The following is a 172,329-nucleotide window of genomic DNA, read 5'->3' as shown; positions in this document are numbered from 1 at the left end:
GCCTGCCGCCAGCGTTCAATCTGAGCCATGATCAAACTCTTCAATTAAAAGTTTTTTGAAACCGAAGTTTCGTGCTCAATGAATTCTGAATTTTGATTCTTTCGAATCGAATTGACTGTGCTGAAACAAGTAAACTTGTTTCCGTTGGTCACTCAGTTCAATTGAGACTCTAAATTTGTTTGCGTTACTTAGTAAACTAAGTTTCGCTGTTAGAACTCAATCTGTACGAGTGCCCACACAGATGATTGCTTTATATTGTTAAAGAACGTTGCGACGTTGTCGCTAGGGGTGCGTATAATACATCCTTAATTTTTCGAGTCAACACTTAATTTCAAACTTTCTTTTTAGACCGTTTTAAACCGAAGTTTTACTTAACTCTGTGTCACTTTGTTCAGCGCTTTTCATTGCTGCCCGCCGTGTCAGTGGATGCGCATTATAGGGATGCGAAGAATTAACGCAAGCACTTTTTGTAGAAAACTACTAAAAACTTACCTTTCGCGCAAAAAACAAGCTAAAGGCAGTAAAAAACACAGTTTACTGTACAAAATACAGTCAACTTTTCTCGAGAGGATCTTAAGTATTATCGAAATTAGGTAATACGCAAGTTTTTAAATAAAAAAAAGCGCCACAATCTTAGTGGCGCTTTTATCAATCAACTCTGAATTAGTACAAGATACTATATAACTTACGACGATACTTAGATGCCAAGGCATCGCCATCAGGTAAAGAAGCGATAATTTCTAGATAGGTTGGTTTTGCATCTGCGTAGTTAAGATCTTTTTTAAGTACATTAAATAGCATCTCTAAAGCTTCTTCTTTACGACCCGCGCTATTAAGAGCATTACTTAGTTCTACTTTTATCTCTAAATCATTTGGGTATTTTTCAACTTTATCCTGCAGTGCTTTTATCTCTGGTGAATCTGTTGCTGCTAATGCTTGTTCACATTTTGCTTGGATATTTGTGAAATACGCATCACGTTCATTTTCTGCAACCGAATCTAATAATGCTTGTGCATCTTCTAATTTATGAATTTGAATACAGATATCAGCTAAAACTAACTTTACCCGTGTATGGTTTGGATCAAGCTCATAAGCCTGCTTTGCATAGTTAAAAGCATTATTTAAATCTTGATTGATTAACGCTTGCTTAGCTTGCTCTAGTAATAACTCGTGTTGAGCTGGTAAATGTTTGGCTAGCGCATCGCGAATTTGCTGCTCTGTTTGAGCACCCGGTAACATATCGACAGGCGCTGATTCTTTTAACATCACAAGCGTAGGTAATGCTTGTAAACCAATTTGCTGCGCAAGTTGCCCTGCAAGAGCTTGCTCAACATCACAATCTAATGTTGCTACTAATAAATGCTCACCATACTCATTTGCTATTTTCTCTAAAATTGCAGCTTGCTGATGACACTCAGGGTTTTGCGCAGAGTAAAAAGTAAGTAGCACTAGTTTTTCAGCGGACGTTTCACCCAGTGCTTGCTGCAAATTTTGCTGGGTAAGTTTTATCATATTATTCATTTGATCGATTGCACTATATAAGTATTTAGGTTTTTATATAGTGGCAAACATAACAATTACAAGCCCCACGGGTCGAGGTCATTATGAAATTATCTGCTATTTCTGCAGCTTTATTACTTCTTAGTCCATTCGCACAAGCAACAACGCTCGATTTAAATCTCAAAAAAACTATGCCTGAGATTGAAAAGCTTTATTTAGATTTACATCAATCTCCCGAGCTGTCTTACCACGAAAAAGAAACTGGTCAAAAGCTAGCAAAGCAATTAAAACAGCTGGGCTTTACTGTTACTGATAATGTGGGTGGTTACGGCGTTGTTGGTATTTATGAAAACGGTGATGGCCCTACAGTAATGATCCGCACAGATACTGATGGATTACCAATTGTTGAGCAAACAGGAAAACCTTACGCCTCTAAAGTGACTGTAATAAATAATGCTGGTGCAACAGTTGGCGTAATGCATGGTTGTGGTCATGATATTCACATGAGTTCATTTATTGGCACAGCACAACAGTTAATGACACATAAAGATCAATGGCAAGGTACGTTAATGATGGTCGCACAACCTGCAGAGGAAGTAGGCGGTGGTGCAAAAGCAATGCTTAAAGAAGGGCTTTTTACTAAGTACCCTACTCCAGACCATGTTATTGGTTTACATGTAAGTGCGAGTGTTCCTGCTGGTAAAGTTAGCATGAAAACTGAGTATACGATGGCAAGTGTTGACTCTGTTGATATTACTGTAAAGGGTAAAGGCGGTCACGGTGCCTATCCACATACAACAATAGACCCTGTTGTGATTGCTTCACGTATTGTATTGGCACTGCAAACTATTACTAGTCGCGAATTGTCACCACTTGAACCGTCAGTGGTCACTGTTGGCTCAATTCATGGTGGCTCTAAACACAATGTCATTTCTGATGAAGTAAAACTACAGCTCACACTTCGCAGTTATAACCCTGAAGTACGTTTGCAACAAATCGCGGCGATTAAACGAATTTCTAAAGGTATCGCATTAAGTGCTGGCCTTGATGAAAGCTTAGCGCCTGAAGTATATGTACATGAAGATGAGTCAATTCCTTCGACTTACAATAACCCTGCACAAACCAATGTAGTGCGTTCAGCAATTGCTAATGCTATTGGTGAAGACAATGTTCTTGAAACTGAAGCTGTAATGGCTGGCGAAGATTTTGGTCTATACGGTCGTACAGAGCAGCACGTGCCAATTACTTTGTTTTGGTTAGGCGGTGTTGAACCGAGTCAATATGATACAGCAATGCAATCTGGCGCAACATTACCTTCTTTACACTCAAGCAAGTTTGCACCTGATTACAAGAAGGCTCTTCCTACAGGGATTACAGCGATGAGTAATGCTGCGGTTGCCCTATTCAACAAAAAATAGTTTAGGCTGACTTAGCTCTAGGCTTAGTTTTTCTTTTAAAACGTCGCTTTTGCGGCGTTTTTGGTAACTGAGCAAAGACTTGGCTGTCGCACTGCTTGGCTTGCTCAACTAAAGCATGTAACTCTGCCAACAATGGCGTTAAAAATTGCTGATAACTCATGTGTTGCTCAGCTATATTCCCTAACGATGCTTCCCACTTAGCTGTTAAGTCAGGGCTAGCAAGCTGCTCTGGTAATGTACTTATAAGAGCTTTGCCTGTTGCGGTAGCTAGAATGTTTTTACCCTGACGCTCTAAAAAGCGTCGTTTAAATAAAAGCTCAAGAATACCAGCCCTTGTAGCCTCAGTGCCTAAGCCATCAGTTTCTTTGAGGATCTTTTTAATTTCTGGGTCTTTTACATAGCGACTTATGCCTGTCATAGCACTCAATAAGGTAGCATCAGTAAAATGCGCTGGCGGTGTCGTCATTTTGTCTACCACTTCACCTTGATTGCAATGTAGCGGCTGACCTTTTTCAAGTGGCGGTAAGGTTTGCTCATCTTTTAACTCTGTTTTGCCCATTAATGTTTTAAAGCCTAAGCTAACATCTTGCTTAGCAGCAGCTTTAAAAAGCCCACCCGCAATTTCAACCGTTACTTTAGTTTCGTTAAATATATAGTCTGGATAAAACTGAATTAAATAATGACGGCAGATCAACCGATAGATTTTTTGTTCATCACTATTTAATGATGCTGAGCGAAGCTGTTTTTCGGTAGGAACAATAGCGTGGTGAGCTGCCACTTTGCTGTCATTAAAACATTTACTCCGCTTATTGGTATCAGCTTGCTTGCAAGCTTCACTTACTTGACCTTCATTATTAGTGATGGCGGCAATAATCCTCGCTGCATCTTTATGATGCTCTTTTGGTAAATAGCGATTATCTGAACGAGGATACGTAATTAACTTATGGCGCTCATACAAGCTTTGACAGGTATCTAGCACCTTTTGTGCTGGCATTGAAAACGCCTTTGCCGCATCAATTTGTAAAGCCGACAAGTTATAAGGTAACGGCGCTTGTTGCTTTTTTTGCTTTTGATCAAGCTCAACCACTTTAGCCGGTTGATTAGTTATGCGTGACACAACATTTTCAGCAAGCCCTCTATGTAATACCCGCCCTTCTTCATCTTGATAAGGTTCACATGCTTTACTTGGCTGCCACTTTGCAGAAAATGCCTGCTGCTGCTGAGTTTCAAGGTGAGCTAATACTTCATAAAAAGGTTTCGCTACAAAGTTAGCTATTTCATTATCACGATTTACAACTAGACCTAAAATAGGAGTTTGAACACGCCCAACAGATAACACATTACCAAACCCAGCTTTTTGCCCAGCAAGCGTATAAGCGCGAGTTAAATTCATGCCAAATAGCCAATCGGCACGTGAGCGAGCTAAAGCAGATACACTCAATGGAATAAAATCGCGATTCGATTTTAAATTATTCAGCGCTTTTTTAACTGCACCTAAGTTTAAGTCGCTGATCAAGAGTCGTTGAATTTGCTGTTTTTTAACTTGGCTAAGTTTAACCTGTTCGATCACTTCATCAACCAATAGCTGGCCTTCCCTATCAGGGTCGCCGGCATGAACAATTATATTTGCCTGCTTGATTAGCTTTTTTAATACAGTGAGTTGTTTACGTGTTTTTGATTTAGGCTTTAATTGCCACTGTTCAGGCACGATAGGTAAATGCTCAAACCGCCACTTTTTAAAACTTGCATCGTAGTCATCGGGTTCTGCTTGTTCAAGCAAATGACCAATACACCATGAGACACAATCACCATTACCTAGCTCTATATAGCCATCATGCTTTTTTTGTGGTTTTGGCAGTGCATCTGCAATGGCTCGCGCCAAGGATGGTTTTTCGGCAATGTAAAGTTTCATAACGCAACACTAAATACTGTTTTTATAAACAGTAGTCTAGCACAGGATTTTTAACGAAGAAACGCCTTATGCTTGCTGGCTTCGTCGAGTAAAGAGGTAGATAAGCGGTAGGTAACATACGACCACAGTACCAATATTGATTAGCGGTAGCAGGGTCTTGTACATGTAGGTGCTGTAAGACAAATCCCAAAGGTGGCGGTCAACTAAACGGAACAACTGTAGAATGGGCGCCATTATCACAACCAACTGCCCTAAAACACTTTGCCATAAGTAGACTTTATCTTTAATACCCAAGTAAGCAATGATTGCCATCCAAGCAATATCATTAAAAGCCCAGACTACATAGCGCCAGATATAGATATCATCAAACTCTCTTAAAGCAGAATAAATAAGAGTTCCATAAAGGAAAAAAGCAGCAGTAATGATAGAGAAATAAAAAGCGGGCCAATCTTTACGAAGGTAAAAAATAATAATAGCCGGGCTCAAAATGAACACCCAGCTATTGCTTAATATAACTCTAATTTCTACAAACCAATCAGGCAAAATGCAGTGCCTTAATCAGTTTTATCATCATCACCGCCATCACCATTGCCTGGCATATAGCTATATTTATCAACTTTTTTCATTTTTATACTCCATTACATGTGTTAATGAAGTTTCACTTTAATTGATTTATTGCCTTACATCAATAGGGTCAGACTCGTGTGCTTTACCTTGCATAATAGAGATTTCAACACGGCGATTACGCTTGCGATCTTCATCGGTCACATTCGGTACAAGAGGCCTTGTTTCTGCGTGACCTACCACCATCATACGAGATTTATCAAAACCGGGCGCTTTTTCCATTTCACTGGCAACTGCCACCGCACGTTTTGATGATAAATCCCAATTATTAGTATAAAGTTCATTCGATACTTGGAAGTCATCAGTGTGACCTGACACGGTTATTTCACCTGGCACATCTTTTAACAGCGTAGCAATATCACGAATAATAGGTTTAAATTTTGGCTGTAAAAAAGCACTACCTGATGGGAATGAGCCATTCTCACGGATACGAATAATAATTTGCTGGCCTAATGACTCGAGCTCAATCGCACCATCCATAATTTGCTGTTCTAGTTGCTGAGCAATTTTCTTCACAAGTTCATTTGTTTGTTCTTGATCAGCTGCTGAAATTGACTGTTCTAAAGCTTGTTGCTGAGCCGTACTTTGCGATTCACCACCTCGTTTATTACCGCGCTGTTCTTGTCGACCACCGGCAGAGCTTTCGTCGCCAGCCTGAAACTCAAGCATTTGTTGCGTCATTTCTACGGTTTGTTGTTGAATCGTTTCAATAGGTGTGGGTTCAGGTTTACCCGGAGTGAACTCCATGGCAATGACCGAGGTTCCCTTTGGAATATCTTTTACTTCAATTTTATTTTGTACACCGAAAGCAAACTTCATGGAGCCGGCAATTTGCTTAAACTTCAGTACGTCCATTTCTGAGAAAGCAAGCAAGAGAACAAAGAAGCACATTAATAATGACATTAAATCTGCGAAGGTTCCCATCCAGGCGGGTAAACCCGGTGGTGGACATTTGCACTCTTGATCTGACATGCCCTACTCCTCGGTATCAACTTTACGTTTTGATTCAGCTAAGTAGTTTTTCAAGATACCTTCAATTACTTTCGGGTTTTGACCATCTTGAATACCTAGTACCGCGTCGAGAATTAAACGTTGATTAAGCGCTTCCTCGTCTTTACGTAGCTCTAGTTTTACCTGAATTGGAATAGCAACAACGTTTGCTAAGAACGCACCATAGAGAGTAGTTAAAAGTGCAACCGCCATTGCAGGGCCGATTGCTTTTGGGTCATCCATGTTTGATAACATAGCAACCAAACCGATTAGCGTACCGATCATACCCATCGCAGGGGCAATATCGGCAAGTGATTTAAATAACCCAGCCCCTAGTTCATGACGGTTAGCTGTAAGAGAAATATCTTTTTGTAGGGTGGCACGAACAACATCAGCATCATGACCATCCACTAACATATCGACCCCTTTGCGCATAAAACCGTTGGGGATTTCGGCTTCTTCTAATGCTAAGAAACCACCTTTACGTGCTGAATCAGCTAATTCTACTGCTTTTTCAATTAATTCTTCTGGAGATTCGATTTTGAACATAAAGGCTTTTGCAGCGACTTTACCTATGCCCAAAAATTGCCCCATAGTGAAATTCGATAATACGATAAAAATCGAACCACCAAATACAATGACCACCGAAGGCGTGTTGTAAAACATTGCAACTTGGCCGTCACTACTTAACACCATCGACATAGCAATTAAGCCTATGGCACCAAGAATACCTATTATGGTTGCTAAATCCACATACCCCTCCAGAGGAACAATTACACGACACCCTCAGGTATCAAATTTTTATTATTAACTGCTTATCGGCAAGCAGTTGAAATACTTAAATCATTAAATGAATTAATTTTATTTTAATGTAAGATTTTTAAGCTACAAGTTTAAGCTGTATCTAAAACCGTAAAAATAGCATATTGAAAATGGATTATGCGTAAAAAAACACATCATTCTTTGACCTAGTTTAGCATTCCCCCTAAAATTGGCCTCACTTTCTAACAGCTATCGAGGCCACAATGGCAACAAAGAAACCAGAAAACTTAAGCTTTGAAGAAGCGCTGGATGAATTATCTCAAATTGTTGCACAAATGGAGCAAGGTGAATTGTCACTAGAACAATCGCTAAAACAATTTGAACGCGGCATTGCACTGGCGAATGCTTCGTCTGGTAAGTTACAGCAAGCCGAACAAAAGGTTGCCATTTTAATGGGTAACGATAGCCAAGCTCCTCTTAGCAATTTTGATTCAAACTTGGACTAATTAAGTGCAATTAAAAGAACAACTACAACGCGCTCGTGAAGACGTTGAAGCACATTTAAATCGCTATTTCGAACTACCACTTAATACCGAAAAAACCATCAAAGAAGCCACCCATTACGGTGTTTTAAATGGTGGTAAGCGCTTACGTCCATACCTTGTATACGCAACGGGTCGAATGATGGGCGCAGACAAGGCCGATCTTGATATTCTTGCTGCCGCTATTGAGTGTATTCATAGCTACTCTTTAGTCCATGATGACTTACCTGCCATGGATGATGATGACTTAAGACGTGGCCGCCCTACCTGTCATATTGTTTATGGCGAAGCGCAAGCCATACTCGCGGGCGATGCATTACAAACGCTGTCATTCGATTTAATTGCCAACCATCAATTTGCCGTTCCTGCGAGCCAGCAAGTAAAAATGATTGCCTCATTAAGCAAAGCCTCAGGTATTGAAGGTATGGTAGGTGGGCAAGCACTGGATATTGAAGCGACCGATAAAGAAATTACCGTTGCGCAGTTAGAGCGCATTCATCAGCTAAAAACGGGCGCCTTGCTTAATTGTGCTATTACACTCGGTGCATTGAGTGCAAAAAGCTGTGATGAACATACTCTCGCGCAATTAAACCTATTTGGCCAAGCAATAGGGCTAGCTTTTCAGGTACAAGACGATATCCTTGATGTAGAAGCTGATACTGAAACATTAGGTAAGCCACAAGGCTCAGATATTGCGGCTAATAAAGCAACTTACCCTGCTTTATTAGGTATGGCTGGTGCAAAGCAAAAAGCACAAGATTTACTAGCTCAAGCTCATCAAGCTCTTGAGGCAATTGATTACGACACCAGCGAACTGGCGAGCCTTGCTAGCTATATCGTTGAACGTAATTATTAATGCCTAAAAAAGAAAGACAAAATAACTAAAAAATCAGAGCAGCAATGGGCTATAATGCACTCTGGTTAGCGAAGGATGTATAAAAAATCATGACACTTGATAGTAGCAAGTATCCATTATTAAGTTTGGTTGACGAACCAGCACAGCTGCGTGATTTAGCGCAAGACAAGTTACCTGCGTTTAGTAAAGAGTTACGCGAATACCTACTTAATTCAGTTTCGCAAAGTAGTGGTCATCTAGCATCAGGTTTAGGCACTGTTGAACTAACCGTTGCGCTGCATTATGTTTATAACACTCCTGAAGATCGTTTAGTATGGGATGTGGGTCATCAAGCATATCCGCACAAAATCTTAACGGGTCGTCGTGACCAAATGCATACTATTCGTCAAAAAGACGGTTTGCACCCTTTCCCATTCCGTGAAGAAAGCCCTTACGATACATTTAGTGTTGGCCATTCGAGCACCTCTATTTCAGCAGCCTTAGGCATGGCCATTGCTGCCGAAAAAGAAGGTAAAGATCGTAAAACAGTTGCTGTTATTGGCGATGGTGCGATCACTGCTGGTATGGCATTTGAAGCGATGAACCACATGGGTGATGTTAACCCTAACGTGTTAATTATCTTAAACGATAATGAAATGTCGATTTCAGAAAACGTAGGTGCACTAAACAATCACTTTGCCCGTATTTTATCTGGTAGCTTCTACACCAATATTCGTGAAGGCAGTAAAAAGCTTCTTTCTGGTTTACCGCCAGTGAAAGAACTTGCCAGCCGAATGGAAGAACATTTAAAAGGTATGGTCATTCCGGGCACTTTCTTTGAAGAGTTAGGCCTTAATTACATCGGCCCAATTGATGGTCATGATGTTAATATGATGGTAGATACCTTACGTAATATGCGTAACCTTAAAGGCCCGCAATTACTACATATTAAAACGCAAAAAGGTAAAGGTTATAAGCCTGCCGAAGCGGATCCAATTGGTTACCACGGCGTACCAAAATTTGATCCGAGCATGTCAAAATTACCAAAATCTAAACCTGGCGCTGCGACATTCTCAAATGTGTTCGGTGACTGGTTATGCGATATGGCAGCCCAAGACGACAAGCTAATGGCAATTACCCCTGCGATGCGTGAAGGCTCAGGCATGGTACGTTTTTCTAAAGAGTACCCAGCGCAATACTTTGATGTAGCAATTGCTGAGCAACATGCTGTAACACTTGCAGCTGGTCTTGCTTGTGAAGGGTTGAAGCCTGTTGTCGCTATTTATTCAAGCTTTTTACAACGTGCGTACGACCAACTTATCCACGATGTAGCATTACAGAACTTACCCGTTTTATTTGCTATTGACCGTGCCGGTATTGTTGGTGCTGATGGTGAAACTCACCAAGGCGCCTATGACTTAAGCTTTATGCGCTGTATTCCTAACATGATTATCATGGCGCCTAGCGACACTAACGAGTGCCGCCAAATGCTTTACACTGGCTACCAATGCAATCAACCTGTTGCTGTTCGTTACCCACGTGGTAGTGCCGGCACCTGTGAGGTTGAATCAACCATGAGTGCAATTGAAATTGGTAAAGCGCGTAGCATCAAACAAGGTAATAAGGTGGCCATCTTGTCGTTTGGTACGCTGTTAGAGAACGCCAAAGAAGCTGCTGAAAAGCTTAACGCAACAGTGATTGATATGCGCTTTATTAAGCCTCTTGATACTGACGCTATCAGTGAATTACTTGGCAACCATGATGTAATTGTTACTTTAGAAGATAACGCTATTGCAGGCGGTGCGGGTTCTGCTGTGAATGAGTACTTAGCTGCAATCAAAGCGGATGTGACTATCTTAAATTTAGGTATTCCAGATGAGTTCATTAAGCATGGTACGCAAGATGAAATGCACGCCGAAATGGGCCTAGATGCAAGTGGTATCTTAACTAGCATCAAAGAGTTCATGGCTTAAGCCAAACAGCATTCACAAAAAAGGAGCCTTAAGGCTCCTTTTTTAATACCAATAGAAACGCTAACGCATCCAAATTTTAATATCGGCTAAACCATTAGCTTGTAGTGCACTAAGCTGCTGATCAACATTGTGGCTTTGTTCGAACTCAAAGGCATCTAATTGCTCGTCAAAGGTAATGTTTGCTACACCATCACCACCGCGCTTTTTAACTTGATGCAATGCAATATCAGCAAGGTTAACTGAGGTTTCCCAACCAATAACTTGGCCACCTAATAAAGGTAAAGGATAGAAAGACCAGCCAACCGACGCAGTAATCGTGGTCGATTCTCCATTCGGTAATCTAAATGGGTTTGCTGCAATTGCCTCGCATAAGTCAGCCACATAATTGTCTATCGCTGTGCGTTTGAAATCACGTAGTAAGAGTAAAAACTCATCGCCACTCCAGCGTGCAACATAGTCAGAACCTTGAGTACGGCTATTCAATAAAGTCGCCATTTGCTGTAAGCAGCTATCGCCAGCGAGCGGGCCATATGCATCATTAATGCGACTGAAGTTATCAAAGTTAATTATCAATAGAACGAGCGACTTACCCTGTGCTTGCAATGACTGCGAGTTACGCTGGAAGTGTTCGATATCTTTAGGGAGCTGATCAAACAAGAAGCGTCGGCTACGTAGGCCTGTAAGCTCATCTGAGTGACTTACTAGCTTAAGCTGTGAATTCACTTGATTAAGCTTATCGTTAGCTTCTCGAAGCTCTACGGTACGTTCTGTTACTAAGCTTTCAAGGGCTAATTGCTTACGTTTCTCTTGCGCTCTAAATACCCAAAATACAAGGTAGAACAGTAAAATAAAGCTACTGGTGATCAAGAGTCTAAAATAAATAGTCTCATCAAAACGGCGCGGCACTACAAAGCTGTACTCAGTACGACGTGCTTTTTGCCAATCTTCACCACGGCGTTTTGCTTCAAGTTGGAATAAAAACGAACCCGGCGGTAAGTTGGTATAGATTGCCTCACGACGAGTATTGGCATAACGCCAGTCACTGTCTAAGCCACTTAAACGGTAACGGAACTCAATACTTGAAGGAGCATAATAATCAATCGCGGTGTATTTTAACGTTACATCGCGTTCATCAATTTGCAGCTCTGGTTTATTACCTAAAGTTGCGGTACTTAAATGACGAAGCGGCGTGATCAAGCTTTCAATACGAGGCTTAAGAGCTTGAACACCAAAAAGCTCTACGCTCTTTGGTATTTCTACCACACCTTGTAGGCTTGGGTACCAAATAGAGTTACCGGTATCTGCTACAGCGTCATGACCCAGACCAGCACAACACTGACTTGCTTTACCATCAAGTTGACGGTCGAACGATGAGATCACTTGTTCTACTTTTAAGCTCTCGATATCAGTACCAAACTGCTCTACTGGCATGCGGTATACACCTTTCATGGTACTAACCCAGATACGTTTTAATTGCTTATCGTAAACAAGACTAAAAATAGAGCCATACGGCAGACCATCTGTCGCATCTAACTGACGCCACTGACCTTTGGTACTGCGATAAAATAAACCATCGTTAAGTGAGCCAATTAATATCCCCACCCCTTCAATATTCAAAATACTAGTAACGTAGGCACTTTCTAAGCTGGTTTGGTCGCCAATTTTTTCAATACCGCGGTCGGTAAAGTAATAAGCCCCTTTACTGGTGCCAATTAAGCCAAAGTTTTGCTCATCCAGAACATAGGTAATAAATTTACTGCTTAAGAATGCATTGTATGCAAAGGGTGTTAAACCACCGTAGCTTAAGCGGTACATACCACGGCCAGTACCGAGCCAAAAACCGCCTTTGCTAGAACGGCTAATTGCGAATACTGGGTTATCGCGCAGCGCTCGCCCCGGTACCGTATACAAGTTTTGATTTTCGTAATAAAACACACCGCGGCCTGTTGCGATGTACAAACGATCACCATCAAATTGTAAGTCGTGCACTGCAGCTCGACCAAACTGGTTACTCGGAATTTGATTTACAAAATTCTTGTTGTAATCAAAGTAGCCAACACCGCTGCGGTTAGCCACCCATAGTTTGCCATCAGGTGCTTGGCTAATCGCCATCACCGCTTCGGTCATATTTGAGATAGCTGAGTGACGTTCAATACGTCCTTCGTGAGCAAGCCATAAGCCTTCACTGAAACTTGCCAGCCAAATATTATTTTGATTGTCACGGAAAATATCGGCAAACCAAATGCTTTGATCGAGCTGGCTTGGCTCAACCCATTGCCAATCCCCTGAATTATCACGAAATAACAGTCGGCCATAGGTCGAAATCCAAAGCGCCCCATCTGAGTCGCTCATAAACTTATAAACGGCAGAGTTACTGGCATTTGGCAGTGGGAATGGGCGCAGCTCGTCATCTAAATCAAGAAAGTAAGCACCCAGCTCTGAAGCTAGGTATAAGTTCCCTTCAAGCCAAGCCATATCATGAATAATGGTTTGTGCTAAACGCTCAGGTAATGAAACTTTGGCAGTCAGCTCTAATCGTAACTTTGCAAAGTCAGAAGAGGTATTGGTTAAACGCAATAAATGACGCTCATTGACCAGCCAAATGCCTTCTGGCGACAACGCCATTTGGCTCACTGAACCAACAATTTGCGTAATTGCTGTGGCATTAGATACAGGTACAATTAACGCTGAGTTTTGATTGAGTGTGACTTGATTTCGAGCAACGTAATAAAGGCCATTCGCTGCAATCCATATACTGCCTTTGGAGTCTTCAAGAATATCGCGAACCGGACCTTTAACGTTAAAGGTTTGCGACATCATGGTTTTAGGATCAAGTGTTACCAAGCCATTTTTGGTACCAACCCAAAGTAACCCAGTACTATCAACTAATAGCTTATTAATACCATTACTTGGTAGGAAATCGCTGTTTTGCGTATTGAAGTTAGTGAAGGTGTTACCATCAAAGCGGCTTAAGCCAAACTGAGTACCTAGCCACATATAACCTTGCTCATCTTGAGCAATGCTTTTTAAAGATTGCGATGGCAAGCCATTTTGGATGTTCCACTGTTTGACGACATAGTCAGTAATAGATGCAAACGCAGACGTGCTGCAAAGCATCAACAAACAGACAACTAGAAATCGCATCATATACTTGCCACCAAGTAACACTTAACTCATCGTTTAAAAAGGCAAATAGCCTGCTTTAAACAAGGCTTGAACACAAATTAATGAAAATATACCTGCTAAAATATCATCAGCCATGATGCCCAAGCCACCGTGTAAACGTCTATCTAGAATTCGGATAGGGCCTGGTTTAGCGATATCAAAAAAGCGGAACAATAAAAAACCAACCAACAGTGACTGCCAACTCAGTGCAGCACCAATCATGGTGATATAATAACCAGCAACTTCATCCCAAACAATGGCTGGATGATCATGTACCCCTAAGTCATCTGCTGTTTTACCACATGCCCAAATACCAAATACACTGATCACGATGGCAAACACAATCTGTAACCACAGTGGAAAGTACATAGTAGTAAAAATAAATGGCAAGGCAGCAAAGGTACCAAAGGTGCCAGGTGCTTTAGGGGCAAGGCCTAAGCCAAAACCCAAACCAAAAAATTGGTGTGGGCGTTTTAAATTGAATAATCGGTTACTGCTCAAACCGGCTCCTTCGTAAAGTGCTGAAAGCCCTTACCTTGATAATTAAATTGCTCACCATCAAGTAATAGCTCAATCTCACCTTCGCCACTTTTAATTTGACCTACACAACTTGCTTCAACACCATATTGGCGTAGCTTCATATCAACCATGCTTTTATTGCTTTCTGGCACAGTAAACAGCAGCTCGTAGTCGTCACCGTAATTTAAGATATAGTCAAATTGCTCTGCTCGTGGAATCGACGAGTTTAATGCATCAGAAACAGGCACTTTATCAACATTGATCACCGCACTAACTTGCGATAGCGCTAAAATATGGCCCAAGTCAGCTAATAAGCCATCGGAAATATCAATTGCTGCAGAGGCAGCGCCTCGCAGAACCTGACCAGCTGCAACACGTGGAGTCGGGTAATCAAAGCGATTATTTAAATAGCTTAAGTGTTCAGGGGCGATATCGAGGCCTTGTTTACGGGCTTCAATGGCTACACCAGCATCACCTAATGGACCTGTTACATAAATCCAATCGCCAACTTTAGCACCGCTACGGCGCAGTGCTTTGCCTTCAGGCACGATACCTTTAGCACAAATCGTAATAGTTAAAGGGCCTTGAGTGGTATCACCACCAATGATTTGCACATTGAAGTACTCTGCAATTTCATGCATGCCTTCAGTGAACTCTTCAAGCCACTCTATATTTGCTTCAGGCAAAGTTAGGCCTACCGAAATCCACGTAGGTTCAGCGCCCATTGCCGCAAGATCACTTAAGTTAACAGCTAAAGCTCGATGCCCAAGGGCACGTGCAGAGATGTCATCAAAAAAGTGTACGCCCGCAACTAAGGTGTCTGTTGTTACCGCCAATTGACAGTTTTCAGGCACAGTTACTAAGGCACAATCGTCACCAATACCTAGGTTAACATCACGGCGAATAATGCCACGCCCCTTAAAGTAACGATTGATTAGTTCAAATTCCTTCATACACAAAAAAGCCGGCCCAAGCCGGCTCTCCTTTACGGGGTTACTTACTTACGCAGTTCTTTCACTGCTTTATCAAGTACACCGTTGACAAACTTATGGCTGTCTTCAGCACCAAACATCTTAGCAAGCTCAATGCCTTCATTGATTGCCACTTTGTAAGGTACGTCTTCACGGAATTTCAGCTCATAGCCAGACAGACGTAAAATTGCTTTTTCGACCATGTCTAACTCATCAGCTGGGCGTGCTAAATGTGGTGCAACGATTTCATCTAATTGCTTACAGTTAACAACAACACCGCGTGCTAGGTCTTTGAAATATTCGACGTCGATCTTAGTCACATCATTTTCAATTAACATTTGCTGTTCAATATCAGCAATTGGGTTACCGCTTAACTGCCAAGAGTATACGGCTTGAAGTGCTAAGATACGTGCTTTACGTCTTGCTGCTGGTTTCACAGAGATTCCTTAAACTTAAATTTTGTCTAACACATTAACCATTTCAAGCGCACCTAAAGCAGCTTCGCCGCCTTTGTTACCCATTTTGGTACCTGCGCGCTCAATTGCTTGCTCAATGCTTTCAGTGGTTAATACGCCAAATGCAACCGGGATATCATACTCAAGAGATACTTGCGCAAGACCTTTGTTTGATTCGCCAGCGACTAAATCAAAGTGTGGTGTACCACCTCTGATCACTACGCCTAGAGCGATGATTGCATCGTGTTCTTTCTTTGCTGCAACGCGTTTCGCTGCTAAAGGTAATTCAACGGCACCTGGTACGTAAACAACTGTAATGTCGTCTTCAGATACGCCACCTGTGCGCTTAAGCTCATCAACAGCACCTGCTAATAGGCTGCTACCAATAAAGTCATTAAAGCGAGAAATGACAATGGCAAATTTTTTGCCCGGTGCGTATTTGTTACCTTCAATAATTTTCATTTAATAACCCTAAAAAATAAGTTTAAGCGGTTGCGATTGCGCAAAAATTACGGCGCATAATACCACAAAAATATAAAAGTAGCCTAGTAAATCTGTTTTCCCTAATTAAGAGCGAGGCTCAACGTAGTCAACCACTTCTAAGTGGAAACCAGATAACGCATGGTACTTCTTAGGACGGCTCATTAAGCGCATCTTTTCAATACCTAAATCAGCCAAAATCTGCGAGCCCACACCCACAGTACGCGATGTACCTTGGAATTTACGATGACTCACATTTTCGCCAGCATCTTCAGCGGCAAAGGCTTTAACGGTTGCTTCTAGGTCTTCTGTTGACTCTTGTTTACCCAAGATAACCAGCACACCGTTGTGCTCAGCGATATAAGCCATCGCATCTGATAAGCCCCAGCTACGATCAGCACTTCTATCTGATAATAGAATATCGTTAAAGGTACTTTGTAAGTGAACACGTACTAACGTTGGTTCGTCTTTCGATACTTCACCTTTTTGTAAAACATAGTGAAGCTGACCATCAATGGTGTCTTTGTAGGTCACTAAATCAAACTCACCGTGATCTGTTGGCAGTTTACATTTAGCAACGCGCTCAATGGTGGTTTCGTTTAGGTTTCGGTATTCGATTAAATCTGCAATGGTGCCAATCTTTAAGTCATGCTCTTTAGCAAATACTTCAAGATCAGGGCGACGCGCCATGGTGCCATCTGGGTTTAAGATTTCAACAATCACAGATGACGCCTCAAGACCCGCTAAACGCGCTAAATCACAACCTGCTTCAGTATGACCTGCACGTGTTAACACGCCACCAGGCTGCGCCATAATTGGGAAAATATGCCCTGGCTGAACGATATCGCTCGGCACGGCACCTTTAGCGATTGCGGCTTGAACGGTACGTGCACGGTCGGCCGCTGAAATACCTGTAGTTACACCTTTCGCCGCTTCAATCGACATAGTGAAGTTAGTTGAAAAAGCTGCACCGTTATTTTTCACCATCAGTGGTAATTCTAACTGCTGACAACGCTCTTGTGTCATTGTTAAACAAATTAAACCACGGCCATGTGTTGCCATAAAGTTGATAGCATCAGCACTAATGTGCTCTGCTGCGATGATTAAATCGCCTTCATTTTCTCGGTCTTCATCGTCCATTAAAATAACCATTTTACCGGCTTTAATGTCATCGATAATTTCTTGCGCGCTGTGTAAATTCATAATGTGCCCATGAGAGTATGATTAATAGTGACGTATCTGTGCTTATTTAATAAAGCCAGCTTGTGCTAGCAAGCTCATTGATATGTCTGAACGGGAAGGTTGTTCAGCCCCTTTAATTAGGCGCTCTAAATAGCGAGCAATCTGGTCAACTTCTAAGTTCACCTGAGTCCCCACCTGAAATTCTGCAATCGTTGTTTGCTCTGCAGTATGCGGAACAATCGTCAGCTTAAAGCGATTTTGCTCAACCTCGTTGACGGTTAAGCTAATGCCATCAATACACACCGAACCTTTGTACGGAATGTACTTCATTAAATCATTGTCTGTGCTTAACCAGTACTCGGTTGCACGAGCATTGGGACTAATACTTTCGACAGTCGCAATACCATCAACATGCCCTGACACTAAGTGCCCACCTAAGCGAGAAACCGGTTGCATGGCTTTTTCGAGGTTAACTGTTTGACCTTTTTTATAATGTGCAAACCCAGTTAAGCTAATTGTTTCGTTTGATAAGTCAGCACTAAAACCATCGCTATGTTTAGCGACAACCGTTAAACACACACCATTGGTGGCAATACTGTCACCGAGCTTGACGTCTTTCATATCCAAATTAGGGCTTTGAATACGAATAGCTAGATCACCTTGCTTTTGTGTTAGTTCAACAATTTTACCTGTTGCTTCAATAATTCCAGTAAACATAGTGCTACTCTTTATTTTCAATGTCTGTGGCTTGCTTTGCTTTTATCGCTGTTAAGCGAATATCATCGCCAATCATCACTGTATCAGTAAAGGTCAGTTCAGTGATATCACTCATCATGGTGACTTCTGCAAAGTTTAGTAAGCTTTTGCCCATATCACCTATTAACTTAGGGGCAATATAAACAATGTATTCGTCAATTAAATCTTGCTCTGCGAACACCCCAGCAAGGGTTGCACCCGCTTCGAGCCAAATATGATTAAATTGTAGTTCAGCAAGACGCTTTAAAACCGCCGATAAATCAACTTTATTGTTAATTGCTGGCACTACTTCGTGTTTTACAAAGTGAGGCCACTTGGTGTGATTATCAAGCGAAGTGGTAAAAATTATCACCGGGCTCTCGATGCTGAATAACGCAAGTTCAGGCGTTAACCTGTTTTGTGAGTCAATAATGATCCGGGTTGGTTGGCGCAAAGGCAACGAGGTTGGCATGGTAAATGGCAACTCATCAACACGGACATTAAGTTTGGCATTATCAGTAATAACGGTGTCTGCACCGGTTAAGATAGCACAGCTTTGCGCACGAAATGCTTGCACATCTTGGCGCGCCTTAGGGCCTGTTATCCATTTACTTCGGCCGTTATTTAGCGCAGTTTTACCATCTAAACTACATGCCATTTTACAAGTCACATATGGCAATCCAGATTCCATACGCTTTAAAAAACCTTTATTTAAATCGCGCGCTTGTTGTTCAAGTAAACCAGATGCAACGCTAATACCGGCGTCGGCTAAAATTTGTAGGCCGCGACCACTCACCGCAGGGTTTGGGTCAACCATAGCTGCAATGACCTTACTTACACCTGCTGCTTTTAAACCTTCGGCACAAGGTGGAGTGCGCCCATAATGACTACAAGGCTCTAAAGTCACATATGCAGTGGCGCCTTTCGCGTTGTCGCCAGCTACAGCCAAGGCATTCACTTCAGCATGGCCCTGCCCTGCTAATTGATGAAACCCTTCACCGACTATTTCGCCATCTTTAACCAAAACACAGCCAACATTCGGGTTTGGCGTCGTAGTAAAACGACCTTGTTTAGCAAGCTCAATGGCACGCGCCATATAAGCAGTATCAAGCTCTGTAAACGACATGATTAATCACCTAAACGAGCGATCTCTTCACCAAACTCGCGAATATCTTCAAATGAACGATAAACCGATGCAAAGCGCACATAGGCTACTTTGTCGAGTTTCTTTAGTGACTCCATGATGCATTCGCCAATTAAATGGCTAGAGATTTCACGCTCACCCGTAGCACGAAGTTGAGATTTAATGATGTTAACGACTTCGTCGACCTGCTCAGTGCTCACTGGGCGTTTCTCTAAAGCGCGATGCAAGCCATTCAGTAACTTGTCTTCATTGAATGGTTCACGGCTACCGTCTTGCTTGATGACTCTTGGCATCACAAGTTCAGCGCCCTCAAAGGTGGTAAAGCGCTCATGGCATTCGTTACATTCACGTCGACGTCTCACTTGGTGACCACCGCCAACTAGTCGAGAATCAATTACTTTAGTATCTTTTGCGGTGCAAAAAGGGCAATGCATAGGGTTCAACTTCCGTTTATAAAAAACAAAAAAAGGCCGCTTAGTAAGCGGCCTTTATAATAGCAAAAAACAACGCTATTGTTATCTTAATTACGGTTTAACTAGTAATTAAGCGTAAACTGGTAATTTTTTACAGATAGCTTTAACTTTCTCTTTTACTTCTGCTTGTACAGACTCATCGTTGATGTTGTCTAGTACGTCACAGATCCAGCCTGCAAGCTCTTTTGACTCAGCTTCTTTGAAACCACGGCGAGTAATAGCCGGAGAACCAATACGAAGACCAGACGTTACAAACGGTGAACGTGGGTCGTTTGGTACTGAGTTTTTGTTTACAGTGATGTTTGCGTTACCTAGTGCAGCGTCAGCATCTTTACCTGTGATATCTTTATCGATTAGGTCAAGAAGGAATAAGTGGTTGTCTGTTTTACCAGAAACAACTTTATAGCCACGCTCTTGCAGTACTTCAACCATTGCTTGTGCGTTCTTAACAACTTGCGCTTGGTACGCTTTGAATTCTGGTTGTAATGCTTCTTTGAAAGCAACCGCTTTAGCAGCGATGATGTGACATAAAGGACCACCTTGACCGCCAGGGAAAACAGCGCTGTTTAGCTTTTTGTAGATCTCTTCATCACCACATGCAGAAACGATTAGACCGCCACGAGGACCTGCTAATGTTTTGTGAGTTGTTGTTGTAACAACGTGTGCGTGAGGGATTGGGCTTGGGTATACACCAGCCGCGATAAGACCAGCAACGTGAGCCATATCTACGAATAAGTATGCACCTACTTTATCAGCGATTTCACGGAATTTAGCCCAGTCAACAACGCCTGAGTATGCAGAGAAACCAGCGATGATCATTTTTGGATTGTGCTCTAATGCAAGTGCTTCAACTTGAGCGTAATCAATTTCGCCTGTTTCGTCGTTTAGGCCGTATTGAATTGCATTGTACGTTTTACCTGAAAAGTTAACGTGTGAGCCGTGAGTTAAGTGACCACCATGAGCTAAGCTCATACCTAGTACTGTATCGTGCGGCTGAAGAAGAGCTTGGAAAACAGCTGCGTTTGCTTGTGAACCCGCATGTGGTTGAACGTTAGCGTAATCTGTGCCGAATAATTCGTTTGCACGGTCAATTGCTAATTGCTCAACAACGTCAACATGCTCACAACCGCCATAGTAACGTTTGCCTGGGTAACCTTCAGCATATTTGTTGGTAAGCTGAGAACCCTGCGCTTCAAGTACGCGTGGGCTACAGTAGTTTTCAGACGCGATCAGTTCGATGTGCTCTTCTTGACGAGCCGTCTCTTTATTGATGGCTGCAAATAACTCTGGATCGAAATCCGAAATATTCATGCTACGTTCTAACATGGGGTCTCCTAAGGCAACGTGTATGGTGTTTTTTAAAGGCTGTATTGTACGCTTAAAACGCACTTTTGCCTATCTTGTAAAGATGAACATATTTAAACAGGGATTGAATTTATTTCACAGTGTTTTAATAATGATATTTTTTTATTGATACATAACAAAAATTTATAAATTTAAAATATTTCATAGATATTTAAAATGTTACTTAAACAAAAATCGCTCTGTTAAATTGCGTTTTTATTAGGGCAAACTAAGCTTATAAGACTGGTCAATATCAAGGATGGTATAAGTACATGTTAGCTAAACCAATATACGAATTAGTCCCCTACGGATACTTTTTTCTCGGCATCAGTTGTATCACATTAGCCAATAATTATGTGCCTACATTAATCGGTGTAATCTTATTTTTATTAGGTGCTAACATTTGGCGGATGCGTTCTGAAGCCAGAAGAACCGATCATTCAAGCCAGCGAGTCAAGCAAAGAAAACGTCGCTATTACTATGAATTTAAACCTTTTATCATTTTTATTTCGGCATTCACCTTGATGCAATGGACGCAAAATGAACTCGTTTCGGTGATCAGTATTTTGCTGTGTATCTCGGCAGGGGTCATTCTAAGCATGCGGATTTTAAACCGTCATAGCCATTCGTTACTTCATTGAGTGCTTTATTAAAAGACTGCATAAAAAAGAGCGGCTTAGCCGCTCTATAATCAAGGTTATGCTAATTTATTTAACAGCTCAGTTCGAAGCAATTGATAATCAAAGTTAATATCTTCAGCCAAACACTCATTTGCTAGCGCATCAGCAAGTGGTTTCGGCATAGGTAGTTCGATGTCTAAAATTTCTTCTACACTGTCTTTAAATTTTGCTGGGTGTGCAGTCGCTAAAAAGATACCTGCACTGCCATCTGCTAGATTTTCTTTCAAGCCTTGATAAGCAATTGCAGTATGAGGCTCTGCGATGTAACCCGTTTGATGAATTTTTTTCATCACCTCTTTTGTTTCTTCTTCGCCAACACAGCTTGAATAAAAATCATCATAGCTAAACCATTTGTTATCCAACATAAACTGAACACGTGGCCAGTTATTCGGTTTACTCACATCCATAGCGTTCGATAACGATTCAAGCGTGTCATTCGGTGCCCACTCTTTGCTTTGTAAGAAACGTGGCACAGTGTCGTTTTGGTTAGTTGTAGCACTTAGTTTCGCTACTGGCATACCAAGCACAGCACCGATCATCGCAGCGCACACATTACCAAAGTTACCACTTGGTACTGAGATATGCGCTTTACTTCGCTGCTCTTTAGGTAATTGAGCAATGGCTTCAAAGTAATAGCAAACCTGTGCAACTAAACGACTGATGTTGATTGAATTAGCAGAATTTAGACCTAGCTTTTGTTTAACTTCATCGTCTAAGAAAGCTTGCTTTACCATGCTTTGGCAATCATCAAAGCTACCATCAACAGCATAGCAGTGAATGTTATTGCCTAATGTTGTAAATAGCTTTTGCTGCGCTAGTGAAATTTTACCTTTCGGGTATAAAATCACGACATCGATATTTGGCTTATTATAAAATGCATGGGCAACCGCAGCCCCCGTGTCGCCCGATGTTGCAGTTAAAATTGTTACTTTTTCGCCTTGGTTAAATTGTGCAAGACACTCAGCCATAAAACGGCCACCAAAGTCTTTAAACGCAAGCGTTGGACCATGAAATAGCTCTAAGCAATAAATGTCTTTTTCTACTTCAACCAGTTTCACATCAAAGTTAAAAGCATTTTGTACCATCTGTGCAACGGTATCGGCAGGTAGTTCATCGCCAATTAGGTGCGATAAAATCTTGCTGCTACGACTAACAAAGTCTAAATCAAGTAACGCATCAATGTCTTGAATTGGCGAAAGGCTTTCTGGGAAGAATACCCCTTGGTTACGTCCTAACCCCGTTTTTACCGCTTCAACAAACGACACCTGTTGTGCTTCATCTTTTAAATTATGTAATTGCATGTTTATTCCTTAAATTCTTTAAAGCTGTCGTGTGCCAAGCTGATCAAGTTTACAGATGTGGCTGAAACCTTGTTCATTTACGTAATTATCATTCAGCCAAGCTGCACACTTTTGAGCAGCTTCAAGACTCTTACACACGGTAAATAATGTTGGGCCCGCACCAGAAATACTGACAATCTCTGCACCAAGCTCTGGTAAAGCACTTTTAGCTTCCGCAAAACCTTGGATTAATGGTGCGCGATGTGGCTCAGCGATTTCATCTGTCATAATTGATAACGCAGCATCAAAACGACCTGTTAGCAATAAGCTGCTAAATGCAGACAGTCGCTGTGCAAACTCAACACTGTCGTGCATTGATAATTGCGTTGGCAATACCGAACGCGCTTTTGCAGTATTCAGTGAAAAACCTGGAAAAGCCGCTACGTAATACCATTGATTATCAACGGGTAACGAAATTGACTTGTTCGGAATGAGTTCACCCGTTAATTGCAAACCACCTAAATAACACGGTGTGATGTTATCGTAATGACGGCCGCCACTAACAATGGCTTCAAAATCAGCCATCAACTCGATAAGTTGCTCTTGAGATAATTTGGTTTCGGCAAATTTATCAAGGGCAGCAAACGCTGCCACTACAGAACAAGCACTTGAACCTAAACCTGAGCCAATTGGTAGGTTCTTTTTAAGCTCAAGTTTTACCGCTGGCATAGCCGGTGCAACGTGCTCTTTAAAGTGAATTAAACATTGATAAGCCAAGTTTTCTTCAGCATTTGCAGGTAGTTTATGGGCATAGTCGCCTGAGCAGACAAAAGTATCTTGCTCAGCGGCACTCACCTCTACAACATCGCCTAATAAAGTGCCATCGATAGGTGCCAGCGCAGCACCTAGTGCATCAAAGCCGACAGCAAAATTCCCGATTGAAGCGGGTGCATATACACGGATCATGACCAGCTCCTAACGTGTTAATGTTTTTAAGATATCAGCAAATACGCCTGCTGCCGTTACTTCAGCACCGGCGCCATAACCACGAATCACAAACGGACGTGGTTGATAATATTGACTTAAGATTGCCAATGCATTTTCACCGTCACGGATATCGTAAAGAGCATGGCTACTATCTACGGCTTCAATACCTACTTTACATTGACCGTTTTCAATAGTGCCCACATAACGAAGTACTTTACCTTCACTTGCAGCACTTTGAATGCGGTCGTTAAACTGTGCATCAAGTGATGGTAGTTTTGCCATGAAATCTGCTACAGAATCATCTTCTGCAAATCCTTTTGGTAAAACTGATTCAACTTCAATATCGCTTAGTTCTAACTCAAGACCCGATTCACGAGCAATGATTAGTAGTTTTCGAGCAACATCAGTGCCTGATAAATCATCACGTGGATCTGGCTCTGTAAAACCACTTTCTTTTGCTTTTAACGTTGCTTCGCTAAGAGATAAACCATCTTGTAGCGCACCAAACATATACGATAATGAACCCGACAAGATACCGCTGAACTTAATAAGCTCATCACCGGCACCAAATAGTGATTTCAAGTTATCAAGTACTGGTAAGCCTGCACCTACGTTTGTTTCGTATAAAAACTTACGGTTATTCTTTTGTGTTGCTGCTACTAAATCTTGGTAGTAAGCATACGAGCTAGTATTGGCTTTTTTGTTTGCCGCAACCACATGGAAACCGGCATTCAAGAAATCAACATATTGCGCAGCAAGCTTATCTGCTGAGCTACAATCTACGATCACAGGGTTAATTAAATGGTTTTGTTTAACAAATTGCTCAACCAGATTTAAATCAAATGCTTGTTCTGACTCGGCTAGTTTGTCTTGCCAGCCATCAAAAGCGATGCCTTCGCTATCTAGATAAAGCTGTCTTGAGTTAGCAACACCGTACAAGTTCAGCTTGATGTTACGTTTTTCAAGCCATGCTTGTTGACGCTCTAACTGCTGAATAAGCTCTTGGCCAACTAAGCCACAGCCAAGTAAAAACACATCGATTGAAGGAATGTGAGTAAAGAAGTTCTCATGGCACACTTTTACTGCGTCGTTGCATAGTTCACCGTCGATAACCGCTGAAATGGCGCTTTCAGTCGAATCTTGTGCAATAGCAACAATATTAACCTGCGCTTGAGCTAATGAAGCAAAGAACTTAGCTGCTAAGCCTTTGTGCGCACGCATGTTATCACCAACTAGAGTAACAATCGCAAGGTTACGCTGTACTTGTACTGGTTCGATTAAACCTGCTTGTGATTCTAATTCGAAAGCAGTTTGTAATGCTTCTAAAGCAAGAGATAGGTCACTCTCATGCACACAGAAACTGATGCTAAATTCACACGAAGATTGAGTGATTAGTACAATTGAAACATTGTCGTGCGCCAGTGCATTAAATACTTTTGACGCCATGCCAACTTTGCCTTTCATACCTGGGCCAGACACCGTTAACATAGCGAGGTTTTGTAAACTTGATAATGCTTTAACTGGATCGTTCGACACACTGTCGTTACTGATCACAGAACCTTCTGCACGTGGGTTATGAGTATTTTTGATCTCGCACGGCACACCCGCTTTGGCACAAGGTAAAATCGTTTTCGGGTGCAATACTTTCGCACCAAAGTAAGACAGCTCCATTGCTTCTTTATAAGATAACGAATCAACCTTAGATGCTTTTTTGATATAACGCGGGTCTGCATTGTAAACACCGTCAACATCAGTCCAGATTTGGCATACTTCAGCTTCTAGGCATGCTGCCGCAATAGCTGCTGAGTAATCGGAACCATTGCGACCAAGTGTTGTTAGCTCACCTTGCTCATTGGCAGCAGTAAAACCCGGCATGATATAAATAGTGCTCGGTGCCGCTTTTAATGCTGCTTGAAAACGTAACTTACTTGCAGCCAAGTCAGCTTCAGCATCAATGAAGCCCCCCACTGAAGCTATGCAATCTGTCGCTTCTAAATAACGAGCATTACTTTCTTTAAGCATACACTCCATTAAGGCTACACTTACGCGCTCACCAAAACTGATTGCATAAGCACGTACTTGGTCTGGGCAGCACTTTAAAAGTGCAACACCATCTAGTTTATTCTTAAGTTCGCTCAAATCAGGCCAACTTGCTACCTGACCAAAGTCAGCTTCAACAGCAGCTTTTAGTTGTTCACAGCGCGCAACCAATGCTTGCCATAACTCACTAAAATCTTGTCCATGCTCTGCAGCGCTTGCTAATGCTACTAATGAATCTGTCATACCACCCGGTGCTGACAGTACTAACAGCATTTCATCGCGTAATTCTTCTTTGACTAACTGAGCTACCTGTTGCAAACATGCGTAGTCGGCCAAGGACGACCCACCAAATTTTAATACTCGCATTATTTATGTTTCCTCATTCCATAAACGAAAAAGGCCTGTGTTCTAGTGAACACAGGCCTATAATTTTGTTGCACCGACCTATGCCACTATCCCGTAAGGATGATGGTTGTAATAATAATGGTCGTTGCGTGATTAAATGTTTTCATAGCCTGTAGACTGCCTTAAATATAGCCAGCCTGTCAACCCTTAAAGAAAAGATAAATTATGCGTTTGTGTTATATAAAAGATTAGTGAATACCAAATTTATGCAAAGTTGCTTTTAGTCGCACAAGATCTATCGGTTTATCAATGAAGTCAATAGCACCCAATTTTACTACTCTTTGTTTCATTTCAGCCTGAATATCAGCCGAAATCACTATAACAAAGCACTCAATTTTCTCTGCTTTGATCGTTTCGAGCACTGCAACACCATCCAATTCTGGCATGGTTAAATCTAAGCACAATAGATCAAAGTTTTGCTCGCGTAATAAGGCTAGAGCTTCACGGCCATTTGTGGCTTGTTGAACATCTGCATCCAAGCAATCCCCTAAACAGCGTACTACCTGCTTTCGGGCAATATTTGAATCATCACAGACCAGTACTGAAAAATTAGGATTATTCATGAAATAAAAATCTTCGCTGTAGCAAATACAACATCAAAAAAGGCTAAATTAAAGATGGAATAAATTTATAACACACTTTTTCAAGCGCAGTAAGGGCAAGTTTTTTCAAAATTTACTAACAATTTATAAATGTTCCAGTAAAAAAGGATATATTTATTTCTTTTTAACCATTTATTAGCTAACTTTAGAACTAGCTGAATGTATTACAATTGTCACCAAGGAGCTATGGATATTCCATGCTACAAAAAAGCCTGTCCAAAGAATTATTAACAAATGTACTCTCAGTCTACTTTTTACTTACTTTTGTAGTGACCTGTGGACAAGTTATTGCTGAGTACGTTAATACCAAAGATTATATTCGCGACGAGTTAACGACTTTACAAAAAACATTTAGCCGTAGTTTAACCCGCGCTATTTGGGAACTGAACGATAAACAAACCATCACCACGGCTGAGGGCTTACTGGCAATCCCTATGATCGAGGGTATTATTGTGCGTGATGATAGCGGCGAGGTACTCTCTCAGTTAGGTCGTTCGTTAGATATTCACGAGCTATACAGTCAACAGTTAGTGCAAGAAGAAGCGATTATCGAAGATACGCCATCAGGCTTATTCGGTTACACATTCCCACTCATTTTTGAATTTTCGGGTAAAACAACCCAAGTAGGTGATGTAACCCTGTTCTCAAGTCGTGAAGTGGTATTTAGCCGCATCATGATTTCTATCTACTTTTTAATTGGTAATGCAATGATCAAAACCACCTTTTTGATCATTCTTTTCTTACTTGCATTTAGAAAGCGCTTAACCGAGCCATTGGCACAATTCACAGAACAAATTGAAGATCTTGAACTAAATGACCTTGAAGGCCGCCATATCGAGATCAAAACTGTTGAGCACAACGAATTAAAAGTAATGGAAGAGTCTTTCAACCGCTTAATAGATAAGGTAGTACTTTACCGTGAAGAGCTCGAACATACGCAAAAAGAGCTTTTAATAAGCAACGAAAAGCTCGACCAACATAACTTACAGTTAGAGCAAGAAGTAGCGCGTAAAACATCAAACCTAAGCCAAGCGATGATGGACTTGCAGCAACAAAAATACGAGCTTGAAAAACAAAAGCTGACACTAACTGAAGAAATTGATTTACGTAAACAAACTGAACAAGAGCTCATTACCAAGCAAACTGAATTACAACGCTACCTTGATGAACTAAATATGGCGCAAGAACGCTTAGTTGGCTCAGAAAAAATGGCAGCATTAGGTGGCTTAGTGGCGGGTATTACTCATGATGTTAATACACCTATTGGTATTGGTGTTACCGCAACGTCATTTTTACAAGAACGCTTGGACCAAATTGAAGCGGCATATAAAGAAAAAACCCTATCGCCAAAAGCGCTTGAAGAGTTTATTAATGACGCCAAGCAAAGTACTAGCCTACTCACTAGTAACCTAGACCGAGCTTCTGAGCTGGTTGCTAGCTTTAAGCAAATTGCAGTGGACCAAGCCAGTGAAGCGGTACGTACCATTAACTTTAAAGAGTATTTAGGTGAAGTGATCCGCTCACTTCATCCAAAACTTAAGAAAACATCGCATCATATTAATTTAGATTGCCCTGATGATTTAACACTTAACCTGCCTGCGGGTGCGATTAGTCAAATTTTCACAAACTTGATTATGAACTCACTCATTCATGGTTTCGAAGGAATTGAAAGTGGCATCATTGATATTGTTATCAAAGAAGAAGATGACGAAGTCGTTATCGACTTTAAAGACAATGGTAATGGCGTATCAAAAGAGCAGTTAGAAAAGCTATTCGACCCATTCTTTACAACCAAGCGCGACCAAGGCGGCAGTGGCTTAGGCACACATATTACTTTTAACCTTGTTAAGCAGACCCTGAGTGGCGATATTGAGGTATCAAGCGAAGTCGGTAAAGGCTTGCACTACCATATTAGTTTTCCGAAAAATATGCCAAAGCCACTTTCAATGTTTAACTCATAAGCAATTAACGCTGATGCCGAAATGATTCATTTCGGCATCAGTTTTTTATTGCTATGATTGGGCAAATTTATTGAAAGGATTAGCCTAATTATGTGGTTTAGTAACCTTATCTGTTACCGTTTTAAACAAGACGTTTCATACTCTCAAGAAGACTTCGACAAAGCCCTAGAACAAGACTTGTTCCGCTCATGTACAGGCCAAGAGCTTTCAACTTTCGGTTGGACAAAAGCCTTTGGTAAACATGGTCAAACCCTATCTCATTTCTCTCAAGACAGCATTTTAGTATGTGCTAAACGTGAAGAAAAAGTACTGCCAGCTGCCGTTATCAACGAATTGGTTGCAGAGAAAGTAGAGCAAATCGAAGCTGAAGAAAACCGTCCAGTAAAGAAAAAAGAAAAAGACGAACTAAAAGAAAATATTCTGCACACTTTACTGCCTCAAGCATTCAAAAAATCGAGCCTACAGTTTGCGTTTATTGATCAAAAGAATGGCTGGGTTGTGGTTAACAGCGCAAGCTTTAATAAAGCAGAAGAGCTATTAGCCCTATTACGTAAATCACTTGGCACGTTACCTGTCGTACCTGCATTTGCGAATTACGATTTAGATGTATTTTTAACAGATTGGCTAACTAATTTCAGCACCCCTGAAGGCTTTTCTATCGGTAACGATGCAGAGCTTGAAGAAGCCGATGACAGTGGCGCACAGGTTAAATTAAAAGGCCATGACTTATCGTGCGACGAAGTAAAGTCACACTTAGAAAATGGTAAGCGCGTAACTAAGCTGGCTCTTGATTGGCAAGAACGCGTTAAGTTCATGCTACAAAACGATGGTTCAATTAAGCGTTTAAGCTACTCAGAAACATTAAAAGAAGAAAACGCCGACATTCCAAAAGAAGATATGGCGGTAAAACTTGATGCTGACTTTATATTAGCGTCAGAAGAAATTAAACAGCTGCTAGAAGAGCTAACTCAAGGCTTAGGTGACGCAGAAGATTTATAAAATTAACCCAGATAATGGTTAACATTAAAAGCGCGACTTAGTCGCGCTTTTTGTTGCTGTTATTCAGTAAAAATAGCTTTTACCTCGTTAAGCATATCGTTATATTCATCGTCACTGAACATATCAAGTGATTCAATCACGCCTTTGTCAATGTAAGTTTGCAATGCCGCAGACTTATCAGAAACCTGTAAGATCCCTTCTAAAATCGCGCCAATACGAATGAAGTCAACATAGCAAATATGTTCTGGACGATAGTTTGGATTTGCCCAGCTTTCAGCTACTTCTACAAACTCATCAGTGAAGCCCCAAGCTCGCATAATTGCGCCACCTACTTTACCACCCAGCTTTTGAATGGCATGAGCAAGGAAGCTTGGGTTTGCGAACACCTCAGGGTGCTTTTCAGCTTCTGTTAAAATGGGCAGTACGCCAATGTTATAAACTAATGCCGCTAAGGTAATTGTGTCGCGATTAAGCGAGGTTTGCTTATTTCTGCGTAAGAAGAAATCCATTAAGGTAATTGAGTGGCACGCTACTTTAAGGGTTTTTTGCCATGCCTTGTCCATATAGCCTTTGATAAGCTCATTATGCGATACAAACAGCTGCTCCATTGCCATTGCAGTTGCAATGTTCTTAATTTGACGTAGGCCAATTCGTGTTACAGCTTGGTGTAGATTTGTAACTTTAACTGAGCGCCCCATAAATGCACTGTTGGCGACTTTGATCATTCGTGCTGATAATGCCGGATCATGAGAGATGACATCTGCCATATCCATCAAGTTTACCTCGGGGTTATCCGCGGCTTGCCTTACCTTCACTGCAACTTCTGGTAAGGTAGGTAACACTAAAGTGTCATTATTTATTCTGTCGACCAATATGGTCAGTAATGCATTTTCTGTTGACATATGTGTGCCATCCTCTTGGGTTAGCCCGCCCAAACAAAGACAGACTAATGACTGACATTATTAGATTAGTTATAGTTTTAGTATTGTCTAACTTAGCGCTAAAGTTAAGAAATTCACAGAAATTATCTATTTTTTATATTTTTTAACTTCTTAACTCATAAATAAATATTGCTTCTAGTGCTGTAAACTTGCCATATATATGTCAGGTTTGCTTTAATGCATAGACTTTTTGTTTTCTAAGCAATGACTCTCACTTTTTTAACGGGCAAAAAAATGACATTAAATAAAATTAGCCAAGCACTTATCTTATCAGGTGCTGTTTTCCTTGGTGCATGTTCTGACCAGCAAGCTACCACTTCTCAAACTAAGCCTGCTGCAGAGCAAACAAAGCAAACTACTGAACAAAACAACCCACAACTTATCAATGCTGAGAAAAGCCGCTTAGACATTTACACTGACTTTACGCTTACTTCTGATCTAAGCCACTTAAGCGATAACCAGAAGCAAATGATTGGCAAGTTAATCGATGCCTCAAAAATCATGGATGAGCTATTTTGGCGCCAAGCATTTGGTGAGAGCAAAGACGCTTTCTTAGCAAAAATTAATGATGAAAAAGTTCAGAAATTTGCAGATATTAACTACGGCCCTTGGGATCGCTTAAACGGTGACCAAGTATTCTTATCTGGTTATGAAGAAAAGCCACTAGGCGCTGAATTTTACCCAAGCGATATCACAAAAGAAGAATTAAACAACGCAATCGTTGATGACAAAACCGGTCTTTACTCGGTGATCAAGCGCGATGAAAAAGGTCTTCTTTATAGCGTGGCTTACTCAGTTGAGTATGCACAAGAATTAGAAAAAGCAGCTAATTTATTACGCGAAGCAAGTAAACTGGCTGATGATAAAGAATTTGCTAACTACCTAAGCATGCGCGCAGACGCACTAGTAAGTGATGACTTCCAACCATCTGATTTTGCATGGATGGATATGAAAAATAACCCAATTGACGTGGTTATTGGCCCTATCGAAACCTATGAAGATCAATTATTTGGTTATCGTGCAGCGTATGAATCTTATGTACTAATTAAAGATTTAGCATGGAGCGAGCGTTTAGCTAAATTTGCCGCTTTCTTACCTGAGCTACAAAAAGGTTTACCTGTAGACGAAAAGTACAAGCAAGAAGTCCCTGGCTCTGATGCTGACCTAAATGCTTACGATGTTGTTTATTACGCAGGCCACTCAAATGCAGGTAGTAAAACAATTGCTATCAACCTACCAAATGATGAGCAAGTACAACTGGAAAAAGGCACACGTCGATTACAGCTTAAAAACGCAATGCGCGCTAAATTCGATAAAATCTTAGTGCCAATTTCAGAGCAGCTAATTGTTCCTGAGCAGCGTAAACACATTACCTTTGATGCTTTCTTCGCAAACACTATGTTCCACGAAGTAGCACACGGTTTAGGTATTAAAAACACCATTACTGGTAAAGGAACTGTTCGCCAATCATTGCAAGAGCATGCAAGTGCCCTTGAAGAAGGTAAAGCGGATATCTTAGGTCTTTACATGGTTGAACAATTGCTTAAGAAAGGCGAGATCACAGAGGGCACATTAGAAGATTACTACATCACTTTTATGGCTGGTATCTTCCGCTCAGTGCGTTTTGGTGCATCAAGCGCACACGGTAAAGCGAACATGATCCGCTTTAACTTCTTCGCTGAAGAAGGTGCATTCTCTAAAAATGCTGACGGCTTATACAGCGTTAACATGGAGAAAATGAGCCAAGCAATGGAGAAACTATCTAACCTAATCCTTACTATTCAAGGTGACGGTGATTACCAAAAAGTTGATCAGCTAATCGCAACTCATGGCGAAATCAAAGCTGAACTAGCTAAAGACTTAGAAAAACTAAGCCAAGCTAATATCCCTGTTGATGTTACTTTCAAACAAGGTAAAGAAGTATTAGGTCTTTAAGCCTTATTCTCCTTTAATAAAAAAACGCTGCAATTGCAGCGTTTTTTATTGCCTGAAGTCGAGTAAATCACGACTAGTGTGCAACGAAGTTCAAACCATATTTGGAGTTTAGTTCTACAATATCCCCGTTGATCAGCATTTTTTGAAACTCGGCATTAAAAGCATCAATAAATTCATCGAGTTCGCGTTGTTTACTAAAGCCATAGTAGCCCTGATTAACCGTCACCGGCGGCGATAACATAATCACTTTATCTGCTATATCTAAACTGTCGATGACAGGCTTTGCTGCCCGAGGGTGGGTGAGAATTAAGTCAACTCGGTTATACATCAGCTGTAAAAAACTAGCCCGCACATTGCCCACTTCAGATAGCGATAGACTTGTTTCATTACGTTTAAATTCAGGGCCATAGTTCCAGCCTCGAATGGTACCAATAATATCTTTTCGTAAACTAGCAAAATTACCAACCCAGGTCACATCATTGTTCTTTTTGGTATATAAAACAATTGGGTCTTCGTAAAAGGGCAAGTCACTAAATTGCATATACTGCTGACGCATAGGGGATTTGTAAGGACCGATAATGGCATCAGCCTGACCTTGCTCTACCATTTTTAGAGCGCGTTTTAGTGGCATGATATCTATAACCAACTCATGCCCTAAACGCCTGCAAATTTCGTGTGCGATATCGGCACCTAAGCCGACCACTGTGCCTTGTTGGTCTTGCTCTAAAATCGCTGGAAAGTGACTACCAACAAAGTAATAACTTTTTGCTAAACAAGAAAAAGAGTTCAGAATAAGCAACACGGCAAACACTGTGTGTTTCATTTATTCCGTACCCCTTCGCGCATCATCCATTTTAGCTTAGTCCAATCTTAGTAGAACAAACAGTTTAAAAGTGCGCTTTTAATACGGCAATTTGTTCGTCTGTATAAGGCACTGCAGGTAATTTCCCCCAGATTGGTGTTGGCCAAGCTGCATCAGTTGTAAAACGCGCAATATGATGAACATGTAATTGCGGTACCATATTCCCTAGTGCTGCTACATTGAGTTTGTCTGGGTTGAATACCTGTTGTAATAATTTACTCAGTTTGCCCGACTCTTGTAATAAGGTAATTTGTAGCTCTTCAGAAAGGTCGATTATCTCTTTAACGCCAGCGACTCTTGGCACTAAAATAAACCAAGGGTATTGGCTATCATTCATCAGCAATACTTTACACAATGGCCAATCAGCAAGCTCAATGCAGTCGCGTTGTAGTTCTGGGGCCAAAGAAAACGACGTATCAGTATTTTTCATCAATAAATCCTTTGATATTGGGTAAACAATCCCTACTTTATAGCATTTTGTTGCAGTTGCCTAAGCTTACCATTACCATCGTGGCAGTTTTTATTCGAGCGAAGGTACTCCTGTGCTAAAAAAAATTAAATCTCTCTCACTTGCTTTGCCAGTGGTGGCAACAGCATTCAGTGTGACCGCTGAACCTCTTACTCTTGAGCGTATTTTTGACGATCCAAGCTTAGCAGGCAAAGCGCCTGTACAACTTAAATTCTCTCCAGACGGAAGTCGTGTTACTTACCTGCAAGGTAAAACCGATGATTACAACCGTTACGACTTATGGGAATACAACTTAAAAGATAACAAAAACCGCTTATTAGTTGACTCTGCTGCGCTATTTTCTGGTCCAGAAAACTTATCTGACGAAGAAAAAGCACGCCGTGAGCGCCAGCGTATTTTTGGTAAAGGGATCTTAGAATATAAATGGTCTAAAGATGGTAAAGCGCTTTTATTCCCACTTAATGGCGACCTTTACTATTATGAGCTTGCTTCAGCTAAAAGCCGCAAATTAACCGACACAGAAGCATTTGAAACCGATGCACGCTTCTCACCTAAAGGGCACTTTGTGTCGTTTATTCGTGAGCAAAACTTGTATGCACTTAACTTAAAAACGGGTCAAGAAATCCAATTAAGTAAAGATGGTGGCGGCGTTATTAAAAACGGTATGGCCGAATTTGTTGCGCAAGAAGAAATGGGCCGTATGACTGGCTACTGGTGGTCTGGTGATGAGTCTAAAATCGCTTATACCCGTGTTGATGAAAGCCCAGTAAAAGAAGCGATCCGTAATGAGATTTACGCGGATGAAGTAAAGCTATTTAATCAACGCTACCCGTTTACAGGTACCGACAACGTTAAAATTCAGTTAGGTGTTGTAAGCATCAACAATCAAAAAACTGACTGGGTTGATTTAGGCGACGAGCAAGATATTTATATCGCTCGCGCAAAATGGTTAAAAGATAACAAAACACTTTCTTATCAGTGGCAAGACCGCTCGCAACATAACTTAGAGTTACGTTTTTATAATAGCGACACTAAAAAACAAACGGTTGCCCTAACAGAAACCAGTGATACTTGGATTAACCTGCACTTTGATTTGCAGTTCTTAAACGATAAAAAACATTTCGTTTGGGCATCTGAGCGCGACGGTTTTAAACACCTTTATTTATACCGCACAAATGGTGAAATGATCCGTCAAATCACCCAAGGTGAATGGGTTGTTGATAGCTTAAAAGGTATCGATGAGAAAAAAGGCATCGTTTATTTTGCAGGTCGCAAAGATACAGCACTTGAGAGCCACCTTTACAGCGTACCGCTATTCAAAAAAGGCGAAATTAAGCGCGTAACAGAGCTAGGTGCTTACCACAATGTGGTGATTGCTAAAGATAACAAAACCTTTATCGATAACAGCTCTTCAGTGAATAAGCCAGGCTCAGCAGCATTACGTAAAATTAATGGCGAATTTATCACTTGGCTTGAAGAAAACAAGTTAGATAAGTCACACCCATTAACGCCTTACCTAGCTGATTTGACCACGCCTGAATACGGCACGTTAACGGCTGAAGACGGGCAAATCATGCATTACCGTTTATTCAAGCCAACTAATTACCAAGATGGTAAAAAGCACCCAGTTATTGTTAACGTGTATGGCGGCCCTCATGCTCAGCGCGTAACGAACAGCTGGCGTAGTAAAAACTTATACTTCCAGTACATGGCACAACAAGGCTATGTTATTTTCCAACTTGATAATCGTGGTTCATACAACCGTGGTAAAAAGTTTGAAGACGTGATTTATAAGCACTTAGGTGTTACTGAAGTGGCAGACCAAATTAAAGGTGTCGAGTTCTTACGCACCCTTGATTACGTTGACCCTGAACGTATTGGTATTTATGGCCACAGCTACGGTGGTTACATGGCGCTTATGACTATGTTTAAAGCGGGCGACTACTTCAAAGCCGGTGTTTCTGGTGCGCCAGTAACTGATTGGGCACTTTACGATACTCACTACACTGAGCGTTATGTAGGTCACCCTGCAACTAACGCGAAAGGTTACGAAGCAAGTGCAGTTTTCCCATATGCCGAAGGCTTAAAAGGCCCACTGATGATTTACCACGGTATGGCAGATGATAACGTGTTATTCACTCACGCCACAAAGTTATTCAAACAACTGCAAGATCAAGAAAAGCAGTTCGAAATGATGACTTACCCGGGTTCAAAACACAGTTTACGTGGCAAGAGCGTACAAACGCACTTACACCAAACCATCACAAGTTTCTTCAACCGACACTTTAACGTTGAGTAATCACGTTTAATTTCGGTGACTTAGACTAAAGGCTGATTGTTAAATCAGCCTTTTTTTTGTCTCAATGTATTCTACTATTTAACTAGATTTTCGACCTATTTTAGCTACGCTTAATACATTGCTCCTATGGGCATGACGAAGGAATACACATGAATTTACGCCGTTTTACAATTTTTCAGCGCCTCGCCATGTTAGTGAGTGTGGTCGTGATAGGGCTGATATTTTTGAGCGTCTCGAGCTTAACGCAGCAATACAGCTCGCTAAAGCAAGAGCAATACATTAAGACCCAAAACCTTGTTGAGTCTGCTTACTCTATTATTGAGCATAATTATGAGTTGTTTGAGCAAGGTAAGCTGAGTGAGCAACAAGCCAAACAAGCAGCCCTCGAAACAATTTCTGCACTTCGTTACGACAACAGCAATTACTTTTGGATCAACGATTATCAACCCGTGATGGTCATGCACCCATTTAAGCCCGAATTAAATGGTAAATCACTAGCGGGCAGTAAAGATCCAGATGGCGTGTTGTTATTTGTCGATATGGTTAATATCGTCAAAAAACAAGGTAAAGGTTTTATTCCCTACAAGTGGCCAAAGCCAGGTAAAGATAAGCCTGTTGATAAAATTGCCTACGTAAAAGGCTTTGATAAATGGCAATGGATTGTAGGTTCTGGTGTCTATATTGATACTATTGAAGAGGCATTCTCTTCGCTACGTAACCATGTGATTATTACCGCGGTAGTGATCATTGCCCTACTGGTTGCGCTAAGCTACCTAATTGCCAATAGCATTCTTCGCCCGACCCAACTTGCCGCAAACATGATGAAAGACATCTCGCAAGGGGAAGGCGATTTAACCCAAAAGCTTGATGAAAATGGTAATGATGAAGTATCTCGTCTATCGCGCTACTTTAACTTGTACACCGCGAAAATGCGTGAGTCACTCAAACATGTTGCCCACAATGCAGAGCAAGTAAATCAGTTTGCCCATAGCGTTGATGATGCGAGTAAAACAAATCACTCTTTTATTGAGCTACAGAACGACAGCTCGACTCAAGTTGCAACCGCAATGGAACAGATGACTCATCAAATTCACGATGTTAGTCAAAATGCCGACCAAGCAGAACATGCCGCCAATGAAGCGGCGCAAAATGCCGAAGCGGGCAAGCAGGTTCTCAACAAGACCATCACCGCCATTGAGACCCTGTCGCATAATATTGAACAAGTGAGTAAGGTAACGGCGGATCTTGCTGCAGAGAGTAACAACATAGGCTCAGTACTTGATGTTATCCGTAGCATTGCCGAGCAGACCAACTTACTGGCACTCAATGCAGCCATTGAAGCGGCTCGTGCTGGTGAACAAGGGCGAGGCTTTGCCGTAGTGGCTGACGAAGTGCGTACATTAGCAAGCCGTACAGGTAAAAGTACCGACGAAATTCAAGCCATGATCAGTAAACTACAAACCGGCGCACAAGCTGCTGTTGATGCTGTATCGGCAAGCCAACAGTTATCAACTGAAACGGTTTCACAAGCAGGTGAAGCAAATAGCTCGCTGAGTGAGATTGAGCGACTTGTCTCTATTATTAAAGATATGAACAGCCAAATCGCCCGCGCTACCGAGCAACAAACTAGCGCAGCAGATGAGGTTAATTTACGGATTAATGAGCTTTCACAATCAACTGAGCAATCACTGTCGAATACCGAAGGGCTTTCGACCGCCAGTGAAAACTTAAAGCAAAGCTCACAAGCGTTAAGTGATGTCGTTAACCGCTTCAAGCTCGATTAACGCCACAAAAAAGCCCCGCACTGCTGTGCGGGGCTTTTCAAACTAAAAACTTATAGCTTTTAGCTTATAAACAATAACGAGCGAATAAGCTGCTTACTGTTGCTGCGGTAGGCTTACCATGTTGCCAATCACCGCCTTCTACGCCGCTACCTGCGATGTCCATATGAACATACGGTAATGGTTGCGCTGATTCAGTACCATGTTTATCTAAACCACCAACAATCGCTAAGAATGCCATTGGGAACTGGTGACCACGAGCTGTCACTGCAGAAGCAGCATTGTTACTTGATAAAACATCGTCAGCTAAAGTGCGAGGACGAATGAAGTCATAATCTTCACGACGGCTACGAGATACTTCGGCGCCATCTGCCCATAAATCGCCTAAGTCAGCAATTTGGCGCGAAATTTTCGCTGCGCGAGCTGGACCATTTTCAACATACGCACTGTAAGGGCCCATCGCACGTGCTGCGTGGCCTGTTAGTGTTGCAACAGTAAATAGCTCTGGATTTACTTCGTTTAAAGCACGATCTTTCATTTCGCTTAATAGGTCACCCATTGCTAAACGGCCTTCAGCATCGGTATTACCGATACGTACACGTACACCTTCACGGCTGGTAATGATTTCATCAGGAACAAAACAATCAGAACCAATTGAGTTACGAACTACGGCCAAGTAAGCAATCACTTTAACGCCTTTTGGTGCAAAGTCAGCCACTGATTTCATAAAGCCAGCAACAGAAGCTGCACCGCCTTTATCGCGGCTCATACCTGCCATAAAGCCACCCACTTTAAGGTCTGCACCACCGGTATCGTAAACTAAACCTTTACCAACAAACATTAAGGTACGCTCAACGTCGCCTTCAGGCACGTATTCTAGTTTCACAACACGTGGGTGATGACGCTCAACAGCGTAAGATGCGCGCGCTACGGTGCTCATCATTGGGTAATCTTTATCGATAGTGTTGATATCTGAAATCACTTCAACAGACACCTTGCTACCCGCAAATAACTCAACGCAGTAATCAGCAAAACGTGGTGGTGCCATACGCTCAGGTTCTGTACCACATAAATCACGTGCAGCGTATTGACCCGCAGCAATAGCATTAAGCGCTTTGCTCATTGCCTCATCTGCACCCACTAGGCTAATTTGGCTAATTGGTTCAATCGCTTGGCCGTGGAACTCACGTGCCTCAAGTGGTTGCCAAAGCGCTTGGCAAGCACCTAAATAAGCCACTTCAAGGGCATGCTTGTAACGGCTATCTTGATTTACGTTAGCAAGTAAAATTGCAGGCTGAGTGGTACCCGATGCTTTCGCCTCTAGTACACCTTGCTTCGCTGCATCAAAGTAACGACGTACATCATCATAATCACGATTTAGAGGGCCTGTAGGCGCTAAAATAACGCGTTTAGAATCAATAACAAGTAATGTCACTTGTTTGCCAATACGTGCGTCTACAGCTTGTTGAGCGCTAATAGCTTGGCTTAAGCTTGCATCTGCTAAAGAAGAAAAATCATCACCGATAATAATCAATGCATCGTGATTTGCATCCGCTAATTGCGGGGCTGCAACTGCATGAGGGTATGCCATAAAAAAGGTCCTGCGGTTAGAAACATAGGACCTTATTATCATTGATTTAGAGCGCTATTGCCAGCCAAGTAAGACAGCTTACGATATGGCTGGCAAGCTAAGTTTACTGCTCTGTAATGTGTGCTGAGTCTTTACGATGCTTAACAATTACAGACCAAGCTTCAAGCATAACCAGTACGCTCACAACCAGTACTAACAAATCAAGTGTCACCAGTAACCAGTTACCTTGTTGATAGTACTCGCCCAGTTTAATAACCCCAGCAAAGAACGCCATAACTAATACAAAACTCATTGGTATAAGCGTGTATTTAGCTGGGCGATTCGCTTTAATTAGCATTACCGAGATAACCAGTAGGGTTAAGCTGGCTAAGATTTGGTTAGTCGAACCGAATAATGGCCAAATGATCATACCGCCGCTACCGTCAGCGCCACCAGCACCAAAAGCAAGCAGTAAACAGCTAAGTACTGCAATGAGTGTAGCTACAATACCATTACGAATGATGCTGATATTATAAATATCACCCCACTCTTGAATGATATAACGCTGCAGGCGCACGCCAGAGTCCATGGTAGTCCCCGCAAACAAGACCACCATTACGGCAAGTAAGGTTGATGCCACCTCTTGCGAGATACCCCAGCCACTTTCAATTAAGTTTGCGCCACCATTAATAAAGGCACTCACACTACCGGCGCCTAAGTGACTGTAAATTTCGTGCCATTCTTCAGGTGATACTGCAAGTGCAACACCACTTACTGCAACTAGTGTAATAAGCGCAAGCATACCTTCACCTACCGCACCTAAGTAACCCACAAAGCGACCATCAGTTTCTTTGTTCAACTGCTTAGAGCTGGTACCTGAAGACACAATACCGTGGAAACCCGATACCGCACCACAGGCTATGGTCACAAATAGCAATGGAATAATACTTGGTGTATCTACCGCCGTTTGCGTATTAAACGCAGGCGCTGTGATATCTGGCATTGACACAAACACCGCACCGTAAAGAAGCACTAAGCCAACCAATAACTGCATACCATTGATGAAGTCGCGTGGCTGTAACAGCATCCATACTGGCAATAATGAAGCAATGGCTGCATAGATAAATAAGATGATGATCCAGTTCGCATTCGCACTTAGACCAAACATTTCATCAGGTAATGAAATTGGCATACCACTACCAAGGTAAATGGTGTAATAAAGAATTCCCACACCAACTAAACAAAGCGGAATTAACGACACTTTACGGCGTAGTAACTGGCCAATAACTAAGGCCACAACAATCGCTGACCAAGCAGGGAATACCGCGTTAGGTTGCGATACAAATGATTTGGCAATCACCACACCAAATACCGCATTCACCATCAATAGTACTAAGAACACCACAATCATAAATAATGCACGGGTACGTTTACCAATTACGCTTTCAGACAAAGCGCCCATTGATTTGCCTTTGTTACGCGCACTGGCCCATAGAGCGCCCATGTCGTGAACACCAGCAAAAAAGATAGTACCAAATACCACCCACAGTACCGCAGGCACCCAGCCCCAATATACGGCAATGGCAGGGCCAACAATTGGCGCAGCACCTGCAACAGAGGTGAAATGGTGGCCCCATAACACAACTTTGTTAGTTGGCACATAATCCACACCATCCTCAAGTTCATGAGCGGGTGTGACAAAATTATCATCCATTTTAAATATTTTTTCGGCGATGAATTTCGAATAAAAGAACCATCCGAACAACATACCGACTATTCCGAGCAGCACGATTACGACCGATTGCATAGTCATCTCTCTTATTAAGTTATAATGTTGTCTAAGGTGTTGAACTAGGCAGGCCTAGCACCCCAACTAGACACTAACAAACTTTCAAGCACCAAGGTGTTAACCTTTAGTCTAATATACTTAGCTGAAAATGCTCGTGAGCCTGACTCTTTATTCCGACACCTATTCCTAACAGGCGCACTGGCTGGTTGTTACCTCGCTCATAAGCTTTACTCATTAACTCAGTAAAAATGCGTTCGTCTAATTGATGGTGGCTTTGATCGGCACTGGTCACGACAAAATTGGCAAACTTGACCTTCACAGATAACTTATTGATGCGGTTGTTTAATTGCTGTTTATCAAGACGGCGAGTTAATTCATCCATCAAGCGGGGTAACTGGCTTAAACACTCATCTAAATTATTTTTGTTGTATTCATAGGTGTGCTCAACACTGAGCGACTTTCGTACTCGCTCAGTTGACACTTTGCCAACGTACTCGCCTGCACACTTTTGATATAAAGACACGCCAAAATTACCAATATGCTGCTGCATCCAATTTACCCCTTTCGCGCGCACATCAGCCCCTGTGTAAAGCCCTTTAAGTTGCAGCTTTTCTAATGTCACCTTGCCAACGCCAGGGATTTTGCCAAGCGGTAAACTCGCCAAAAAGTCATCAACTTGCTCGGGCAATACCACAAACTGACCATTAGGCTTGTTTTCATCGCTGGCAATTTTGGCAATAAACTTAATTGGCGCGACGCCTGCTGAGGCTGTTAGTCCGGTGGTGTCATAGATTTCTTGGCGGATTTGCTCCGCCATCAGTGTTGCACTGCCTTTGCACGCAGTACTGTCGGTTACATCAAGGTAGGCTTCATCTAACGATAACGGCTCAATAAGGTCGGTGTACTTTGCAAAAATGGCGCGAATTTGCGTGGAGATTTCTTTATAAACCTGCATTCGTCCGGGCACGATAACCAGATCGGGGCACAGTTGTTTGGCGTGATAGTTCGACATCGCCGAGCGCACACCATATTTACGGGCAATATAATTAGCAGTTGAAAGCACCCCGCGACGACTATTACCACCTATAGCCAGTGGCACATTGGCAAGCGCGGGGTTATCACGCATCTCAACGGCTGCATAAAAGCAGTCCATATCGATGTGAATGAATTTTTTCATCAGGAATACAACAACTGTTTATATATACAGTTATTATATTTAAACTTCCTGAGAGTGCAAGCTAAGAGGTTTGGCTTGTTTGTTGGTTTGGTTTTTTACGGCTAATAAGCCGTGAACCAAATAACCAAAACGCGGCTTCGAATAACAAGCCCACGACAATTAAAGCGATAAATCCTGACATTGTGCCCATGCTATAACAGAGCAAAGCTAGAGCTAGCAAGATGAAAAGTGCAATCCACTTTATCACCCTCAAGGTTAGTTGCTGCATAATTAAGGTCCTTTAATGTGTGTTCATTTTGCTCACACTTTACGTAAGCGTGAACTTATAAATCTAGCACAATCTACTGAGTTTTCTAATTTCCTTGAGCTAAAAGCAGCATATTGCTAACCTAAGTTTTCTCACAATCAACGAAGATTTACTATGCAATCGTTTATAGAACAACACCCTATCAGAACAAAAATTAATGTTGCATGGGGTGAAATGGATGCCCTGCAGCACGTCAATAATGTGGTGTATTTTCGCTACTTTGAAACAGCCCGTATCGATTTCTTTACTCAACTGGGTTTCCTTAAAGATTTACAAGTAACAGGTGTTGGTCCGGTGATCAGCGAAAACAATGCCCGCTATAAACGCCCTGTAACATTTCCTGATACTGTGCATGTTGGTGTAAAGATTAGTGACATTGAACAAGATCGTTTTATGATGCATTACACTGTATTTAGTGAAAGCCAGGACGCAGTAACAACCATTGGCTCATCACAAGTGGTTATGTTTAATTTTAAAACGGGTAAAAAAGCTCAGTTAAATGATGAGTTATTAACTGCACTTAGAGCCCATTCTAGCGATTAACAAGGATCTATTATGCTTTATAGCCCACTTGGTCGAAGTGGTATTGAAGTATCTCGTGTCAGCTTAGGTAGCATGACATGGGGTATGCAAAACAACCAAGCCGATGCCGATGAACAAATCGCCTATGCATTAGATAAAGGCGTTAACTTTATTGATACTGCCGAAATGTATGCCGTTCCCCCTTCTCCAGACACCTACGGTAAGACAGAAGAGATCATCGGTAATTGGTTAGCGCGTAATAAAGACAAACGCGATGATCTTGTCATTGCCACTAAAATTGCGGGTAACGGCTTACCTTGGGTACGCGATGCAGGCGATATTACTCGCCAAGCAGTGGTTGAAGCCGTTGATGCATCTCTTAAGCGCTTACAAACTGAGGTTATCGATTTATACCAATTACATTGGCCTAACCGTACATCACCGCACTTTGGTAAACAGTGGCCAGGTAAAGTGTGCTTCTCTGAGGCTGACACTGAGCAAAATATTGCTGGCATGTTAGATATTCTTGAAGGTCTGAATGACTGTATCAAGGCTGGTAAAATTAAGCACTGTGGTTTATCAGACGATACTCCTTGGGGCATCAGCCAGTACTTGCGTTTAAGTGAACAGCATAACCTTCCGCGTATGGTATCGATTCAAAACGAATTTAGTCTACTGCACGCCAAAGATTGGCCGTATTTGATTGAACAATGTATTCATGAAGATATTGCTTACCTACCTTGGTCACCGCTAGGTGGCGGCATGTTAAGCGGTAAGTACTTAAATGGTGCTCGCCCTGAAGGTAGCCGTTGGACGCTAGTGCAACGTAATGGCCTATTTAGAGACACAGCACAATCACGGGCTGCGATTGCTGAATATGTTGAAATTGCTAACGCCTTTAATTTAACACCTTCACAACTTGCATTGGCTTGGTGTGATCAAGTGGATGGAGTAAGCTCAACAATTATTGGGGCAACATCAATGGCGCAGTTAAAAGAAAATATCGATGCTTTCTCAGTGCAATTAAGCGATGAAGCCAACGATAAAATCGCTGACGTATTTACCCGCTATCCTATGCCTTTCTAGTTAATCTTCGAAAGTATAAGTGAGTCTACCCTCAGTAGGCTCACTAACACTAATTCATCATTTTTCCGTTCCACCTACAAGTTTACCCATACTTTGGTGTATAGTTATTCATAACATTTCACTATGTAGGTTGTTAATGAGTAAATACATAAAACAAGTATTATGTGTGGTTGCAGGGATGTTGCTAGCCCCAATTACTCATGCCTCCGACCAGCTCTCTATTACCTGGCTTGAAAATGATGGTAAGCCATTCTTTATCGAGAAAAGTAGCACCACCTCTCATGGTGGGCTATGCAATGAAATTACCGATATGTTGATTGAAGCATTACCTGACATTAACCACAGCAAAGTGATGTTGCCGCAAAAACGTGGCAGTAAATATCTCGATGACGGACATATGGCATGCTATGCATGTATGATCCATCGTGATAAAAAAACCAACCGTGCTACTTACTCAATCCCAACCACAGTGTACCCCCCGTTTAGCGTATTAAGTACCGAAGAAAAAACACTAAAAATTAAGCAAAAACACGGTAATCCTGTATCACTGATTTCTTTATTCACAGATGCCAACTTTATTTATGGTCAAAACGATGCACGTAAATTTGGCAGTAAATTGGATAAGATAGCGAAAAATACCAAGCTTTACGAAAGTGCAGCACTAAGTGGTAATGGCAGTAGTCCAAATTTTGCTTTGCTATCACAGCTAGAGCATGGCTACATTGATTACACCATTGATTACCCATTTGTAGCTGATTATTACAACCAACAACACCAAAAGAATATTCAAAAGCTTACTATTGTTAACCCAGCCCAGAATGTGGTTTTTGGTGCCATAGGCTGCTCGACAAGCGCACCTAATAATTATGCCGAAAAAGTGCTAGCAGAAATTAATGAAGCACTGAAAAACAAGGTATTACCAAGTGAGAGATACCAGCAAAGCCAACGAGTTTGGCTCAAACAAAGCTTTCCTGAGTTTTCATCGTATTATCAGCGCTACATTTTAGACCCGCTTAAAGAGCCTGCCATTGATGAGATATCAACTGCTGCTGACCATCCATAAGTGTTACAGCAAAGGTTGAATTAGCGACAACCTTCCCTACTCCTTCAGGCGTGCCAGTCATAATGATGTCGCCATCTTCTAGGTCCATAAATTCACTGATTTCAGCTAAGATTTGCTCTGCGTTATGCAGCATTAACTTTGTATCGCCTAGTTGAGTGTCTTTACCATCAATCTTTAGACTAAATTGATAGTGTAAGTTGGAATTAACGACAACAAACTCAGTAAAAAGCGCAGAACCATTAAATGCTTTTGCGCGCTCCCAAGGTAGGCCTTTTTCTTTAAGCGTGCTTTGTAGGCCTCGCTTGGTTAAATCAAGCCCAAGCCCGACCGCAGCCAGTTGCTTATTTTTAACTAAAAAACAAAGCTCAGTTTCGAAGTGGAGTGCCTCACCTAAGTGTTCACTATTGAGGGAATCGGTGATAGCACTATTTGGTTTTGCAAACAGCACCATACTTGTAGGCGTTTCGTTGTTAAGCTCTGCAATATGCGCTGCATAATTACGGCCAACACAAATGATTTTGCTTGGGGTAAACAGACCTTCATTCCATTTCACTGATTGCACGAAAATACCTCTTGCTTTAACAAATGTAAAAAACTCTCATTTTCTAATTTTAGCTGAAAGACGTTGCTTTTGTACCTAAAAAACAGAAAGTTTTTGATGAAATATTTCCCATAATAACATAAACATAGATATTACCTCTGATCTTGAAACGTTATTTATGTTGACGATTGTTTTACTTTCTAATAACTTAATGTAAGCGGTTACATTTATAAAATCGGGTTCGGCGATTTTTTTTGAAAGAAAATGTAAGCGCTTACAAAAATAGACAACAACATAAAATAAAACCAAATCTGGAGATTTGCATGAACCACACACTTTTCAAGAAAAAGCAGCTTGCTATTAGCCTGTCTATGGCAATGGGTCTAAGCGCGCTAATTCCTCACTCAGCTGTCGCCGAAGAACAGCCCGACAAAGCAAGTGATATTGAAGTAATACAAGTATCAGGTATTCGCGGAAGCCTAGTAAAATCAATGGATATCAAACGTCAATCTGCGGGTGTTGTAGATGCAATTACCTCTGAAGACATTGGTAAATTCCCTGATACCAACCTAGCTGAATCTTTACAACGTATTACCGGTGTGTCTATTGACCGTAGTAATGGTGAAGGTAGCAAAATTACGGTTCGTGGTTTTGGTCCTGAATTTAACTTAGTAACCCTTAACAATCGCCAAATGCCAACAACTGGCGGTCGTTCATTTGATTTTGGCGACATCGCAACAGAAAGTGTAAGCGGTGTTGAAGTATATAAAACAGCGCGTTCTGATATCCCTAGCGGTGGTATTGGTGCAACAGTTAATATCACCACAGCTAAACCTCTTTCTAACCCTGGTTTACACGCTTCGATTGGTGCAAAAGCAGTTCACGACACATCAAACGAAACAGGTGATGATGTAACGCCTGAGTTATCAGGTATCTACAGCAATACATTCAACGATGACAAATTCGGTATTTTAATTTCAGGCTCAGTTCAAGAGCGTGACAACCGCGAACAATCAATGGCGGTTGATAACTGGATCCCAAATGTTGATATTTCATCGTCTCCTGATTTAGCACTGACAGATAACAACCAACGCGCTGATGGCGCAACCTGGTATCCGCAAAATGCTGGTTATGCGTTTTCAGACAATTCACGTAAACGTACCAATGGTCAACTTGTGCTGCAATACGCACCGAATGACCGCATTACTGCAACCGTTGATTACACTTACTCAAAGCTAGAGTTTGAAAAAGATGGCCGTAGCTTTGGTGTGTGGTTCAACAATGGTGGTAACGTTAGCGCAGCAACTATCAATGAAAACGGTACTTACACGCAAGTAACTGAAATTGGTGGTGACTACTCAACAAACTTAAATCGCGGTGCAACAACTAACGAAAATAAATCACTTGGTTTAAACATTGATTGGCAGGTAACAGACAATTTAAACATCGAGTTTGATGCTCACAACTCATCAGCTGAAAGTGCCGGTGTGGGTATCGGCCATGATGCGTTTATGATTATTGGTAACACATCATGTTCATGGTGTGAGAACCCAACAGTTAATATCGACGAAAAAATGGCTGACTTCAGCAAAGGCGAAATTCCGCTTATCGATATGACATTAACCAATGGCCAAGCAGAAATTTTACCGAGCGACATGGGGACCCTTTTCGCCGGTGTAAACAAAGACACTAACACCAACGATCTTGACCAATACCAGCTAAAAGGTACGTGGTATAACGAAGACAGCGGCGCCCTATCAAGCATTAACTTTGGCGTATCACACACAAAAATTGATTTCCGTACAACAACAGCCTACTCAGGTCAGCTTGCTGCTGGTTGGTGGTTAAACTCTGCGGATTGGTACGATGACAGCATGTTCACTCGTGTCGATAGCTCAGGTTTACTTGATGGCTTCTCTGGTGGTGGTAGTGATAAGCTATTGAATTACTACTACGATGCTGATTTTGATGACATTGTCGCGATTGCCGAAAGTATTGACTGTGATCACCCAGATGGCGGTATTGGCCCATGTAGCTGGCCTGCTGATGTAAACGGCATGGTGCAAGCGGGTCCAATCGATGACGATCACCGTGTAAGCGAAGAAACAACTGCGGTATACGCACAAGCTAACTTCGAAACAGAATTTAACGGTATGCCAGTGAACATCACTGCGGGTTTACGTTACGAATCAACCGATGTTACAGCAAACAGCTTAGAGCGTCCTGCTGTTGCAATGGAGTGGGTTAACGGTAACGAATGGTCTTACATTTACGCTGATGAACGTTCATTCTCAAACGGTGAAGGTAGCAGCAAAGAGTTTTTACCTAGCATCGATATGAACATCGAAGTAGTTGAAGACGTTATTGCACGTTTCTCTTACAGCCGCAGCCTTGCTCGTCCTCCTGTTGGCGCGCTTCGCTCAACAACGTCATTCTTAGGTAACCCGAAAGTGGGTCAACGTAAAGTGGCTGTGGGTAACCCGAACTTAAAACCTTATACTTCAGATAATATCGACCTGTCACTTGAATACTACTACGGTGAAGGCAGCTATGTGTCTGCTGGTTACTACCGTAAGCAAGTTGATAACTTCCTTGTAAATATCACAACCGAAGAAACGATTGACGGTATTACAGACCCATTTATTGGTGATCGTGCAGAGCAAGCGCGTGAAGATTTAGCAGCAGCGGGTGAGCAACCATCTGACCAAGCTATTCACGATAAGATCAACGAAAACCAAGGCACAGAAGAAGGCACGCCTATCGTTGGTAACGATACAGATCCACTGGCAAGCTTCTTCGTATCGCGTGATAACAACGTTGAAACAGCAAACCTATGGGGCTGGGAACTAGCAGCGCAACATATGTTTGGTGAAACAGGCTTTGGTATTGCCGCTAACGCGACATTCGTATTTGGTGATGTTGAAGCAGACCGAGATGCTATCGGCTATCAATTTGCCCTACCGGGTTTAAGTGATTCAGCTAACTTCTCTGCGATTTATGATTTAAATGGTTTATCGGCTCGTATTTCTTATAACTGGCGTGATGAGTTCTTAACTGGCTTTGACCAACATGCTTCACCTATCTTTACTGAGTCTTATGGCCAGTGGGATATCAACGTGAACTATTCTGTTAATGAGAACCTAACGGTGTTTGTTGAAGGTCTAAACCTGACTGATGAAACGCAACGTACTTACGTTCGTTACTCTGAGCAGCTGTTACGTGCAAACCAATACGGTGCGCGCTACAACATCGGCTTCCGCTACTCGTTCTAGCATTTTGTTGTCAAAAAAAGCCGCTCAACAGCGGCTTTTTTTTTCGTATTTATGCTAGTTTGTCTACATAGCATTTGAGATGGCCTTAAACATGCAAAAGAATGAAGTAAAAAAAGTCGTCATTTTAGGTGGTGGAACTGCAGGTTGGTTGTCTGCAGGTTTAATTGCTGCCCAGCCCCATTTAACTCACAACGCACAGATCACCCTGATTGAGTCTCCCGATATTGCCACCATTGGTGTCGGTGAAGGTACTTGGCCAACCATGCGACAAACCTTAAAAACCATCGGCATTAGCGAAAGTGAATTTATTCAACGCTGTGATGCATCTTTTAAACAAGGCTCACGCTTTGATGGCTGGTGCGACGATGAAGGCGACGCACATTATTACCACCCGTTCAGCTTACCGGTGGCATATCAGCAATTAAATATTGCACCTTACTGGTTTGCCAGCAAAGATGCCGTGAGTTTCAGCCACGCAGTGGCAAGCCAAACCTACTTATGCGATCACCATAAAGCACCGAAAAACCACTTGCATAGCGCCTATCAAGGTGAAGCAAACTATGGCTATCATTTAGATGCCGGTAAGTTTGCCATGCTGCTACAACAGCACTGCACGACCAATCTAAACGTTGAGCATATCGTCAGTCATGTTGAAAGTATCAATAGTGATGAAAATGGCTATATTAGTTCATTGCAAACCCGCGATCATGGCACTATTGCGGGTGATTTATTTATTGATTGCTCTGGCACCCACGCAAAGCTGTTACATCAACATTACGGGATAGAGCTAATTGAGCAACACGATGTGTTATTTAACGATCGAGCCGTTGCCGTACAGGTGCCCTATTTAAACCCGCAGCAAGAGATCCTTTCTTATACCAAAGCCACTGCGCAAGATGCCGGTTGGATTTGGGATATCGGCTTACAAAGCCGCCGTGGTCTAGGTATGGTGTACTCAAGTCGTTTTGCCAGCAGCGAAGATGCGAAACAAGCGCTTAGCCACTACATTGCAAAAACCCAGCCCGGCACCGCGCAAAATGAACTGACATTTCGTGAAATCAGTTTTACGCCCGGCTATAGACGCCGTTTTTGGTATAAAAACTGTTTAGCTATTGGTATGTCTGCAGGCTTTATTGAACCACTTGAAGCCTCAGCGTTAGTCATGGTGGAGCTTGGCCTGAATAACTTACTTGCTAATTTCCCAACACATCGTGCTGCAATGCCGACACTGGCAAAGCGGTTTGATGAGCAGTGCCATTATCGCTGGCAACGTATCATTGAATTTTTAAAGCTGCATTATGTGTTGTCAAAGCGCACTAGCCCCTATTGGCAAGCCCATAAAGAGGCAAACTCAATCCCTCTGCAACTTCAAGAAAACTTAGCACTTTGGCAATATCAAAGTCCGTGGTTAAACGACTTTGACCGCGCTCAAGAAGTCTTCTCTGCAGCCAGTTATCAGTATGTACTTTATGGAATGAAGCAATTGCCACAATTTCCTGTACTTGCAATGCCAGCGGCAATTACTGAGCATTTTAGTGCTAACCAACAACAAGCCAAACGCGGATTACAACAACTACCCACTAACCGCGAGCTTTTAAATCATATTCAGCAATTTGGTATACAACCTATTTAATCTCAGTATTAGGAGGCCCAATGGCCAATCATGTCTTACTTGATAACATCAGCCATAAAGACCTAAAAGTGATCACCACACGCGGTGCTAACTGGGGCGACAATATTAGCTGCGCTACCGTATTTCCAAGTGAGTTTGCTAAAGTTCAAGCAAATCAACCTATCGTATTTCGTAAGCACCCGCAAACAGGTCAATTCGAAGCCCTCGCTTTATTTGGTTTTGAAAATGGCGAGAACTTGCTGCTAAACGAGCAAGGCGAATTGCAACTGAGTTACTTACCGCTAAGTATGCAGCGCCAGCCATTTTTAATTGGCCAACAAACCCAGTATAACAATGGTATTCCTGATCAATCTCTGGTGGTACATATTGATTTAGACAGCCCACGCATAAGCACACATGATGGCGAAGCAATCTTCCTTGAACATGGTGGAAATAGCGAATACTTAAATCATATTGCTCAAGTACTTAACGCGTTACATCAAGAACACCAAACGATTAATCAGTTTTTTGAGCGTTTGCTTAGCGTTAATCTACTCGAAGCTTTTAGTCTTGAATATGCAGATAAAAATGGCGAAAAAGTCACAGTGAGCGGCTTTTATACTATTAACCAACAGGTACTCAATGGCTTAACCGCTGAACAACTTAAGCAGTTACAACAGCAAGGTGACCTACAAGCTGTTTATATGGTGCTGGCATCAATGGAGCACATTCCTCATTTGCTTAATAAAAAATGGGCTCAACAGTAATGTTTGCGGCTGCACCAATAAAAGAATGCCAGGCTTCAAGCATTACTGATCTAAAAGCGTTTTTAGCTGAGCTAACTGAGCCACTGGTCATCAGAGATCTCTGCGCTAATTGGCCCCAAGTCATTGCCGCTAAACAAGGTTCTAAAAACGCCTTAGACTATCTTTTAGGGCTTGCTAATACCGCCCCAGTACGCAGTTTTAGCAGCCAAGCAATTCATCAGGGACGCTATTTTTATAACGCTGATTTCTCGGGGCTTAATTTTTCACAGCACGCCGATAACCTACTTTCTGTGCTGCAAAAATTAGCACTAACACTCACACAAACCGACAGTGATTCACTGTATATGGGCTCTACTGCTGTGGAGTATTGCGCTCCGAGCTTTAGTGTTGAAAACCCATTAACAGTGACCGACTATAACTGCCTAACCAGCCTCTGGGTGGGAAATCATAGTCAGATTGCGGCTCACTATGACAACGCCGATAACCTAGCTTGTGTTGCTGCAGGTGAGCGTACGTTTACTCTATTGCCAACTGATCAGGTCAATAATCTTTACGTTGGTCCACTCGAATTTACACCCGCTGGGCAAGCGGTTAGCTTGGTTGATTTTAATAACCCCGATTTCAGCCGCTTTCCACGCTTTAAAGAGGCTATAGCAAAGACGCAATCGGCAACTCTTGGCCCTGGCGATGCTATTTATATTCCAGCGCTTTGGTGGCATCAGGTTAGCGCAACCAGTCCGTTTAATGTGTTGGTGAACTATTGGTGGCGACAGGCCCCAGAGTATTTAGCAAACCCATTTGATGCCATGCTGCACAGTATGCTGGCAATTAAAGACTTGCCAAACGAGCATAAACAGAAATGGCAGCAACTCTTTAATCATTATGTGTTTGCTGATGATGTGGATTTAGCAAGCCACGTTGCTGAGCCTGCGCAAGGGATATTAGCGGATATCGACGAACTAACAGCCAGAAGAATAAGACAGCTATTACTACAAAAGCTCAACCGATAGAATGAACCAAAAGCCAGCGGATGCAACGAGTTCGGCGAAGCATCTGCAGGCTCTTGGTTCATAATTCACTTATAGCAATCCGCTTAATTAAGTACTATTGCGGATTGGTCTTACCCTTTATTTGTACTGCTGATGGCTGTGTTGTTGCACAGCCGATTCCTGTTTCACTATTTTTACTACATTGAAAAACACGTACGTAATCCACCAGCATTTGCTTAGGATAACCCGCAAAATCAACGCCTTTATCATTCACATTTGCTGGCCAGTTTCCGCCTACAGCAAAGTTAAGAAGTAAATGAAAACGCTGATCAAACGGAGCAAAGCCGGTATTTTCTATAAACGAGCCGTCTTGTTGTTGTGATGTTGAATACCACTGGTCGTGGCGAAATGTCGCATAGTGAACATCATCAACATACCAACGAATTTCATCTTGCTGCCATTCAAGGGCATAAACATGAAAGTTATCAGCCGGGTTATTAGCTTCGCTGAAACGGTACGGCGTACCGCTGTAAACATTTTTGGGTGAAGGACCACCGTAATGCAAGGTGCCGTGTACGCGCGTTTCAAGGCTGCCAGCTGGCGCTGTTTTGTCATCAGTGAGAGTCTTTAAATTAACTGCTTCCATGATGTCTATTTCGCCTGATGATGCCCAGCGACCATAACGCCAATCAGTCGGTAACATCCAAATTGCTGGCCACGCACCTTGCCCTGCTGGTAATTTAGCGCGAATTTCAAAACGCCCTTATCGCCAATCAGCTAAGTTTTTAGTGCGTAAACGTGCAGAAGTGAACGGCTGAGTCGCTTGTTTTTCTCGCTCAGCATCGCTACTCACTTCATCGCTATTATGCAATGGCCCAGTGTATTGCTCTTGGCGAGCAACAATATGCAATATGCCATCTTTAACAAAACTGTTTTCGCTACGCGCGGTATAGCATTGCAGCTCATCATTACCGCCACCTCGACAATTTACTTCGTGTTGCCACTTAGTTAGGTCGAGATCATTTTGCGAAAATTCGTCTTGCCAAACTAACTGCCAGCCTTCTCCTAGGCTGGCTTTGACAGGCGCTGGGGTTTGCTGACAGGCACTAAGCGCACCTGTTAGCAAAATAACAGCAGACGATTTTACTGACATGAGACTGTTGCGTCCTCTGTGTGCCCGCTCGTTACTGATAGTTTAGAAATTGATACTTGCCATGCACCTTCAGTGGCTAATTGCCAAGGCGAGAATACTTGCCCAAGCTGCACACCTTGCTCTGCAAAGCAGCTCAAATCCACGGTTAGCGTTTGCCAATCATTTGCTGCTTTAAGCTGTTTGCTAATATCAAATTGGCCGTCACAGTTTTCACCACATTGCATACCCAGCATTAGCGGCGCATCAGCAGCTTGGTCTACCTTAATTTGCATTTGCAGTTGACCCGCTTTTTCAACGTATGAACGTAAATCCGATGGGAACGCCGCCATTAAACGAACCGCAGCCGCTTCTTTACCATTAAAGCTGATTGCTCGCGCATCTTCTTGTACGTCTTTATCAAAGGTTTTTACGCTAACAGCGTTAAGCGCTGCACGGCTACTAGTCATGGCTTGTTGCTCAGAACCACTTTGTAGTTGCAGTGACCACGGTGCTTTTACGGCACGTTCAAATAATATTAAGTCTTCTAATTTAGCCGCGACTTGTGATTTTTCGCTAAGGTTATCCGCTAATGTGTTTTTATCTTGGTAAGTTAAACCAAAGCCATAAGGCAATAGTGGCGAGTAATCTTTATCACCACGGTTTTGGTTACCTACAGGGTTATTTGGCCATGAGAACGATAACTTACCTTTAAAGTCATGATTGATAGAACCATCTTGCTTTTTAAAAATAACATCGCTGATTGCATCACCTTCACTGCCTGGTAACCAAGTTGCGACAAACGCATCACTGGCATTCAGCTCTGCATTCACCCACATTGGGCGACCACTAATAAATAGTGACACCACAGGAATATCAGCATCTTTTAGCTTTTTAAGCAGGGCTAAATCAGTTTTATTACCGCGTTGGTATTCAAGGTTATCTAAATCACCATTACCTTCTGCATAAGGCTGCTCACCGAACACCACAATCGCTACATCTGGCTTAATTTCAAATTCGCCATTCACATTGTATTGAACCTGACCACCGGCTTGCTCAACGGTATTTTTGATACCATCAAAAATTGAAGAGCCACCAGGGAAGTCGCTATTTTCGTTGCCTGTACCCTGCCAAGTGATTGTCCAACCACCTGACTGCATACCAATGTTATCAGCACCTTGACCGGCAACTAATACGTTTGAATTTGCTGATAGCGGTAACAACTGTTGTTTATTTTTCAGAAGAACCAGTGATTCACGGACTGCCTGTTTTGCAACTGCGCGATGTTCTGCACTACCAATGATCTCCGTTTTACCTGACAGCGGACGCTTAGCGGGGCTTGGCTTATCAAACAAACCTGCGCGCATTTTTACACGTAAGATACGTGTTACTGCATCATTGATGCGGCTTTGCGCAATTTCGCCACTTTTAACTTGTTTGATAAGATTTTCATAAAGAGGTTTCCATGCATCTGTTGGCACCATGTACACATCAAGACCGGCATTTGCTGCTTGTGCGCAGTTGCCATTAGTACAACCCGGAATTTGACCATGGCCGTTCCAGTCACCAACAACAAAACCATCAAAGCCCATTTTGCCTTTTAGTACGTCGGTAAGAAGATATTTGCTGCCATGAATTTTTTCACCGTTCCAGCTGTTAAATGACGCCATTACAGTTTGTGCTCCAGCACCTAAGCCGCCTACATAACCTTGCGCATGAATATCAAATAACTCTTGCTCAGATGCTGTGTTATTACCTTGGTCATCACCGCCTTCTGTGCCGCCATCACCTAAAAAGTGCTTAACGGTACTTATCACGCGCTTATCTGATAAAAAGTCGTCATCAACTGCACCTTGCAATCCTTTAACAATGGCTGCCGAATATGCTTTCACAATTTCAGGATCTTCAGAATAACCTTCATAAGTACGGCCCCAACGGTCGTCACGAACAACCGCAACCGTAGGCGCGAATACCCAATCGATGCCTGTTACCATCACTTCTTGCGCAGTAGCGGCGGCAATTTTTTCGATTAACTCAGGGTTGTTTGTTGCACCTAAACCAATGTTATGAGGGAATAGTGTCGCACCAATAACATTATTGTGACCATGCACGGCATCGGTGCCCCACATAGTCGGAATTGAGCTACCATCGAGCGAGTCATCAATTGAGGCTTGATACATTTTTTCAGCAAGATCAATCCAATCTGCAGCACTGGCATGTTTATCATTATTTGGGAATGCGCCACCGCCATTGAGGTAAGAACCAAAGCCGTATTTACGCATATCTTCAACAGTAATATCGCGGATTTCTGGCTGGATCATTTGCGCAATCTTTTGCTCAAGGGTCATATTTGCCAGCATGTTTGCAATTTTTGCTTCCATCTCTGGATTTGCAGCAATACCCGTTTCAATGTTTGGCCAAATTTCTTGCTCAGCGTTCACGTTGGTCACCTTATCTTGCCCAGTGCAAGCTGTCATGCTGGCGCCTGCCATCATTAACGAGAAGAGTGTGAATGTTTTTTTCAATTTCATTTTTACACCTATGAAGATTGCTGAGTCTGAGTCGATACTTTTGAGCCAACCAGCGCAAAGTAAGTAATATATAAATAACAGGCGATAGGTAAGAATAACGCCATTTGTACGCCAATAGAATCGGCTAACACACCTTGTAGTAATGGAATAATTGCGCCACCTACAATCGCTAAACATAAAATACCAGAACCTTTTGATGTGTACTTACCAAGGCCGTGTAAAGCAAGGCTGAAAATAGTTGGGAACATAATCGAGTTACATAAACCCACAAGCAGAATTGCCCACATAGCCAGGCTGCCCTCTCCAGTCATAGCAATCACAACCAGTAAAACAGCCAATAAGCCATGACATGCTAACACCTTACCTGCATTAAATTTTTGCATTACCACTGCGCCAATAAAACGACCAACCATGGCTCCTGCAAAATAGTAACTAATATAATGAGCGGCTTCGTTTTCTGGTAAACCCGCAATGTTATCTAGGGTCAAAAAGCCGACTAAAAAGCTACCAATTGCCACCTCTGCGCCTACATACACAAAAATACCAACAGCACCTAGAATTAGGTGGCGATAGCGCCAAACACTGCCTAAATCAACAAAGTCTTCTAAATCTTGGTGTGCGGCTTCGCTATCACTTTCTTTACCTAATTTTGGCAATTTTAAAAACGCAAAGATAACGGCAAGCACAAGTAAGGTTAACGACAACATTAAATAAGGGAGTTTCACTTCCTCTGCTGTAGCTTGGCTAATTTCAGATAGAATTAACCAACCACCAAAAATTGGCGCGACTGTTGTTCCTAAAGAATTAAAAGCCTGCGTCATAGTCAAACGCGAAGACGCTGTTTTTTGTGGACCAAGAACACTTACATAAGGGTTAGCAGATACTTGCAAAATCGTGATACCCGAGGCAAGTACAAACAAAGCCAGTAAAAATAACTCATACACATGAGCAACAGCAGCTGGGTAAAACAGCGCGCAACCAATGGCTGCAACCACTAAGCCAACCACAATACCAAATTGGTAGCCAATACGACTGACCAACTTACCAGCGGGGATCGACATCACAAAATACGCACCAAAGAAGCAAAATTGAATGAGCATAGCCTGCGTATAGTTAAGTGAAAACATACCTTTTAAATAAGGGATTAAAATGTCATTCAGACAGGTGATGAATCCCCACATAAAAAATAATGTGGTCAATGATGCCAGCGCAAAGTGCTGCTTAGGCATATCTGCTTGGCTTGCAGCAGCCGACACAGGGGTTGAAACATGAGCCATAATTTTTCTTCTCTAGTTAATTATATTTATCAGTTTGTTACAGCAACGTTTGGTACTTAATCACTAACAACAAATAGCGAAATATGTTGCAACATTAAATGTAAGCGCTTACATTTATAACATATAAATCATATTTAGCAATTTATTTGCAGAAAAATTGTAAGCGCTTACAGTTGAGCCTAAGCTCTAATTAGCCAAGCCTTACACTTAACCCGAAGGACGAGTATCAACTGTGTATAAATCAATTTCACTGTTACCAGATTCATCTTTACTCAAGCCCGAGTTCACGTTCGGTGTGGCAACAGCCTCATTCCAGATTGAAGGGGCACGCGATAAGCGCCTCGATTGCATCTGGGATACATTTTGCGAAAAGCCTGGCACCATTGCAGATAACAGCCATGGCGATGTAGCTTGTGATCATGTTGCACGCTGGCAACAAGATATCGAGATGATTGCAGATTTGGCTGTCGATGCTTACCGCTTATCTATTTCGTGGCCGAGAGTCATGCAGCAAGATGGCTCGGTTAACGAGCAAGGTATGGCATTTTACGCTCAGCTATTATCGGCGTTAAAAGCACGTAATATTAAGACCTACGTCACCTTATATCACTGGGATTTACCTCAATACCTTGAAGATAATGGCGGTTGGTTAAACCGCGATACGGCCTATAAATTCAAAGAATATACCGAGCTTGTTACTCAACATTTAGGCCATTTGGTTGATTCATTCGCCACCTTGAACGAACCATTTTGTAGTGCTTATTTAGGTTATGAGGTGGGTGTACATGCACCTGGCATAAAATCACAACAAGCTGGCCGACAAGCAGCGCACCACTTATTACTTGCCCACGGCCTTGCTATGCAAGTATTACGTAAAAACTGCCCTGACACAGAAGCGGGTATCGTATTAAACTTCAGTCCAACTTATCCTTTAACCGCCGATGATAAAAAAGCCGCTGAGCTTGCTGATCAATACCATAATCAATGGTATATCAAAGCGGTTTTAGAAGGTGCTTACCCATCGTTACTGGATGATTTAGCAGATGAAGTTAAACCAATTATAATTGCTGGCGATATGGCGATTATTAGTCAAGCTGTCGACTTTATTGGCGTTAACTATTATACCCGCATACACTACAAAAATACCGCTGATGGCTGGTTTGAAGAAGCAAACCTTACGGATGTTCGCGTCACCGATATGGGCTGGGAAGTTTACCCACAAGGTTTAACTGAGCTTTTGGTATCACTTCATCAGCAATATGATTTACCAAAAATGTATATTACCGAAAATGGCGCAGCCATGGCCGATACGTTAGAAAATGGTGAAGTGAACGATATAGAACGAGTAGATTATTATCACACTCACTTAAATGCGGTATGTGATGCAATTCGCCAAGGCGTCGATATTCAAGGCTACTTTGCGTGGAGCTTCATGGACAACTTTGAATGGGCGTATGGCTACGAAAAGCGCTTTGGGTTAGTTTATATTGACTATCAAAGCCAACAACGCATTTTAAAAGAAAGCGCAAAACAATATCGCGCGCTGCTCAAACAGCGATAAAAATAACTACAATCGAGAACACACATGCTGACAAAAAGAGAAAAAATAGCCTACGGATTAGGCGATACAGCAAGTAATATCATCTTTCAAACGGTGATGTTATTTTTAACTTTTTTCTATACTGATATTTTTGGTATTTCACCCGCGATTGTTGGCACCTTGTTTTTGGTGGTGAGAATCGTTGATGCAATTACCGACCCATTAATGGGAGCTTTAACTGATTCAACCCGCACTAAGTGGGGAAGCTATCGCCCCTATTTGCTTTGGCTTGCTATACCATTTGGGGTGATCAGCATGATCACCTTCACCACACCAGACCTACCAGAGTCAGGCAAAGTCATTTACGCCTTTGTCACTTACACTTTGCTGATGCTAGTTTACACCGCGATTAATATTCCTTACTCAGCGTTAGGTGGGGTATTAAGTGGCGACCCGAAAGAGCGAGTATCCATTCAATCTTATCGATTTGTGTTTGGTATGCTGGGCGGCTTAATTGTCAGTGCCTGTACTTTACCTTTGGTAAACTGGCTTGGCAAAGGTGATAACGCTACGGGCTACCAACTCACGATGGCCCTGATGAGCGGCTTAGGTGTGATCTTATTCTTAATTTGTTTTCGCTTTACCAAAGAGCGCGTAGCGGCGCATAACAGCTCATCGTTGAGCTGGAAAACCCGCATGAACACGCTATGGCAAAATGGCCCATTTAAAGTGTTGTGCTTTGCTGCATTTATGCTGTTAACCAGTATGGTACTGCGCACTACCCTTGCCATTTACTATGTAAAATATGTACTTGGTGAAGCCGAGCTAGTCACCTACTTTGTTACCATCGGCATGATAGGTAATATTTTGGGCTGTGCCTGTGCAAACCCACTCAGCAAACGTGTTGATAAGAAAACCGCCTATATTCGTTTACAATATATCTCTGCAGCTATTAGTTGCGTGGCATTTTGGTTGCCGGGCGAACAGCTGATACTTGCCTTTGCGGTGTATTTTTTATGGTGTTTCTTCACGCAAATGGCAACCCCGCTACTGTGGGCAAAAATGGCCGACACCATAGATTACGGGCAATGGAAAACCGGTGAAAGGCTAACAGGCCTAGTCTACGCAAGCGTGGTCTTTTTTATTAAGCTTGGTCTTGCCCTTGGCGGTGCCATTGCAGGTTGGTTACTGGCATTTTATGGCTATGAAGCTAATACCGAACTCAGTGAACACACGCTTTCAGGTATCTTAATTTCGTTTACCCTTTACCCAGCAATAGGTAGTATGCTTGTCGCTTTCATAATGAAAAGGTATATTCTGGATAACCAAACGGTTGAGCAGATCAGTGCCGATTTATCGTCAAAGCAGCATCCATAATTTTGTTTAAAAAGGAATAACATGGCCACCATTTACGAGGTGTCGAAACTTGCAGGTGTTTCTCTTGCAACCGTTTCACGAGTAATGAACAACAATGCAAATGTCAGTGATGCAACACGTAAAAAAGTCACTGCCGCAATGGATGAACTTGGCTATCGACCTAACTCAATTGCTCAGTCATTGGCATCAAATTGCTCGAACAGTGTTGGCCTACTGGTCTCTGAATTACAGGGTCCGTTTTACGGGCCTATGATGAGCGGCATTGAAAATACCTTTCGTAACCAAGGCAAACATCTGATTATTGCTGCGGGTCACAGTGATGAAGAACGCGAAAAACAAGGGATTGAATTTTTAATTAGCCGTAACTGCGATGGCCTTATTTTGCATGTTGAAGCGGTCAGCGACGACTACCTTATAAAACTCAGTAAAGGTCGGACGCCGTTTGTTTTGATCAACCGCTATATCAGCGAACTCAGTGACCGCTGTATTTTGCTTAACAACATTAAAGGTGGCTATTTAGCGGCGAAGCATGTGTTAGAGCAAGGTCATAAAAATATTGCCTACATCAGCGGGCCGCTTTGGAAACAAGATGCCAAAGACCGTCTAGAAGGACATAAACAGGCCCTTGCTGAGTTTGATCTTGAACTTGATGAAAACCTATTATTCCAAGGTGACTTCATGGAAGCGAGTGGTTACGAAGGTTTAAAAGCACTTCATCAACAAACGCATCCATTCACAGCGCTCATCTGTGCCAATGATGAAATGGCTGTAGGCGCCATGGCTAGCGCGCGGGATTTAGGGTTAACTTTACCTAAGCAATTGTCGATTATGGGTTACGATAACGTATTTTTCACCCGTCACGTTTACCCACAATTGAGCACCGTTAATTACCCAATAGATGAGATGGGTCGCATGGCAGCAGATTGGGTGTTAAATCATGTTTATCAAAAACAAACCCCACCACTACAAACGCTATTTGAACCAGAGCTGATAGTTAGACATTCAATTAGCCGCCAATCAGCTCAGATAACAAGCCAAGGTTAATCGGCTTTAATAACACTTGTTCAATCTCAAGTTGTTCAATTTTTTCTGGCTCTGGCTCTGCGCCACTAACAATGACTAGATTTAAGTCAGGGTGGCGCTGCTTTATCTCATGGGCTAAATCAAGCCCTTCACCATCCGGCAAATGCATATCGAGTAACACTTTAGCAAAGTTTTGATCGTCACTCAGGGTCGCAAGACATGCAGCACAACTTGGCGCTATAACAGTTTCAACACCTAAGCTTTCAAGCAATAACTGAGTGATTTGCGCCGCATCACTGTCGTCCTCAACCAATAAATAGCGTGTACTCTGTAATGTCACTTCAGGACTGTCGTCTTGCTCAACTACTGGTTCTGTATTGCCTTCGCAAATGTAATGATTGAGCACTTGGTAAAGCAACCCAGAATCAACCGGTTTTGCAATCATATCGTTAAAACCAAGCGCGCTTAACTCAGTTTTCACCCCTTTCATGGTGGCAGCTGTAAGCGCGATGATTGGTCCTTGATAACCCATTTTACGAAGCTCTATAGTGGCCTCTTTGCCGCCCATAACCGGCATATGCAAATCAATAAATACAATATCAAAAGGCTTACCCGCTTGCTCTGCATTAGCTACTTTTTCAATTGCTTGTTTACCGTGTTCTGCATACTCTACTTCTGCGCCGGTGCTGGTGATCATATGGCCAACGAGATTACGTAAATCTTTTAGGTCGTCAACCACTAATACTCGCCCAGTGGTTTTTAACGTTGCTAGTTTTTGCTGGCAATCGGGGTTTGAATCAAAGCGCAGCACTTGGCGTTCAATATCTCGAATATTGCCAGGGTAAATCGAAAGAGTAAATTCAGAGCCCACCCCTTGCGTTGATTCAAGTTCAATAGAACCTTGCATACGACTAAGTAACTCTGAACAAATAGCAAGGCCCAATCCTGCTCCACCGACATCTCGTGATTCTACATCGGCAATTTGTTCAAATGGTTTAAAAATCAGTGCTTGTTTTTCAGCTGGAATACCAAGGCCTGTGTCTTTAATACTAAAAAACAGCATTTCTCGTTCATTAACCCAAGCAGTCCAAGCTCGCACTGTGATCTCGCCTTGGTTGGTAAACTTGATTGCGTTGTTGATGATGTTAATGAGGATTTGGCGTAACCGTGTAGCGTCTGTGTTTATAACTAAAGGCAGAGCTTGCTGCGACTCAAACTTAAGAGTTAAGCCTTTATCAAGCGCAGAAACGCGCATTAAGGTATAGACGTCAGCCATTAGGCTATCTAAGTTAACATCACTGCAATTGAGCTCCAGTTTATCGGCAGCAATCTTTGATAGGTCGAGCACATCATTTAGTAAACTCAGTAAGTGTTTACCATTTCGGTAGATCACACCCAACTCATTTTGAGCATGCTGATTTTTATCACTTTGCATGAGTAACTCAGTGTAACCCAAGATAGAAGACAGAGGTGTACGTAACTCATGACTCAAATGGGCCAAAAAGCGGTCTTTAGATCGGTTTTCAGCTTCTGCTTTTAAGCGTTCAACACGCTCATCTTCAACATCTCGGCGAGCTAAAGCGTAGCGTATAGCACGGGCAAAGCGGCTAGAGTTCATCTCGCTTTTAACCAGATAATCAACCGCACCGGCATCGAGCGCTGCAGAATCGAGAGCTTCATCTGATTGCCCGGTAAGCATGATAATCGGGCCGCGAAAGCCATTTGCCACAGCCCGTTTTAGTACTTCGAGGCCATCTGATGCGCCTAAGCGATAATCTAACAAACAAATATCATGTTTGTTTTCGCTAAGCTCACTAATGGCCTCTTCAGGGCAACTTAACCACTCAACATCGAATGTATGGGAACCTAATTGGTCTAGGTAGTCGCAAGTAAGAATATAATCGTCTTCGTCGTCTTCTACTAAGAGTAATCGGGTTACCTTGTCTAACATTCTTATTCCTTATTCCAATTAGCTTAATTAAGTATTTATGCGAATTGGACTTAGTCGTTCTGCGAGGGTGGTAGCTCTACAAACTCTACCCAGTATTTCCCTAGTGTTTGCATTAACTCAACTAAACCTTCAAAAGTAACCGGTTTAGTGATGTATGATGCAGCGCCCAAGTCGTAGCCTTTAACCATATCTTCTTCTTGTTTTGATGTGGTTAAAATCACTACTGGAATACCCTTTAAGTTAGGGTTGGCTTTGATGGCTTGTAATGCTTCTCGGCCATCCATACGCGGCATATTTAAATCGAGTAAAATCAAGCCCGGACGAGGCGAGTTTTCTTTTTCACTAAATTTGCCTTTACGCTCAAGGTATTCAAGCAACTCTACACCGTCTTCAACAAAAAACAGCTCGTTCAATACACGGCTTTCGGCCAATGCATCTTGGGTTAATAAACGATCATCTTCGTCGTCATCAGCCATTAAAATGGTAATTGGTTTAACTTTATTAAGTGGCATTACGCCTCTCCTTGTAATGTGAAAAGCGATGCTTCCACGGGTAGTTTAAGGGTGAAGCTTGCACCCTCACCAACGCGACTGCTTGCGGTTATTTCTCCGCCATGACGCTCAACAATACGACGACAAACCGATAAACCTATGCCTGTACCTTTATATTGAGAACGACCATGCAGTCGCTGAAACGGAACAAATATTTTTTCAAGATACTCTTCAGAAAAGCCGATGCCGTTATCTGAAATGGTAATAACTTCCCACTCCACATCACTATTGTGAGCTTCGCTAAATTCTGACGTTCGCTGGTATATAATATCAATCACAGGCGCAACATTCTCACGTCTAAACTTCACCGCATTTGAAAGAATATTTAAGAACAATTGCAGCATTTGGCTTGGATCGGCTTGAATATGCGGTAAAGTATCAAGATTAACCGTAGTTTCAGATTCTTTTATCGCAATTTCAAGATCATCAAGAACTTCTGCAACAACTTCATTTAAATCAGTATCAGTAAAATCTTTACCACGGGTGGTTACGCGTGAGAACTCAAGCAGGTCATTGATTAAATTAGACATACGCTGAGCCGCATTTTTCATCCGGCTAATATAGTCGATGCCTTTTTCACCTAGTTCATCTTTGAACATCTTTTCAAGGCGGTCACTGAAGGCTTGGATCTTACGCAGTGGCTCTTGTAAATCATGACTTGCAACAAAAGCAAAGTCTTCAAGCTCTCTGTTTGAGCGGCTTAGCTCATCAGAATAGATAGTTAGCTCTTGCGTACGTTCTGCAACTTTTGCCGCTAGATTCTCGTTTTGATTTTCAAGCTCAGCTCTGTATTTAGCTTGGTTGCGTAAGTTGATACGTGTTAATACAAACATACCTATAATCAATAAGGTACTGGTCACAGCCGTAATAGCAAATGTAATCTTCGCTTCGTTTTTGATTTGCGAGAGCTTTGCAAACTGCTCTATCTTAAAGTTAAGCTCTCGCATTTGTATTTCATCAACTGCTGTACGAATATCTTTATATAGATCGCGACCTTGGTCTGTTAGTAACAAGCGGCGAGCCTTAACATCTTTATTCGCAAGTGCCAGATCAGTTGTTTTGGTCATTACCGCCACTTTGTCGTTTACCAAATGTATTAAACGAGCAATGCGGTCTGCTTGCCCTTCAATTTCTGAGTGCAAACTTTTCACAAGCATGATCTGCGCCTGCATTGAAGCGATTGCATCATTGTAAGGGAGTAAATAATCTTCTCGGTCACTAAGTAAATAACCACGCTGACCTGACTCAGCTTGCACCACAGATAAGTGCAAACGCTCAATCGCGGTGTTGAGCGAATTGGTGTTATCAAGACTACTTTGTGTTTCGGTGAGTGAGCGAATGCTATTAAGAGCTAAAAACGCATTAGCCACCACGATACAGAGCACCACAGCTATAAAGCCTGACCAATTGACCGCTATCTTTCCTTTTTGTTTTTGCATTTGCTTCCTAATCTATGAGTGCTTAATCTGCAGCGTGAGTGTCACTTATTTCTTGTAAGTGCTCACTACACTGCTGACAATTAGCTATTATTTTATTTAATGCCTCTAATGCTTTTTGTTTTGGCATATCATTTTCTAATACGAGCTTAACTAACTCTGCATTCATTGAGATACGGTTCAGCGGCGCACGGGCATCGTGCACCATTTTTCGTAAAGACTCGTTATTATTCATAGCTATCCTTTTATTTGTATTCGCCAATGCCTCCATAAGCATTTAAACGGTTATAAAGTGTTTTCGTACTGATCCCCAGCATTTGTGCTGCAATTGTCTTGTTACCTTGTACTTTATCTAAAGTAGCGTGGATCAATTCTTTTTCAACTTCTTCAATGGTTTGCCCTGCAACAACTTGGTTTGCTTGGCTCTCTTTATTCACTTTAGAAAATGGCGACTCTAGCGATTCAGGTAAAGTAACAGCTGTGCCTTTAGGGTCACTCATAATAAAGGCGCGGTGAATAGCGTGGCGAAGCTCACGCACGTTACCTGGCCAATCATGGGCTTCAAGCTCTTTGATTTGCACCGCTTGCCATTTAAAGTCGGTGCCGTTTTCTTCATTAAGCTGCTCTAAAAAGGCATTGGCAAGCAGTGGAATATCTTCTTTGCGCTCACGAAGCGGTGGAATATCAATGGGGAATACCGCTAAACGAAAGTAAATGTCTTCACGGATAACATTGTTTTGCGCAAGGTCGGTCAAGGTGCGGTTTGTTGCAGAAATAACACGGCAATTAACTGCTTGCTCTTTGGTACCCCCCACTCGAGTTACTTTTTTGCTTTCAAGCACGCGCAGTAAATTTGGCTGCATATCAATTGGCATTTCAGTTACTTCATCTAAAAATAAAGTACCACCAGCAGCTTGCTCAAACACCCCCTCTTTACGCGCAATCGCGCCTGTAAATGCGCCCTTTTCATGGCCAAAAAGCTCGCTACCAATCAGCTCTTTTGAAAATGCACCACAGTTAGTTGCCACTAAAGGGCCATCACACTCAGTGGCGTTGTGAATTGCCTGAGCAACCACTTCTTTACCAGCACCACTTTCACCCATCAACATTACATTGGCAGAAGTGGCCGCGACTCGTTCAATCATAGTGTAAAGCTTTTGCATCACCTCAGATTCACCTATTAGAGTGCCGAAGTGGCGTTTAATCGCTGGCGTTGCTTTTTTCTTAGGGGCTGCTTTTTTAGGGTTAAGTACACGCTCAATATCTTCACGTTGCAGTGGCTTAACTAGGTGGCCGACATTTGGCTCACACATTTCAGCCAACTTACCTTTTACTGAAGGGTGACCTGAAATTAACGTAACACGAGGCGATTGACCGATAGCTTTTAAGTGCTCTAGTAAATGAAGGCCGCTGCCATCTGGCAACATAAAATCTAAAAAGACATGATCAAACGTGTTGTTTTCAAACCATTGCTCAGCTTCAGCAAGATTCGCTGCGGTATTTATATTGTGTCCTAGGAACTCAACTATATGACAAACTACATCGCTAAATTCACTGTCATCATCAACTAAAAGTACGTTCAACATATTAATTTCCTAAGCTTTTTCTACCATTCTACGCAAAGTTTTTTCGAAAATAAAACTAAACGTTAGATACCTAAATAGTTCTTAATTCCAGTTATATTACCTTATTAGTTTCAATTTGGGGTAAGCATAATGAATTAAATGCGAAAAAAAGGTTATTATGGCACGTTCAATATTAAGCTAAGCTGTACTTGCATTAATTTAAAGTTGTAATCCTATGAAGTTATTAAGAAAAGTAATTCACCCAAGTTTAAGTAATGACTATGGAACGGTGTTCATTCGTCACACTGCCCGCGCCATTGTTTTAAAAGGTGAACAAATACTACTTTTATACACCGCCCGTTATGATGACTACAGCCTACCTGGTGGTGGCGTTGATGAAGGCGAAAGCATTGAGCAAGGGCTCCTGCGAGAGTTACATGAAGAAACGGGTGCACTACAAATTCAAATAAAGCAGCCATTAGGATTATACGAAGAAATCAGGCCTTGGTATAAAGACGACTTTGATTGTGTTCATATCAAGTCCTATTGCTACTTCTGTGAAATTAGCGATGAATTTGCAGACCCTAAAATGGAGCATTACGAAGTGCAAAATGGCATGCACCCTAAGTGGGTGAATATTTTTGATGCCATCGCACACAACGAAACCACCATGGCAATGAGTGAAAAACAGGGACTATCGATTCAGCGCGAGACCTTTTTATTAAAGCTCATTGCTGACATTCTTTAAGTTATTTTACATTACTTTACGCAACCATCAGATATTGTGGCAGTCTATATTTATAGTTAAAACCAATTATGAGAGTAAACCATGAGTAAAGTAGCCCCCCTTTCAAAGCCAACCATCCTTTTACATTGGACCGTTGCCATTTTGTTTATCGGCGTATTCGCGATGGGCATTTATGTTGCTGATTTTGCCGAGCCACCCGCTAAATTTACTTATATGGGTTGGCATAAATCAATGGGCTTAGTGGTATTAGTTTTTGCCATTGCAAGGCTTATTTGGCGTATTAAAGAAGGTGCATTACCCGCGACATCTGCAATGCCTAAATGGCAAACAGCGATTGCTCACCTCACTCATGGCTTATTATTACTTGCAACTCTAGCTATGCCGTTATCTGGTTTTATCATGAGCTATGCGGGTGGTCGTGCAATTAGCTTCTTTGAGTTTGAGCTATTGAGCGCACCAGAGAAAACACCTTGGCTTGCTGATGCAGGCAGCTTTGTGCATCACAGTTCAATGCTTATTATCGTGGTGATTTTAGCCTTACACATTGCCGCAGCACTTAAACACCAGTTTGTTGACAAAGATGGCATGCTTAGTCGCATGCTAGGTAAGTCTTAAATCAAATTTAAGCGGGCTTAGGGTGAGCATAAAAACGCCATAAGCCCACTAAATTACTTATTAAAAATACCGTTTCCATTACCACTGCTAGTGGTGAAAAAACCAAAGTGTTATGGGCTATCCAACCAATCGTGCCAACAATCATCAGTATGCGTAAGGTAAAATCTTTGCCTTGGAATGAAGCATAAGTTTGCAGTAACGTTGCCGACAGCGCGATAAAGCTAACCCAGCTTTGCCAAGTAAATAGTACTGCGCTAATACTCAAAAGCATAAAAGCTATCATCACCCAGGTTTTGCGGGCAAAAATACAATAGCCATAACGTAGTGCTGCAATCAGCATTAAGCTTGCTGCACTGAAGTTATCGAGCAGCATAAAGTGCACAGATGTCAGTAGAACCGAGCTAAACAAACAAGCTAAAATTGCCTGCCTTTGTTTAAACTGAAATGAAGCCAAATCGAGTAATGTGGCAATGGCAACTAAGCACTGAGATAAAATAAACATAACGACTCCTGAAAAATCAGCAGTGTAATGTTCACTATTTTGCTGCGCCTTAACTTAAGTTAAGACGCCGTCTAATTCGCGATAAAGAAATCGCAGAGATCCCTAAATACATAGCAACCTCGTTTAAACTCAGTTGTTCAAGCCAATGCGGCTTTTGTTCTAGTAAATATTGGTAACGCTGCTCGGGGGTATTGAGTAATAAAAACGCTTCTTTTGCTTCTTTAAACAATAATTGCTGACTAATTAACTGATGTTTAATTGCTTGCCAGTCGGCACTATCAAGTAAAGCCAAAGGCACCTTAATAAGCTCAGCATCACGTATTACTTTTAGCTGATAAAGCGCTGGGGTTTTAATTAACCAGTTACCATAAAGCAGTGCAAATTCATCTTGAAAGTAAAACTCTTTACACTTTTGCGTACCCTGCGAGGATGCATGAAATGCCCCAAGCACCCCAGATATAATTAAGTAACCTGCATCTTGTTCGTCGCCTTGCTGCAATAAAACATCACCTTTAGCGTACCGCTTTATAGCGCATTGCCCTGCAAGTTTGTTACGAAATTCACCGGCTAGCTGATGATAACTATCACCTAGTGGAAGTAACTGGGTATCAGTCAAGACTGCCAACCTTGCATTAGTAATTCAGTAATTTGCTGGGCGTTAACCCCTTCTCGAACCACAAAGCGCTCACCACACCAAAGCGGAGAAAAACCACTGTCGCCTTTAGTCTCTGCTTTTGCACGTAATGCCGTCATCGCAATCGATGCATATGGAAAGGGCGGCGCTTGCTCTGGCATCGCCCCTAACTCTTGCATCACTCTGTTGCGTATTCCTCGTGCTGGGCGACCAGAGAATAAGGTTGTCAATTCTGTTGAGTCTGGCTTAGCCGTTTTTAATACTTCACGATGTAAAGCACTTGTTGTCGCTTCTTCGCAAAGTAAAAAAGCGCTCCCCACCTGCACAGCAGATACACCTAATGCTTGGTACTGAGCTACATCTTCAGCTGAGCAAATTCCACCTGCTGCACAGACTGTGTGAAAACTAATTTTTAATAAATTGTCTTGGGTATGTTCTTAGTTTGAAACCATTTAAGATGGTTGCGATCGATTTTTTCTCAGTATCGCAATTTTCTCCGCGCGAGCGAAACTGCTATGGCAACGCTACTCTAATTGCTTTACTTAGGCCGTTAACTCCCATAATTGTTATCATTCTTCTGAAGTTGTAAGCTAGGACATGAAGACTTATTTCTGTCCCCACGCTTTTTAAACCTCGTGTTAGTAAGTGGGTAGCTCCCATCCAGAGTTTAATTGTGCCAAAGGGGTGCTCAACAGTTTGCTTGCGATGAAGCATCAATTCAGGTTCATTCTTTAGCTTTTGAAGCATTTCTTCTGTCAGAATCTCATGCACCCACCGCCTTATTCGCCTAGGGTCTTTTTTAGAGTTAGTGCACTGACTTCTTATTTTACAATCTCGACAAGCAATGTGATTGAAGTAAACATCAAGGTATTTACCTTGCTCAAATACCTGCATTCGATTTTGAAGTTCATTACCAGCGGGGCATAAGTAAATATCTTTATTTGCATCGTATTTGAAGAGTGAGCGGTTAAATATCCCTTTCTTTTCAGAGGACGATGTATCCGTCTTGGGCATGATTGGCTCTGCACCCAAATCGATAGTATCTTTTATATCGGGCTGACTGAAGTAACCTTTATCTGCTAATACCCTTATATCTTCCTTGCGCAATGCTTTTTGTGCGAGTTTTGTCATTGACGCAAGCTGGCCTCTATCTGGCACGTTGGTCACCTCATGCGCCACTATAAGGTGGTGCTTGGTATCAACCGCACTTTGCACGTTATAACTCACAACTCTTGTAAAACCTTGAGTTTTCATTAAACGTGAATCAGGATCAGTAGTGGATATTTGCTTGTCAGGATGAGCTTCAACTTGTTCTTTAATCTCGTGTAGTTTTTTTAACTGGCTGCGAAAGTCAGCTAGCCTATCTTTTGTGGCTTTAATTTTTGTGACGTTAGCTTGCTCTTTATCGGCTTCATCAAGTAATTCAAGGTAACGTTCAATATTCTTTTCGACTCGGTCGATGTGGAATTTAACTTTGCTTGGCGTAAAATTATTGCCTTTGTTGTTGCTAGCTTTAAACTTACTACCATCGATGGCAACAACTGGTTTCTCAAACATATTCAGACGACGGCAGACTTCAACAAACGTTTTGCACACATTTTTTATACCATCTCCGTTGTCTTTTCTAAAATCAGCAATCGTTTTAAAGTCGGGTGCCAACTTACCAAGTAGCCACATCAGTTCAATATTGCGTTGGCATTCGGTTTCTAATCGGCGGGATGATTGAATACGGTTGAGGTAACCATAAAGATACAGTTTTAATAATGTGGCTGGATGATACTTAGGGCGGCCTGTGGACTTTAAAGTTAACCCTTTAAACTCCAATTCAGCTAGATTTAGTTCCTCAATGAAAACATCAATCACTCTGACCGTATTATCTTCACTGACGTAGTCTTCCAACGATTCTGGAAATAACGTTGATTGGTCACGACTTTCACCGCTTATAAACTTTGACATACTGCCTCAACCCTCAACTGAATCAATAGTCTAATTATATAAATATCAGTATATTAAGTGAACTAAATGTATAGATTAATAGATCATAAGCAGAACATACTTAGACCAAAAGGTGATCAGAGTTTTCACACAGTCTGTGCAATAACCGGTATTTCAAGCTCTACACATTCTCGCACTAATTGCGCTGTGGTTGGTTGCAGCGATAAATCCATCGATAAAAAATGACCTCGGTGACCACCAGCTTCAATCCCTTGTGCAATAACCGCATCGGCACCATTTGCTTGTAACCAGCGCGCTTCGTCAAGCGTTGTGGCTGATGAAAGAACAGCCCCACCCCACGCTTTAATCTGAGAAACAATCTCTTTACTGGGCAGACCGAAGTGAAAACTCACAACAGCGGGCTTATAAGGCGCGATAAGATCGATCACTTGTTGATTAATTGGCTGGCGTGAAGCGTTACGGGTAAATTGTGAGGCATCGACAGCAAACTCATCAAAATAAGGCTCAAGCACATTATGCCAAGCTGTTTGCTGAGCCAGTGTATAGTCAGGTGTTTGATGGCAAAAGAAATTAAGGTTGTACGGCTTATCAGTATGCTGACTAATGTAATCAAGCTCTGAGGCAAGCTGCTCAGCCGAGAGCATAGCGCAAGGTAACGAACCAAGCCCCCCAGCTTCACACACAGCCACTGTCAGTTTGGCGTTTTGCACACCCGCCATTGGCGCTTGAATAATCGCAAGCTCGGTATTTAACACAGAATTTATCATTACGTATTCCTTGTAAGTTTTGCAGCCTGTTGCAGTTTTTACAGAAAAAGAGTGCCTAGCTAATATTAAGTTAAAATAAAAGGCAATTAAATCAGATAGCTAGGATATCGAAAATTAGGTATTAGCCTTGCAAACCTTTTCCTACAATTTTGTAAGGAGATAATGATGACTGATACTGTTACTACAATCAATCCAGCCAATGAGCAAACCTTAAATACGTATAATTTATTATCATTGCAACAAGCACAGAGTGAAGTTGACCAATGTCATCAAGCTTTTTTAAAGTGGCGCACAACATCCCATGAACAGCGCGCTAAGTTACTCAGTCAACTTGCACAAGTGATTGAGTCTAATCAACAAGAATTAGCGCAATTGATGACCGATGAAATGGGCAAGTTATATCAACAAGGTCTACAAGAAGTTGAATTATGCGCTGCAATTTGTCGCTATACCGCAGAACAAGGGCCAAAAGTGCTTGCTGATGAAAGCCGTGATATGCAAGACGGCCGTGCAATTATTAGCTACCAACCAATCGGTGTCGTTTTAGGTATCCAACCTTGGAACTTCCCGCTTTATCAAGTCATTCGCTACGCTTGCGCGAATATCATGGCGGGCAATACTACAGTGCTAAAACATGCTGGTAATGTATTTGGCATGGCTGAAAAAATTGAGCAGTTATTTACTCAAGCAGGCTTTGATGACTATTGCTTTAAAAACTTACTGATTGACGGAAAAACCGCAAGCAAACTGATTGAGCACTCAGCTATTCGAGGTGTGACGTTTACTGGTAGCGACGAAACAGGCAAAAAAGTTGCTGAGCTTGCAGGTAAACAGGTTAAGAAAACGGTACTTGAGCTTGGCAGTAACGATGCCTATGTTGTACTTGATGATGCTGACTTAAATACGGCGATTACCGCATGTACACAAGGGCGTTTGATCAATAACGGGCAAACCTGTGTTGCCGCAAAACGCTTTATTGTGGTTGATGCTTTATACGATGATTTTAAAGCCTTAATTAAAGATCAATTTGAACAAGTTGTTCTTGGTGACCCGAATGATGAAAAAACCACGCTCGGTCCAATGGCCCGTAAAGATTTGCGCGATAAACTTCATCAGCAAGTGACTGATTCAGTCAATGCAGGTGCGAGCATTGTTACTGGCGGTAAAGTTGCTGAGCACACAGGCTTTTATTACACCCCGACTCTACTTGAAAACATTAAACCGGGCATGCCCGCCTATGATGATGAATTATTTGGACCTGTAGCATCGCTTATCAGGGCAAAAGATAATGATGAGGCAATGCAAATTGCTAATGACTCTCGCTATGGTCTTGGTGGCGGTATTTTCTCAAAAGACGAACAAGCAGCTATTGAGCTTGCAAAGCATCATTTTGATACCGGTATGGTGAATATTAATGGTTATGGCCTTGCGCAACCGAACTTACCATTTGGTGGTGTAAAAGACAGTGGCTATGGCCGTGAACACGGCGGCTTTGGGCTACGTGAATTTGTTAATATCAAAACCATTATGGTCAACGACTAACCACAAAAAAAGGGCTCATTAGAGCCCTTTCTTATATCTAATTGTCCGCCCTGAATAAGGTTATCACTTGTTAAACATTGGCACTTGCTGCTTAGACGCTGCTGGCATTTTTAACTCATCCACTACTTTTTCTTTATCAATCTGCTCTTGTTGTTTTTGATTGTCAGAATCGGGGTTATAAACAAGTTCAGTAAGTAGTGCAAAATGATCTGAGCCATATTTTGCCAAACGCTCAATACGCTTAACGCTAAACTCATTACTATGAAAAAGGTGATCAAGCGGCCAGCGCATAAAGAAATAACTGGCATGAAACGTATTAAAAAAGCCGCGACCTTTACGTGGATCTAACAAACCACTGATACGCATAAACAAGCGGGTACTACGCGACCATGCAACATCATTTAGATCTCCTGCAACAATACAAGGTCGCTGTCTGTTTTTAAGTGCTTTAGCTAAAATTATCAGCTCAGTATCACGCGGTCGTGAGCTATCTTCTTCTGTGGGGCTCGGGGGAGCAGGATGAATAAAGTGCCCTTGTACTTCTACGCCATCTGCATCTTCAAACAAAATATGAATTGAGGGGATGTCGCTTTCTATAAGCTCACAAACTTGCTGTTGTTTAATTTTAAACTTGCTGTACAAGTGCATGCCATAACGATTATCTTTTGGGCAGTAGACACGATATGGGTACTCTTTTTCTAAACTGCTCAGTTTATTTTGCCAAGTTTGATCAGACTCTAACGTAATGAGGAAATCAGGTTGGTGAGTTTTGACTAAGCCAATTAGTTTGGCATATTCGGTGTTCGACATCAGTACATTTGCCGACATAATACGAATACTGTGCTTATCGCTTTTATTGCTTGAGGCAACTTCCTTATTAGCTAGTCTTGTGTAAGGATAAATCCAGCCAACTTGTAAAAGCAGCACGATGATACTCGCCAGAGCACAACCAATATAAAGCATTGATCCCGTACGACTGATTAAATAGCTTGCAGCAATTAAACTCGCACAAGCAAGGTAAACCACTTGCAAGCGTACAAAGTCACAACTGCGAATTAAATAATGTTGGGAATATGAAAATGGCAAGATTGAGACCACTAGCAGCATGGCCAATAGTGAACTCAATCCATAAGTCATGATCGATTCAAGCAAAATTAGCGACTCAAAATAGAAATAATTTCTCGGGTATCTTCCACTAAACGCACGACAGTATCGTCTACTTGAATTGAAATTAGACCATCTCTGTCTCGTGATTTAATCACTTTACCGCGGCGGTAAATATCACGGTCAAGAATATCGCCTTTGCGTAATTTCTTCTGCCAACCGGGTGGTAAATCACCACCATTATCAAGTTTCTTTTCAAGGCCAGGTGGCAGACTTTTACCTTTGTCCTTATCCTTGTCTTTTGCAAGTGCGCCAGCCGTCACTAGGCTTAAACCAATCACTGCAACTGTTAACAATGCTTTCATACGAGTGCTCCTTTTGTTAGTCCTAGTTAAGCGTAGCAAGTTTTTCTGAACTGGGTATGAAACAGCTAAAAAAAGCCGCTAAGCGGCTTTTGACAGGATTAACGATGGCGAGTAACGATTGATAAAATCTCTCGCGTATCGTGTACTAGATGAATAAGGCGGTCATCGATTTCGATGGCAATAATGCCATTTCGGTCGCGACGTTTAATCACTCGACCATGGCGATATATATCTCGGTCAAGAATATCACCATGGTGATAACGCTTATACCAACCTGGTGGTAAGCCACCACCATGCCCTACTTTTTTGTATAAACCGGGTGGTAAATCACGGTAGCTGTAATGGTCGTATCTATCGTAACGATCATATCTGTCATGATGGTGATGTTTGTGGTGTTTTTTATGCTTTTTATGCTTTTTACGTTCGTGCTTATGTTCGTATCTATCATGGTCACGATCATGTTTCGCGTTTGCTTCCATAGGTATCAAACTCAAACCTAAAACGGCAACTGAGATAGTAATTAATTTATTCATAATAGAGACCCTCAACGTTTGCTCTTGGTAAAAAGCCTAACGTTTTAGCCTGAATCATAGATGAAGGGTTACAATTTAAAAACGTAACTATTTACATATCAATACATTAGAAAGCCAATCTTTACATTTCTTTAAACTACTTTGGCACTATTTACGAAAAATCGAGTCTGAGTTACAGTTCCGTTTGGGGCGTCTGTCGTTATATTTGCAACAGAAACAAACGCTTCCTCACTACATAATAAGGATAATTTATGAATGTACTAAAATGGTGTTTGGTCATTAGCATTACTGCACTAACGGGTTGTAGTGCCATGATGAGCCAATATGGCAATCAAAAAACGCAATCAAGTTCATTGGTTGAGTACCTTTACCCAGACCAGCAAGACAGAGCGGCACACCAAGCAACGATCCCAACTTTAAACTTACCTGCTACTGTTGGGATTGCCTTTATTCCTAACAAGTACAATGATGGCTTACACCACGGTGACGAAGTGGCACTGCTGAACAAAGTTAAAAAGCAGTTTATGCAATATGACTATATTGACCGCATTGAAGTGATCCCAAGTACTTATTTAAAAGGCGGCGAAGGATTTACCGCATTAGAGCAAGTATCACGATTATATGATGTGGATATTATGGCCCTTGTTTCGTACGACCAAGTGTCGCAAAGCTTAGAAAATAACGCCGCTTTTTTATATCTAACGATTGTTGGTTTATATGTGATTCCGGGCAGTGAAAACTCAGTACAAACCTTTGTAGATACAGCCGTATTTGATATAAAAAGCCGAAAAATGCTGTTTCGCGCTCCAGGTATACATAAAGCAGAGCAACGCAGCACAGCGATTGGCATCGATGAAGTCGCTAAAGAGCAATCGCTGGCAAGCTTTAATGGCGCTGTTGATGACATGATCACAAATCTAGATACTGAATTGGCGCAATTTAAAACCCGCGTTAAAGAAGAAAAAGTAGCTAATGTCACGCACAGAAACGGCAGTAGCGGCAGTAGCTTGTTCTGGTTAGTTGCAGCACTGGCTGGTTTTGCCGTACATCGCCGTAGCGCATAACAGACAAAGTTATTAATCGCGAAAGCTTTTACCCATCCTAAAAAGCAGTTACCCTTTGGTTTTTGTTGTACCTAACCAAAGGGTTTTCATGAAGTTGTCGATACTCTCAGTGCTTGTGAGCACCTCATTGTTTAACCATCAAGCTTTCGCTAATAATGAGCTAGAACATATTACAACGACCGCCTCGCGCAGCGAAGTGTTGGCAGATCCTTTGCCTGTTGTGGTCAGCAGTATTTCACAAAAGCAACTGGCGCTTATCGCTCCTACTCATATTGAACAAGCCCTTAAGCAAGTGGCCGGTGCTAATCTTCAACACGGTAATGGCCAGGAGTATTTACCCGCTTTACGTTCACCTGTACTTTCTGGCGCAGGTGCATGCGGTGGCTTACTTACTGCTGAAGATGGTATTCCACTTCGCGCAGCTGGTTTTTGCAACATCAATGAGTTATTCGAAGCCCACACTGAAATGGCTGAACGTATCGAAGTACTGAAAGGCCCGGGCTCTGCTCTTTACGGTTCAAACGCAGTCCATGGTGTAGTCAACGTGATCACGCCAGATACAACCTATGACCACAACCAACTTGGTTTTGATTACGGCTCGTTTGGCTACACTCGCTACAAACTTGGTACGGGCCGTGACTTTGGCCAGCAAGGTTTAGGCATTAATGCCACGATCACCCGAGATACGGGTTATCGTGATGACGAAAGTGTTGATCAAGAAAAGCTATCACTGCGTCACCGTTTTGATGGCGAAAAACTAAGTGTAAATACAGGCCTGACTTACACCCATTTAGATCAACAAACGGCTGGTTACATAGAAGGCTTTGAAAGCTATAAGGATGAGCAAATAGCTCAGTCTAATTTTGATCCTGATGCATTTCGTAAAGCTCGCTCTTTGCGTGTTTGGTCCAAGCTAAATTGGACACAAGATGAGGCTAACAGCTTTACCCTAACGCCTTATATCCGCGATCAAAACATGACCTTCTTTAAGCACTTTTTACCGGGTACTCCCCTTGAAGAAAATGCTCAGCAAGGTGTTGGCCTTCAATCAAGCTGGCAGCATAAGTTAACAGGCTCTAGCCTCTTAACAGTTGGCTTTGATGGTGAGCTTACGGATGCTGATTTTTTACAATATCAGTATAGCCCAACTGAAGGCTCAGCGTTTTTAGTTGCCACCGTGCCTCAAGGAAAACATTATGATTATCAAGTAACAAGCACCCTATTAGCACCGTTTGTGAATCTTGATTGGCAACTTGATGAGTTACTCATCAGCCTTGGTGGTCGATACGAGCGTATGCGTTATGACTACGACAACCATATGTTGGCTGGTCGCACAAAAGAAGATGGCACAGCATGCGCAATGGGCGGATGCCGCTATTCTCGACCAGAAAGCGGCGAAAATCGCTTTACTAACTTTTCGCCTAAGCTTGGTTTAAGCTATCAATATGCTGATAACCAGTTTATCTACGCCAATGCTTCAGAAGGTTATCGAGCACCGCAAGCGGCAGAGCTTTATCAGTTACAACGCGAACAAAATGTCGCAGATCTTAAATCTGAAACAGCTAAAAACCTCGAGCTAGGTTTAAAAGGTCAACAAGCACAACTGCATTATGTAGTTAGCATTTATGCAATGAATAAAAAGAACACGATTTTCCGCGACAGTGATTTTTATTACGTCAATGATGGCCAAACCCAGCACCGTGGTGTTGAGCTAGAGTTAGCTTATGCCATTACGCCAAGCTTATCGATGCAGTTAGCCGCGAGCCACGCCAAGCATACATACAGTTATGACCAATTGCTCAGTGGGGTTAATATCAATGGCAACCTCATTGATACTGCACCACGTAACATCGCAAACTTACAGCTACTTTGGCAAGCAAACGACATCACGCGTGTTGGGCTTGAGCTACATACCACCAGCAGCTACTTTACTGATCCTGAAAACCAGCATAGCTACGAAGGTCACTCATTAGTAAACTTAAGAGCGGCGTGGCAGCTATCAGCTAACTTTACTGTGACTGCACGTATAAACAATTTAACCGACGAACGTTATGCAGAGCGCGCTGACTACACAACATTTAGTGGCGATCGCTACTTTCCGGGTAGACCGCGCAACGCCATGTTATCAGCAAGTTATCAGTTTTAAATAACCGCATTATTTGGTGAGCTATCTCATAGTTCACCCACGCTGTTTAGTGTTTTGGTATGATAAATGTATCTATTGCTATAGTTCCTAAACAGCGTGTCATCTTCTCAAAATCTAATTCGTAACCTTCTTTTAGTGCTGGGCATTTTTCTTATTGCAGCCAGTTTGCGAGCCCCTATCACTGGTATTGCTCCAGTACTTGAACAGATCATTGATCAATTTAAGTTAAATGCATCGCAAGCAGGCATGTTGACGACTTTACCTTTAATTGCATTTGCTATTGCTTCACCTATGGCAGCAAGCCTTGCTAAAAAATATGGCCTTGAAGTATCACTTTTCATTGCCCTTGTATTAATAGGCATAGGGGTTGTCTCTCGTGTTATTGATTCTGCCACCGTATTATTTATTGGCACTGCAGTGATTGGTGTCGGTATCGCGATTGGTAATGTGTTATTGCCAAGCCTGATAAAACGAGACTTTCCACACAAAGTGGCAGTAATGACGTCTAGTTATGTTTTGGCAATGGGCATATTTGGTGGCAGCTATTCAGCACTCATCATTCCGCTGGCTGAGTATAAAGAACTTGGTTGGCAATTGGCGCTTGCCAGTTATGCCTTATTGGTTGTGCTAGCTATTGTGGTGTGGTTACCACAACTTAAGCAACATACCATGCCAAAACAGGCATCCGTTTCAAACAGTACACAAAGCAAAATTTGGCACTCTGCACTTGCTTGGCAAATTACGTTATTGCTCGGCTTTAACTCATTTTTCACTTATATCATGCTAGGTTGGCTACCTAGCATTTTAATAGAAGGCGGCCACAGTGCGCAGCACGCGGGTGCTTTGCAAGGCGCCTTTCAAGTAGCCTCAGCGCTACCAGGTATTGTGCTTATTCCACTACTTGCCAAATTAAAAGATCAACGCATCTTAACCCTAAGCTTGGCATTACTTGGCGCGCTTTGTTCTGTTGGATTATTAGTTGCGCCTAGCTTTGCGATGCTTTGGTCAGTCACCTTAGGTTTTTGCTCAGGTGCCTGTTTTATATTGGGCTTATCATTTGTAAGCCTGCGCACTCATGACTCAATGCAAGCTGCAGCGTTATCGGGTATGGCACAATGTATCGGGTATTTATTGGCTGCAACAGGCCCTATTATTGCGGGCGCCTTACATAGTTATTTTAATAACTGGGCAGGAGCACTTTGGCTGTGTATTGCATCTAGCCTGTTGTGTGCTTTATTTGGTTACTTAAGCGGCCGAAATATCACTATCGACCAACAAGAGAAATAAAACCGCAGCTACTTAGGTGCGGTTTCAAAGGCACTCATATTACTTAGGTTATCTAGCCAAGGTTTATATGAGCGATACCAAATATGCGCTTTTGGAATAAGCTCATCAGCTTGCTCTACGGCGCCAATACGTAAGCCATAAATACGCTCGCCAGCTCCTACAGAAGTCGCGTACAAGGCTGTACCACAGTTACCACAAAACCCTTGCGCACGCTGATTACCACTCTCGGCAATTTTTATATATTCTTTTGGCTCAGCACCTGTAAAAGTAATCCCATCAGGCACAGACACAACAACAGTACGAAATGGCGCACCCGAGATAATTTGACAGTCAGTGCAGTGACAGTTAATCACTTTATTTTCATCCACTTCTGCGTGATAAGTTACCTCACCACAATGACAACGACCAGTGACCTTCATATTAAACTCCTTGTTGAGATGATTGCCCTTTTACAGGGTAATGATTAGCCTGTTTTAAGCTTTGTAAGTCATTAAAACGTACCCCGTTTTGGGCCATAATAGGACGTATTTTTTTGCTGATCAATTGTCTAATGTAAAAGGGCTGATTCGGCACAAAATGATGGATTGTATGGGTTCGGCCAAAATCAAAACAAAATAGCTGAAACGGTAAAAACCAGCGGCTGGTGATCACATGTGTTTGCTCAAGCAAATTATTTACACCGCCATAGTAATGCATTGAAGATGTCACTAAGTTAAGAGAACTAGAACGAATAATATTAGGCACGATAAGTACCACCATTAAAAACTCTGCCATCGCCAATAACTCAGCTCCCCAATCTGGCAATGTAAATGGCTGCAAAAACTGCACAGCGTAATAAGCAATTACCCCATAAAGAATCGCAAAATATGCGGTTGCAATCGGAAAGCCCGCATTAAATACCCGTAAAAACTTAAAACCGCTAATTTCTTTACTAAATCGCTTGGTATTAACTAGCAAACCTAGCAAGCCATCAGTGATGACCAAGGCTCTCAAAAATGGCGATTTAATGCCATTGCCCACCAAACGCTCTTCTAAGTCTTGCGACGTGCCAGATACTTTATGGTGATGTAAATGAATCTTTCTGCGATACCAAGGATTAACCGTATTTGGCCGCATAAGCCACACGGTTAACATCATAAAGTTATGTATAAAAGGACGATTACTAAAGTACTGCTTGTGGATAAGGTCATGCTCAAGCTCATGCGATACCGAGGTAATAAAGGCAACCAGAATGATACACAGCCACGAGGGAATAACCGCTAAGTAATAAAGTGTTGCAACACCGATTAGTGAGCACAACGACATCAGCAGAATAAACATCGCAAGTGTATTTTGCTGGTTGAGTATAGGGAAACGCGCTCTAAGCGACTGCTCTTCGGCCTTAATGGCTGTAACAATCGCCTTTATGTTTTGCTTTGCGGTTAATTCTGACATCACAAGCTTTGCTAACTGTTTGATGTCAAAATCATACCGTAATTACCTACTGCTCTCGAGAAAATTGCGTTAAAAATGGAATTACATCATTTGCTGGCAATGGTTTAGAAAAGTAATAGCCTTGTATATAGTCACAACCGGCTTCGGTTAGCACAGCCAATTGCTCGCGCTCTTCAACCCCTTCAGCAACGACTTTAATACCCAAAACACGACTCATTTGGATAATCGATTTAACCAGCGCTTCGTCGCCTAAATCAACATGTACTTCATCAATAAATGACTTATCTAGTTTAAGTACATCAACCGGAAAGCGACGCAAGTAGCTAAGAGACGAATAACCCGTACCAAAATCATCTAATGAAATTAAACACCCAGCTTGCTTCAACTGCTTTAACACATCGAGATGGTTAGTATTTTCTGGCGCTAAAACACTCTCAGTTAATTCAAATGAAATTTGTGATGGTTTAACCCCTTGCCCTTTAATAATCTCAAGCCATGCATTACGTTCAGGGTTAAACTCAGTAAATTCAAATAAAGAACGGTTCACATTAAAAACAAAGTTTTCATAACCTTGTGCTTCTAACGCCTTTATTTGCTGGCAGGTTTTAATCAATACAAGTTCACCGAGGGGAATAATCACCCGCGACTCTTCTGCAAGCGGAATAAACTCAGCAGGTGATACCCATTGCCCTTGGTTGTTCCATCGCACTAAACTTTCGAATTTAGCGACCGTATTATTTTCAATATCAATAATAGGTTGAAAATACACTTCTATGTCGTTGTTCTTTACGGCTTGTGTAAGCTGCTCAACCAGTAAATTATGCTTTTTGACCTTGTTATCCATCTCTTTGCAGAAAAACAGATACTCATCGCCTGTTTGTTTTGCATTTAAGGTGGCAAGCTCAGCTTGGCGAACTAAACGACGGGCTATTTTTTCGATATCTTCTTGTGAAGTCGCCGTTCCTGCTTGTTCAAATTGGCTAATACCCAGCGTAACTGACACCTGCTGACTTATACCGCCAATAGATACAGGCTCAACAAGTAACGCGGTAATTTGTTTACAAACATGCTCAAGTTCACTGACATGCTGATAAGTTTGTAAAATTGCAAAACTATCACCATCGATACGCGAAAAAGCAGATTCTTTAAAGCTGCTATTTAGTCGCTCTGAAAGCTCGCATAAAACCTTATCGCCAAAGGTTAAGCCGTAAACTGTGTTGATATCTTGGAACTTATCAACATCAAAGTAGATCACGGCTAGATTAGTATTCTCATCATCTTGATAAGACAAAGATGATAGCAACTGGCATAAGTACTCTTTAAAGTAAAATCGATTAGTTAAACCGGTGAGTTGATCGTGGTTTGCATGAAAATAGATTTTCTGCTCAGCTTCTTTTTTCTCGGTGATATCTAAAATAAACGCCACATAGCAATCTTCACCATTATTTTGCATTTTGGTTATCGATAAAAACTGCGTGTACAACTTACCTTGTTTGGTTTTATTGGTGATTTCACCAGACCACTTACCCTCAGTGTTAATTTGGTGCCACATTGCTTTATAAAAATGCGGGTCATACTTGTTTGAGCTTAAAATTTTAGGATTTTGCCCTAAGACTTCATCCAATGAATAACCCGTCATTTTAGTAAATGCGGTATTCGCGTAAGTAATTTGCACATTGTGGTCGCAAATAAAAATTGCTTCGTGGCTTTGCTCAATCAATTGGTTTGCAAAATCAAGTTTAGCTATAAAGCGATCTTTTTCGATTTCTCGCTGGATAAGACCAGTAAATAACGAGAAAAAAGACTCAATTTGCATCGCATCATTTATTTCATGCTGAAATAGCGCGACAAGAATGGTATCGGTTTTACCCGATATACTTTGTAAAGGCACACCCACATAGGCTTCGATACCCATATCAACGAGCATCTGATCATCTGGGAATAACTGCTGAACACCCGAGCTGAAACTAGAGATACTGCCACAGCTGACATCGTTACAAGGCGTACAGCGTATATCGTAACTGATGTTTTCAACAATTTCGTCATGCGCACACAAAGCGATAGTCGTTGCATGCAAAGTTGACTCATCGACTTGCGCTAAAAAAACATGAGAAGCACCAAGCACTTCTGATAAAGACAAGCATATCGCATTATAAAAGTTCTCACTTTTAAGATTTGAAATACTTTCAACAATACGCTTTAAGTCGTATGTACCCACGCTAAGCTACCTTACCCGATAATGTGCACTAAGTGATTGACTTCACTTATACTTAAGGCCACAAATTGTATTATAAGATGTATTCAAACACCATCGTACTCTAGTCTTAAACGATTAATTTTCAACCAAATAAACACACTTTTTACAGGGTTATTTTTAGATTAAGCATAGTTTGAACTTGACCGCTTAGAAATAGAACAAAAGTTGCTTTAATAGAGGCTGAATTGGTACTTAGATTTGAGTTATTAGCTCTGGGTGCTAGGTACTAGGCTTTAGGCAAAATGTACCCGTTGGAATGGCTTTATACCAATTCGCTTAATTAAGTGGTCTATTTTGAGGCAATAAAACCTCGTTGATAACAAGGCAAAAATTTCGTTATTTAGTTGTTCTAAATCAGAAATTTTTAACGCAGGTAGCGACAGGTTTAATCCCTCAAGATGATTAAGTATTATTGCGGATTGGTATTAGCCATGAATTATATTTTTCAGCATTGCTGGTTCGGCAGTAAACTACCTCCTACAATACTTTACGAATTGAATTGCTGAGGGTGGTTTCAAAACCCAACCACCGCACCGCTCTAGCTAAAAACTGACAGCTGATGGCTGATGGCTGGGGTTTTTCAGGCATAAAAAAACCCTAACCAATTGGCTAGGGTTCAAAAGTGGTACCAGTAGGCGGACTTTTACTTATTCCAGTGCCACGCCCTGCGTGGCGCTCAAGTCCGCTAACTACTTTTTTCAGGCATAAAAAAACCCTAACCAATTGGCTAGGGTTCAAAAGTGGTACCAGTAGGCGGACTTGAACCGCCACGCCCGAAGGCAACGGATTTTGAATAAATCACAATGACCTATACGTTACTAGCTATTCGTAGATATTTATGGCCTAAGTTTACAATGTACTACCATTTTATTACCTACCTATGGACCGTAATTGACGCATATCTACCCAGATATTTCCCAGACATCATTATCCATCAATAGTATTTACGAGTTACTTTCGGTTAGGTACTACATTTTTAATTAGATTCTTTTTATCGAAAATCATGACTTCATATCACTAATAGTTTTAAGTAGTGTTTGTTTTATGTACTGCGATTTTTAAGAAAATACTCAAATATGTTCATATTCGCAAAGTGCAAAATGAAAGGGTATCGATGGGACGACACTAACCATTTAAAGCAAACTCCATACCAAAAAAAACAAAGGTTAGCGAACGCAAACCCTATAAACCTTACCACTAAGGGATCCAACATATTTAACACTTGTGTATCACTTAGGTTTGTATTTTAATGCACCACCTAAGCGAATGAGTCTTAGTGAAAAGTTCTTTAACAATTTGGATTAAAATAAGGTTTTAACGTGGGTAGGAAAATTAACCTAACGCGTGAGAACTTGCGAAAATTAGTTGAGTCTGGTTTACCAGAAGGAAAGAAACAGATTGAATACTCAGATAGTAAAACATCTGGTCTCAGTATGATTCATTATGCTTCTGGCAACTTGGTATTTTACTTTTCTTTATCTTATAGAAAAAGAAGATACCGCGACAGATTGGGTGATGCAGAAACACTTAAAATATCAGAAGTGAGATGTTTAGCTAACGAAATGCGAGCAGCAATACAAAAGGGTTTAGATCCTATTGGTACTCGTAAGTTGGCTCAAATGTTATTCTCAGATCTTGTAGAGCTATACCAAGCCGAAACAAAGGCTAAGAAGCTTTCATGGGATTCTGATGACTCTAAGTTTAGGAATTACTTACTACCTTACTTTGGTAGCAAACAACTTAGTGCGATTACCCGTACTAGTATTGAACGCTACCATGCTCAACTAACGGAAAAATTGTCAGCTGCTAGTGCTAATAGGCATCTGTCTTTACTCAAAGCGATTTTCACGCACTCAGTGGACAAGCTACGAGTATTGAAAGAATCGCCAGCTAAAGGCATCGCTAATTTTCCCGAAAAGCAGGTTCAACGCAAGTACTTTAACAGTGAAGAGTTGCAAATACTCTTGCCTGAACTACAACGCGAAAGTAATTTAGAAGCTCAAAACATTTTGAAATTCATGTTACTGACAGGTTGTAGAAGAAACACAGCTAGAACGGCTAAGTTGGAACACTACGACTCACATAATGGCACATTGCTAGTCGAAATGACGAAAAGCGGTGAAGGATGCTATTTAGTGCTAAGTGAGCCAGCAAAAGTAATCATAGAACAGCAATGTTTAAAACATGGCAATTCAGGGTACATATTTCGAGGAATCGATATGAAATCACAAATATCTTGTCCTAGTGCTGTACTCAAACGAGTCTGCCGCAAAGTAGGCTTACAAGAGAGAGGCTGCCATGCAATGAGGCACACTTTCGCTGTTCAATTGCTGGAGTTAGGCTGTAGTAGTTATCAACTACAAGTAGCTCTACACCATCGTTCGAGTGCTAGTACCGCTGTTTATTCAGCTATTAGCAACCAAAAGCAGAGTCAAATTTCAAATGACTACGCCAAAAAATTGGGTCTTTAGTATCCAATGATCTCAATGAACGCTTTTTCACAACGAAAAAATCAATGAGGCTGTTTAACAGCTCAACATGTAACGTAAATCAAGTATGGGAGTACCTAGGGTTATTAGTATGGAACTGGTATTGGGAAGACAAGCTGTCACACTCTAGAAATGACAATACTTGATGTAAGTGAAAAATATCAGTAGTTGAGATGTTTCCTGATTTATTCGGTAGTAATTTTACTACTACCGCTGCATTGGGGATTATCATGAGAAATAATGATCAATCTATTGAAGTAAGAAACAAAGCCACCGAGCTTTACAAGCAATGGTTAACCGAGAGAGAAGCGGCAGAATACTTAAATGTATCGCCATCTTTTCTTGCAAAGCAGAGAGCTTATGGGGAGAAAAGTGAAATCATTCCATATGTCCGTCTGTCAAAGAAGTGCATCAGGTATGACTTTAACCAACTTCAATGTTGGTTGAATGCTCAAATTGAAGCTTTCAAAGATGAGGTTACCGCATGAGCCACCTACCCACCTTAACCTTAGAAGAAAATGGAAAACAGGAACAACCTACGGGCTACCCTTGTTTTGATGGAAAAATGTTTGCTGTTGATCCAAGTGGCAATTTAAACCAATTTTGTGATCAACCGTTAATACCTATAGCAAGAAACCGCTCTGTAGATGGTGTTAGTCATAATGGTGTCATTCTTGGTTTTAGCTCAAATGGTAAGGAGCAAGAAATTATTATAGATATGAAGAAAATCTATGGTGATTTTAATTCGGTGCTTGCTGAGTTAGCTGACAAAGGCATAAACATTCTTACCAAAAGAACTAATGACTTTAAACGCTACTTGCAGCAAGTGACTCTTATGCCTTATCTACCAGTACGTTACGTGATTACTACAACGGGTTTTGTTGAAGATTACTTAGTTTATTCTATTGGTAAGCTAGTGCTAATGGCTGAGTCGGTAAAGAAGTCAAATAAAGACTTCACCTACAGACCCAAGAAAGGCAAACCAGCAGACGGACTTATCGTTCAAGGTGATTTAGAAGGCTATGTTGAGAATGTACTCAAGCAATGTCTTACAGAACCGCAAAAGTTCGCTATTTGTGTTGGCCTTGCCGCACCTTTAGCTGAACTTATGAGCTTAGAAGGGTCAGGATTTCACGTCTTTGGCCCTTCAGGATCAGGCAAGAGTACCATACTACAAGCTATGGCAAGTGTTATGGGATCAGGTAGCGAGCCAGGAGATGGTTCTACCGAATCGTTCATCATCTCATGGTCATCTACCTCAAACGGTATGGAGGCATTGACTACGGAACGTTCAGGGCTTGGTGTTTGTATTGACGAGTTAGGTGCGTTTAGATCATCCAACCTTAGCTCTGCACTTTACAAAATATTGTCAGGTGCAGGAAAAGCAAGGATGACGTCTAACTACCAAGTAGCTGAGCAACAAAAAGCTTCTGTTCTGATGTTAAGTACTGGCGAATTATCCATCGAAGACAAGCTGAGACAAAGTAAATCACCTATTAATGCAGGTCTATTAGCACGACTTCCTAGTATGTTGATTGAACCATCACACATGGCTCTTGAAAGCGAATCTCATAGCGAAACAGCTCAACGAATTGAAAGATTCAAAGATAGCTGCAACGCTTATGGAGGGCATCTAGGAGCATCATTTGTTCAACACTTACTTGATGCTTACGAAAGTAAAGCAGAGCTTGAACATGAAATACGTGAGCAATGGGAAGCTATTGTTGAACAGTTATCTGACTATGCCGTAAATAGCATTCAGAGGCGTGTAATTCGTCGTTTTGCTCTAGTTCTTGTTGCTGGTCTTCTTGCTCATAGTTTTGGCTTACTACCATGGTCTGAGGAAGAAATAAGTGACGCAATTGTCTTCATGATAGACCGTTGGCAAGCCAATATTGAAATGGGCAAAAGTGATCTAGAGCGTGTTATTGATGGACTGAAAGATTGGTGTCGTCAGAACTTTCATAAGTTACCTGATTCTTACTCGACTAAGATAAAAGGTAGTGTTGATGGTTACCGATACAATGATCAGTGCATATTACTATTACCTGAGATATTTCGAGGTCTATGTAATGATGTTACGCCGTCACAAGTCGGTAATAAGCTAAAAGAACTTGGCGTCCTTACACATGATAGTGATAAGCAACAGTACAGAGTCACAATACCCAGTATTGGTAAAAGGCAGTATTTCTACTGTATTGACTATGAATTCATTGGTGACACCTTACCAACTGATCCACTAGATGAGGATATTGAGGCAGAATCTGATAGCAATATAGTTGACAAAATACTCCAAGAGCCTCAAGACGACGATGATCAAAGCTTTTATGAACAAGGTCAATATGCACATATACCAAGTGACGAAGAGCTTATCATTGACAAGATGCTTGCCGACGAAGAATAGGTTTATTGGCGGAGCTCTAACCTCCGCGTAACCCCTAACATTTTGGACACAGCGTTGTTCAATCCCCTTTTTACAAATTCCATTTTCCCTGTTGTTTACTAGGTGTTTTAACCAAAACCCCGAAACCCCTATTGATGTGCAACAGGCTAAGGTTAAGAGAGAAAATTATGACTTACGAACACACAGACCGAGATTTCGAGACACCTGATTCATACGTTGGTAATTACTACCAAGGTCAAATGCAGAATTCAGAACAATACAGTACAGATGTTTGCTTTGGCTATTTTGATGAGGATGAAAGAAAGCCTGCAATGATACTAGGATGCGGAGTTCAAGATTTCAGGATTAACGTTAAGACAGCTTACCTTTTACGTAAGATGCTGAAAGAAAATCCACTGCTATTAGATCACTTTTTAGATGACTGGCTTTTAGCCAATGCAGATCCAGAAAAAGCATCACTTGGTAGTTCTGGTAGCAATAAGCCTAAAAGACGTGTTGCTCCTAGACCAAAATAGTAACTTGTTTTAACAGGAGAAAACTAAGCCCAAGGTTAATCGCCTTGGGCTTTTTTATGTCACACTATATGCCGCTGTATGCAGTTGAAAAATTTAAAAAATCGCTTTATCTGTTAGAGTACTTGATTCATATGTTGTGGCAAAAGGACGCAGCTCTTTAAAGATAGATTTTGCTAGGTCATCCATTTCACTTTCCAATATTTTGAGAGCCTCAAATTTATCTTCACTATCAAATATTTTCCGACTCCCATCAGGCACCATAACTAAGTCCCGTAATCTCTGAGACAAGACTAACATGCTTAAATTTTCTCGTGTCTTTTCAACTAACCCTAAGGTCATGTATGTTGGTAAGTTAAGATCCTTATCCATTTGATAACCTATCGCGGCTAAATCATAACTGCTAAGTTTTTTAGCTACCCTTTTTTTATAATCAGGCATGTCTGCAATCATGTTCTTCATTAGCCTCACTACTCGTTTAAGGTTTCCTGAATAACTATTATCTCGATCATTAACTCTTTTGATGTGGAGGAAAGGCCAATTGAGTAAAAGTTTATGTTCTTGTTTATTGTAAATTTTAACACCACGATCAAACTCTTGATTTGAATGTTGATAAGCGTGAGAGTTATACCAACAACTAGGAACTATATCTACCTTACGTTGTAGGCTTCCCCCCTCTAGAGCAATCGACTTGTTTCCATTACAATTAACTGTCGCTTCTGGGTAGCGAGATGTAAGTTTTACTTCTGACGTTAATCTTAATTCCCTTATTATGTCTTCCATAGAGCGCTTATCCGAAGCAAAACAAGTTGAGCCATCTACCGTTGGCATTTGAACTTGAACTGTGCTGGTTAGTATAATTAACATATCTACATCAGAATGCCCTTCAATATGAACATCTAATGCTACAGAGCCTTGAAGCCGTTTAGTCGCTGAAATACCAGCAGTAGATAGACTTGAAATTAAAGTATCTGCAACACGGTTTCCTTCACGAACTGAAACATCCGTTGATTGCTGGCTAACTGCTGCCATAGCTCCAATAGCATATTTAACCCCATTAGCTTCAGTTAATGCTTCATAACTTTCCCGTGTTCTGTAATCACCAGAGTCCCATGAATTATAACCTTTTTCTAATAGTATTCGCTCTCTAGTGCCTTGTCTTCTGTCTTTAAGACTCTTTAGTCTGTTTTCAAAGTTAATCATCCATTTTCCCTTTCAAGCTGCATAACACCATACGTACGACGACCATTACTATTAAAGTATGTTGCTTTACCAATTTTCAAATCTTTATCTATTTCAAGTTCGCAGAAACCTTTATGTGAATTTAATTCATGGGATTGCTCTAGTTCAGGTTCGTTTCGATAACTGTAACTAAGAATCCAGCCTCCTCTAACACCAAACCTTTTAGACAAAGTAGCAGTATAACTTTGACTTTGGCTTGATTTTGTCTTGATATTAATACTTATCTGCTTCCAGTTTTGTTCTATATCTAGCTTTGCTGGCCATTCATATTTCGTATTTCCATTTTCATCAAGCGTTTGTCCATTGATATTCCAAATTCCGCTTATATTAGGAATCTGAAACCATTTAATCTTCCATAAAATATTATTAAAAAGCCAATGTAATGCTAAATAAACAACACCTGTTGCAACTGTTGCTTTTGAAAAGGCTTCCCAGCCAGTTGTTGATCCTAACCAAGTAAGTACTTGAGAAGCACCACCAGCAGCAACTATCGCTAAAAACCCAAGCCATCGTCCGATATTAGCTCTGTCATGTCCAAACACGGCGTAATCATGCATATGTTATCCCTTGAGTTTTTAATAGGTAATATTGATCATATATGGGTATGCATTATAGTAAATCAAGCTTCTTTGAACGATAATTGCACAATTTTAAAAAGGTGATCTAAAGCCTTTTTGACATATATATCAAAACCTTGGTTATAACCAAACTAATCGAGGTTTTTATGCAAAAGAAAAAGTTCAAGTTCACTAATGCCAGTATCAAAGCATTACCTGCCAATCCAGTAGAGTCAAAAAGTACTGAATGTGAATATGCAGATACTGAAATCATTGGTCTAAAGTGTTTGTCGGGTAAATCAGGTAACAAGCGCTGGATGCTGCGTTACACCATGGAAGGCAGAAAACACGCTATCACACTAGGTCGATTTCCTGATTTAGATGTTACTGCTGCACGTAATATTGCCAAAAAACATAAGGTACAGATTGCCGAAGGTATCAATCCAAAAACTAAGCGTGATGGTTATCTTGGCATGCCTACCGTTGGTGATTTCTTTCACCAAACATATTTGCCGTTAGCGCAAAAACGTAAGAAGTCATGGAAAGATGATGTTCAACGTTTCAAGAGCTTTTGTGGTGGTATTGCTTTAATCCCCTACGACAAATTAAAAGCGATTGATGTTCAGGATATTCAAAATCAAATGATGATTGAGATTGACGGAGAGTCGAAGTACAAGCCTGCAACATGTAATCGAGTTATTGCGTTAATAAAAACTATCGGTTCTTTATCTGAGCGGTTACTTGACATACCTAATGTCGCCTCTAGGGTATCTCAATTACCTGAAAATAATATGCGAACACGTTTTTGTTCTGTTGACGAAGTACGTCGGATCATCAAGGAAGCATTGGCTTATCATCACAAACCAAGTGGTGCCTACATTGCTATGTTGTTTCTAACAGGTTGCCGTGCATCTGAAATGCGCTTTCGTAAGTGGAAAGATATTAACTATCAGCAACGAACACTTACCATCGACAAAACCAAAAATGGTACACCGCACATTGTTTACTTAACGGATATGATGATGGCAATTTTAGATGATTTAACTAAAGTTGCTGGTAATGAGTTTATCTTTGCAGGCACCAAAAAGAACAAACCTGTTTGCGCAAGTCGATGGGCTTTTGATTTGATCAAGGAACGGGCAGGTATTGAAAACCCAAACGAAGTAGTATTCCATACAGCGAGACACTCTATTGCCTCTAACCTGTTAAGTCATGCAAATCAGACACATGCAGACATTCGATCTGTACAAGAATTGCTCAACCACAAGAGTATTCAAAGCACTATGCGATATGCCAAACTGAGTATTGAACGCCAGCGGCAGACCTCTGAAAGTATGGAGTCTTTACTTGAAAGCACCCAGTAACTAACCCCCTTTTATCCATATATCACTTCAATGATGAACCAAGCCAATACCTTTTCGGGTATTGGCTTTTTTAGTTTCTATACGGAGAAATTTTATGCAACTAGTCAATCACTGGCCTAATGAAAGTGATATTTCACTACCAGAAGAAGTTAAGCAAGCATTGTTAGCACATCTTATCGAACCATTTGGAGATCAAGAAAGTGCTAAAACTTTTTGGCAAGAATACCCATCCATGATCATTGTAATTACAGAAAATGATACTAACGATCCCTTACTATTGCTTGATGACGAAATTCAGCACCAAATCGAATTTGCACATAACCACCCTGAGTACAAAGAGCACCTTTCAACAAATTACATTATCAAGTTATCTATAACCAATGATGAAGGTAACGGGGTTTATCTTATTGCACCTGTAGGTTTTGAATTACCAAATTCAATTAAGGTGAAGTAAATGGCTAAGCTCTCTCACGATAAAGCATGGGGCAAATTTAAACAGCTCAAAGGTTTCAAAAAATTGATCGAATGTGCGTTAGTACTTTATGCCTTGGTACTTGATGGTGATACGCCACTCTGGGTTAAGACCTTAGCAATTTCTGCTCTTATTTACCTCATTACACCTGTAGATACTGTTCCAGATTTAATTCCTGTATCTGGTTTAGCTGACGACCTCAGCGTACTTGTAGCAGCATTAGCTTCGTTACAGACACAAGTAAAACCTCATCACAGAAAACAAGCACAAAACCTGTTCAACCAACTTTAACATTAGCCAACTAGGAGAAAACTTATGGCGACTAAAAAGAAAATTGATGCTCAAACAACTTCAAAAAATCCTGTGCAAACAATTACGACTACTTCAAACGAAAGTAGCAACAAAGCTGCCACAGAGACAGGATCAATTGTCGAAACTCATGTTGTGTTAGTTGATGGCAAGGCAGCAAAGTTAAGCACCAAGAAACGCGGCTTTGTTACTTTTACCTTAGCTACTTGTATTGATTCTGGTGAACTTGAACTTAGACTTACTGGCAATGATGGCGGTGGACTGCATTCGAAAGAATGGCTATCGGTTACTGCTATTATTGATGTTCTTAATGTGCAAGTAACTGACAAACCTTTTAAATCTACGGTGTTCAAATCAGTATTTAAAGGAGCAAGCGCTAATAACGCTTCTTTTCTTGCTGCGGTATTGCGTTCAAAAGATATCAACCTGATAGTTTCAACAGAAAAATCACAATATTTACATATGCTCCCTAACAATTATGAGAGCGTAAGAGAGCAGCTACTAGCTAAAGCTTCTGCTAAATAGTTTATCAAACCACTTCATACTGCAACCCCTGCAGTAGTACCGTCTAGTAAAGCTCAAAAGGAAATCATTATGCAACTAACGTTCAGTACTGGGCGGTTGTATTTTACTGTGTTTGACTTAATTAGCTATGTGGAAATAGATGTTTTACTGTTGAGGTAACCTAAAATTTACCTCAAAAGAACGGAGGAAGACCGTAGCTGTTGTCAGCTACGGTTTTAATTGTTTTTATTTTACTCTGTAAGTCTTGCTACTAAAGGATTTTACTTGGTTAGCTGTTGCAGTGACGCAACGGATTCCAAATCCGTTAAGTGTATTTTAGGATAATTAACTAACCGCGTGACTGTTATCATAAAAGCAGTTATTCGATAGCTGCTAATCTAAAAAAGTCATTACCAAAATGCTTGATCAACTTACTTTCAAGTTTTTCAAATTCACTTTTAAAACGAATCTTTGGAAAGTCGTACTTATTATTTATATCATCGATAGAATGGTTTTTAATCTGGCCTAACTTGCACGCTTTTCGAGCTTGACTACTAAGTTTTTTAATAGCTTTAGACAGATCTGTCCCATTTAATAGCTCGGTATTATCAAGTAATAGGTGGCGTGCTGACGGGTACAACTTTTGCTTATAATAAATAGGCTTTGCTTGACCTTTTAGGATCTCAGTTGAATCATAGTGTATTGATAGTGCTTTTTCAGGTTGGGTTCCTGATTTTATACGATTCATCAATGTACTCTGCTTTATATCTAGGCTATTAGCTGCCTCTCTCAAGCTGTTATATTTAACACCATCAACAACTACTGGCTTACGGTATTCACCTTTAGGACGAGGATCAACTTCAACAGCTTGGCTTAGTGACCAGTTGAACTTAGTCATTCGTTCAGTCACTAACTTAGGATTAATACCATAATGCCTAGCGGCGGCTGCACGAGATGCAAATTCACGGCTCTCTACGACAAGTGAAGTCTTAGTCGTCATTATTAACTTCCTTTTGATATGAAAACTATTAACTAAAAGCCGAGGTATCAACATTTACCCAAAGGTGCTCGGTTAATCCATCAATTTTAGATAAGATTTCTTTATCATTACCATCATCGAATTGCACAATATAATTATATATAAGACCATCCTCACTTTCATTTTGATCGAGTTCATACGTTAATTGACTCATTTCATCGAAAGTTAATTGTAACTCTAATGCAAGGATCTTAATTTGTTGTGAATCCTCATCTTGAGGTAAAACAGAAAGCTCAACTTTATCTATACCCTTACTCTTCCAGCCACGAAGGATTCCAGACCATAGGTTTCCTCTAAGGTTTGATGTTTCACTAAGCCTATTGGCCTTCCAGTGAGTTATTTCCCTAGTAGAATCGTGCTTATACATTACAACTTCAGCTTCTTTTGATTCTATTAACTTAAGCTTAAATACATTCTCGTCACTGGGGAAAAATGTAAGAACTGGTTTGGTTTCGGTTTTACCCTCGGCTCCATCAAGTAAGCGAATAATAACTGACTCTGGGGAATCAAAACCCACGGCTAATTTCTCTAGACGTGAAAAAGTAGTATCAGAAAGCTCAATGTTTTTACTCATGATGCAACCTCATTAATTAATCAAACAACAACCAAACTATAAATCATATTTGATAAAAATTAAATCACATTTGGTTTTATTTATGATTTACATGGACAATTGATCAATTGAAAACTGTAATTCGTATACTAGCGATTGCTTTAACTCACTTGGCGAGAGTATTTCTATATCAGGTAACCAGTACTTTAGTACGGGAATAATTTGCTTTTTATCGGTGATGGTTGAAGTTACTAACAAGCTGTCATCATCTAGCACTTTTAGTAATTGCTGGTCTGGTAGTAATACCGTATTGCTGAAATGACTAGCGATAGCACTGTCTATTTTCAGTACCACTTCAATAGGTTTGTCAGTTAGCCAAAGCATGGACGAATTTGTTATTTCACTATCAATACTTTTGCTACGAGTAAAGTTTAGCTGTGTTACCACTACTTCACTTATGTTCGCTACTTTGAACGATTTGAGCATGTCATTGTGTATAGCAGCTAAATACCACCAACCTCTATCGTTTACCAAGCGATAGGGGCTTACTTTTTGATACTGCTGTTGCTTATATGTGAAGCTTGTTATTTGAAGGTTTTGGATGGCTAATGTTAGTGACTTGAAGGTTGCTTGGTAGTTGGTTACATCTTCAACTTTCATATCACGAAACAAAAACGGTGGTACTTCGTTATTTGATAGTCTGCTGAATGATAGCGCATCGTAGGCAGGAAATATTTTAGACAACCCTAACATATCAAGTACAGGCTTAATATCTGACTTACTGCTTCTTCCTAAGTATCTAGGGTTTAAGTAGTAGGTTGAACCAGTACGTTGTATTGGCAAGTAGCCTAACCTTTCGTTTAAATCTCGATGTAATGTACGCACTGATACCCCGTAATCTTGTGACAACGTTTCCAGCACTAATCGCTCGCCCATGTTTAATCGGGTGAGTATCAATCCTAGTCGCTTGGCAAGAGTATCATGTGTGTGCATCCACATAGTTTATCTGTCGCACCTGCAAGGGCATGTCGAGAAAGAATAAATATTTACTCAGTTCAAGCCTCCACGCTAACGCTTTTGTTATCAGCCAGATAAGGCATATCAAGCGTTTCAATTTACTTTCAACTATTCATACCAACTCGACACAACCTGTCGAGGTAGGTAGTTACAATTTCAATTAACACGCTCTCTTATCTGAGCAAAAAAACTAAAAAGGAATATTCACAATGAAAGACAGCACAAAAAGGTATTTAGCAGCATTAAGCGCACTAGTGTTATCAGGGTACTTCGGCTTTGTAGCGATCACTGAACTTGGAAAAGGAAACTTAGGATATTTCTTCTTTGGATTTTGTTTTGCTATCGGTATGGCCGCAACTCTAGTAGCAATATTTAAAAAGCCAACTGATGGAAAGCTCTACAATACTGCTATTTTACTTGGTGGGTTACCATCATTAGGTTTCATAGGTGTATCTATATGGTTCATGTTTGATGGTACATTCAAACCAAGTCATCTATTTGCGCTAATTGTTGGTGTTGTAGGGTTGTTAACCGTCGCCATGGTTATTGCTAAAGATGAAGAAATAGAAGTTCCAGTTGAAGCTAATGAGTAATGGATACGTTAATTTATTTTGGCTTATTTGTCGCTCTTGTTCTTGCCTTGATCAAAGCAGTAGATAATCCAAAAACAGCTATAGCTGCGGCATTTTTACTTTTATTTCTCGTTAAGTGTGTGGGGTAATATGCTATCGCTATTATTGAGTTTTATTGTTTTTGTTGTTGTCACATTTATTGTGGGAGCACTATTAGAGTTACCACCTAAAATCACATTATTTGGTTTTGCTATTGGTCTATGGTGGTTTTTCTTTTAAAAAGTGATTTAAATTAAAGAAATTATAATCACTTACTTGTTATGCTGAATTTGATATATTTTCTATAGCTGTTCAGCTAATTATATTTTAAACGTTAATGGAGTAGTAAAAAATGGAAATTAAACATTCTTTAATTGCAACAAGTCTTTTAGCCTTAACCGCATGTGGCGGTGGCAGTGGAGGTAGTGACAGTGAAGCACCTGTAGAAATTCAACCCATACCACCAGCAGCAACCATATCAGGTAAAGTCATTGATGGTTATGTTACAGGTGCCACGGTATTTTTGGATTTGAACGGTAATACTGTACTTGATAACAATGAGCCATCAGCAACAACAGGGGCTAATGGCGAATATTCACTAGATTTAGATGCTGAGCAATATGATTGTCAATCTTATGTACCTTTAGTGGTAGATGTTCCTGTTGGTGCTACTGATAGCGATACAGGTGAAGTTACCGAAGCGTATCAAATGGTATTTCCACCAATGGTAGGTAATGCTTTAGATTCAACTGATATCACGCCATTGACTACGGTTATTTGGGAATCCATCAAGTCTGAATTTTTATTAAAAGATGAAGATTTAGATAACCCAAATTTAGCCTGTGATGCTATTCGTGATAATCATGAGAAAATTGATGAATTAGCTCGTCATATAGAGCAAACGCTTGGTGATATTGTGCGTCATTATAACATTAGCCAAGACGCTATTTTTGCCGATTACATTGCGAACGGTGATAACACTACACACGAACTTGCATTGCTAATTGTTAAAGGTTTGAAGAAAGGGTTTGCTGAGGCAAGCGAGCTTAAGCAGAATCATCCGAATAGCTTTGTTGACGTTAAGTACCTAAAAACTTCTGATGGTTGGGTGCGTAAAGAGTACATCTATACTGCCAGTGGCAATGACAATAGTAATGGCTGGTCGTCACACGCTAAGGTTGAATCAACTACTCACAGTGTAAGTGATGATTTAGAAACAATTGGTTCACAAATCGATTTTTATAATCGTAGGGGATCTGGTAAGAATATTGGCGATGATAAAATTATCTTAGCTACTTCGGAGGAGACTTGTAATACCAGAGAATACCTGAACTATTATGAACAGCTAGGCACTAATGAAGTACATGAGCGTGAAATGACTAACATCACTTCAACATGTGCTGATGAAGATAATGGTAAATATGTCTTTAATATGCAATGGAGTGATTGGGATAAACGCCTAGGCACTATTGGGCAGTATATCATTCGTTTCGATGCAGAAACTGAACAATTTATGATGTTTAATGACATTGAGCGTTTTCATCAAAACAAAAACCAATTAGATTATACCGCAATCAACGCTGAAATTGATGGTTTGAACTACCACTATGATGATGACATTAGTGATACTACTGCCTTATACGAAACCTTTAGTTTTGTTATCTTAACCAAAATGGTTGAAGAAAATGGCTTACGTGTTGAGTATAAAAAAGTAATGGCTGGCATTGATGGTTGGAACTACGAAACTATACGCTTTAATGCTGACGGTACTTATAACAAAGAGTGCAAAGCTTGGGATGCTGATGCTTGGACTAGTTGTTAACCTGTAAGCAGAAACTAAAAAGCTAACCTGTAATGGGTTAGCTTTATCATTTTTCTTTAACGGTTTTTTATTTTTTACCGTTGCCAAGACCTTGAATAATACCTTCATTCATCGCCATACTCCTTAAATTTATAGTAAATTTACTAGCACTGATACAACAGGGCTTCGATCTGTACAACCTGAAATTACGCTAAATATTTAAGTTCATCAATATGTAATACTTAATATTCGTTACTTTATTATGTCTTTTTTTTCACTGTATGGATCAAGTATGCTTTGCAAAAGACAGGGAGAAGACAAGAAACTGCCCTAGTTGCCGAGCTTTCCGACCTAAATACCTAGAGTGTTCATGTTATTGGGTATATTGAAGTTGATAAGGCTAAGTTAGCTGTAGATAGTTGTTATTAGACCGAAGTAGACGCATATCTACCCAGAAATTACCCAGACACAAGACAGGATATGAACCTAATTAGCAATTTTAAGCACTATATATTTGATATGAATTAGACAAATAGATTTGAAATAGAAGGCACTTAATAACTGATATAGATTTATTTCAGGCACAAAAAAACCGACATTACGTCGGCCAACCACCTTATAAAAGCATTGTTTTTCAATGACTTGGTAGCAGCGGCGAGAATCGAACTCGCACTTCCGAAGAAACCAGATTTTGAATCTAGCGTGTCTACCAATTCCACCACGCTGCCATCTTCAAAGTCATTATTTCAAATTTTATGCTGTTCCATGCAAAGGATTTTGAATCCGTCATGTCTACCAATTCCATCATACTGGCTTCATTTTTCTTTAACCTTCTAAACACGAGAAGATAAAGAAAAACCACTTTAGAGCAAGAGCTTTTTTAATTGCTTTTGTCTCTATGCCAAGCATTATACAAAGAATGGGTAAGGCGGCAAGCGTTTTGTGCGGCGCCAGTGCTCAACCGCACAATAATTAAACAAGTTGTTAACTTTAGAGTTTTGGCATCATTCGCGAAACAATCGCCTGACAATCGATATAATGACTCAGGCAGCCGTACTGACTAAACCCTGCGCCACTTAAACGACTTTTCACAAACGCATCGGCAATAAGTGGCTCACCAAATTGTAATAGCGTTGCAGCTTGCCAAAGTAACGCGAGCTTTTCAATTATACGCCGAGCATGCATTTCAAGGTTTGCAGTATCTGTGAGCATCTCTTTTAGTTCATCGAGTTTTATCGCAAAATCAGGATGCAAACTGCGCGCTTTTTCAAGCTCATTGATAAGCACCTTAAGTGATTCAGGTTCACGGCTAAACACACGTAAAAGGTCAAGGCACTGCACATTACCAGAGCCTTCCCAGATAGAGTTAACCGGTGCTTCTTTATAGAGTCGGCTGGTAATGTTGTCTTGAACATAACCCACACCACCAATACATTCCATAGCCTCATAAGTGTGCTGCACTGCCCGCTTACAGATCCAATATTTACCGATTGCTGTGGCACTGCGTATTAATGCCACTTCATTGCTATCACCTTGGTTATCAAGGGCATGAGCAATACGCATTGAAATGGCAAGTGCAGCTTCTGCCTCTATAGCTAAATCTGCTAGAACATTGAGCATGAGTGGCTGTTGATGCAAGTTTTTACCAAATACACTGCGCCCAGCTGTATGCCATATCGCTTCTTTTACTGCTTGTAACATCAGCGAACTTGAACCCAGCATGCAATCATAACGAGTTAAAGCGACCATTTGAATAATAGTGGCAATGCCTCGCCCCGGCTCACCGAGTAACCAACCATGTGCACCTCTGAATTCAATTTCAGAGCTCGCATTTGATTGATTCCCCAATTTACTTTTTAAGCGCTGAATATACATGGCATTTTTCTCGCCAGTTTCGAGCCAGCGCGGCACTAAAAAGCAAGATAATTGCTTGTCATCGGTATTTGCGAGGACTAAAAATGCATCGCTCATAGGTGCTGAGCAAAACCATTTATGCCCAGTTAAAGCATATAATTGCCCTGCACCACTCTCATTGATGGCATCTGCTTTGGTCGTGTTCGCCCGAACATCAGAGCCGCCTTGTTTTTCGGTCATCGCCATACCTATGGTGACACCTTTTTTCTCGGTCCAAGGCTTATTATCTGAATCGTAATGATTTGCCAGTATTTTAGGTAGCCACATAGCCGCTACATTTTCTTGACTCGCAATGGCAGGCACACTGGCAAAGGTCATGGTTAATGGGCAGCCGGATCCCGGATCAGCATGATTATGCAGCACCGCCATTACCGCTCTTACAACATGGCTACCGGCTTTTTGTTGCTGCCAAGGCAATGCACAGTGCCCTTGCTCTATAGCGTGCTGCATTAGCTGATGGTAACTTGGATGATAGTCAACTTGGTCTATGCGCTCGCCAAAGCGGCTGTGAGTGGTTAATTCTGGTAAGTGTTTGTTTGCTAAAAACCCAGCTTGCAGTAGTACACCTCCCACTTGCTCCCCAAACGCCGTTAAATGCGCAGTTCCCCATTGCCCAGCAAAACGATTTTGCCAATATTGAAGAACCGTGTCGGCCTCATAGGCATTGTAGTTTTCAAGTGGTTTGGGTTGATTAAATACCTGATGAGTTTCGCTTTGAGAAACGGCCATAACTGTGTACTCATTTTTATTATTTTCTCAACTATAGCAGGTCAGACCTGTTTGTCGACTTACTAAAGAACTGCTAACTATTTCTTGTTTGCTCAGGACTTTGCTAAACTACTGCGCAATTTAATTGGATGAGATTGTTTATGTCAGCTGAGTTTCCACGTGCCGGTTTCTGGCGCCGATTTGCCTCTTTAATTTACGATACCTTGGTTATCATTGCCTTTGCGATGCTGACAACCGTACTGTATTTATTAGCTGTTCAAGGGCTAATTTCTTTAGAGTTACTAAGCATTGGTGACGCTGAAGATGTATCCGCTTTCATTCAAAATTCACCATTATTGTATGGCATCCGTAGTGCGTTATTGGTGATAGTGAGTATTAGTTTCTTTAGCTACTTCTGGGCTAAGAGCGGCCAAACAATTGGTATGCGTGCATGGCGTTTGAAGGTGCAAACCCTCGATGGTCATTTAATTAGCTGGCATCAAGGCGCACTTAGAGCCATTACTGCACTATTAGGTTTAGGTAACTTAGTGGTGTTGGTCGATTTTAAAAATAAGCGTGCCTTACAAGATTACATCGCAAAAACAGAAGTGATCACCCTCACCAAAGAAGAAAATAAACGTATTTATCGCTCACTTGATTAAGTGATTAAGTGATTAAGTGATTAAGCAACACAGCAAGCACAAAAAAAGCGTGGCTCAAACCACGCTTTTTTTGTGCTTTTTAAACGAACATTAAACTCGTTTATTCAATAGATAAGTCGCAAATCCAATAAACAACAGGCTTGGTAACACAGCACCAACCACAGCTGGAATTTGGTAAACCATCACCACAGGACCAAATATCTCATTAGTTAAGTGGAAAGTAATACCGGTTATAACACCCATGATGATACGTGCACCCATAGTTACTGTGCGAAGCGGGCCGAATATAAACGATAAAGCAACTAACAACATAACGGCGATAGATACTGGCTGCATGATCTTACGCCATAGTGCTAGCTCATAAGTGCTGGTGTCTTGCTCATTTTGCTGCAAATAACCTAAATATGACCAAAGCCCAGTAAACGACAGCGCTTCGGGCTTAACCGACACCACTCCTAATTTTTCGGCGGTCAGCTGCGAGTCGTAAAACTCTTCTTTATGCTGCTCAGTACTGATCTGCTCTGGCGTGATCATTACTTTATTTACATCACGAAGTAACCAACCATCTTTACGGTTTATTGCCTCTTCTGCCTTGGTAATTTGAGTAAGTTGTAACGATTTATCAAAGTGATACATATGCACGCCACGTAAAGTGCCTTGCTGATCGACATCTTCAATATTAATGAAGTTGCTACCATCTTTCGCCCACACACCTTGCTTAGCATTAAATACATCACCACCATAAATCGCTTGGTTACGTATTTCTTTTGCTTTGAGCTGTGCTTCTGGGGCACCCCATTCACCTAGCGCCATCATACAAATCGCCATAAACATCGCGGTTTTCATGACTGATGCAATAATTTGCAGGCGTGACATACCCGCCGCTTGCATAACGACCAGCTCACTGTTTGATGCCAATGCACCTAAACCTGTTAAGCCACCAATCAAGGCTGCCATTGGGAAAAAGATAACTAAATCACCCGGCATGCTATACAGGGTGTAAATCAGCGCAGTTGCAATATCATAGCTACCACGGCCAACTGATTTTAACTGCTCAATAAACTTAATGAGGGTACTAATACCTACCAGCACCATTAATGCAAAACCGGTGGTTTGAATTATGCTGCGACCTAAATACCAGTCGAGTGTTTTCATCATGCGTTTAACTCCCGCTTAGTCACAACTGCCTTTAACCATGCGCCGAGCGGACGACCTTTAATAATCAAGAAACCACCAATAAACAAGGCTGATAAATGGATCCACCATAAGCCAATTGAAGGTGGAATTTTACCATCTTCAACAGCAAACTTAGCGGCATTCAATAAAATGAAGTACCCTAAATACAAGCTGATTGCAGGCACTAATTTAGCGAATTTACCTTGGCGCGGATTCACCACACTCAGAGGTACTGCAAGTAAAGTTAATAACGGAATTGAAAGCGGAATAGCTAAACGCCACTGCCACTGCGCAATAGCTTCAGAGGTTTTCATTTTGAATAAATCAAACGTTGGTATAGCTTCTAACTTACGACGCTGGTGCTCAATTTCTTGATCTTGAATTTGTACACTGTAACCATCGAACTCTGTTAGGTTTAACGCAGCAGACTCGCCATCTGTTTCGTAGCGCTTACCATCGTTAAGAACAAGTTGCTGCTCACCGTTATCTTGCTCAATCACCACACCACGCTCTGCATATACTAAACGGGCTAAGTCACCTTTTTCACGATCTGGTAACTGTGCAACAAATACTTTGTGTAGCTCTTTTCCGCTATTTTCGATGTTGTGAATGAAGACTACGGCTTTCTCATTACCCGTTTGCTGAAAACGCCCTGCACGTAATGCCGATAAGCCTGCATCAGCTTTGGCTTGCTCTTTTAATTGATATTCTTGCTCACTGGCCCATGGCGCAACATAAAGAGTAAGCGCACCGGCTAAAATAGCCATCGCAGTACTTGAGATAAGCGTGACACGAACCACATACCACTCACTAACACCACAGGCTTTGAGAACAGTCATTTCGCTGTCTGCATAAATGCGACTGTATGCCAAAATAATCCCTAAGAAGATACTCAAAGGCAAGATAAGTGAAGCAAGTTGAGGAAGTTTCAGTGCAATCATCGAAAGCACAAGTTTAGCTGGAAGACCCCCTTCTGAGGCGTCTCCTAATATAACAACAAACTTTTGAGACACAAAAATAGTCATCAAAGTTAAAAATACGGCGACCTGCGACTTGAAGACTTCAGTGGTCAAATAACGAAAAATTAGCAATGCTCGCCCCTGTTAAACATCGAGTTTCACTGGAATAGTAAGGAATTTTGAGTAAACTAGTTATTTTACTCACTTTATTATATGCCATCAAAGTTAAATATCATACCTAGCAAGAACATATAATCTTGCATAAATGGTGCAGATGGCGTCTATTATGTGATATTGATATTCACATTAAGATAAAGTTCAAAAACACATAAATAGAGTCATAGTTTATGTACTAAGATTAGTGCTATTAAACTAAAAAATGTAAGAAAGGACTCGAAAAAGAATTTCTTACCCTTATAAACTAAGGTTATACGACTCAATATCAGGAGTAACAATGGAATTTAGCGTAAAAAGTGGTAGTCCAGAAAAGCAACGTAGCGCATGTATTGTAGTAGGCGTTTATGAGCCACGTCGTTTATCCCCCATTGGTGAACAATTAGATAAAATCAGTGACGGTTATATCTCTAACTTACTACGCCGTGGTGACCTTGAAGGTAAGCCAGGCCAAGTATTGCTATTGCATCATGTACCTAATGTACTGAGCGAGCGTGTACTACTAGTAGGCTGTGGTAAAGAGCGTGAGCTTGATGACAAACAATATAAACAAATCATCTCAAAAACGATTAACACGCTAAACGAAACTGGTTCGATGGAAGCGGTATGCTTTTTAACTGAGCAACACGTTAAAAGCCGTGACACTTATTGGAAAGTACGCCAGGCAGTTGAAACAACTCAAGACTGCTTGTATACCTTCAATCAACTGAAAAGCAAAAAGAGCGACCCACGTCGCCCACTACGTAAAATTGTTTTCAACGTACCAACGCGTCGCGAGTTAACCATTGGCGAAAGTGCAATTGAGCATGGCTTAGCCATCGCTGCAGGTAGCAAGTTATGTAAAGATGTTGCCAACATGCCGCCAAATATCTGTAACCCTGCTTATTTAGGTGAGCAAGCACAAGAAATTGCTGATAACTTCGATAATGTAAGCGTTGATATTATTGGCGAAGAAAAAATGGCAGAACTGGGCATGAATTCATACCTAGCAGTTGGCCGTGGTAGTGCTAATGAATCAGTTATGTCAGTGATCAACTATCAAGGTGGCGACAAAGACCAAGCGCCAATCGTGTTAGTGGGTAAAGGCTTAACCTTTGACTCAGGTGGTATTTCAATCAAACCAGGCGAAGCCATGGATGAAATGAAATACGACATGGGTGGTGCAGCAGGTGTTATTGGTACTATGCGCGCTTTAGTGCAAATGCAATTACCAATTAACGTTGTCGGTGTTTTAGCGGGTTGTGAAAACATGCCAGGCTCAAACGCTTATCGCCCGGGTGATATCTTAACAACTATGTCGGGGCAAACAGTTGAAGTGTTAAATACCGACGCTGAAGGCCGTTTAGTACTGTGTGATGCACTCACTTATGTTGAGCGCTTTGAACCTGATACCGTTGTCGACGTAGCAACACTGACAGGTGCGTGTATTATCGCGCTGGGTTCACATGCCACAGGTTTACTATCAAACCACAACCCACTGGCCCATGACCTACTAAAAGCGTCTGAGCAAAGTGGCGACCGCGCATGGCAGTTACCTTTATGGGATGACTATCAAGAGCAACTTGAAAGCCCATTCGCTGATTTCACCAACTTAGGTGGCCGTGCCGCAGGCACCATTACAGCGGCATGCTTCTTATCTAAATTCACCAAAAAATATAACTGGGCGCATTTGGATATCGCAGGTACGGCATGGCGCAGCGGCGGTAAAAACAAAGGTGCAACCGGTCGTCCGGTACCTATGTTGACTCAGTATTTACTAAACCGCGCAGGCGTGAGTGAAGCAAGTCACGATTAAGCCTTATCGCAAGCTTAAAACTATCCCTAAATAAGGCGCCAAATGGCGCCTTATTAATTGAAGCAATTCGCGTTCTATGTCAAAATCCCTGCTTTGATCTGTGTATCTGTGGGGACGAAAGTCACTATGAATATGAACGCACAATTTTACGTTCTAAAACAAGATGATAGTGCCCACCAAACGGCTGGCGCTGTTTTCGATCTGGCAGCTAAAATTGCTGCGGATCAGTATCGTCTAGGTCATCGCGTATTTATTTACGCTGATAACACCGACACGGCCCACACAATCGACGACATCATTTGGTCATTTGAACCAGATAGTTTTGTACCTCACAACTTACAAGGTGAAGGCCCTAAAGGTGGCGCTCCGGTTGAAATTGGTATGACTCCACCTGTCGGCAACAGAAAAATATTAATCAACTTAGCTGAACACCTACCGGATTTTATCCGCCGTTTTCAGCAGGTTTATGATTTCGTACCCGTTGAGCCAAATGCTAAACAAGCCGCCCGTGAGCGGTTTAAAAAGCTTCGCCAACTGGGCGCCCATATTGCAACGCAAGAAATTGACATTTAAGCATTTATTTAAGGTTCTGTGTAATGGATAAAACCTATAATCCGCAAGATATTGAACAGTCTTTATACCAAGGCTGGGAAGAAAATGGCTACTTTAAACCGTCTGGCCAAGGTGACGCATACTCAATTATGATCCCGCCACCAAACGTCACGGGTAGCTTACACATGGGCCACGCATTCCAAGATACCATCATGGATACGCTAACGCGTTTAAAGCGTATGCAAGGCAACAACACTTTATGGCAAGTAGGTACTGACCACGCGGGTATCGCAACGCAAATGCTTGTTGAGCGTAAGCTTGCAGCTGAAGAAGGTAAAACACGTCACGACCTTGGCCGTGAAGCATTTATCGATAAAATCTGGGAGTGGAAAAACCACTCTGGTGGCACGATCACTAAACAATTACGTCGTTTAGGCGCTTCTGTAGATTGGGACCGTGAGCGTTTCACTATGGACGAAGGCCTTTCTGAAGCGGTTAAAGAAGTATTCGTACGTCTTCACAAAGAAGACTTAATTTACCGTGGTAAGCGCCTAGTTAACTGGGATCCTAAGCTACACACTGCGATTTCTGATCTTGAAGTTGAAAACAAAGACAAACAAGGTCACATGTGGAACTTACGTTACCCACTTGCTGATGGCGTAAAAACCAAAGATGGTAAAGACTACATCATTGTTGCGACAACACGTCCTGAAACAATGCTAGGTGATTCAGGTGTTGCTGTTAACCCTGATGATGAGCGTTACCAAGATCTGATCGGTAAAGAAATTTTACTACCTATCGTAAACCGCCGTATTCCAATTGTTGCCGATGAACATGCAGACATGGAAAAAGGCACAGGTTGTGTGAAAATCACGCCTGCCCACGACTTTAACGATAACGAAGTAGGTAAACGTCACCAACTACCAATGATCAACATCTTCAATAAAGATGCAGCGGTATTAAGCGAAGGCGAAAGCTACACATTCGACGGTAAAGAGCTTGAATTAGATGCGCCGATTCCTGAGCGCTTACACGGCCTTGACCGCTTTGATGCACGTAAAGCGATTGTGAGCGAATTTGAAGAACTTGGTCTATTAGAAAAAATTGAAGATCACAGCCTAACAGTTCCTTACGGTGACCGTTCTGGCGTAGTGATTGAGCCACTTCTTACTGATCAGTGGTACGTGCGCGTAGCACCACTTGCTGAGCCTGCAAAAGAAGCCGTTAAAAATGGCGACATTAAGTTCGTGCCTCAACAATACGAGAACATGTACTTCTCGTGGATGAACGACGTACAAGACTGGTGTATTTCACGTCAGCTTTGGTGGGGTCACCGCATCCCAGCTTGGTACGACAACGAAGGCAACGTATACGTTGGTCGTGACGAAGCTGAAGTACGCCGCGATAACAACCTTGCTGATGATGTTGCACTTAAGCAAGACGAAGACGTTTTAGATACCTGGTTCTCATCTGCGCTTTGGACTTTCTCAACGCAAGGTTGGCCGGCAAACACTGATGATTTAAAAACTTTCCACCCGTCTGACGTATTGGTAACAGGTTTCGATATCATCTTCTTCTGGGTTGCTCGTATGATCATGATGACCATGCACTTCATCAAAGATGAAGACGGCAAGCCACAAGTACCATTTAAAACCGTTTACGTAACTGGCCTTATCCGCGATGAAAACGGCGATAAGATGTCTAAATCGAAAGGTAACGTACTTGATCCTATCGACATGATTGACGGTATCGATCTTGAAAGCCTAGTTGAAAAGCGCACTGGTAACATGATGCAGCCACAACTAGCGAAGAAGATTGAGAAGAACACTCGTAAAACATTCGAAAACGGTATCGAAGCACACGGTACAGACGCACTGCGTTTCACCCTTGCAGCAATGGCTTCAACGGGTCGTGATATCAACTGGGATATGAACCGTCTTGAAGGTTACCGTAACTTCTGTAACAAACTATGGAACGCAAGTCGTTACGTATTGATGAACACAGAAGAGCAAGACTGTGGTTTCGCTACAGATGCTGAAAAACAGTACTCACTCGCTGATCGTTGGGTTTTAGGCCAGTTTGAAGCAACTGTTAAAACCTATACTGAGCATCTAGAAAACTACCGTTTTGACCTAGCCGCAAACACTATTTATGAGTTCACTTGGAACCAATTCTGTGACTGGTACCTAGAGCTTACTAAACCAGTATTGTTTAAAGGCAACGAAGCACAGCAACGTGGCACTCGTCATACCTTAATCACGGTATTAGAAAGCCTACTTCGCTTAATGCACCCGTTAATGCCATACATCACAGAAACGATTTGGCAACGTGTTGCACCACTTGCAGGTATCGAAACTGCGGGCACTAGCATCATGGTTCAAGGTTTCCCTGTTTACAATGAAGCAAATGTTGATAGCCAAGCGATGGACGACCTAGAGTGGGTTAAACAATTCATTCTTGCTATTCGTAACATCCGTGGTGAAATGGATATCAGCCCAAGCAAACCATTATCGGTATTGCTTGCTAATGCGTCTGACGAAGACAAACGCCGCTTAACGGAAAACGAAGCTTTCTTAGCGTCTCTTGCTAAGCTTGAAGAGTTCACGCTTCTTGATAGCAAAGACGAAGCACCTGCGTGTGCAACATCGTATGTTGGTAACCTTGAGATCATGATCCCAATGGCTGGCCTAATCGATGTTGAAGCTGAACTAGCTCGTATCGCGAAGCAGCTTGAAAAAGCAGAGAAAGGCTTAGCTCAAGTTAATAACAAATTAGCTAACGAGAAGTTCGTAAATAACGCGCCAGAAGCCGTGCTTGCTAAAGAGCATGCTAAGCTGGCTGAGTTTACAGATGCGAAAGACAAACTATTAGCGCAAAAAGCGAAAATCGAAAGTCTATAACAGCATATATAAAGCGCGATTTATTCGCGCTTACAAAAAAGCCGCGCTATAACATTGTTATAGCGCGGCTTTTTAATGCTCTGTAGCAGCGACTTTACGTCGCGTCAAAATTATACCAATCCGCAATAATACTTAATCATTTTGAGGGATTAAACCTGTCGCTAACTGCGTTAAAAATTTCTGATTTAGAACAACTAAATAACGAAATTTTTGCCTTGTTATCAACGAGGTTTTATTGCCTCAAAATAGACCACTTTATTAAGCGAATTGGTATTAAAATTTGTAGTTGTACTGAGCACCAATTAGAACTGCGTGACCTTTTGATTCATATTCCCATGAAACATCTTGGCCTAAAGAAGCAGCTAGGCTGTCTTTTTCAGAGAAGTTTTGTGTTTTACCACGAAGGATACTTACACCTAAGTCAACATTTGAGTTTTCGCTGAATGCGTAGTTACCACCAAACGAGAACCAGAAACGATCTGTATCAGGGATAGAGATTGAAAGGTGTGATTGGTCTGCTGGTGACTCATCGTATGCAATACCTGCACGAAGTAAAAGTGCATCGCTGTACTGGTAGTCAGTACCGATAGAGTAACGCATTGAATCTGAGAAGTTCTCTTCTTTAGAGAATACAGGCGTTTCAAGGCTTGGTGTATAAGCTTCTAATTTTTGGAAGCTGTCCCAACCAGTCCATAAGATGCTGTAGTGTACGCCTAGCTTCTTATCCAGTTGATGTGAGCCAGAGAACTCAGCAATTGCTGGTAAAGTCAATTTTAACTCACCCGGTACTGTAGTACCCGCTAAACCGCCAACTGCAGCTGGAAGTTGGTTTGAGTACTCGCCTTCAAAGTCGATATCTGTTTCGCTGCGGTAGTTAAAACCAAAACGGTTGTTTTCGTCTAACTGATACATAGCACCAATGTTCCAACCAAAGCCGTAGTCGTCACCTTCAAGGTGAGCAATTTGCGTGCTAGCTGGTAAACCAAATGGATTAGTACCTGCAGTACGAACAACTTTTGCATCAGCATAAACATAGTTTAAACCAAGACCTAAGCTAAACTGTTCGTTGATTTTATATGAAGCGCTAGCATTCATGTTAACTGTTACGATTTCAGTTTCACCTGCAATAGAGCCTGCCGCGTAGTCATCTTTAAACTCAGTTGAAAGACCGAAGTTTGAAAAAGCACCAAAGCCTAAAGACACTTTATCGTTTAAAGGCATTGTGAAGTAACCTGCAGGGATAAATGCAGATGGTGCGATGCTATCGTCATCGATAGAGCTTTCATCTAAGCCGTATGCAGCACTTTCGCCTTTTAAACTTACATCTGGAATTACAGCAATACCTGCTACTGAGATTTGCTTGTCTTTGAATAAAGACATAAGTGCAGGATTACGAGCAACAACTGATGCGTCATCTGCAACAGCTGCTTCACCAGCGTATGCGCGACCTAAACCTGAAACGTTTTGCTCTGCTAATTGGAAAGCTGCAGCGAAGCTGTCAGCAGAAACAACAGCAAGTGATGCTGCAATTAGTGTTTTAGTGAACTTCATAAATCTGTGTCCTCTTGCAAACTTGTGCGAAAGCTAATCCAACAATGAGGGCAACCTATTAGTTAAGCATAAAAGATTAGCGCTGTATGTTGGTATTAGATGTTTTATTCTAATGATTACAAACTTTCGAACATTACCTTAATTAAGATCAAAAAACTGTAATTTTTCGTTAGAAATAGGTAAAAAACCCGCGTTTTAACAACAAGATAACAACTTATTAAAACTCATCAGAGCTCTGATTACAAAAACAACAAACAGTAGTAATTATCATTTGCATTGACATCTATTTCTTGTCCCTTTAGACTAAAAATAAAGGTTTTACTGTTGAGTTTGAGTATGGAAATCGCATTGATTATTGCGGCACTGATGTTATGTGGTGTGAGTGTTCATTATTTTTGTAAAGCAAACTATTGCGCGTGCACTAAAGCGGGTGATTGCGATAACCCAGTCAATCACTATTGGCTAGGCGCCATGCTGAGTGCTGTTTTATCACTACTGTTATGTTGTGTGGCCTTACATGTAGAAAAAGGCACATTGCTGTGGTTGGTATTAATGACGAGTTGTTTTAGTGGTGCATTTATATCAGCAAAACGCAGTGCCAAAAAACGCTGTGTTAAGTCTAAACAAGCAGATGCTCTTTTAACAAACGAGCCAAATTAAGCTGATAATCTAGAGGCTTAATACTCGCAATAATTTTTAGTTCTTTTTCTACGCTTAAATCGACATCTTTGGCAGTAATATGATGCTTATGCTTGGCATTATAGAAGATCTTTATTTTCGGCTTAATTGGGTTTTCGTGGTTACCTTCCATCACTAACGCCAAGCGCTCATTATTCAACTTCACAATCGTTCCAACAGGGTGCACCCCTAGGCATTTAATAAAGCGTTGCACCAACTCAGAGTCAAACAATTGCTTATTGGCAAGTAAATAACGCAGCGCTGAGATTGGCTCTTCTCCCATTTGATGCGGCCTGTCTGCTGTCATAGCATCATAAACATCGACGATTGCCATCATACGGGCTGCACGGCTCAGCTTTTCAGCTGCAATACCGCGAGGGTAACCTGTACCATCTAAACGCTCATGGTGATTCACTATCATATCGAGCATTAACGGCGTAATGCCCTTTTCACCTTTCACTAAACCTAAACTCTGCGCCACATGCTTTTTAACAACTTGCATTTCGTTGTCGTTCAAGGCACTTGGTTTAGACAATACACCTTGTGGCATTTTCGCCTGACCGATATCGTGCATCAATGCACCCATTGCCAGCTCTTTAATTGTCTTTTCTTTGTAACCTAGGTACTTAGCAAACACACTCACCAAAATAGCGGTGTTGATCATGTGCCGCCAGTTATAAATATGTTTATCTTTAAGGCGAGTTAAAATAGTTAAGGCATTGTGATTACGAAATACCGAGCTGACTATATCAACGGCGATATCATCAAGCACAGCTACATTCACCTTTAAACCCGATGTGATATCTGAGTAGAAACCTTGCAATTTTCGGCTGTGCTGCTCGTAATGCACGCTGGCTTTTAGAAACTCTTGTTGAACCGTTATCCCTTGTGGTGCTTCGTTAGCTGTAGGCTTTTGTTCAACCTTAGGTTTAGCCGGTTCAGGCTTTGGTTGGTATTTTTTAGGGAGTGCAACATCGCTTTGTGTAAAGTCGATGAGTAGCTCTTCAACCCCCTCAGAGATAAGGCGTTGAATAATCGTTTTATCACGCACTAAACCACGTGTTTTGATCTTAATACTATTTACATGCTCTTGTTGCTTACTGACACTGTCAACAAACATCCCTGGTACAAGTTCGGCAATGGGTAAGGTAATAAGCATATGTGAGCTTAGCGCATAAAAACATCGAGTTTTTTATTATCGCTAATTGATTACAAATGTCTATAGATTGGGTAGCGAATACGAAATAGGTATGAGTTAAGAAGTTAGAAAGGGGAAAGTTAGAAAGAGTAAAGCTAGAATCGCTTAGCTAACGACTCAAGAAACTCGCTAACTTTACTCTTGAAACTTGCTAACTTCCCATCCCTAGCAACTCGCTAACTTTACTCCTTAAAGTAAGTACCCCAGCCGTCGTATTCAACGTCGGTTTGCTGAGCAAGCGCTTCTAGCTTGTCTACGTCTTCCATAATCGCTTCTACTTCAAGTTCACACTCAACAACCACGTCAAAGCTCCACACTTTCTCGCCGTCTTCTAGCTCAAGTTCTGCAGGTTCTTCAACATCGTAACCTAGTTTAAAAGCGGCTAAAGCGGCTTGCTCTAACTTTTCAAAATTTTCGCTAACAAAGTGGTGTTCCACTTCATAAAGTACTTCAGGATCTGAGCCATCTTCAAGTAATGAAGTAACGATGTCTTCAGTAATTTCGCGCCAATTTTCCATTATTTGTTTCTCACTTGAGCATCTAATTCAATTATTTTAGCAGCCATAATCTGATGAACATGTGAAGCATGGTCACGAGCAGATACGTCTTTATCAAGATAAATCGGCGCTAACATTTCGAGGTAAATTGTACCATTATCCCAGCGATTTAGCTTAATAGTTTTGTGCGTTGTACTCATACAAACAGGCACAACTGGCACATCAGCACTCATTGCTGTGTGAAATGCCCCAGTTTTGAAGGGTAATAAACCACGACCATAGCTTCGCGTGCCCTCAGGAAACATCCAAACCGATAGACCTTTTTGTTTTATTTTCTCAGCTGATTTAGAAATTGTACCTGCCGCTTTTGAGCGGTTAGCACGGTCAATTAAGATATTTCCCGATAACCAATAAAGTTGACCAAAAAATGGGATCCATTTGAGGCTTTTCTTACCTAGGCTTACGCAATTCTCTGGCACCATGGCAGGTAAAGTGAATAGGTCATAGTTATTTTGATGATTTGCTACATAGACAGCAGGACCAATATTTTTTGGAGCCTCGTGATATTTAAGCTCTAGTTTGACACCTAAAATTTTAGCTACCTTGCAAAACCAACCCGAAATAATATGCACGTTATTAGTATGAAACGGCTTAACGATGCATAAAAGCAGCCCAAAAACACAGCTCAAAACAATGAATAACGCCATGAAAATTATGCGAAAAATAGCTAACAAACGAATTCTCCTCGTACTAATCAGCGCGCATTATAACGTGAAAAATACCATTTCCATAGCTTTAAGCGCACATGTGTACGCTTAAAATTTCATAACGTTTTAACAATAAAAAAGGCCTGCAATTGCAGGCCTTTTATTTTTTACTCTGTTACTTCGCTTGGCGACTCATCACTATCATCTGTTTGAGTCACCTCGACTACAGCTTCATCAACACGCTGTAAGCCACGCGGTAATTTATTACCTCGTCTACCACGTTCACCATGATAATGCTCAAGATCAGCCGGTTTAAGTGTCAGTTTTCGTTTCCCTGCATGCAGGGTTACGCTACTGCCCGCAGGCACCACAGCCAGTACTTTTACAAACTCTTCTCGGGCTTGTACTTTCGCACTTGGGATAGAAATAATCTTATTTCCTTTACCCTTACTAAGCTTAGGTAAATCACGCAGTGGGAATAACAACATACGGCCTTCGTTAGAAATTGCCATACAGTAATCTGTTGCTACATCAGTTACTCTAATTGGCGCGAGTAATTCACCGCCTTTAGGAACACTGACCAGCGCTTTACCGTTTTTGTTTTTACTCACCAGATCTTTAAAGTCGCTTATAAAGCCATAACCTGCATCTGAGGCCATTAACAACACTTGGTTGTCTTCTGCCATCACCACATGCTCAAAGTTGGCTCCTGCGCTTAAGTTAAAGCGCCCTGTCATTGGCTCACCTTGGCTTCGAGCTGAAGGTAAACTGTGTGCATCAGTAGCAAACGCACGACCACTTGAGTCTAAGAACACTGCAGGTTGATTGCTCTTACCGCGCGCTGAGGCTTTATAGCTGTCGCCTGACTTGTAACTCAGCCCTTCAACATCTAAATCATGGCCTTTACCAACACGTGCCCAACCTTTTTCAGATAACACAACGGTCACTGACTCTGAAGGAATAAGGTCTTTTTCACTTAACGCTTTAGCTTCTAAACGTTCAACAACTGGTGAGCGACGATCATCGCCATACATTTCAGCCGCTTCTTGGATTTCTTTTTTCATCAAGGTCGACATACGACGTTCTGAACCAAGCGTTTGCTCTAGCTTGTCACGCTCAAGGGCAAGTTCATCCTGCTCACCTTTAATCTTGAACTCTTCAAGTTTTGCTAAATGACGTAGTTTTAACTCTAAAATCGCTTCCGCTTGAATATCAGTTAAACCAAAACGCTCCATTAATACAGGCTTTGGTTTATCTTCAGTACGGATAATTTCGATAACTTCATCAATATTTAAAAAGGCCGTTAATAAACCTTCTAAAATATGCAAGCGAGCTAATACTTTATCTAAACGGTGCTGTAAGCGGCGGCGAACTGTTTCACGGCGGAACGTTAACCACTCGGTTAAAATACTACGTAAATCTTTAACTTGCGGACGACCATCAAGGCCAAGCATGTTTAAGTTTACGCGGTAGTTCTTTTCTAAATCTGTGGTTGCAAATAGGTGCGCCATTAGTGGCTCAGCTTTAATGCGGTTTGAACGCGGTACAATCACGATACGAGTTGGGTTTTCGTGATCAGATTCGTCACGTAAATCAGCAACCATTGGCAACTTTTTAGCATTCATCTGCGCTGCAATTTGCTCAAGCACTTTTGCACCTGAACACTGATGAGGCAGCGCGGTGATCACTATGTCACCTTGCTCTTCAGTGTAAATTGCACGCATCTTGATAGAACCACGTCCGGTTTGATAAATCTTACGAATATCGTCTTTTGGTGTGATGATTTCAGCTTCTGTTGGGTAGTCAGGCGCATGCACTAACTCAAGCAACTCTTCGATTTCTGTCTTTGGCTTATCAAGTAATAGACAACAGGCACTGGCAACTTCACGCACATTGTGTGGTGGAATATCGGTTGCCATACCTACCGCAATCCCCGTTACACCATTAAGTAAGATGTGTGGTAAACGCGCAGGTAACACCATTGGCTCATCAAGTGTACCGTCAAAGTTTGCGGTCCAATCTACAGTGCCTTGACCCAGCTCTTTTAGCAGAACTTCTGAGAACTTAGATAAACGCGCTTCGGTGTAACGCATTGCAGCAAATGATTTAGGATCATCAGCTGCACCCCAGTTACCTTGACCGTCCACCAGCGGGTAGCGGTAAGAAAACGGCTGCGCCATTAGCACCATCGCTTCGTAACAAGCACTATCGCCATGGGGGTGGTATTTACCCAGTACATCACCCACGGTACGGGCTGATTTTTTATATTTTGCTTGCGCCGATAGCCCCAGCTCGCTCATTGCATAGATGATACGACGCTGTACAGGCTTAAGACCATCACCTACATGAGGTAAAGCACGGTCCATGATGACGTACATTGAGTAGTTTAAGTAGGCGTCTTCAGTAAAGCGCCCCATTGTTTGTTGTTCTACGCCTTGCATCAGCAAGGTATCTGTATCACTCATTAACGCTTACCTATTTTTTCTTAGCACTAACGCGATAGATCACATTAGCAAAGTCGTCTGAGATCAATAAGCTGCCATCTGCAAGCTCTGCAAATGCAACCGGGCGACCAAATGTTTCTTCGTTTTGCATAAAGCCTGTGATGAACGGGGTGTACTTAGTAATACGACCTTGCTCAACATTCGCTAGCATCACTTTATAGCCTGATTTTTTACTACGGTTCCACGAACCATGCTCAGCAACAAAAAGCTGCTCTTTGTATTTAGCAGGAAACTGCTTACCGTTATAAAAATGAATACCTAGAGGAGCAACATGAGCACCAAGTGCAAGGGCTGGCGATTTATAGTCAGCAATACTTTTACCTTTGCCAAACTCAGGATCTAAAATCGCACCAGCGTGAACATAAGGGAAACCATAATGCGCGCCCTCTTCACCTTCACCAACACGGTTAATTTCGCATGGTGGCATGTCATCGCCCATCATGTCACGGCCGTTATCACTAAACCAAAATGCATTCGTTGTAGGGTGATAATCAAAACCAACTGAGTTACGAACACCTTTGGCGATGGTTTTAATTTCTTTTGTATCCACATCTAACGAGAAGATACGGCCGTATTTGTCGTCTTCCACACAAATGTTACATGGCACACCCACTGGCACAATTAGCTCACCGGTTGGCGCAAAACTAATAAACTTCCAACCATGGTGACGATCAGTCGGAAACTTGTCGTATACCACGTCAAATTTAGGATCTTTTAGGTTTTTGTCTACGTCTTTAAAACGAATGATACGTGACACTTCAGCCACATATAAATCACCATCTTTAATCGCTAAACCTGATGGCATTTCAAGGCCAGTAGCAATGACAATCTTTTTATCTGCAACACCATCACTGTTATGATCAATCAGTGCATAAACATTACCTGCTTTACGCGAACCTGCGTAAACAATGCCTCTTTTTGATACCGCAATTTGACGCGCGTTTTCAACATCATCGGCAAACAGGCTTATAGAAAAGCCATCAGCAACTGTTAATTTATCAAGAATATCTTTTGCCATTACAGGCGCTGATAACAAGCTCAGCGATAATAATGAGGTCAGTAGTTTTTTCATTTTTGTCTTGCCCTTTAATTCTTTGCTAGCAACTAAGTTGCTACACCCTTTATTAAACTTCTGCGCGGTTACCGTGATCTTCTAACCATTGGCGACGGTCTGACGAACGTTTCTTCGCAAGTAACATATCCATCATTTCCATGGTTTGTTCTTCTTCGTCTAAAGTTAGTTGCACTAAACGACGCGTATTAGGATCCATGGTGGTTTCGCGTAATTGTAACGGGTTCATTTCACCTAACCCTTTGAAGCGTTGAACATTAACCTTACCGCGTTTTTTCTCAGCTTCAATGCGCGCTAAAATACCGTTCTTTTCGTCTTCATCAAGGGCGTAGTAAACCTCTTTACCAATGTCGATACGAAATAGCGGTGGCATAGCTACATACACATGGCCTTGTTTGATAAGCGATGGAAAGTGGCGAACAAACAGCGCACAAAGCAAGGTAGCAATGTGCAATCCATCCGAGTCAGCATCGGCCAAGATACATATTTTGTTATAACGCAGACCAGATAAATCACTTGAATCAGGGTCAATACCCAAAGCGACAGAAATATCATGCACCTCTTGCGATGCTAAAATCTGCCCAGATTCAACTTCCCAGGTATTTAAGATTTTACCGCGCAGCGGCATGATTGCTTGGAATTCACGGTCGCGCGCTTGTTTTGCTGAGCCACCCGCTGAGTCACCCTCTACTAAAAACAGTTCAGTACGGTCATTATCTTGGGCGCTACAGTCAGTTAATTTACCCGGTAATGCAGGGCCTGAGGTAACACGCTTACGCACAACTTTTTTAGCAGCACGTAAACGGCGCTGCGCATTTGAGATACATAACTCAGCTAATAATTCTGCCGTTTCTGTATGCTCGTTTAACCATAAACTAAATGAGTCTTTCACTACACCAGATACAAATGCAGCACATGAGCGAGATGAAAGCTTTTCTTTTGTTTGGCCTGCAAATTGTGGGTCTTGCATTTTAACCGATAATACGTAGCTACAGCGCTCCCAAATATCATCTGGCGTTAACTTTACACCACGCGGTAATAAGTTTCTGAATTCGCAGAATTCACGCATAGCTTCAAGCAAGCCTTGGCGTAAACCATTAACATGCGTACCGCCTTGTGCAGTAGGAATTAAGTTTACATAACTTTCAGCGATTGATTCACCGCCTTCAGGTAGCCATACAACAGCCCAGTCAGCGCCTTCTGTTGAACTTGAAAAGTCACCAATAAACGGCTCTTTTGGTAATACTTCAAAACCTTTAACTGCTTCAACTAGGTAATCTTTTAAACCTGTTTCGTAATACCATTCTTGGCTTTCTTTGGTTTGCTTGTTGGTAAACTTAATGCGCAGGCCTGGGCACAATACCGCTTTGGCTTTTAATAAGTGATTAAGCTTAGTGATAGAAAAGTTAGCTGAGTCAAAATAGCTAGCATCAGGCCAAAAACGCACGGTTGTACCTGTATTACGCTTACCCACAGTGCCAATGACGTTTAAATCTTCAACCTTGTCACCGTTTTCAAAGGCCATACGAAATTGCTGCGCATCACGGCGTACTGTTACTTCAACACGAGTCGATAGCGCATTTACAACCGAAATACCTACCCCGTGTAAACCACCCGAAAACTGATAGTTTTTATTAGAGAACTTACCACCGGCGTGCAGCTTGGTAAAAATAAGTTCCACACCAGGAATACCTTCCTCAGGGTGAATATCAATCGGCATACCACGGCCATCATCGATAACCTCAAGGGAGTTATCTTCATGAAGGATGACATCTATTTTAGTGGCATGACCTGCCATTGCTTCATCGACACTGTTATCGATAACTTCTTGACCTAAATGATTAGGTCGAACCGTGTCGGTATACATACCTGGGCGGCGTTTTACGGGCTCTAATCCGTTTAAGACTTCAATTGCTTCGGCGTTATAATTTTGCTGACTCATAGTTTTTATATCTTTTATGCGCTTAGCTATGTTTTACGTGATTTTAAGAAAATCTACAATACTTGCAAAGGTTTGTTCGAAGCCGATAAAACTATGATCGCCTCCAAATTCAACGTGTTGCTTACACTGAGAATAATATTTAACCGCCTGCTGAAACGGCAGTACTTCATCGCCCGTTTGCTGTAGCAAATAAATCAATGAAGGGGTGTCTAATTGCGGCAAATATAAACTGCGCAATGCATCCATGTGACGGGTACCAAGTTCATAATGACTGTCTTGATACGGGTTATAATTTTCCCCTAAATAATTATCGAGTAACTCAAATGGGCGAACTGCAGGGTTAATGACCACTGCAGGGATCGAATAACGTTGCGACAAATAGGTCGCATAAAAACCGCCTAATGAACTACCTAGTAATACAGTATCATCATTTAGCAGTTGTTCTAATTGTAAAATTGCATGTAATGGCTCATGAGTTAATCGCGGCACCTGATAATCGACATCAAATTGCGCCATGTGCTCACCAAAACGAACTGCTTTGTAAGATTGCTCAGAGCTATTAAAGCCATGAATATAAATTACTCGTTTAGCCATACTACATCCGTGCTTAACAGTAAGTTTTGTTGCTCATCAATTATTAAGTCGATGATTCGAAATGCGGGGCCCAAATCCTCTTGCTGCCACGCCATAGTGTGTTTGGTAAACTGTATTGAGCTGGCCGGTGTCGCATACACACTAAGATTACGGTAGGTTTGCGTGTACCCATGATGCACATGACCATGAAATATCCCCACACACTGCTCAGTATTAACACAGGTATTTAAAAACTGCGGGCCATTTTCTAGCATATGTTTATCTAGGTAGGCTTGAATAGGCAGCGGGTTATGGTGACAAAACACCACGCTAGGTACCTGCCCTACCGCTTGGCTTAATTCATCTAAATGCGTTTGTGTTACCCAACCTGCTGGCGTTGGGCCTTTTGAGTTTGCCAACAGCAGCTGCCCACCTAAAAAGGTTATTCGCTTATTGTTTAAAATTTGCGGGCTTGTAAGCTTTTCATATTCGGCAAGTTCATCATGATTACCCGGCAACCAAAACACCGGACAACTCAGCGCTGAGTCTGCTATTAATTTAGCAAAAAGCTGGTAAGACTCAGTGCTGTGATCTTGTGTTAAATCACCACCAAATACCACACAATCCACATCGAGCTCAGCAATAGCCTGTAAACAGCGCCCAAAATACGCTGCCGTATTTACGTTAAAGTATTCACCCGTTGTGTCTTTTGATAAGTGGCAATCAGTGATATGGGCAACTTTCAGTGCTGTTTTATCAAAATGGTAGGCGTTACTAAACCAAGCCATTATTTACATCCCAATTTAAAACTGCTCGGCCATTTTCAACACAAGCCACCAGCCAGTCATATAAGAAGGCGTTAAGCTGATATTTTTCATCTTTTTGATGCATATTCGGATTCGGGTAAGCATAGGAAGGCTTGATGCGCTGATGAAAATCATGATGCACAATTTCAGCGACTTTCGCATCATGATACATGCGCACAGTTAAATACAATGGCTTAACCGAAGGTAAATGACCGGCTTCTTGTTTGATAGAAATATCTGTGGTGTATTTTGCTGTATCGTCAACTTTAACCGCAAAAGTACTGTGCCCTAATTGTACCTTTCGTTCCTGACCTATACGGCGCTCATTGGGTAATAGCTTGAGCGCACGCACGTAATTATGCTCACACAAAGTTAAGTACTTAGGTAAGCTTTGAATATAACGCTGCTGGGCACTGACGTACGACAAAATAATCCCCTATGAGTTTTTCCAATCAGACAGTATACGTTGCTTATTCAGTGCTAACCACTGTAATGAGATAACTGTCGCTGCATTGTCTATTTCACCCTGTTCTAGACGCAGCATAGCTTCATCGTATGACATTACATGGGTTTTGATATCTTCATCTTCATTATCAAGGCCAAAAATACCGCCTTGATACCCTGCTAAGTCAGTGCGCGCTAAATATAAATACAAACGCTCAGTGGTGCCGCCGGGGCTTGAAAGATACGACATCATAAATTCCAGCTCGTTAAGCTCAATACCGGCTTCTTCGAATGCTTCGCGCTTCGCTACATCTTCATAATCAGTACTGCCATCTGCCATGCCTGCAATACACTCAAGTAACCAAGGTGACTGCTTTGATGCGAGCGCTCCGATTCTGATTTGTTCGATTAATAAAACTTGGTCAGTCTTAGGGTCATAAGGAAGTACAGCAACAGCATGGCCACGCTCTAAAATTTCGCGTTTAACTTCTACTGATTTACCACCAGCAAACAATGCATGATGAAAGCGATAAGTATTAATTTTAAAGAAACCATCATAAACACGCTCAATCGGCTTTAACTCTATGTCATCATGATTAAATTGTGAGATTGCTGATATTTTCATTCACTATTTCCTTTGCGTTTTAAGTAAATGTTACGGCCAATTATATTCTGTTACACTTGGACATGCAGATTTACGTAATTTTTTTTTGGTTATTCATTAAAAAAGAGTACCATGGTCACAGTACAAAATTGTCTAAGGACTGAACGAACAATGAAAAAAACACTACTCGCTGCGCTGATCGGGTTTTCAAGCGCACTGACTGCAACAGCTAGTTACGCTGAAGACTTACTACAAGTTTACGAAATTGCGACAGCAAACGATCCTACCGTACTTAAAGCAAAAGCCCAAGCAGATGCACAAGCCTATGAGAGCGATCGCGCGTTAAGTGCACTATTACCACAAATTGGTTTAAGCCTTGGTTACCAATCAACCAAATCAGATCTTTACGAGGGTAATGATGCTACGGGTTATGCAGGTTATGACTATGATCCTGATGAATTTAGCCGTGGTATTAGCTTAAACCAAACGCTGTTTGATTTAGGTGCATGGAATTCACTCGGTATTGCAGATAAACAAGCATTACAAGCAAACGCTCAGTATGATTTTGCACGCCAAGACTTAATTGTTCGTGTTGCTGAAGGTTACTTCAACGTACTAAGCGCAATCGATAACCTTGAGTTTGTTCAAGCAGAAAAACGTGCCATCGAGCGCCAATTACAACAAACTAAAGAGCGTTATGCAGTAGGTTTAACAGCTATCACTGACGTACACGAAGCGCAAGCTCAGTACGATAACTCTGTAGCACAAGAAATCGTTGCTAAGAACAGTGTTGAAACAGCGCGTGAGCAACTTCGCGAAATCACTGGTAAATACCACGCGAAATTAGACATGTTGAATACTGAAACGTTTTCAACTGTTGCACCTAAAAAGCAGTCAACTGACTACATTGAAATTGCAAAAGACCAAAACTTAAATCTGCAAGTTTCAAAAGTAACGGTTGATATTGCTAAAGATCAAATCGATTTAGCAAAAGCAGGTCACTATCCGAAGCTAACATTAAGTGCTTCATACGGTGACAGCCTAACTGATCTAAACAGCAACTCACACCAGCCACGCGAAGATAGTACAAGTATTGGTGTTAACTTCAGCCTACCTATCTACTCAGGTGGTGCAACAACAGCAGCGACAGATCAAGCACGCGCTTTCTATGTTGCGGCAAGTGAAGATTTAGAAGCAAGCTTACGTGCAGTAACTCGTTCGGTTATCACATCGTACAACCAAGTAGTGTCTGACATTGCTACTTATAAAGCGCTACAACAAGCTGTTGTTTCTGCTGAAAGTGCGCTTAAAGCAACTGAAGCAGGCTTTGAAGTTGGTACACGTACTATCGTAGACGTACTGATCAGCACGCAAAACCTTTACAATGCAAAAAGTAATTTAGCAAACGTTCGTTACCGCTATGTTGTTTCAACACTTCGCTTGAAACAAGCTGCTGGTACACTAACTAGCGAAGACCTTGTTGCAATTAACCAAGGTTTAAAAGAAATCTAAGCATTTCTTCTATAAAGTCCTTATTGTAAAGCCAGCCTCGTGCTGGCTTTTTTGTGTTTTTAAGGACATACAGTTAAACTAGCTTTTTTATTTTTAGAGATTTTTTTGTGGTTAGTTCATCTCCTTTTAAAGCGTCTTTTTTAGGCCCTCGTTACTGGTTAACTTGGATTGGCGTGTTCTTTTTATATCTTATCTCTTGGTTACCACATAAATTACAACTAGCGCTTGGAAAACTGCTTGGCCGTTTAGTACACCGCTTTATGAAACGTCGTCGCCATATTGCTGAGGTAAACATTCGTTTATGTTTTCCTGATATGCCAGAGCATGAACAACGCGAACTAGTTCGAAAGAATATGGAAAATACCGGTATTGCAATGATGGAAACCGGCATGGCTTGGTGGTGGCCCCAGTGGCGAATCAATAAAGTGTTTGGTTCTGTTAAAGGCCTAGAGCACTTTGAAAAAGCTCAGCAATCAGGTAAAGGTGTGCTGTTGCTTGTGCCACACTTTTTACACCTAGAAATGGCGAGCCGTATTATGGGTGTTAAACACCAAGGTATTGGCTTTTATCGCCCGCATAACAACCCTTTAATGGAATATTTCACGACTAACGGTCGTCTTCGTTCTAACGAATACTTAATTGGCAAAAAAGATGTTAAAGGCTTACTGCAAGCGCTTAAAAATAAAAAGGTTTGCTACTATTTGCCAGATCAAGATTACGGCCGTAACCGCTGCGAATTTGCGCCTTTTTATGCGGTAAAAGAAGCAGCAACAACAACAGGAACGCTGTTATTTTCAAGTAGCCGTAACTGCGAAACAGTAAGCTTAACGAGCCGTCGTGATGAAGAGGGTCGCTACCATCTAGAGGTATTACCTGCACTTGAAAACTTCCCAAGTGGCGATGACCTTGCAGACGTAACCCACGTAAATCAGCGTATGGAACAAGCTATAGATTTAGCGCCTGAGCAGTATATGTGGCTTCACCGTCGCTTTAAAACTCGCCCTGATAAGAATGCACCTTCTTATTACAAGTAGAGTGACATTTTACCGTTTGTATGGTTTTATAAAGCTAATCAACAACAAGAGTATTAGAAATGTGGTTTTGGGTTAAGCATTTATCATTAGCTGTTATTTTGATTGCTGCTGCTATTTACTTTTTATTTGGTAGTGGTCCAGTAATGGACATTAAAGATACCAAAAATGCTGCAGCGCAAGGATTATCGCGCTTTTATGCGGCGCTACGTAACCAAGTAAATAACAAGAATAATGAGCGCGATAAATACGTTCTTAAATTACCTACGCCAGAAACCAGCTTAGATGTCGCACTTTTTGAACGCGAAAAAGTCGTAGAGCCTTCATCACCTAACTGGACTGGTGATATTCAACCGCGCCGCTTTGAAAATGGTAACACCTTAAAAGATGTACTCTCTGACTATGCTCGTCACGAAGATATCGTACTGTACTGGTATTTAAGCAAAGACTATGTTGTAAAAGATCATTTTCGCGTTGATAGTAACTTTGTCTCAACCCTTTATCAGGTTGGCCGCGCCATCAACGATGATTTCGAAAATGAGGTTTACACCTATTTTTGCTTTAAGCAAAGAGCCGCAGTTATCACTGAGCTGCCCTCTGCTTATGTGCGCGAAAACTGCCGTCGCTTAAAAAGCTAAAACACCTGTTGCCACGCCTGACTTACTAATTCGATGTGCTGAGTTAACTCAGCACGTTGCGCACAACGCCCTTGCTGATTCAAACTCATTACATGATAACGTGAACGATAGGCAATATACGCAGCCACTAATTCTTGCTGCATTTGCTCAGTAATACAGCCTAAACGTGCAGCATCAGCTAAAATACGCACATTGTCAGACCAGGTCGTTAGCTCAGAGTGCTGCATTGCATTATTCAGCACCAGATACTGAGTGATAAACTCAATATCTGTGATACCGCCCCTATCTTGCTTTAAATCAAACAGATCATCATTACCTTTAGCAAGGTGAGCGCGCATTTTTTCACGCATCTCAACCACATCAGTCTTAAGCTTCTCATTATCGCGGGTTTGGCACAAAACGTCTTTGCGGATTTGTGCAAAACGCTCTCGCAACGAATCTTGCCCATAAATCATGCGTGAACGAACCAAAGCTTGATGTTCCCAGGTCCATGCTTGAGTTTGCTGATAGTGGTAGTAACTTTCTAAATTAATAGCTAGTAAACCCGATGCCCCTTCAGGACGTAAACGAGTATCAAGCTCATACAATATGCCTGACGCAGTTCGCGTGTTGAATAGGTGCATTAATCGCTGTGCAAGCTTTAAGTAAAACTGACGCGAATCAATCGACTTATCACCATCGGTATAACTGCTGCCATCGTGGTTATGCACAAATACCAGATCTAAGTCTGAATCGTAGCCAACTTCAAAGCCGCCAGTTTTGCCGTAAGCAATAACAGCAAAGCCCTTTTCTTGATCTGAGGTATTCGCCGGCCGACCAAAGCGCTCGACACATGCATGCCATGCAATATTGACCGCTTGCTCTACAATAGCCTCAGCAAGCGCAGTAAGGTGATCGCTAACCTTCATCACACTCAGTACACCGGTTGCATCGGCTGCAGCAATGCGTAACTGATGCGTTTGTTTAAACTGACGAAGTGCTTCCATTTGCAGCTCTAAGTCGCCATGCTCTATACGCAAGAAATACTGTCTAATTTCATCTTTGTAAGCAGATAAAGGCGTCGGTTTATAAAGCACCTGGGGGTCAATCAGCTCATCAAGTAAAATTGGGTAACGAGAGATATGCTCGCCAATCCATTTACTATGGCAGCAAAGTGCAACCAATTGATTTAACGCCCCTGGGTTTTCGTATAACAGCTCTAGGTAGGCAGTTCGTGAGATGATCTTATTCAACACTTGGCAGATCATGGTAAAAGCGTCGCTACTGGCTTTTGTAACTGTTAACTGTTTAAGTAAAAGCGGCATTAATTTGTCGAGGATATCACGACCTCGACTGCCAATTTTCGCCTTAGTTAAGCGCGCTTTAAAATCTTCAAGCGCCGCTTGCCAGTCAAGATTTGGCTCACACATCAGGCTAACATCTGTCATTTCCCAAGCGCTAATGTACTCACTTTCACACGGATCTGCCGTTTCGCTTTCAAAGCCAATCACTTGTTCGAACTCACCATGTACTTGAGACATGGTCTGCTCAATGCTAGTTAAACACTGATCAAAATCATCTTTATTGAGCAAATAGCATAAACGCTGCTGGTTTAACTCGTCATCAGGTAGGGTTTGCGTTTGCTTATCATCGAAAATCTGTAGGTACTGCTCAATTTGACGTAAGTCTAAATAGTTTTGTTTTAATAACTCAGCTTCTTTATTCGACATCACTTGGTTGTTAACCAGCTCTTTTAAAGCAACCAGTAATGACTGAGTTTGTAGGTTCGCTTCACGGCCACCTCGGACCATTTGCAGCGCTTGTACTACAAACTCTACTTCTCGAATGCCGCCAGCACCTAATTTGATATTGTTTGTAAGGCGCTTTCGGCGTACCTCTTGAGCAATCATTTGCTTCATCTTGCGCAGCGATTCAATCACCGAAAAATCAATATAGCGGCGGTACACAAACGGCCTTAGCAATTCATAAAACTCATCCCAATACCTATTTTCTGTGCCAATTAATCGCCCTTTTAGCATGGCGTAGCGTTCCCACTCACGTCCTTGTTCTTGGTAATAATCTTCCATTGCATGAAAACTCATTACCAAAGGCCCACTTTCACCAAATGGGCGCAGGCGCATATCAACCCGAAACACTTGGCCATTTACCGTGGTTTGGTTAAGCGCCATAATTAGCTTTTGCGCCACTTTGGTATAAAAAACTTGCGCTTCAATGGAGCGGCGCCCCCCTTGCGTTGCAACATCGCGAGGGTAAGAAAAAATTAAATCTATGTCAGATGAGTAGTTAAGCTCTCCCCCACCAAGTTTGCCCATACCTAAAACTAACATTGGCATTGCATTATCGTCATCATCAAGCGGCATGCCACTGACTTTTGCGACCTGCGCAAAGGCCCACTGATTGGCACTATCGATAAGCTGGTTTGCAAGGGCCGAGATATAAGCGATGCTATCGGCAATTGGGTTTGCACAGCACAAATCAAGAAAAGCCACTTTCAACCAGTATTTTTCTCGATACAAACGTAACTTTGCCAGCGCAGCATTGTCATCCAGTTCATTGATTTCAGAATTACTTAACGGAGCTTCAACTGCACGATTAGCGAGCTCCTTATCATCAAGTAACCAGTCTTTTAAATCAGGCTGAGATTGTAAGCAGTTCCACGCAAAGTCACTTAAAGACAGCAAGTTAATAATCTTTTGTTGCTCAGTTTGCCCCTCATACAAGCTCGCGAAGCGGGTTTGGCCTAACTGATGAAGTGACTCGGGAAGCGCGTGTAAATTACTCATTAAATACTCTCTTTTAACTTGCCAATAACCGTACTAGAATGATTATCAAAGAATTATTTAGCAGGGACCTGCATGTCATATTTATCACTATCTAACACTAGTTTAGTCGCGATTGCTATTAGTTTCGCTGTAATTTGCGTCACTATAGTACTGCTACGTATTCTAACGCAAATCAAAGCAAAACAAGCGCTTAAAGAAGAGCTTGCGCAACATGATAACTTTGCCATGGGGATCAGCTTTGCCAGCGAAATTATGGTCGTTATAGCCACTATCGCTTATATATTTGATGAAATTAGCTTAAGTGCAGCCCAATCTAACCCGCTAAAAGTACTTTTACTCATTGTGCTGTTGTTTGCCTTTATAAAAATAGGCCATTTAATTCATCGTAAATGGATTTTGCATCGCTTTAATGAAGAAGCAGCCATTCTAAAGCAAAATGTCTGCGCTGCTTTAGTTGATTCAGGCATGTTAATCGCAAACTGCATTATCGCTCTTGGCCTTTATAACTGGTGCCATACCCAAGGTTACAGCAGCTTATTGATCGCCACTGTGAGCTTTTTTGTGCTGCAAGGTATGTTTGCCCTTGATAGTAAAATTCGTGAATATCGCTTTGCAAAAGCCAACCAAGGTGCATCACTACAAAGTAACTTTAACCTTGAAAATACCTCTATTGGCATTCGCTACGCGGGTAAGTCTATCGGCCTAGCACTTGCGGGCTATGCTGGTCTTGCCAGTGCATCATTTATTAGTGGTAAGATGGTAGAAAATTTATTCACTCTAGTATCTCATTGCGGTGCAATGTGGGTATTGTTATATATTTTGAGCTACATTATTAAATATATCTCTCTACCTAATATCGACACATCGTTAGAAGTAGATCACCAAGATAACATTGGCATAGCCTGTATAGAGTTTGCCGTTTTCGGTGCAATAGGCTATTTACTAATAAGTATGTTTTCAATTTGATACGGAAGTATTTGAATCGTGAGGCATTATGCCCTTTAAAGTTAATAATTATTTATTAGTTGATATAGATGATGAGTTTAGCCGCGCATTTGCTCAGCACTACTTTGCAAATGCCGAAAATTCAACTCTAGTTGTGGCTGGCGCTAATAGCCGCCATATGGTTAAACTCATGTTTGATCAACTCGTTAAGGATTATTGCTATTGCGATTTTAGTAATGAAATTAGTGTCTCAGAACTCGCCAGCTATTTACATGAACACCACGATATTCAAGGTGTACTGATTAATCAGACTGACTATCAACTGGCGAATGATGCACAAAAATTTATTTATAACTCACTTCACAAAATACGTTACTTAGTGCAACAAGATGGACATAGTTTTAGTTTTACACCTTGCCCGGATGCTGCTCACATTAACCACCTTTCTTGCCAATCTGAGATTGCCGAAACCACTGCACATGTTTTAAGTGCCAAAGACGAATTTAAATAACAAATAAATAATTGCACCTAAGCCGCTGTATACTTACCATATTGCTAAATTTATTGATAAGTGACAGCCATGCGAGTTCCACATATTTACCAACCTTCAGCGATTTCTTTAAACACCCCAGTAGCACTTGATGATGATGCAGCAGGTCATGTTGGCCGTGTATTGCGTATGCAAGTCGGTGATAAGGTTTCGATTTTTAATGGTGAAGGAGGTGAATACCTCAGTGAAATTATTGAAGTCAGCAAAAAAAATGTCGTCGTTGAGCCTCAGGAGTTTGTTGATCATGATGTTGAATCGCCTTTAAAAATTCACTTGGGCCAAGGCATTTCTCGTGGCGATAAAATGGATTTCACTATTCAAAAATCTGTTGAACTGGGTATCACAGAAATCACCCCAATTTTTAGCCAACGTTGTGGCGTAAAACTAAGTGGTGACAGACTGCAGAAAAAACATCAACAATGGCAAAAAATTGCAATTGCCGCCGCAGAACAATCAGGCCGTAATTTTGTGCCTGTTGTACACCCTCCTATCGATATAAAAGAGTGGCTAGAACAAGCAAGTGAGGCGATTAAACTTACTTTGCACCCGCGTGCTGAGCACAGTATTAAAACTATTCAAGTACCAAACGAAGGAGTGCGCTTTTTAGTCGGCCCAGAAGGTGGATTTACCGATGCAGAAATTGACATTGCTAAACAGCAAAACTTTGTTGATATTCGCTTAGGCCCACGTGTTCTGCGAACAGAAACAGCCGCTCTGACGGTATTGAGCGCATTACAATTACAGTTTGGCGATTTAGCGAATTGAAAACCGTAAAAATACCCATATATCAAAGTAACAAAACATAGTATGGCATACGATTCTAAGGCAAAAATATGGCAATTAAGCTAGGCATAATCTCTGATCCAATTAGTGGCTTTAATATTAAAAAAGACACTGGCTTTGCAATGATGATGGAAGCGCAACAGCGCGGTTACGAAATTTACTACATGGAAATGGATGACCTTTCTCTACGTCAAGGTCAAGGCTTTGCAACAGCCGCCAAAGCCCGTGTGTTTGATGATGTAAATCACTGGTATGAATTAGAAGAAAAAGCCACCATTGCTTTAGCAGATTTAGACGTTATTTTAATGCGTAAAGATCCGCCTTTTGATACTGAGTACATCTACGCTACCTATATTTTAGAGCGTGCTGAGCAAGCTGGCACGCTTATAATCAATAAGCCGCAAAGCTTACGCGATGCTAACGAAAAGCTATTCACAGCTTGGTTTAGCGAACATACGCCAGATACTTTAGTAACACGTAGCCAAGCAGACATTCGTGCATTTTTAGCTGAGCATAAAGATATTATTTTAAAACCGCTAGATGGTATGGGTGGTGCATCTATCTTTAGAGTTAAAGAAGATGATGCCAATATTGGTGTGATCTGCGAAACGCTAACCGAACATGGTAGTCGTTTTGCAATGGCACAAAACTATATTCCTGAAATCAAGCAAGGCGATAAACGCGTACTTGTGGTTGATGGTGAAGTAATGCCGTATTGCCTAGCTCGTATTCCACAAAATGGCGAAACGCGCGGTAACTTGGCAGCAGGTGGTAGAGGTGAAGCACGCCCGATTAGCGATTCAGACCGTAAAATTGCAGAGGCTGTAGCACCTACGCTGAAAGAAAAAGGCCTTATTTTTGTTGGTCTAGATATCATTGGCGACCGTTTAACTGAAATCAATGTCACTGCGCCAACGTGTGTAAAAGAGATTGAAGCCGCTTATAACATTTCAATCACTGGTCACTTATTTGATGCCATTGAAAGAAAACTGAGCCATACTTAAATTAAACAACAAAAGGGGCGACCTATGCAGTCATTAGAGAATCACTTCTTAATCGCAATGCCGAGCATGCAAGACCCTTTTTTTAAGCGTGCTGTCACTTACATTTGTGAGCACAATCAAGATGGTGCGATGGGCTTGGTAATTAACCAGCCTATCAATATCACCGTGGGCGAGCTACTCGATAAAATCGAAATTGATAACGACAAAAGCAAGCAAGCTGCAGGTTTAGCTGTGTACGCAGGCGGACCTGTAAAAACCGATCGCGGATTTGTTTTGCACTCACCAAAGCCAGGTTATGCAGCGAGTCAAAAACTTAGTAGTGATATTATGATCACCACTTCAAAAGATGTGTTAGCAAGCCTAACCACGAGTGAAGCACCTGAACAATTTATTATCACACTGGGTTATGCTGGTTGGGATCAAGGGCAGCTAGAGCAAGAACTGCTAGAGAATTCATGGTTAATTATCAAAGCAGATCCTGAGATCATCTTTAACACACCCGTTGAAAAACGCTGGGAAAAAGCCGTTTCTATGCTGGGTTTTGATATCGGGCAATTAAGCTCTGAAGCTGGCCACGCCTAACATTTATAAATTTTAAGACTATGACAAAACGAACTTTTAAGCCACTCGGTGAACGCACCGTAATGGGTTTTGACTTTGGCACCAAAAGTATTGGTATTGCCATTGGTCAAGAGCTCACAGGAACAGCATCAAGCTTACAAGCTGTAAAAGCGAGAGATGGGATCCCTGATTGGCAACTTATTAAAAAACAAGTGGATGAGTGGCAACCTGATTTAATGGTGGTTGGTTTACCGCTTAATATGGATGGCACCAATCAAGAAGTTACTTTTAAAGCTAAGAAGTTCGCAAACCGCTTACACAACCACTTTGCTATACCGGTTGAAACGCAGGATGAACGACTAACAACAGCAGATGCCAAAGCCCGTTTATTTGAACAAGGTGGCTACCGAAACCTTGGTAAAGGTAATGTGGATAATATGTCAGCGGTGATCATCTTAGAAAGCTTTTTTGAGCAGTTTTATGGCGACTAAGGCGCTTTATTAATCACCGTATAGTTGTTTAAATCTGGAATGAAGCCTGCCTCTCGGTAGGCTTTTTCAATTGCGCCTGTTTTACGAAGCTGCGCAAGCCCTTTTTGAATTGCAACAAAAGCCGCTTTTCCATCGGGGTGACTCTTCGAAATAATAAAATGACGGCTATCATTAAGCTGGAGCACTAGGTTTGGCACAGCTACCAGTTCAATGTTTTCTAATGTGTAGCGATTATTGAGGCTAGGCATTAAGGGCATCATCATAAAATCAACCCACTGCATCGATACAGTGCGGACTTGCCCAAGCCACTCATCTTCTCTGAGCAACTCTTTTAAGGGCAGAGCAGATAACGTTTGCCAATCGGTTTGCCAGCGTGGCGTTGACACTGCGGTTAATTGTTTAAAGTCAGCAAGCTGTTTTACTTGCTGCACTTTCTTATTGTTCGGTGAAGTGAATATACCCGCAAAATACTCACCATCTCTAATCACAGGATCAGAGATATATACCGACTCAACTAGCTGCTTTGCATCAACAGACCAAACACTATCGAAGCTTAATAGTAGCTGGCCATCTTCTAACAGCTTGGTATTGCGATAATTAACATTGCCTTTGTGATAACGAAATGGCTTGGTAAAACCGCCTAAACTCAATGCTTGTTGAGCTATGATCATATCGACCACATCACGGCGAATGTAAGCACCACTGAAGTCTTTAACTTCAAGAGGTTTGCGACCATTCAAAAAGCGACTGTAATCGTCATAAACATCATCGCGAATAAAAATAACCACACTTTTATTATCATTGCCATATACCTGAAAGGTACTCAGCAATAAAAATAACCAACCGATTAAATTTACTCGCAAACACATTTATTCGTCACTCTTTCCATCAAGACCATCGATAGTCACGCCTTGTAAGAAGCCCGCACCACTTTGTTCATTGTTTTGCAGCTTAATCATTAGGCGTAAGTCATTTGGCGAGTCAGCATGGTGTAACGCATCAGCGTAGTTAATACGGCGCTGTTTATAAAGCTCAAATAAGGCTTGGTCAAAGGTCTGCATGCCCATTTCTTTCGATTTAGCCATGGTTTCTTTGATAGAGCCAATATCACCACGCTTGATGAGCTCTGCCACCATAGGTGAATTAAGCAAAATCTCGATAGCAGCAACACGCCCTTCCCCATCGGAAGTTGGCACCAACTGCTGAGCAACAATGGCGCGAAGGTTAAGTGCTAAGTCGTACTTTAACTTATCGTGCTTTTCTTTTGGTACTAAGTGCATGATACGGTCAATGGCTTGGTTGGCATTATTCGCATGCAGTGTCGCCACACACAAATGACCCGTCTCGGCAAAGCTGAGTGCGTATTCCATGGTTTCTTGTGAACGGATCTCACCAATTAAGATCACATCAGGTGCTTGACGTAACGAGCTTTTTAGAGCTGATTCAAAGCTTTCTGTATCTAAGCCTACTTCACGTTGGGTAATGATACTTTTACGATGTTCGTGAACAAACTCTATAGGATCTTCAATAGTAAGAATATGACCACGTTGATTGCGGTTACGATAACCTAAAAGCGCAGCGAGCGAGGTTGATTTACCCGTGCCTGTACCACCTACAAACAGCACTAAACCACGTTTTGCCATAATCACGTCGGTTAATGTTGATGGCAAACCTAGTTCGTTGACATCTGGGATTTGCGTCACGATACGGCGAATAACCATACCCGCTCTATCACGCTGCCAAAAGGCAGAAACACGGAAACGGCCTTCATCAGTCGCAATTGCAAAGTTACACTCTTTACTGTCATGAAATTCTTTGCGCTGTTTGTCGTTCATTGCTGACTCGACCAAAGCGAGTGAATCCTCATCAGAGAGCTTCTCATCGCTTAAAGGTATTAATTCACCGTTTACTTTTGCACTGACAGGCAGCTGGCTCGAAACAAACAAGTCTGAGCCTTTTTTGTCGATCATAACTTGTAAAAAATGATTTAAAGGTAAAGACATTTTAAATAGCTCCGTTAACCACCAAATTGGGTTTTATCTTGCGCTTTAGCTCGCGCATCATTGGTTGTAATAATGCCGTAGTTAACTAAGTTTGCTAAACATTGATCCATGGTCTGCATACCATGCGATGCACCGGTTTGAATTGATGAATACATTTGTGCAATTTTATCTTCACGGATCAGATTTCGAATTGCAGGAATACCTATCATGATCTCGTGAGCTGCAACTCGGCCACCGCCCACTTTTTTTAGTAAAGTTTGCGAGATTACGGCACGTAATGATTCTGACAACATTGAACGTACCATGTCTTTTTCTTCACCTGGGAATACGTCAATGATACGGTCAATGGTTTTTGGTGCTGATGTGGTATGCAAGGTACCAAACACCAAGTGACCTGTTTCTGCTGCGGTCATCGCTAAGCGAATCGTTTCAAGGTCACGCAGCTCACCCACTAAGATTACATCCGGATCTTCACGTAGTGCACTTCTAAGTGCATTAGAGAAGCTATGCGTATCACGGTGAACTTCACGCTGGTTAATAAGGCTCAGCTTATTCTCATGTACGAATTCGATTGGATCTTCAATAGTTAAAATATGGTGATGCTTATTTTGGTTAATATAATCAACCATCGCCGCTAATGTGGTTGATTTACCCGACCCCGTTGGCCCGGTGACTAGCACCAAACCACGAGGATTATCGGAAATGGTTTTAAAAATATCAGGCGCACCTAAATCATCCAGTGTTAAAACATCACTTGGGATAGTACGAAACACCGCCGCAGGGCCACGGTTTGAGTTAAATGCGTTAACACGAAAACGCGCAAGGTTTGGTACTTCGAAAGAAAAATCCACTTCGAGATTTTGTTCGTAGTCCTTACGCTGATTATCGTTCATAATATCGTATACCAGACTATTTACATCTTTTTGTTCTAATGCTGGAATATTAATACGACGCACATCACCATCAACACGTATCATAGGTGATACGCCTGATGACAAGTGTAAATCCGAGGCTTTGTGTTGCACACTAAAGACCAATAATTCGGTAATATCCATTTATGACTCCACAACCAACTGATAATTATATGGTTACAATAGCAGAACGACTTACATCCGCCTACGCAAGAATTGCTCAAGCTGCAAAAAATAATCACCGCGATGAGCAATCAATCAACCTATTGGCTGTTTCAAAAACAAAACCTGCCGACGATATTATTGCTGCCTATAAGCATGGCCAACGCCAGTTTGGCGAATCATACGTTCAAGAAGCGGTAACAAAAGTCACAGCATTGGCTGATTATAAAGACATTGTTTGGCACTTTATCGGCCCTATTCAATCAAATAAAAGTGCCCAAGTAGCCACGCATTTTGATTGGGTACAAAGTGTTGACCGCACTAAAATTGCAAAACGTCTTAATGAGCAACGACCAGCCGACAAAGCTCCGCTCAATGTATTAATTCAAGTTAATATTAGTTTAGAAGAGGCTAAGTCAGGCTGCCACCCAGACGAGCTAATGGCATTGGCCGAATTCGTCAATCAATGTCCTAATTTATGCCTGCGCGGTGTGATGGCGATTCCTGCCAAAACCGATGATGCCCAGCTACAATTACAATATTTTGAGCAATTAAGCGCTTGCTTTGATAAACTAAAGGCCCAATATCCCCAAGTAGACACCTTGTCGATGGGTATGAGTAATGATGTTGAAGCGGCGATTGCAGCAGGTTCAACCATGGTACGCATTGGCACGGATATATTTGGCCAACGAAATTAGAAGGTGATAACAGACATATGTCAGACAAAAAAATCGCATTTATAGGCACGGGTAACATGAGCTACGCCATCATTGGCGGCATGGTAAAGAACGGTTTTGCAGCAAAAAACATCATTGCAACCAATCGCAACCAAGAAAAATTAGCTAAGGTTGCTGCTGATTTCGGGGTGCAAACTACCGCGGATAACAACGCGGCACTTCGCGATGCAGATGTGATTGTCTTATCTGTTAAACCACAAATGATGGGCGATCTTTGCCAATCATTCCAAGATTCAGGCGTTGATTTTAGCGACAAGCTATTTATTTCAGTGGCCGCTGGCCTTACCGTTAGCCGTTTACGTGAAATGCTAGGTCAAGATGTGAAAATGGTGCGTTGTATGCCAAATACACCATCATTACTAGGCCGTGGTGTTTCAGGTCTATACGGCGCGGATGAAACCGCTGAAGAGCACGAGTTTGTACAACAAGTTTTTGAGTGTACAGGCATTGTTGTTTGGGTTGAGCAAGAGTCACAAATCAACGACATCATTGCTGTTACAGGCTCATCACCTGCTTACTTCTTCTTATTTATGGAAGCTATTGAAGAAAAAGCGAAAGCACTTGGCTTTAGTGATGAAGATGCGCGCCGTTTAGTGCAACAAACCGCACTGGGAGCTGCCGAAATGGCTCTTTCGCAACCAGACATCAGTATTTCTCAGCTACGTGCAAACGTAACCTCTAAAGGGGGTACGACTCACGAAGCTGTTGAGCACCTTAAATCACAAGGTTTAGTCGGCACAGTTGCAGATGCAATGGATGCCTGTATTGCTCGCGCTGAAGCGATGGAAAAAGAACTTTAAGCTTACTTTTTGAAGGTAAAACTATGCAAGCCATGCACTTTTTAGTTGGGATTATTTTTGATCTCTTTTTAATGGTGGTCCTTTTACGCTTTTGGTTACAAGCGGCAAAAGCTGACTTTTACAACCCTATGAGCCAGTTTGTGGTGAAAGCCACTTCGTTCGCAGTGAACCCACTTCGTAAAATCATCCCAGGAGTGGGTGGCTTTGATATTGCTTCGTTAGTGCTTGCTTATTTAGTTGCTGTAGCAAAACTCAGTGTTATTTTTCTGATGTTTTATAACGCTTGGGCGCCAGGTCCGGTATTTATTCAAGCGTTAATTACGGTAGTTAAAGAAGGCCTAAACTTACTATTTTGGGTATTAATTATTCGTGCTTTACTAAGTTGGGTAAGCCAAGGCTATAACCCAATTGAGGCTGTATTCCACCAGCTAACTGAGCCGATGTTACGTCCCATTCGTAAGGTTATCCCACCACTAGGTGGTCTAGACCTATCAATCTTAGTGTTGATTATTGGTCTACAGTTTTTACAGTTTTTAGTAATGGATTTAATTGGCTAAGCGTTTAACGTTAAGCAGTAAGGGGCCGAAAGGCCTCTTTTGTTAAGTGAGATATACCATGAAGCAATTTATTTATTTTTCTTTGATTGTATTGAGTTTATTTACAACCTTTGCCAAAGCTGATGAACAAGCAGGCGCCCAGTACAAGGTTCTTGGCCCTTGGGAAGTTCATTACATTGCATTTCCATCGACTTTTATTCAGCCAAACATTGCTAAAAACTATGATTTAGAGCGTAGCCCTAGCAAAGGGATTATTAATATTTCGGTATTAAAAAACAGCGATAAAACAGCGCAGACTGCAACTTTAACTGGCACTGCACGTAACCTACTTGGTAATAAAAAGCAGCTTACATTTAAAGAAGTTGTGGAAGGCGATGCGATTTATTACCTCGCGCAAATCGATTACAGCAACGAAGAAATTTACCGTTTTGATATCGAAATTAATCAAAATGGCAAAGTACAAACGCTGAAGTTTCAGCAAAAATTTTACGTAGATTAATAGACCTATGAACAACACCTTGGTTTTAGCCACGGGTAACCCTGGCAAAGTAAAAGAGCTGGCAAGTATGCTCAGCCCACTTAATATTAACGTAGTTCCACAAAGCGATTTTCAAGTGCCAGACGTGCCAGAAACAGGCACCACATTTGTTGAAAACGCCATTATTAAAGCGCGCCATGCGGCAAAGATCACAGGCATGCCTGCGATTGCTGATGACTCAGGCCTTGAAGTAGACGGCCTAAATGGAGCACCTGGTGTGTACTCTGCACGTTTTGCCGGAGCGGGTGCCAGCGATCAAGATAATATCGACAAGCTACTAAAAGAGCTTGCTGATAACCCAGTTCGCAGTGCGCGTTTTTGGTGTGTGTTAGTATTAATGCGCCACGCCGACGACCCTACACCACTTATTTGTAGTGCCAGTTGGGAAGGTGAAATCACCCATAGCCAAGATGGTCAAGGTGGTTTTGGTTATGATCCTGTTTTTTACGTACCATCTGAGCAATGCACTAGCGCTCAGTTAACTAAAGAGCAAAAAAATGCCCTTAGCCATCGCGGCCAAGCTTTAAAACAACTACTTGCGCAATTGCAGCAAAAAGGCGGCCTGTGAGTTTACCGCCTTTAAGTTTATATGTGCACGTGCCTTGGTGCGTGCAAAAGTGCCCATACTGTGACTTTAATAGCCATGGCCAAAAAGGCACAATCCCCGAAAAAGAATACGTTCAGCATCTTATTGATGATCTCAAGGCCGATTTGCACTTAGTGCAAGGGCGTAAAATCCACAGCATTTTTATTGGCGGCGGCACCCCAAGCTTATTAACCGGTGACGCATATACTCGCCTACTTGGTGAAGTCGACAAATTAATTGGCCTAACTGATGACTGTGAAATTACCCTAGAGGCAAACCCAGGTACCGTCGAAACAGGCCGCTTTAAAGAATATGTTGCCGCTGGCATCAATCGTATTTCGATTGGTGTGCAAAGCATGCAAAACGACAAGCTAAAAGCCCTTGGCCGTATTCATGGTGCTGATGAAGCAAGTTATGCGGCTAAACAGGCGCATCAAGCAGGGCTAAACAGCTTTAACCTTGATTTAATGCATGGCTTACCAGGGCAATCTGTTGCAGACGCCTTAAGCGACCTTGAAAAAATTATCGCCCTTAATCCACCTCATATCTCGTGGTATCAGCTAACCATTGAGCCAAATACTCAGTTTGCTTCTAAGCCACCGACCTTACCTCATGACGACACCCTTTGGGATATTCAAGAACAAGGTCAAGCGTTACTCGCAGCAGCAGGTTATGAGCAATACGAGATCTCAGGCTACGCGAAGCCCGGCTACCAATGCCGTCATAACTTGAATTATTGGCGATTTGGCGATTATCTCGGTATCGGCTGCGGTGCCCATGGTAAAATTACTGATGAAAATAAACTCATCACCCGTACCGTGAAAGTAAAACACCCTCGAGGTTATATGGATCTTGCCAAACCGTATTTATACGAACAATGGCAAGTAGCAGAAGACGACTTAGCTTTTGAATTCTTTATGAATCGTTTTCGTTTAGTCGAACCCTGCCCCAAAGCTGATTTACCTTTGCTTACAAGTTTGTCACTGCAAAGTCAGGAACAAGCCTTGACTGATGCAATTGCAAAAGGCTTACTAATTGATGATAAAGATAACTGGCAGGTAAGCCCAAAAGGCCACCGCTTTTTAAATGACCTGCTAGAATTATTCGTTTAAGAATTATAATTAAATTTCTAACAACTACAAAGGAACGATAATGCGTAAACTGACCTTCATCGCTGCGGCGGTAAGTGTTGCATTACTTGGCGGCTGCCAACAAATGCAAGAGCAACCGAAGCCTGCACCAAGTGTACAAAGCCAACCTGTACAAAGTGAAATCGATAAAGCTAATGCCTTCTTCGAAGATACTTTTAACCGTGATGTAATGAAAAGCCCGATCTATCAAACATACATGGGCATCAAAAAAGATTACGACAAATGGGACGATGGCAGCGAAGAGCGCGTTTTAGAAGACTTTGAACAAACTAAAGCTGACCTAGTAGCGCTTAACGCAATTAACCGTGACCTATTAGATGACGCAACAAAAGTAAGCTACGACCTTAAAAAGCAAGATTTAGAAAACGAAATTGCTGATTTCAAATGGCGTCATTACAACTACCCTGTGAACCAAATGTTTGGTGTTCACTCGATGATCCCTGCGTTTTTAATCAACCAACATCAAATTGCCGATGTATCTGATGCTAAAGCGTATATCTCACGTTTAAATGGTGTTACAACGGTTATTGATCAGCTAATCAAAGACCTTGAAGTACGAGCAGATAAAGGCATTATCGCGCCTAAGTTTGTTTTCCCACACGTGATTGATTCAAGCAATAATATCTTACGCGGCGCACCATTCCATGATGGTGAAGACTCAACGTTACTTGCCGACTTTAAACGAAAAGTTAATGCATTAGAGATTGCCGATAGCGAAAAATCTGCACTTATCAGCGACGCTGAAAAAGCCTTAAAAGCAGCAGTAAAACCTTCTTACACTAAGCTAATTAACTTCTTAGCTCAGTTAGAAAAACGCGCTGATGACCGTGATGGTGCTTGGAAATTCCCTGACGGTGAAGCGTTCTACAATAATGCTTTAGCGCGTACCACAACGACTGATTTAACAGCGAAAGAAATCCACACAATTGGTTTAGCTGAAGTCGCGCGTATTCACGACGAAATGCGTGAAATTAAGGACAAAGTAGGCTTTAAAGGTGACCTTAAAGCATTCATGCAATTCATGAAAACTGATAAGCAGTTCTACTACCCTAACACGGCTGAAGGTAAACAACGTTACCTTGATGAGGCAACAGCGCTTATCGATAACATGAAATCTCGTCTAGACGAGCTATTCATTGTTAAGCCAAAAGCTGACCTTAAAGTGAAAGCTGTTGAAGCATTCCGTGAAAAAGCAGCAGGTAAAGCGTTCTACCAACAACCTGCGCCAGATGGTTCACGCCCAGGTATTTATTACGCAAACCTTTACGACATGGAAGCAATGCCAACATACCAAATGGAAGCACTTGCATACCACGAAGGTATTCCTGGTCACCACATGCAAATTGCTATCGCACAAGAGCTTGAAGATGTACCTAAGTTCCGTAAGTTTGGCGGCTACACAGCGTATGTTGAAGGCTGGGGTTTATACTCTGAGCTAGTACCAAAAGAAATGGGCTTATACGAAGACCCTTACTCAGATTTTGGTCGTCTTGCGATGGAATTATGGCGTGCATGTCGCCTAGTAGTAGATACAGGTATCCACGCTATGAAGTGGACACGTCAAGAAGGTATCGACTACTACGTAAATAACACACCAAATGCGACGTCTGATGGCGTTAAAATGGTTGAGCGTCACATTGTAATGCCTTCACAAGCAACGGCATACAAAGTGGGCATGCTGAAAATTTTAGAGCTTCGTGAAGCGGCTAAAGAAAAACTAGGCGATAAATTCGATATTCGTGAATTCCACGATGTAGTACTTAAAAATGGTGCAGTACCATTAAATGTACTAGAGAAGTTTGTTGACCAATGGGTTGCTAAAAAACAAGCAGCTTAACCTATAAAGACTTGAAAAAGGCCGCTCAGCGGCCTTTTTTATTTATTTAAACAACTAGTTGAGCTATAAATGTATAAATAATAAAAAACGAGTATCTCCATGCAAAGCGCGATTGAGCAATTGAACAGCCGGCTTCAACATCATCAGTTAAAAGAGCTCATTGCCGATTACCAAAGTTTATCGGGAGTGTTGCAAGCGGCACAATTACAGCACATTTATCAATTAGCTTGCAGTAGTGAAGTTAAATACTTGTTTTTACAAAATGTGGCAGCGCATTTACTCGAAGCAAGCCCGCTGCCAAGTGAAGCTGTAGCCTTAATTAATGATATCGATAAACTGAGCTTTTTCACGCCTGGTCTTAAGTTTCAAAATGCTTTTTGTGTAACAGACAGTCAGGGCAATACCTTACTTCATCATTTATTTACGCAGTGTCAGGCTGATAACCTACCCTTTAATTACTTGCGTTCGTTAATGTTATTTGAAAGCAACGAAAGCTTAGGCATAGCGTTAAAAACATTAAATAAACAGCAGCTCACTCCTATTGGTTGCTTTATAGCGCAAAACAGCACGACCCAAATGCTAGCCAAACATGAGTTCTCTGCGCTATTAGCCATGATGGAAGTCGACCAAAGCCACAGCCCTAGCGCAGTCAGCGCCTTAATAAATACCCTTAAGCAATTTTATGGTGCCAATCAACCAACGAGTAGCGACAGCAAAGTGCTGCTTTGCGCGGCCTATTTGCAAGTGCCAACGGCGCAGTTATTAAACGCGCTCAATCAATAACTTCATGAATAAGGACGTTGTTAAAGCGTTTTTATCGCTCAGTAGTTTTACCGCCCTTAACCATGGTAGCCGTATTGTGCTTACCTTGTGCCTTGCAAGGTTATTAAGTACTGATGAGTTTGGTACTTTCGCCGCGTTACTCGCACTGTGTGAAATTCTGTTATTACCCGCGAGTATGGGTTTTGCATCGTCTTTAATGCGTATTAGCTACCCACTCTACAAAGCTCAGCAACATGATTTACTACGTGGCTTAAAACATGTTTATTTAGCTGCATCGTGTTTATTCGGGGTGATTTTTGTCGCTGCTGTGGTGATTAGCTTTCAGGCTATTTCACCGCATCAAAGTGCTCAAGAGCATGTGGTTTATTTACTATTACTGGTGCCGATTGGCGCCATTATGCAAAGCCAATCGGCTTTTTTAGTGGCTTTGAATAAACCAAAAATTGGCCTGATAACGCAGCAGTGTATTTTTGAATTGCTAACCGCGGGGTTTTGCTTTTTCGTGTACTTGATACGTGGCGATTTATCTTTAGTCGAGATTTGTATCTTGTTGTTTTGTAGCATCTTGTGCGTAGTCATTTATCAATATTGGTTAATCAAAAAAATGATCGTCGCAAGCACTGCCCGCTACCAAACCAAGCAATGGTGTAAAGACTCCTTGATCATGCTCGCCAGTGGCGCAGGCACCGTATTAGTAGCAAAACTCGATGTATTACTGGTGCATCACTGGTTTGGTGCACAAGGCGTGAGTATCTTCTTTCCTGCGGTAGTGATTGCTGGCTTACTGACTATTTTAGGCAATGCCGCCAACCAATATTTAAAACCCATTTTAATGGCAGATGAAACGACCGAGCAGCAACTTAGCGAATTAATGAAAGTGGTATGGCGTTTTAACTTTGCCGCTATTTTGCTACTTGCCCTGCTCGCAAAGCCACTACTCACTCTCTATGGCGAAAGCCAATTGCAGGAAGGGTTTTGGATTTTAATGCTGCTGTTACTCGGGCAACTGTTATTACCAGCAAGAATTTTAGCCAGTAGCATGATCAAGTTAAAAGGGAACCCGCTTATTAACTTGTACGTATTACTTGGCGCAACCAGTGTCACGGTTTTAATGGCAGTACTGTTAAAAGATCAGTTTGGCTTATTGGGGGTGGCTGTGGCATTTAGTGGCGGCTTTATGCTCGGTGCGCTTTGCCGCATGGTAATTGTATGCACACGCATGCGGCTGCCTTTATCTGTGGTATTGGGTTTAGTCAGATAGATAATATTCAACACTGGTAACAACACGCACTTTTTTCAGCTGAGGTGTGTTTGAATCTCTATCAGAAATTGAAAACTGCCCCTGACGCGCAGTTTTAATTTTACCTAATTTAGATTGTGAATCTTTGGCAAATTTCATTGCCACTTCACGGGCTTTTTCGGTTGCTTCTTGAATCATATTTGGCTTAATTTCATTTAAGCCATTAAATAAATATTGAATACGCGTTTCGTAATTGTCTTGTACTATAGCAATGCCTTGCTTGGCTAATTGGCTTACTGCGCCTAAGGCATGTTGCACTTTTTCGATGTCATTTGAATAAACAATGACATTATTACGGGCAATATAACGAAACTGTTGATTTTCGCCGCCATATTCGCGGGCTTGTTTATCAATAATTGACTGACTACCAAGACTAATTTCTTCATCACTAAAGCCATGTAGCTTTAAAAAGGCGACGACTGCATCGCTTTTCTCTTCAACCCGACCCACTAATTTTTCAAGGTTGTTATCGGCATCAGAAAACTGCAATGGCCAAATTACGGTGTCGGCAGGCACTTCCATTTCAGCTAACCCTTTAACGTGAACAGTGCGCTCCATGCCTTTCACATCAAGGGCTGCACTTTTCAAAATAAAACCTAATCCGAGCAAACCAACCGCCAATGCACACGCTGCAATAACGATATTAAATGGTTGCGCTTTATTCATGCTTTTCTCCTTGATGTAGGTCACTGTTTTTGACTCGAAAAGTAGTTATAAACAGGTTATCTTATGAGTATAACTTTTAATACTTTAGAAGCGTGTCGGTTCTAGTTTGGGTGTATTAAACTTAACAGACCCTGAAGTTTTAACAAACAGCGCAAGCGAAGGAAACAGCATGAGCGTTAAACGTATTAGCCAATTTTTTAACCCTAAATCAGTCGCGGTCATTGGCGCCTCAAATTCCCCTAACCGAGCGGGGTTTGTGGTTATGCGCAACCTTTTACAAGGGGGCTTTAAAGGCCCAATCATGCCTGTTAGTTTAAATCACAGCGCTGTACACGGCGTACTAGCCTACCCGAGCATTGCTGCACTACCCAAAGTGCCTGATCTTGCGGTTATTTGTACTAATAAAAACACCTTAATCAACATCATTAACGAGCTTGGGGAGCTTGGCTGTAAACATGCAGTGGTGATTGCAGCCGGCTTAAACGCCGACCAAAAGTACGCATTAAAAGAAGCAGCTGCTGAGGCAAATGTCTCTTTACTTGGGCCTAATTGTTTGGGCTTACTTATTCCTCATATTGGCTTAAATGCTAGTTTTTCGCATACAGTTGCAAGCCCCGGAAAGCTCGCCTTTGTATCGCAATCAGCGGCTGTTTGCTCAACCATTCTTGATTGGGCGAAGAACAAAGAGATTGGCTTTTCATATTTTGTGTCTGTAGGTGATTGCCTTGATATCGACTTTGATGAGTTACTCGACTTTTTAGGTCGCGATGCTAAAACCAAGGCTATCTTGTTGTATATCGATAATATTGAAGATATTCGCAGCTTTATTTCCGCAGCGCGAGCTGCTGCGTTTAGCAAACCTGTCATTGCCATTAAAACCGGTAAAACCAGCGCCGGTGCCCTTGCTGCAGAAATACACACTGGTGGCAAACAAAGCTCTGATGCGGTCTATGATGCGTTGTTTCAGCGAGCGGGTATGCTAAGGGTAAACGACTTACGAGAGCTTTTTGCAGCAACACAAACGCTGGCAATGCACCCCAAACTACTTAAAGTCGAACAACTGACTATTTTAACCAATGGCGGCGGCCCAGGTGTTATGGCTGTGGATACGCTCTTGCAAAGCTCAGGAAAACTAGCAGAGCTTAGCGACGAGACCAGAGCTGCGCTTAATAAAGTGATTCCGCAATCAGAAATGACCTCGAATCCGGTCGATATTTTTGGTGACTCAGCACCAAGACGCTATCAACAAGCCTTAGAAATTTTGCTGCAAGCCAAAGAAGTTAAAAACCTGCTGATCATTCATACCCCTTCTGCGCTTGCACCGAGTGAAGACTATGCTGAGATCATTGTCGAAACCTTAGAGAAAATCCCGAAGATGGCTCGCCCTTATGTTATGACAAACTTTATGGGTGAAGATGCCGCGTATACCGCGCGAAAGGTCTGCGCTAATAATGCCATTCCGACCTACCGTACACCTGAAGGTGCGGTTGGTGCCTTTATGCACTTGGTAAGTTATCGCCGTAACCAAAAACATTTAACGCAAACGCCAGAATCGAACACCGATGATGCAAAGATAAATAAAGACGCAGCACGCACAGTCGTAAATGAGTTTTTAGCCGAAGAGCAAAGCTATTTATCAACCCATGAAGCAAGCCAAATACTCACTCATTATGGTATTGATTGTATTCAAACTGAGGTTGCTTACACACCAACAGAAGCCAAAGAGCAAGCCATTGAGCTAGGTTTTCCTGTAGCGTTAAAACTAATAAGCCCAAGTATTCCTTCTAAATCAGAAGTCGGTGGTGTGGTCCTTAATTTAAATGATGCGCAAGAAGTTGAGCAAACAGCTTTTGCCATGCTGCTACGAATCAAAAACACCTACCCTGATGCGCATATAGAAGGTTTTTCACTGCAAAAGATGGCGCCACGAGCAGGTGCTAATGAGCTACGAATCGCTATTAAAACAGAGCCTAACTTTGGCCCGGTGATCTTACTGGGTGAAGCAGGCACCGGACTTGAATTCGCTCAAGCTGCAGTGGCATTACCACCACTGAATATGAACTTGGCAAAATACCTAATTGCTGCGGCGCACGATAAAGGCGTACTTAAAGACCGCGTACTACCAGAAAAAGTCGACAAATACCGTTTATGTGCCCTACTCACCCGTATCTCGCAGCTTGTTATCGATCAACCTGATATTACCAGTGTTGAGCTAAACCCAATTTTAGCCAGCAACGGGCAGTTTTTAGTCCTTGATGCGACTATCGGCCTTAGCCGTTATAAAGCAAAAGCGAACCGTAAACGCTTGTGTATTCGCCCCTACCCGATTGAATTAGTTAAAGAAGTAACCCTTAAAAACAATACCCAAGCACAGCTAAGACCAATTAAACCGGAAGATGAGCAAGCTCACTTAGAGTTTGATCAATCATTAAGTAAAGAAGACAGATATAAACGCTTCTTCGGTGAATTACCGCAATTTAACCATGATCAGCTCGCGAAAATGACGCAAATTGATTATGACCGAGAAATGGCGTTTATTGTCAGCCAAGAGCAAAATGGTTCAGCCTGTACATTAGGGGTGTCTCGTGTACTTATGGATCCAGACAAACTCGATGCTGAGTTTGCAATTGTGGTGCGCTCTGATTGCCAAGGTTTAGGGCTTGGCACAATATTAATGAATGCGGCAATTGAGCATTGTAAAAACCAAGGCGTAAAACAAATTGCTGGTATTACCTTGCCAGAAAACACCGGCATGATTGAACTGGCACGAAAACTCGGGTTTAAGATCACCCGCGACTTTGAAGAAGGCAGCATTAATATGGTGCTAAAACTTAACTAAAAACTGGATCATTATTTTGCATCGTTTAAGAAATTACACTGCACGAGTTTTTGAAGGTAACGGTAAATATCGACGTATAGGACGAGCTCTCGACGTGTTTTTAATGTCGTTGATCATGATTAATGTGGTGGCGATTGTGTTGGAGTCAGTCGGCCCTTTAGCAAAGCAATATCATCACGAATTTTTAATGATCGAGCTGATTTCTGTCGGTATCTTTACCTTAGAATATGTGCTCAGGCTTTGGTGCTGTGTTGATAAAAGCGTGCATAAAGAAAGCCCGTTAACAAATTCAAAAATTCGTATTAAGTATTTCTTTTCGCCTATGGCGCTCATTGATCTTATCGCGATTTTACCCACCATTCTGATGGTCTTTGTGAGTGTTGATTTACGCTTCTTACGAGTGCTTAGGTTAATGCGTATCTTCAAGCTGACACGCTATTCAAGGGCGATGCAACTGTTATTAAACTCGTTCAAAGAAGAAAGCAGCTCACTGCTTGCGGCATTTTTTATAATGGCGGTAGTGCTGATCATTGCATCATGCGGTATTTATTTAATAGAACACGATGTACAGCCCGATAAATTTGGCTCTATCCCTGCTGCAATGTGGTGGGCAATGGTGACATTAACAACCGTTGGTTATGGCGATGTCGTGCCTGTGACTCCTCTTGGTCGTTTATTTGGTGGTGCTATAACACTGGTAAGTATGGGCATGGTGGCTATTCCAACTGGTTTGTTAGCCTCAAGCTTTTCTGAGCAGTTACGTAAACGCAGACAAGTGTTTACCGATGCAGTGCATGAAGCCGTTGAAGATGGGCAATTATCGCCTGTTGAAGAAGAGCACTTAGAAAACTTACGGTATAAACTGGGTTTAAGTCAGCAAGAGGCGAATAAAGCGATTCATAACGAGCTTAAAAACCGCAATCGCAATCTGTATTGCCGCCACTGTGGTAAACGCCAAGATTAACGAAAAGGGTAAAGTTTTCGCTTTACCCTGAAAATTCATCATCCCACTGGGTATCTAAAAGCGCTTTCACCTCATCACCTGCCACAGGCTTGCTAAACAGGTAACCTTGGAAATACTCACAGCCTAAAGAGCGTAAGAATTGCAATTGGATGCGGTTCTCAACCCCTTCTGCTACACACTCTTTACCCAAGCTTTTTGCCAGAGTAAGCGTTGAATTGATAATCGCTTCATCACCTTTATCAATACCAATGTCATTAACAAAGCTTTTGTCTATTTTAAGCACATCAACCGGAAAACGTTTTAAGTAGGTCAGTGACGCATAACCCGTTCCAAAGTCATCCATATAAATACGACAGCCTAAGGCTTTGAGTTTTTCCATACTTTGCTGCGCTTTATCAGAGTCATGCATCATCACTGATTCGGTGATTTCAAATACTAGCGCGCTCGCAGGAACTTTAATTGCGCTTATTGATTGATGTATTTTCTCAACCAGATTTTCGCTTTCAAAATCTAGGGCTGAGAGATTAATAGAAATATATAAATCAGGATGCGTGGTACGCCATTGGCGCAGCTCAATCAATGCTCTTGATAAAGTCTGCAGCATAATTTTGGTAATTAGCCCGGAGCTTTCTGCTGCATTTGCAAAGTCTTCTGGTTTATATTCATCATTACTCGGCCAACGTAACAACACTTCAAGCCCCGCCACTTGGCGAGTCTCTGCGCTCACGATTGGCTGATAAAAATTACAAAACTCATGTTCTTGGTAAGCTTTACTTAACTGTGATTCAAGATGCAAAGTACGCTGCACTTGTAAGTTCATTTCTTGCTTATAGAACTGATAACAGCCTTCGACATGACTTTTCGCGTGGTACAGTGCCACATTAGAGGCTTTTAATAAGGCTTTGGTGTCCTTTGCATCATCAGGGTAAACAGCAACACCAACACTAAGGTTCACTTTTACAGCTTGCTGGCTAAGTTCAATATGGGTATCGACACAATCCATCACTTTTGCACATAACAGCAGTAACTCATCAAGCTGTTTAAAATCTTCGGCAAGGATCACAAACTCGTCACCATCGAAACGAGCCACGCTATCTTGTGGACGCAACACGTGTTTTAAACGCTTAGCAACACGCTTAATTAATTCATCAGACTCTTCACGGCCTAGCGAATCATTAAAGTGCTTAAAGCGCTTAATATTAACGTTTAATAACGCCACTTTTGTTTGATGGTAATCAGCTTGTTCAATAGCGTGAACGACTCGGTCGTTGAACAAGGTTTTATTTGGCAGCCCCGTCAAAGCATCGTAGTTGGCCAGTAGATGCAGCTCGTTTTCAGCCAGCTTTTGCGCGCTAATATCAGTAACTATAATCACATAGCTATCAAGTTGGCGATTATTGCCTGCAACCGCACTTATTTTTATTAATACTTGGCGCTTTTCACCGCCAGCAACTTCAACAACATCTTCGGCTGAAAAGTGCTCACCCGACTCAAGCTTTTGCATAATGCGTAAGTAATGAATACGGGTAGATATAGGCATACCAAGTGTGAGCGAGCGACTAGAGCGAGGCTCTGCTGGAAAACCAAAGGCATCTTGGAATGACTTATTGGTAGCGCGAATACGCAGATTCTTATCTAAGATAAACACCCAGTCGCGAGTTTGCTCAAATGCTGCACCAAACAAGCGGGCATTTTCTTCAAATACCAGTTCACGGGTCATATTTGTGTAGGTGCCCGCTACTTTTTCAGGAGCGCTGTCTTGCCACTCAACCACTTTGCCAAAGTCTTTATACCAGCGCCAATTACCATCAGCATGACGTAGTCTGTAAGTGCAATTGAAATAGCCTTTTTGTGTAGATAAAAACTCTAACCACTCTAACCTGAAAGTTTGTTTATCATGTGGGTGAATCTTTGCTAAATAATCATCTAAATTAACGCTGTCTGTTTCATAGCCTAATTCATTTTTAAGACGCGGTTGATAAATAATCGGGCTTTGCGATGACCAATCCCATACTCCAGAATGGCTGCCTTCAAGAGCAAGTTTTAAGCGTGCTTCACTCTCTTTACTTTCTTTATGGGCGGCTAGCAGTATTTGTTGCATACGGTTACGCCTAAACACCCAAGCAGCAACAAACAGTGCAACCAAAATCACATATAAAACAATAAAGTGTGGTGCACGCCAAGGGGGGTATTTCACTTCGATATTTAAAATTGCCGGCGGCGTTAACTCTCCGGTTAATGGATCTTTTGCCCATACCTTAAGGTGGTATTTTCCTGCACTGAGTTTTGGGAAGAGTACTCGGTTGTTATTGCGGGTATAAGTTTTTTGACCATCACCTAGCTGGTATTCATAAATGATACGTTCTTGATAGTTAAATGCCATCGCAGAAAAGGCAACTTCAAGGCCTATATCATCATGCTCAAGGACGACACTATCGATAGGCTGTTTTAGCTCAGCGGGTAAATCACGAGACATCAAATCAAGGTTGGTAATATTTACGTGATCAATTAAAGCTTGCTGATAGTGGTTATCCATAGGGTAAAAATAGGTAAAGCCTTTTAGCGTACCATAGACAATTTGCCCTGACTCAAGCTTAGTAAATGCACCACTATTAAACTCGGTTGAGAATAACCCTTCTGAGCCAGTAAATTGCTGAAAATGTAAATTATCTGGGTTCAGTCGCCAAAGTCCTTTGTGGCTACTCATCCATATCATACCTGCTTCATCAAGCACCATGTCGTATAACAAAGTACCTAACTTATTTTTCTCAAGGTCGATGGTATAAATATGCTCGTAAGTGCTGGCATCTAAGCCGATTAGGCCAAAGTTTGAAAGCGATAACCACAACACATTGTTATTATCTATGATGTAAGACATCACATTCACAGCAACATTTTCATGTTGTTCAGGCACTTTATATATCGTCGAGAGCTCGTATGTATCAGGGTCAACTTGATACAGAATACCCGCATTATAAAATAATGGCGCTTCTGGATTTGACGACAACGCAGGTAAAAATCCGTAGGCTAAAAACGGCTCAAACTCATCAAACTTGCCGCCTAGTCGGGTCACTTTTTGGCTATCGATATTATAAACAAACATGCCGTAATCAGGGTGAACATAGTAAAGATCCCCCGATGGCATCAACAATATGCCATGCACCCAATCGTTAATTAAAACCTGGTTCTCGGGATTTGCAGCTTTGACTGGGGAGGCCTGCCCGGTTTTCGGATCAAAGCTTAAAATACCGCGATTAGTGTGCAGCCATAACTTATCTTTGTAGGGCATGATTTGGTAAATACTGAATTCAGTAGTAATCAGGTCAACCTGATAATCTTTTAAAAACACTTCACTTTCGTAGGTTTCTAAATCAACCGCTGTTAAACCATTATGGGTGGCAAGCCAGAGACGATTTTGAAACTCAGTGATACTCCAAATTGAATGATGAGATAGCCCATCGCCTGTTAATGAGTTGGCTGTTACATTGATAAAATTGTAATTGTCGTATGACTGATAAAACGCCCCATCATTTTTGGTTGCCAGCCACATTCCACCTGAGCGGTCTTTCACAATATCAATAATGCTGGTGGCAGCTAGTGTGTAACCACTTTCCTTTAGGCGCATATTCTTAGCTAACTCACCCGTGTCAAGGTTATATTCAAATAACCCTTTGTCAGTGCCAAGCGTAATAGAGTTAGCCTCTGGAATAATTTTCCAAATATTTAATTCACTGATGAGTGTTTTATTTTTGAAGGCGATATCAGGGGTATCAAACATTGCTTTTAAATTGCTAATATCAACCTGATAAAGGCCTCTAACAGCCCCCACTAGCAATGTTTGTTCATTGATAATAGCGAACGATTTCACATAATTTTGATAAATATGACTTGGCTCATTTTGGAGATGTTCAAGTTTACGGACTTTTCCTGATGCCAACTCATACACATAAGCACCATTACTAGTGCCCATAAAAATATAACCTTGGTACGCGAAAAGCTCTCGAATAACGCTGCTTTTAACCCGCTCAGGAATTTCAAAAATAGAGGTGATTTTTTTCGTTTCTAAGTCTAGTTTGGCAAAATCCCAGCCTAGCCCTAGCCAAAGTGTTTTGTCATCAACAGCTACCATGCTAAACACCGACTCAATAAAAATTTGCTCTTCAGTGGTTGGTTTAGCAATAAACTGCTGATAAGTATCGGAAGTGGGATCATAGCGGAATAAACCCGCTTGTAGTGAAGCTATCCAGATATAGCCTTGTGGATCTTGGTAAATACGGTCAATGATGGCATCTTCAAGCTCACCATTAGGGCCTTTGATATGAACCACCTGATAACCATCGTAGCGATTGAGGCCACCTTCAGTCGATAACCACAAGTAGCCACTGTTATCGATAAGCATAGTGTTTACATAACTTTGCGATAAGCCTTCACTGGTTGATAAACGTTTTACCTGAGAGATAGCGGGATGGCTAAACAAGCCACAGGTCAAAATAAAAAATAACGCTATACTGGAGAAGAACTTAGTCATTGACGTTCCAAATTGCTAACTTGGCACTGTGTCACGCGTAAAGTGCATCGCAACTACGTTTCGATGCGCATATACCTCAAACAACGATTGCAAAGAATTGGGTAATGTTAATGCATAGTTAAACCCATTTTGTAGATAAAAATCAATCAGATTTTGGTACACGAAGGTAAAAACTGTCCCTTTTTGTGCGGCGGTGACAGCCGCAAGTAATTGTGAAGCTATTTTTTGACCCCGCCATACTTCATCAACATAAAGGGTAGACAAAAATAACAGCCCAGCTTGGTTTTGAACTCGGCAAGCGGCAATTATTTCTGTTTCTTTGTAAGCAACCCATACTTGGTCAGCTTTGCTCGCTCGGCCGCGAGCCTTGTGTTTATCATAAAATTTGTTTACTAACGGCGTTTTAATTGGCTCAAGTAAACAAAATCTAAACGCAGCCATGGTTAGCTCATAAGCGAAAGGTAATGCTCAAACTGCTGCTTTAAGAACGCTTGCTCAGATATTGGACGACTATTTATTGCAGTGTAAACACCTTCGCGGGTGTTCTTACCACGCTTTATTTGATAAGCCCAAAAAGACGCTTCGTAATCCAATTGAATTTGATATTTTTGCTCTCGTGGCAATTTACATAGATTGAAACTCATACTTTCTCAGCAATAAATTTTTTGATTTCACAAGTATAACAAAATTAACAGGCTTTAATCCCTTTTATTAGCTTAAAAAGCACAGGGATAAGCTTGATTTTGGAAACACATATCAGTAAATTAACGAGCAATTTATGTACGCAAGGAACGCACGTTGTCGAAGTATCTGAGTCACAGATTTGCCTTATTTTTGCTGTTTTTTTGCTTCTCAAGTAGTGCCAGCACTAATTTACTGATCTTTAATCGCCCCGCTGATACACCACAAGCTCGCTATGTTATTGATTTAATGAAAATGGCATACAAAGAAATTGGCTATGAGATCCATATAATCGATTTTAATCATCAAAATGCGCTGGTTGCTGCAAACCAAGGTGTGCTCGATGGGCAACTAGGGCGCATTGCCGATGTTAAAGACGATTATCCTAATTTATTGAAAGTAGACTATGCGCTTTTTGATTTTAATCTAGTGCTACTGAAAAACTGCCGACAATGCCAATATGAAGATCTTAAATCGTTAGCAATTCAGTCAAGCTACCCAGCGGCTCAGAGTTATATCGATAACCACCCATTTGCAGGCGATGTGATCAAGGTTAGAAATGTCACTGCGCAGCTTAATTTACTCACGCAAAAACGTGTTGAAGGGACAATATTACTAGACTTTTTATTGTCGACTAAGCATCCGGGGTTTGATCAAACAGCCTTTCATAAACAGGTTTTAATGCCGATGCAGAGCTTTCACTTTGTGCATAAACGGCATAAAGCGATAATTCCGCAACTGACTAAAGTACTTAAAAAGCTTGATGAAAACGGCACGGTGCAATTTTTAAAATCGAAATACAACCTCAGTAAATTTTAAAAATCAAAACCGCCTTGCTCAGGATTTGTTTGTTGCTGCTCTGCCTGCTGTTTTTTCTGAAGATAACGTTTATAACGCTGTTGGCATAAGCTAATGACTTTACGTTTTTCTGCATTGGTAAACTTATTCCAATAAAAACGCTCATCACGACTGCGGTAGCAACCTTTACAATAGCCTCGGTTATTAACTTGGCATATCCCTTTGCAAGGGCTTGGAATTTCAAATATTTCAATTTGTTGCATCACAAATGCCGGTTAATAAAGAATATTAAAAGTATAGCCTGAAAATTAACCATAAAAAAAGCCACTTTAAAAAGTGGCTTCTTAAACTAATACCAATTCGCTTAATTAAGTAGTTTATTTTGAGGCAAGAAAACCTTGTTGATAACAAGGAGAAAATTTCGTTATTTAGTTGTTCTAAATGAGAAATTTTTAACGCAGGTAGCGACAGGTTTAATCCCTCAAAATGATTAAGTATTATTGCGGATTGGTATAATTGTTTCGCTTACTCAGATTCGCTTGTGGCAAGTTCTGCTTTACGATGAAAAGGTTTAGCATACATAGCTAATACCAAAGGTTTTAGCTCCTCTGGCACTTTTGCTAGTCGCTCGTTAAATGCAGCAGCATCTTTTTCGTCAATCACAGCTTGCGTACAACCACCCGCTATATAGTTACCTGGGTGTAAGAAAAACGAATCAACAATTTGCTGATCAATGGTTTTTGCCAGCTCTTCAGGTGATTCGCAGCCCGATTCAATTGGTTCGCCAAACGCTAAATGTACATGCCCTTTAGCTGTACTAAAACCTTCAACAATACTAGCAATATCTTCACCTTGCTGTTTCACATACTGACCATGTTGCTGTTTATGATAAAGCTCTTTCGCTTTTGCAATCGCGCATGGCTCGTATTGATAAGAGATAGACACTGGCACAATTTTTAATTCGCGTACGTACTCAGCAAATTCTTTTTTCTGCTTACGACCTTGTAACTGCAACATTTTAAGTAAGGCAGGATCTGTTTGATCAAAACCGTCTTTTGCTCGGCCTTCTTTTTGCGCTATCCAAATTGAGTGGCCTTCAGCAAGTGAGTCATAGATATAAGCAGACAGCTGCGACAATGCTTTAAGCATCTCTTTTGGAGCTTTCGCTGAGCGCTTTACAATAAAGCTCTTGTTTAAACGCATTAACTCAGTGATATAAGGAATTTGCAGCAAGTTATCACCAATTGCGATGCGAACTGTCGGCATGTTGTGCTTGAACAAGCCCCAATTCACCAACGCAGGATCAAGCACAATATCGCGGTGATTAGAGATAAATAAGTAAGCTTGTTTTGGGTCTAGTTTATCGATGCCCGAAAACGTTACTTCTGAAGTCGTACGGGTGATTAGTTTATTTAAATAATCAGCCACTTCATGCTGAACTTGCTCAACCGATGCGGTGTTGCCCCACTTTTTACGCAGCTGACTGCGCACTAATGGGCGAGTAATAAATGGGAAGTTCGATAAAAAGCGCGGTAGGTTATACTTAGCGATTACATCTACAAAGGCATTATCAGCAATCAAACGCGCTACTGAATCAGCTACTTCATCATCATTGTAAGGTCTTATGTCGGCGTATTTATCCACACTTTCACTCATTAAAAACTACTTAAGTTAAAAAACGGCACGCTGAGCGTGCCGTTAAAAATAATTGGCGGATTATAACTCAGGCAATTTTAAATGCGAACCGAGACGCGATAGTTAACCAAATTAAATGCCAATTAATGTAGAAAATATATATCTATAACAAATAATTAAGCAATGCTCTTACCAGTTTTCGACGCCTTTTTTAATACCATTTTTAGCAGTAATCTAAGCATTAAAATTGCCAACACAATACCTGCCACAAGGCTTAACCAATGTGGTAGAACTTCATGCTCTTCGCCCATCATCGGCGCCACCACAAAACCATATTGCGCCACTAAATAATCGGTTAAAAAGCCAAATGCCAGCGCCGTGCCAATCACCCCTATTAAGTAGGCAAATACCGCACGCTTGCCAAGCTCTTTTCCAACCACACCAAGCGTTGCAATGTTGGTTGCCGGCCCTGCCAACATAAACACCAACACCGCCCCCGGAGACACACCACTGAGTAATAAGCCTGCCGCAATAGGTGTCGATGCAGTAGCACAAATATACATAGGAATACTGATTAAAATAACCACCAGCATCGCCAGAATGCCATTACCCCACTGGCTTAAAAAAGATTCTGGTACATAAGTTTGTACTAGAGCAGCAAAGAATAAACCGATCATTAGCCAAATCATGGTGTCTTCAAGCAGCTTGTTGCAACTAAAGCTCACCGCGCGTTTCAGTTTGCTAAAACGACTTTCAACGGCTTTAGTTGACTGCTCAGTGCTGCAACAGCTTTTCTGCGAAGGTGCTGCTTTTTCAGTTGCGCAACTGTGTTGCGGCTCCTGTGTTGGTTGCGATTCCTTGCTACTACAACAACTTGTTGTTTTAGCAGGCTCAAGTTCTTGAGGTGATTGCTTACTACAACAACTTTGTGCGGGCTTAGGAGGCGCTTCTTTACTGCAACAGCTTGATGTGGTCACAGGTTCAGGCTGTTTACTGCTACAACAAGATGTTGATTCTGAGTCTTTTTCATCTGATGCTGTGTTTTGATGCTGATGAAGCTCGCTCTCTTTACCTACTAATACTCCCGCCATAATCGCACTACACACGGCGGCAATAGGACGTATTACCGCCATAAATGGGCCTAGTAATACATAAGATACCGAAACCGAATCGACCCCAGTTTCAGGGGTTGAAACTAAAAATGCTGTGGTGGCACTTTTTGACGCCCCCGCCCTTCTCAAACCAATGGCCGCAGGGATCACACCACATGAACACAATGGCATTGGAGCTCCAATAAAGGCTGCTTTAACTGTGGTCCATAACCCTTCTTTGCCTAAATGCCGGTTAAGAAAGTTAGCAGGCAAATACACATTGAGAAGACCAGCTATGAATAAACCCAACATTAACCAAGGCGCTGAAAGTAAAAACAGATGCCAAAAATTATTGAGTAAGTCCATCGATATCCTCCAGCGTCGTTAGTATTGAACAGTTTTCAGCAGGCTCTTCTCCGCCACAGCATTTATCTGCTAATAATGATAGTGAGTCATAAAAGCGAGTAAGCTCTGCAATTCGTTGTGCAACGAGATCACGTTTTTGTATCGTCATCTCTTTAACTTCATGACAAGAATGCTGATCTTTATGAAACTTAATTTGCAGTAGCTCTTTGATCTCAGCCAGACTAAAGCCAACATTCTTTGCTCTGAGAATAAACGCCATTTGTTTATAGTCATTCTCAGAATAAAAACGATATCCCACGTCTGAACGCGAACTAGGCGTTAACAAACCATGCTTTTCGTAGTACCGTAGCGTATCTGTTGAGACACCCAACTGACGGGCAAACTCACCTATTTTCATCACCGTCTCCATTGTGAAGCGTTTATTTATTATGCTCACTATAAACCTTGGAGTACACCCCAAGGTCAAGCAATAAATTAAAAAAGGAAAGCACATGAATATTACTGTCCTTGATGCAGCGACATTAGCCAACACTTCGTTAGATGCCTTAGCGCAATTAGGTAAATTAACCTGTTACGATTTAACCGCTAAAGAACAGGTTGTTGAGCGCTGCCAAGATGCCGATATCGTTATCAGTAATAAAGTGGTGATTGATCAGAACGCCATGAGCAAATTAACTAATTTAAAATTAATATGTGTTGCAGCGACAGGGACTAACAACATTGATTTAAGTGCAGCCAAAGAACATAACATCGCAGTGACAAATGTAGCGGGCTATTCAACACCGAGTGTGGTGCAACATACCTTTACTCTCATCACTAATTTACTGGGCAATACTCACAGATACATTAATGATTGCCAGCAAGGCTTATGGCAGCAAAGCCCTATGTTTTGCCGTTTAGATTACAGCTTTAATGAAATTGCCGGCAAAACACTGGCTATTGTTGGCTATGGCTCACTGGGTAAAGCCGTTGCCGATGTAGCACGCGCCTTTGGTGCCAATGTCATCATTAGTGAACGAAAAGGCCAAACGCCTCGTGAAGGTCGTGTTAGTTTCAATGATGCCCTAACCACAGCCGATATCATTAGTGTTCACTGCCCGCTTACTGATGAAACGCGCAACCAAATCGCTGCGGCAGAATTAAGCATGATGAAACCGTCAGCTATCATCATTAACACTGCTCGTGGTGGGATCATCAATGAAGCCGATTTAGCTGATGCATTAGCTAATAATATTATTGCCGGAGCCGGTGTTGATGTACTCAGTAAAGAACCCGCAGAGCAAGAAAACCCGCTGGCACTATACAAAGGTGCAAACTTATTACTTACTCCACACATTGCATGGGCGAGCCAAGAATCTATTGTGCGCTTAGTTAACGAAATTGCGTTAAATATCCAAGCATTTAATCAAGGCGAAACACGTAACAGGTTGGTCTAAACCGCAATTTATTAGTCAATAGAGCTAAGTAATTAGTAATTTATTACTTAACTCATTGACCAAACACAATCTAAGCAATTGATTTAGTTGTGATTTACAAGTTTGGCAAGCAGTTTGCTATTAAGTGAATAACTATAAAACAATTTCTTCGGGATAAAATAACATGAAAAAAGCACTTCTTATTGCCGCGCTAACAGCTCCATTTTTAACTGGTTGTGTCATTGCTGTTTCTGACGGTGAAGCCGACACACATTGGGCTGGTAACTCTTCTAGCTGGCAAAAACAGCATAAAAATAACCGTGAAGTGATTTCTAATCTTGCATTAGATACGAGCTACCAAACTGTATTAAACAAACTAAATACACCTAACTTTACCGAGTTATTAAAGCAAGGTGATGATGTTTACCAAGTATTATTCTATGCAACGCATAGTATTCACTCTGATGGCAAGATGACTAAAGACGAGTGTACGCCACTCGTATTTAAAAATGATAAGTTAATTGGCGTAGGTGATACGATTTATAAATCACTTAGCAATGGTTAATAAATAATTTGAAACGAATGAGTAGGCTTTGCCTACTCATGTTCATTTACTGCGATCATTCTCGATACTATCTGATCTCGCCCGGCGTCTTTAGCCTGATAAAGACCTAAATCAGCTTCTTCAAGTAAGGTTTGTTCTGCATAAACCTGACCATTTTCTGTGGTCGCAATACCAATACTAATTGTGACATGGTCGGCATTTAGCGACGCTTTATGTGGGATGTTTAAATCATTCACCGCATTGCGCAGTTTATTTGCAAACGACATAGCCTCTTTAGCTGAAGTATTGGGCAACACCGCAGCAAACTCTTCACCACCATAACGAGCAACAAAGTCACTGCCTCGTTCACACGCCCCAACTAAGGCATGAGCAATTTGTTTTAAGCAATCATCACCTGCTCGGTGACCATAGCAATCGTTGTAACGCTTGAAGTGATCAACATCCATCAATAACACAGATAGCGGGGTTTGATCTCGACGGCAACGACGCCACTCTCGCGCTAAATTTTCATCTAAATAACGTCGGTTTGGGATCTCTGTTAAGCCATCAATTGAGGCGAGCATTTCGAGTAAGTCATTTTTTTGTTTGATCAGCAACTGATTACGCACTCGAGCACGCACGATAGCAGCACTAAATGGTTTAGTGATGTAGTCCATCGCGCCTAATTCAAGGCCCTTCGCTTCGTCATCATGGCTGGTATTGGCAGAAATAAATATTACAGGCAGCATACTGGTAGTCGCGCTTTCTTTTAACTTAGTAAGCACTTCGTAGCCGTCAATGCCGGGCATTACAATATCCAAGATCAACAAATCAACAGTTTGCGTTTTTAAAAACGTCAGTGCTTTTTCGCCACTCTCAACACAAAAAACATCATAGTCTTGCTGCAATGTTTTCTCTAATACCAAGCGGTTTAACGGATCGTCATCAACAATCAGTACCTTGGCTCTTTTCAACATCAGTAGATCCTTGTTCGATGATAAATGCGATGACCTGTTTTATTTACCATTGCAACTCATCATTTAATTGTTCGGGCAGTTCGCCATCTGCTTTAAGCCTAGCTTCACATTGCTGAGCGCACGCTGACAATCGCTTAAAACCGAGATTTCCGGCTGACCCTTTTACATTATGAACCACACGGACCAACTCATCGGTAGTTTTTAATGTAGAGATTTGTAATAACTGCTCTGCTGCCATAGTCGCAAACTTCGACAACATAGTTAATACTAACTTAGTATTGTTTGCAAACTGAGACAGTATAAAAGCTTGATCAAAAAAGACTTCTTTTGTGTTATCGAGTTCACTCATTGCTAAAAACAACTTACTAGCAACAATCGGTTTAGTTAAATGCTTATTCATACCCGCCGCGATTGAATGCTCAATATCTTCGCTTTCACTGTGTGCAGTGAGTGCGTAAATCGGCATTTGTTCTTTGGTGAATGACTGACGAATAATACGCGTTGCCTGACAACCATCCATTTCTGGCATCTGAATATCCATAAAAATGAGATCGGGCCTTAAGCTATTTGCCAGTTCAATGCCTTTTTCACCACTGTGTGCACACACAACGGTGACATCAATTTGCTCTAAAATACTTTTAATAATGCTTAAATTAAGCGGGTTATCATCCACAGCCAGCACTAACATGCCAGATAAATCAGTACTAGAAGGCAATGAAACCAGTTCTTTTTTCACAGGCTCCGCGGCTTTATCTAGCTGTAAGCAAAAGCAAAATTCACTGCCTTTACCTTTTTCGCTTTCCAGCTTAATTTCGCCTCCCATTAGCGCAACTTCGTACTTAACAATCGCTAAGCCTAAGCCAACGCCCTGATGAGAGCGCGTTAATGATTCATCACCTTGAGTAAATGCATCAAATAAGCGGCTTTGATCTGCCTTGCTAATACCAATGCCCGTGTCTTTAACAGTAAAGCAAATGAGTTGCTGCTCAGCTGACTCTTCCACCAGCATTAAGTTTAATGTCACTGTGCCTTGTTCGGTGAATTTGGCAGCGTTGGTCAGTAAATTAGCCAGTACTTGCTGCAAGCAAATTTGATCACCCACTAAGTTATCGCTAATGCTTTTATCGCATTCGACTTTAAACTCGATATCTTTATTTGCGCATAAAGGGGCTGTTATTCCCTGACAGTAGTCGATTAAATCAGGCACACTAAAAGGGGCTTTATTAAGTTGTACTTGCGAGCTTTCAGCGCGGGCAAAGTCGAGCATACGATTTAGTAAAGTAAGCAAGCTATTGGCTGCTGATTTTGCTTGTTCGGCATGATTACGCTGCGGCTGTGTTAAACCTTGTAAAGCGATGACATCAATTAAGCCTAGTACAGCATTGAGTGGTGTGCGTATTTCATGACTAAGGTTTGCAATGAAGCGGCTCTTAGCTAATGTTGCCCGCTCTGCGTCATCTTTTGCTTTTACTAAGTCCGTCACATCCTGTACATGAACAACATAGTAATCAGGTGTTTGCTCGGCATTCCAAACTAATGACACACTAATTTGTAGCCAGCGCTGTAGCTCTTGCTGCTCAAGGCTAAAGTGATACACTTTTTTCTTCTCATGCAACAGCTCTGTCAGGGTATTTTTTAATGTCTGATAAGACGTCTCAGCAAATAAGTCTATTAGTTTGAGGTCATTGGCGTTTTCAATTGCAAAGATTTTGCGTGCCGCTTTATTTGCTTGCAGCACCTGATCGTCAAGCGATACCAACAGCACCCCATTAGCAGCATACTCCATGGCACTGCGTAATTTTGCTTCGGAGCTTTGTAATGCATTGAGCGCATTATGCTGCTCGGTAATATCACGACCAATTGCCATAGTGCCAAGAAATTGCTGATGTTCGTTGTAAAATGGCACGATGCTAAATAGATAACTGTTATCTTCTGTGGTCAATCTTTTTTGATAAGCTTGGCGGTCTTTGAGTACTTGCTTTTCAAGCTCGTTTAACTCGCCATTATCATCGCTAATGTCACATAATTGCTGCCCTACTAACTTCTCTTGTGGCAAGCCGATATAGCGCTCATACGCCTTATTACAGCCTAAAAACGAGCCATCAATATTCTTAAAATAAATTAGGTCAGGTACGTTATTGAGCATAGTATTTAATAGCGCTAAATGACGCTCTTTCGCATCAATACTACGACGCAATTGTTTTGACTTTACCTGTACTTGCGAATCAAGCGCTTTATTTGCCTCTTGTAACGACTGAACGAGCTCTTCATTACGGCTAAACACCTTTTTCACACGGCTGAACCAAGGCTGCCAATCAACAGGAATACGATAATGAACTAACGCTTGTTTGCCTTCATCATGCTGCTCAAGATAATTCATTAAGTGCGTCATTGGTTTTACAAAAATGCGCTGACTCAACCAAAAAACAGCGCTGAACATCATCACTAAAAACACACTCAAAAATGCGAATTCTAAAAAAATGTCGTAGCCTACAGGTTCACTCAGGGCTTGCTTTGATTCATAGAAACGAGTGTAAATAGGTAAGTTTGTTGCTTCTTGCACTAAATGACTGTGGTTATTCTTGCTCATATCTATCGCGACATTCGGCCAATGCTCGCTGGCACTTATGGCAGTATTAGGCTCTGTCTTTGAGCTGGCAATGACTTGGTTATCTTGGTTTATAAAAATATACTCACCATAGTTAGGCGCTATTTTTTTTAACCAGTTAGAAATTGCTTTAAGGTCATAAATCAACACAATGTAATCACGACTATTAGCGGCTCGTTGCTTGCCAATAGCAAAGTAGGCATGGCCATTTATGGTCAACACAGAGCTCGAAGCAAGCTTGTTGCTATTGATTGATAAAGGTCGAAATTTGTTATCTAACACACTGGTCAGAAATTCACTTTTTGCTGTGTTACGGCGCTTAATATAAACAAAGCCTTGCTCATTAACATAAGCAACCGCTTCTAAAGATTGAATAAGCGACAGCGTGGTATTAAACGAGGGACCGAGGGCAATAACTCGTCGCCATTGATTAATTGCGTAAGCGGTTGAGGCAAACTTTCCTTGCCCGACTATCTCCCCCACTCCATCGCCCACACTTTGGTAGTAATAGTGATCGTATTGATTCACATTGCGTGCCCAACTAGGATCAAAATCATAAGAAAGTGGCTGCTCATATAGCTTGAACATGGTGTCTATAAGGCCATCTGCGGCACGCATAGCATGGCTAAGCTGAGCTGAAATATTATTAAAACCGTTTTGCCTGCTTTCTATCGCCCGCTCAAGTTTTAAATTATATAAGTGTAAACACAAAAAAAACGCCACCAGCAGCGGCACAATAAGTGCCACTGCCAAAGAGCGATAATAATGCTTTAACGGTAAAAAATTCACTGGCTTATAAGTACCTTACCTCGATAACAGCTAGGTTAACGAGGCATAGGAATACTGGCAAGTTATAAATTTTCTTCAGCAAAGCTGGCTAAGCGGCTACGTACCACACCGTTTAAATTAACGGTAGCACTGCCCTGAAAATCTTTAAAACGTTCAACAATATAGGTTAAGCCTGAGGTAACTGGCGTGAGGTAGTTACTATCAATTTGCGCCAAGTTACCTGAGCAAATGAGTTTAGTGCCTTCACCGCAGCGAGTAATAATGGTTTTCAGCTGTGAAGCGGTTAAGTTTTGACTTTCATCCAAAATAACAACCGCGTTTTGAATACTACGGCCGCGCATAAAGTTTACTGATTTAAACTGTACGTTGGCTTTTTCCATAATGTAATTACGACTCGAAATTGGATTTTCGTCTCCTTTATGCAGCACTTCTAAGGTATCGGTAATAGCAGCTAACCACGGCGCCATTTTCTCTTCTTCAGTGCCAGGTAAAAAGCCAATTGATTCAGCAATTTCTGGGGTATTGCGAGTAACAATCACTTTATCGTAAATACCTTTTTCTATAATCATTTCGAGGGCACTAGCAAGAGCGAGCAAGGTTACCACAGCCGGCAGGACCAGTTAAAATCACCAATTCAATACTTGGGTCAAGTAGCGCATCAAGTGCCATCCCTTGATAAACATTTTTTGGCTTAACCCCCCAAGCGGTATGGCTCATCAAGCGCTCAACACTAATATCCTTTAAAGTAATGTGTTTATCATCGTAGCTTGTTACTCGAGCCGCAAAGTGGTCGCTTTCATCTAAAATATATTCATTACAGAACACATCGCTAATCGTGCTTTTAGCCACATGATGATAGGTATCTCGGCCTTGCTGCTCTGTTTCGCATTCTCCAACCTGTTGCCAAAAATCACCTTCAATTTTTTTATAGCCGCTTGTAAGCAATGCTATGTCGTCAATTAATTGGTCAGTTCTGTAGTCTTCAACAAATTTAAGCCCTGCCCCTTTCGCTTTTAGGCGCATATTGATGTCTTTAGTGACAAGCACCACTTTGCTATCGCTGTGTTGCTTCTGTAAATGAACAGCACAATTGATGATGCGGTGGTCGTTTTCGTTGCCCGGTAACCCCGAAATACTGTCTGCAAATAAATGGTCATTAACGATAATTAAGCGGCCACGAGATCCTGTTTTAGCCTTTTTGTTACTAGGAAGCGCGACACCCTGCAACATTTGCTCTGGCGAAGCGTCCTTTAACACTTCATCTAAACCACGAATAGCAACACGGGCGTCACGGCTAACGTCATGTTTCCTATCTTTAATGTGGTCGAGCTCTTCTAATACTGTCATGGGGATAACAACATCATGTTCTTGGAAAGATAAATAAGCGAGGGGTTCGTGGAGTAATACATTGGTATCGAGCACATACATTTTACTATCAAGGTTCGAAGCTTTTTCCATAGCACTTTCCTTACGTTTTATGATTTTTATGCTATACCCAATAAACTAAACAAGCGGCGGATGAAGCTATGGTTTATTCGTCAGGTATATACTCAGTTTAGTCTATTTACGACAAAAGTCCTTTTTATGACAAACAAATATACAATTATTTAACTGGTTAAAATACATACAATTTTTACCGTTAATAATAGCTTAAAAAGGTTGACTAAATTTAATTGTGTGCGGCGAGTTTACTGCCTTGAAGTAGCATGGCGTTACAGGTAACATAGCCGCCTTTTTTCTTCATAGACGAGACATACATGAATTTTTCCTTAGGTCAGCGTTGGATCAGTGATACTGAGTCAGATTTAGGATTAGGCACCGTTGTTGCCCTTGAAGGCCGTCAGGTCAGCATTTTATTTCCAGCCAGTGGAGAAAACAGAGTTTATTCTTTAACAGAAGCACCTGTTACTCGTGTCGCATTTAATCCAGGTGATATTATTCGCAGCGTTGAAGAGTGGGAATTAGAAGTCGAGTCTGTTGAAGAGCAAGGCGAGTTACTATGCTATCACGGCATTCGTATTGATAATGGTGAAAAAGCGCAGTTAAAAGAAACCTTTTTAGATCACTTTATCAAATTCAATAAACCACAAGACCGTTTATTTGCAGGTCAAGTGGACCGCTTTGACCGCTACACGCTTCGCTACCAAACTTGGCAGCACCAGTTTGAGCGCCAACAATCTCCTTTAAAAGGTTTAATTGGTCAGCGCGCAAACCTTATTCCGCATCAGCTTTACATTGCACAAGAAGTGGGTAAACGTTTTGCACCACGCGTTTTACTTTCTGACGAAGTGGGTTTAGGTAAAACCATTGAAGCAGGTATGATTTTACATCAACAAATCATCAGTGGCCGTGCTAGCCGCGTATTGATTGTTGTGCCTGAAAACTTACAGCATCAGTGGTTAGTAGAAATGCTACGCCGCTTTAACTTACGTTTTTCAATCTTTGATGAAGAACGTTGTGATGAAGCATTCGCAGACTCTCCAAACGTATTCGAAACAGAACAGTTAGTACTTACTAGCCTTGAGTTCTTAAGCAAGAAAAAACGCTGGTTTGAGCAAGCAACTCTGGCTGATTGGGATTTATTGGTTGTTGATGAAGCGCACCATTTAAGTATCAATAATGGTAAGCCAAGCACTGAATACCAACGCATGGCAGAGTTAAGCCAAGACATTCCGGGCCTTATCTTATTAACTGCAACGCCAGATCAACTTGGTCACCGCAGTCACTTTGCCCGCTTACAATTACTCGACCCAGATCGTTTCTACGACTACGATGCGTTTGTTGAAGAAGAAAGTAACTACAAAGAAGTTGCTGAAGCTGCTAATCAATTACTGGGTGAACAAGGCCTTGATGATGCATCTCGTGCAACATTAAAAGAGCTATTAAAAGAAACCGACATTACTGACCTTTTAGCGAAAGCGGAGCAAGGTGATGAAACGGCGCGCAACGAAATTTTATCAATGCTGCTGGACCGCCATGGTACGGGTCGTATTTTATTTAGAAATAGCCGCAGCGGTATTGATGGCTACCCAAGCCGCAAGCTTCATGCATACCCTATGGCAATGCCTAAACAATATAAAACGGCGATGTCGGTACTGGGTAACATGGGCGGCATTCAAAATGCTGAACTAACGGCACTTCGCGCTCTATTCCCTGAAAAGATCTTCCAAGAGTTTGAAGGTGAAAATGCAAGCTGGGGCGCATTTGACCCACGTGTTGATTGGTTAATCGAAACTTTAAAAACCCTTAAACACGAAAAAGTACTGCTTATCTGTGCTAAAGCAGAAACCGCACTTAGCCTAGAACAGATTTTACGTGAGCGTGAAGCAATTAAAGCCTCTGTTTTTCACGAAGGCATGTCGATTGTTGAACGTGACCGTGCAGCGGCTTACTTTGCCGACGAGTACGACAGCGCGCAAATTCTACTTTGTTCTGAAATTGGTTCTGAAGGTCGTAACTTCCAATTCTCGCATCACTTAGTATTGTTTGATTTACCACTTAATCCAGACTTACTTGAGCAACGTATAGGTCGTCTTGACCGTATTGGTCAAACTCAAGACGTAAACATTCATGTGCCGTATTTTGAAAACACCGCACAAGAAGTGTTATTACGTTGGTACAACGAAGGCTTAGATGCGTTTGAAACAACCTCGACAACAGGGCAAATGCTGTATAAAGAGTATGGCGAAGAACTACTTGAGTTTATTGGTGCACACAATTGCGACGAAGAAGAGCTAGACCCACTACTAGAACAAGTGGCAGGTCAAAATGCCAAGCTTCGTAAGCAAATGGAAAGTGGTCGTGACCGCTTACTAGAGCTGCATTCTAGTGGCCAAGGCCGAGCAGAAAGTCTTGTTGCTGATATCGAAGAGTTAGACGATCAATTCACGCTACCAAGTTATATGATCAATGTGTTCGACACCTTTGGTGTAAGCCAAGAAGATAAAGGTGAAAATACCATTATCTTGAAACCAACTGAGCACATGCTAAATCCATCTTTCCCATGCTTAAAAGATGATGGCATCACAGTAACGTTTGATCGCAGCACCTCGCTTTCGCAAGAAGACGCCCATTTCATCAGCTGGGACCACCCTATGGTGCAAGGCAGCTTAGACATGATTTGTGATGATGACTTTGGTACTGCCTCTGTGGCGTTACTGAAAAACAAAAAGCTACCTGCTGGTACCTTCTTTGTTGAGCTTATTTTCATTGCGGAGGCGATGGCGCCTAAAGCACTTCAGGTTGGCCGCTTCTTGCCACCAACGCCTATTCGTATCTTATTAGATAAGGGTAGTAACAATCTGGCTGATAATGTTGCTTTTGATGCTTTCAATCAGCAGTTGTCTGCGGTTGGTCGCCAAACGGCAAGTAAATTAGCCAGCGCGCTACAAAGTGCCATTCACCCAATGATCACCAGCGCACAAGGCATGGCACAAACCAAGCTAGAAGCACTGCGTGCTGAATCACTAGAGAAAATGCAAACTGCCCTTGGTGAAGAGCAAGCTCGTTTAACGGCACTTAAGCAGATCAACCCGAATATTCGTGATGAAGAGCTTAGCTTCTTTGATAAACAGCGTAGCGAACTCACGACTTACATCGAAAAAGCCCAAGTTAAACTGGATGCAATTCGTTTAATTGTCGTTTCACACTAACGTTGAAGCGCTAAACTCAAAACCACAAACGCGATGTGCTTTCACATCGCGTTTTTTATACAAAAAACACCACAAGGGTAATAATTACGGCCAATGCCGCTAGCTAGCAAAATAACTTAGCTAAGCTTTTGTTTCTTTTTATTAAATCGTCTTTGTAAGCTTGCTTCAAATATACTGCTTGTAGGTCTGAAAAGCCTTTACAATGCGGACACTCTGGCTCAAGGTCATTAACTTCTAAGCCACAACGTGTACAAGGTTTACTGCGAATTAAACCAAGGCGAAACATTCACTTGTCCTTTTATTTAAACTCCATAGCTGAATTTACTGTATCTTAGCTGCTACTCGAAAACCAGCACTGGCATTGTGTATGCGCTCATACTCCTTTAAAATAGCGCACTTGCATATCATCGAGGCTGGCTGTGTTACTCAATTATAATCCCCCAATGACACCTTATTTAAGTATTGTTTATCAAGACGATGACTTGCTTATTGTGAATAAACCAAGTGGTTTACTTACTGTGCCGGGAAAAGATCCAAAACACGCCGACTGCCTTATTGCTCGCATTAATCGCGTTTTTCCAACGGCAAAAATTGTTCATCGCCTTGATATGGCGACCTCTGGCATTATTTGTTTAGCCATGCACAAAGAAGCGCATCGTAATTTAAGCATTCAGTTTCAAGATAGAAAAACTGCAAAACGCTACATTGCTCGTGTATTTGGTAAGCTTGAGCAAGAAACTGGATCGGTAGATTTACCACTTATTTGTGATTGGCCGAACCGACCAAAGCAAATGGTTGATCACGATAATGGCAAACCGTCATTAACCCATTTTAAAGTGCTTGAATATGAACAGAATGCAACTCGTGTTGAGCTTACCCCTATTACTGGGCGTTCTCACCAACTACGTGTGCATATGCTGTCATTGGGTCACCCTATTTTAGGCGATAAGTTGTATGCTCACCCCGAGGCATTCGCCATGGCCCCTCGCTTACAACTGCATGCTGAAATGCTAACCTTAGCTCACCCAGCCAGCGGTGAAACATTGATTTTTGAAGCCGCTCCTGAGTTTTAAGACAATTCGCTAAATATTTAATAAATACTGCCGATAGTTAATCAATAACTGATTTAATTAAAGACTCAGGTAATATCGGCATGAATTTAAAACCCGCACATCGCTTACTTTACGCAGCCTGTTTTGCGTCGATGGGTAATGTGAATGCTGCCGATTTTATTAAACCCACCCCTTGGTCAAGTTTGGTCACTAACGATATTCAACGCTTTTTACCAAGCGATGAAGTACGCACTCTACTTGCTGGTGAAGATGAGTTCATTAGCTTATATCGTCAATCGATGGCAGCCAGTCAACGCGGCATTGTGCTAATCATTCCTGATTGGCAGCACTTACCCACTAATAATGCTGGTATTAACTTTTTGCGCAAGCAGTTAAACGAAATTGGCTATGCAACCCTTGCCATGACCATGCCTGACATTGATTGGCATCCTGCCGATATGGCAACGCCCGAGTCACCTGAGAGCTCTGAACATGAGTCAACACAAACTGTTGAACAAAGCGATGAGCAAGCAGCTTCTGCTCCACCAGCCCAAACGCAACAAGCGCCGCATTTTGTTACGGGTGAGCCCAATATCAGTGAAGCCGTGCTTGATGATTACAAATTAAAGCTAATTGCCAGATTCAATGCCTTGTATAACAGTGCAATGGATGAAGGCGGCAATATTATTGTGGTGGCACAAGGTGCCAGTGCGGGGCTATTGATAGAGCATTATGCTAGCTTTCCAAATAACGAACTAAACGCTTTTATTAGCCTAGGTAGTTATTTACCTAACAGTGTTCGTAACCAGCATCTCAATGCCACGCTTTCAACTATCAGCCCACCGTTACTGGATATTTTTTATAGTGAGGGTAACCCTGACACGCTGCAAAGTGTAAAAGACAGAAAACGCTGGGTAAGAAAACACGCTAAATATGACTACCGTCAAAGAGAGTTATTTGGTGTGCCTTCAGAGCCTGAGCAGCACCAGCGACTGCTTTAAGAAGTAGACGGCTTTTTACGCCGCCTTTTTTAAATACTCATAAGCCGCTTGAATATCTTGGCTTTTCTTTACCGCTACTTCCATCATATGTTTTGGTAAACCTTGCGATACCAGCTTATCGGGGTGATGCTGAGCCATAAGCTTTCGATAAGCAACTTTAATATCTCTCGCAGAAGCATCATTATTTAAGCCTAAAAGAGCCAACGCTTGGGCGCGATTCATACCATTATTTTGTGGCACACTGTGCCCTCTTTGTTCACTATGACTACTGCGATTTTGCTGGCTTTGTTGACGTTGCTGTTCATAAAAACGCTGCTGTTGCTGACGAAATGCAAATTCAGCTTGGTAGCGTTTTAATAAAAATGCGAACTGAGTACGTGAAATACCTAACTGCTTGCTCACCTCTTGCAATAGCTGCTTTTCTTGCTCTGCAAGGTGGCCATCTGAAAAGGCCATTTGAATTTGTATTTCGAGGAACAGTTGCAATAAATCATGGCGTCGAGCAAAGCGCTCTTTAAAGTCATGAACGGTTTCTTTTAATGAAAAGTCGCTTTCTTTACCACTACGAAAGGCATCTTGTGCTTCTCTTCGCTCATCACCCGATAAGCCCATTTCGTCCATAAACAGACTTGCAGCACGAATATGCGTTTCACTAACGCGACCATTCGATTTGGCGATATGCCCCATCACCGCAAAACAGCTAGAAAAGAAAAGTGCTTGGCGCTCGTTAATATCATCGCCTTTAAACAAACCAGAAAAACCACCTGCTTTATCAAAGTCTTGTTTTAAGCTGCGATCGAACATATGGCCTAGGTATAGGCCCAGTAAGGCTCCTATAAATTTGCCAAACATAAAGCCAAAACAAAAACCGAGTACTTTTCCCCACATAATTTGGCAAACCTCTGTTGTTATTACAAAGCGAAACGTTGATTGATTTCGTCGAGTCTGGCAGGTGTGCCAATGTCATCCCATTGCCCCAAATAAAGCTCAGTCGAAACTTGATGTTCACTGAGCTTTTCTCGCAAAATGGGCCCAAGTGGACGAATACCTACGCTTAGACCTTTAAAGAAATCAGCATGATAGCGACTTATACCGGAAAAAGTATACTTTTGACTATCTGGGCTTAGGTGACTCAGTGCAAAATCACCATCAGGGTTATGCGCAGGATTTTCAACAAGGACAATATGCGCCTCCCCTGCTTGCAGATGAAGCTGCATCAACGAAGTCACATCATAATCAGTAAACACATCACCATTGATGACAATAAATTGCTCACCCAATAACGGCAATGCTTGAATGATGCCCCCGGCGGTTTCAAGCCCCCCAGCCTGCTCTTGGCTGTAAGTGATCGATACACCAAACTGCGAACCATTACCGAAATACTCTGTTATTTTGTCACCTTGCCAGGCAAGGTTAATGACAATATCGGTAATGCCTGCTTGGCGTAAGTTATTAATATGATGCTCTAATAATGGC

The 172,329-nt window shown here is 41.6% G+C and carries 151 protein-coding genes, 1 tRNA gene, 1 rRNA gene and 1 pseudogene (2 of these 154 running past the window's edge); 68 read left to right on the top strand and 86 right to left on the bottom strand.

The genetic code is table 11. The features are described 5' to 3' along the window. Positions 1-47, bottom strand: a 16S ribosomal RNA gene (locus tag J8Z28_RS04275); it reaches 1,494 nt to the left of the window's first position. Positions 48-663: 616 nt separating this feature from the next. Beyond that, complete coding sequence (locus J8Z28_RS04270; RefSeq protein ID WP_055021989.1) at positions 664-1,521, bottom strand: tetratricopeptide repeat protein; 858 nt, start codon at positions 1,519-1,521, stop codon at positions 664-666. A gap of 83 nt (positions 1,522-1,604) precedes the next feature. On the opposite strand from J8Z28_RS04270, the gene J8Z28_RS04265 reads away from it, so the two are divergent. Continuing rightward, entirely contained in the window at positions 1,605-2,918 is a 1,314-nt protein-coding gene (locus tag J8Z28_RS04265) for a M20 metallopeptidase family protein (RefSeq protein WP_250659970.1), read from the top strand. Position 2,919: 1 nt separating this feature from the next. Here J8Z28_RS04265 and J8Z28_RS04260 read toward each other — a convergent pair whose 3' ends face one another. The 4 genes from J8Z28_RS04260 to pomA all read right to left on the bottom strand — a co-directional run bounded on the left by J8Z28_RS04260 (position 2,920) and on the right by pomA (position 7,197). Beyond that, on the bottom strand, positions 2,920-4,830 hold the full coding sequence (locus J8Z28_RS04260; RefSeq protein ID WP_250659969.1) for a DNA topoisomerase III: 1,911 nt from the start codon (positions 4,828-4,830) through the stop codon (positions 2,920-2,922). A 66-nt stretch (positions 4,831-4,896) separates the two neighbouring features. Next, a complete protein-coding gene (locus tag J8Z28_RS04255; protein ID WP_054562655.1) occupies positions 4,897-5,373 on the bottom strand; it encodes a hypothetical protein in 477 nt (158 codons plus the stop codon). A gap of 129 nt (positions 5,374-5,502) precedes the next feature. Continuing rightward, complete coding sequence (locus J8Z28_RS04250) at positions 5,503-6,426, bottom strand: flagellar motor protein MotB (protein ID WP_054562656.1); 924 nt, start codon at positions 6,424-6,426, stop codon at positions 5,503-5,505. A gap of 3 nt (positions 6,427-6,429) precedes the next feature. Beyond that, the gene (gene pomA / locus J8Z28_RS04245; protein WP_054552564.1) at positions 6,430-7,197 is read right to left on the bottom strand and encodes a flagellar motor protein PomA; all 768 of its coding nucleotides are present in this window, start codon (positions 7,195-7,197) and stop codon (positions 6,430-6,432) included. A gap of 272 nt (positions 7,198-7,469) precedes the next feature. Between pomA and xseB the strand changes: the two genes are divergently transcribed. From xseB to dxs, 3 genes are all read left to right on the top strand, one after another. Then, a complete protein-coding gene (gene xseB, locus J8Z28_RS04240) occupies positions 7,470-7,712 on the top strand; it encodes an exodeoxyribonuclease VII small subunit (RefSeq protein ID WP_054552565.1) in 243 nt (80 codons plus the stop codon). Between the two features lie 4 nt (positions 7,713-7,716). Continuing rightward, positions 7,717-8,604: a (2E,6E)-farnesyl diphosphate synthase gene (gene ispA, locus J8Z28_RS04235; protein ID WP_250659968.1), complete on the top strand. Its 888-nt coding sequence runs from the start codon at positions 7,717-7,719 to the stop codon at positions 8,602-8,604. A gap of 89 nt (positions 8,605-8,693) precedes the next feature. Continuing rightward, positions 8,694-10,556, top strand: coding sequence for a 1-deoxy-D-xylulose-5-phosphate synthase (gene dxs / locus J8Z28_RS04230; RefSeq protein WP_250659967.1), 1,863 nt, complete (start codon positions 8,694-8,696; stop codon positions 10,554-10,556). A 60-nt stretch (positions 10,557-10,616) separates the two neighbouring features. On the opposite strand, the gene J8Z28_RS04225 is transcribed toward dxs, so the two are convergent. The 10 genes from J8Z28_RS04225 to glyA all read right to left on the bottom strand — a co-directional run bounded on the left by J8Z28_RS04225 (position 10,617) and on the right by glyA (position 21,006). Next, positions 10,617-13,703, bottom strand: coding sequence for a ligand-binding sensor domain-containing diguanylate cyclase (locus J8Z28_RS04225; RefSeq protein WP_055197843.1), 3,087 nt, complete (start codon positions 13,701-13,703; stop codon positions 10,617-10,619). 33 nt (positions 13,704-13,736) lie between these two features. Further along, positions 13,737-14,222 (bottom strand): phosphatidylglycerophosphatase A family protein, encoded by a 486-nt coding sequence (locus J8Z28_RS04220; RefSeq protein WP_054562659.1) that lies wholly within the window; start codon positions 14,220-14,222, stop codon positions 13,737-13,739. Continuing rightward, on the bottom strand, positions 14,219-15,193 hold the full coding sequence (gene thiL / locus J8Z28_RS04215; RefSeq protein ID WP_054562660.1) for a thiamine-phosphate kinase: 975 nt from the start codon (positions 15,191-15,193) through the stop codon (positions 14,219-14,221). The genes J8Z28_RS04220 and thiL overlap by 4 nt, the downstream gene beginning before the upstream one ends. 44 nt (positions 15,194-15,237) lie before the next feature. Then, positions 15,238-15,648, bottom strand: coding sequence for a transcription antitermination factor NusB (gene nusB / locus J8Z28_RS04210; RefSeq protein ID WP_054552571.1), 411 nt, complete (start codon positions 15,646-15,648; stop codon positions 15,238-15,240). A 15-nt stretch (positions 15,649-15,663) separates the two neighbouring features. Then, entirely contained in the window at positions 15,664-16,128 is a 465-nt protein-coding gene (gene ribH, locus J8Z28_RS04205; RefSeq protein ID WP_054562661.1) for a 6,7-dimethyl-8-ribityllumazine synthase, read from the bottom strand. Between the two features lie 105 nt (positions 16,129-16,233). Then, positions 16,234-17,349 (bottom strand): bifunctional 3,4-dihydroxy-2-butanone-4-phosphate synthase/GTP cyclohydrolase II, encoded by a 1,116-nt coding sequence (gene ribBA / locus J8Z28_RS04200; RefSeq protein WP_054562662.1) that lies wholly within the window; start codon positions 17,347-17,349, stop codon positions 16,234-16,236. Between the two features lie 42 nt (positions 17,350-17,391). Next, positions 17,392-18,045, bottom strand: a complete 654-nt coding sequence (locus J8Z28_RS04195; protein ID WP_054562663.1) for a riboflavin synthase — start codon at positions 18,043-18,045, stop codon at positions 17,392-17,394. Positions 18,046-18,049: 4 nt separating this feature from the next. Continuing rightward, complete coding sequence (gene ribD, locus J8Z28_RS04190) at positions 18,050-19,189, bottom strand: bifunctional diaminohydroxyphosphoribosylaminopyrimidine deaminase/5-amino-6-(5-phosphoribosylamino)uracil reductase RibD (RefSeq protein ID WP_250659966.1); 1,140 nt, start codon at positions 19,187-19,189, stop codon at positions 18,050-18,052. Positions 19,190-19,191: 2 nt separating this feature from the next. Next, a complete protein-coding gene (nrdR, locus tag J8Z28_RS04185) occupies positions 19,192-19,641 on the bottom strand; it encodes a transcriptional regulator NrdR (RefSeq protein WP_054552576.1) in 450 nt (149 codons plus the stop codon). A 108-nt stretch (positions 19,642-19,749) separates the two neighbouring features. Then, positions 19,750-21,006 carry a serine hydroxymethyltransferase gene (glyA, locus tag J8Z28_RS04180; RefSeq protein WP_250659965.1) on the bottom strand — a complete coding sequence of 419 codons (1,257 nt, stop codon included), beginning with the start codon at positions 21,004-21,006 and terminating at the stop codon, positions 19,750-19,752. A 290-nt stretch (positions 21,007-21,296) separates the two neighbouring features. On the opposite strand from glyA, the gene J8Z28_RS04175 reads away from it, so the two are divergent. Next, positions 21,297-21,665: a hypothetical protein gene (locus tag J8Z28_RS04175; RefSeq protein WP_130166844.1), complete on the top strand. Its 369-nt coding sequence runs from the start codon at positions 21,297-21,299 to the stop codon at positions 21,663-21,665. A gap of 56 nt (positions 21,666-21,721) precedes the next feature. Here J8Z28_RS04175 and thrC read toward each other — a convergent pair whose 3' ends face one another. From thrC to J8Z28_RS04155, 4 genes are all read right to left on the bottom strand, one after another. Continuing rightward, positions 21,722-23,005 (bottom strand): threonine synthase, encoded by a 1,284-nt coding sequence (thrC, locus tag J8Z28_RS04170; RefSeq protein ID WP_055021995.1) that lies wholly within the window; start codon positions 23,003-23,005, stop codon positions 21,722-21,724. Between the two features lie 18 nt (positions 23,006-23,023). Further along, complete coding sequence (gene thrB, locus J8Z28_RS04165; RefSeq protein WP_055021996.1) at positions 23,024-23,950, bottom strand: homoserine kinase; 927 nt, start codon at positions 23,948-23,950, stop codon at positions 23,024-23,026. Positions 23,951-23,959: 9 nt separating this feature from the next. Then, positions 23,960-26,377 (bottom strand): bifunctional aspartate kinase/homoserine dehydrogenase I, encoded by a 2,418-nt coding sequence (gene thrA, locus J8Z28_RS04160; protein WP_250659964.1) that lies wholly within the window; start codon positions 26,375-26,377, stop codon positions 23,960-23,962. 227 nt (positions 26,378-26,604) lie between these two features. Further along, positions 26,605-26,979: a response regulator gene (locus tag J8Z28_RS04155; RefSeq protein ID WP_054562669.1), complete on the bottom strand. Its 375-nt coding sequence runs from the start codon at positions 26,977-26,979 to the stop codon at positions 26,605-26,607. Positions 26,980-27,215: 236 nt separating this feature from the next. On the opposite strand from J8Z28_RS04155, the gene J8Z28_RS04150 reads away from it, so the two are divergent. Together J8Z28_RS04150 and rdgC are read left to right on the top strand one after the other, a co-directional pair. Next, a complete protein-coding gene (locus J8Z28_RS04150; RefSeq protein ID WP_054562670.1) occupies positions 27,216-28,979 on the top strand; it encodes a sensor histidine kinase in 1,764 nt (587 codons plus the stop codon). 90 nt (positions 28,980-29,069) lie between these two features. After that, on the top strand, positions 29,070-29,978 hold the full coding sequence (gene rdgC, locus J8Z28_RS04145) for a recombination-associated protein RdgC (protein WP_054552583.1): 909 nt from the start codon (positions 29,070-29,072) through the stop codon (positions 29,976-29,978). Positions 29,979-30,037: 59 nt separating this feature from the next. Here the strand turns inward: rdgC and J8Z28_RS04140 are convergent, their stop codons facing one another. Then, positions 30,038-30,880, bottom strand: a complete 843-nt coding sequence (locus tag J8Z28_RS04140) for an HDOD domain-containing protein (protein ID WP_054562671.1) — start codon at positions 30,878-30,880, stop codon at positions 30,038-30,040. Between the two features lie 273 nt (positions 30,881-31,153). On the opposite strand from J8Z28_RS04140, the gene J8Z28_RS04135 reads away from it, so the two are divergent. After that, positions 31,154-32,854, top strand: a complete 1,701-nt coding sequence (locus tag J8Z28_RS04135; protein ID WP_054562672.1) for a dipeptidyl-peptidase 3 family protein — start codon at positions 31,154-31,156, stop codon at positions 32,852-32,854. Positions 32,855-32,927: 73 nt separating this feature from the next. On the opposite strand, the gene J8Z28_RS04130 is transcribed toward J8Z28_RS04135, so the two are convergent. Together J8Z28_RS04130 and J8Z28_RS04125 are read right to left on the bottom strand one after the other, a co-directional pair. Next, positions 32,928-33,677, bottom strand: coding sequence for a substrate-binding periplasmic protein (locus J8Z28_RS04130; protein ID WP_250659963.1), 750 nt, complete (start codon positions 33,675-33,677; stop codon positions 32,928-32,930). Between the two features lie 64 nt (positions 33,678-33,741). Next, entirely contained in the window at positions 33,742-34,146 is a 405-nt protein-coding gene (locus J8Z28_RS04125; protein WP_250659962.1) for an HIT domain-containing protein, read from the bottom strand. Between the two features lie 112 nt (positions 34,147-34,258). Between J8Z28_RS04125 and J8Z28_RS04120 the strand changes: the two genes are divergently transcribed. Next, positions 34,259-36,484 carry a S9 family peptidase gene (locus J8Z28_RS04120; protein WP_250659961.1) on the top strand — a complete coding sequence of 742 codons (2,226 nt, stop codon included), beginning with the start codon at positions 34,259-34,261 and terminating at the stop codon, positions 36,482-36,484. Positions 36,485-36,633: 149 nt separating this feature from the next. Beyond that, positions 36,634-38,268 carry a methyl-accepting chemotaxis protein gene (locus tag J8Z28_RS04115; protein WP_054562676.1) on the top strand — a complete coding sequence of 545 codons (1,635 nt, stop codon included), beginning with the start codon at positions 36,634-36,636 and terminating at the stop codon, positions 38,266-38,268. Between the two features lie 64 nt (positions 38,269-38,332). Here the strand turns inward: J8Z28_RS04115 and J8Z28_RS04110 are convergent, their stop codons facing one another. The 4 genes from J8Z28_RS04110 to J8Z28_RS04095 form a co-directional block, all read right to left on the bottom strand. Next, positions 38,333-39,856: a M17 family metallopeptidase gene (locus J8Z28_RS04110; protein ID WP_250659960.1), complete on the bottom strand. Its 1,524-nt coding sequence runs from the start codon at positions 39,854-39,856 to the stop codon at positions 38,333-38,335. Between the two features lie 103 nt (positions 39,857-39,959). Further along, the gene (locus tag J8Z28_RS04105; RefSeq protein WP_054552592.1) at positions 39,960-41,642 is read right to left on the bottom strand and encodes a carbon starvation CstA family protein; all 1,683 of its coding nucleotides are present in this window, start codon (positions 41,640-41,642) and stop codon (positions 39,960-39,962) included. A gap of 106 nt (positions 41,643-41,748) precedes the next feature. Then, entirely contained in the window at positions 41,749-42,801 is a 1,053-nt protein-coding gene (dinB, locus tag J8Z28_RS04100) for a DNA polymerase IV (protein ID WP_250659959.1), read from the bottom strand. A gap of 61 nt (positions 42,802-42,862) precedes the next feature. Continuing rightward, positions 42,863-43,069 carry a hypothetical protein gene (locus J8Z28_RS04095; protein WP_055022001.1) on the bottom strand — a complete coding sequence of 69 codons (207 nt, stop codon included), beginning with the start codon at positions 43,067-43,069 and terminating at the stop codon, positions 42,863-42,865. Positions 43,070-43,222: 153 nt separating this feature from the next. On the opposite strand from J8Z28_RS04095, the gene J8Z28_RS04090 reads away from it, so the two are divergent. The 3 genes from J8Z28_RS04090 to J8Z28_RS04080 all read left to right on the top strand — a co-directional run bounded on the left by J8Z28_RS04090 (position 43,223) and on the right by J8Z28_RS04080 (position 45,779). Then, positions 43,223-43,651: an acyl-CoA thioesterase gene (locus J8Z28_RS04090; RefSeq protein ID WP_054562679.1), complete on the top strand. Its 429-nt coding sequence runs from the start codon at positions 43,223-43,225 to the stop codon at positions 43,649-43,651. A 12-nt stretch (positions 43,652-43,663) separates the two neighbouring features. Then, complete coding sequence (locus J8Z28_RS04085) at positions 43,664-44,716, top strand: aldo/keto reductase (RefSeq protein ID WP_250659958.1); 1,053 nt, start codon at positions 43,664-43,666, stop codon at positions 44,714-44,716. Between the two features lie 136 nt (positions 44,717-44,852). Then, positions 44,853-45,779 (top strand): hypothetical protein, encoded by a 927-nt coding sequence (locus J8Z28_RS04080; protein WP_054562681.1) that lies wholly within the window; start codon positions 44,853-44,855, stop codon positions 45,777-45,779. On the opposite strand, the gene J8Z28_RS04075 is transcribed toward J8Z28_RS04080, so the two are convergent. After that, positions 45,730-46,341 carry a fumarylacetoacetate hydrolase family protein gene (locus J8Z28_RS04075; RefSeq protein ID WP_055197733.1) on the bottom strand — a complete coding sequence of 204 codons (612 nt, stop codon included), beginning with the start codon at positions 46,339-46,341 and terminating at the stop codon, positions 45,730-45,732. The genes J8Z28_RS04080 and J8Z28_RS04075 overlap by 50 nt on opposite strands. Before the next feature lie 302 nt (positions 46,342-46,643). On the opposite strand from J8Z28_RS04075, the gene J8Z28_RS04070 reads away from it, so the two are divergent. The 4 genes from J8Z28_RS04070 (at position 46,644) to J8Z28_RS04055 (ending at position 52,981) form a co-directional block, all read left to right on the top strand. Further along, positions 46,644-49,592: a TonB-dependent receptor gene (locus J8Z28_RS04070; protein WP_250659957.1), complete on the top strand. Its 2,949-nt coding sequence runs from the start codon at positions 46,644-46,646 to the stop codon at positions 49,590-49,592. 91 nt (positions 49,593-49,683) lie between these two features. Next, complete coding sequence (locus tag J8Z28_RS04065) at positions 49,684-51,225, top strand: tryptophan halogenase family protein (RefSeq protein ID WP_250659956.1); 1,542 nt, start codon at positions 49,684-49,686, stop codon at positions 51,223-51,225. Positions 51,226-51,245: 20 nt separating this feature from the next. Next, positions 51,246-51,971 carry a SapC family protein gene (locus tag J8Z28_RS04060; RefSeq protein WP_250659955.1) on the top strand — a complete coding sequence of 242 codons (726 nt, stop codon included), beginning with the start codon at positions 51,246-51,248 and terminating at the stop codon, positions 51,969-51,971. Continuing rightward, positions 51,971-52,981, top strand: a complete 1,011-nt coding sequence (locus J8Z28_RS04055; protein ID WP_250659954.1) for a cupin-like domain-containing protein — start codon at positions 51,971-51,973, stop codon at positions 52,979-52,981. Before J8Z28_RS04060 ends, J8Z28_RS04055 begins: the two co-directional genes overlap by 1 nt. 94 nt (positions 52,982-53,075) lie before the next feature. Here J8Z28_RS04055 and J8Z28_RS04050 read toward each other — a convergent pair whose 3' ends face one another. Genes J8Z28_RS04050 through J8Z28_RS04035 form a run of 4 tightly spaced genes read right to left on the bottom strand, consistent with a single transcriptional unit; the run spans position 53,076 to position 57,897 of the window. After that, positions 53,076-53,711, bottom strand: a complete 636-nt coding sequence (locus tag J8Z28_RS04050) for a glycoside hydrolase family 16 protein (RefSeq protein WP_284693437.1) — start codon at positions 53,709-53,711, stop codon at positions 53,076-53,078. 12 nt (positions 53,712-53,723) lie between these two features. After that, positions 53,724-54,113, bottom strand: a complete 390-nt coding sequence (locus J8Z28_RS04045) for a glycoside hydrolase family 16 protein (RefSeq protein ID WP_250659952.1) — start codon at positions 54,111-54,113, stop codon at positions 53,724-53,726. Further along, a complete protein-coding gene (locus tag J8Z28_RS04040) occupies positions 54,104-56,581 on the bottom strand; it encodes a glycoside hydrolase family 3 protein (RefSeq protein WP_432212420.1) in 2,478 nt (825 codons plus the stop codon). The genes J8Z28_RS04045 and J8Z28_RS04040 overlap by 10 nt, the downstream gene beginning before the upstream one ends. A gap of 47 nt (positions 56,582-56,628) precedes the next feature. Continuing rightward, positions 56,629-57,897 carry a sugar MFS transporter gene (locus J8Z28_RS04035; RefSeq protein ID WP_054562688.1) on the bottom strand — a complete coding sequence of 423 codons (1,269 nt, stop codon included), beginning with the start codon at positions 57,895-57,897 and terminating at the stop codon, positions 56,629-56,631. A gap of 232 nt (positions 57,898-58,129) precedes the next feature. On the opposite strand from J8Z28_RS04035, the gene J8Z28_RS04030 reads away from it, so the two are divergent. The 3 genes from J8Z28_RS04030 to J8Z28_RS04020 are packed head-to-tail and all read left to right on the top strand — an operon-like array spanning position 58,130 to position 61,858. Beyond that, a complete protein-coding gene (locus J8Z28_RS04030) occupies positions 58,130-59,458 on the top strand; it encodes a GH1 family beta-glucosidase (RefSeq protein ID WP_250659950.1) in 1,329 nt (442 codons plus the stop codon). Positions 59,459-59,482: 24 nt separating this feature from the next. Next, positions 59,483-60,814: a glycoside-pentoside-hexuronide (GPH):cation symporter gene (locus tag J8Z28_RS04025; RefSeq protein ID WP_250659949.1), complete on the top strand. Its 1,332-nt coding sequence runs from the start codon at positions 59,483-59,485 to the stop codon at positions 60,812-60,814. Between the two features lie 21 nt (positions 60,815-60,835). Beyond that, complete coding sequence (locus tag J8Z28_RS04020; RefSeq protein ID WP_250659948.1) at positions 60,836-61,858, top strand: LacI family DNA-binding transcriptional regulator; 1,023 nt, start codon at positions 60,836-60,838, stop codon at positions 61,856-61,858. Here the strand turns inward: J8Z28_RS04020 and J8Z28_RS04015 are convergent. From J8Z28_RS04015 to J8Z28_RS03995, 5 genes are read right to left on the bottom strand one after another with little or no spacing between them, the layout of a single operon-like run. Then, on the bottom strand, positions 61,821-63,788 hold the full coding sequence (locus tag J8Z28_RS04015; protein WP_250659947.1) for a response regulator: 1,968 nt from the start codon (positions 63,786-63,788) through the stop codon (positions 61,821-61,823). The genes J8Z28_RS04020 and J8Z28_RS04015 overlap by 38 nt on opposite strands. A gap of 50 nt (positions 63,789-63,838) precedes the next feature. Continuing rightward, entirely contained in the window at positions 63,839-64,300 is a 462-nt protein-coding gene (locus J8Z28_RS04010) for a response regulator (protein ID WP_054562693.1), read from the bottom strand. Beyond that, on the bottom strand, positions 64,300-65,778 hold the full coding sequence (locus tag J8Z28_RS04005; protein WP_250659946.1) for a sensor histidine kinase: 1,479 nt from the start codon (positions 65,776-65,778) through the stop codon (positions 64,300-64,302). Before J8Z28_RS04005 ends, J8Z28_RS04010 begins: the two co-directional genes overlap by 1 nt. A gap of 22 nt (positions 65,779-65,800) precedes the next feature. Then, a complete protein-coding gene (locus J8Z28_RS04000) occupies positions 65,801-66,010 on the bottom strand; it encodes a histidine kinase (protein ID WP_054562695.1) in 210 nt (69 codons plus the stop codon). Positions 66,011-66,020: 10 nt separating this feature from the next. Further along, positions 66,021-67,361 carry a sigma-54-dependent transcriptional regulator gene (locus J8Z28_RS03995; RefSeq protein ID WP_250659945.1) on the bottom strand — a complete coding sequence of 447 codons (1,341 nt, stop codon included), beginning with the start codon at positions 67,359-67,361 and terminating at the stop codon, positions 66,021-66,023. Positions 67,362-67,575: 214 nt separating this feature from the next. Between J8Z28_RS03995 and J8Z28_RS03990 the strand changes: the two genes are divergently transcribed. Both J8Z28_RS03990 and J8Z28_RS03985 read left to right on the top strand, forming a co-directional pair. Then, on the top strand, positions 67,576-68,088 hold the full coding sequence (locus J8Z28_RS03990; protein WP_250659944.1) for an NUDIX hydrolase: 513 nt from the start codon (positions 67,576-67,578) through the stop codon (positions 68,086-68,088). A gap of 81 nt (positions 68,089-68,169) precedes the next feature. Next, entirely contained in the window at positions 68,170-68,703 is a 534-nt protein-coding gene (locus tag J8Z28_RS03985; RefSeq protein ID WP_250659943.1) for a cytochrome b, read from the top strand. Between the two features lie 7 nt (positions 68,704-68,710). Here J8Z28_RS03985 and J8Z28_RS03980 read toward each other — a convergent pair whose 3' ends face one another. The 5 genes from J8Z28_RS03980 to J8Z28_RS03960 form a co-directional block, all read right to left on the bottom strand. Next, complete coding sequence (locus J8Z28_RS03980; RefSeq protein ID WP_054562699.1) at positions 68,711-69,205, bottom strand: YgjV family protein; 495 nt, start codon at positions 69,203-69,205, stop codon at positions 68,711-68,713. Positions 69,206-69,254: 49 nt separating this feature from the next. Continuing rightward, entirely contained in the window at positions 69,255-69,821 is a 567-nt protein-coding gene (locus J8Z28_RS03975) for a Crp/Fnr family transcriptional regulator (RefSeq protein ID WP_054562700.1), read from the bottom strand. After that, positions 69,818-70,249 carry an NAD(P)H-dependent flavin oxidoreductase gene (locus J8Z28_RS03970; RefSeq protein ID WP_284693436.1) on the bottom strand — a complete coding sequence of 144 codons (432 nt, stop codon included), beginning with the start codon at positions 70,247-70,249 and terminating at the stop codon, positions 69,818-69,820. The genes J8Z28_RS03975 and J8Z28_RS03970 overlap by 4 nt, the downstream gene beginning before the upstream one ends. Before the next feature lie 103 nt (positions 70,250-70,352). Continuing rightward, positions 70,353-71,795, bottom strand: a complete 1,443-nt coding sequence (locus J8Z28_RS03965) for an IS1182 family transposase (RefSeq protein WP_004589456.1) — start codon at positions 71,793-71,795, stop codon at positions 70,353-70,355. 125 nt (positions 71,796-71,920) lie between these two features. After that, the gene (locus J8Z28_RS03960; protein ID WP_350338385.1) at positions 71,921-72,562 is read right to left on the bottom strand and encodes an NAD(P)H-dependent flavin oxidoreductase; all 642 of its coding nucleotides are present in this window, start codon (positions 72,560-72,562) and stop codon (positions 71,921-71,923) included. A gap of 165 nt (positions 72,563-72,727) precedes the next feature. Here J8Z28_RS03960 and J8Z28_RS03955 point away from each other — a divergent pair, with 165 nt between their 5' ends. Next, a complete protein-coding gene (locus J8Z28_RS03955) occupies positions 72,728-74,104 on the top strand; it encodes an NAD-dependent succinate-semialdehyde dehydrogenase (protein WP_055197707.1) in 1,377 nt (458 codons plus the stop codon). Positions 74,105-74,167: 63 nt separating this feature from the next. On the opposite strand, the gene J8Z28_RS03950 is transcribed toward J8Z28_RS03955, so the two are convergent. From J8Z28_RS03950 to J8Z28_RS03940, 3 genes are all read right to left on the bottom strand, one after another. Continuing rightward, on the bottom strand, positions 74,168-75,241 hold the full coding sequence (locus J8Z28_RS03950; protein ID WP_250659942.1) for an endonuclease/exonuclease/phosphatase family protein: 1,074 nt from the start codon (positions 75,239-75,241) through the stop codon (positions 74,168-74,170). Positions 75,242-75,258: 17 nt separating this feature from the next. Then, complete coding sequence (locus tag J8Z28_RS03945; RefSeq protein WP_054562704.1) at positions 75,259-75,573, bottom strand: hypothetical protein; 315 nt, start codon at positions 75,571-75,573, stop codon at positions 75,259-75,261. Positions 75,574-75,671: 98 nt separating this feature from the next. Continuing rightward, positions 75,672-76,106: a hypothetical protein gene (locus J8Z28_RS03940; protein WP_250659941.1), complete on the bottom strand. Its 435-nt coding sequence runs from the start codon at positions 76,104-76,106 to the stop codon at positions 75,672-75,674. A 251-nt stretch (positions 76,107-76,357) separates the two neighbouring features. Between J8Z28_RS03940 and rhlP the strand changes: the two genes are divergently transcribed. The 3 genes from rhlP to J8Z28_RS03925 all read left to right on the top strand — a co-directional run bounded on the left by rhlP (position 76,358) and on the right by J8Z28_RS03925 (position 80,603). After that, entirely contained in the window at positions 76,358-77,170 is an 813-nt protein-coding gene (rhlP, locus tag J8Z28_RS03935; protein WP_250659940.1) for a rhombotarget lipoprotein, read from the top strand. 88 nt (positions 77,171-77,258) lie between these two features. After that, a complete protein-coding gene (locus J8Z28_RS03930) occupies positions 77,259-79,316 on the top strand; it encodes a TonB-dependent receptor (RefSeq protein ID WP_250659939.1) in 2,058 nt (685 codons plus the stop codon). A gap of 96 nt (positions 79,317-79,412) precedes the next feature. Next, a complete protein-coding gene (locus tag J8Z28_RS03925) occupies positions 79,413-80,603 on the top strand; it encodes an MFS transporter (RefSeq protein ID WP_250659938.1) in 1,191 nt (396 codons plus the stop codon). A gap of 8 nt (positions 80,604-80,611) precedes the next feature. Here the strand turns inward: J8Z28_RS03925 and J8Z28_RS03920 are convergent, their stop codons facing one another. Genes J8Z28_RS03920 through J8Z28_RS03910 form a run of 3 tightly spaced genes read right to left on the bottom strand, consistent with a single transcriptional unit; the run spans position 80,612 to position 84,255 of the window. Continuing rightward, complete coding sequence (locus J8Z28_RS03920) at positions 80,612-81,022, bottom strand: GFA family protein (protein ID WP_250659937.1); 411 nt, start codon at positions 81,020-81,022, stop codon at positions 80,612-80,614. A 1-nt stretch (position 81,023) separates the two neighbouring features. Beyond that, complete coding sequence (locus J8Z28_RS03915; RefSeq protein WP_250659936.1) at positions 81,024-82,037, bottom strand: fatty acid desaturase; 1,014 nt, start codon at positions 82,035-82,037, stop codon at positions 81,024-81,026. Positions 82,038-82,083: 46 nt separating this feature from the next. Beyond that, complete coding sequence (locus tag J8Z28_RS03910; protein WP_250659935.1) at positions 82,084-84,255, bottom strand: putative bifunctional diguanylate cyclase/phosphodiesterase; 2,172 nt, start codon at positions 84,253-84,255, stop codon at positions 82,084-82,086. A 1,391-nt stretch (positions 84,256-85,646) separates the two neighbouring features. Between J8Z28_RS03910 and J8Z28_RS03905 the strand changes: the two genes are divergently transcribed. The 4 genes from J8Z28_RS03905 (at position 85,647) to J8Z28_RS03890 (ending at position 89,702) form a co-directional block, all read left to right on the top strand. Continuing rightward, positions 85,647-86,765 carry a tyrosine-type recombinase/integrase gene (locus J8Z28_RS03905; protein ID WP_250659934.1) on the top strand — a complete coding sequence of 373 codons (1,119 nt, stop codon included), beginning with the start codon at positions 85,647-85,649 and terminating at the stop codon, positions 86,763-86,765. Between the two features lie 191 nt (positions 86,766-86,956). After that, the gene (locus J8Z28_RS03900) at positions 86,957-87,271 is read left to right on the top strand and encodes a helix-turn-helix transcriptional regulator (protein WP_250659933.1); all 315 of its coding nucleotides are present in this window, start codon (positions 86,957-86,959) and stop codon (positions 87,269-87,271) included. Next, positions 87,268-89,187: a DUF927 domain-containing protein gene (locus tag J8Z28_RS03895; protein ID WP_250659932.1), complete on the top strand. Its 1,920-nt coding sequence runs from the start codon at positions 87,268-87,270 to the stop codon at positions 89,185-89,187. Before J8Z28_RS03900 ends, J8Z28_RS03895 begins: the two co-directional genes overlap by 4 nt. 167 nt (positions 89,188-89,354) lie before the next feature. Then, entirely contained in the window at positions 89,355-89,702 is a 348-nt protein-coding gene (locus tag J8Z28_RS03890; protein WP_250659931.1) for a hypothetical protein, read from the top strand. A gap of 93 nt (positions 89,703-89,795) precedes the next feature. On the opposite strand, the gene J8Z28_RS03885 is transcribed toward J8Z28_RS03890, so the two are convergent. Beyond that, positions 89,796-90,902, bottom strand: coding sequence for a nucleotidyltransferase family protein (locus J8Z28_RS03885; RefSeq protein WP_250659930.1), 1,107 nt, complete (start codon positions 90,900-90,902; stop codon positions 89,796-89,798). After that, a complete protein-coding gene (locus tag J8Z28_RS03880; RefSeq protein WP_250659929.1) occupies positions 90,899-91,498 on the bottom strand; it encodes a Cap15 family cyclic dinucleotide receptor domain-containing protein in 600 nt (199 codons plus the stop codon). Before J8Z28_RS03880 ends, J8Z28_RS03885 begins: the two co-directional genes overlap by 4 nt. Positions 91,499-91,665: 167 nt before the next feature. On the opposite strand from J8Z28_RS03880, the gene J8Z28_RS03875 reads away from it, so the two are divergent. The 4 genes from J8Z28_RS03875 to J8Z28_RS03860 all read left to right on the top strand — a co-directional run bounded on the left by J8Z28_RS03875 (position 91,666) and on the right by J8Z28_RS03860 (position 94,168). Next, positions 91,666-92,862: a site-specific integrase gene (locus J8Z28_RS03875; protein WP_250659928.1), complete on the top strand. Its 1,197-nt coding sequence runs from the start codon at positions 91,666-91,668 to the stop codon at positions 92,860-92,862. Between the two features lie 94 nt (positions 92,863-92,956). After that, positions 92,957-93,316 carry a hypothetical protein gene (locus tag J8Z28_RS03870; RefSeq protein WP_250659927.1) on the top strand — a complete coding sequence of 120 codons (360 nt, stop codon included), beginning with the start codon at positions 92,957-92,959 and terminating at the stop codon, positions 93,314-93,316. Continuing rightward, positions 93,317-93,625 carry a YkvA family protein gene (locus J8Z28_RS03865; protein ID WP_250659926.1) on the top strand — a complete coding sequence of 103 codons (309 nt, stop codon included), beginning with the start codon at positions 93,317-93,319 and terminating at the stop codon, positions 93,623-93,625. Positions 93,626-93,649: 24 nt separating this feature from the next. Then, on the top strand, positions 93,650-94,168 hold the full coding sequence (locus J8Z28_RS03860; RefSeq protein ID WP_250659925.1) for a hypothetical protein: 519 nt from the start codon (positions 93,650-93,652) through the stop codon (positions 94,166-94,168). A gap of 358 nt (positions 94,169-94,526) precedes the next feature. On the opposite strand, the gene J8Z28_RS03855 is transcribed toward J8Z28_RS03860, so the two are convergent. The 3 genes from J8Z28_RS03855 to J8Z28_RS03845 all read right to left on the bottom strand — a co-directional run bounded on the left by J8Z28_RS03855 (position 94,527) and on the right by J8Z28_RS03845 (position 96,738). Next, a complete protein-coding gene (locus tag J8Z28_RS03855) occupies positions 94,527-95,147 on the bottom strand; it encodes a hypothetical protein (protein WP_250659924.1) in 621 nt (206 codons plus the stop codon). A gap of 28 nt (positions 95,148-95,175) precedes the next feature. Next, a complete protein-coding gene (locus J8Z28_RS03850) occupies positions 95,176-95,760 on the bottom strand; it encodes a hypothetical protein (protein ID WP_250659923.1) in 585 nt (194 codons plus the stop codon). Between the two features lie 87 nt (positions 95,761-95,847). Further along, complete coding sequence (locus J8Z28_RS03845) at positions 95,848-96,738, bottom strand: helix-turn-helix transcriptional regulator (RefSeq protein WP_250659922.1); 891 nt, start codon at positions 96,736-96,738, stop codon at positions 95,848-95,850. Positions 96,739-96,965: 227 nt separating this feature from the next. Here J8Z28_RS03845 and J8Z28_RS03840 point away from each other — a divergent pair, with 227 nt between their 5' ends. The 3 genes from J8Z28_RS03840 to J8Z28_RS03835 all read left to right on the top strand — a co-directional run bounded on the left by J8Z28_RS03840 (position 96,966) and on the right by J8Z28_RS03835 (position 99,189). Next, entirely contained in the window at positions 96,966-97,349 is a 384-nt protein-coding gene (locus tag J8Z28_RS03840) for a hypothetical protein (protein ID WP_250659921.1), read from the top strand. Continuing rightward, complete coding sequence (locus tag J8Z28_RS21835) at positions 97,349-97,477, top strand: hypothetical protein (RefSeq protein ID WP_277601484.1); 129 nt, start codon at positions 97,349-97,351, stop codon at positions 97,475-97,477. The genes J8Z28_RS03840 and J8Z28_RS21835 overlap by 1 nt, the downstream gene beginning before the upstream one ends. 242 nt (positions 97,478-97,719) lie before the next feature. Beyond that, the gene (locus tag J8Z28_RS03835; protein WP_250659920.1) at positions 97,720-99,189 is read left to right on the top strand and encodes a hypothetical protein; all 1,470 of its coding nucleotides are present in this window, start codon (positions 97,720-97,722) and stop codon (positions 99,187-99,189) included. Positions 99,190-99,811: 622 nt separating this feature from the next. Here J8Z28_RS03835 and J8Z28_RS03830 read toward each other — a convergent pair. Next, positions 99,812-99,896: transfer RNA gene (locus J8Z28_RS03830), tRNA-Leu, on the bottom strand. Between the two features lie 262 nt (positions 99,897-100,158). Beyond that, positions 100,159-101,811 (bottom strand): acyl-CoA dehydrogenase family protein, encoded by a 1,653-nt coding sequence (locus J8Z28_RS03825; protein WP_250659919.1) that lies wholly within the window; start codon positions 101,809-101,811, stop codon positions 100,159-100,161. 140 nt (positions 101,812-101,951) lie between these two features. On the opposite strand from J8Z28_RS03825, the gene J8Z28_RS03820 reads away from it, so the two are divergent. Then, positions 101,952-102,452, top strand: coding sequence for an RDD family protein (locus tag J8Z28_RS03820; RefSeq protein ID WP_250659918.1), 501 nt, complete (start codon positions 101,952-101,954; stop codon positions 102,450-102,452). A 90-nt stretch (positions 102,453-102,542) separates the two neighbouring features. On the opposite strand, the gene lptG is transcribed toward J8Z28_RS03820, so the two are convergent. Continuing rightward, positions 102,543-103,610, bottom strand: coding sequence for an LPS export ABC transporter permease LptG (lptG, locus tag J8Z28_RS03815; protein ID WP_054562714.1), 1,068 nt, complete (start codon positions 103,608-103,610; stop codon positions 102,543-102,545). Then, positions 103,607-104,719, bottom strand: a complete 1,113-nt coding sequence (gene lptF / locus J8Z28_RS03810; protein WP_250659917.1) for an LPS export ABC transporter permease LptF — start codon at positions 104,717-104,719, stop codon at positions 103,607-103,609. The genes lptG and lptF overlap by 4 nt, the downstream gene beginning before the upstream one ends. 322 nt (positions 104,720-105,041) lie before the next feature. On the opposite strand from lptF, the gene pepA reads away from it, so the two are divergent. The 3 genes from pepA (at position 105,042) to J8Z28_RS03795 (ending at position 110,008) form a co-directional block, all read left to right on the top strand. Beyond that, positions 105,042-106,556 (top strand): leucyl aminopeptidase, encoded by a 1,515-nt coding sequence (pepA, locus tag J8Z28_RS03805; protein WP_054552638.1) that lies wholly within the window; start codon positions 105,042-105,044, stop codon positions 106,554-106,556. Positions 106,557-106,682: 126 nt separating this feature from the next. Further along, on the top strand, positions 106,683-107,129 hold the full coding sequence (locus J8Z28_RS03800; protein WP_054562716.1) for a DNA polymerase III subunit chi: 447 nt from the start codon (positions 106,683-106,685) through the stop codon (positions 107,127-107,129). 23 nt (positions 107,130-107,152) lie between these two features. Further along, positions 107,153-110,008, top strand: coding sequence for a valine--tRNA ligase (locus tag J8Z28_RS03795; protein WP_250659916.1), 2,856 nt, complete (start codon positions 107,153-107,155; stop codon positions 110,006-110,008). Between the two features lie 273 nt (positions 110,009-110,281). On the opposite strand, the gene J8Z28_RS03790 is transcribed toward J8Z28_RS03795, so the two are convergent. Beyond that, the gene (locus J8Z28_RS03790; RefSeq protein ID WP_250659915.1) at positions 110,282-111,559 is read right to left on the bottom strand and encodes an outer membrane protein transport protein; all 1,278 of its coding nucleotides are present in this window, start codon (positions 111,557-111,559) and stop codon (positions 110,282-110,284) included. Positions 111,560-111,895: 336 nt separating this feature from the next. Between J8Z28_RS03790 and J8Z28_RS03785 the strand changes: the two genes are divergently transcribed. Next, on the top strand, positions 111,896-112,219 hold the full coding sequence (locus tag J8Z28_RS03785) for a hypothetical protein (protein WP_054562719.1): 324 nt from the start codon (positions 111,896-111,898) through the stop codon (positions 112,217-112,219). On the opposite strand, the gene J8Z28_RS03780 is transcribed toward J8Z28_RS03785, so the two are convergent. The 10 genes from J8Z28_RS03780 to J8Z28_RS03735 all read right to left on the bottom strand — a co-directional run bounded on the left by J8Z28_RS03780 (position 112,179) and on the right by J8Z28_RS03735 (position 122,605). Continuing rightward, entirely contained in the window at positions 112,179-113,396 is a 1,218-nt protein-coding gene (locus tag J8Z28_RS03780) for a cyclic di-GMP phosphodiesterase (protein WP_250659914.1), read from the bottom strand. The genes J8Z28_RS03785 and J8Z28_RS03780 overlap by 41 nt on opposite strands. A 221-nt stretch (positions 113,397-113,617) precedes the next feature. Then, positions 113,618-113,953, bottom strand: coding sequence for a ribonuclease E inhibitor RraB (rraB, locus tag J8Z28_RS03775; RefSeq protein ID WP_250659913.1), 336 nt, complete (start codon positions 113,951-113,953; stop codon positions 113,618-113,620). Then, the gene (locus J8Z28_RS03770; protein ID WP_502934618.1) at positions 113,953-114,639 is read right to left on the bottom strand and encodes a 1-acylglycerol-3-phosphate O-acyltransferase; all 687 of its coding nucleotides are present in this window, start codon (positions 114,637-114,639) and stop codon (positions 113,953-113,955) included. Before J8Z28_RS03770 ends, rraB begins: the two co-directional genes overlap by 1 nt. 167 nt (positions 114,640-114,806) lie before the next feature. Next, positions 114,807-117,104 (bottom strand): DNA topoisomerase IV subunit A, encoded by a 2,298-nt coding sequence (gene parC / locus J8Z28_RS03765; RefSeq protein WP_055021197.1) that lies wholly within the window; start codon positions 117,102-117,104, stop codon positions 114,807-114,809. 10 nt (positions 117,105-117,114) lie between these two features. Further along, positions 117,115-118,215 carry a PQQ-dependent sugar dehydrogenase gene (locus tag J8Z28_RS03760; protein WP_250659911.1) on the bottom strand — a complete coding sequence of 367 codons (1,101 nt, stop codon included), beginning with the start codon at positions 118,213-118,215 and terminating at the stop codon, positions 117,115-117,117. A gap of 52 nt (positions 118,216-118,267) precedes the next feature. Continuing rightward, positions 118,268-120,157 (bottom strand): DNA topoisomerase IV subunit B, encoded by a 1,890-nt coding sequence (gene parE, locus J8Z28_RS03755; RefSeq protein ID WP_054552648.1) that lies wholly within the window; start codon positions 120,155-120,157, stop codon positions 118,268-118,270. A gap of 33 nt (positions 120,158-120,190) precedes the next feature. Beyond that, positions 120,191-120,751 (bottom strand): YqiA/YcfP family alpha/beta fold hydrolase, encoded by a 561-nt coding sequence (locus J8Z28_RS03750; protein ID WP_055021196.1) that lies wholly within the window; start codon positions 120,749-120,751, stop codon positions 120,191-120,193. Continuing rightward, positions 120,736-121,518 carry a metallophosphoesterase gene (locus J8Z28_RS03745; RefSeq protein ID WP_250659910.1) on the bottom strand — a complete coding sequence of 261 codons (783 nt, stop codon included), beginning with the start codon at positions 121,516-121,518 and terminating at the stop codon, positions 120,736-120,738. The genes J8Z28_RS03750 and J8Z28_RS03745 overlap by 16 nt, the downstream gene beginning before the upstream one ends. Then, entirely contained in the window at positions 121,505-121,963 is a 459-nt protein-coding gene (locus J8Z28_RS03740; protein WP_054562727.1) for a DUF1249 domain-containing protein, read from the bottom strand. Before J8Z28_RS03740 ends, J8Z28_RS03745 begins: the two co-directional genes overlap by 14 nt. 9 nt (positions 121,964-121,972) lie before the next feature. Further along, positions 121,973-122,605: an NUDIX domain-containing protein gene (locus tag J8Z28_RS03735; protein WP_054562728.1), complete on the bottom strand. Its 633-nt coding sequence runs from the start codon at positions 122,603-122,605 to the stop codon at positions 121,973-121,975. 150 nt (positions 122,606-122,755) lie between these two features. Between J8Z28_RS03735 and tolC the strand changes: the two genes are divergently transcribed. From tolC to J8Z28_RS03720, 3 genes are all read left to right on the top strand, one after another. Further along, positions 122,756-124,096 (top strand): outer membrane channel protein TolC, encoded by a 1,341-nt coding sequence (gene tolC, locus J8Z28_RS03730; protein WP_055021194.1) that lies wholly within the window; start codon positions 122,756-122,758, stop codon positions 124,094-124,096. Between the two features lie 107 nt (positions 124,097-124,203). Beyond that, positions 124,204-125,130 (top strand): LpxL/LpxP family Kdo(2)-lipid IV(A) lauroyl/palmitoleoyl acyltransferase, encoded by a 927-nt coding sequence (lpxL, locus tag J8Z28_RS03725; protein ID WP_054562730.1) that lies wholly within the window; start codon positions 124,204-124,206, stop codon positions 125,128-125,130. A 59-nt stretch (positions 125,131-125,189) separates the two neighbouring features. After that, entirely contained in the window at positions 125,190-125,765 is a 576-nt protein-coding gene (locus J8Z28_RS03720) for a TcpQ domain-containing protein (protein WP_054562731.1), read from the top strand. On the opposite strand, the gene glnE is transcribed toward J8Z28_RS03720, so the two are convergent. Continuing rightward, entirely contained in the window at positions 125,762-128,548 is a 2,787-nt protein-coding gene (gene glnE, locus J8Z28_RS03715; protein WP_250659909.1) for a bifunctional [glutamate--ammonia ligase]-adenylyl-L-tyrosine phosphorylase/[glutamate--ammonia-ligase] adenylyltransferase, read from the bottom strand. The genes J8Z28_RS03720 and glnE overlap by 4 nt on opposite strands. A 72-nt stretch (positions 128,549-128,620) precedes the next feature. On the opposite strand from glnE, the gene J8Z28_RS03710 reads away from it, so the two are divergent. The 6 genes from J8Z28_RS03710 (at position 128,621) to ruvX (ending at position 132,882) form a co-directional block, all read left to right on the top strand. After that, on the top strand, positions 128,621-129,514 hold the full coding sequence (locus tag J8Z28_RS03710) for a DUF350 domain-containing protein (RefSeq protein WP_054562733.1): 894 nt from the start codon (positions 128,621-128,623) through the stop codon (positions 129,512-129,514). 28 nt (positions 129,515-129,542) lie between these two features. Beyond that, positions 129,543-130,004: a hypothetical protein gene (locus J8Z28_RS03705; protein WP_054562734.1), complete on the top strand. Its 462-nt coding sequence runs from the start codon at positions 129,543-129,545 to the stop codon at positions 130,002-130,004. A 69-nt stretch (positions 130,005-130,073) separates the two neighbouring features. Further along, positions 130,074-130,808: a 16S rRNA (uracil(1498)-N(3))-methyltransferase gene (gene rsmE / locus J8Z28_RS03700; protein ID WP_054562735.1), complete on the top strand. Its 735-nt coding sequence runs from the start codon at positions 130,074-130,076 to the stop codon at positions 130,806-130,808. Positions 130,809-130,876: 68 nt separating this feature from the next. Continuing rightward, entirely contained in the window at positions 130,877-131,830 is a 954-nt protein-coding gene (gshB, locus tag J8Z28_RS03695; RefSeq protein ID WP_250659908.1) for a glutathione synthase, read from the top strand. Between the two features lie 24 nt (positions 131,831-131,854). Continuing rightward, entirely contained in the window at positions 131,855-132,412 is a 558-nt protein-coding gene (locus J8Z28_RS03690; RefSeq protein ID WP_054562737.1) for a YqgE/AlgH family protein, read from the top strand. A gap of 20 nt (positions 132,413-132,432) precedes the next feature. Beyond that, positions 132,433-132,882: a Holliday junction resolvase RuvX gene (gene ruvX / locus J8Z28_RS03685; RefSeq protein ID WP_054562738.1), complete on the top strand. Its 450-nt coding sequence runs from the start codon at positions 132,433-132,435 to the stop codon at positions 132,880-132,882. On the opposite strand, the gene J8Z28_RS03680 is transcribed toward ruvX, so the two are convergent. From J8Z28_RS03680 to J8Z28_RS03670, 3 genes are read right to left on the bottom strand one after another with little or no spacing between them, the layout of a single operon-like run. Further along, a complete protein-coding gene (locus tag J8Z28_RS03680; RefSeq protein WP_235575490.1) occupies positions 132,879-133,751 on the bottom strand; it encodes a hypothetical protein in 873 nt (290 codons plus the stop codon). The two genes, ruvX and J8Z28_RS03680, sit on opposite strands and share 4 nt — an antisense overlap. Then, positions 133,752-134,885: a PilT/PilU family type 4a pilus ATPase gene (locus J8Z28_RS03675; RefSeq protein WP_054562739.1), complete on the bottom strand. Its 1,134-nt coding sequence runs from the start codon at positions 134,883-134,885 to the stop codon at positions 133,752-133,754. Positions 134,886-134,899: 14 nt separating this feature from the next. Next, entirely contained in the window at positions 134,900-135,940 is a 1,041-nt protein-coding gene (locus J8Z28_RS03670; RefSeq protein ID WP_250659907.1) for a type IV pilus twitching motility protein PilT, read from the bottom strand. A gap of 2 nt (positions 135,941-135,942) precedes the next feature. On the opposite strand from J8Z28_RS03670, the gene J8Z28_RS03665 reads away from it, so the two are divergent. From J8Z28_RS03665 to J8Z28_RS03625, 9 genes are all read left to right on the top strand, one after another. Then, entirely contained in the window at positions 135,943-136,656 is a 714-nt protein-coding gene (locus tag J8Z28_RS03665) for a YggS family pyridoxal phosphate-dependent enzyme (protein WP_054562741.1), read from the top strand. Positions 136,657-136,673: 17 nt separating this feature from the next. Beyond that, on the top strand, positions 136,674-137,495 hold the full coding sequence (proC, locus tag J8Z28_RS03660; protein WP_054562742.1) for a pyrroline-5-carboxylate reductase: 822 nt from the start codon (positions 136,674-136,676) through the stop codon (positions 137,493-137,495). Positions 137,496-137,518: 23 nt separating this feature from the next. Then, on the top strand, positions 137,519-138,052 hold the full coding sequence (locus J8Z28_RS03655) for a YggT family protein (RefSeq protein ID WP_054562743.1): 534 nt from the start codon (positions 137,519-137,521) through the stop codon (positions 138,050-138,052). 58 nt (positions 138,053-138,110) lie between these two features. Then, entirely contained in the window at positions 138,111-138,551 is a 441-nt protein-coding gene (locus J8Z28_RS03650) for a DUF4426 domain-containing protein (RefSeq protein ID WP_054562744.1), read from the top strand. A 7-nt stretch (positions 138,552-138,558) separates the two neighbouring features. Beyond that, on the top strand, positions 138,559-139,158 hold the full coding sequence (locus J8Z28_RS03645) for an XTP/dITP diphosphatase (RefSeq protein WP_058586594.1): 600 nt from the start codon (positions 138,559-138,561) through the stop codon (positions 139,156-139,158). Beyond that, on the top strand, positions 139,155-140,288 hold the full coding sequence (gene hemW / locus J8Z28_RS03640) for a radical SAM family heme chaperone HemW (protein WP_055021187.1): 1,134 nt from the start codon (positions 139,155-139,157) through the stop codon (positions 140,286-140,288). The genes J8Z28_RS03645 and hemW overlap by 4 nt, the downstream gene beginning before the upstream one ends. A 40-nt stretch (positions 140,289-140,328) precedes the next feature. Next, on the top strand, positions 140,329-142,164 hold the full coding sequence (locus J8Z28_RS03635) for a DUF885 domain-containing protein (protein ID WP_054562747.1): 1,836 nt from the start codon (positions 140,329-140,331) through the stop codon (positions 142,162-142,164). Between the two features lie 99 nt (positions 142,165-142,263). Continuing rightward, complete coding sequence (locus J8Z28_RS03630; protein WP_250659906.1) at positions 142,264-142,947, top strand: hypothetical protein; 684 nt, start codon at positions 142,264-142,266, stop codon at positions 142,945-142,947. A gap of 4 nt (positions 142,948-142,951) precedes the next feature. Continuing rightward, entirely contained in the window at positions 142,952-144,208 is a 1,257-nt protein-coding gene (locus J8Z28_RS03625; RefSeq protein WP_250659905.1) for a lipopolysaccharide biosynthesis protein, read from the top strand. Here the strand turns inward: J8Z28_RS03625 and J8Z28_RS03620 are convergent. Then, entirely contained in the window at positions 144,197-144,913 is a 717-nt protein-coding gene (locus J8Z28_RS03620) for an SIMPL domain-containing protein (RefSeq protein WP_054562750.1), read from the bottom strand. The genes J8Z28_RS03625 and J8Z28_RS03620 overlap by 12 nt on opposite strands. Before the next feature lie 169 nt (positions 144,914-145,082). Here J8Z28_RS03620 and J8Z28_RS03615 point away from each other — a divergent pair, with 169 nt between their 5' ends. Together J8Z28_RS03615 and J8Z28_RS03610 are read left to right on the top strand one after the other, a co-directional pair. Further along, on the top strand, positions 145,083-147,752 hold the full coding sequence (locus J8Z28_RS03615; protein ID WP_055021208.1) for a bifunctional acetate--CoA ligase family protein/GNAT family N-acetyltransferase: 2,670 nt from the start codon (positions 145,083-145,085) through the stop codon (positions 147,750-147,752). A 10-nt stretch (positions 147,753-147,762) separates the two neighbouring features. After that, positions 147,763-148,716, top strand: a complete 954-nt coding sequence (locus tag J8Z28_RS03610) for an ion transporter (RefSeq protein WP_250660373.1) — start codon at positions 147,763-147,765, stop codon at positions 148,714-148,716. A gap of 22 nt (positions 148,717-148,738) precedes the next feature. On the opposite strand, the gene J8Z28_RS03605 is transcribed toward J8Z28_RS03610, so the two are convergent. From J8Z28_RS03605 to J8Z28_RS03595, 3 genes are read right to left on the bottom strand one after another with little or no spacing between them, the layout of a single operon-like run. Then, positions 148,739-153,244 (bottom strand): EAL domain-containing protein, encoded by a 4,506-nt coding sequence (locus J8Z28_RS03605; protein ID WP_250659904.1) that lies wholly within the window; start codon positions 153,242-153,244, stop codon positions 148,739-148,741. A gap of 15 nt (positions 153,245-153,259) precedes the next feature. Continuing rightward, positions 153,260-153,685: a GNAT family N-acetyltransferase gene (locus J8Z28_RS03600; protein WP_054562753.1), complete on the bottom strand. Its 426-nt coding sequence runs from the start codon at positions 153,683-153,685 to the stop codon at positions 153,260-153,262. A gap of 2 nt (positions 153,686-153,687) precedes the next feature. Next, on the bottom strand, positions 153,688-153,888 hold the full coding sequence (locus tag J8Z28_RS03595) for a DUF3283 family protein (protein WP_054562754.1): 201 nt from the start codon (positions 153,886-153,888) through the stop codon (positions 153,688-153,690). 154 nt (positions 153,889-154,042) lie between these two features. Here J8Z28_RS03595 and J8Z28_RS03590 point away from each other — a divergent pair, with 154 nt between their 5' ends. Beyond that, entirely contained in the window at positions 154,043-154,744 is a 702-nt protein-coding gene (locus tag J8Z28_RS03590) for a transporter substrate-binding domain-containing protein (RefSeq protein WP_250659903.1), read from the top strand. Here J8Z28_RS03590 and J8Z28_RS03585 read toward each other — a convergent pair. The 4 genes from J8Z28_RS03585 to zntR all read right to left on the bottom strand — a co-directional run bounded on the left by J8Z28_RS03585 (position 154,741) and on the right by zntR (position 158,212). After that, positions 154,741-154,986: a DUF1289 domain-containing protein gene (locus tag J8Z28_RS03585; RefSeq protein ID WP_055197682.1), complete on the bottom strand. Its 246-nt coding sequence runs from the start codon at positions 154,984-154,986 to the stop codon at positions 154,741-154,743. The two genes, J8Z28_RS03590 and J8Z28_RS03585, sit on opposite strands and share 4 nt — an antisense overlap. A 262-nt stretch (positions 154,987-155,248) precedes the next feature. Further along, positions 155,249-156,379, bottom strand: coding sequence for a 1-acyl-sn-glycerol-3-phosphate acyltransferase (locus tag J8Z28_RS03580; protein WP_054562756.1), 1,131 nt, complete (start codon positions 156,377-156,379; stop codon positions 155,249-155,251). A 155-nt stretch (positions 156,380-156,534) separates the two neighbouring features. After that, positions 156,535-157,815, bottom strand: coding sequence for an SO_0444 family Cu/Zn efflux transporter (locus J8Z28_RS03575; protein WP_250659902.1), 1,281 nt, complete (start codon positions 157,813-157,815; stop codon positions 156,535-156,537). Next, positions 157,799-158,212: a Zn(2+)-responsive transcriptional regulator gene (zntR, locus tag J8Z28_RS03570; protein ID WP_082401639.1), complete on the bottom strand. Its 414-nt coding sequence runs from the start codon at positions 158,210-158,212 to the stop codon at positions 157,799-157,801. The genes J8Z28_RS03575 and zntR overlap by 17 nt, the downstream gene beginning before the upstream one ends. A 94-nt stretch (positions 158,213-158,306) precedes the next feature. On the opposite strand from zntR, the gene J8Z28_RS03565 reads away from it, so the two are divergent. Together J8Z28_RS03565 and J8Z28_RS03560 are read left to right on the top strand one after the other, a co-directional pair. Next, positions 158,307-159,251 (top strand): D-2-hydroxyacid dehydrogenase, encoded by a 945-nt coding sequence (locus J8Z28_RS03565; protein WP_054562758.1) that lies wholly within the window; start codon positions 158,307-158,309, stop codon positions 159,249-159,251. 163 nt (positions 159,252-159,414) lie between these two features. Further along, complete coding sequence (locus J8Z28_RS03560) at positions 159,415-159,795, top strand: DUF3192 domain-containing protein (protein WP_054562759.1); 381 nt, start codon at positions 159,415-159,417, stop codon at positions 159,793-159,795. Positions 159,796-159,827: 32 nt separating this feature from the next. Here the strand turns inward: J8Z28_RS03560 and J8Z28_RS03555 are convergent, their stop codons facing one another. From J8Z28_RS03555 to J8Z28_RS03545, 3 genes and pseudogenes are all read right to left on the bottom strand, one after another. Then, a complete protein-coding gene (locus tag J8Z28_RS03555; protein ID WP_054562760.1) occupies positions 159,828-160,751 on the bottom strand; it encodes a GGDEF domain-containing response regulator in 924 nt (307 codons plus the stop codon). 43 nt (positions 160,752-160,794) lie between these two features. Then, entirely contained in the window at positions 160,795-164,148 is a 3,354-nt protein-coding gene (locus tag J8Z28_RS03550; protein WP_250659901.1) for a response regulator, read from the bottom strand. A gap of 62 nt (positions 164,149-164,210) precedes the next feature. After that, positions 164,211-165,606 (bottom strand): annotated as a pseudogene (locus J8Z28_RS03545) (PhoH family protein). Positions 165,607-165,905: 299 nt separating this feature from the next. Between J8Z28_RS03545 and rapA the strand changes: the two are divergent. Then, positions 165,906-168,800, top strand: a complete 2,895-nt coding sequence (gene rapA, locus J8Z28_RS03540; protein WP_054562763.1) for an RNA polymerase-associated protein RapA — start codon at positions 165,906-165,908, stop codon at positions 168,798-168,800. 103 nt (positions 168,801-168,903) lie between these two features. Here rapA and J8Z28_RS03535 read toward each other — a convergent pair whose 3' ends face one another. Further along, positions 168,904-169,086 (bottom strand): hypothetical protein, encoded by a 183-nt coding sequence (locus tag J8Z28_RS03535; protein ID WP_054562764.1) that lies wholly within the window; start codon positions 169,084-169,086, stop codon positions 168,904-168,906. A 133-nt stretch (positions 169,087-169,219) separates the two neighbouring features. Here J8Z28_RS03535 and rluA point away from each other — a divergent pair, with 133 nt between their 5' ends. Together rluA and J8Z28_RS03525 are read left to right on the top strand one after the other, a co-directional pair. Next, complete coding sequence (gene rluA, locus J8Z28_RS03530; protein WP_082401641.1) at positions 169,220-169,873, top strand: bifunctional tRNA pseudouridine(32) synthase/23S rRNA pseudouridine(746) synthase RluA; 654 nt, start codon at positions 169,220-169,222, stop codon at positions 169,871-169,873. A gap of 80 nt (positions 169,874-169,953) precedes the next feature. Further along, a complete protein-coding gene (locus J8Z28_RS03525; RefSeq protein ID WP_250659900.1) occupies positions 169,954-170,853 on the top strand; it encodes a DUF3530 family protein in 900 nt (299 codons plus the stop codon). A gap of 15 nt (positions 170,854-170,868) precedes the next feature. Here J8Z28_RS03525 and djlA read toward each other — a convergent pair whose 3' ends face one another. Both djlA and murU read right to left on the bottom strand, forming a co-directional pair. Continuing rightward, on the bottom strand, positions 170,869-171,741 hold the full coding sequence (djlA, locus tag J8Z28_RS03520) for a co-chaperone DjlA (protein WP_055021170.1): 873 nt from the start codon (positions 171,739-171,741) through the stop codon (positions 170,869-170,871). A gap of 23 nt (positions 171,742-171,764) precedes the next feature. Further along, positions 171,765-172,329, bottom strand: the 3' portion of a protein-coding gene (gene murU, locus J8Z28_RS03515) for an N-acetylmuramate alpha-1-phosphate uridylyltransferase MurU (RefSeq protein ID WP_055197664.1). 92 nt of this gene lie beyond the right edge of the window; 565 of the gene's 657 nt are visible here — the last part of the coding sequence; its start codon lies off the right edge, out of view — the gene reads right to left on this strand; its stop codon occupies positions 171,765-171,767.

Source organism: Pseudoalteromonas sp. SCSIO 43088 (assembly GCF_023650795.1).
Lineage (GTDB): Bacteria > Pseudomonadota > Gammaproteobacteria > Enterobacterales > Alteromonadaceae > Pseudoalteromonas > Pseudoalteromonas shioyasakiensis.
This window is presented reverse-complemented; position numbering and strand designations above follow the sequence as displayed.

What these genes read in the sequence shown, in the direction of transcription:
- J8Z28_RS04175 (WP_130166844.1), top strand. Translation starts at nt 21,297, where the DNA reads ATGTTAGCTAAACCAATATACGAATTAGTCCCCTACGGATACTTTTTT.
- J8Z28_RS03680 (WP_235575490.1), bottom strand. Translation starts at nt 133,751, where the DNA reads ATGTGTTTGCGAGTAAATTTAATCGGTTGGTTATTTTTATTGCTGAGT.
- J8Z28_RS04150 (WP_054562670.1), top strand. Translation starts at nt 27,216, where the DNA reads ATGCTACAAAAAAGCCTGTCCAAAGAATTATTAACAAATGTACTCTCA.
- J8Z28_RS04015 (WP_250659947.1), bottom strand. Translation starts at nt 63,788, where the DNA reads ATGTTAGACAAGGTAACCCGATTACTCTTAGTAGAAGACGACGAAGAC.
- J8Z28_RS04155 (WP_054562669.1), bottom strand. Translation starts at nt 26,979, where the DNA reads ATGAATAATCCTAATTTTTCAGTACTGGTCTGTGATGATTCAAATATT.
- J8Z28_RS03780 (WP_250659914.1), bottom strand. Translation starts at nt 113,396, where the DNA reads ATGCTTATTACCTTACCCATTGCCGAACTTGTACCAGGGATGTTTGTT.
- J8Z28_RS03655 (WP_054562743.1), top strand. Translation starts at nt 137,519, where the DNA reads ATGCAAGCCATGCACTTTTTAGTTGGGATTATTTTTGATCTCTTTTTA.
- J8Z28_RS03605 (WP_250659904.1), bottom strand. Translation starts at nt 153,244, where the DNA reads ATGACTAAGTTCTTCTCCAGTATAGCGTTATTTTTTATTTTGACCTGT.
- J8Z28_RS03945 (WP_054562704.1), bottom strand. Translation starts at nt 75,573, where the DNA reads ATGAAAGCATTGTTAACAGTTGCAGTGATTGGTTTAAGCCTAGTGACG.
- J8Z28_RS04195 (WP_054562663.1), bottom strand. Translation starts at nt 18,045, where the DNA reads ATGTTTACTGGAATTATTGAAGCAACAGGTAAAATTGTTGAACTAACA.
- glyA (WP_250659965.1), bottom strand. Translation starts at nt 21,006, where the DNA reads ATGTTAGAACGTAGCATGAATATTTCGGATTTCGATCCAGAGTTATTT.
- J8Z28_RS03750 (WP_055021196.1), bottom strand. Translation starts at nt 120,751, where the DNA reads ATGGCTAAACGAGTAATTTATATTCATGGCTTTAATAGCTCTGAGCAA.
- pepA (WP_054552638.1), top strand. Translation starts at nt 105,042, where the DNA reads ATGGAATTTAGCGTAAAAAGTGGTAGTCCAGAAAAGCAACGTAGCGCA.
- J8Z28_RS03820 (WP_250659918.1), top strand. Translation starts at nt 101,952, where the DNA reads ATGTCAGCTGAGTTTCCACGTGCCGGTTTCTGGCGCCGATTTGCCTCT.
- J8Z28_RS04080 (WP_054562681.1), top strand. Translation starts at nt 44,853, where the DNA reads ATGAGTAAATACATAAAACAAGTATTATGTGTGGTTGCAGGGATGTTG.
- J8Z28_RS03880 (WP_250659929.1), bottom strand. Translation starts at nt 91,498, where the DNA reads ATGCATGATTACGCCGTGTTTGGACATGACAGAGCTAATATCGGACGA.
- J8Z28_RS03790 (WP_250659915.1), bottom strand. Translation starts at nt 111,559, where the DNA reads ATGAAGTTCACTAAAACACTAATTGCAGCATCACTTGCTGTTGTTTCT.
- ribD (WP_250659966.1), bottom strand. Translation starts at nt 19,189, where the DNA reads ATGTCGTTTACAGAGCTTGATACTGCTTATATGGCGCGTGCCATTGAG.
- J8Z28_RS04250 (WP_054562656.1), bottom strand. Translation starts at nt 6,426, where the DNA reads ATGTCAGATCAAGAGTGCAAATGTCCACCACCGGGTTTACCCGCCTGG.
- gshB (WP_250659908.1), top strand. Translation starts at nt 130,877, where the DNA reads ATGGCAATTAAGCTAGGCATAATCTCTGATCCAATTAGTGGCTTTAAT.
- J8Z28_RS04020 (WP_250659948.1), top strand. Translation starts at nt 60,836, where the DNA reads ATGGCCACCATTTACGAGGTGTCGAAACTTGCAGGTGTTTCTCTTGCA.
- J8Z28_RS03760 (WP_250659911.1), bottom strand. Translation starts at nt 118,215, where the DNA reads ATGAAAAAACTACTGACCTCATTATTATCGCTGAGCTTGTTATCAGCG.
- J8Z28_RS04025 (WP_250659949.1), top strand. Translation starts at nt 59,483, where the DNA reads ATGCTGACAAAAAGAGAAAAAATAGCCTACGGATTAGGCGATACAGCA.
- J8Z28_RS04260 (WP_250659969.1), bottom strand. Translation starts at nt 4,830, where the DNA reads ATGAAACTTTACATTGCCGAAAAACCATCCTTGGCGCGAGCCATTGCA.
- J8Z28_RS04010 (WP_054562693.1), bottom strand. Translation starts at nt 64,300, where the DNA reads ATGCCACTTAATAAAGTTAAACCAATTACCATTTTAATGGCTGATGAC.
- J8Z28_RS03930 (WP_250659939.1), top strand. Translation starts at nt 77,259, where the DNA reads ATGAAGTTGTCGATACTCTCAGTGCTTGTGAGCACCTCATTGTTTAAC.
- J8Z28_RS03940 (WP_250659941.1), bottom strand. Translation starts at nt 76,106, where the DNA reads ATGAATAAATTAATTACTATCTCAGTTGCCGTTTTAGGTTTGAGTTTG.
- J8Z28_RS04115 (WP_054562676.1), top strand. Translation starts at nt 36,634, where the DNA reads ATGAATTTACGCCGTTTTACAATTTTTCAGCGCCTCGCCATGTTAGTG.
- proC (WP_054562742.1), top strand. Translation starts at nt 136,674, where the DNA reads ATGTCAGACAAAAAAATCGCATTTATAGGCACGGGTAACATGAGCTAC.
- djlA (WP_055021170.1), bottom strand. Translation starts at nt 171,741, where the DNA reads ATGTGGGGAAAAGTACTCGGTTTTTGTTTTGGCTTTATGTTTGGCAAA.
- J8Z28_RS03850 (WP_250659923.1), bottom strand. Translation starts at nt 95,760, where the DNA reads ATGAGTAAAAACATTGAGCTTTCTGATACTACTTTTTCACGTCTAGAG.
- J8Z28_RS04130 (WP_250659963.1), bottom strand. Translation starts at nt 33,677, where the DNA reads ATGAAACACACAGTGTTTGCCGTGTTGCTTATTCTGAACTCTTTTTCT.
- J8Z28_RS03705 (WP_054562734.1), top strand. Translation starts at nt 129,543, where the DNA reads ATGCCCTTTAAAGTTAATAATTATTTATTAGTTGATATAGATGATGAG.
- ruvX (WP_054562738.1), top strand. Translation starts at nt 132,433, where the DNA reads ATGACAAAACGAACTTTTAAGCCACTCGGTGAACGCACCGTAATGGGT.
- dinB (WP_250659959.1), bottom strand. Translation starts at nt 42,801, where the DNA reads ATGAAAAAATTCATTCACATCGATATGGACTGCTTTTATGCAGCCGTT.
- J8Z28_RS03990 (WP_250659944.1), top strand. Translation starts at nt 67,576, where the DNA reads ATGAAGTTATTAAGAAAAGTAATTCACCCAAGTTTAAGTAATGACTAT.
- J8Z28_RS04045 (WP_250659952.1), bottom strand. Translation starts at nt 54,113, where the DNA reads ATGTCAGTAAAATCGTCTGCTGTTATTTTGCTAACAGGTGCGCTTAGT.
- J8Z28_RS03825 (WP_250659919.1), bottom strand. Translation starts at nt 101,811, where the DNA reads ATGGCCGTTTCTCAAAGCGAAACTCATCAGGTATTTAATCAACCCAAA.
- xseB (WP_054552565.1), top strand. Translation starts at nt 7,470, where the DNA reads ATGGCAACAAAGAAACCAGAAAACTTAAGCTTTGAAGAAGCGCTGGAT.
- J8Z28_RS03770 (WP_502934618.1), bottom strand. Translation starts at nt 114,639, where the DNA reads ATGGCGTTATTCATTGTTTTGAGCTGTGTTTTTGGGCTGCTTTTATGC.
- J8Z28_RS03665 (WP_054562741.1), top strand. Translation starts at nt 135,943, where the DNA reads ATGACTCCACAACCAACTGATAATTATATGGTTACAATAGCAGAACGA.
- J8Z28_RS03995 (WP_250659945.1), bottom strand. Translation starts at nt 67,361, where the DNA reads ATGTTGAACGTACTTTTAGTTGATGATGACAGTGAATTTAGCGATGTA.
- J8Z28_RS03835 (WP_250659920.1), top strand. Translation starts at nt 97,720, where the DNA reads ATGGAAATTAAACATTCTTTAATTGCAACAAGTCTTTTAGCCTTAACC.
- J8Z28_RS03670 (WP_250659907.1), bottom strand. Translation starts at nt 135,940, where the DNA reads ATGGATATTACCGAATTATTGGTCTTTAGTGTGCAACACAAAGCCTCG.
- J8Z28_RS03800 (WP_054562716.1), top strand. Translation starts at nt 106,683, where the DNA reads ATGAATATGAACGCACAATTTTACGTTCTAAAACAAGATGATAGTGCC.
- J8Z28_RS03870 (WP_250659927.1), top strand. Translation starts at nt 92,957, where the DNA reads ATGCAACTAGTCAATCACTGGCCTAATGAAAGTGATATTTCACTACCA.
- J8Z28_RS04070 (WP_250659957.1), top strand. Translation starts at nt 46,644, where the DNA reads ATGAACCACACACTTTTCAAGAAAAAGCAGCTTGCTATTAGCCTGTCT.
- lptG (WP_054562714.1), bottom strand. Translation starts at nt 103,610, where the DNA reads ATGATGAAAACACTCGACTGGTATTTAGGTCGCAGCATAATTCAAACC.
- J8Z28_RS03965 (WP_004589456.1), bottom strand. Translation starts at nt 71,795, where the DNA reads ATGTCAAAGTTTATAAGCGGTGAAAGTCGTGACCAATCAACGTTATTT.
- J8Z28_RS03795 (WP_250659916.1), top strand. Translation starts at nt 107,153, where the DNA reads ATGGATAAAACCTATAATCCGCAAGATATTGAACAGTCTTTATACCAA.
- J8Z28_RS03615 (WP_055021208.1), top strand. Translation starts at nt 145,083, where the DNA reads ATGAGCGTTAAACGTATTAGCCAATTTTTTAACCCTAAATCAGTCGCG.
- J8Z28_RS03560 (WP_054562759.1), top strand. Translation starts at nt 159,415, where the DNA reads ATGAAAAAAGCACTTCTTATTGCCGCGCTAACAGCTCCATTTTTAACT.
- J8Z28_RS03645 (WP_058586594.1), top strand. Translation starts at nt 138,559, where the DNA reads ATGAACAACACCTTGGTTTTAGCCACGGGTAACCCTGGCAAAGTAAAA.
- J8Z28_RS21835 (WP_277601484.1), top strand. Translation starts at nt 97,349, where the DNA reads ATGGATACGTTAATTTATTTTGGCTTATTTGTCGCTCTTGTTCTTGCC.
- J8Z28_RS03585 (WP_055197682.1), bottom strand. Translation starts at nt 154,986, where the DNA reads ATGCAACAAATTGAAATATTTGAAATTCCAAGCCCTTGCAAAGGGATA.
- nrdR (WP_054552576.1), bottom strand. Translation starts at nt 19,641, where the DNA reads ATGCATTGCCCTTTTTGCACCGCAAAAGATACTAAAGTAATTGATTCT.
- J8Z28_RS03620 (WP_054562750.1), bottom strand. Translation starts at nt 144,913, where the DNA reads ATGAATAAAGCGCAACCATTTAATATCGTTATTGCAGCGTGTGCATTG.
- J8Z28_RS03895 (WP_250659932.1), top strand. Translation starts at nt 87,268, where the DNA reads ATGAGCCACCTACCCACCTTAACCTTAGAAGAAAATGGAAAACAGGAA.
- J8Z28_RS04140 (WP_054562671.1), bottom strand. Translation starts at nt 30,880, where the DNA reads ATGTCAACAGAAAATGCATTACTGACCATATTGGTCGACAGAATAAAT.
- J8Z28_RS03840 (WP_250659921.1), top strand. Translation starts at nt 96,966, where the DNA reads ATGAAAGACAGCACAAAAAGGTATTTAGCAGCATTAAGCGCACTAGTG.
- J8Z28_RS03950 (WP_250659942.1), bottom strand. Translation starts at nt 75,241, where the DNA reads ATGACTTATGGATTGAGTTCACTATTGGCCATGCTGCTAGTGGTCTCA.
- thrB (WP_055021996.1), bottom strand. Translation starts at nt 23,950, where the DNA reads ATGATCCGTGTATATGCACCCGCTTCAATCGGGAATTTTGCTGTCGGC.
- J8Z28_RS03860 (WP_250659925.1), top strand. Translation starts at nt 93,650, where the DNA reads ATGGCGACTAAAAAGAAAATTGATGCTCAAACAACTTCAAAAAATCCT.
- J8Z28_RS03595 (WP_054562754.1), bottom strand. Translation starts at nt 153,888, where the DNA reads ATGAGTTTCAATCTATGTAAATTGCCACGAGAGCAAAAATATCAAATT.
- J8Z28_RS04110 (WP_250659960.1), bottom strand. Translation starts at nt 39,856, where the DNA reads ATGGCATACCCTCATGCAGTTGCAGCCCCGCAATTAGCGGATGCAAAT.
- J8Z28_RS03565 (WP_054562758.1), top strand. Translation starts at nt 158,307, where the DNA reads ATGAATATTACTGTCCTTGATGCAGCGACATTAGCCAACACTTCGTTA.
- J8Z28_RS04095 (WP_055022001.1), bottom strand. Translation starts at nt 43,069, where the DNA reads ATGCAGCAACTAACCTTGAGGGTGATAAAGTGGATTGCACTTTTCATC.
- J8Z28_RS04060 (WP_250659955.1), top strand. Translation starts at nt 51,246, where the DNA reads ATGGCCAATCATGTCTTACTTGATAACATCAGCCATAAAGACCTAAAA.
- J8Z28_RS03675 (WP_054562739.1), bottom strand. Translation starts at nt 134,885, where the DNA reads ATGTCTTTACCTTTAAATCATTTTTTACAAGTTATGATCGACAAAAAA.
- J8Z28_RS03735 (WP_054562728.1), bottom strand. Translation starts at nt 122,605, where the DNA reads ATGAAAATATCAGCAATCTCACAATTTAATCATGATGACATAGAGTTA.
- J8Z28_RS04085 (WP_250659958.1), top strand. Translation starts at nt 43,664, where the DNA reads ATGCTTTATAGCCCACTTGGTCGAAGTGGTATTGAAGTATCTCGTGTC.
- J8Z28_RS03985 (WP_250659943.1), top strand. Translation starts at nt 68,170, where the DNA reads ATGAGTAAAGTAGCCCCCCTTTCAAAGCCAACCATCCTTTTACATTGG.
- J8Z28_RS04105 (WP_054552592.1), bottom strand. Translation starts at nt 41,642, where the DNA reads ATGCAATCGGTCGTAATCGTGCTGCTCGGAATAGTCGGTATGTTGTTC.
- rraB (WP_250659913.1), bottom strand. Translation starts at nt 113,953, where the DNA reads ATGGAAAATTGGCGCGAAATTACTGAAGACATCGTTACTTCATTACTT.
- rapA (WP_054562763.1), top strand. Translation starts at nt 165,906, where the DNA reads ATGAATTTTTCCTTAGGTCAGCGTTGGATCAGTGATACTGAGTCAGAT.
- glnE (WP_250659909.1), bottom strand. Translation starts at nt 128,548, where the DNA reads ATGAGTAATTTACACGCGCTTCCCGAGTCACTTCATCAGTTAGGCCAA.
- J8Z28_RS03635 (WP_054562747.1), top strand. Translation starts at nt 140,329, where the DNA reads ATGCGTAAACTGACCTTCATCGCTGCGGCGGTAAGTGTTGCATTACTT.
- J8Z28_RS03555 (WP_054562760.1), bottom strand. Translation starts at nt 160,751, where the DNA reads ATGTTGAAAAGAGCCAAGGTACTGATTGTTGATGACGATCCGTTAAAC.
- J8Z28_RS03955 (WP_055197707.1), top strand. Translation starts at nt 72,728, where the DNA reads ATGACTGATACTGTTACTACAATCAATCCAGCCAATGAGCAAACCTTA.
- J8Z28_RS03890 (WP_250659931.1), top strand. Translation starts at nt 89,355, where the DNA reads ATGACTTACGAACACACAGACCGAGATTTCGAGACACCTGATTCATAC.
- J8Z28_RS03575 (WP_250659902.1), bottom strand. Translation starts at nt 157,815, where the DNA reads ATGGACTTACTCAATAATTTTTGGCATCTGTTTTTACTTTCAGCGCCT.
- J8Z28_RS03600 (WP_054562753.1), bottom strand. Translation starts at nt 153,685, where the DNA reads ATGGCTGCGTTTAGATTTTGTTTACTTGAGCCAATTAAAACGCCGTTA.
- dxs (WP_250659967.1), top strand. Translation starts at nt 8,694, where the DNA reads ATGACACTTGATAGTAGCAAGTATCCATTATTAAGTTTGGTTGACGAA.
- J8Z28_RS03865 (WP_250659926.1), top strand. Translation starts at nt 93,317, where the DNA reads ATGGCTAAGCTCTCTCACGATAAAGCATGGGGCAAATTTAAACAGCTC.
- J8Z28_RS04055 (WP_250659954.1), top strand. Translation starts at nt 51,971, where the DNA reads ATGTTTGCGGCTGCACCAATAAAAGAATGCCAGGCTTCAAGCATTACT.
- J8Z28_RS03580 (WP_054562756.1), bottom strand. Translation starts at nt 156,379, where the DNA reads ATGAGTGAAAGTGTGGATAAATACGCCGACATAAGACCTTACAATGAT.
- J8Z28_RS04065 (WP_250659956.1), top strand. Translation starts at nt 49,684, where the DNA reads ATGCAAAAGAATGAAGTAAAAAAAGTCGTCATTTTAGGTGGTGGAACT.
- J8Z28_RS04135 (WP_054562672.1), top strand. Translation starts at nt 31,154, where the DNA reads ATGACATTAAATAAAATTAGCCAAGCACTTATCTTATCAGGTGCTGTT.
- J8Z28_RS04000 (WP_054562695.1), bottom strand. Translation starts at nt 66,010, where the DNA reads ATGAATAATAACGAGTCTTTACGAAAAATGGTGCACGATGCCCGTGCG.
- J8Z28_RS03920 (WP_250659937.1), bottom strand. Translation starts at nt 81,022, where the DNA reads ATGAAGGTCACTGGTCGTTGTCATTGTGGTGAGGTAACTTATCACGCA.
- J8Z28_RS04125 (WP_250659962.1), bottom strand. Translation starts at nt 34,146, where the DNA reads ATGAAAAATACTGATACGTCGTTTTCTTTGGCCCCAGAACTACAACGC.
- J8Z28_RS03915 (WP_250659936.1), bottom strand. Translation starts at nt 82,037, where the DNA reads ATGTCAGAATTAACCGCAAAGCAAAACATAAAGGCGATTGTTACAGCC.
- J8Z28_RS03845 (WP_250659922.1), bottom strand. Translation starts at nt 96,738, where the DNA reads ATGTGGATGCACACACATGATACTCTTGCCAAGCGACTAGGATTGATA.
- parC (WP_055021197.1), bottom strand. Translation starts at nt 117,104, where the DNA reads ATGAGTGATACAGATACCTTGCTGATGCAAGGCGTAGAACAACAAACA.
- J8Z28_RS04090 (WP_054562679.1), top strand. Translation starts at nt 43,223, where the DNA reads ATGCAATCGTTTATAGAACAACACCCTATCAGAACAAAAATTAATGTT.
- rsmE (WP_054562735.1), top strand. Translation starts at nt 130,074, where the DNA reads ATGCGAGTTCCACATATTTACCAACCTTCAGCGATTTCTTTAAACACC.
- J8Z28_RS03630 (WP_250659906.1), top strand. Translation starts at nt 142,264, where the DNA reads ATGCAAAGCGCGATTGAGCAATTGAACAGCCGGCTTCAACATCATCAG.
- thiL (WP_054562660.1), bottom strand. Translation starts at nt 15,193, where the DNA reads ATGAAGGAATTTGAACTAATCAATCGTTACTTTAAGGGGCGTGGCATT.
- J8Z28_RS03525 (WP_250659900.1), top strand. Translation starts at nt 169,954, where the DNA reads ATGAATTTAAAACCCGCACATCGCTTACTTTACGCAGCCTGTTTTGCG.
- J8Z28_RS03855 (WP_250659924.1), bottom strand. Translation starts at nt 95,147, where the DNA reads ATGACGACTAAGACTTCACTTGTCGTAGAGAGCCGTGAATTTGCATCT.
- J8Z28_RS03875 (WP_250659928.1), top strand. Translation starts at nt 91,666, where the DNA reads ATGCAAAAGAAAAAGTTCAAGTTCACTAATGCCAGTATCAAAGCATTA.
- thrA (WP_250659964.1), bottom strand. Translation starts at nt 26,377, where the DNA reads ATGCGAGTATTAAAATTTGGTGGGTCGTCCTTGGCCGACTACGCATGT.
- J8Z28_RS04265 (WP_250659970.1), top strand. Translation starts at nt 1,605, where the DNA reads ATGAAATTATCTGCTATTTCTGCAGCTTTATTACTTCTTAGTCCATTC.
- J8Z28_RS04270 (WP_055021989.1), bottom strand. Translation starts at nt 1,521, where the DNA reads ATGAATAATATGATAAAACTTACCCAGCAAAATTTGCAGCAAGCACTG.
- J8Z28_RS04225 (WP_055197843.1), bottom strand. Translation starts at nt 13,703, where the DNA reads ATGATGCGATTTCTAGTTGTCTGTTTGTTGATGCTTTGCAGCACGTCT.
- J8Z28_RS03980 (WP_054562699.1), bottom strand. Translation starts at nt 69,205, where the DNA reads ATGTTTATTTTATCTCAGTGCTTAGTTGCCATTGCCACATTACTCGAT.
- J8Z28_RS03885 (WP_250659930.1), bottom strand. Translation starts at nt 90,902, where the DNA reads ATGATTAACTTTGAAAACAGACTAAAGAGTCTTAAAGACAGAAGACAA.
- J8Z28_RS03710 (WP_054562733.1), top strand. Translation starts at nt 128,621, where the DNA reads ATGTCATATTTATCACTATCTAACACTAGTTTAGTCGCGATTGCTATT.
- J8Z28_RS03785 (WP_054562719.1), top strand. Translation starts at nt 111,896, where the DNA reads ATGGAAATCGCATTGATTATTGCGGCACTGATGTTATGTGGTGTGAGT.
- parE (WP_054552648.1), bottom strand. Translation starts at nt 120,157, where the DNA reads ATGAGTCAGCAAAATTATAACGCCGAAGCAATTGAAGTCTTAAACGGA.
- tolC (WP_055021194.1), top strand. Translation starts at nt 122,756, where the DNA reads ATGAAAAAAACACTACTCGCTGCGCTGATCGGGTTTTCAAGCGCACTG.
- ribBA (WP_054562662.1), bottom strand. Translation starts at nt 17,349, where the DNA reads ATGAATTTACACAGCGCGCAAGAAATTATCGATGACATTAAAGCCGGT.
- J8Z28_RS03745 (WP_250659910.1), bottom strand. Translation starts at nt 121,518, where the DNA reads ATGGCTTGGTTTAGTAACGCCTACCATTTTGATAAAACAGCACTGAAA.
- J8Z28_RS03720 (WP_054562731.1), top strand. Translation starts at nt 125,190, where the DNA reads ATGTGGTTTTGGGTTAAGCATTTATCATTAGCTGTTATTTTGATTGCT.
- thrC (WP_055021995.1), bottom strand. Translation starts at nt 23,005, where the DNA reads ATGCAATTACATAATTTAAAAGATGAAGCACAACAGGTGTCGTTTGTT.
- ribH (WP_054562661.1), bottom strand. Translation starts at nt 16,128, where the DNA reads ATGAAAATTATTGAAGGTAACAAATACGCACCGGGCAAAAAATTTGCC.
- J8Z28_RS03650 (WP_054562744.1), top strand. Translation starts at nt 138,111, where the DNA reads ATGAAGCAATTTATTTATTTTTCTTTGATTGTATTGAGTTTATTTACA.
- J8Z28_RS04005 (WP_250659946.1), bottom strand. Translation starts at nt 65,778, where the DNA reads ATGCAAAAACAAAAAGGAAAGATAGCGGTCAATTGGTCAGGCTTTATA.
- J8Z28_RS04040 (WP_432212420.1), bottom strand. Translation starts at nt 56,581, where the DNA reads ATGGCAGGCGCCAGCATGACAGCTTGCACTGGGCAAGATAAGGTGACC.
- J8Z28_RS03690 (WP_054562737.1), top strand. Translation starts at nt 131,855, where the DNA reads ATGCAGTCATTAGAGAATCACTTCTTAATCGCAATGCCGAGCATGCAA.
- rdgC (WP_054552583.1), top strand. Translation starts at nt 29,070, where the DNA reads ATGTGGTTTAGTAACCTTATCTGTTACCGTTTTAAACAAGACGTTTCA.
- J8Z28_RS04035 (WP_054562688.1), bottom strand. Translation starts at nt 57,897, where the DNA reads ATGGCTCATGTTTCAACCCCTGTGTCGGCTGCTGCAAGCCAAGCAGAT.
- J8Z28_RS03625 (WP_250659905.1), top strand. Translation starts at nt 142,952, where the DNA reads ATGAATAAGGACGTTGTTAAAGCGTTTTTATCGCTCAGTAGTTTTACC.
- J8Z28_RS03900 (WP_250659933.1), top strand. Translation starts at nt 86,957, where the DNA reads ATGTTTCCTGATTTATTCGGTAGTAATTTTACTACTACCGCTGCATTG.
- rhlP (WP_250659940.1), top strand. Translation starts at nt 76,358, where the DNA reads ATGAATGTACTAAAATGGTGTTTGGTCATTAGCATTACTGCACTAACG.
- J8Z28_RS03960 (WP_350338385.1), bottom strand. Translation starts at nt 72,562, where the DNA reads ATGATAAATTCTGTGTTAAATACCGAGCTTGCGATTATTCAAGCGCCA.
- zntR (WP_082401639.1), bottom strand. Translation starts at nt 158,212, where the DNA reads ATGAAAATAGGTGAGTTTGCCCGTCAGTTGGGTGTCTCAACAGATACG.
- J8Z28_RS03535 (WP_054562764.1), bottom strand. Translation starts at nt 169,086, where the DNA reads ATGTTTCGCCTTGGTTTAATTCGCAGTAAACCTTGTACACGTTGTGGC.